The organism is Rhodococcus sp. P-2, from assembly GCF_016598535.1.
In the GTDB taxonomy this organism is placed as follows: Bacteria; Actinomycetota; Actinomycetes; order Mycobacteriales; family Mycobacteriaceae; genus Rhodococcus_F; species Rhodococcus_F baikonurensis.
Window position 1 is genome coordinate 1,896,074 of the sequence record NZ_CP066779.1, and the last position, 230,024, is coordinate 2,126,097.

Sequence of the window (230,024 nt, forward strand, 5' to 3'; positions counted from 1 at the left end):
ACTCACTCCGGTCAGGTGATCAGACCTCGTCGGGTCGCCACGTCGCGACGGCCCAGATCACAGCGACGTCGAGAGCGATGATCACGATCGACCACAGCGGGTAGTACGGCAACCACAAGAAATTGGTCACGATCGAGAGGGCCGCGATCACGAATGCCATCCCGCGAGCCCAGGTCATCCCCACGAACAACCCCAGGGAGACCGCAATGCCGATGATTCCGAGCACGATGTGGATCCAACCCCACGTCGTGACGTCGAATTCGAAGGTGTAGTTGACTCCGACGACGAGGAGATCGTTGTCTGCGAGAGCCGCGATGCCTTGCAGTAATGCGACTACGCCGGCAACGAAGAGCAGGCATGCGGCCGCCACCGTCGTCCCGATGGCAAAGCCTTGTCGGACAGGATGGTTCGCATGTAATTGGCGCGGAGCAGTCATGGCGTCCCCTTCATCGGCGAAATAGCGTGAGAACAGTATTCAAAGGTTCACGCCGACGGACATCACCCAGCAAGGATGAACAGCCGTCCAGCACCGCAATTGAAATTCATGGGAACATATGTTCGATTACGGTGTACGGTGGTGTCCATGACCGCCACGATGCAACCGTCTCTGTTCGACAACGGTGACCTCGGCGTTTCTTTGGCCGAACTCGACGGCACCGTGCAGCGACGCATTCTCACCGCCGGCGCCTGGGTCGACCATCGCCCTGCCTGGTTGACCGGGTCCGCGGCCGTGTTCGACAACCTGGAGGCCACGGTCCCGTGGCGCTCCGAACGGCGTCAGATGTACGACCGCGTTGTCGACGTACCTCGGCTGGTGTGCTTCTATGCAGAAAACGAACCGCTGCCGGACGCACTTCTCGCCGAAGCCAAGGATGCGCTGAGCAGGCACTACTTCAACGAACTCGGCGAGCCCTTCGCCACGTCGGGGCTGTGTTTCTATCGTGACGGTTCCGACAGCGTTGCCTGGCACGGGGACGACACGGGACGAAGCCGCACCGAGGACACGATGGTTGCCATCCTGTCTCTCGGTGCCGCTCGCCCGCTCCTTCTGCGCCCCCGCGGGGGTGGCGAATCGATCCGGTTCAATCTCGGTCACGGCGATCTACTCGTGATGGGCGGATCTTGCCAACGAACCTGGGAACACTGCGTCCCCAAGAGTGCGAGAGCCCTCGGGCCGAGAATCAGCGTTCAATTCCGCACTCGCGGAGTCAGATAGCGTCGCGAAGCTCGTCTCGAAGCGCCTTCCGATTGAGCTTGCCGACGGCGGTCTTCGGAACCGATTCGGCGAAAACCACCCGACGCGGTTTCTTGTACGACGCCAGTCGCTCGCCGACGTGCGCCACCAATGAGGCTTGGAGTGAGTCGTTTTCGACGGTCCCGTCCTTGAGGACGACCACCGCCGTGACGGCCTCCACCCACTTGGCGTCTGCGGTGCCCACCACGGCAACCTCACGAACAGCAGGATGCGTCAGGAGTGCGTCCTCGACTTCACGGGGATAGACGTTGTATCCGCCGCTGATGATCATGTCCGACACTCGGTCCTTCAAGAACAGGAATCCCTCGGCATCGAAATGGCCGATGTCACGTGTGTGGACCCAACCGTCTTCGGTGAAGGTGTCAGCATTCAGTTCCGGTGCATTGAAGTATCCGGCGATCGCAGATGGCGAGCGAATCACGATTTCACCCGGTTCTCCCTGCGGCACTTCGTTTCCCTCACCGTCGAGCAGCCTGATCTCGACGTCGATGGCCGGCTGACCGCAGGACAGCAGGCGATCTTCCCTGTGATCTTCGGGCCGTAGGACTGCGATACACAGCGGTGCCTCGGTCTGCCCGTAGTACTGCAGAAAACGGTGTTGTCCCCAAGCCTGCATTGCACGTTCGATGGTGGCCAGCGGCATCGGCGACGCACCGTAGATCACGGATTTCAGACTCGAGATGTCTGCGGTCGCGAAATCAGGGCGTTCGAGAAGCATCTGAATCATCGTCGGCACCAGATTGATTGTGGTGGCACGATGCTCGGTTATCGAGCTCAAGAACGTCGAGGGATCGAATCCAGGAAGAATGACGGTCTTACCGCCGCGGAGCCAGAACGGAAGCACGAAAACACCGCTGGCATGGATCAGCGACGCCGCGTGCAGCATCGTGTCGTCTCGAGTTGCAGGAAGCAGATTGAGCAGTACGTTGCGGCAGATACCGGCGTAACTACGTTGAGTGTGCTGCGCAGCCTTCAGCGTTCCGGTAGTCCCCGAGGTGAACAAAGTCAGGATCACGTCGTCAGGAGCCACCTCGACGTCCGGGGTGTCCGAAGGCATGCTCTGCGCCTGGTCGAGCAAGGAACTCTGTCCCGCCGCATCCGTTTCCAGACCGATGAATGTCCGATCGGGGAACCGGGCGGACAGTTCCGCGGCCCGGTCTGCGAGGTCACGACCGAAGACGACGTGTGAGCTGTCGGTGTCCTCGAGCATCCGCGCATGCTCGTCGAGCGACAGTCGCGAATTGAGTGGAACCCGGTTGACGCCGGCTTTCACACAGGCAAAATCGACAGGCACGCTGGCTAGAGAGTTGTCGACCAGCAACGCAACCCGCGCGCCGCGCCCGATACCGAGCGCAATGAATGCGTGTGCCAATCGGCTGCTGAGTTCGTCCACTTCCGTGAACGTCATCGATCGATCGCCGAAGACGACGGCCGTTCGCGGGCCGTGCTGTCGCGCGCCACGGGCGATCAGGTCTCTGGTTATGGGCATCATGGTTCAGTTTCCTCGTTCGAATTCCGGTTGTTCTCGAATCGGCCGTGCCGGCCGGCGCCCGCGGCGAACGCAGCAGCGCCGCGCACACCTTCAGCGATGACAATGGGATTTCCTGCAACGCCCTCGGCGCGCAGTGCTTCGGCAAGTGGTAGATCAAAAGATCGATAGGCCGACGCGCGATCCGCGAGCATGCAGAGTTGAGGGAAAGCGGTCAGCTGGTGTGCAAGCTCCTTGGCAGCCTGAAGTGATTGCCCCACTGGAACAACACGATTGGCAAGTCCGAAGGACAGCGCCTCCGGAGCGTCGACCGGGCGACCGGTCAAGATCATGTCGAGCGCTCGCCCCTGCCCGACGATTCGCGGCAGACGCACGGTCCCACCGTCGATGAGGGGAACTCCCCAGCGTCGGCAGAAGACTCCGAAAACGGAATCTTCCTCGCAAATTCTCAGATCCGCGAGCAAGGAAAGCTCGAGCCCTCCGGCCACCGCGTATCCGCTGACCGCAGCGATCAACGGTTTGGACAACACCAACCGACTCGGCCCCATCGGCCCGGTGCCGCCACCTTCGGGATGCAACTCGTGCACTCGGGCGGGGTCGGAGACTGCGATCAAATCCGCACCGGCACAAAATGTGCCGCCCGCACCCCACAGAATCGCGACCTTCTGACTCTCGTCCGACTCGAAATCCAAGAACGCATAACGCAACTGCGCCGCCATCGGTCCGTCCACCGCATTCTTGCGATCGGGGCGATTCATCACGATAACGGTGACGCCGCCGTCACGCTCCACATAGACATCGCCACCTGGTCGATCGGAGTCGGTCACGATAATTCCTCACTGCTCGCGGATATGGTTTCCCGGTACCCACCATGCCACTTGTAACAGAATTTGTCAGGAGTTGTTCAAAAGTTGTTACAAAATGATCGAGGAATGTCCGCAACCCGAGTCGTACTGGACCTCGCGACGGCCAGTCCGGACACCGAGTTCAGCACCGCCGTGCTGACCCGGGCCGGCGAGATCGTCGGCGTCAGCGCCTCGAGCATTCGCGTGGCAGCAGGCCGTCTGTGCCGCGAGGACAAACTGCGTCGAACCGCTCGCGGAACGTATGTCCTCAACCCGGACGGCATCCCCACCTACGGCGAGGTCGAGGGGTGGCGAACACGCACCGATCGCATACGCCCCTGGGGCGGCACCTGGATCGCCGTCGAACACTCAGGTCTCAAGCGAAGCGACCGCACTGCCGCTCGCCGGCACGATCAGGCGTTGCGCCTGGCGGGCTACGAGGACTGGAAGCCCACACTCGCAGTCCGACCGAACAATCTCGCCGGCGGCACCGACAGCGCCCGCCGCACTCTCCGCCGACTCGGCGCCGCCCCCGAATCTACAGTCATGGAGATCGATCACCTTGCCCCCGAGGATGATTCGATAATTCGCACACTCTGGAACTCGGAAGCACTGTTGGCCGACATCGCCGGGGCCCGTGAAGCACTCACACAGGCGCAAACACGCCTGGCGACAATCAGTCGCGAGGAGGCGGCCCGCGAATCACTTGCTTTGGGCAGCGCGGTGATCTCGGTCATCGTGCGCAATCCACTTCTTCCGGAAGAACTCGAACCGACGCAGCCACTGCGAGACCTGATCTCGCACATGCTCGAGTACCAAGATGCATCTCGTGAACTGTGGCAGTCACTGCTCCAATTCTGATCGACCTCTCCCAGAAGATAATTCAGTACGTGGCGCGGCCACCACTGGCGTCGTACACAGCACCGGTCGAGTAACTCACCGCAGACGACGACAGCCAGGAGATCAGTTCGGCGATCTCGTCCGCCTTCCCCATTCGCGCCATCGGCGTCAAAGACTGCGAACGGGCGAGGATGGCCGGATCGGTGCCGGCATTCATCGGACTTTCCACCGCCGCGGGAGCTATCGCGTTGACCAGCACACCGGTGGTGGCGATCTCTTTTCCGAGCGATTTCGTCAGCGCGACGACGGCCGCCTTGGACGCCGAATACGCACTCTGATTCGGGTTTCCGTCCTTGGCCGCAATGCTCGCAAGGTTTACGACTCGCCCCCACCCCGACGCGACCATCCCCGGCACGAATGCCCGGCACATGAGAAACGTTCCCTCGACGTTGATGCGGAACGTACGCTGCCAGCCCGCAAGATCGACGTCGACGAGTGGCGCCGACGGCCCGACGATTCCCGCACTGTTGATCAAGATGTCGACCCTGCCGATTCGAGCACGAAGCGCGTCGACTGCGATCGGATCACTCACGTCGAGTTGTTCATCCGCACCCTCGGCAAGGTCGGCAGTAATGATCCGAACGCCATTCTCCGTCAACAGCTTTGCACTGGCGGCACCGATTCCGCTCGCACCACCGGTGATGAGCGCGGTAACACCCTCGGGATAACTCTGCATCGTCTTCACTCCTGAGTTTCTGTGCGATACGCACTCAATTTATGTTGCAAATAGGCATAATTGCCGTCACACTGTGTAGAAATTCTGAATATATGGCGTTTGTCGTCAACGTCAAATACCTGGAGGCCTTGCCGATGGAAACCCGCTGGTTGCACGCGTTTGTCGCGGTTGCGGAAGAACTTCACTTCGGGCGGGCCGCATCACGGCTCCAGATGGCCCAGTCTCCGCTCAGCCAGATGATCCGAAAGCTCGAAAAGGACATCGGCGTCAAGCTGTTCGAGCGAAGCACTCGCAGCGTCGCACTCACATCCGGCGGACACGCATTTCTCCCCCACGCCCATCGCGTCATCGAGAACATGGAGACGGCACGACACGCTACGCGCGCGTCGTCGGGGGGCGTCTACGGACGGGTCACGATCGGTTTCACCGGAGTGCTCAATTATCAGGCACTTCCGCCATTGACCCGCGCGTTGCGTCAGCGCTATCCGGAAGTCGAACTGACACTCCTCGGCCGGATCATGACTCGCGACGCGGTCATTCAACTCGAGAGCGGCGCCCTCGATCTGGCCTTCGTGGGACTACCAGTGGAATCCGCGTCACTGTCCACCCGGCTGATTCGACGGGAGGCATTCGGCGCCGTGCTTCCGATCGACCATCCCCTCGCCGAGAGGGACGCGATCGACCTCCGTGAATTGGCCGACGACGGATTCGTGACCACCCCGCTCTCGGCCGGCTCTGCCCTCCAGGAAACCGCGATGCGCGCTTGCATGAACGCAGACTTCAGACCTCGCGTCGTCCAGGAGATCACCGATCCGTACATGATCCTCATGCTCGTTGCCGCGGGCGTCGGCGTAGCGCTGATGACGTCCGGGATGGCTGCGATCACCCCACCTGGCAGTGTGTTCGTCCCGCTCACCGGCGAGCCGACGTTCATGAATCACGGAATTGCCTGGTCACCTCGGCACATGACCGATGCGCTCGCCGTCGCACTGGAGACGTCCGAGGAGATTCTGCCTACGCCCGATATTGAGACCAAAAACGTCATTATCTGAGACTCATTTAGTGTTGGACGCGCCATAGTCCTTCGTGGCACTGTCGTCTCAGCCGCCGAAAGGTGAGGGACGTCACCGATGCGTGGTGCATCACCAAACGTGCCGCCACGGCCGGCCCATCGGGACGAAAGGACTTCACATGGCACCACCGATCACCTCCACCGGTTCCACGCACTCCACCGAAGAACATCCGAATTCGAACGCGCGCCGCGCCGCCGTTTCAGGCTTCCTCGGCAGCACCCTCGAGTACTACGACTTCTTCATCTACGGCTCCGCGGCCGCGCTCGTATTCCCCAAGATCTTCTTTCCTGGCGGTGGCTCGACGGCAACGCTGCTCTCGATCAGCACCCTGGGCGTGGCCTACGTCGCCCGCCCACTCGGCGCAGTGCTGTGGGGACACCTCGGCGATCGGTACGGACGCAAAAACGCACTTCTCGCCTGCCTGCTCCTCATGGGTGTTGCGACAGTCATCGTCGGTTGCCTGCCGACCTACGACCAGATCGGCATCGCCGCGCCGATCATTCTCGTCTTGCTTCGCCTACTTCAGGGGCTCTCCGCCGGCGGTGAATCACCCGGCTCTTCGGCACTGACACTCGAACACGCACCGGATCACCGTCGCTCGTTCTTCACCTCGTTCACCATGAGCGGGATCATGTTCGGTATCGTCGTCTCCAGCCTGGTCTTCATCCCAGTGGCGAGCCTGCCCGACGAAGACCTCTACTCGTGGGGTTGGCGAGTTCCCTTCTGGCTCAGCATCATCGTGACCGTCGTTGCCCTGTGGCTACGTCGCGCCCTGGATGAGCCCGAGGTGTTCGAAGAACTCAAGGAACAGGACGAGACGGCCGGAATTCCCGTCGTCGAGATGTTCCGCTCGCACTGGCGCACCGTGATCCGTATCAGCATGAGCTCGACCTTCGCGATGATCAACACCATCGTCAACGTCTTCGCCCTGGCGTACGCCGTCGAATCGGGATTCGAACGCTCAACCATGCTGTGGGCAATCGCGACCGCCAATTTTGTTGCCGTACTGACTCAGCCGCTGTTCGGCATTCTCTCGGATCGCTACGGACGTAAGCCCATCTTCGTCGTCGGCGCGATCGGAGCCGGCCTGATGATCTTCGTGTTCTTCCATTCGATCGGAACCCAAAGCGTCCCCATGGTCTTCGCTTCCGGAATCGTCATGATCGGCATCTTCTACGCGATGCCCAACGGCACGTACCCGGCGTACTTCCCCGAGCAGTTCCCCGCGAAGGTCCGGTACACCGGAATGGCCGTCAGCCTCATGCTCGGACTCCTTGTTGCCGGCTTCACACCGGCTATCGCCCAGGCCATTTCGGCCGGAGACAAGAGCAACTGGACACCAGTTGCATGGATGTGCCTGGGCTTCGCCGTCGTCTCCGCCATCGCGGCAATGACCGGACCGGAAACGTACCGCACGCCCACAGCAGAACTGGGCATACCGAAGCCGAGCCTGCCGAGCAAGCAGGACTCAGAGCTCACCAGCAACAACGCTTGACCGGACCGGCCCCTCGCGCTGAATCTCCGCGAGGGGCCGTCCCCACTTATGCAGGAGAATGTCATGACTACCGAATACACACGTCACCGTATCGGCCTTGTCGGGTCGGGTATCGCCACCTCACTCTCGCCCGCGTTGCACGCACACGAAGCAGCAGCACTCGGACTCGACGATTACAGCTACGAACTGATCGATCTCGAGAACCTGAACATCCCGGTCGAGAAAACCGGTGAGGTGGTGCGTGGCGCCGTCGGGGGCGATTTCACCGGACTGAACATCACCCACCCGTGCAAGCAGGTTGTCGTGGACGCGCTCGACGAGCTGTCCGACAACGCGCGGTTGCTCGGTGCCGTCAACACGGTTGTTGTCGACAACGGCCGTTTGATCGGCCACAACACAGACCACAGCGGATTCCTCACCGCACTGCAACGCAGTTTGCCCGACGCCGCCTTGGACCGAGTGGTGCTCGCAGGGGCAGGAGGGGCGGGTTCCGCTGTGGCCTACGCCCTCGCCGCCGCCGGCACCACGGATCTTCGCATCGCAGATATTGATCCCGATCGCGCTGCCGATGTGTGTTCTCGCGTCGCCTCGGCCTTCCCTGCCACGCGCACAACGGCTTTGGCGATCGGTGAGATCGCCGTCAACCTGACTACGTGCGACGGCGTCGTCAATGCGTCTCCGATCGGGATGGTCGGCCATCCCGGAACTCCCTTCGATCCCGCTGCGCTCCATTCGGACTTGTGGGTTGCCGACATCGTCTACCGACCGATGCGCACCGAATTACTCGATGCTGCACTTGCTCTCGGATGCTCGGTCCTCGACGGTGGGCAGATGCTGGTGGCTCAAGCCTCTGACACCTTCACACTCCTGACCGGTATCGAAGCCGATCCGGATCGCATGCGCAGCCATCTGAGCGAAATGCTCTCCGAGACGGCACGCGCATGAGCACAACCGAACGTCTACTTTCTCGAGAAGTACCGGGAGCACTGATGAACGTGACTGCACCGTTCGCCGAACCGCTCGACATGGGCACCGTCCGCCTTCGGAACCGGTTCGTGTCCGCTCCGATGGAACGCAACTACTGCGAAGTCGACGGCACCATGACGGACGAGTACATCGCCTACCTCGCCCGCCGCGCCGAAGGTGGTGCGGCACTGATCTTCACCGAAGCGAGCTACGTGCGCGCCGACGGCAAGGGTCGCATCCGGCAGATGGGTGTCGACGTCGACGAACGGATTCCCGGCATCAAGAAGATGGTCGAGGCGATCCACGCACACGGCGCCCTCGTCGGAGTCGAACTCAACCACGGTGGACGCACGGCGCAGGGGTCGGTCAGCGGATTTGTTCCCGTTGCGCCGACACCGATTCCGTGCATGGTCGTCGGCGGCGAGATGCCCGAACAACTCGACGGCGACGACATCGAGCACATCATCGAGTGTTTCGGTGAAGCCGCGGCGCGCTGCCAGAAGGCCGGCGTCGACGTCATCTCCCTACACGGCGGCCACGGGTACTTGATCCACCAGTTCCTCTCCCCTGCTTACAATCACCGAGACGACGAGTGGGCGGAGCCAACCCTCTTCGTCAACAGAGTCATCGCTGCGGTACACGAGCATGCTCCGGGAATTACTCTGGGACTTCGGTTCTCAGCTTTCGAAGGTGTCGACGGCGGACTCGACGCCGAGACAACCCGCGCCCGCATCGACGCCATCGACACCGACCGACTCGATTTCCTCGACGTCTCAGCAGGCAACTACGAAGCGGGACAATGGATCATCCAGCCCGGTGAATGGTCGCGCGGTCTCCTCGCGCCGTACTCCGAGCAGTACCAGCGCGACTTCGACATCCCGGTGGGTGTGGCCGGACGCATCACGTCGCCGGAGACCGCCGCGCGGATCATCGAATCCGGGCAAGCCAACTTCGTCAGCATGGCTCGTACGTTGCACGCTGATCCGGACTTCCCGAATCGCGCCATCGACGGTGGCCGGTACCGACCCTGCATCGCCTGCAACTACTGCATCGACAGCCTGGCCGCCGGCCCCATTCCCTGCTCCGTCAACCCGTGGGTCGGACGTGAACTGGATCAGCCCACACAGCCGGCTGATGCCACCGTGCGGGTCGCCGTCATCGGTGCAGGTCCGTCCGGAATGGCCGCTGCCCGCGACCTCGCACTTGCCGGCCATCGCGTCGACCTGTACGACGAACGCCCTAGCCTCGGTGGCGATTTCGCTCTGGCATCGACGCTGCACGAGTATCCCGAATACGGGCGGATAGTGGACTGGTACCTCGCGGAACTGGCCGAACTCGGGGTGCAGTGCCACACCTCGACCAGAGCAGATGCCGCTTTGCTCTCTGGTGGCGATTTCGACGCGATAGTTCTTGCCGCCGGCGGCGTCGGCCCCGTGGTCGATCTCCCCGGAGCAGCAACCCGTACCGTTCGCGACGTCCGCGAATTCCTCGTCTCCGGCGATCCTGCCCCCGAAGCAATCACCATCTTCGGCGCCGACCGCGAGGCTGCTGCCGTCGCAGACGATCTGCTCCAGAAGGGCACACAGGTCGTCATGATCGGCCCGCAGGAAACCATCGCACACGACGTCGGCCGACGCGGCAAGATCGTGCTGCTGCCGCGCCTGGCCGCAAGTGAGAACCTCACGACCTACCTGAGCTCGATCGTCACGAAAGTCGACGCCGAGTCGGTCACGATCTCGACAGGCGGTGTACTGAGCGAAGTCGACGCCCCCGGCGAGCTGCTGATCTCGCAAGGCGTCGAGCCGCGCTCGGAGCTTCTGACCGAACTCCGTTCACTGGCACCACGACTCGGCGTCCATACCGTCGGCGACGCGAGCGGTGACGGCGGGTCCATCCATGCCGCACTCGTGACCGCAGCCGACGTTGCCGTCACCATCACCGCCGCTGCTGCGGCCCGTCAGGAGGTTCACGCATGAGCGCACAGACAGCCGCACCGGTGGCAACTGCGTTGCCACCCATCGGACTCGGAACCTGGCCACTGGTCGGTGCCGACGCCACGAACTCGGTGCTCTCCGGAATCGAGGCCGGGTACCGCCTCATCGACACCGCCGCGATCTACGGCAACGAGGACGCCGTCGGCGTAGCGCTGGCGACATCGGGTCTACCGCGAGAAGAACTCTTCGTCACCACCAAACTTCGTGGAAACGACCAGGTTTCCGGTGACATCCGCGGAGCGCTCGAGCAGAGCTTGGAACGACTGGGACTGGATCAACTCGATCTGTTCCTGATCCACTGGCCGCTCCCGCGGATCGATCGTTACGTCTCGTCATTCGAGGCGATGCTGGCCTGCCGCGACGCCGGGCTGGTTCGGTACGTTGGAGTGTCGAACTTCCTCGAGCACCACCTGCGCCGCGTCGTCGCTGAAACCGGCGAGGCACCGGCAGTCAACCAGATTCAGATGGACCCGTCGCTCGCTCGAATCCCGGTTCGCCGCGCAAACGACGAACTTGGCATCTTCACTCAGTCTTGGAGTCCGCTCGGCCGGGGCGACGTGCTCGGCAATGCCGTTGTAAGCCAGATCGCCGATCGAATGGGTTGCACCCCTGCGCAGGTGGTTCTTGCTTGGCATGTCGCGCAGGGCGTGGTTCCGGTCGCGCGGTCCGCGAATCCGACGCGCCAGGCCGAGAACCTGGCAGCACTCGACGTGACCCTCACCGGCGAGGACATCGAAGCACTGAACAGTCTCGACCGCGGCGAGTCTGCGGCACGGGACGTCGAGGCAGAGGAACATTTCTGATGACGCTGAAAGTCGGAATCGTCGGCTGCGGCAAGATCGCCGGCAACCATGCCCGCGCCCTGCAACAAGTACCCGGTGTCGAGGTAATCGGCTGCTGCGACCCCGATCTCGGACGCGCCCAGGAATTCGCGGCACTCCACGGCATTCCCGCAGCCGTGAGTTCCGTGGAACAACTTCTGGCCCTCGGACTCGACGCCTGTACCGTCTGCACGCCCCATCCGGTACACGAAGAGGTGGTCGTTGCGGCTGCCGAGGCTGGTGTACATGTGTTGTGCGAGAAACCCATCGCAGTCGATGTTGCTGCCGCCGACCGCATGATCGATGCCGCCGACCGCGCCGGGATCACGTTCGGGGTGCTCTTCCAACGCCGATTCTGGCCTGCAGCGCGTCGGATCCGGGACGCCATCGACGACGGCCGGATCGGACTGCCCACGCTCGGCGAGGCGTCGGTCATCCTGCACCGCCCGTCGAGTTACTACTCGGCCGACGCGTGGCGCGGACGCTGGGATACCGATGGCGGCGGCGTGCTCATGACGCAGGCGGTACACCAGATAGACATGCTGGCCTGGTTCATGGGCGAGGCCGTGTCGGTCAGTGGCTTCATCCGCACCCATACACACGGTGAGCACATCGAGACCGAGGACAGCGCGTCAGCTGTGATCTCCTTTGCCTCGGGCGGCACCGCCACCGTCACCGCGACTACCGGTGCCAATCACAATCTGGGCAACCGTGTGACAGTGATCGGGCGCACCGGTGCCATGGCCAGCGTCCTCGAGTTTCCCGAAGGGCACGAGGGTGTCAACGAAATCTGGACCGTGCCGGGCGAAGTGGAGTTCCAGTCGCCGTACTCCGCCGACGTCGACGCCAATCTCGATGTGGGAGCCGTCAATGCGGCACTGACCGACTTCCATACCCTGCAGGTACAGGACTTCGCCGATGCCGTCCTGACCGGGCGCGAACCCGCCGTCACCGGCCGCGACGCCCGCGCGTCACTTGCCATCATCGCCGCAATCTACGAATCGTCACGAACCGGGAAGGTTGTCGATCTGACATCGACACCGACCCTCGCAACAACTGCCAAGGAGCAGAAATGAGTAGCAGTACCCCCCTCACCTACGACGTGGTTGTCGTGGGCTCCGGCGCAGGCGGGCTTTCCACGGCAATTGCCGCAGCACATGGCGGCGCGTCGGTACTCGTTGTCGAGAAGGCCGACACCTGCGGCGGTGCAACGGCATGGTCTGGTGGTTGGATGTGGACCCCGCGCAACATGTTTGCCATCGCCGACGGAGTTGTCGAGGACCGTTCGGCGCCGCGGACATATCTGGAAAACCGACTCGGCGACAATTTCGACGCCTCCAAGGTCGATGCACTCCTCGACGGCGCACCCGAGATGGTCGAATTCTTCGAACGCAAGACCGCGCTGAAGTTCGTTCCCGGAGCCAAGATCGCCGACATACACGGCGACACACCGGGAGCCGGCACGGGCCACCGTTCCGTCGGACCGACACCGGTGAGCTTGCGAAAGCTCGGCGCCGATGTCGCGGCGCTGCTTCGTCGACAACTGTACGAGACGTCGTTCCTCGGCATGGGGATCATGGCCGGCCCTGATCTGCAGGCTTTCCTGCACTCGACACGCTCGCCGAAAGCATTTGTGCACTGCGGTGTTCGAGTCACCAAGCACATGTTCGACCTCGCCACCAAGCGCCGTGGTCAGCAACTCGTCAACGGCACCGCGTTGGTCGGCATGATGCTGCGCTCTGCACTCGATCTGGGGGTTGATATTCGGGTGAAGACGTCGGCAACGTCGCTCCAGACCGATGACGACGGCCGCGTTGTCGGCGTCCGCCTGGAAGGCCCGGACGGTGCCTACTCGGTAAGTGCCCGACGCGGTGTCGTACTGGCCACCGGTGGCTTTGCGCAGGACATCGACCGACGACGCGAATTGTTCCCCCGGACCCCCACCGGAAACGAGCATTGGTCGCTCACCCCGAAGACAACCACCGGTGACGGCATCACCCTCGGTGAATCCGTGGGTGGCCGCCTGGACCGCACACTCGCATCCCCTGTCGCGTACTGCCCCGTCTCGATCGTTCGCTACCGCAACGGCAAGGAAGGGGTATTTCCGCACATCCTCGACCGCGGAAAGCCCGGTGTCATCGGAGTTCTCGCGAATGGTAAGCGTTTTGTCAACGAGGCACTCGGGTACCACGACTACACACTCGCGATGGTCGAGCAGGTTCCCGAGGGAGAAGAAGTGTGTTCGTGGTTGATCGCCGATCAACAGTATGTGCGATACCTCCCGCTGGGCATGGCCAAGCCCCTGCCGATCCCGATCCAGCCGTACCTGCGCTCCGGATACCTCACGCGTGGGCGCACTCTTCGGGACTTGGCCGAGAAGATCGGCGTCGACCCCGTGCAGTTGGAGAAAACCGTCGCAGCCTTCAACATCGGGTCTGTGGCCGGTGACGACCCCGAGTTCGGTCGCGGTACAACACCATTCAACCGAGGTTCCGGAGATGCAGCCAACCCTTGGCCGAACCCGTCGCTCGCGCCGTTGCAGAAGGGTCCGTACTACGCGGTGAAAGTGGTGCCAGGGAGTTTCGGCACCTTCGCCGGCCTGGTGACGGACTCGTCGTCGCATGTGCTCGACGACAACGACCGCCCCATCGAGGGATTGCTCGCCGTCGGCGTCGATCAGGCGAGCGTGATGGGCGGGCACTACCCGTCGGGCGGCATCAACCTCGGCCCGGCCATGACGTTCGGTTATCTGGCAGGTCGGGAACTGGCCGCCGCCACGACAGTTGGAGCGCACGCATGACACCCTCGCTGGGGCTTGCGGCCCTCACGGTGCTGGACACGGCTCCGATGCAACACGTCGACTTGGCCGAAAAACACGGCTTCGACACCATCGGCATTCGTCTGATGCCCGCGGCACCAGGCACGACGGCCTATCCTCTGCACGAGGACAAGCAGGGGTTGAACGAACTGGTTCGTCGACTGGACGATTCACCGGTCGAGATATTCGACCTCGAAATCATCCGTCTCGCAGCCGACTTCGACCCCGCCGACTACGTTCCGCTGCTCGAAGCCGGAGCACAGCTCGGAGCCAAAGCCGTTCTGGTTGGCGGTGACGACCGCGACCGCGCTCGGCTCACGGACTCCTATGCCCGCCTCGCGGAACTGTGCGCGAACTACGGCATCGTCGCTTCCCTCGAGTTCATGCCGTGGACCGCGGTACCTGATGCGAGTGCAGCCATCGAGATCGTCTCGGCGGCAGACGGTCCGGCTCGGAGCGTTCTCGTCGACGCGCTCCACACCGACCGCTCGGCGACCACGCTGGAGGATCTTTCCTCCATCCCGCGCGAGTGGCTGCACTACGCCCAGATGTGTGACGGTTCGATTCCTGCTCCCACGGCGGATGCAGAGCTGATCCGTCAGGCCCGCGAGGAGCGTCTGGTGCCCGGCACCGGCGGCATCGCCCTGGCCGACATCTGGTCGACTTTGCCTGCCGGGTTGCCGGTCAGCATCGAATTGCCCAACGAGCCACTTCGTCAGGCCGTCGGCACGGACGCCTGGCTGGAGCGCCTGGTCGAGGCCACGCGAGAAGTATTGGCCTAGCGGCCCTGTGCGCGTTTAGCGAGTCCAGGCACTCCCTAAACGCGCACGGGGGCGTCAGCCCCTCCGAGCCGCAACGGCCTGCGCCAAACGGTCCAATTGTGCTGCCGTGGTGGACCAGTCGATGCACGCGTCGGTGATCGACTGGCCGTAGGTGAGCTCGTCCGCCTTGCCCAAGGTCAGGTCCTGACGACCGGCCTCGATGAAGCTCTCCAACATGACACCCGCGATTCCCTGTTCACCGCCGGCGAGACGAGCTGCGATGTCGTCCAGCACGATGACCTGACGCTCGTGATCCTTGCTGCTGTTACCGTGGCTCGCGTCGATGACCACGCGCTCGGGCAGGTTCGACTTACGCAGTCGGGCAAGGGTGTCCGCGACGGTCTCGGCGTCGTAGTTCGGTCCGTCGCTGCCGCCACGGAGAATGACATGGCAGTCGGGGTTGCCCGCGGTACGAATCAAGGCAGCCTGGCCGTCGAGATCCGTTCCGGGGAACACGTGGCTCGCTGCCGCCGCGCGGGTACCGTCGACGGCTACCTGCACATCACCTTCGGTGGAATTCTTGATGCCGACGGGCATGGACAGCGCGCTGCACAGCTGGCGATGCACCTGGCTCGCAGCGGTCCGGGCACCGATCGCGCCGTAGCTGACCAGATCGGCGATGTACTGAGGCATTATCGGGTCGAGGAACTCGCAGCCGACCGGCAGGCCCAGACTCGACACGTCGAGCAGCAACTTGCGGCCGATACCGAGCCCGGTGTTGATGTCGAACGTGCCGTCGAGGTGGGGGTCGTTGAGCAGGCCCTTCCACCCGAGAGTGGTGCGCGGCTTCTCGAAGTAGACGCGCATGACGATGTGCAGATCGTCCCGCAACTCCTCTGCCTTGGCAGCCAACCGGCGGGCGTAGTCCATCGCCGCTTCCGGATCGTGCACGGAGCACGGACCGACGACGACGATCAAACGGTCGTCGTCACCGTTGAGGATGTTGATGGTGTCAGCACGCCCGGTGCGCACGGTTGCGGCCGCGACCTCGTCCGGAGCGTGCTGGGCCCGAACAGTCGCCGGTGACACGAGCGGACTGATACTCACAGTCCGCTGATCGTCGAGGCTGTCCGAAGCTGCGGTGGTGTCGATGGTGACAGTCATGGGGTTTTCGGTTTCCTGTTCTCAGGCCGACCCCAGAGATGAAGAGAAACTCCAGCGAGCCGGTCTGTAGTCCGGCTCTTGGGTGGAGGTTGTCAGCGCGTGGTTACGCCGGCAAGCCCACCCGGGGCCGGCCTGCTAAACCAGAAATAGACGCGCTGCATGTCGGTCACGATACCTCGAGTTCGGATCGGATGGGCGCGCCCCTCCACAACGAGCCGAATCCGAGGAGGGAGCTCTGCGACACCCGCCAACGCGGACTGGCCAAATCTGGTGAGCGGTTGGCGTTTTCGAGCAAGGCGTCGGCGGTCACGGTCGAATAGGTTGAAAAGGCACCCTCAAATGCCCAGAACACCAGATGGAGCTGTGCCTTCTCATGCCTGTGATCGAATCAACCGAAACCCTCTTGCAGTCGACAAAGGATGTGGACGGCGAATTCACCCGTCTGATCGATTCCTTGACACGACGCGGGTTCCTGACCGGTGCAGCGGCGCTCGGTGCACTGGGCGCACTGTCTGCATGTTCGAGCGAATCCAGCGGCACCGACGCCTCGGACGAATGGGTCGACATCGTCGTCGCGGACCAGGCCTACCGCCTCCCGCGGGACCCCAAGCGTGTGGTGGTGCTCGAAGCCCGAGGAGCCCTCGATTTTGCGCTACTGGCCGAGTACCCGATCGTCGCGACCAATTGGGATCCGAAGTCGCAACTCATGCAGCAGGTACCCGCCGGCGCAGCTCGCCTCGGTGGGACGAACAACGAACCGAACGCCGAATCGATACTGAGCTTCGACCCCGATCTGTTGGTCGTCGGGAAAGGCTGGTGGGACTACTACCAGGACAAAGGCCTGCTCGGCACTGACATCGCTCCGGTGCTCGTCGTCGACGAGGGCACGACGGGCTCGTCCTGGAAGCAGGCCATGACCGCGCAACTCACGGCTCTCGATCGCCGCGAAGTCGCCGAACGCGTCATCGCCCGCTACAACGCCGAACTTGCACAAGCGCGGGCCAAGATCGGTGGACTGCTCGAAGGAAAGTCGATCACGATAGCCGGCGCAGACAACGGCCAGATCTGGCTTCAGAACAACACGTTCGCCGTATCGGTTGCACAGGACCTCGGCCTGAACGTCTTGACCGACGCCGCCCATGCCGCGCCCGATCGGAAGGACTCGACGTTCTACAGCCTCGAGGAGCTCGCCATCTTCGACCAGGCCGACTTCGTACTACTACAGAACCCCGACGCCGTCGAAGCCGAGTCGCCGACGTGGAAACGAGTCCGCGCTGTCCAGGACGGCCATGTCGGGCAACTGCGATACGACCTCAACAACGGCCTCGCTCTGACTGCGATGGCCCTGGCTGCCGACATCGCCGAACAGGTACAGGTCATGCGCTGACGTCAGTGCGGGCATTTGATCAGCGCGTGAGTGACGGGTGGGGTCACTCACGCGTCCAAGCGGAACTCGCCTCTTACCTGACGTACGCCGTTGATCTGCACTTCGACGGCATGGTCGCCCGCGTAGTACTTCCGGGTACTGATCGGTTTGAAGGAATGCCTCTTCGCGATGCGGGCCGGCACCCCGGGTTCCAGTGTTCGTGTTGTCAGTTTGAAGACCTTGGGCGTCGTCGTCCCGTTGGCCTTCACGTGGTGGACGATGTAATCGATCACGACGGTGACGGACTCGCTGCTGTTGTTCGTGACAGCGAAATCGAAGGTGAGTTCTCCACCCGCATCGACTACTTCTCGGTCGATGACGAAACCTTCGACCACGACGTCGGTGGGCGGCGCGAAACCCAAGAGAGACAGAGCATCTGGGTCGCCGGCCTTGATCAACGTCCGCAATGCATGTTTGACGATTTTCAGTGTGTTGGAATCCGGTGTCTGCAACCAACGCTTCGCAGTCGACACGGCGAGCGCTGAGTCAGCACGACTGAGATCGTTGAGATGGTTTGCGACTGAACGTCGTACATATTCCGAATCATCCCGATACAGCTGGTCGAGAATGACGATTGTCGACTCGGGACGCGCCGTCAATTCTTTCACCCGTCGTCCCCAAGGCAAACGAGTACGAGTGCCTTCGGTCGCCAAGCGCCGGACGTGTTCGTCTTCGTGGCCGGTCCAGGTGAGTGCGATCGCCAGCGAACGGTCGAGGTTCGTTTCGAGAAATGTGCGAATCGCGAATTCGGCGGTCAGACGCGACGTCAGCTCAGCAAGGAGAGCCATTCCCTCGTCGAAATCCGACTCGGAGCCACTTCGTGTCGCCGTGACGGCGACGGCTTCGGTGACCGGCCAGATCATCCAACCAGTGAAGGTCACCTCTGAAAGCGCACGGCGGATGACCTCGGCGAAGACCGGAAGATCCTGAGGCAGTTCGGCAGTCATCGCGTCCCGTACGACGCGGGTGCGTTCCCCGAGACTCATTCCGTCGAATTCGGATGCACTGCCCCGAACGAGGGCGAGGCGTGTGTGACCGGAGGCTCGCTCGAGGCAGCCCGCCAGATCGGCTACGACGGATTTACCGAGCAGTTCGTCGGCGGTGGGCATCAGGGGCACACCGTGAGAGCGGAAATCCGATCACCGTCGAGAGTGAAGTGATGGTGCAACCGGATGGGACTTCCGGGAAAATCCCCCTCGACGTTCACCGACACGACAACAGCTGAGCCAGGGGTGTGCACCGACTCGATTTTCTGGGTGAAGGTGAACGCGGTCGACACCGCGGATTTCCATGCCACGATTTCTCCGATGCCGACGTACGTCCGGCCGTCGTCGCGCACCACGGCGTCTTCGGTGAACACGTCGCGGGCGTCGCCGGCGTCGAAGTACGCGCGCGCTGCGCCTGGCACCTTCGCTGAGTCGATCATTCGCGAAGAGTACTGCTGGGGTCCGACAGGTTCGGCGAACTCACTGCCCGAGCGGACGCCGCCAACTGAATCTCCATCAACAGCCTGGCCGACGGCTCGGACAGGTCGGTATCCGTGATCTCCTCGACCCTCTTGATCCGATACCTGAGTGTGTTCGGGTGAATCCGAAGCTGCTCGGATGCGCGTCGGACATCGCCCGAATGTGCGAGGTAAACGGAAATGCTTTCGCGCATGTTCGACCCGTTGCGTCTGTCGTAGACGTCCAGGGCGTCGACTCTCGGATCGTGCAGTTGCTCGTCGGCCGCAATCGTGTCCATGATTTCGCCCAGCAGCACCGGCGTGCGCGAGTCCGCGAGAGTGGTCACTCGAATATCCCCCGACGTTCCGTCCAAGACCCGATCCACTTCGGCCCGAGCCTGGGCGACCTCCGCAAGCGTCGAAACCGGCGAAGAGACCGCGGCCCGCAAACCCGAAGGCGACACCTTGTCCAAACGCGCGACAACTTCACGGGTCCACGAGACTGTGGATTTCGCGGATTGGGTTCGCGGAAACAGCACATAGATCCGAGTGCCGACGGCACTCACCAGCGATTCACGCTGAAAGGCGCTGGCGTGCAGTCGCAAAGACGACACGAGTTCGCCCGAAGACGGCAGCCCACCGTCGCCGATACTCGCAACGCCGACCACCATCGCCGGTCCGGACATCGGGATGGTCAACGAGGCCGCGAGCGAAGGAACATCGACACCGCCGCCGCGAACCCCGAGCAACCGCTGAATCTGTATCGCCTCGTTACTCGGCGCGTCTCGGATGCGCGAAATCAGCCGAGCAGCAACGGCCGCGGCACCGCGAAGCACACTGTCGGCATCGCCGGCGATGGGTACCGGGCCTTCCTGAACCCAGATAGTGCCGAGAAGATCGAAACTGAAACCGCTCTCCCCCTTGCTGTTCTCGGAGATCCTGCGTATCGGGACCACCAACCGTCGCCTGATCGCGAGGTCTTCGTGAGCAGGCACCTCGACTACGTCGTCGCTTCGCCGCAGGCTTTCGAAGATGCCCCACTCCTGCAGCTTTCGGAGGTATTCGCGAGGGCCTTCGCGACCGAGGATCGATTGCCGGCGTAGTTCGTCCGCAGCATCTCCCGATGCCGAATAGGCCAAGACGTGGGAACGCTCGTCCTCGATGCTGACCATCCCCCGCGTGATTGCGGCGACGTTCTGCGCCAGCTCGAACAAGTCTGTGTCACTACCGAATACGATGTCGTCCGAATCCTGTCGGGACACCGAATGATCGAGCACGCCCCGGATCGTTGTGAACAATCGATCCCAACGAGCATCCGGGTGGACAGCTATCAAGGCGATTCCGGCGCGCTGTGCCACGACCTGCACCGACGTGCCCGCGACCTCCTTCGACATGACAGCCCGTGGCGCTGATTCCTTCTGATCGAGACGGTTCAGCCACGCCGCCAGTTCGGCTGCGTCGATACCGACAGCGAGCCAGAGCTCAGAGGATTCGACGCCCTCGGTTCCGGGGCGCGTGAGGTCCCCGGCCTCTGCGAACACCACGGAGTCGACGAAGACGTCAGCGTCCGACGGCGCGAGGACGAGCTCGACAAAAGCTCCGCCCAGCGCCCGAAGGACCGCGTCGAGCCTGACCCCACGGATAGACACGTACCACCCACTCTCCGGACCGTCGCAACACCTCAATTTCGAGAATAGTGCATTTTCCTGCGAAAACGGTTCAGACGATCGGACAAACACGGACACCGATGTTTGGCCGCTCAGCGGATTACTCGCCGACGCTTTTCGACTTGACTGATTCACGACACGACAACTGCCCACTCCTGAGTCTGCCGAAGGATCGTCATGGACGCCGTTACCAATGTCCCCCACCCCGCCAACGAACCGGTGAACAATTACGCACCGGGAAGCCCGGAACGATCACGCCTACGTACGAAACTGACCGAACTGGCCGAAACACCGACCGACATCAGGCAGGTCATCGGGGGTTTCCACCGAACTGCGGAAGGCAAGCCGGAGAACGTCGTTCAACCACACCGTCACAGTTCAGTCATCGGATCGTATGCGGGCGCAACGCACTCGGACGTTCGTGACGCCATCGACGCCGCAACCCTCGCCGCCCCCGCCTGGCGCGACCTCTCGTTCGACGACCGCGCTGCGGTCTTCCTCCGCGCCGCCGATCTTCTCTCCGGCCCGTGGCGCGAAACTATCGCCGCTGCAACAATGCTCGGCCAGTCGAAGACCGCATATCAGGCCGAGATCGACGCCCCCTGCGAACTCGTCGACTTCTGGCGTTTCAACGTAGCGTTCGCTCGCCAGATACTCGCCGACCAACCCGTTTCCGCTCCGGGAGTGTGGAATCGCGTCGAATATCGACCACTCGAAGGCTTCGTCTACGCGATCACGCCCTTCAATTTCACCGCCATCGCCGGAAATCTACCCACCGCACCGGCCCTGATGGGCAACACCGTGATCTGGAAGCCGTCACCGACGCAGGCCGTCGCGGCGTACCTGACGATGCAACTACTCGAAGCCGCCGGTCTTCCGCCCGGGGTGATCAATCTTGTTCTCGGCGACGGCCCCACGGTGTCCGAGGTCGCGCTGGCCGACCCCCGCCTGGCGGGCATCCACTTCACCGGATCGACCGCAACGTTCCAGCGCTTGTGGCGTGAAGTCGGAGCCAACATCTCGAACTACCGGACGTACCCACGTCTTGTCGGCGAAACCGGCGGCAAAGACTTCGTACTCGCACACAGTTCCGCAGACCCGGACGTACTCACGACGGCATTGATTCGCGGGGCCTTCGACTACCAGGGACAGAAGTGTTCGGCCGCATCACGCGCGTTCATCCCGAAGTCGGTGTGGGCCAAGATGGGCGACACGTTCATCGACACTGTGTCGTCGCTGAAGTACGGAGACGTCACCGACCTGCAGAACTTCGGCGGCGCCGTCATCGACCAGCGTTCGTTCGACCGAAACGCCGCCGCGATCGTCCGCGCCAAGTCGACCAGCAGCCTCACCATCGCAGCAGGCGGCGACTACGACGACCGCGAAGGATTCTTCATCTCGCCGACGGTCCTGCTCGGTGACGACCCCAGTGACGAGGCCTTCAGCACCGAGTACTTCGGCCCTATACTCTCCCTGCACGTCTACGACGACTCCGCACCGAATGCCTACGCCGACATCCTCGCTCGCGTCGACAGCGGATCCGCTTACGCCCTGACCGGTGCCGTGATCGCCACCGACCGTGCGGCCGTCGATCAAGCTCACCACGGTCTGCGGTTTGCCGCCGGAAACTTCTATGTCAACGACAAACCGACGGGCGCGGTTGTCGGGCAACAGCCCTTCGGGGGCGCGCGGGCTTCGGGCACCAACGACAAGGCCGGTTCACCGCAGAACCTGCTCCGTTGGACGTCGACGCGTACCGTCAAGGAGACCTTCGTTCCTCCCACCGATCATCGTTACCCACACCAGGACGTCGATCCAGCCGAGAGCGAGAACCGTTGATGAGTAACGTCTCTCTGAGCAACCCGTTGCGGCCGGTACTGCTGGCGGCGGCACGCTCGTCGCGGCTGGAGAAGACAGTCTCCGGGATGTCCTTGACCCGCAAGCTGGTAGACAGGTTCGTCGCCGGGGACGCGGAACCCGCAGCGGTCTCGGCCGTACGTGACATCCTGACCAGTGGCCGGTTCGCGACGGTCGACTACCTCGGCGAGGACACTACCGATCCAGCTCAGGCAACAGCTACCGTCGATGCCTATCTCTCCCTTCTCCGCTCGTACGCAACGCTTTCCGAAGCGGCGGGGACGCACCGCTCCCTCGAGGTTTCGCTCAAGCTCTCGGCGTTAGGGCAGGCACTTCCCGGTGACGGCGAGAAGATCGCCCTGGCGAATGCACACCGAATCGTCACAGCGGCAAACGAAGTGGGCGCATGGGTCACCGTCGACGCGGAGGATCACACCACCACCGACTCGACACTGTCCATCGTCGAGGAGTTGCGCCGTGACTTCCCGACGCTCGGCACGGTCCTGCAGGCGTATCTACACCGCACCGAGGCCGACTGCCGGCACTTCTCCGGACCAGGTTCACGAATCCGGCTGTGCAAGGGCGCATACCAGGAACCGGCCGGCGTCGCGTTCCAAAAGCCCGCCGAAGTCGATGCGTCGTACCTGCGTTGCCTGAAGGTCTTGATGGAAGGCGACGGATACCCGATGGTCGCCTCCCACGATCCCACGATGATCGATGCCGCCCTCGAACTCGCCTCACTGACCGAGCGGACAACCGAGAGCTTCGAATTCCAGATGCTCTACGGCGTCCGCGACGGCGAACAACGCAGATTGGTAGCCGAAGGCAATCACCTGCGGGTCTACGTTCCCTACGGCAGCCAGTGGTACGGCTACTTCATGCGTCGCCTCGCGGAACGACCGGCCAACCTCATGTTCTTCATGCGCTCACTCGCCTCCAACAACTAGGCGCCGGAAACTGGTGGCAGCGGAGGCAATTCGAGGTTCTCACGGAAGGTACCTCCGACGTAGTCGGATCCCACGATTGCACGCTTGCGCAGTTCCGGCAGCAGTCCGTTCGTGACGAAGTCGCGTGTACGCGGATCCGCAAGGTCACCGAGCGTGATGACGTCGAGGACACCTGCGTCGTATCGTTCCTCGATTGCGTCCGCGAGCTGTTCCGGGGTGCCTGCCGCTGCCCAGTGGCCCGTATCCTTGGACGCGATGATCAACTCACGCAATGTCTTTCCCTGTGACGCGAGCTTGCCGAAGATCTCGACCCGGCCCCGTCGTCGATTCACCGACGACGGGTCCGGTAACAACGACTCCGGGATCGGCCGGTCGAGCGGCAATTCCGAGAAATCCACGTCACCGCCGAACATGTCGGCAAGCCTGGTGCGTCCGGCGTCGAAGTCCGTTGATTCCTCGGCCTCTCTGACCAATCGTTCGACTTCGGCTTCGGTGGCACCGTACGTTGCGTGGAACGAGCTGAATATCAGTGGTAGTTCGTCTCCGCGCCCCAACTCTGCCGCCCGGGCGCGGATCGTCTTCGTGTAGGTGACCGCGTCCTCGAAGGTTGCGAGAGAGGTGAATACGACCTCCGCGAAGCGAGCGCCCAGTTCGATACCTCCAGCAGACTGGCCTGCCTGGAATTGGACCGGGCGACGCTGCGGCAGAGAGGGTATGTTCAACGGTCCCTGCACGGTGAAGTACTTACCTCGGTGCTCGATGGGGACCACCCTCGACGGATCGAGCACCGCAGAGCCCTCTCCCTGAATCAAGGCGCCGGGCTTCCAGCTGTCGAAGAGCGCGTTGACAACTTCGAGCGATTCGGCCGCTCGGGCGTAGCGCTCCTCCGGGCTCGGCAGGTCCAGGTCACTGTAGTTCTCTTCTCCGAGTGAGGAAGTGACGGCATTCCATGCGGCTCGACCATTGCTGACGTGGTCCAGGGTGCCGAACAACCGTGCGAGGTTGAACGGGTGATGAAACGTCGTCGTGACTGTCGCGATGAGCCCCACATGAGTGGTGACCGCACTCAGCGCAGCCAGGAAGATCAACGGCTCCTGCGCGCCGATCGCACCCTGCGCACCGAAGCTCAGGAGATCGGCGGCAAACAGTCCGTCGATCTTGTTCGCCTCGGCCGTCTTTGCGACTTCGATCGCGGACGCGACCGTCGAAGTCGACGGATCGATCGCGGCGTCGTAGATGCTCACCGCCCCGCTGACACCGGTCACCGTCTTGAGCGGACGCCTACGATCGGCCACCGACCGTCCTCCTAGCTTCGCGAAATCTGTTCCGAATTCACAACGCTAGACCGATTCTGGCTCCCGACAAGGTATTCGCTCAGCCTGGTTCTATCCCTGCGAACACCGCTTGGTCACGCCCCGGATTTACGGGCACGATAGGCGGCGACGTGCGCCCTGTTCCCACAGTTTCCGGTGTCGCAGTATCGCTTCGACCGATTGCGCGACAAGTCCACGAAGACCGCTTCGCAGTCGGGAGCCTCGCACCATCGCAACCGCGAGAATTCGTCGGTTCGGATCAGATCGAGCACACCCATTGCCGCTTCTGCAGCCATCCGGTCCACGAGGGGCGAATCGTCAGCGGTGACGTGCAGATGCCAGCCGAGATCATCGTGCCTGGTGAGCCGCGGCCTCGCGCCCGATTCGAGAAGCAGTGAGTTCACCACCTCGACGGCGTCGTCCACTCCCGTGGCTTCCCAGAACTTTCGCAGTCGTGGACGCAGTGCACGAACCGCCGCCAATTCCTCCAGAGTGCCGTCCCGCCGGCCGGTCCAACGATCGGCGTCGAGGAACCTGGTCAGTTCCCCTGAATCCGGCAACAGTTCCTCGCCACCGCGAGCCGTGTTGACCAACGACGCGGCGAAGACGAGCGCCGATTCCGTGTCACCAGCAAAATGCACTTTGACTCCTGAGCTTTGTCAACCTAATGTCAGCATCATAATCGCTTTTACTCCTGACAGGTGCCCCCGTGAACTCTCGCAACGGTTTGATCTTTGCTCTGCTGTCCGCGGCAACGTTCGGCGTCTCGGGCCCGTTCGCGAAATCTCTCATCGAATCAGGGTGGTCCCCCGGCGGCGCGGTGTTCGCGCGCGTGGCCGGCGGCGCACTGGTGATGATGGTGATCGCGGTAGCCACCCAATGGCCTCGCCTACGACAGGTCGGCGCCCACACGCGAACCGTACTGCTGTACGGAGTGTTCGCGATTTCCGGCGTTCAACTGTGCTTCTTCAATGCTGTGCAACATCTTTCGGTCGGAGTCGCATTACTCCTCGAATACCTTGCACCGATCATCGTCATCGGATGGGTGTGGATCACCAAAGGCGCGCGGCCGAGCGTGCAGACACTTCTCGGTGCGGCGGTTGCCTTGATCGGCGCCGCAGTGGTGATCGACGTCTTCGGATCGGCAGAGATCAGTGCCGTCGGAGTTGCGTGGGGACTGGCCGCAGCGGCATGCCTTGCAGTCTATTTCGTCATTTCCGAACGTGCGGACGGCGATCTCCAGCCTGTTGTGCTCGCGGCTTCGGGGCTCACGGTCAGCGCACTGGTCATCGGCGCACTCGGGCTCGTCGGCATCCTCCCCCTCGAGTTCTCGGCCTCGAACGCAGTCGTGGCAGAACACTCGGTGAGCGTGTGGCTGCCCGTGGCGGTCCTGGTCCTGGTCAGCACTGTCATCGCCTATCTCACCGGCATCGCCGCGATCACGCTGCTGGGACCGACCATAGGATCTCTGGTAGCACTGACCGAAGTGCTGTGCGCGGTCGTCGCCGCGTGGATCCTGGTCGGGGAATCCGTGACCGCACTCCAAGCCGTGGGTGGCGCAGCAATCATCGCGGGGTTGGTCCTCGCCCGGCTCGGCCAAAGTGCACCGAAACAGATACCGGCCGACCCGATGACAAATGTCATGGCAGAAGAATGACGGACGGACGAGGGCTCATGTCCTCGAAGCGAGCAGATTCTATGTATGACCTCAGCACAGGCACGGCATTCACCACAGGCACCGCACACACTCACTGAAGGATCGGCACACGACGCCGTCCGGTTGACCGGACTTCGCAAGAGTTTCGGAACCGTCGACGCCGTCAAGGGCATCGACCTGAGCATCCGCCCCGGCGAGATCGTCGCGTTCCTCGGCCCGAACGGCGCAGGCAAGACGACAACCATCGACATGATCCTCGGACTGTCCCGACCGACGTCGGGCGACGTGAGCGTCTTCGGAATGTCACCCCGATCGGCGATCGCCCGCGGACTCGTGTCTGCAGTCATGCAGACCGGCGGGCTGCTCAAAGAACTGACGGTGGCCGAGACCGTGCAGCTGACCGCCAGCCTGTACGCCCAATCCCGTCCGGTCGACGAAGTGCTGGGGCGAGCCGGAATCCTCGACATCTCCGATCGCCTCGTCAGCAAATGCTCAGGCGGACAACAACAGCGCCTGCGGTTTGCGATGGCGTTGCTGTCGAACCCCCAATTGCTCATTCTCGACGAGCCGACCACCGGTATGGACGTCGAAGGGCGTCGGGACTTTTGGTCCGCCATCCGCGCCGACGCAGATCACGGTCGCACTGTGCTTTTTGCGACGCACTACCTCGAAGAGGCCGATGTCTACGCCGACCGCATCATCCTGGTCCGGCAGGGCACAGTCGTCGCCGACGGAACCACCGCCGAGGTCAAGGCGATGGCGTCCGGGCGCACCCTGCGCGCACGAGTCCCCGGTATCACCGACGAACTGCTGCGAGCCATACCGAACTCGGACGCCGTCGAGGTGCGTGGTGAGTCATTGCTCGTGCACTCGGGCGACACCGATGCCGTTGCACGGTTCCTGCTGACCAACACGCAGGCTCGCGATCTCGAAATCGTCTCGCGTGGCCTCGAAGACGCATTCATCGCACTCACGTCGAACAACTCCGAAGGACAGAAGTGATGACCACTGCAATCGAAGCGAACACCTACGGAGCCGAGCGAACCGTCGTACCACTGGGCGGATTCAACACGACCTTGTTGCGACTGGAATTTCGTCGTCTGACCCGCAATCGGCGCACGATGATCTTCACACTCGTCATGCCGGTCGTCTTCTTCCTCGTCTTCGGGCTCGGTCAAGGCGACGACGACCACGGGATCGGGCACGGCAATGTCGCCGCGTACATCATGATCAGCATGGCCCTGTACGGCGCGATGCTGGCCACTACGAGTGGCGGAGCGATGGTCTCGATCGAACGAGCGTCGGGATGGAGCCGGCAACTGCGCCTGACTCCACTGACGCCGGTCGCCTACATCGCCGTCAAACTGATCATGGCGATGCTGCTCGGTCTCGTCTCGATCCTTGTCGTCTACGTCGTCGGCGCGTTCACGTCTGCGCAGATGGACGGATCGCTCTGGTTCACAACAGCATTGATCGCCTGGCTGGGGTCGTCGATCTTCGCGGCCTTCGGCCTGTTCATGGGGTATCTGCTCCCCAGTGAGAACGTCATGCAGTTGCTCGGCCCTGGACTGGCCCTGCTCGCCTTCGGCGGCGGACTCTTCGTACCTCTCACCGACGGTTCCGTGTGGGCGACCATCGCACAGTTCACGCCGATGTTCGGCATCAATGCCCTCGCCCACGCACCGTTGACCGGCAATAGCATTCACTGGACCTGGATCGTCAATATCCTGGTGTGGTTCGCCATCTTCGCCGGCGGAGCGATCTGGCGGTTCCAACGAGATACGGAGCGTGTGTAGTTGTCGCAAACGACTGACCGAAACGATTCCGTCGCGCTACCGCGGCGGAATCGTTTCGGTGTTCTCTTCGCGGCGGTCTGGATGGTATTTCTCGGCGGACCGCTGATCGAGGGATGGAATCTGCGCGACGAAGTGCGCGGCTGGACAGGGATTCTCGCGACGATCACCTTCAGTGCGCTCTACCTGTACACGTTCGCCACAACTCAGCAGCGGCGCCGAATGACAATGACTCGGCCGAAAATTCGCGAAGCTGCGCTGGCTCTGGCCGCTCTGACCGCGTTGGCCGCCGTGATGATCGTCAGCGTCGGGCCGACGGGTTTGGCAGCCGCACCGTATCTCGCGGTGACAGCGGTGACGCTGCTGCCGACCGTCGCGGGCGGCATTCTCGCCTTGGTGTTTGCAGCCTCCGTGGAGATAGTCAGCCTCTCGTCCGGGTGGGGTAATTACTCCGGGCTCTCCCTCGGAGTCTGCGCGGCCGCATTCGCGACCTGGGGCATCATGTCCCTGATCAGCCGCAACTTCGCCATGCTCCATGAACGCGAAGAGCAGGAGCAGCGGGCAATCATGGAAGAGCGAACGAGGATGGCGCGCGATCTGCACGACATCCTCGGGCACTCGCTGACCGTCATCACGATCAAAGCTGAACTGGCCAACCGCCTACTGGACGTCGACATAGAACGTGCGCGCAGCGAACTCGACGATCTCGAAAGACTCTCTCGAGACGCGCTTGCGGACGTGCGATCGGCCGTCGAAGGATTTCGTGGAATTTCACTTCCCGTCGAGATAGCCCGTGCACGAGAGGCATTGCGTGCGGCAGGTATCGAGGACGACGTGCCGAGCAGTACCGACATGGTCCCCACTCGCCTCCGAGAACTCTTCGCATGGACGATCCGTGAGGGTGTCACCAACGTGGTTCGGCACAGCGGAGCAACACACTGTCGGATCACGGTCGACGAAAGAAGCGCATCTGTCGTCGACGACGGACGAGGGGCCGGGTCGACGTCTTCCGGCAACGGTCTGATCGGATTGCGTGAGCGGGCCGGCGCGTCGGGCGCACGAGTGATCATCACTCATCCCGAACCGCAAGGGTTTGCACTTCAGGTCGTCGAACAGGAGAAAGTGTGAGCAACCAGGGCGATCGAGCAACCATACGGCTGCTCTTGGCGGACGACCAGGCGCTCGTGCGAGGAGCTTTGGCCGCGCTACTCGATCTGGAATCCGATCTGTCCGTGGTGGCCGAGGTCGGCCGCGGTGACGAGGTGGTGGCTGCCGTACTCGAGCACCGTCCGGACGTCGCACTTCTCGACGTCGAGATGCCCGGCATGGACGGTATCGCCGCGACAGCGGCCCTTCGCGAAGCAGCACCCGAGACCCGGGTTCTGATCGTCACCACTTTCGGGCGCCCAGGATTTCTCCGTAAAGCCCTTCACGCGGGGGCCGGCGGGTTCGTCGTCAAGGACACACCTGCCAGGCAGCTTGCCGACGCGGTCAGGCGTGTTCATGCCGGACTGCGCGTCGTCGATCCCACCCTTGCGGCTGACAGCCTCGTCAGCGGTGAGTCGCCCCTGACAGAGCGTGAGACCCAAGTACTGCGCGCTGCTCACGACGGCGCACCCGTGGCGGCCATCGCGGGGGCGCTGTTCTTGTCCGCAGGGACAGTTCGAAATCACCTGTCGTCCGCAATGGGTAAGACGGGTGCCACGACCCGCGCCGAAGCCGTGAGAATCGCCGAGTCGAACGGCTGGCTCTGATCCGCGATGCCGGAATCCGCTTCGCCGGCAAATAGTCCGCCGTTCGATTCTTGATGACGATTTGTCCAGATCACTCAAAGTAGGGACCTTCTACCCTAGGGATTTTCCCTGCAAACGACCCCCTTCGTGAGAATCCAAAACAGCTAATCGTTCGATAACTGGCTATGATGCAGTTAATTGAATCGACGGAGCCTGTGCGTAACGGGGGAAGGGACGTCTCATGTCGAACCAGTTCAACGATCGCTTGAACTCGCTGTTCGAGACTGCCGACTTTCACGTCACCAACGCGATGGTCGTTCGCGGCATGACCGAGTTCGGTTGCCGCATCTCGACGCCGTACCTGTCGCAACTACGCACCGGCGTCCGAACCAACCCGTCACCCGAAGTGGTCGCTGCCCTCGCCCACTTCTTCAACGTCCATCCGGACTACTTCTACGCCCCGTCCGACCACACTCCACCGACCATCTCCGGTGGCGAAGCAGACCTCTCACTTCTCGAACAGCTGCACAACGTGCGCCTGCGAAACCTCACTGCTCGGGTCGTCGATCTCTCACCGTCTTCGCAGGATCTGCTTGTGGAAATGGCGGAGAATCTACGTTCCTCCGAGAATCTTCCGCGCGTACCACCGGACTCGAATTCCTACATGTCACGCGCGTAGCGCCCTTCGCCGACTCTCCTTGACTGCGCAGGGAGGGTTGGCCTTATGCTGATCGATGCAGCTGGTTCGCCCGGCACGGTCATGAGGAGCCCCGAAGACCGTTCCCGGCGTCGAAGCCCCGTCAGCGCAAGCTGACGGAGTGAGAGGGAACCCGGTGAAAATCCGGGACTGTCCCGCAGCGGTAAGCAGGAACGACCGCCGTTTATGTGCACTGGGCATCCGCCTGGGAAGCGACGGCCAGTAGGTTCGATCCAACTCGATCGAGTGCCCGCGAGTCCGAAGACCTGCCGACTGTGTCGGGCACGCCGTGCCCGACGGTCCACCGCCTCGTGGAATGGGCGTGTAGATCTCCATCGGACCTCGTGTGCGGTGCGGGCAGTACTGTCCGCCGAAACTCGAGGTCTCGTGAGGTGTACCCGTCTGCCGGCAGTGGCCATCAATGCATTGGCAATCTGGAGAAACTCCGTGACAACAACGTTCACTTCGACCGTGCTGGGCTCACCGCGCATCGGTCCTCATCGAGAACTCAAGCGGGCAACCGAAAGCTACTGGGCAGGGCGCATCGACGCCGACGCCCTGCAGGCTGTCGCCCGTGACCTCCGTCGGCAGGGCTTGGCCGACCTCCGTGACCTGGGCCTCGACTCCATCCCGGTCAATACCTTCTCCTTCTACGACCAGATGCTCGACACCGCAGTTCTTCTCGGCGCGCTGCCCGACCGCGTCGCGTCGGTCGCCGATCCGTTGGGCCGCTACTTTGCCGCTGCCCGTGGGACGGACACCATCGCGCCACTCGAAATGACGAAGTGGTTCGACACCAACTACCACTACCTGGTGCCGGAGATTTCACCGTCCACCACGTTCGCACTCGACCCGTCCAAGGTCTTGTCCGAACTCGCAGAAGCACTTTCCGACGGCATTGCAGCCCGCCCGGTCGTCATCGGACCGGTCACCTTCCTGCTGCTCTCGAAGGCTGTCGGCACAGACGAGCCGCTGCTCTCGCGGCTCGACGAACTGCTCCCCCTCTACGCGGATCTACTCGGTCGGCTCGCGAAGGCCGGCGCGGAGTGGATTCAACTCGACGAACCGGCTCTCGTAGGTGATCGCACCGACGAGGAAATCGAAGCGGCACGCGCTGCGTACGAACAGCTTTCGGCACTGACCGAGCGGCCGTCGATCCTGTTGGCGTCGTTCTTCGGCTCGCTGCGTGACGCGCTGCCCGCACTCGCGTCCACCGGTGTCGAAGGATTTGCCGTCGATCTGGTGGCCGGTCAGGATTCGATCGGCTCCGTCCCCGAACTCGCTCGCAAACTGGTCGTCGCCGGTGTGGTCGACGGACGAAACATCTGGCGGTCGGATCTGGATTCGGCACTGAGCACGTTGGGTGCTCTGTTGGGCAGCGTGGATACTCTTGCCGTCTCCACGTCGTGCTCCCTGCTGCACGTTCCGTACACTCTCGACGCAGAAGCCGATGTCGACAAGGCCCTACGCTCGTGGCTCGCGTTCGGCACCGAGAAGGTCAAGGAAGTGGTCACTCTCGCAACCGCTCTCACGCAGGGGCGAGAGTCGGTGGAGGACGAGTTCGCGCTGGCACGAGCTGCAGCGTCGACCCGCAAGGACGATCGCAGACTCAATGACGCGAGCGTTCGAGGCCGGCTGGACGCCGTTCTGAGCTCGGCGACCGGTCGCGCGCCCGCCGCCGAGCGCCGCGCTGCCCAGGACGAGTTGCTTTCTCTGCCACCGCTGCCCACGACGACTATCGGCTCGTACCCACAAACGTCGAAGATCCGTATCGCTCGCGCGGCGCTGCGCAAGGGCGAGATCGACGAAGCCGAGTACATCGAGCGCATGCGCGCCGAGATAGCCGAAGTTGTTGCACTCCAAGAAAAATTGGACCTCGACGTACTCGTTCACGGCGAACCGGAACGCAACGACATGGTGCAGTACTTCGCGGAGCAGTTGGACGGGTTCTTCGCCACCGCCAACGGATGGGTCCAGTCGTACGGTACCCGCTGCGTGCGTCCGCCGATTCTGTACGGCGACGTCTCACGTCCGAAGCAGATGACCGTCGACTGGATCACGTACGCACAGTCGCTGACAGACAAGCCGGTCAAGGGCATGCTCACCGGGCCCGTCACCATTCTGGCCTGGTCGTTCGTCCGCGACGACCAACCGCTCGCCGACTCGGCAAATCAAGTCGCACTGGCCATTCGAGACGAGACGGTCGATCTGCAGGCCGCCGGTATCGGAATCATCCAGGTCGACGAACCGGCACTGCGTGAGCTACTTCCACTGCGTGCTGCGGACCAGCCCGCCTACCTGGACTGGTCGGTCGGCGCCTTCCGGCTGGCCACCTCGGGCGTCGCGGATTCCACCGCCATCCACACCCACCTGTGCTACTCCGAGTTCGGAGCGGTGATCGGTGCCATCGCCGGTCTCGACGCGGACGTCACGTCCATCGAGGCTGCGCGATCACACATGGAGGTGCTCGACGATCTCAGTTCGGTCGGGTTCGACCTCGGCGTCGGTCCGGGTGTCTACGACATCCACTCGCCACGCGTGCCGAGCGTCGACGAGATCGCGGAGTCGCTACGCGAAGCACTCAAAGCTGTTCCGGTCGAACGATTGTGGGTCAATCCGGACTGCGGATTGAAGACACGGGGGCCGATCGAGGTCGAAGCGTCGCTGCGTAACCTCGTCGAAGCCGCGAAGGTGGTACGAGCGGAGCTTTAGGGGCAAGCCCCTGTGCGCCTTTCTGGTGGTGGCATTATCGGAAAGGCACACAGGGGGTCATGCCGTATGGCCGATCGGTCTCGAAGCATCGAAACGTAGGCTTCCGGATCTCTCCCTTTCCTGCTACCTTGCCTTACTAGACAGTGACCTAAGGAGAGGCCTTACAACCGCGAAAGCGACGACCCAGGCCCGGGTTCACGTCGAAGGAGTTCACCCACGTGGACACGGTTTCGACCGATGTCCGCCATTCCACGGTCGAGTACGCCCCTGGCTTACACCTCGACATAGTCCGTCCGAAGGACCCACCGCAGCCGTTGCCTGCGATCGTGTGGATCCACGGCGGTGGATGGCGGCTACAAGACCGCACGGCCTGCCCAGACCTCGCGAAGCATTTCGCTGCCGAGGGATACGTGATGGTCAGCATCGACTACCGGTTGGCACCGGACATCGTTCACCCCGGTCAATTGCTCGACGTTCGGCGCGCAGTGCGCTGGCTGCGAAGCAATGCCGCCGAACATCGCGTGGATCCGGATCGAATTGGACTCTGGGGATCGTCGGCAGGAGGGCACCTCGCGGCGCTTGCCGGCATCCATTCCTCGACCCTTCGGCTGGACCACGAAGAGGCCTCATCCGTCAGCTCTGCAGTCCAGGCCGTCGTCGACGGTTACGGCCCAGCAGATCTTCCTGCCCTGGTGAATCTTTCGTCGCCGATCTCAGAAGCCGAACAAGTATCGCCCGAGGCATCACTGTTGGGTGGACCGATTCGAGACAACCTCGCCGCCGCACGCGACGCGAGTCCGGCACTCGTAACCAAGGGCGGCACACCCCCGTTCCTGGTCATGCACGGGATCGAGGACACGATGGTTCCACACCACCAAAGCGTCAGCCTGTACGACTCGCTCGCCGCCTACGGAAACGACGTGATCCTTTATCTCGTGGACGGTTTCGGCCACGGTTTCTTCAACCCGGGCAACGTGCTGGAGCTGGGTCCTGGGCTCAGTCTCGATCAGGGGCACCTCGAGCGTGATCCGTCCGCGTCCGCAACAGTCCGAGCCTCCACCGACCGCGGGAGACGGTTCGTCGAACGCCACCCATGCGCGTCGTTCGCGACTATCGAAGCCTTTTTCTCTCGAACGCTGAAAGCAGGTGCGTCCCTCTCATGACCACATTCGACATTCCGAGTTTGGACGAGGTCCACTCCACCGTTCCCGAATCGGATTCTCTACCAGGGCGTTGCGTGCCTTACCACCTGTCCGCCGGTGAAGGCGAGCGATACCAACTAGGCGGTCAACTCCTCACAGTCATCGCCCGCCCGCAAGATACCGGTGGACAGTTCGGCGCCGCCTACGTCTACGGCGGCGCAGGTGTCGAGACGCCGTTCGTCGAGCACTCCGACGAATTCCGTTTCCTGTACGTCACCGACGGTCGACTCCAAGTCTGGCTTCCGGGCGAAACCAACATCCTCGTAGCGGGAGACGCCGTGTCGATCCCACCCGGCACGCCGTACGCGTACCGCATGCTCGCGCATCGCACGCGATTCCTGAGTTGGCTCACTGTCGGTGACGGACACAGTTGGGGCGCAGAATCGGGCACCGCCACGCAGTCGCACGTCTTCGACATCAGCGCTGACCAGAACGTTTCAGATGCGCGTCAGTCCGAACTTGCAGCGCAGTACGGAATTCGAGTTCTCGACCTGGAGAAGAAGGATCTTCCCTCGTCGTCGGGATCGATTTTGCCTCAGTCCAATTCGGCCTACGTCCTGCGAGCCGGCGAAGGTGACCGATGGGCGAGCATGGACCAACTCAACACTTATCTCGCACGCTCCCGAAACACGGATTCGACGTACTTCGCGATGCACACCAGTGGCGGCAAGAGTCCATACATTCCGTTGCATTTCCACCGTCAGCACACCGAGAACTTCTTCTGCCTCGAGGGCCGGATTCTGTTGCACGCGAACGGTAAGGAAATCCTTCTGACCAAAGGCGACTTCCTTCACGCACCTGCAGGCACCGTGCACAGTTTCTCGTTCGCCGGCCACAGCACCCAGATGCTCGGACTGCTGACCACCGGTGTGTTCGAGAAGTTCTTCGAATACATGAACCGCCCGACCGAGGCTCTCATCCACGTCGAAGGAGGCGACATGACCTTCCCTGGTGAAGGATTCGGGCGCGCTCGTGCCGAACTGGACCTGGAGGTCGTCGGGCCGCCCCCAACTCCCGGCGGATGAAGCGATGTGCGCTCACCTCCGATGACCATTCCCTGAACTAAGAGAGCGTGCCTGCCGAACGAGAGCTGAGAAAGTCGCCGACGGTGGTCACCGGCGCTCTGAGCATCCCCGCGCAAGCATCGATGAGGAAGTAGGCCAACCCGGTCCAGTTGGGCTCGATGGTGTCCTGCTCGAGGCGTGCCTCGTATTCGGCGCAGACGTCGGTGACCATTCGTCCCATGATCCAAGATCGACCGACGAGCACGGGCGCAGGAATATCCGAGAGGAGACCCATCGCCCGCTGAAACACTTCGTCGACCAGCGGATCCGACAGCATGGCAATGAGTTCGATGCCCGACGGCGCCGCCTTCAGTTGTTGTACGAGCCGTGCACGCCAGCTCGGACGAGGCAAGGACGCCAGTTGGTCGGTCCACGGGAGTATGAGGCAGCCCAACAGATCTCGGAGATCCGGGTCTTCGCCGAGTAGATCGGCGAGTTCACGGCGTCGGCGACGGGTGTCGTCGGTATGACGCTCGATCAACGCCCGAATGAGCTCGTCACGTCCGCCGAAGTGATAGGTCACAGCGGAGTGATTGGCACTACCAGTGCGCTCGGCGATGTGCCGGTTGGAGACCGCATCAACCCCTTCCCTGGCAAAGAGCTCCTCAGCTGCGTCCAGCAAGGCTTTCTTCACCCGGTCACCATGTTGTCCCATGCCTACTCCTCGTCGACTTCGTCTGCCGGGGTCGTTCGATACGCCTTCTCACCGATAGGGCAGACATCACTACCCTGCCTGTTTGAATTTTAAGACATGCGGCGTAACTTTATTTAAGACAGGACGCGTAATTCTGTTGGACGACGGTGGGCGTGTCCCATCGGCCCAACCGTGGATCCGCCCTGCCTGTCGCGACCGGATCGAGCAACACCTGCCCAGAGTTCGAGGAGTTCCACAATGCCCACCACTGCTTCTCCCGATGCCGAAAGTCCGCCAGAGGGGAACGCCGTGGCCGAAGCCGCCGCTCGCGCCCGAAAGGAGCAGATCGGCCGGTACGTGGCGATGATCTTGCTGCCCTTCTTGATGGTCGGAATGATGATCACCGGCTACTTGGTTGCGATGCACGCACCTGCCCCGAACAACATGCCTGTCGCAGTTGCCGGACAGACACAGCAGGCCGAACAATTTGCGGCAGCACTCGAAGCGTCCGATCCGTCGGCCGTGGACGTCCGGATCGTCGCCACTGACGAGGAGGCACGCCAACTCCTCCTCGACCGCGAGGTGTCCGGCGTCGTATCGCTGCACGCTACGGACCCCAACGCGACCGTTTACACCGCAAGTGCGGCCGGAGCTGCTCAGGTTTCCACGGTCACCGGACTGCTCGCTCCCCAGGTCCTTGCGCAAGGCGGCGATCTGACCGTCGAAGATCTCGCACCACTGCCGGCCCACGACCCTGCGGGCTTGGCCGCGATGTTCATGGCCACCGCTCTGATGCTTGCCGGTTACATGCCCCTGAGTATTACGCTGTCCAACTCGCCCGAGCTGTTGCGATTCCGCCGAGTCGTACCACTTCTCGCCGGATGGTCAGCGCTGATCGCAGCACTGGTGTGGTTGGTCGCGGGTCCGATCCTCGGCGCGGTCGAGGGGCATACAGCAGCAATCCTCGGGATCTCCTGGCTCGCCGTATTCGCTGTCGGTTCCGTGCAGTTGCTCCTCACCCGGATATTCGGCCCGTTGGCAGTGCTGGTCGGCATGTTGTTCGTGATGGTGCTCGGCGTCCCGGCATCCAACATGGGCATGTCGGTGTTCACGATGCCGTCGATCTACGCAACGTTGCACAGCTTTCTGCCTACCGCAGCCGCCGGCGAGGCCCTGCGCTCGGTGCTCTACTTCGGCGGCGACGGACTCGGCTCCCATCTGCTGGTCCTGGCCCTCGGCGCAGCGATTGCACTACTCGCAACACTGGGCGTCGACGCGCTGAAACGACGCCGCAACCCCGAGGCTGGTACTCCCGAGATCTCGATGGCATCGCTGACCGCACGGCCGCGACCTGCCAGCAACAAGGTTCGCTACGCCACCTTGGCGTTCTTCCCCTTCGCCATGGTCACGCTCATGCTTTCGGTCATGCTCGGTTCGATGTACCAGCCTGCTCCCCGGGACATGCCGGTCTCGGTGGTCGCGGCCACCACGGAACAGGCAGAACAAGCTGTCGCCGGCCTCGAACAGAACTTGGGCGGACTGTTCGATCTGCAGGCAGTCGGATCAGTGGACGAAGCCCGCAGCCTCGTTCAGGACCGCACAGTCACCGCCGCCTACGTCCTACCTTCGGCAGAGTCGCCCACCTCGACACTGATCACCAGTCAAGCCGCCGGAACGAGCCAACAGCAAGCAGTGCAATCGGTCTTCAAACAGGTCTCTGCCGGCCAGCACGTACAACTGACGACAGAAGATCTCGCACCGCTCGCCGACTCGGATTCCAGCGGCACGGTCAGCATGTACTTGGCGATGGGCTGGATCATGTCCGGCTTCATGATCATTGTCGTCGGCAGCAGCGCAGCGCCGGCAGTGATGAAATTGCGGACGCTTATTCCCGTTCTCGCAGGATGGTCGGTGTTCATGTCGGCCGTGATCTGGCTGATCGCCGGTCCCCTCGTCGGCACGATCGACGGTCACTTCTGGCAGCTTTTCGGCACCGGCATCATCGCGATCTTCAGTACCGCGTTGTTCACCACCGTGCTGGTTCGACTACTCGGACTCCTCGCAGTCATCCCGGCCGTCGGAGTTCTCATGTTTCTCGGAATACCGGCTTCGGGTGCCGCGATGTCGATCTACATGGAACCCGGGATCTTCCGCGTCCTACACGACGTACTGCCGATGCCCGCAGCTGTGGAGTCCGTCCGATCGATCCTGTACTTCGGTGCGGACACGGTCGGTAGTCAGCTGATGACCTTCGGAATCTGGGGAGCCATCTCCCTGCTGTGCGTGTTGCTCATCGACAAAGCTCGCGCCGACAAGGCTCGCCCCGCAGAGGCAACGGAACGTCCGTCGGATTCCGAATTCGCCACGGCGTGAGAGCCGGAACTCCCTGAAGGACAGGGATTCACGCCTGATAGCGCGAGCAAGAACGCTGCGACTGTCGGGGATCTGGACTGCGCGCTCCGACCAGGTCCTCGACAGGCGTGAGAAACAAAAGATCGGACCACCAGCGAATGCCGCGGAACAAATGCTGCAACGATCGCAGGCAGCCGAGCCGTCGAAGTGGCCTTCGGTGACTTCGCCTGGATGTGAGGGCGGGTAATGGGTGTTACTGGAATATCTACTCCTCGACAACTGCTGGGACCCTTGTGGTTTCGATCTCTGCAGGAGCAAGTTCGAGGGCGCGGACGAGAAGCGACAACACAGTTGGCGCTGATTACGGTGCTCTACCTGGGCTATCGCGCCGGACGGATCTTTGCCGCCGGCCAGGAATCACGAGCATTCTCCAACGCCCACGCTCTCGTGGACTTCGAGCGCGGAATGCATTTACCGAACGAAGCGTCACTGAATGCCTTCCTCACGCATTCCGATACCCTCGCGAGATTTGCGAACGGATACTACGCGAGCGTGCACTTCCCTTTTGCAATTGCCACACTGCTGTGGTTGTGGGTATATCGCGCGCAGTACTACACATGGGTCCGAAATGTCATGGCTGCCTTGACCGCAACGGCGGTTGTGATCCACGTGCTGGTCCCGCTTGCACCCCCGCGAATGCTGCCCGATCTCGGTTTCGTCGACCTCGCCACCCGATACGGGCAATCGGTCTACGGACCTCCAGACACAGATACCCTCTCGAACCAGTTCGCCGCGATGCCGTCGCTGCACATTGGATGGGCGCTGTTGCTGTCCATCGCACTGTTCCTGGCAATACGGTCTCGATGGCGTTGGGCCGTTCTCGCCCACCCGGTTGTGACCACATTTGTGGTGATCGCCACCGCAAATCACTATTGGTTGGACGGATTGGTCGCGACCCTCATCATGGTCATAGCGATGGCTTTCCTGACTTCCACCTTTCCTCGTCGCAACAGAGCCGATACCACGGGAGGGAGATGACGCCACTGAATTTGCTGTCACACAGTGCTGTTCACAGCGACAGCAGAAGGGGAACAGTGGTCAGCTCAACCACGTATTGCCGAAGAGCAGAATCCCGTCCGCACTCGGGGTCACTCCGTGGACGTTCTCGCGCCACGGGATGAAGACCTTGCCGGAGTTGACCACGGCCACCGGCGCCGTCTCGTTGACCACTGTCTGAATATCGTCGATGACGGCTCGCCGTTCATCCTCGCCCGACGCTGTTTGCAGCTTGCCGAGCAACTCGTCCATCCGAGCGTTCTTGTAGCCGAGGATGTTCGACGGAGATTCGCTGAACAGATTGCCGTACATGCGCACGAAGGGTGACTCTTCCAGCACGTTGAACGCGAAGTAGGACACGTCGTAGTCGTGTTTTGCATACAGCATGGAAATCAAATCGTTGATGCTGGTCGCGTAGGTGATGTCGACCGTGAAACCCACTGCCTGCAAGAGCGACTGAAACGTCAGCGCGCTGCGTTGCGTCGCCGGATCGTTCATTCCGACGTATGTCAGTTTTCCGTCGTAGCCGTCGGCCTTCGCCTCGGCCAGATACTTCTTCGCGGCCTCGGGATCGAAGCCGTTTCCGGCCACCGAACCATGCCACTGCGACCACGACGCGAACATGTCGGTGCCGGGTTCACCGAAGCCGCCTTGAACTCGCTCGTTGAACGTAGTCGGGTCCACCGCAGCGACAATCGCCTTACGCACACGCTCGTCTTTCGCTGCCCGATCGTCGCGCTGATTGATTGCCAGCACTCCGGCCATGCTGGCCGAGTACACGAATCCGGGATCGCCGGCTTCGAAAGCCTCGTGAATGAAATCGGGTGACTTCAAATAAGCAACCTGAATTCCGTCGGTGTGCAAGCCCTCGAGTTTGCTCTTTTCGTTGACGATTGCGGGAAAGCGCAACTTCTCGAGGTACGGCGCACCGTCCCAGTACGTCGGACGGGCCGTGAGCACCAATTCGTCCTGGGAAGCGAACTTCTCGACCGTGAACGGACCCGCTCCGACCGGGGTGAACGTACCGGTAGCCATCGACGAGGGTGCGACGATCATGCCGGGACCGGTGGTGAACATGATCGGGAACTCGTCCCACGGCTGAGCCAATGTGAAGACAACCGTACTCGGATCCGATGAATTCATCTCACGCACAGCGGTCTTCCACACCAGCGCGTGAGTACCCTTCTTCTGCAGATAGTGATCGATGCTCCACACGACTGCAGCGCTGTCCATCGGCGTGCCGTCACTGAAGGTGACACCGTCACGCAACTTCAATGTCCACACCGTGTTGTCGTCATTGGCCGACAAGGACTGTGCCAAGTGCGGAACATATTCGCCCGCCGCGGTATCGAATCGCATCAGAAGGTCGTAGATGGCTGCCATTTCGCTACCACCGGTAGCGCCGCCGTCCTGACGGTCAGCCGGATCGAGACTGCTGATCCCGTTGTACGTGGCAAACGACACCGTGCCACCCGAGCGTGGATCTCCCCCGTCGTTCTGGTCACCGACAACTCCGACCGTCACGTCCGATGCATCCGTCGTCGTACCTTGGCTGCTACCCGCGCACCCGGTCACCACCAGTGTCGCCGACGCCAGGACAACCATCCAGATTCGAGCGCGAGCTCGGCACGAGCGCTTCATTGTGACTCACTTTCACAGTTCACGGACGCGTCGATCCTTGAAACCGACACCCGACAGATTTGTAAGTGAATTCTAGGTAAGGACCAATCCTGCGTCCTTGTTTTCGTAAAGCTGAAGCGATAATTCGAATCTGGGGCGACAGAAACAAGACACGAATTCTAGAACCTTCTGAATCGGATCCGCCGACATCTCGACATGCGCCGCACCCAGAGGAAACTCGTCGCCACTCGCGCCACGACGGCTCAGGGCTGTCGCCGAATTGCCGGGTTTCCGAGTTTCGCGAGAACATCCACAATCTAGTACACACATTTATCAACCGTGAGCCACGCTAGGGTTAGGCCATGAATGAGCGAACAACCGATGACCAACCAACCGTCGGCGAGCTCAACTTCTGGTCGTTCATCGAACTGGCCAACAAACGACTGGCCACCGAACACGGCTTTCGCGACCAGCTGGCCACCGAGGTGCTCTTGACGCTCAATCGGGCCTCGAACGTGGTCACCTACGATCTCGAGTCGTCGATCCACCGCCCTCGCGGCTGGTCATGGTCGTCGTTCCGACTGTTGTTCGTCACCTGGCTGGCCGGTCCGATCGAGCCGAAGGCTGCCGCCGAACTCACCGGGATGAGCCGGGCCGCCGTCTCCAATCTGTCCAAGTCGCTACTGGCAGATGGGCTGATCGATCGCCGTCCCACCGAGAACGACGGACGCTCAGTCCAGCTGTACCTGACCGACAAAGGCCGAGAAGCCATGGTCGAAGCGTTTCGCGAGCAAAACGAACGCGAACACGCCTGGGTCAGCGTCCTGAGCGAGGCCGAACAGCGCATCCTTGTCATGCTCCTGGACAAACTGATCACCAACCGCAGCCAGTTCGACGTCCGCGGACGTAACTGACATAGACCCGAACCCCCTTGGAGGGTTGCGCCCATCACATCATTTTAGTTAATCTATTTACTATCTGGTGGAGGTGAGCCAGGCAGAACAGCACAGAAGGAGCCCCGTATCGAGCCGAAGGCTGCCGCCGAACTCACCGGGATGAGCCGGGCCGCCGTCTCCAATCTGTCCAAGTCGCTACTGGCAGATGGGCTGATCGATCGCCGTCCCACCGAGAACGACGGACGCTCAGTCCAGCTGTACCTGACCGACAAAGGCCGAGAAGCCATGGTCGAAGCGTTTCGCGAGCAAAACGAACGCGAACACGCCTGGGTCAGCGTCCTGAGCGAGGCCGAACAGCGCATCCTTGTCATGCTCCTGGACAAACTGATCACCAACCGCAGCCAGTTCGACGTCCGCGGACGTAACTGACATAGACCCGAACCCCCTTGGAGGGTTGCGCCCATCACATCATTTTAGTTAATCTATTTACTATCTGGTGGAGGTGAGCCAGGCAGAACAGCACAGAAGGAGCCCCGTCATGGCGTTCTATCGACAACTCGGCAACATCCCACCGAAGCGTCACACCCAACACCGTGACGAGTCCGGCAACCTCTACTACGAAGAACTGATGGGCGAGGAAGGTTTCTCCTCGGATTCTTCGTTGCTCTACCACCGCGAGATCCCGTCGGCCATCGTCGACGCAACAGTCTGGGAACTGCGCGATCAGAGCACAACCCCCAACCATCCCCTCAAACCGCGCCATCTGAAACTCCACACACTGTTTCCCGAAAGCGCCTGGAACGAGACCGACGTGGTAACGGGCCGTCGTCTCGTCCTCGGCAATGCCGACGTACGACTGTCCTACGTCGTTGCGGCAGCGCCATCTCCCCTGTACCGCAACGCAATCGGCGACGAGATGGTCTACATCGAATCTGGCGAGGCGACCGTCGAAACTGTCTTCGGCACACTCGAGGCCCGTGAAGGTGACTACGTCCTGATCCCGATGTCCACAACGCATCGATGGATCCCCAAGGGTGACAAACCACTTCGTGCTTACACCATCGAAGCGAACAGTCACATCGTCCCGCCCAAGCGCTATCTGTCCCGCTTCGGCCAGCTACTCGAGAACGCACCGTTCTGTGAACGAGACCTGCACGGACCGACCGCGCCCATGATCGCCGAAGGCACCGACGTCGAGGTTCTGGTCAAGCACCGTACGTCGGCGGGCATCGTCGGCACCCGAATGGTTTATCCCACGCACCCTTTCGATGTCGTCGGGTGGGACGGATGCCTGTACCCGTACACCTTCAACATCTCCGACTACGAGCCGATCACGGGCCGTGTTCACCAGCCGCCGCCGGCGCACCAGGCCTTCGAGGGGAACAACTTCGTGATCTGCAACTTCGTGCCTCGCAAGGTCGACTACCACCCCCTGTCGATCCCGGTGCCGTACTACCACTCCAACGTCGACTCCGACGAGATCATGTTCTACTGCGGCGGTGATTACGAGGCCCGTAAGGGTTCCGGCATCGGGCAGGGTTCGATTTCGATTCATCCCGGTGGCCACGCCCACGGCCCACAACCCGGCGCGTACGAGCGAAGCATCGGCGCCGAGTTCTTCGACGAGTTGGCCGTGATGGTCGATACGTTCCGGCCGCTCGAATTGGGAGAGGGAGCCTTGGCATGCGAAGACGGAGCCTACGCGTGGAGCTGGGCGGGACGGGGGCCGCAGCAATGACAATCGTCTCTCCCCTCCTGAGCGGCCTGTGCGACGACGCAGCACTCTTCCCACCCGGCAATGCCCCTCTGGCCGAGGCAGTTCCGGCCCACGCCGCCTACCTGAAGGCAGATTACGACGCACTGGTGGGGCCCTTCGTCTTCCCCGCGCCTCGACTGAGCGAACTGGCTGCGTACGTCTCAGCGGACAGCCCAGTGACGCTGAGCCTGACCGTGCCGGCCGGTCCAGCCGATACCGCGGCCGCGCTGTCGAACGCGCTCGCCATCCCCGGCGTTCGCGTCGCCGCCGTCGAAGTGGGAATTCCCGACGGGCTGGAGGCCGATGCCGCCTTCGCGGAGCTCGCCCGTGTCCATGCCGCTCATCCCGACATCGCTATTTTTGTCGAGGTGCCCCGAGGCTGCCGGCGCGCCGACTATCTCACGGCTCTCGAAACCGCAGGGTACTCCGCGAAGTTTCGCACCGGAGGCATTGTCGCCGAGGCGTACCCGAACGAGGACGAACTCGCCGATGCGCTGATTTCCGTCGTCCGAGCGAATATCCCGTTCAAGGCGACTGCGGGACTGCACCACGGTGTGCGCAACACCGATCCCGAGACGGGCTTCGAACAGCACGGCTTCCTCAACATCATGGTGGCCGTCGACGCTGCGAGGCGGGGCGCCGATCGTTCTGAAGTTGTTGCTGCACTGGCGCAGCGCGATGGCGAGTCGATCGCACGGGCACTGGCCGACCTGACCGAAGACGAGGCAGGCGAAGTGCGTCGCCGATTCCTCTCGTTCGGTACCTGCAGCATCTCGGACCCTCTGACCGAGCTGGAAGGCCTCGGATTGATCGTCCGCTCCGACAAAACCGAAGGAACTCTCGTATGACCGTCACGACCATCGACATTCCCGCCGACTCACTGTTCGGTCTCGGCAATCTGCCGTACGGGGTCTTCTCCCCTGCAGGCGGGTCACCGCGCGTCGGCGTGCGGGTCACCGACTCGGTCGTCGATCTCGCAGCGACACTGGGTGATTCCGTCTTCGCCGAACCGACCCTGAACGCATTCATGGCTCAGGGCCGAGATCAGTGGGTTTCGGTGCGGAACCGGATCACGGAGCTCGTGACCGGCGAAATAGACTCGGATGCCGTGTTTTCCGTCGACTCGGTGACCCTGCACTTGCCGATAGCGGTGGCCGACTACGTCGACTTCTACGCCTCGGAGAATCACGCAACCAACCTCGGGCGGTTGTTCCGCCCGGACGCCGCCCCCTTGATGCCGAACTGGAAGCATCTTCCCGTCGGATACCACGGGCGCTCGAGCACCGTCGTCGTCTCCGGCACCGACATCGTTCGTCCCTGCGGACAGCGGAAGGCACCCGATCAGGAAAGCCCGGACTTCGGACCGTCGCGTCGCCTCGACATCGAAGCCGAGATGGGATTCATCGTCGGAACTCCCTCGAAGATGGGCGATTCCATCACCCCGGACGAATTTGCCGAGCACGTCTTCGGCGCCGTCGTCGTGAACGACTGGTCTGCCCGAGACATCCAGGCGTGGGAGTACGTGCCCCTCGGTCCGAATCTGGGGAAGAGTTTCGCGACGTCCATCTCTCCGTGGGTTGTTCCGTTGCTCGCGCTCGAAGCAGCCCGAATCGACACTCCAGTGCAGGATCCCGAACCGCTTTCCTACCTGCGCGGTGAAGAGAAGTGGGGCCTGGACATAGATCTGGCCGTGGAGTGGAACGGCCACGTCGTTTCGCGACCTCCGTACGCCCAGATGTACTGGTCGCCCGCGCAGATGCTCGCGCACACCACCATCAACGGCGCAGCGGCGAGCACGGGCGATCTCTTCGCGTCTGGAACCATTTCCGGGCCGGACAAGGATCAGCGCGGCGCCTTCATCGAACTGACCTGGGGCGGAAAAGAACCCGTTGCAGTTGGCTCCGAGACTCGCACGTTCCTCGAGGACGGCGACACCATCTCCATCTCGGCCACCGCTCCCGGGGTCGGCGGTTCACGCATCGGCTTCGGCAATGTTCACGCGCGGATCCTGCCTGCAACGCAAACTGGAAGATAACGATTGACAACTGTTTGATTCACGCTGATCTGATGTCCGGAATTCCTTGCCTCACGATTCTCCGAAGATAAGCTGGACTAACCATCCAGAGCGATCGAGAGTCCTGGCTCCCTGACGTCGCAGCAACCCCCTCTACTGAGGTGCGGGTGCTTTCCGCCAGGTCCGATGGAGGACTCGTGCCAGGCGATCGACCCCGTACCTCGGTGGGGACACCTGCTGTCATCGTGATCGTGGGCGGTGGTCCCCGTGGTACCGGTGTACTCGAACGGATCCTCGCTCACGAATCGGTGAACACTGACCCCGCACCGATCGACATTCACGTCGTCGACCCGTATCCGGCAGGCGCCGGCCGCATTTGGCGAGGCAGCCAGGCGCCGCTCCTGTGGATGAATTCGACAACCGCTGACGTCACGATGTTCACCGACGACACCACCGCGGTCACCGGTCCGGTAGTACCCGGCCCGACGCTCGCGGAATGGGTCGCCGAGAACGCGGCTGAGCTTGCCGAATTGCCCGAGATCGCGGCAGAAGTTCCGACTGTCACGCCGTCGTCGTTCGCATCGAGGTCATTGCAGAGCCGATACCTGAACTGGGTGTTCGAGACTGCAGTCGACTCTGCGCCAGCGCACGTCGACGTTCAGGTTCATCGACGATCCGTGGTCGACATCGTGAACGTCGGCAAGATGCAGAAGGTTCATCTGGACGACGGAGTTGTCATCGACGCGACGGCCGTCCTCCTCGCACAGGGGCACCCCGATGCGTTGGCTGCTCCGCGTGAAACCGCGCTGAGCAGCTTCGCGTCCGACCACGGGTTGACCTACGTAGGTCCGGGATACACCGCCGACCTCGACGCCGATGTCATTCCCGAACGCGAACCGGTTCTGATCGCCGGACTCGGGCTGGCTTTCATCGACTGGATGGTTCTCCTCGCCGAGAGCCGTGGCGGCATCTTCGAACGCGGTGAAGACGGCGTCCTGACTTACGCTCCCTCGGGTCGAGAACCCCTGTTGTATGCCGGATCTCGTCGCGGCGTGCCGTATCACTCCAAGATTTCGTACTCGATCGCCGACGCGCGGCCACCGCTACCGCGGTTCTTCACCGCTGATCTTGTGCCCGGCGACGGACCGTTGGATTTCCGAAACGACATCTGGCCCTTGGCGTCGAAAGAACTGGCAGGCGCCCACTATCACGAACTGTTCGCGTCGCACCCGGATCGAACGGTGGGTACCTGGGAGGAGTTCGACGCCGAATTCGCCTCGCTGGCTTGGGGATCGCCTCGATTGCAGGAACTGGTCGAGAACGCAGTTCCGAAACCGGAAGACCGTATCGATCTCGAGCGACTGAACCGCCCGCTCGGCGGTGAGCGCTACGACGGACTCGCCGACGTCCAACTCAGGATCACCGAATACATCTCGGCAGACGTCGCACGCCGGTCGGACCCGTATTTCAGTGCCGACGCAGCTGTCTTCTCAGCGTTGCTGTCGACGTACATGACCGTCGGAGAATTGTTGCGGCGCGGCAGAATCCCGGCCGAATCCGTCGCCAAGGACGTCGAAGGTTGGCTGCATTCGTTCTTCAGCTTCATTGCCAGTGGTCCGCCACCCGAGCGTCTGGAACAGTTGACCGCCCTCAACGAGGCCGGCATCGTGCAATTCCTGGGGCCGGATTCAGTGTTCTCCACCGAGATCGATCCGGCAACGGGAGTCGGGATCTTTGTAGCCCGCAGTGCGTCTCACACCGATATCGTGGCCGCGAACACCCTCGTCGAGGCACGATTGCCGGTCGCTTCCATCAGTGCGAGCGGCGACGCGCTCCTGCGGACACTTCACGGCCGGGGCGAGGCAGTCGAACTTCGTGCCACCGCCGACAGTTCTGCGAAGCTCGCGGTCGACGGCACATCGCGAATTCTGCATCAGGACAACACCAGTCATCCTCGCCGTTTTGCTGCCGGGCCGTGGGTTGCGGGCCACAACTGGTCGGCGGCGTTCCCTCGCCCGCGCACCAATGCGGGGTTTTTCCGGCACAACGACGCCTTGGCGGCGGAGATTTTGGGCGCTGCGCGCCTGTGAGCGGTTAAGGAGTCCAGGGACTCCCTAACCGCTCACAGGGGCTGTGCCCCTCTTAGCTGAACACCAACTCACCCTCGTCAACCGCGACGGTGATGCTGCCGCCCTCTTCGAGGAGATCGTCGAGCAGCATGTCGGCGATCTTGTCGTCGACCACACGCTGGATCGAACGACGCAACGGGCGAGCCCCGAACTCGGGTTGATGCCCGTGCTCGGCGATCCAGTCCACTGCGTCGGCGGTGAACTCGATGTCGATGCCCTTGGACTGCAACCGCTTCCGACTGTCGTCGAGCAGCAGATCAGTGATCCGGTGCAGTTGCTCGGTGTCGAGCTTGCGGAAGATCACGATCTCGTCGATACGGTTGAGGAACTCCGGCCGCATCGATTCGCGCAACCTGGCCATCACGCGGTCGCGCAGCGGCTTCTCCGCCGACTCTGCATCACCTGTGGTGAAGCCGAGTCCACCGGACTTGCTCGAGATGATGTCCGAGCCGAGGTTGCTGGTCATGATCACGACAGTGTTCTTGAAGTCCACCGTGCGCCCCTGGCCGTCGGTCAGACGCCCATCGTCGAGCACCTGGAGCAAGGTGTTGAACACGTCCGGGTGTGCCTTTTCGATCTCGTCGAGAAGGATCACCGAGTACGGGTTACGACGCACCTGCTCCGTGAGCTGTCCCGCCTCGCCGTAGCCGACGTATCCGGGAGGGGCACCGACCAGTCGGCTGACCGTGTGGCGTTCCCCGAACTCACTCATGTCGAAACGCAGCATCTTGTTCTCGTCACCGAAGAGTGTGGCAGCCAGAGCTTTTGCGAGCTCCGTCTTGCCGACACCGGTAGGCCCGAGGAACAGGAAGCTGCCGACGGGACGATCCGGATCACTCATTCCGGTCCGACTACGACGCACGGCACGCGCGATGGCGCGAACGGCGTCGTCCTGTCCGATGACACGACCGTGCAGTTCCTCTTCCAGACGGCGCAGACGATCTTTCTCTGCCTGAGTCATCTGGCTGGCCGGAATACCCGTTGCACGAGCGACAACGTCGGCGATCTGTTCAGCGGTCACGTCCGGAGTTTCCTCGGAAGGAACAGAGGATCCTGCCTTCTCGAGACGCTTTGCGACGCCGTTGATCTCGTCACGCAAGGTCGACGCCTTCTCGTACAACTCGTCGGCGACGGCTTTTTCCTTGTCGCTCTCGAGCTGCTCGAGACGCTGCTGCAGGGCAGCGGTGTCTACCGTGGCCGTCTTCAGACGGAGCCTGGCACCGGCCTGGTCGATCAGGTCGATTGCCTTGTCCGGCAGGAACCTGTCGCCGATGTAACGTGCCGACAGCTCCACCGCAGCGGTGATCGCCTCGTCGGTGTAGTGGACCTTGTGGTGATCCTCGTAGCGACTGCGCAATCCACTCAAGATGGCGATCGCATCCTCGATCGACGGCTCACCGACCTGTACCGGCTGGAAGCGCCGTTCGAGCGCGGGATCCTTCTCGATGTTCTTGCGGTATTCGTCGAGCGTGGTGGCACCGACGATGTGCAGTTCACCGCGAGCGAGCTTGGGCTTGAGGATGTTTCCGGCATCCATCGCGCCTTCGGCTCCGCCGCCGGCACCTGCGATGGTGTGCATCTCGTCGATGAAGACGATCAGCCCGTCCTTGTGTGCGGTGATCTCGTCGATCACCTTGGTGAGCCGTTCCTCGAAGTCGCCGCGGTAGCGGGTACCCGAGACCATGCTCGAGAGTTCGAGCTGGACGATCTTCTTACCCACCAACGATTCCGGCACGTCCCCGTCGACGATGCGCTGCGCCAGTCCTTCGACGATGGCAGTTTTGCCGACGCCGGCCTCGCCCACCAGAACCGGGTTGTTCTTGGTGCGGCGGGAGAGGATCTCGATGGTCTGTTCGATCTCGTCGGCACGGCCGATCACCGGATCGACGCCGCCGTTGCGGGCACGATCGGTCAGATCGACGCCGTACTTGTCGAGCGTCGGGGTGCTGGACTCGTCTTCGACTGGACCGGACGCGGGATTCTGAACCGCGGCCTGCAGCTTCTCCGGCGTGATACCGGCCGAAGCGAGCAGACGACCCGGAACATGATCGGGGTCACCGGCTAGTGCGATGAAGAGATGTTCGGGGTCGATGTACGTCGATCCCAGGGCTCGGGCCAGTTGATGCGCCTCGAGGAGAGCCGTTTTGACGGCGCTGCTGAGCGCGGGAGCGGAGTATGCGCCCTGCTCACGGCCCTGTGGTAGCCGCAGGTCGACGGCGTCGACCACGGATTTCGGGTCGGCTCCGGCGCGCTGCATGAGCGTGCGGACCGGATCCTGCTCCGCCATGACGCGGAGAACGTGCAGTGCATCGAGATCCGAATCACCGCGAGCAGCCGCTACGCGTGCAGCGTCAGCCATGAGTTGCTGGGTGGCCCTGCTCATGAGCCGGGAAATATCGATGCGACCGGGACCCTCGGGCCCGAAGAATGCTGGCATTCCGAAGCCTCCTTGCAGAAAGTTGAGCGTTACTGACTCAATTAACGTGCATGGAGCCCGATCAATTCCCGAGGGCTCAGATTTGTTTCAACGCCTTCAGACGGACGATCGTTCTCAACTACCGAAAGATCCGGTAGAACGACCTACCGGGTACGCCTCGATGCGCATGATCACCGATCCCTCGCAGGGACCACTCTTGATGTCGGTCCGCCACGAACCTTTCAGACTGCCATCGGGCTGCGGTGTGTAGTACGCGTCCGAGTGCGCCGGCGCCCACACCTTCGGCATTCCCTCACCCTGGTAGCAATCCCACTCCCAGTCATACGGATGCACCCAACTGGTTCCGTCCCAGGTGTATCGAGCCGGCTGCGGCAAAGTCGGATTGGCGGGAGCCGGCCCGCCGACCACGGTGGCAACACAAACTCCGCCCGAGCAGTCCGTCTCGAACGTGTATGTATCGGAGAAATCCGGCTCCCACTGGCTGGCGGCCAGACTTGTACCCGTCTTGGTCGCGGCGAAGCGCTTGAGCGAGTAATCACCGGACCAATTCGCATCCGCAGCCCCCGCGGGCATCGCCCCGGCGACAAACCACGTAGCAACGAGAGCAACCACCAGCAATGACTTTCGCATGCGTGAAGTGAATCACAAGCTATGTCCGAATTGTCGGATACTGACTACAAGAACACCGACGACGATCAGCACCAGCGCCACCAACGGCAACGCTCCCGCATCTCTGTCCGCCAAGATCAGCCCACCCACGACGCCGCCCGCCGCGATCGCCGAATTGAAGATCGTCACGAATACCGATTGCGCAGTGTCCACAGCGTCGCCCGTCGTATCCGCGAGCGCAGTCTGAAGGAGAGTGGGAGCACCTCCGAATGCCACGCCCCACACCGCGACGCTGAGTGCGATCGCTGCGAAGCTGTCACCGCCGACGCCCAAGCCGGTCAAAGCTGCTGCAAAGACCACCAAGCTCAGGACGGTGAGCCTTCGAAGCGCCCGGTCGACAAACACCCCGACCACACCGATGCCCGCGAAGGCGAAAAGTCCGAACACGAACAACACGGTCCCCAACCGATCGCCGAAACCGATGCGATCCAGAAACGCCGCCAGATACGTGTACACGATGTTGTGCGCGAGGATCCACAAGAACGCGACAAGCAGAATCGGTCGTACGCCTGGCAGGACCAGGACTTTCCGCACCGACAGCTGTCGATCCGCGTGTTGCCCGGGAAAGTCCGGCATCACCGTGAGTATCCACACGACCAGAAGTAGCGCAGCAACCGACATCACGGCGAAGACGACGCGCCAATCGGCCAAAGTCCCGAGCCATGCCCCCATCGGAACGCCGATAGCCAGCGCGATCGGCTGTCCGACGGAGGCAACCGCAACGGCCCGCCCCTGCAGACGAGGGGGCGCCATCCTGCGTGCGTACCCGGCAAGCAACCCCCACACCACACCTGCTGCCATGCCCGCCAGAAACCGAACACCCAAGGTGAGAACAAGATTCGACGACAGCGCTGTCACCAGATTGAAGACACCGAATCCAACAGTCGCCGACACCAGGACAGCACGTCGTCGCAATCCTCGGGTCAATGCGATCAGTGGTACCGCCCCGACGACGGAGCCCAACGCGTATGCAGTGACCAATTGCCCGGCGCCGGAGACAGATACGGACAGTCCTGACCCGATCTGCACCAGTAGTCCGGCCGGCATGGTTTCGGTTGTGATCGCGATGAAACCTGCCATCGCGAGTGCCGACAACCCGGCCAACGGTAGCGCTCGGACGGAATCGGTCTCCGCCAGTGCCGAAGTCGCAGTCCCGTCCGAGTTTGCGCTCACCTCGTCGGTGTTTCGGGACTGCCTTCACCCGACTGGCCGGAACGGACCAGTTCTGCAATCGACGCCCAGTCCATCTCGCCCTGACCGTTCGCCAGAGCCTGAGCAAGCACGCCCCGAAGTACGCCACCGAACGGCAAGTCCAGATCGACGCTGTCGGCGGCGTCGAGCGCAAGCCTCAAATCCTTGAGGCCCAGAGCGGTGGTGAATCCTGCCGGCTCGTACTGACGCGTCGCGACGAGGTTTCCGTAGCTGGAGTAGACCGGCCCGGGGAAGATCGTCGAGGTCAGCAGTTCTACGAGTTGGCTTCCGTCCACACCTGACCTCTCCCCCAATGTGATTGCCTCACCCAAGGATTGAATCGCGGAGAGGATGAGGTAGTTACCGATGATCTTGACGATGTTGGCCTGCTCCGGACGCTCACCTTGTGGCCACGTGCGAGCCCCGATGACGTCGAGGAAGGGCTGCACTCGCTCGAGGAGGGAACTGTCGCCGCCGGCGATGATGTTCAACTGGCCAGCCTGAGCAACAGAAACGCGTCCGAATACCGGCGCCGCGATGTACCCGATGCCGTACTCGGCGTGCAGTGCGGCGGCGCGCTTGGCAAGGCCGACGCTGACGGTGGCCATGTTGACGTGCACGGTTCCACTCGGAACGGATGTGAGTACGGCGGGATCCAGAATGGCCGCAGACACGGCCGAATCATCCGCCAACATCGACAGTACAACGCCGGACTGGAATGCCTCGGCAACGGTTTTCGCGCCGGTCGCCCCTTCCGAGACGAGTTCGGATACCGCTTCAGGGCTGCGATTCCACACCGCCACGTCGAAGCCTGCACCCATCAGATTTCGAGCGATGGGACGACCCATCGCACCCAGACCGACCACGGAAACAGAAGTCATGGATTTCCCTCTCGAAAATGTTGAACCACCTAAGACGGTTCAACACTCTCACACAGGTACAGTTGCTGTCGAACCGGTTGAGATGGTTCGCCATAAAGGAGGACGAAAGTGAACGAAGCAGGAGCTGATCAATCCGCTCGGGACGTGTTTCGACTCGACAACGACACGCTCGCCTTCCGCTTCACCGCCACCCTCACCAATCGGAACGGCTCGAGGTTCGAACGACTCACGAGCACGCAGCGACTCGAATTATGGTTACGCGCCAACGATCTGATGGACACCCCAGCAACCGCGACAGAAGACGACCTCCGCGGCGCACGGGATTTACGCGAGGCCATTCATCGCATCGGAACCGCCGTGTGCGAGGACCGCCGCGCCTCACGCGCAGATGTCGGGATCGTCAACACCGCATCCGAACTCGGTGATGCCCACCTCGTCCTCGAGAGTGGCCGAGCCCTCTGGAAATCAGCCGGAGACAATCCGATCCGCGACGGTTTGTCGATAGTGGCTGCCGACGCAATCGCGGTACTCGGTGGACCCGACCGCGACCGCGTCAAAGCCTGCCAGGGCGACGGGTGCACCGGCCTCTACGTCGACACCAGTCGTGGCAACAACCGACGCTGGTGCTCGATGAACATCTGCGGAAACAAAGCCAAGAAATCCGCGATGACCGCCCGCGCCGACTAGCTCATCTCACCTTCACGGCCACTCCATTTCGCCGCCGCCCGATCCCACAGCTTCTCGATGGGCGTCGACAGCAGGAGAAGAAGCAGCGGGAAGTACGACGTCACCGGAACGAGCACACTGACGAGCAGTGCCACCACCATGATCAGGAAAGTGACGATTTCAGCGGTGAAATGCGGCTTCGCATTCTCTTCGCTCAACGACGGGTTGCGAACCAGACCCCACGCGACCACCGCGAGGCACGCAGCACTGGCTGCCATTGTCCCGATGTAGAGAGCCCTGGTTCCGAGATCTTGTGACGGCGCTGCAACCAGCGCCGTAGGGAAGGGCAAGAACACGATGGTCATCACCCACAACCCCAGTCCGCGCACGACCACCTTGTCTCCGTCGATCACAAAACGAAGCAGTCGATGCTGCGACCACCAAAGACGGAAGATCACCAGAAAGCTCAGAGCGAACGAGTAGAACTGCGCAGCGTGATCGCCCAGCAGTTCCGACGTGGTGCCGTGGTGGTCGCTGGTCAACTCGACCAGCGGAAGCACGAGCAGCGTGATCGCGATGGCGACAATCGCGTCGACGAAAGTGACGTAGCGCTCGAAGTAGCGGGTTCGTTCCGCAATCTCAGCCATTGCGGAAGCATAAGCCTCACAACAGGAAACAGACCGGCGACGCCACTTTGCGGGAGCGGGTATCCGGAAACATACAATTAACGAATCAAATTCGTTAGATCCCTTGACCCTGACGGAACCCATCCCCATACTTAACGAATCACATTCATTAAGTGACTCGCATCACGCCACCAGGGGTCGGTACTGCCACCCCCTTCAGGACATGGGGTTGCCCTAGTGCCGATCAACGCTTCGACGAATACGCAGTCCGACCGGGTTCCGCTCACCGCCAACCGCGGTGTTGCTGTCTTCAGCATCGGCGTCATGGGGTTCATCACCGCGAACCTCATCCCCCTGATGATCGTGGCAATGGTCGAGGACCTCGGTGTCACCGAATCCGCCGCCGGCGCCGTCCTGACCGCATCGCTGCTGGTCTGCGCATTCACCTGCCTCGCCACCACTCGTATCGCATCGGGTCGGCATCGTCATCTCCTCGGCCGCGTCAGCCTGATCGCGATGGCGGCCGCATTCGGCATTGCGGCCATCGCGCCGTCCACGGTCATCGCGTGCGCCGCGATCATCATCGGCGGCATCGGCGCTGGTGGATCCGCGTCCGTTGGCGGAGCGGCACTGGCCGCGCTCACGAACCCAGACCGGGCATCGAGCATCAGCGGGCTCGTGAACCGTCTCGTCGTCACAGCCGTCCTCGCCCTCATCCCCATCCTCGGCACACACATGACCAACGCATTCGGCATCGTCGCAGTCCTGGCACTGGCAACCGCCGCAACGGTCACCTGGTTGCCGTCGTCCCCGGTGAGAGAGTCGCCGGAGACGGCGAAGTCCGCCAAGACGACCACAACTCTCCCCTCCGGGGTCAGCGCAAAACGACTCACTTTTGCCGGAACCGCATTTCTCGCAATGCTTGCAGTCTGGGCGATCAGTGAGGACTCGCTGTGGGCTGTACTCGGCATCATGGGTTCCGAGCACGCCGGGCTCTCGGATCAACAAATGAGTCTCGCACTGAGCGCATCGACGGCGGGTGGTGTGCTCGCGGCTGTTACCTTGACCGCGTTGGGTTCTCGGGTCAGTCGGACAATATCGATCTCCGTGCTGCTGATACTCGGGGCAATTCTGAAGCTGTCTGCCAGCCTCACCACCGATCCCCAGATCTACCTCGCACTGGTCATCGCATGGAACACTATCTACGCGGCCACGTTCATCGTCTTGGTTGCCATCTCGGCCGCTCTCGACGCGGCCGGCCGATGGTCGGCCCCACTACTGGGCACCTACCTCATCGGCTCCGCGTTCGCGCCGCTGTTCGGAACTTCGGTGACGGCGAGCCTCGGGTATCCGACCTTCGGAGTCATCATCTCGGGGATCAGCTTCGTTCTCTTGGTCCCGTTCGCCTTGGTTTCCCGACTCTCCGCACGCACCGAGGGTGCGTATCGTCACCACAGCGCCGCCATCACTACTACCGTCATCGCGTAAGGATCACGTAGAAGTCATGAATGACAGCATCACTCACTACCGCAACGGAAAGATCTTCACGGCTGCCGACGACGGATGGGCCGAATCGATAGTCGTCGAGGACCACAAACTCAGATTCGTGGGCGAAACCGTCTATGCCGAAATCCTGGCTCCCGACGCCGAGGTGATCGACCTCGAAGGTGCCGTCGTGCTACCCGGTTTCGTCGACGCACATACACATTTGGTCATGATGGGATTCGCCCTGCAGAAGTTGGATCTGCGTGATGCCACAGATCTCGCCGACATTCAGTCCAGCATCAAGCAATTCGCGGAATCGAACCCGGACGCACCACGCCTGTTGGGTCGCAGTTGGTTGTTCTCCGCACTGGATGGAGGACACCCGACGCGAGAGATGATCGACGCCGTAGTGCCCGATCGTCCGGTGTACCTCGACGCCAACGACGTACATTCGGTCTGGGTGAACACTGCAGCACTGCGTGAACTCGGCATCGACGCGGACACTCCCGACCCGATCGGAGGTCGCATCGGCCGGGATCCGGTCACCGGAGAAGCCACCGGAATGCTGTACGAGACCGCCATGATGCTCTATGTCTGGCCGAAACTGGCGGAGCTCGCGTCCGACGAGGACCGGGACGCCGCCCTCGCGCTCGCGTTCCGCCACTATCTCGAGGACGGCGTGACCGGTGCGGTCGACATGGCGCTCGGCGCGGACGAATTAGCCTCGTTGGAAAGAGCATTGGACGCCGGAGACGGCACATTGCCACTGCGCGTCGCGGCTCACTGGCTGATGACCCGCGAGGACAACGAGGCCGACAACGTCCGACAAGTTCACGACGTGATCGAGCTTCACGGGCGCGTCCAAGGTCCGTGGCTTCGGATCGCCGGAATCAAGATCATCATCGACGGTGTGATCGACAGCTGCACGGCCGCAATGAAAGAGCCATACTCGGACGGCACCAACGCCGAGCCCATCTGGGATCTCGAGTCGTTGATCCCCGTCGTGACGGCCGCAGACGCCGCAGGCCTGCAGATCGCGATGCACGCGATCGGCGACGAGGCGTCGGAGATCGGATTGACGGCACTCGAGTACGCGATCGCTGCCAACGGAGACATTCCCCGCAGGCACCGAATGGAACACTTGGAGTCGATCACCCGGGACAACGTCGAAAGGCTTGCCCGCCTTGGCATCATCGCGTCGATGCAACCGGTTCACGCTGACCCTGCGATCCAAGAGAACTGGCAGGCAATGCTCGGCGACTACCGGGTGAATCGCGCGTACCCGTGGCCTGAATTCACCGAAGCCGGAGCGGTTCTGGCGTTGGGTTCGGACGCTCCGACGGCGCCCCATCCGCCGCTGCCGAACATGTTCATCGCCACCACCCGTCGATCCGCAATCGATCCGTCGCTGGCGCCCAACCTGCCGGGGTACGCTCTCCCCCTCGCGGACGCGCTGGCTCACGCAACCCGCGACGCTGCATACTCGTGCAGGTGGGAAGATGTGACCGGCCAACTGGTTCGGGGAAAAGCAGCCGATTTCGTCGTATTGAAACAAGATCCGTTCACCGAAGGGGTCGATTCTCTTCTGACCACGGAAATCGCGATGACCGTGGTTGCCGGATCCGTGCGATACAACGCCACCCGGGCAAAGAAGACCGAAGCACAGCACACCGAAACCCGATAGCTGATCGTTACCAGTTGTTCGATAACGCGCGCATGCAGCCCGGCGACAGAACGAAGGAGGGACGTGAACTCGTGAACCCATACACTCTGGAGGACGCATGCGCAGGAAAGCTCCGATTTCGGCCGCCGTCACTGTCTCTGCCCTGGCAACCACCGCTGCCCTGATCGTCGCCGGTTGCGGGTCGACCGAAGGAACACCTGAAGCGGCGGCGAGTTCCACGGCAGCCAGTTCAACGGAGTCGGCGACCTCGACGGCAAACGAACCCGAGACGACGGTAACGAGCTCTCCCCCGCCACAATCGAACACCCGCACAAGCTCGTCAGCGACGACCGCAATCCCGGCCTCGGGTCCCTGTCTCGACGTCGACTCCTCGCTCGTCACCGACGCGATCGGCACGCTGGGCACCGACATCAACGGAGGCAAGTGGATACCGCGATCCGCGAGCGAAGAACAGATCGGGAATTGTCCTGATCTGCTCTGGGTTTCGGTGGACGGCGACGGGGTCGGCGATGCGACGTATCAGTCACACGTCCTGTTCTTCCACGACGGAGCATACCTGGGCACCGCTACCAGCGAGCCGTACTCGTACACACACGTCATCGACAGCAACAAGGATTCGGTATCCGTCCAATACCGTTGGCTGCTGGACGACGATGCATTCTGCTGCCCCCAAGGCGGACCGAACATAGTGAACTTCACGTGGAACGGCAGCGCCGTGGTTGCCGACGGCCAGTTCCCGCCCTCCTGAACCTGCCCGGATCCGAGTGGGCTCCGAATACAACTGTGCCCCAGCGACAACGGTCACTGGGGCACAGTTTTCTTCGATCTACTCGCCGGCGCTCCTACTCACCGACACCGAGTTCGCGCAGGCGAGTCTTGTACAGCTCGATGTTGCCGAGCTTGATGTCCTCGTAGCCGCGAACCACGTCCGGCAGTGCCGCGATCTCGACGGCGCGATCGTATCCGTCGGTTGCGAGCGTACGAGAGAGATCAGCGATCATGGCCTCGTACTCGGCGAGCAGTTCACGCTCGACCTTGCGAACGTGCATGTAACCGAAGGGATCGAGCTTGGTACCGCGAAGCTTCTTTCCCTTGGCCAAAACCTTCAGTGCAACATGCGACTTGGGCCCGAGACCGATCTTCTTCTTGCGGCCCATCACTCGGAGGATCGGGGGGTGGAGCTTGTAGGTCAGGTTCTCCCCGGCCGGCACCTGCGACTTGACGTCTTCGATGAAGGCAGGATCGACCAGCATGCGAGCAACCTCGTACTCGTCCTTGTACGCGGTGAACTTGAACAGGCCGCGGGCAACAGCCTCGCTGAAATCGGTCCGCTCGGTTGCGGCACGTTCGGCGGTCCAGACTGTCTGAACCTGATCGATGTAACGCTGGGCGATCTTGACGGACTGGAACTCGATGAGCTGCGCCGCACGCAGTTCCACCAGTCGCAGGGTTTCACCGGTGAAGGTGGTTCCGGCGAACATGTGAGCCGGTGCGACTACGGGTTCGCGGACGGACTTGGCCGGCGTGGTGACGGCCGAGAACGCTGCGGTGTCGGCAATTGCTGCACGACCCCAACGGAATGCCGCGATGTTCGCGTCCACGGCAACGCCGTTGATGCCGATCGCTTCTTCGATGGCCTCGGCCGGCAGACGGAGTCCGCCGCTCTGGTAGGCCGCACCGATCAGCAGGAAGTTGGCGGCTGCGGTGTTACCGAACAACTCCTGTGCCGCGGCGAGTGCGTCGAACGAACGCAGGGTGCGCGACACCTTGTCGAGACGGGCGAGGAGTGACGTCTCCTCGGGGTAGCGAACAGCCTTGTCGTAGACCATGTCGCCGGTCGGCGTCTGCGACGTCGAGGCGATGGAGACCGTCTTCTCGGCATTGCCGTAGTCGAGGTTCTTGTTGTCCGTCGCGGTCAGCAGGTCGAAGGCGACGATGCAATCGGCACTGCCCGGGGTGAGGCGGTTGGACGGCTCGAGCGCGCTGGAGCTGAAACGCAGGTGCGAGACAACAGGTCCGGCCTTCTGGCTCAGTCCGATCTGGTCAAGGCTCTCCACCTCGAGGCCGGCGCGCAGTGCCGCCGTTGCGAGCACCTGGTTGACGGTCACGATGCCGGTGCCACCGATGCCCGCGAGGAAAACGTTCTGCGTGCTGGTGAGCGGTCCGAAATCAGGATCTGCGACGACGGGCGGGACGGGACGTGCGGCCTTGGGAGCCTTCTTGCCCGGCACCAGTTCGACGGTCACGAACGACGGGCAATCGCCGTCCATGCAGGTGTAGTCGGTGTTGCAGGACGTCTGGTCGATCTTCGTCTTGCGGCCGTACTCGGTGTCCACGGGCTGGACCGAGAGGCAGTTCGACTTCACACCGCAGTCACCGCAGCCTTCGCACACTGCCTCGTTGATGACGACGCGAGTGTTGCGAGTGGGCAGCGTGCCACGCTTGCGCTGGCGACGTGCGTCGGCCGCACAGTGCTGGTCGTAGATCAACACTGTGACGCCCTTGATCTCGCGAAGCTCCTTCTGGGCCTCGTCGAGGCGATCGCGGTGCCAGAGCTTGGTGCCCTTGGCCAGAACGCGCTTGTTGTGACGCGAAGGCTCGTCGGCGCAGATGATGATCTGCTTGACGCCCTCGGTGGTCAGCTTGTGGCTGAGTTGAGCAACGGAGAGGGCACCTTCCGCGTCCTGTGCACCGGTCATCGCCACTACCTCGTTGTAGAGCAACTTGTAGGTGATGTTCACGCCTGCGGCGATGCATGCCTGGACAGCCAACTGACCGGAGTGGAAGAAGGTGCCGTCGCCGATGTTCTGGAACAGGTGAGGCACGTCGGTGAACGGTGCCTGCCCGATCCACTGGCTGCCCTCGCCACCCATCTGCGTCAGGCCCGTGACAGCGCTGTCCTCACGGCCGGACATGGTGACGAGTGTGTGGCAACCGATTCCGCCGCCACCGATGGAACCCTCGGGGATAGCGGTGGAACGGTTGTGGGGGCACCCGCTGCAGAAGTACGCGGTTCGCTTGGCGGAGAGCACGTTCAGCGACAGCGGGGCCGGGAGGGTGCGCTTGAGTTCGACGTGCGGCTTCAGTACGCGCCGCAACGGGGCGAGCAGCCGGCCTGCGGTCAGTTCACCACTGGCAGGCATGAGCAGACGGCCCTGGCCGTCACGCTTGCCGATGATGCGAGGGGCATCGTCGGTGCCGTACAGGACTTCCCGGATCTGCGCTTCGATGAACGCGGTCTTGTCCTCGACCACGACGATCTGCTCGAGGCCTTCGGCGAACTCCTTGATCTTCTCGCCCACGACGGGGTAGCACATTCCGATGCGAAGGAGACGGATCCCGGCGCGGTGCAGCGCGGCGTCGTCGACACCGAGGTCTGCCAGAGCTTGTCGGACGGAGTCGAAAGTTGTACCGGTGGCGGCGATACCGATCTTCGCACCGGAGGGGTTTACCTCGATCACATCGAGGTTGTTGGCAGTTCCGTACGCGTGCACGAGATCCCATCGCGGGCCGTACAGATCGGCCTCGGCGATGACACTGTCCGGCGGCGCGGCCATCTGACGCTGCTTGTAGACGAAGGGCTTGCCCTCGAACTGCACTTCCGGAACCACGATGTCGAAGTCCGCGATGCTGCCGTCGATCGTCCAGGCGCCGTCGGCGACGTCGGCGACGATCTTGAGCGCTACGACACAACCGGAGACACGCGAGAGCGCAACAGCGTGCATACCCATCGTGATGATCTCTTCGGCATTGCGCGGGAACAGAACCGGCACACCCATCGCGGCAAGCGAGCGCTCACTGACGGCCGGAACCGTGGAGGACTTCGACGCCGGGTCGTCGCCCACCAGCAGGACTACGCCGCCCTTGGGGTTCACGCCGTACATGTTGGCGTGGCGAATGGTGTCGGTAGCGCGGTCGACGCCGGGGCCCTTGCCGTACCAGACGCCGGTCACGCCGTCGTGGGTCGCGGTTCCTGCGGGGAGGTCCGTCTGGCTTCCCCACACCGCGGTGGCAGCAAGTTCCTCGTTGAAGCCGGGAATGAAGGTGATGTCGTGTTCTGCGAGCACCTTGGGCATGCCGTGAAGCATCTTGTCGACGCCGCCCAGTGGGCTGCCCTGGTAACCGGAGACGAAAGTGGCAATGCGCTTACCTGCCCGGATGTCGCGAACATGCTGCTCGACGAAGCCGCGTGCAATTGCCTGAACACCGGTCAGCAACACCGGTCCCGATCCCGACCGGTACCGATCATCGAGGTCATAGGGCTTGGCCTGGGCTACGCCCGACACCAGTTCAGTCATCGTGGACCACCGTTCCGTCTGCAGTGCATTTCAACTACCGTGCATTTTCAACAACCGCGTAACTCGATCTGTTCAGATGATCGTGGTCGAGGTATGTGAAAGCGTCAACAGAGGCTTGTTCAACTATTCAAATTGACAGTTTGTGAGCCAAATCACGTGACCTAGGTCATCGAATCAATCAGTTGGAGACCCGTTCGTGGCGATACGTCGAAACGGACATAAAACGTTCCTGACAATACAAACCGAGAACAGCCTTGACATTGACGCAACGTCAACTTGCATGCTGAATGAGCGAAACCGATCCGAGAGTAGGAACTTCACGTGAGCGAATGGTCCATCCAAGAACTCGCCAAATCCGCCGGTACCACCAGCAGAACGCTGCGTCATTACGGCGATCTCGGACTCCTGGAACCGAGCCGCATCGGCGCCAACGGCTACCGCTTCTACGACGAAGACGCCCTGGTGCGACTGCAGCGCATCCTGCTGCTTCGCGAACTCGGACTCGGATTGCCGGCCATTGCCGAAGTCCTCACCGGTGAACGCGACACGGCCGCCGCGCTGCGTACCCACCTCGAACTCCTCGAGCAAGAGCGCACGCGGATCTCGAGACAGATCGAATCGGTCAACAGGACCTTGAACAAGACGAAGAAAGGTGAATCACTTATGCCGGAAGATGTTTTCGACGGGTTCGACCACACCCGCTACAAGGAAGAGGTCATCGAGCGTTGGGGTAAGGACGCCTACAGCAGCGGCGACACTTGGTGGCGGTCGATGTCGGAGGAGGACCGGACAGCGCACCTGCAAGCTCAAGCCGACATCGCAGCGGCATTCGGAAATGCCCTGACAGCGGGCCTGTCCGCGGAAAGCGACGACGTCCAGACGATTACCCGCAGACAGTTCGAGTGGATAAAGATCGGTTGGCAGGGAAGAACTCCCAGCGCCGACGCCTTCACCGGACTCGGCCAGATGTACGTCGACGATCCCCGCTTCACCGCAAACTACGACAAGTACGGAGAGGGCACCGCTTCGCTGGTCCGTGACGCGATGAAGGTCTACGCCGAGCGCAACCTGCACTGACGTCGCTCAGTCCTGCCCACTGCTGAGGAGGTTGTGTCGGTGCGCTGCCGCGACGGCCTCTTCCCGGGAGTGCGCACCGAGTTTGCGATACAAGGCTCGGAGGTGACTCTTCAACGTGTTGTTGGATACGAACAACTTTCGTGCGATCTCACCGATCGGAATACCGAGGTCCAGTTCCACGAGAACGTCCATCTCCCGTTTTGTCAGTTGGACCCGAACGATGGCCGCCGGATAAAACTGCGGCGCTTCGGATTCGAGAAAAGCTGTGACGGCACCGCTCGGGCCGTCGGCCCGCTCCTCGAGTTGCCTGATCAGATCACGCGGAACAGTCGCCAACGCCGACAGGACACCCGAGGTTTCAAGTATTCCGCAAGCCTCCTCCCACTGGCTCGCAGCCGCGGCGATGCTGCCCAGTTCACGGAGCGCCGCGCATTCGATCAGCAGGGATTCGAGGCGATACCGTGCGAGATACTGCCCACTCCAGTCGATTCCGCGACACATTTCCAAGGCCTGCGACGAGGATCCCGTCAAGAGATGCGCGCGAGCGGACGAGACCGTGACGACAGCGAACGTGTGCGCGGCGGCAACTGATTCTTCCAGCGCCTTCGTCCCCTCTCCCGAAGCCAACAGGAGATCGATCCGCGCTGCGGTGAGAAGGGCGTCACCGAACGATCTGTCGCATGGATTCACGTGGCCGTCAGTTGCCACCGCGCGCTGCAGAGAGATCAAGCCCGAGAACGGATCGGATTGCAGCAGAGAAAATCTGGTGTATGCGTAGGCCGCGAATGCCCACAGGTCACCTGGCGGGGTGATCTCGGCGAGCGCGTCCATCGCCGCAGCGCCCGCATCTCTGTCCAGGCGGTCGTACGCCACCAACGCACGTGCGATCGCTCCGCCCATGTGCGAAGGCGGTCCCAACCATCCCGAAACATCTGGATGTGTACGTTCGAGGCGAAGCCACTCGGTCGTGTGCGCGACGTCCCCGATCAACGCGGAGTTGAGTGCTGCGTTGCCTGCTGCGTGCCGCAGGACGAACGCCGGGCCATGCTCCACGGCACCTTGATACGCGAGACGTAATTCCACTGCGGCGTCACCGAGGTCGCCGGTCAATTGATGTGAGACTCCCCAGATGAGCCGCAGTGCTGGAAGCTGAGACCCCAACGTGCCCAACGACTCGTCGCCGAGTCCGTACACGACGTGTGCCAACCTGCGTGTGATCTCGGTAGAGCGTTGGTACTTACCGGATGTTCTCAGCACGACGGATTGGACGGTCCCGACGTTCAACAAGCTGTGCGCATGCGGACTGCCACCTATCGCACGCAATTCCGCCGGTTCCGTCGGCAACGAATCGCCGTTGATCAACTGCGGCCTCAGACGTGATTCGAGCAGGTCACGCCCCACCAGAATCGAAGAGTTCGAACTCAGTACGTCGCCGGGTATCGATTGCAACGCAGTCCGGACCAACCCGGTGTGATCGACCAGAAGATCGGCCCAGTGACGCTCGAGTATGTCGAGCACCCTGGTCCACTTGCGTCCGTCCAAGGCGTAGTGAACAGCACCGGCTATATCCGAAGTCCCGAGAGCGTGATCGACGAGAACCTGGAAGGGATCTTCGAATCCATCCCCTTGTTCGGTCCGTATCTGCATGAATGCCAGGCGAACTGACGGCGCAAAGTACCAGGACGGTTCCCCCTCGAGACCATTCCGGAAGATCAGACCGAAAGACTCGAGCAAGTCCAATTTGCCTGCCACTTCCAGATCGTCGGACAGGACACGAGCGATCTCCGGCGTCACCGTGCGGGCAGCGGCGATCGTAGTCGCGAAGTCGAACAACTCGAGCGACTTGCCCGATCGAGGAGCGGTCCGACTGACGTACGCGTGGATCGCCTGGTCCACTCGCTGCTGAACGCGTTCACGTCCACGGCTCGGTTCACTCAGCCCCGCAACCGCACTCAGAGCAACCTTCATCAGCACGGGAACGCCGGCAACGCGTTCACAGATCGAATGGACGATGCCCGAAGGAAGGTGGATCCCTGCCTCCGCGAACAGAACTGTGGACTCGTCGAGCGTATACCTGAGGTCGTTCGCGCACAGGTACTCGTCCACGCGGACGTCCTCGAGCAAGTCCGTCGCAGATCGATCCTGCAGTGTGACAATCACTTTCAACCCGGTAAGCCGTACGATCAGATCCACGATTCGGCGTCCCACCTCGTCACCCTCGACCAGGTCGATGCGGTTGAACACCAACACGAATGGAGCGGGCGACGAATCGAGTAGTGATTCGATTGCCCCCACCGGATCCTCGTGCATTCGTGGCGGGGCCTCGAGTGATTCCAGCGAATCCCGAATCACTGCGAGCGCGGTGTTCCAGTACTCGAGGGGAGTCATCCGAGTCGACGGCGCCGGCACCCAGACAACCGGTCTGTTCGGTACCTGCCCGAGAGTCGTGAGCCACAGCGCGGCGAGTTCCGTCTTGCCGAACCCACGAGGCGAATCGATGACCGTCAATCCCGCCGAGCGTTCCATCAATCCGAGCAGGCGAGGACGAATCGCCGTGGCTCCGCGCCCAGCGAGCCGCCTTTGCAGCGTGCCCCTTCCCCGAGGATTTCGCTTTGCTCGAGATAGCTGCGATCGATTCGAAGTGGACGTCATGACGGCCGACAAACGAGCAGTCGATCCCCGCCGAACTCGAGATTTCGTTCGAGCATCGAACTCCCAACCTGTCCACCCATAACGAACAACATAGACAGAATCGCCGCAACGCGCGAGCACTGGCCGTCTCACAAATACGCCCGATTTGTCTCATTATGTGGGCTCGGTCACTATTGACGATTATTTGCGGGAGAGTGACTGCGACCTGCGGGATCTGACATATCATGCCCGCGTGTCGATGAATTCCGCCCGCATCCGCGTGTCGATGAATTCCGCCCGCATCCGCGTGTCGACTCGATCGGTTGATCCGGAGGACGCCGACGACTTCTGGCGCAGCGCGACACGTCCTTTCTTCGTCACCGACCGGATTGACCCCGACACGCCTCTCGAAGGCTCGATCTCAGCACTTCCCATCGGGTCCTCGTTGATCGGTCGAACAACCTTCAACGCGCAGAAGTACACCCGAAACAACCGGCTGATCGCCGAGAGCGGACTCGACGATCAATACATGGTCCAGGTCGTCCTCGACGGGCAGCTGAGCGGCAACGCCGACGGAGTCGATTTCGTCGCACGTCCAGGAGATGTCACATTCTTCGACCTCGGGCGTACATGGACCGCCGACGCGGAGGCCGAATCGACAGGGCGCACCATCACGCTTCTCGCACCGCGCTCCCTCGTCGAGGCGGAGTCGAAGGGTCGCTCTCTCCACGGGACGGTACTGCGCGGAGTTCCTGCCGTGGTACTCGCTCAGTGCATGCAATCGGTCGTACTCGCGCTACCGCATCTCGATCCCGGCGCAGCAACCGGTTACGAGGACGTCGTGGCGTCCCTGCTTCGTGTCAGTCTGGGTATCGCCGAGCCTGACCTGTCGCCGCGGCCCGATCGCTCCCTCCGAGATCGCGCCTACACCTACATCGCCGAACATCTCTCGGAGAGCTGGCTCGGCCCGACATCGATGTGTGGGGCCCTGTCGGTCTCGCGAGCACAGCTCTACCGCGCATTCGCATCCGACGGCGGGATCGCTCTTGTCATACGACGGAAGCGCCTCGAACTCGTCTACCGCGAGTTGACCAAAGCCGAAACACCGAACGAAACGATCGAAGCGTTGGCCCGGCGATGCGGCTTCACGTCGACATCCCAATTGGCGCGCGCGTTCAAAGACTTCTACGGGATGACCCCGAGCCAAGCCCGTACCCATGGCCGGCGCACGATCGGGGACCCGTCGATAGCTCGCCTGCAACGCCGACTCCAGTTCTTCAACCCCTGAATTCTCTTTGCTCGAGGGTCTTGAGAGTGGGCCTGTGTTCTAGTTGATTCATGAGCTGGATCGACAAGGAACTGTGCGTGGCCGCGCTGACCGGCGCGGTCACAGGCGTCGCCGTGATGATCCCGCTGGTCAGCGATGAAGCATGGTCCTGGGTGGGCCTTTTCATACCCGCATTCATTGGAGCACTGGTCGGACTCGTAGTCGGCTCCAGCGCGGTTGCAGGCGGGCACTGTGCCCTGAACTCCGGCCACAGATGGCCGGCACGCACAGTCCCTCGCTGGAAACACCGGTTTGCTGCGTGTTCGACCCTGGCAGTGACGTTACTGGTAGCCGGAGTATTCACGGCGCCCGTCATCGCTTCAGGTGACCCGGTGCGAGATGACGCAGGGTTCCCGACGTCTCTGGCCGTACTGGCGGTAATCGCCGCAGTTACGTACGTGTTCGCCTACGTGCTCGGCCCGGACCGGCCCTCCTAGCCCCGGTAAGGACCTCGCCTTCATCACGATTCCGCCCCGAACCGCGGTAGAGATCAAAAACTCCACACCAGGCACGAGCTCAGATCACTTCAGCTGGAAAGGAATTGAAGAACAAACTTCTCGATACCTTCCGAAATGACCTTGGTGAGGGCTGTGAAGTCGTTCGACCAACGTTGAATGTCCAAGCTGCTCATTACTTTCCTCCGGTCTACGACCAGGTGACTGTGACCGCACAACGTATGCGAGGCATCGGTCGCGCATGAGAACTATCTGCGAAAATGCGGTTTCCGTTACCGCTGGACCGACCGAACAGCGACGCAGGTTCAGTCGAACCTGCTGTTGCAGATTCGTCGAACGGTTGAAACAACGCCGAGCAGAGTTCGAACGAAAAACAGTATCCGCCAAAAGTATTAGATCGAAAGAACTACGAACCACTCGAGTTCCGCCACATCAGACGGTCACTTCTTCGGCGGGTTTCTCCTCGTGGCTCGCCGCGCCGAAGACAGCCACGGCGACGGCGCCAGCGATCGCTCCGATGAAGCCGACAACGGCAAGCCATTCCAGGCCCGGTCGCGACGCGTCGCCGAGCACCACGACGCCGACGATTCCCGGAACCACCGTCTCGCCGACAACCAGAGCCGCTGTCGCGCCGTTGACGGATCCCAGTTGCAACGCGACCGTGTGCAGATAGAAACCGCCCAGACCCGAGACGAGGATTGCCCAGCCGGCCGGATCGCGGAGCATCGTGCCGATTTCGAACGGATCGATTCCGTAGACCACGCGTACGGCAATGGCCAGACAGCCGAACAGCACACCCGAGATCAACCCGGCGACAACTGCTGCCCGTGAGCCCAACCATCGGATCAAGCCGATGCCGATCGACAAGATCAACGCCGAGCCCACGAGGACACCCCAGTGGACGGCGTCGTTGGAACTCCCGCCGCCCGCGTGACCCGACGACAATCCGAGCAGCAGGAGCGATCCGATCACCGCGGTGATCGCGAACCAGTCACGACGACGCAACTGGATGCCCAGGACCACGGTCCCCAGCACTGCCGTGATGACGAGATTGGCGCTGACCACGGTCTGCGACAAGAACAGTGGAATGAGCCGCGCGGAGATGGCACTACCGGCGAATCCGACTGCATCGAGCACGGTGCCCAGGATGAACGACGCAGTCAGCGCGGCGGCGAAGGTCGAACGCAGGGTCGGGCCACCCGACGCCGTCACGTGTCCGGCCTCGCCTCGCTGCTCGGCGGCAGCTGCCGACTTGCGCGCACCATACGCCTGCAGCACCGATGCAACGCCGTATCCGACGCATGCCACGATCGCGGCAATCAGTCCGATCAGCATCGAAATTCCACACGAAGTTCCAGGGCAATGGTCATAGGGATAGACCCTGCCCTATTTCCCCAGGCCTGACATCACCCTCAGGTATTCGAACAAGTGCTACCCGAGAAGTACACCGACCGACCCTGACCGGTACCTGGGGACACACCGACCCCTAGTGGAATTGCTTGAGAGCCCTGATCTTGTTCATCACGTCGAGCGCCGCCACCTTGTACGCCTCGGACAGTGTCGGATAGTTGAAGACGGCGTCGACAAGGTATTCGACAGTCCCGCCGCACCCCATCACCGCTTGGCCGATGTGCACGAGATCCGTTGCACCCGAGCCGAAGATATGAACACCGAGCAGTTTCAGGTCATCCGTCGACACCAGGATCTTGAGCATCCCGTAGGTGTCGCCTGCGATCTGCCCGCGCGCGAGTTCACGGTATCGGGAAACCCCGACCTCGTACGGCACCGATTCCTTGGTCAGATCGACCTCGGTCGCGCCTACGTACGACACCTCGGGAATCGAGTAGATGCCGATCGGCTGAAGATCCATCAGCTTCGCGCCTGGTTCGTCGAAGGCATGGTAGGCCGCGAGTCGACCTTGATCCATCGACGTCGCCGCCAACGCCGGGAAGCCGATGACGTCACCGACGGCGTAGATGTGTTCGACCTTTGTGCGAAAATTGTCGTCGACGTAGATACGGCCGCGTTCGTCGGCTTCGAGCCCCGCGTTCTCCAGCGCGAGCGGCGCCGTGAGGCCTTGCCGTCCAGCCGAGTACATCACGGTCTCGGCGGGAATCTGCTTGCCGCTGCGCAGCGTCGTAAGCGTTCCGTTCGCTCCGACGTCTACGGCCGTCACTTCCTCACCGAATCGGAAAGTGACCGCCAGATCGCGCAGATGGAACCGAAGCGATTCGATGACCTCGGGGTCGCAGAAGTCCAGCATCGACGTTCTCTTCTCTACGACGGTGACCTTGGTGCCGAGTGCCGCGAACATCGACGCGTACTCGATACCGATCACTCCCGCGCCCACCACGACCATGGTGGTCGGGATGGAGGTCAGATCGAGAATTCCGTCGGAGTCGAGCACACGGTGGCTGTCGAAGGACACCCCCGCCGGGCGGGCAGGCAACGTTCCCGTCGCGATCACCACGAATTTCGCCGTGATCGTCATCTTGTCTCCGCGCGAGGCGTCCTCGACGAGGATGGTGTGCTCGTCGACGAACGAGCCGACCCCTACCAACAATTCGACACGGTTGCGCAGGAGTTGAGATCGCACGACTTCGATTTCCTTGGTGATGACATGCTGGGTTCGCGCCAGCAGGTCGGCCGGAGTGATGTTCTCCTTGACGCGGTAACTCGCGCCGTACAGTTCGCGTTGGTTCATCCCGGTGAGGTAGAGAACCGCCTCGCGCAACGTCTTCGACGGAATGGTGCCGGTGTTGACGCACACTCCCCCGAGCATGTTGCCTTTCTCGACCATCGCCACCCGTTTACCCAGCTTGGCGGCCGCGATGGCAGCCTTCTGCCCGCCCGGGCCGGAGCCGATCACAACCAGGTCGTATTCCATCGGATCAGTCATCGCTTACAACTACCGTCCGCATACGACCGGCAGATGCCGAGCATGTCAATACTCGGTGAACAATCCGCGCACCGAAGGGGCACGATGGCCGTACACGAACCCTGTTGTCAATGAAAGAGATACAGCCGAATCACTACGAAAATTGCTACACACAAACATATTCCGGTATTCGCATACGCACATTCTTCGCCATCCGGCGGAATTCACAACGATCTATTGAAATTTGTTTCACCACAGAGTGATTGATCGATCAACTGACAGGTGACCAAGGCCGTAAACCGGATGTCCAGTATTCGAATTGTCCGAAATAACGAGCGGAATGTTCCTCGTCACATCTCGCCTCGAAGCAGTTGCGCGGAGTCTCAGGTCGCGTTCTACTTGCCTTGACTAATCATCTGTCACTCTCGGTTACAAACATCCGCCCCGTTCACGATCCCCACCTTTCGCCATCTCGAGAGATCAGGTTTCCCAATGGAATTCACGGAACTTGCCGACTATCCCCTACCACCCGGGACCGTCACCGAGTGGACTCCCGGCGCGGTGAATCCGCCCTCGCAGTGGCCTGTCGACCAGCGCCCCGCCAGCTACATCCACGAAGCACATCTGAAACATGCCGAGCAGATGAAACGGCAGGAGCGCTACAAGATCGACGGGTGCGCTCCTTCGTGGCTGGGTACCTCGTTTCGCATCCACGACAGACTCGACCGAAGGATCTGGGCAGCCGCTCTCGATCACTGGATCGATCGCCACGAAGTGCTCCGAACACACGTCGCCGTGGAGGACGAGGCGATAGTCCGACGCACCGCGGGGCGTGGGGACGTCCGGATTTTGGGTAACGACGTCGGACATCTTGCGTCCTCGATGTCCGTCTTCACACATCTGCAGCAACTGCTCGACCGATCGACCGATCCACTTGTCTGGCCTGCGTATCAGTTCGCGACGATTGAAGGTCCCAACCACTTCACCGTGGTTTTTGCCGCCGATCATGCTCTGCTGGACGGATACTCGGTGGCGTTGACCGCGCACGAACTGCAGACGATCTACCGTTCGCTGAGCGAGGGAAGTCATCCCTCACCGCCGGAGACCGGAAGCTACATCGACTTCGGCACCAGGGAACGAGATCTCGTGGAACACGCGGACTGCTCTCACCCGGCGGTGCAGACGTGGCGCGAGTTCTACGCGCAGGGCGAGGCTCCGTACTTTCCATCGCTACCCGAACCGGTCGTCGGACGCCGCGTCCCTCAACAGAGCCTGTCCGCTTGGCTTCTGAGCGCCCGGGGCGCCGAACGCCTGGCAGAAGCGAGCAAGCGCAGCAACCAAGGTTTCCTTGCCGCGATACTCGCGTGCGCAGCCAAGGTGACCGGAGATCTCACCGGCGCAGACGAATTCCGCGTCGTCGTGCCGCAACACACGCGTTCGGAGCTTCGATGGGCTGCGTCGCTGGGATGGTTCATCGGTGTTGTGCCGGTGAGGATTCCGATTGCCCCCGCCGCAACGGTGAACGATCTGGCCCAGCTTGCCGGAGTGGAGATACGACGCGTCCGCCCCGCGGCGGCCCTGCCGTATTCGAGAGTGTGCGAGCTGATCGACTCCCCGCATCACCTGCCGTTCGTGCTCTCCTACATGGACGTTCGTCACGTTCCTGGTGCCGAGCAATGGACGAGCTGGCAGACCAGAGGCCTTCGTAGTCGCGATCATTCGGGAACCGACGTCTACATCTGGCTCACACGGACTCCCGAAGGGCTCAATCTGGCCATACGCCACCCGGGCAATGCGCGCACGAGCCGCCACATCCATCACTTCGCGGGACTCCTACGCCGCGAAATGGAGGACTTTGCCTTCTCGACCGACACATTCGCACCTCCGACCAACACCGCTGCACCGATCGAGGAGAACTCTCATGGAAATGACACCCATCGATCTCTGGGCACCGAAAGCCGGGACGCTCACCGAGTTCAGGCCTACTGAACAGTCCCTGGCGGCGGCATCCGGGGCACCGCGGAGCGACCAACCGCTCTCGTTCCTACAAGAAGGACACATTCGAACCGCCGATCACAAGCGTGCACAAGGCGTCGACTGGTCACCGTGGATCGGATTCACGTTCACTCTGCCCGGTGATCTCGATCGGGAAGCACTGCGTCGGGCGGTCCAGGCGTTTGTCCTGCGGCACAACACACTGCACAGTTGGTTCGAGGTCAGACCATCCGAAGATCCCGACGGGAGCGGGGTCATCGACCGTCACGTGGTGGATGCATCGACGATCGAACTCACGCCGCACAGCGTCGGTTCTCTGCACACGACCGATGCGGTTCGCGAGCATGTCAGCCGAAGTTTCGCCGGCGATACCAGCCCACTGCAGTGGCCCTCGTTCATCAGTGGCGCCGTCGAGCACGGCGCCGGCTTCACCGTCTACTACGGCGTCGATCACTCGCACACCGACGGCCTGTCGCTGATGCTGGGCGTCGAAGAACTTCGTGCGTTGTACATCGCCGAAAGCGCCGGCATCGACGCCCAACTTCCCTCTCCCGGCAGCTACGTCGAGTACAGCGGCGAAGAGCGGGCCTCGGCAGGAAGCCTTGATCTGGCTGCAGCCCCTGTGCAGCAGTGGATTTCGATTCTCGCGGCCAATGCCGGACAACTCCCGACGTTCCCCCTCGACCTCGGCGTCGCGCGGGGCGAACAGACCCGGTCGACCCGCACACACATCGACGTTCTCGACAGCGACGAGTCAGCCGCGTTCGCAGCGCTGTGCAAGTCCCATGGTGTCGGCTTCTCCACGGGGATCTTCGCAGCCCTCGCCCTCACCGAGATCGAAGTTGCGGACAGAGCGAACTACTTCGCGCTCAACGCAGTCGGTACCCGCTCCGATCCGAGATACCTCTACGCGCAAGGCTGGTTCATCAACCTCGTCCCGGTCTCGTTCACGCTGAGTGATGTCACGAGCTTCACCGATGCACTCCCCCTTGCCCACGCTGCTCGCGCAGCAGTGAAGGGACTCGCGGACGTGTCCATTCACTCGGTGATCGCCCAGGTGTCGAAGTTGACCGGATCCGACATCGGCGGAACCTCGGTCCCGCCGATGGTGTCGTACATCGACATGCGCCTGATTCCAGGTGCCGAGCACCACGACGAACTCGACGCGCGCGCACTGGGTGGGCCAGGAACGACGGGTGATCTGTCGATGTGGATCAACAGGAAGGAAGACCGTACGTACGTGATGGTCAGTTTTCCCGATACCGAGCAAGCACACACATCGGTGGATCGGTACCTTCGACACCTCCGCAACGTCCTGAGAACGGTCGCCGATACCGGCGACTACCGTGTCGTTCGTCAGGCGGATGCACGTCAGGAAGTGGAGACCGCCTGATGCACATAACCTTTCTCGACAGGTTCGAGGCACGGCCGGGGCGCATCCTGCAGTGGACTCCGAGCGAAATCTCCACCGGATCGACGTATCCGGTTCCTCCGACCTCGAATCAGCAGCTGCATCTTGCCGGGAGCCGCGGCGATACGACATGGCTCGCTGCCACTTTCGACGTCCCCGGCCCCATCGACACGGACGCACTCAGAGCCAGCTTCGAGGAATGGACGTCCCGCCACGACGCCCTGTCGTGCTCGTTCTCCCAGGCCGAAGTACCGGGTGAATCCTCGGCACTGTTCGTCGACGTCGCCGATATCGGCGACCTGCGCCTCCGTGAGGAAACCGTGGCGGACGCACGAACGCCGGAACAGGTGCGAGAACTCTTGGGCGAGCGCCTGGATCGATGGTGCAATCCTTTTGCGTTTCCCGCGTACTTTCTCGGTGCCATCACCCGCGACGACCAGTCGACAGTGATCTGCGGGTTCGACCATGCCATCTGCGACGGCTGGTCCATGAGCATCGCCATCACCGAGATCAGCACTCTGTATCGCGAATACACTCGGGCAGAACGTGTTCCGATCGCGTCGGATCTATTGCCGGAGCCCGGAAGTTTCCTCAACTACTGCTTCCGCGAATCGGCAACAGCGGATCCAGATCCCGGCGACCACCGCATTGCGGGTTGGCGGTCCTTCCTTCGATCATGCGGAGGTGACACTCCCCATTTTCCCGTGGATCTGGGACTACCCGCCGGAACGATGTCACCCCAGGGCACCGACACCCGAATGCTCCTCGACGCCGACGAAGCAGAGCTCTTCGACCAGAACTGCGCCGATCATCGACACTCGCCTTTCGGCGCGATTCTTGCGTCGATCGGTTTGGCCACAACACAATTGACCGGCAAGAGGGACACACACCTGCTGTTTCCGGTCCACACACGTCGGGAACCGCGGCACAACCACACCTTCGGATGGCTGGTGGCCAATGCGCCCATCACCGTGACGAGCAAGGATAATCTTCACAGCACTGCTCGGGCAGTCAATCTCGCTTTCCACGAGTCACTTTCACTGTCGTCCGTGTCCTCGCGACAGGTGTTGCGGAGCTTGGGGCCCGAGGTTTCGCCCACTCGCCGAGACATCTTCTCGGTGTCCTACGCCGACTACCGAACCATGCCCGGTGGATCTCGCCCCCGCAAATCAGAGTCCCGCGAATCACAGCCTGCGCCGATCAATCCGCAGCAACTCAGTCGCGTGTCGAATGCCGACGATGTTCAGTTCTGGTTCTCGCGCACCCACGACGGTCTGGCACTTCGCACCCGCTTTCCCGCGCCCGCGGCTCGGACGGTGCACACCTTCCTCGCGAGTGTCTCCGAGATTCTGTCGGCTCCGTAGAGCTACAGCTGCATATATATTTGACACTTCTTTGTTGTGCACAACTTAACTGTGCGCTACAGTTGTTCTCGTGACCAACCCACTCGCCCTCGAACGCCAGGTCTGCTTCGCCCTCTATTCGGCGTCGCGGGCCACCACGGCTGCGTACCGAGCGATGCTCGACGACCTGGGGATCACGTATCCCCAGTACCTCGTCTTGTTGACACTCTGGGAACGAGACGGCCGCGGGGTGCGCGAAATCTGTGAGGCCCTCGATCTGGATACCGGAACCCTGTCGCCGCTGCTCAAACGGTTGGAGGGTCTGGGTTTCATCGAACGTCGACGCCTCACCACCGACGAGCGTCGCGTCGAGATCCACCTGACCGAGTCCGGTTCCACCCTGCGCAGCAAGGCCGAGGACATCCCGGCCAAGCTCGCGGGCGCCACTGGTCTGAGTAACGACGAACTGACCGAACTCCGAGACGTTCTCACCCGCCTCGGCGAGTCACTTCAAGCATCCAATGCCCACTCCGACGGAAAGAAGAAGTCATGAACATCGTCTACACCGCAGAAGCACTTGCCACCGGCGAAGGCCGCAACGGTCACGCTCGCACCTCGGACGGACGCCTCGACCTCGGCCTCGCCATTCCCAAGGAAATGGGTGGCAGCGGCGAGGGCACCAACCCCGAGCAGCTCTTTGCCGCCGGATACGCAGCGTGCTTCCACTCCGCTCTGCAGATGGTCGCCCGCGCCGAGAAGGCCAACGTGGCTGATTCCGCAGTCGGCGCGCGGGTCGGCATCGGCCCGAACGGCGCAGGCGGTTTCGGACTTGCTGTGACGCTGGAGGTTTCACTCCCCCATCTGCCCCATGACCAGGCCGTCGAGCTGACGGAGAAGGCGCACCAGGTGTGCCCGTACTCCAACGCAACTCGCGGCAACATCGAGGTCACCCTCGAAGTAAGTAAGGACGACGAATGAGCACCACCACTGTAAGCCGGGAAATCCGCCTCGCATCACGCCCGAGCGGTTGGCCCACCTCGGAGAACTTCGCCACCGCCGAAGTCGAACTCCCCGAACTCGAAGACGGCCAGATCCTGGTCCGCAACATCGCCATCTCCGTCGACCCGTACATGCGCGGCCGGATGAACGACGTGAAGTCCTACCTTCCGCCGTTCCAGGTCGGCGCGGCGCTCGACGGTGGCGCTGTCGGCGAGGTCGTCGAATCCAAGTCGGCTGATCGCGCTGTGGGCGACGTTGTCGTCCACGGCCTGGGGTGGCGTGAATACGCCATTCTCGACGGATCCGCAGTGACTCCGGCCGACACGTCCATCGCGCCGGCGACGGCCTACCTGGGCGCCCTCGGCATGACCGGCCTCACTGCGTATGCCGGCCTCACCGCAGTCGCGGAATTCAAGGAAGGCGACACCGTATTCGTCTCCGGCGCAGCAGGTGCCGTCGGATCGCTCGTCGGTCAGATCGCCAAGTTGCTCGGCGCGAAGCGAGTGATCGGCAGCGCCGGTTCACCGGCGAAGGTTGCCCGACTTCTCGAACTCGGATTCGACGCGGCGTTCGACTATCACGACGGCCCGATCACCGAACTTCTGGCCGCCGCGGCGCCTGACGGCATCGACGTGTACTTCGACAACGTCGGTGGCGAGCACCTCGAAGCCGCCATCGACGCCATGAACCAGGGTGGCCGGATTGCCTTGTGTGGGGCCATCGCTCAGTACAACACCACTGACAAGCCCACCGCTCCCCACAATCTGGCATTGGTGATCGGCAAGCAGCTCACGCTGCGCGGATTCCTCGTGGGCGGCTACCGCCACCTCGGCGGCGAATTCCGCACCCACATGGCAGGGTGGCTCGCCGACAACAAGATTCAGTGGGACGAGACCATCGTCGAAGGCCTGGAGAATGCACCACAAGCGTTCATCGACCTGATGCGCGGTGCGAACACCGGCAAGATGGTTGTCACGCTGTAACCCGAACAGCATGTAGCTCGAACAGATGTGAAGGTGGCCGCGAACTTCTCGAAGTTCGCGGCCACCTTCATATCCGAATCAGATCCCGTACGAGACTCCGGTCAACTTCTCCGACAAATTCCACAAGCCCGCGGCGGTCCTCGTATCGTGAGACTTCTTGTTCGACCCCACGACCTTCGGATACCCGCGCTGCTCGAACGGACCGTCCGGTCCGATGTAACTGCCGCCGAAAGCATCCGGCGCAGTGGCCGCCCACAGTTCGGGAAGCGCACCCATCTCCGCGGACTGAGCGAAGATCGAATTACCTATCCCCATCAGCTTGTCCTGGATCGACTCGGTATGCCCCTGCAGGTTCGTCGACGCATATCCCGGATGCGAAGCGAGCGCTTTGAGCGGAGATCCCGAAGCTGCGAGCCTGCGCTGAAGTTCGTACGTGAACAACAGATTGGCGAGCTTGGACTGCCCGTAGGCCAACCAGCGGTTGTACTTTCGACGTTCGAAATTGAGATCGTCGAGATCGACAGTTCCAAGCTGATGCAGGGCACTGGACATGGTCACGACCCGGTCGGTGAGTTTGTCCTTCAACAGACCGGTCAAGGCGAAGTGCCCGAGATGATTTGTGCCGATCTGCATTTCGAAACCGTCGACCGTCCGGCGGAACGGAACGGCCATAACGCCGGCGTTGTTCACCAGGACGTCGACCTTGTCCGTTGCGTCGGCGAAAGCTCGTACCGACGACAGATCGGACAGGTCCAACTTACGAACTACCGCGTTTGACCCGATCTCTGCGGCTACGACGTCGGCCTTCGTGGTGTCCCGACAGGCGAGGACCACGTCTGCCCCGGCTTTGCCCAGCGCTCGTGCGACTACCTCACCCAGTCCGCTGTTCGCCCCCGTGACGACAAATGTGCGGCCGGTCTGATCGACTACGTCTTCTGCGGTCCATTTGGTCATGCTTTCCAGCGTACGTGCCTTACTCGTCGGTAGGGAGGGGCGATTTTCCGGTCATCGCTTGCGCTTGGTCCGGATCGGCTTTGCTCCCGGCAACGGTGCGGCGGCCCTTCGGGGCGCCTGGGTCGCGGCCGTCGAGGATGTCGGCGACAATTCGGCCTCCTTCTGCTCCGCCGCGATGCGTCCGTAGACGAGATGCTGTTGTCCCAACGTCCAGCAGTTGTTGCTCACGAAATAGAGCAGGATCGCAACAGGGGCGAAAGCGCCGAACGCAACCACACCGATCGGAAATACCCACAGCGCAAGTTTGTTCATGATTGCCGTCTGGGGGTTGACGGTTCCGGTGTCCACCTGACGTGCGATGGACGCCCGCGACGTGAAATGCGTAGCGACGGCCGCGAAGATCATCAGCGGTACGGCAACCAGAATGATGGAGATTCGGCTGACGTCGCCGAACGCCTCCAGTTGTGCTGCCGGACTCGAAATCATGGCGGACAACGGCGCGCCGAACAGTTTGGCGTCGAGAAACGACTGCACGTCCGAGGCGCTGAAGAAGTAGTTGGCAGTGTTCGCGTTGTCCGCCACCGACATGGGCTCGGTCGGGCTCAGAAACGGGACGTGGGATGCCGCTCCGGTTCGATTGAATGATCGCAGGACGTGATAGAGACCAATGAACACCGGTGCCTGAACGAGCATCGGCAGGCATCCGAGCAACGGGCTGTAGTTGTGTTCCTTCTGCAGCTTTGCCATCTCGACAGTGAGCTTCTGCCGGTCGCCCGAATACTTCTTCTGCAATGCCTTGATCTGCGGTTGCAGTTTCTGCATCACGAGTTGGGTGCGGACTTGCTTGACGAATGGTTTGAACAGCAAGGCCTTGAGCGTGAAGACCAGAAACACGACCGAAAGCGCCCATACGACGCCGTTGTCGGGTGATCCGGAGATCAGTGAGAAGACCTTGTGCCAGAACCAGAGGATTCCGGACACGGGGTAGTAGACAAAATCGAGCATGACGAATAAAACCTCACCGAGAGGCACGCTCCGGCAATCGAGAGCGCGGGAATGGTCGTGGACGCAAGACGTCTGACCGACCTACGGCGAGTTCACTCCCGCCGACGGCCGATCTACAGACCGATTCCGGGTGCTCGAGGTTGCGGACGACCGGGCGCGTCCGGACTGCTCTGCCTACGGAAGGCACCACGCAGGCAGCGCTCGTCATCCGACGGGCCGGTGGCCGCAACCGCACACAGTTGCAGAAGTTCGTACTTCGACGAGGTGGCGAGCGCTGCGACCACGAAGACGGCAATCGCAGTTCCCAGCACCGCGGCGCTGCCCGACGATCCAAGCGGAGGCACTGCGAGAAGCGCGATGAACGGCAGCAGAAGCAGCAACAGTGACCGTGTCACCGTTCCCGTGCTCCGCTGTTGCATGACTGCGAGAGTACAGAACGACCACCGAATCCAGCTAGGCACCGTTTCGTGAGCGCATTCCCGACCCGCTGCGTACCGGCGAGGTCGCCCCGCCGCACACGATCGCCGGCCGCCTGGTCACTGCACAATCCGCATGGTCGAACAGAACGCCACCAACCGAGTTCACCAGAAACAAGCGCGCAACACGCACGGGGAAATCCCGCGCGAGTGCTGTCGCCACACCGCCGCCGAACGAATGCCCGACGACGGTCACCGGGCCGGTAACTCCGGCGGCGTCCAGAAACCGCGTCATCCACGCCGCATAACCTTCGAAGTGTCGATCGTCTCGGCCCAGTTCAGAGGTGGTTTTTCTTCGGGTGAAGTACCGGACTCGATATTGCCGTGCGCCCGCCGGTGCGGCGACGACCGTAGTACCTGCACCGATACCTACTTCTTACTTCTGCCCTTCTCGAGACGTCACGCCTGCCGACAAGCCATTCGAAAACAGGTATGCACCCCGTCCACCTGACCGGCGCGAACACGTCGAGGCGACACCAGGCTGTGTGTCACAAGCCGAAGCCCGATCACGCTCAGCCGATACCTGCTTCGGGACGCACCGACGCGAAGGCAACACGAGAAATGTCGCACCACCGATTCACCAGCCCCCGCACGACGAAGAACGCACTCGGAAGGGCGCTTGTCATCGGCGCTCTTTCGCTCACAACCCTTGCCGTGAGCATCGACACCGCAAACGCTCAGGCCCCTTGCTTCCGGACTGGAACACAGGCGAAGTTTCCGTCGCCACGAATCCGGCAAAGGTGTCGGGTTTCGTTTCCTCGGACGGAGGCCGCGCATTGGCAGCCGCACAGTCCAAGATCGGCGCCCCGTACGTCTGGGGCGCAACCGGACCGGACTCGTTCGACTGCTCCGGCCTCGTGCAGTGGGCCTATGCACAAGCGGGCGTTTCGATTCCACGAACTACCTACGACCAGGCTGTCGGCGGAGCTCCGGTTTCCCGGGACGAACTCCAGCCCGGTGACGTGGTCCTGTACTACGGCGGGGAACATGTCGGGATCTATGCCGGCGGCGGTGACGTCGTTCACGCCCCGACATCGGGCGAGTCGGTCAAACGCGCACCCGTGGACTCGATGCCGTACTACCTCGCCCGCCGTTACTGACATGTTTCACGTCAGCTTGACAAAACGGCCTGGATCGCAACGACATTCGGCCCGCTCGTCACTATCCGAATGCTTGACGCTCCCCCATTGCGCGGAATGCGACGCCATCCTCTCCCCCGCCAGTGCCGTCTGCACCAGATGCCGCGGGGTGCGATTGGACGTAGCGCGGTGCTGCGGAGACGGCACTGTCGTGTCCTGGCGAACGGTTCAGGGCGATCCGACGACGGTTCTCGCCATTGTCGAATTGGACGAGGGACCGTGGCTGTACACGTTACTCACGCAATCCCCACGCACGGATGCGCCCGGACCGCTGCGAGTGTCGTTTCAACGGCGAGAAGTGGGTAAGCGCTATCCGGTGTTCTGCCTGTGCGGCGACGACCGAGGCGCAGTGCAATCGGACGTCAACTCCGGCCTTCTGAAGCTTTGATCTGCTGCGAATCATCTTCCTGCGCAGTCGATACCACCCACGCCGCGATCTGCGCTCTGGAGGTGAATCCCAATTTCGTCAGCACGTTCTCCACATGCCCCTGCGCCGTCCGTGGCGAAATGACGAGATGCTCGGCGATAGCGCGGTTGGTGAGGCCCTGAGCCACCAGTTCCGCAACTTGCTGCTCACGACGGGTCAGTCGGATCGCCTCCGTCGACAGTGAAGCTGAAGCACTGCGACGCTCGTTGAGCGCATAGGCGACGGCTTCACCCTCGGTCATGACGATTCCTCGGTGAAACTCTCTATCGAAGGCGCTGTCACCCAAAGCCTTTCGAGAACTATCCATGGTATTCTCGCGGTAGCTCGACAATCGCGAGAATCCGGTGAGAGGTTGCCCGATCTTCTGCCAGTACATCGCTGCGGCACCGAGAAGAACCGCTCCATGCTTCCAATCACGTTGTGCCACTGCCGTCCATGCAAGCGGTTCGATGCACCACGCCGCGTTCATCGACGAGCTGTCAATTCGCAAACTTCGCGTCAAATACTCACTCGTGCGCGCGAAGTCGCCCCGAAGCCAAGCAATGAGTCCGAGAAACCCCAACGCGTGGGCCTGATACGTCACTTCGCGCAGTGGCTCGGTAATCTCGAGACACTCGTCGAAACACTCCGCCGACCGCTCCAGCGCGCCCGTAAGAATGTAGGCGAGGCCGAGGGTATCCAAACTGATCACCACGTACTGCAGATTTTCGTCGAGCCGAAACAACGTCACGGCAGATTCCAACTTCGCTGTGGCATTGTCCAATTCACCCGCGCATGTGTCGACGTACCCGCCCGCCCACTCCGTCAGAGCTCGCGAGCGCACATCTCCCAGAGCCTCCGCAAGTCGCCGTCCCTCGTCGATCAGTTCGCGGGCGCGAACGAGATCGCCCTGCATCGCATGCGCCGCGGCGTCCACGCACAGGACATCCACCCGAAACATGTCAGGCTCGGAGTCCGCGGCGTTCAGTGTTCGATCAGCCCAATATCGCAACTGGCCGATCAATCCGTCGGACAACAAGAATCTGTACCACGCGGCGAACATACGAGTCGCAGAACGCGCCTCACCAACGGTGGAAATCGAATATTCCAGTGCATCGTACAGATTGTGTTGTTCTCGACCGAGCCGCGCTGCCCACGACGCCTGCCCGCTACTGATCCAGTCGGATTCTGCACGGATGACAAGGCCTTCGAACCAATCACGGTGTCGGCGAGGCAGATCGAGCTGCTCCCCCGTTGAATCCAACTTTTCACGCCCGTACTCCCGGAGCAGATCGAGAAGGTGGTATCGAACGGAGCCGTCGATCTCCTCACGAATGAGGATGGACTTCTCGACCAAACCGGTGACGAGATCGAGTGTTTCCGTCGAACTCGAATCCTGCCCGCACACCCCCTCCGCCGCGTCGAGATCGAACCCACCCGAAAAGACCGACAACCTCCCCCACAACCGCTGCTCCGGTAGCGAACAGAGGTCATAGCTCCAATCGATCGACAATCGAAGGGTCTGCTGACGACTGGGCACGTCTCGTCCGCCATTGGTGAGGAGACGGTACCGATCCGAGAGCCGGTTCATGATCTGCTCCGCAGACATACCCCGCAGACGGGCAGCTGCCAGTTCGATCGGCAACGGCAGTCCGTCCAGGTCTTGGCAGATGCGGGCAACGGTATGCCTGTTCTCCTCGGTCAGCGCAAATCCTGGTACCACCGCTGCGGCTCGTTCTGTGAACAACAGAACGGATTCGTACTGGGCCAGCCCGGTGGACCCGTTCGGGCCCCGAAGAGCCGGCGTCGTGAGCGAGGGAACACGCATCGTCACCTCACCGCCCATCCCCAGCGACTCGCGGCTCGTCGCCAAGATTTTCACCCCGGCGCAGCGACGCAAGATCGCCCCGCACAAGCGGGCAACCGAATCCACCAAGTGCTCACAGTTGTCGAGCACCAACAGCAGACTCCGATCGGCGCAGTAGTCGATCACGGCGTGCAGCGAATCCGACGACGAGACCGGCCGCACCCCCAACGTCAGGGCGACATGGTCCTCGAGCAGGTCCGGATCCGACAGCTCGCCCAACTCCACCAACCAGGTTCCCCCGCTGAACACGCGTTGCAGCGCACCCGCGAGTCTGATCGCAAGGCGTGTCTTACCCACTCCCCCAACGCCGGTCAGCGTCAACAAACGGGACGACTCGAACAATCTTCTGGCATCGGCCAACTCACGCCGTCGGCCGACGAAACTCGTCAGCTCCAACGGCAAGTTGCCGACAATCCGGTGATCGGCTTCTGCACGCACAGCGGATGCCATCGACCGACTCGCTTTCTGCGATTCCACTCCACACCAACGCTACCCCCGCGAACTGCACCCGGAGAAGCGCACCGCTGCCCACGGTCTCAGCCTCGGGAGTCGGTCTCCTGCGCGGTCGAGACGAACCACGCCGCGATCTGTGCTCTGGAAGTGAATCCCAGTTTTGTCAGCACATGTTCCACATGCCCCTGAGCGGTCCGCAGCGAGATGACCAAGTGCTCCGCGATGGCGCGGTTGGTCAGTCCCTGAGCAACCAGTTCCGCAACTTGCTGCTCACGGCGAGTGAGGTGAGGTCCTTCTGTCGACGATGCAGTCGTCGCACTGGAACGCTTGTCGAGCGCATACGCGACAGCTTCACCTTCGGACATCGCAAACCCGTTGCGAAACGAGGTGTCGAAAGCATCATCACCCATAACCTTGCGTGCAGCGTCTGCCGCGCTGTCGTGATGAGTTGACAAACCCGGCAGGCCCGCCAGCCGTCCCCCGAGCTTCTGCCAATACATGGACGCCGCGCCGAGCAGAACCGCTGCATGCTTCCAATCACGTTGCGCTGCAGCAATCCAGGCCAACGGTTCGATACACCACGCCGAGTTCATCGGGGCATCGAGAATTCTCAGACTTCGAGTCAAATAGTCACGTGCGCCTTCTAATTCACCTCGGAGCCAGCCGACGATCCCGAGAGTTCCCAGCGCAAAAGCCTGGAACATCACTTCGTGGGCGGGCACGGTGATCGCGAGAGTCTCTTCGTTGCACTCCACAGAGCGATCGAGGGCCCCCGAAAGGAAGTATGCGATCCCCAGAGTGTCCAGGCCGATCACCACATGCAGCAGATTTTCGTCGAGTCGAAACAGCGTCAACGCGGATTCCAGCTTGGCTGTAGCGGTATCGAAGTTGCCCCCGAATGTATCGACGTATCCGTCACCCCATGCCGCCAGACCGCGTGAGCGTACGTCCGCCAAGGCGTTCGCCAGGCGCCAACTCTCGTCGACCAGCTCTTCTGCCCGTTCGAGCTCACCCTGCATCGCGTGATTCACGGCGTCAATGGCCAAGACATCCACTCGGAACGGGTCCAGCTCCCGATCCGCTGTATTCAGGGCTCGATCCGTCCAATAGCGCGCCTGCACAAGCAATCCACTTGCAAGCCAGAATCTGTACAACGCACCGACCATTCGCGTTGCAGATCGCGCCTCTCCCGCAGTGGAGATCGAGAATTCCAACGCGTCGTTGACGTTGCGCTGTTCACGACCCAGCCTTGCAATCCACGCCGCTTGCCGGTCACTGATCCACTCGGCTTCCGCACGAACGACCAGCGCTTCGAACCAATCACGGTGGAGCCGTCGAAGTTCCACGAAATCACTCGAGATCTCGGCCTTCTCGCGTCCGTACTCCCGCAGGAGGTCTAGCAGGTGATAGCGAACAGTGCCGTCGACCTCCTCACGAATGAGGATGGACTTCTCGACCAACGCAGTGACGAGATCGAGCACCTCGGTCGAACTCGAATCCTGCCCGCATACGCCTTCGGCCGCGTCCAGTTCGAACCCGCCGGAAAATACGGTCAGCCGACCCCACAACTGCTGCTCCGGAGGTGAGCACAAGTCGTAGCTCCAATCGATCGACAATCGGAGGGTCTGCTGGCGACTCGGTACACCACGTCCACCGGAAGTCAAAAGGCGGTAACGATCCGAGAGCCGATCCATGATCTGCTCCGCCGACATCCCACGCAGGCGAGCGGCCGCCAACTCGATCGGGAGTGGGAGTCCATCCAGGTCGTGACAGATATGAGCAACGGCGCGCTTGTTCTCCTCGGTGAGGGTGAAACCTGGCACTACGGAAGCCGCACGCTCGGTGAACAGCGACACGGATTCGTACTGGGCAAGTCCCTCGAATTCGCGCGGCTGTTGCTGCGGTGTGGTGAGCGAGGGAACGCGCATCGTCACCTCACCACCTATACCCAGCGATTCTCGGCTCGTCGCCAAGATCTTGACGCCGGCACATCGCCGTAGGATCGCACCGACGAACGAAGCGACGGCATCGACAAGATGTTCGCAGTTGTCGAGTACCAACAGCAGACTGCGATCGGCGCAATAGTCGGTCACAGTGTGCAGCGGGTCCGACGAGGACACCGGCCGCACACCCAGTATCACGGCGACATGATCCTCGAGAAGTTCTGGATCCGTCTGGTCGCCCAACTCCACCAACCACGCGCCGTCCCGGAACACCCGCTGGAGCGCACTCGCGAGTCGGATCGCGAGCCGCGTCTTGCCCACACCGCCGATGCCGGTGAGCGTCAATAAACGGGACGACTCGAACAATCTTCTGGCTTCGGCCAACTCACGCCGTCGGCCGACGAAACTTGTCAGCTCCAAGGGCAAGTTGCCGACAACTCTCTGGTCGGCTTCTGCGCGCACAACGGATGCCATCGACCGACTCGCTTTCTGCCAACCACTACAAATCAACGCTACCCCCGCGTTCGTCGACCTGAGCAGTGCTCACTCGAGCTTCGTTGTCGCAGTCGAAGTGCCCGCACCTCACGGATGCGATTCACGACGGCCATGCCGGTGTCATGCGCCCGAAACAACGGATTCCTACCCTGGCAGCGAGGAGAAGGGAGACCGACATGCCGCCGCGCCGTAGATCGGTACTGCTGACGCAACTGGTAATCGATGCTCCCGGTAGTCCCCAACAAGCGATCCTCGACGAACTGCGGCGAGTAATTCTGTCGGGTTCGGCGCCTCCGGGTACCCCGATTCCTCTCGGCGACGTGGCTGATGTGTTCGGTGTCAGTCGAATACCTGTGCGGGAATCGCTGAAAACCCTGGTCGGAGAGTCGTTGGTCGACCATCGCCACCAGTTCGGCTACACCGTCGCGCAGTTGACGCCGGCGGAGCTACATGAGATGTACATCGTCCGCGAAACCCTCGAATCAGCTGCATTGGCCGTCGCCGTCGAGCAGGCCACCGAAGAGGATCACGAACACGCCGTCGAGGTGAACTCCCGTCTGGAGATCGCGTTGCGCTACGACGACTCTCAGTCCTATCACTGCGAGAGCCGCAACTTTCACCTCGCACTGACCCGACCGTCGCAGATGCTTCGACTTCTGCACATGTTCGAAGCTGCCTGGAACATCACCGAACCGGTTCAGCCGATGGTCCATGTTGCCGGCGTCGACCGGCAGGTACTGCACTCCGATCACACAGCGATGCTGGACGCATTCCTGCGTCGGGACGCGACCGCGCTCCTGACTGCATCCGAAATCCATCATCGCCGACTCGATACCGTGATCGCGACTCTGCCGACCGACACCGGCCTGCTTGCCGAAAAAGATATACCGATTGCGCAATAGTCGCGCAACACGGCCTCGATACCTTTCTCTCAACACAGTTTTCACCACCGTCGCTGAGAGCTTGTGCTCTGTCCGCTGATTCCTTGCACACAAGCACAGGAGCTGTCATGACCGACATTCTTCCGTCTCGAACCACTTCTTCCACCACTCCCACAACGGAAACCGGTACAGGTGATCTCGTCGAGGCCGCCGGCCACCCGGTGGGCAGCGGATTGATCAAGGCGGGTTACGACCCACGTTTGACCAACGAGGATCTGGCACCGCTACGCAAGCAGACCTGGTCGTCGTACAACATCTTCGCGTTCTGGATGTCCGACGTACACAGCGTTGGTGGATACGTCACGGCCGGTAGTCTTTTCGCCCTCGGCCTGGCCAGTTGGCAGGTACTCGTCGCATTGCTGGTCGGCATCACGATCGTCTATTTCTTCTGCAATCTGGTGGCCAAACCCAGCCAGGCCACCGGTGTGCCCTATCCGGTGATCTGCCGCAGCGTGTTCGGTGTCCTCGGAGCGAACATTCCGGCAATCATTCGCGGCCTGATTGCCGTGGCTTGGTACGGAATTCAAACTTTTCTCGCCTCGGCAGCACTCGATGTCGTACTCATCAAGCTCTTTCCGTCACTTGCACCGTACGCCGTGGTCGAGAATTACGGCTTCGCCGGGCTCTCCGCACTGGGCTGGGGAAGTTTCATGCTCCTGTGGGTACTTCAGGCCTGTGTGTTCTGGCGAGGCATGGAATCGATCCGCCGCTTCATCGACTTCTGTGGCCCCGCCGTGTACGTCGTGATGTTCATGCTGTGCGGATATCTCGTCTACAAAGCAGGCTGGAGCGCAATCGATCTCACGCTCGGTGACGTGAAATATTCCGGTTTCGACGCCGTGCCGGTCATGCTCGGTGCGATCGCCCTGGTCGTCTCGTACTTCTCCGGGCCGATGCTCAACTTCGGCGACTTCTCTCGCTACGGGAAGTCGTTCGCAGCCGTCAAGAAGGGTAACTTCCTGGGGTTGCCGGTCAACTTCCTCGTGTTCTCGGTACTCGTCGTCGTCACCGCATCGTTGACATTGCCGGTGTACGGCGAGCTGATCACCGATCCCGTTGCAACCGTGGCACGTATCGACAGTACCTTCGCCATCGTCCTCGGCGCCCTCACCTTCACCATCGCCACGATCGGCATCAACATCGTCGCCAACTTCATTTCCCCGGCCTTCGACTTCTCGAACGTCAGCCCGCAGAAGATCAGCTGGCGCGCCGGTGGAATGATCGCGGCAATCGGATCCATCCTCATCACCCCATGGAACCTGTACAACAATCCCGACGTCATCCACTACACCCTGGAGACCCTCGGAGCTTTCATCGGGCCACTGTTCGGAATCCTGATCGCCGACTACTACCTCGTGCGCAAGCAGAAAGTGATCGTCGACGACCTGTTCAGCATGTCGCCGACCGGAACCTACTGGTACAGCATGGGATACAACCCTGCTGCGGTGATTGCCACCGTAGTGGGAGCCGTCGTCGCGATGGTCCCGGTCCTGGGTAAGGACCTCACCGGGATGTACACCGCAGCGCAGTACAGCTGGTTCATCGGTTGTGGGCTCGGATTTGCCGTCTACTACCTTCTCGCCACGCGCACCCCTCTGGCTGTTCGGAATGCTTCTTCTGCCGACACTGTGACGGTCGACTGATCCTCATGAGAATCAAGGTGATCAATCCCAACACCACGTGGGCGATGACCGCCAAGATCGAGGAATGTGCCTGGGCCGTCGCCGGCTCGGGCACATTCGTCGAGGCCGTCAGTCCTGCCATGGGTCCTGCGTCGATCGAGAGCCACTACGACGAAGCGCTCAGCGTCCCAGGGATTCTGACCGAGATCGCGTCCGGAGAGAAGAACGGCGTCGACGGATATGTCATTGCCTGCTTCGGTGATCCAGGCCTGGATGCAGCTCGCGAGCTGGCCAGGGGTCCCGTGGTCGCGATCGCCGAGGCAGCTGTGCACTACGCCGGTTTCCTCGGACGCGGATTCAGTGTCGTCACCACCCTCGGTCGGACTCGTGGCCGGGCTGCCGATCTGGTGGACCGTTACGGAATGGCGGCCCGGTGCCGCGGTATCCACTCCTGCGAGATTCCGGTTCTCACACTCGATCGCGATCCCGATGCACGAAAGGTGATCCTGGAAGCCTGTTTCGACGCCTTGGAACGAGACGGCTCGGATGTCCTCGTTCTGGGGTGCGCCGGGATGGCGGACCTGTGCCAGGATCTGTCCGACGAACTGGGAGTGCCGGTAGTCGACGGTGTTGCCGCTGCCGTCACCATGGTTCAATCCTTGATCACGCTAGGATTGTCGACCAGTACGCGCGGTGAGTTCGCGCGGCCCCTACCCAAGAACTACACCGGAACTTTGGCACCGTTTTCTTTGTGAACCCGCCCGAGCGACAATCGAGCGCCGATCATTGCCAGGGCCAGAGCGGCGAACAAGACGCCGGCCCACACCAATTGACGTGTTCCGAGGTGTGTGAGAAACAAACCACCTGTCGCTGTTCCGAGCGTGATCCCCAGATTGGAGAACGAAATGAACAGGCTGTTACCGAATTCGGGTGCATCGACCGAATCTCGCCCCATCCAACTCTGGGAAATGACCAGTCCACCGGAATGCACCACGCCCCACACCAACACGGCAACAGTCATCGCAGCGAAGTACGGACCCACCAGATAGATCACCACGTACACGAGTATGTACAGCAACGGAAACGCCACGACTGTTCGCACCACACTCTTGCCGAGCAGGGCCCCGAAGACGAAGTTTCCGAAGATCATCACGACACCGAATGCCAAGAGCATCGCACTGATCCACGATCCGCTCATACCCGTCACCTCGCCGAGATATTCGGCGAAGTATCCGTACACCGAGAACATCGCCGCAAAAACGAACGTGACGGAAAGAATGGTCAACCACACGCCGGGTCGGCGAAGTATCCCGACCTGCGCACCGTACGACACACGTTGTGCGACCGGGGCCGAGGGCAGAAGTACAAGAATTCCGACAAACGCGAGCGCATTGACCACGGCACCGAAAACGAATGCCGTCGAAACCGACAAGTTCTCGGCCAGATACGACGTCAACGGCACACCGAAGGCAAAACCGACCGTGACACCGGCGAATACCTTCGTCACAGCAGAAGTGGCCTCCTCCGGTGGCACCAGACGAACCGCACTCGCCAACGCGACCGCGAAGAAGACCGGATGAACGACGGCGGGAATGATCCGGAAAGCGAACATCACCTCGAAACTCGATGTACTCGCGTACACCACGTTCGAGACCGCAAAGACCGCAATCGCCACCAACAGAACGGTTTTTCTGTTGATTCCCGAGGTGAAGAGCGTCGTGAACGGACCGGTGACCGCCACGACGAGCGCAAACACACCGACCAACCATCCTGCATCAGAAGTGCTGATGCCGAACTTGTCGCTGACCTGGGGCAAAACCCCGATAATCCCCATCTCTGTGGTGATGATCCCGAATACGCCCAACGCCAGAACCGGTATCAACAATTTCGACTTCACGACACACTCCTCCTACTACGCAACATGAAACAGATACATATCTAGATATGTAGATATATTTGGTGAAGCAAACCGGTCGACGAGGACAACCCGACCGCTACAGCTTTTCGCGAACGAATTCCCTGAACTCGCCGATCACAGCTTCGTTTCGTCGGTAGTACGTCCACTTCCCGATACGCTCGGACTCGAGCAGACCCACATCTTTCATGCCCTGCAGATAACCCGAGATCACCGACTGGGCAAGCCCCGAACGCGACTGGATGTCACCAACACAGACCCCGATATGGAAACCGAGATCTTGTTGGGTGTACGAGTCTTCGTCGAAATACTTCGCCGGGTGCGCGAGCCACTCCATAATCTGCAGACGCGTGGGGTTGGACAACGCCTTGAAGATCGCCAACGCATCCATCGATCACACCTCGCCCTCCGCCGACCAGAACGCATCTACTTTTGTAGATACGACTCGCGAAGTCAAGCCCGCAAAAGGCGGATGGGGGCGTGCATCACACCCCCGTGCCCGAAGTGAGCTGTGCCACTTGCACTTCGACGACCTGCGGAAACAGATGCCCCGACTTTCTATCTGTGACGACTTGTTTATAGTTATCGCCAACAACGAATTGTCGGAACTTTCCCGTTCGCCCGAGAACATCCGCGGGTGAACACAATTCGCTCACCATCAGCCGTACCCGGCTTGTCATTCGGGAGTCGAACCATGAGCACACCACGTCAGTTCGGGCTCGATCTCCGATGGTGATGTCGAAGCTCGCCAAATGGCAGCTGGTCGCCCTCGTAGTGGTTGCACTCCTGGGTTTGATCTACGTCGGAGCGAAATACGTACGGCTGGACAATCTTCTGGGATTCGGCCAGTACACGGTCAAAACCGAACTGGCGACGTCCGGTGGCATCTTCACCAACGCCGAAGTGACATACCGCGGTGTGCCCGTCGGACGCGTCGGCGACATGTCGCTCACGACCGAGGGAATCGAAGTCGACCTGCTGATCGACAGCAGTGCTCCGCAGATCCCCGCATCCGCGCGGGCCGTAGTGGCCAACCGCTCTGCCATCGGCGAGCAGTACGTCGACCTTCAGCCCGATACCGACCAGGGCCCTTTTCTCGAAGACGGCTCGGTGATCGCAGTGGCCGATACCACCACGCCGATTCCGATCGAGAACGTATTGACCAGCGCCGACGGTCTGGTCCACTCCGTTCCCGTCGACGCGCTCCACACCGTCGCGAAGGAACTCGGCGCGGCATTCAACGGCAAGGGCGAAGATCTACAGGTACTTGCCGACTCGCTGTCGGGGATTTCCCAGTCAGGCCTCGACGCCCTTCCACAGACCCTCGGACTGATCCGTGACAGCCAGACCGTACTCACGACCCAGTCCGATCAATCGTCGGCGATCAAGCAGTTCAGCACCGATCTCGACGCACTGACCGCGCAGCTGCGCACCAGCGACCCCGACATTCGACGGGTGATCGACAACGGCATACCGGCCAGCGAACAAGTCGGCTCTCTCGTCACCGAAGCCGGCCCCGCGCTCACGACCAATCTCTCGAACCTCGCTGCAGTTGCGTCGGCAGCAGCACCGACAGTGCCCACCCTGCAGCCCTTCTTGCTCTTTCTGCCTGCGCTCGCCGGGGCAGCGCCCACCGTGGCACCAGGCGATGGAACCGTGCACCTGGGCTTGGTACTCGAGACCAACAACCCGCTCTCGTGCACCGTCGGATACGAAGGGACGATGGCAATTCTCGACGAGATGAAGCGCAAAGACCCGAACTTCGACGACACGACGCAGAACTTCCCTCTGAACACCGCTGCCAACTGCCAGGCACCTCAGGGCAGCGAAACGGGTGTCCGGAGCGCCAACCGCATCGCCTTCGCCGATCCGAACACCTCCCAGCCGTGGGACAGCAAGCCCAAGGTGGACCCCGACAAGCTCGATCTCAACCCAATCGCCACTCAACTGGCTCCGATGCTCGGCGCCACCCCGAAGTAGGCGAAAACGACTGGCACCGTCGACGCTCGGCGACGATGATGATGTGATGCCGGAAGGAACGCCTGAGGGGATTTCACAGGGGATGTCGCGAAGTTTCGAAGAACTTGTCGCCGAGGCCGAGTCCGCCTCCGTCGACGGGTGGGATTTCTCGTGGCTCGACGGCCGGGCCACGGAGCAGCGTCCGTCGTGGGGGTATCAGAACCTCATGGGTGAGCGTCTCGGTCGCGCCGGGGCCGCTTTGGACATCCAGACCGGCGGCGGCGAAGTCCTCGCCGCTGCACCAGCACTCCCGCCTGTGATGGCAGCAACCGAATCCTGGCCACCGAACGTCATCAAGGCCACCGCCCTTCTGCGTCCCCGAGGTGTGGTGGTGGTCGCGGATCCGGACGAGCCACCGCTACCGTTCGCCGATTCGGCTTTCGATCTGGTGACCAGTCGGCACCCTGCGACGGTGTGGTGGTCCGAGATCGCTCGGGTACTCGAACCGGGGGGAACGTACTTCGCTCAACATGTGGGTCACGCGAGCGTGTTCGAACTCGTCGAGTACTTTCTCGGTCCTCAGCCGCAGGCTCGTCGCGGACGGCACTACGAGGACGAAAGTGCCGACGCGGTTGCCGCTGGGCTCACCGTTGTCGATCTTCGTTTCGAGCGTCTGCGCATGGAATTCTTCGACATCGGCGCCGTCATCTACTTCTTACGCAAGGTGATCTGGATGGTTCCGGGATTCACCGTGGCGCAGTATCGAGACCGACTCCGCGAGCTCGACGAGCAGATCCGTCGCGATGGATCATTTGTCGCGTACTCGAGTCGATTCCTGATCGAGGCGCGCAGGTGAACCCGCATTACGCCGGGTGAACAGCTTTCCAATGTTCGGCGATGTCGATTCGCCGCGTAATCCAGACCTTCTCGTGCGACTGCACGTGATCCAGGAAGCGCTCGAGGGCAGCGGCACGGGCGGGGCGGCCGACAATGCGGCAGTGCAACCCGACCGACAGCATCTTCGGCGATCCGGCCGTTCCCTCCGCATACAGCACGTCGAAGGCGTCGCGTAGGTGCGCAAAGAACTGATCACCGCTGGGAAACCCTGCGGGAGAGGCAAACCGCATGTCGTTGGTGTCAAGGGTGTACGGAACCACCAGGTGCTTCGCCGACTCTGTTCCACGGGGGACGTCCACCCAGTACGGCAGATCGTCGGCGTACGAATCGGAGTCGTAGACGAAGCCGCCGTGCTCGACCACCAGTTCACGGGTGTTCGGTGAATCGCGTCCGGTGTACCAACCGAGAGGCGCCGAACCCGTCAGATCTTGCAGGATCTGGACTGCCTCGGCCATGTCTGCACGTTCTCGCTCGATGTCCACGGATTGGTACGACTTCCATCGCAATCCGTGACATGCGATCTCGTGACCCAATTCCTGAAAAGCACTGACTGCTTCCGGGTTACGTTGCATCGCGCGCGCCACCGCGAAGATGGTGAGAGGCAGGTTCCGCCGCTCGAAAGTCCGCAGGACACGCCACAATCCGGCCCGAGAGCCGTACTCGTACAGCGATTCCATACTCATGTGTCGATCCGGAAATGCTTCTGCCGGAGTCATTTCCGACAAGAACGTTTCCGAAGCCGCGTCGCCGTCCAGAACGCTGTTCTCGGCACCCTCTTCGTAGTTGAGCACGAACTGAACAGCTATCCGCGCGTCGTCGGGCCAGTGGGGGTGCGGCGGATGAGGACCGTACCCCACCATGTCCCGGGGATAGTCGTCGCGCGGATAGTCGCTCATGCCAACAACTTACCGTCAGCGCTCCGAGATCACAGCGCGAGCAGCATCTGTCAGTACGCCGAAGACTCTCAGCCGCGCGAGGCCACCGTCGGGGAAGATGTCCAGACGAACATCGGTGACCGGGACTTCGGATTCAACCGGGAAGCGATGGCGGGTGTCCGGACGCAGAGTGGTTCGAGGCAAGAGTTCGATCCACTCCCCTCCCGACGTCCGGCCGGTCAGAGCGCCCTCACCCGGACTGTTTCCGAGGAAATACGAGGTGTCGATCTCGACAAAGCTCAGCACGCCTTCACCTGCGAGTTGTACTTGTACCCAGTCGTTTTTGTCGTCGCGGCGCCTGGCCGTCTCCCACCCGTCACCCATCGAGGCAGCGCGTCCGGGAAACAGAATGTTCTGCGGCGAGCTGTAGAACATGTTGGAGCAATCGGTTACGCGGCCACCGTTTTCGAGTGCTGCGAGGTCCAACGGCCCGGCGTCGAGGAAACGCGGGTCTGGCCGTGCTTCACCGTGAACACGAAACCTGGCAACACCGCCGTCCGGGTAGATGGTCAGCTTGACGTGTGTCCACCGCTCCTCCGAAGACACCGAGAACGGATTCTCGGAGTCGCCGTGAACGGGCGAGCGCTCGACGATGGTTGTCCACTCGTCGGAACCGGCCAGGTCGAGTGGATCCGGATACCCGTCCACGGAGATTGCTTCCACCGAGATCTCGGGCGGGTAATTGCCCTTGAACCAGGCCGTGTCGACGACGACGCCTCGCACCACTCCGGGAACACCGAGGCGCACGATCGCCTCGTCATGACCTGCCACCCGGCGACGACGGGTCTCCCAACCGTCGTACACCTGACCCTTGTGACCGAACGTCGCCGGCTGGTATCCAGCCTTGCCCGGTCGGATCAGGGCCTCACGCTCGGCGAATGCCTCGTCGTTCGCCCAGATGACGGCTCCGCCGAGGGTGCGCAGTGCCAGGTCGGGCAGCAAGGTGAATTCGGTGGTGCTCATCGGTCAGTGTTCTCCTGTGATCGGTGTGGTGCGTCCTACGAGGTGGCGGAGTGCGTCGGTGTCGGCACTCGGGGCGAGCCTGAGCACTTCGGATTCCGGATAGGCCCCCGCGTCGAGCCCGCGCAGAACCACCGCTGCCAGCGCCTGGGCAGTTGCGGGTTCGTCGATCACGTCGCCACCTTGGCGCCCCAGGTACGACTGGATGCGCGGAGCAGCGGCGCCGAGCGCGTTGCGGTAGAAGCCGAACGTGGCGAGCCAGCGGGTGACCAGATGCCCGGGGTGCATGTCCCACCCCTGGTAGTAACCGCGTTCCAGGGACCGTGTGACGAGGCGATGGTGCCGCGTGATCGCGTCGCGAATCGCCGTGGCACTCCCGACGGGCGCAACCTGAGTGGACCCGTCGCACACCCAGACGCCGGTCTGAGCGGCAGCAGCCAACATGACAGCCTTTGCGTGGTCTGCCACCGGATGTTCGAGCGACTGATGACGTGATGCAATTCCGCATGCCGCGCTGTAATCGTAAGTGCCGTAATGCAATCCCGTCAGACGGCCGGCTGCGCGATGGATGGCCGGAGCAACTGCCACCGTTCCGTCGGCAGCGATGACCGCCTGCGGGCTCTCGATCTGCAACTCGAACCGAAGCGAACCGGTCTCGAGTCCATGGGCCTTCTCCAGTTCTTCGCAGAGCAACACCGTCGCCGTGACCTGCTCCACCGCGCGCAGTTTGGGAACGGTGAAGACAAATCCGTTCGGCACTCCGCCGGCGGCGTCGAGCACCAGCTCGAGAGTCCTGATCGAGCGCCGACGCTCGCCGGCCGGTAACCCCTTGAACCTGATGCCACCCCAGCTCGGACCCGCAGAATCAGTGCTGAGCGCTGCGAGTGTCCGGCCGGCCGACGTCGCTGCCGCGTCTTCTTCCTCGTCGCTGCGACGTCCGTACCCGTCCTCGAAATCTATTCGAAAGTCCTGGACCGGCTTGCGGCCGAGCTGAACTCGCACATCTGCGAGCGCATTCTCGGTGTCGAGATCGGCGAACACATGCGCATGAGAATCGAGAAGCGCGATCGCCTGCTCACCCCAGAGACGAGGGGTGTCGACAGTTGCGTCTGCAGCACTGACGTAAATCGTGTGCACAGGCTGGATCTCGTCACGGTTTCCCGGGTACTGCGCCGCGAGCCGCTCGTCCACCGGGTCCAGAAGTCCGTCCAGACGATCGTGGACGGCGGCGGAGAGTCGGGATTCTGTCATCGGACGATCTTCGCAGAACGTCCGCGAGCCCGCAGGTTCTCACGCCGCCGATCCAGTCCGGGTCAGCGACCTCCGACGAACGGAACGTTGACGAAGCTCGGCCGGTCCGCAGCCAACTCGATGTGCTGCGGCTTCAGTTGGCTGTCGGCGAGCATCGGCCCGAGTGCCAGGTAACGCGGCACGCTGGCAGCGTAGACGTCGACGCGGAGTCGGTGTCCGGGTTGTAGCACCGCTTCCGTCGGGAGCATGTTGATGTCGACGGCGGTGACTTCACCGGGAACCACCGGCTGACGGGTGTCGATCGTCAGATAGTGGTGCGGTTCACTGTAGTCACCGTTGGCCGAGCGAGTGCTCTTGGAATCGTCGACCGCCCGGAGCGACGCAGTCAGAGCGCCGTTCGTGATCGGTGTCGAGGTTCCGTCCGGCGCTACGTCGTTGACAGTCGCTGCCCAGAATCCGTCCGTCGAGTCCAGGACTGTCTCGAGATGGACGTTGATCGGGCCCGAGAGTGAGGTCGGCTCCGTCACCGCCTCACCGGTGAACGTCAGACCCTCCGCTTCCTGGAATCGGGAATCCTTGGAACACGACGCACCGAGCACCACGGAGATCCCGGCAGTTCCCTGTGTTCCGTCGCCGGAACAAAAGCCTCGCAGTCCTGGTGCGACCGTCAATCGCGCTGCGGCACTGGACGGGTCATTTGTCAGCGAACCGTCGTACGCCGCGTGGGCGGCAGTTCCGCTGGGCGCGGAGTTCAGATACATACGTTCGTACGTCGCACCCGCTCGCGGGAACTGATCATCGGTGATCCATCCGCCGCCTTGCTGCAACATCGTCACCGGGCCGTAGCGATCGATTCCGTTGTCGATGCCCTTGAGCCACTTGTCGAACCACGCACGTTCGAGTACGTCGAGGCGCGGCGGCGCACCGTCCTTGCCGAATCCTCCACCGGGAGTGACGTGATAGCCGTTCCCCATGATCAACTGCTTCTGGCCGGGTGGCAGATCGATTCCGTTGTAGATCCGCGGCTCGCTGTTGGCGAAGATGTCGTGCCAACCGCCGTAGACCATCGTCGCAGCGGTGATGTTGCCGACGTCAGCGGATCGGTCATGATAGAACTGACCGTCTTGCGCGACTTGGAGAGTCGACGGTGACACGTCTTCGATTCTCTGGGCCGTCATCGCTTGTACCAGTTCGGGAATCAGTGTTCCCGGATCCTCGAGGCGGCTCGCCAACCATAGTGGATCGAAATTTCCTTGCAGGATGTCCTGAACGTTCGGGATGAGCTTGAGTCCGTTGACCGCGGTCAACCACAACGGCATGAACCCCACTCCGAGGCCACCACCGGTCCCGACGATGTCGCGCAGCAGATCGTTGCCTGGTTCGACCGGGAAGATCGCCTTCAGCGCCGGGGGGTTGTTGCTCGCCGCCTGCACCGAATTGATCGCGGAGTACGAGATACCCGCCATCCCTACTTTTCCGTCCGACCACCCTTGCTTGCTCATCCAGTCGATGACCTCGATCGAATCCTGTTGCTCGCGCTTGCCGAGGACATCCCAATTACCTTGGGAGAAGCCGGTTCCACGCGCGTCGACCACGACCTGGGTGTATCCGTTCTGGACCAGGTCGCGGTTGACGCCGAGAACCCGTGCGCCTCCGCCGGCGATGACGCCCGTCAACTCCGACACTCCGTCGAACGGCGCAGCGAGGTCGAGCGAGTTCGCCACGTCCATCAACGTCTCACCCACCTGCGGGATCGACAGAGCTGAATCCACCAACGTATCCAGCAGTTTCGTGTACGGCGTGATGTTGAGAACCGAAGGCGTCTTCGATTCCACGGCGCGCCCGGACGCATCTGCCGGGCGGTACACATTTGCTTGCAGAACGGTGCCGTCACTCATCGTGATGGGCACGTCCCACTCGATGGAGATCCCCGGATACTGTGGCGCCGCCTCCGTAGCCGCGAGCCAGGCTTGTCCGTCCGACCCGCCCGTCGGATCCGCAGAAGCGACGGCACTCGGCACCGTCAGGCCCACGACGCACAGTCCCACCGCAATCGTTGTCGACCTTCGACGTAGAAGTCGTGTCTTCACGAAAACCCCAATTTTCTGTTGTGATGACCCAGCCCTGCCCCCACGACAGTGACCGGCGTCACGAACTTACCGGATAGTAACTTCCGTCCCATATGTCGTCAATAGGTCTGAATGCCGGCCGGACGGCTAGCTTTGAAGATGTGTCACGATCTCCCCTTCCCGTCCGCGACGGCCTGAACCCCAGTCGCATCCGTCAGCCCGAAGACGGCATGTGGGCGACGACGCTCGACTACCTGCTCGAACGGTTCCCCCAGGATGCCGTCCGCTTGCGGGAGAAAGTCGCAGCCGGGGAAGTCGTCGACGAGAAGGGCGTCGGAATCACCGAGGCGAGTGCTTACGCTCCGCGGCGGTTCGTCTACCTGTACCGAGACCCACCCGTCGAGTCGCGGGTACCGTTCGAGATCGACGTCCTGCACCGGGACGAGAACATCCTGGTCGTGGACAAGCCGCATTTCCTGGCGAGCACCCCGCGAGGGCGATACATCGCCGAATCGGCACTGGTCAGATTGCGTCGGGACCTCGACCTGCCGGAGTTGAGTCCCGCTCATCGCCTCGACCGCGTCACAGCGGGACTACTGCTGTTCACCGTGCATCAGGCGGCCAGGCGCGGCTACCAGACCATGTTCGCCGAGCGCCGCGTCGCCAAGGAATACGAGGCCATCGCGCGTTACGACGCACAGGTGAGCACTCCCGTGGTCGTGCGCAGTCGCATCGTCAAAGAACGCGGGGTACTCAAAGCCGAGGAGATCGAGGGCGAACCCAACAGCGAGTCGCGGATCGAACTGATCGAGACGCGGGACGGCTTCGCGCGGTACCGGTTGATCCCCCATACCGGCAAGACCCATCAACTGCGCCTGCACATGACCTCCGTCGGGCTCCCGATCCACGGCGACAACTTCTATCCCGACTTCTACGACGTTGCCGCAGAGGATTATTCGAACCCGCTGCGCCTGCTGTCGAAGGTTCTCGAGTTCGAGGATCCGATGACCGGCCGGCTGCGACGGTTCGAAAGTCGGCGAACCCTGTCCTGGCCGGACGAATCAGGCGGTGGCGACTCGCCGTAGGGACCCCGGACCCTTCCACTGCGCCACCGATACCGGGAGGATGGAAGCGCAGACCGCACCGCAAGAGGAGACCAGATGAGCAAGACCGCTGTCGTACCCGAAGCCGTACGGGAGATCGAGCGCAAGTACGAGGCGCCGGCCGAGCAGGAAGTCCCCGCCTTGGGTGGACTTCCCGGTGTTGTCGGTGAGCCGGTTCACGACTCGATACAGCTCTCTGCCACCTACTTCGACACCGCCGACTACCGGTTGCTCGCCGAGAAGATCACGCTGCGCAAGCGCGAGGGCGGCGATGATGCGGGGTGGCACATGAAACTTCCCGCAGGCCAGGACACTCGAACTGAGATCCAGCTTCCGCCGGACGAGAGCACCGATGTCCCCTCGCCGCTGTCGAGTCTGATCCGGGCGATCATTCGCGGTCACGACCTGGTTCCGGTCGCCCTGATCATCACCGACCGGGAGCGCACCCGACTCAACGGCGAAAACGGTGTTCTGCTCGCCGAAGTGGTCTCCGACACCGTCATCGCCTGCAAGGCAGACGGTTCCGGTGAATCGACGTGGCAGGAAGTCGAGGTCGAACAAGGCGCAGGCGGACGAGATCTGGCCGACGCAATCGAGACGGTTCTACTGGACGCCGGGCTGGAGCGTTCTGCAAGTCCGTCCAAACTCAAACGAGCACTGGGTACTTCGGTGACCCCGTACGTCGGTCCCGAGATCACCACGGGCAAAGCGTCGAATCCGCGGATTCTGTTGCGCAATTACCTCATCGAACAACTACGCGCACTGGTCGCAGCGGACCTCGGAACGCGTCGGGCCGACGACGAAGCCGTTCACGACTTCCGGGTTGCAGCTCGTCGCATCCGCAGCGCTCTTCAGTCCTACGCGGGCCACTCCCCCAAGACCGACGATCTGATCACCGACCTGCGGTGGATCGGTGGAAAGTTCGGTGACGCCCGCGACGTCGAGGTCCAATGGGAACGTCTGGTCGAACGCCTCGGCGAAATCGACGAGATGCCCGAACGAGAAGCTGTGCGTGCTCGAATCGACGAGTTCTTCTCGGCCCGCGGTGAAACCGCGCAGGAAACAGCCCTCGAAGCGCTCGATTCCGAGCGCTACACCACGCTGCTCGATCGTCTCGACGAGTACGTCGGCGACCTCGAGTTCGACACCGTCGCCCACCGTGTGGGAAAGAAGGCGTCGGCACGAGAGTTGGCCCATACCCTGCGCCACCTGGCTCACAAGGTCGGCAAGCGAGTCGATCACGTCTTCGATGCCGATACCCGCGCCGAGCGTGACGAGCGAATGCACCGCGCACGCAAGGGTGCCAAGCGGATGAAGTACGCGATCGAGGTCATGGAACCGGTGTCGAAGAGCCGAGCCAAGCGCGCCTTGAAGCATTTCAGCCACTTCCAGGACGTTCTCGGCGAACATCAGGATTCCGTTGTCGCCCAACACCATCTGCTCGAAATCGCGGCGGAGCAGGAACACACGTCTTTGACCAGCTTCGGATTGGGCATGGCCTATCGGCGAGAACTGGAAATAGCCGACGGACAGTCAACCCTGCTCCGCAAGACGTGGAAGGAAGCCGTGAAGTCGGCGTCGTCACTCTGGTGACTTCGCCGCAACCAGTCGACCGATCTCGATCATTTCAGAGGGAGTAGACATGAACACACTTGCAGGACACCAGGATGTCGTCGCCGGCATCGACGGATCCGAGGCGTCCACGGCCGCGGCCCGGTGGGCCGCCTCGGTTGCGAATGCGGTGAACTCACGACTGATTCTGGCGCACGCCCTCCCGCAGGAGGGTCCGATCTACAGTCCCGCTGCAGTGATGTTGCAGTCGCAGTTCCTCAGCCAGATCCGCGAAGACGGCGAAGCGATCGTCGACGCCGCTGCCGCGGTGATTTCAGCTGAATTCCCGGAACTGACCGTCGAATCCGAGATCGCACCAGGCCCGGCGTCGACGCACATACTCGAATCTTCGGGTACCGCACGCCTGATCGTGATGGGGTCGACCGGATCGGGTGCACTGCGTTCGAGGCTGCTCGGATCGACTGCACTGAAGGTGGCAAATCACGCCACCTGTCCGGTCACGGTGTGGCGTGGTTCGGCGCAGAATCCCGGTCCGGATCAACGTCCCGTCATCGTCGGAGTCGACGGAAGTGCGTTGAGCAAGAAGGCCGTCGAGTACGCGTTTCGTTATGCCGATCAGTTCGACGCGCCGCTCATCGCCGTCCACACCTGGCAGGGCTCGTCCACCTTCCGCGAGGGCGGAGCGGGAATCCTCATCGACTGGGAAGCCGTCGAGCAGGAGGAGTCGGCGCTACTGGCGGAAAACCTGGCCGGTATGGCCGACCAGTACCCGGACGTGCCGGTCACCCGCATCAGTGAACCCGGCGCCGCTGCTCCCGTCATGCTCAAGTACGCGGACGATGCGCAGTTGATAGTTGTCGGAAGTCACGGGCGCAGTGCGATGGCCGGCGCCGTGATGGGCTCGACGAGCCAGAATCTGCTGCACCATGCGCCAGGACCGGTCATGATCTGTCGCGCCTGAATTGCCGTGCGCCTTTATTAACCCCCCGCGGTTAATAAAGGCGCACAGCAGGGTCAGCCGAGACCCGTGCCCACCAGCTGACCTACTCCGTACGTCACAGCCATCGCCAGCGCGCCGCCGATCACCACTCGTAGCACGGCTCTGGTCTTGCGGGCTCCGCCCAGCGTCGCGCTGATCGTCCCGGTCAGTGCAAGTGCGATCAGCACCGCAAAGAAGGCGATGGGCACGCGGATACCCGTCGGCGGCAACAGAATCGCGACCAACGGGATCGCCGCGCCGATCGTGAACGAGATTGCCGACGAGATCGCCGCATGCCATGGATTGGTGAGATCGTCCGGGTCGATGCCCAATTCGACTTCGACGTGTGCCGCGAAAGCATCGTGCTCGGTCAATTCTTCGGCGACTCGTCGAGCCGTCTCCTGGCTCAAACCCTTGTTCTCGTAGATCTCGGTCAGTTCCTGAAGTTCCGCCTCCGGTGTTTCGAGGAGTTCCTTCTTCTCCTTCTGCAGGAGTGCGCGTTCGGTGTCTCGCTGAGCGCTGACCGAAACGTACTCACCCAACGCCATGGACACAGCGCCGGCAACCAGACCAGCGAAACCGGCGGTGAAGATCGCGGAGCGCTCGGTTGTGGCTGCCGCAACACCGACCACGAGGCCTGCGGTCGAGACGATTCCGTCGTTTGCACCCAGAACACCTGCACGCAGCCAATTGAGGCGATTGTTCAAACTCGGTGCGTGAGGTTCGGATTCCCCACCGGGCGCCCCGTCGGTCAACTGCACACTGTCTCCTGACATGGCAACAGATTAGGACGATCAGTCCGGTTGCGATAGCAATCTGAGCCTGTCCTTCGCGCACTGATATATTCCGACCAGCACCCCAACCAAGCATTTGTTAGGTTGAGAATCGGCAGACACCTGGAGGCATTGTGAGCACAGCACGCACCGCTTTTGTCAGCGGAGGAACCGGCGGAATCGGGTCGGCGATCGCCTTGACTCTCGCCGAACGCGGACACGACGTCGCCTTCACCTACCGAAACAACAAGGACGCCGCCGAGCAGCTGAGCGAGCAGATTCGCGCGCATGGCGTACGCGCCCACTCGTACCCTCTCGACCTCACCGACGAATCGTCGATCAACGCCGCCGTCAGCGATGCGGTCAGTGATCTGGGTGGGCTGACGACCCTCGTCCACGCTGCCGGACCGCACGTCCCGATGACGCACCTCTCACGCGTGACTCCGGCGTTCTTCACCGAACAACTGAACCAGGAAGCCGCGGCGTTCTTCACGCTCGTCCACACCGCCCTGCCTGCGCTGCGTGCATCCTCGGGTTCGGTGGTAGCGGTGACGACCGCGGCTACGGATCGTTTTCCCGTGCGCGACGGACTCTCCGCAGGCACCAAAGGGGCTGTCGAACAACTGGTTCGCGGATTCGCCGCAGAGGAAGGACGCTACGGCGTCCGGTTCAACGCCGTAGGACCAGGCATGTTGACGGACGGAATGGCCGAGCGTCTGATCAACTCCGCCGAACTCGATCAGGGCGCGCTCGACGTGACCATGAGCCGAATCCCGTTGAAGCGCTTCGGATCGGCCACCGACATCGCCGAAGCCGTATGTTTCCTCGCGAGCGACGCCGCCGGATTCATCAGCGGCCAGAAGCTCAACGTCGACGGCGGATACACCGTGTGAGTTCTATCCGCCCAACTTGCGAAAGACCAGGCGCACGGCAAGTTCGAGATGCGCCATCACTTCGTCTGTCGTCATCCGGCCGGCTACCCACGAGACGAGACTCGACATCCAGACGTCGTCGATGACCTTCACCGCGTCCAGTTGCTGCTGCGAGACTTCCTCGACGCCGATAGCCTTCGCGAACATCTCGGTCACGACCCCACCGAGTGCGTTGAGTTCCGGAGTCGCCGATGCGTCTGCGAACATGTACGCCCGAACCAACGCTTCGTAGCGGAGGTGATCGGTCTCGAGGACCTCCGTATTCTTGCGCAGCACAAACAGAATCCGGTCCGACGGAGTCTCGCCGGGGATTACAAAGTCCTGGAATCTGTCACGCAAACCCTCGAACATCCACAACAATGCGACGACGAGCATGTGGTTCTTGGACGGGAAATAGCGGTAAACAGTCCCGATCGCGACGCCGGCACGATCGGCGACCGATCGCATCTGCACCGCGTCGTAGCCGCCTTCGGAGGCGGATTCCATTGCAGCGTCGACAATCCGGCGAAAACGCGCTCGCTGCGACGGCGTCGTACGACGTCCGGTCACCGAGCTACGTTCGACCACCGACTGGTCTGCCTTGTCGCCACCTGCCATGTCCACAACCCTTATTAGACGTCGTCAATACCGACTCCTAATGTAGCCGCCCAACGCAATTGTCGGGTGCACGACTGCCCGCTTCCGAAGTGCCCGCCAGTGGAACCGGCCGAGATCAGGAAGCGCGACGGGGCCGATCGGATCGGCCGCGTCTACGTGGATCTTCCGACCAGTCACGCGATGGTGCGCGTCGGCCCGGCGCTGGAGTCCGGCGCCGGTCGGGTTGTGGCGCACGTCGCTCCGGCCTGCGTTGACCAGTTGGGACAGGCTGAGCGCGGCGAGCAGGCGGCCGACGCCGATCAGTCTGCGGTTTCTTGGCAAGGCCGAACCGCGGCTTGCCGAAGACCAACGGAATCCAACCGCGACCGCTGCTCTCGGACGAGGCGACGGCCTCCGGCTCGCGGAAGGCAGCGTGAGCGATCAGCCCGAACATCAGCAGGGTGGTGATCATCGACGTTCCGCCCGCCGAGATGAGCGGCAATTGCAGACCGGTCACCGGAATCAAGCCCACCACGTACGCGATGTTGATGAACGCCTGTACGACGATCAACGTCGTTGCCGTCGCCGTCATGACTTTGAGGAACGGATCGGTGGACCGCTTGGCAATCCGCAGCCCGACGATCAGTACCGCAGCAAAGAGAGCAACGACGATCAGCGCGCCAACCAGACCCAACTCTTCACCGATCACGGCAAAAATGAAGTCGTTGTGTGCTTGCGGGAGGTAGCTCCATTTGGCGTCGGACTGTCCCAGACCACGACCGAAGATGCCGCCGTTCGCCAATGCGTACTTCGCCTGGGTGCTCTGGAAGTTCAGGCCTTGCGGGTCGAGATCAGGATTGAGGAAGGCTTTGATGCGATCCGAGCGGTAACCAGCAGTAAGCCCGAGCACGAGAAACGCGACTGCGGAACCGAGTGTGAGGCTGATGAACGTCTTCATCCGGAACAGCCCGAACCACAGCACCGACATGAAGATGATGCCGATCGTGATGGTGGTTCCGAGGTCTTTCTCCAACACCACCAGGACCAGAACCAGCAGGGTCGTACCGCCGAGCACCGGCAGCGCGCGATTGACGTCCATCCGCGCCTTCATGAACGACGCAACCGTCGCTGCGGACCAGATCGCCAGAGCAAGTTTGGCCAGCTCCGATGGCTGGAAGGAAATGCCCGCGATCACAAACCAGCTGCGCGCACCCATCTGTTCCGAACCGATACCTGGAATCAGCACCAGGACAAGAAGAACAAGACACAGGATCAGCAGCCACGGCGACGCTCTACGCATCGTTTCGGTCGGTAAGCGCACGACCGCCACGAACATCACCAAACCGATCGCCGCGAACATGCACTGCGGCCAGAATCTGGCATAGGACGTCCCGGACAGAACATAGGACTCGACGCCCGAAGACGAGAGCACCATCAGTAGTCCGAACGCGACGATCAGCACGACCAGACCGACGATCATGTGGAAATCGAACAGCGGCCGATTCGTCCAGAGCGCCGTTCGAGCACGGAAGGGCGTCGATGTGCGGTCACGTTTGTCCGACGATCCACGGGGCGAGTTAACTGGCTCTCCACTCCCGCGACCGTTGGGCTTGTCTTCACTGCGACCGGTCACCACACAAGTATCGTCCCACGACTCCTAACCCATGGGTAACACAAGTCCCATGAGTCACACGGGCTCGGCCTTCGAACGGACTCGACAACCTACGAAATGCCTGTTCACACCCTTCGCCGACGTCTGTCTGCTACCGCTGCTGCCAACGAGAGCGTCAACATGACCACACAAACGGCCAGCGCGATACCGAGCGCACGTCCGTATCCGTCGGTCGACGATCCGAGTACACCGAGATACAACCCCGATACCGCGGCCAGCGAGATGGTCGCGGACAGACGCTGCGACAGTTGCAGGAAACCCGCTGCAACTCCGTTCGCGCCCGCCGGTGCATATTCGAGAGTCAGAACCCGATTGGGCGCGTCGACCAAGCCGCTGGCAACTCCCGACAGCACCGCCAGGACTACCAGCACCGGGATCAGATGTTCCCGCGGAATCACATTGACCGCCACGACGTAGCCGAGGATGACGAGGATCTCGCCGACTATCGCAAAAACCACCGCACTTCGACCGAACCTGGCGACCAACCGCCATCCGAAAGCCGACGTCAGTGCCATCGCGAGCGAGCTACCGGTCATGATCAACGCCGCACTCAGCGGCGCGAAGCCCAAACCTTCGATCAGATAGAGGCTGAGCACCGCGTTGACGGCGAGGATGGATCCGAACCAGAAGAGTGCAACCGTTGTGCCCAGTCGGAAGCCCCGTGAGGCGATCAACGACGGAAGCAGTACCGGCGTTCCGCCGCGGTCGGCGTACCGCCGCTCCCAGAACCAGAAGGCAACGGCAGCGCCGAACGCGCCGATCAGGAAAACCGCGGCGACAGTGACACTGGTTCGGGTCACGATGGGCCACAACAGGAGCCCGGTCGTAGTCGCCAGCAGACACAGCCCGACCGGATCGATCGACGCGCCTGATCGGGTGGTCCGATCACGGCGCAGAAAGCGAAATGCCAACATCAGAGTGATCACGGCAAACGGCACATTGAGAACGAGAAGCAACCGCCATCCGAAGTCGGCGTCGGAATACTTCAGCAGAACGCCACCGAGGATCGGTCCGGAAACGCCGGCCAGCCCACCCGCGGTGCTGTACGCGCCCAACGCCTTCGCCCGAGCCTTTCCGGACACCCGGTCGGTGATGATGCCGAGCACCTGCGAACTGATGGTGCCTGCGCCGATCCCTTGCCCCAGCCGGGCCGACACGATCATCGACGGGTCCGACGCACACGCTCCGAGGATTCCCATCACCGCGAAAATGCTCAGCCCCGACAAGAACAAGCGTCGACGCCCGACGACGTCACCGAGTCGGCCCGCCGGCACCAGGGCCAAGCCGAAAGTAAGCGAATAGCTCGCGAGGATCCACTGCACTTCGGAGGTCGACGCGCCCAGTGACGCACGGATGGACGGAACTCCGATTCCGAGCACCGCCGAATCGAGAAGAGTGGTGAAACCCGCGGCGACGCAGACGACAATCTCCCAGCGGACGGCCGAATCGAGCTTGGTGGATTCGGCCGTCGCTGTGACCGTGTGCGACAGGACCCGTTACCCCGCAGCTTCGGACGGAGCCCGACGCGTGAGCGGCGGCCGCAGACCCAGGTGCCCTCGCAGCGTCGACGTGGAGTACTCGGTGCGATACGCCCCACGCTCCTGCAACTCCGGGATCAACCAGTCGACGATCTCGTCCAACCCGGTCGGCACCAGGTACGGCGAAATGTTGAAGCCGTCCGACGCTCCGTTGCGCACCCAATGCACCAACTGGTCGGCCACCTGGCCGGGAGTGCCCGCAAAACCCGAACGCTGCGAGGTCTCGATGGCGACCTGACGCAGGGACAGGTTCTTTGCCTCCGCGAGCGCCCGCCATTCACGCGCGATCGCAATGGGGTCGTTGCCGTCCCGCGCTGAACCGCGTGTCTCGGAAACGGGGCGGGCAACCGGATCTTCTTCGGGCAGTGGACCGTCCGGGTCTCGATCGGACAGATCCTTCCCCCACACCAGTCCGACCAGAGACAGGGCAGTCTGACCGGTGAACTGGCCTTCGAGGACCCACCGCGCTTTCTCCTCGACCTCGGACTCGTTCTCCGCCAACACGATCTGTGTGCTGGGCAAGATCTTGACGTCGTCCTCCGGTCGTCCGGCTCTGCGCAACCGAGCCCGAATGTCCTCCGCGAAGTCGAGAGCGCCGTCGAAATGCGTCCCGTGTCGGGAGAATATGACATCTGCATGTGTTGCCGCGAAATCGCGTCCACTCGGCGAATCGCCCGCCTGGAAGATGACCGGATGCCCCTGGCGGCTTCGGGGAAGGGTCGGCGTCACGGAGATGTCGAACTGCGAAGTCTGCTTGCGTACGTCGCCGACGGCTCCCGGAGTCGACCAGTGCTCGGACGTGCGAGAACCCGAGATCGCGTCGTCGGCCCACGAATCCCACAGTGCCCGCGCGGTTTCGATGAACTGCCCGGCACGCTCGTAGCGTAGGGCGTGATCGAGGAAGCCACCGCGACGGAAGTTCTCTCCAGTCCACGCGTTGTCGGTGGTCACCGCGTTCCAGCCGGCCCGTCCACCGGAAAGCAGATCGAGACCGGAGAGTCGACGTGCGAGGTCGGCCGGTTCGTTGTACGTGGTGTTCTGCGTCGCGACCAACCCGATCTTGTCGGTGATACCGGCGAGTGCGGCCAACTGCGCGATGGCGTCGGGGCGGCCGGCGATATCGAGGTCGAGAATCTTGCCGTTCTGCTCGCGGAGGCGAAGGCCCTCACCGAGGAAGAAGGCGTCGAACAGACCTCGCTCGGCGGTGAGTACCAACCGCCGAAACGTCTCGAAGTCGATCTGGGAACCACTGGCGGAATCGGACCAGATGGTGGTGTGGTTGACCCCTTGGAAGAAGACGCCGAAGTGAACGTGAGCGTCGGGTCGAGGTACGGCGGAGCGTGATGCAGTCATGGCCGAAATATCCTTAGCGCGAAGTCAAGTCAGGAGGAGTGGGCAAATCGATTTGCGGGCCGCTGCAGACCGAGGTTGCCCCTCAGGGTCGATCCCGGAACCGGGCGTCGCGTCAGCCCGGCCTTGGACAGCGCCGGAAGAACGAATTTGGCCAGCACCGGAAGGTCCTCGTCGATCACGAGAGCGTGGACATGAACCCCGTCGAGGTGCCCGGCCAACTCCCTCAGAACTACGGCCGCCTCCCCTGGATCCGCAGCGAGGAGCAGTCGTCCACTGTCGACGGCTTTCCCGTGCGAGTTCAGCTCGATCAACCGCTGCGCCGCAGACAGATTGGGCGTATCGAATGCCACATCGACCTCGGCGACCACCAATGACGCGCCCTCATCGCGCGCCTTGGCGGCCGACTGTGTAACAGCCTCCACCGAATCACCGGAAACGAGAACGACATCCGCCTGGCGTGGATCGATTTCTCCGTAGCGTCCGAACACCACCAACTGACCTTGCGGCGGTCGCGGAACGATTGCGGGCCCCTTCACCGAGAACGTGTCGCCCTCGAAATTGACGTAATGCAGACGATCACGCTCGAGGAACCGTCCGCTGAGATAGTCACGGACGACGGCGTCGTCCTCCCACGAATCCCAGAGATCGGTCACGACCGTGACCGAATCCCGCTGCTCCTGCTGACGCGCCGACTCCGTTGCCACCGGAGCTCTCCCCCACGCCTTCGCCGCAGCTTCGTCTTCGACCGGAACAGCCAGCCAGCCACCGCGCCCACGGGAGGAGTAGTCGAGCGTCGCCAATTGCGAAGACGTGTGGAATGGTTCGGCGTACGTGGTCCCGACGACGGGGACCAACCCGATCGTGCTGGTCGTCGCCGCCACGTACGACGCCCGCGAGACGGCGTCGATCCGGCCGACGACGTCGCCACTCGGTGGAAGGATGGAATCGTCGAACGTCGCGAAGGTGAAGCCCGCATTCTCGGCAGCCGCGACGCGATCGCGCACGGTCTTACCCGTGAGCAGCTGATCCGGGCGGTGCGAACTTCGGCGCCAGGCGGCGGGGTGAGTGCCCTCGCCGTCCAGTTCGATACCCACGGCAAATACAGTCATGTGTCCTCCATCGGTCCTGGCGGTAGCACCCACACTGCGGTTAGGTAGCGGGTTGCTGCGGCATCATCGAGCCAGGTCTCTCAGCCACTCTGGATGGTGGATGCAATCTATGCGGGCCACACTGGACAAGTCAAATCACGCTTGACGAATCCTATTGACCTACAACCTATTTCAATTGAATCACACTGATCGAAAGGGTTGCATCGTTGACGCTGGACGTCGAAAGAGAACGAGCCCCGCCCGACTCGCGTCGGACGGGGCTCGCCTGGAGGGCAGCAGTTGATCTACTTCGCGCCCAGCCAGGCCTGGTCGAACAGCATGATTCCGGTAGCTGTGGGAACGACACCGTGAACGTACTTCTGCCAGGCCCAGAACGATGTCAGCCCGCCGATCGGTGCGGACGGAACCGTCTCGTTCCACAGTGTCTGGATCTTGCCGATGACCGCCAGAGTCGACGAATTGTCCTTGGCCTGTTGTAGATCTGCGATCAGCTGGTCCATCGCGGGGTTCGCGTATCCAGCAGTGTTCGCCATCGAGGTGCTGTTGGTCGTGGAGAACAATCCGAGATCGAGAATCGACTCGTACATTCCGATGCCCGCGTGCGCGAGGTCGAAATCGTGCTTGACGTAGACGTTCTGCACGATGTCGCCGGCATTGTTGGCCAAGATCAAGTTCACATCGAACCCGACGGCCTGCAACAGTGACTGCACGGCGAGACCGATCGCATGATCCTTGGGCTCACTCAGGACGGTGTAGTCGAGAGTGCCGTCGTACCCGTCGGCCTTTGCCTGATTCAGTAGTTCCTTCGCCTTCTCGGGGTCGTAGGCGATACCCGGTGTGTCTACATGCCATTGGGACGTCGGACCGAACAACTCCGAGCCCGGCAGTCCCTCACCATTTTCCACGCGCTGATCGATCAACGTGGTGTCGAGCGCGTAGCCGATAGCCTGGCGGACGCGAACATCCGAGCCCGGTCGGCCTTCACGGTTGTTGACGATCTCGGCACTACCGGCATTGAGCACGTCGATGTAGCCGGGGTAACCAGCGGACTTGGCGGAATTGATCGCCGACGTGAGGCCACGAATGTACGCGACATCGAGCTGACCGCTGTTCAACGATTCGAGATTGGCCTGCGGACCGTTGAGTGCGACCATTCGCAACTTGTCCAGCTTCGGAGCCCCGCCGTAGTAGGACGGGTTGGCCTTGAAAACTCGCTCGACGCTCGGAGTGAAGAGATCTTCGGTGAAAGGCCCGGCTCCGACAGCGGTGAACTTGTCGCCTTGCTGCGAACTCGGGGCGACGATCATCCCGTGACCGAGAGCGAGCATCGACGGGAAGCGCATCCACGGCGTCTTCAGCTTGAACACGACCGTCGTCGGATCGCTTGCCTGCGCCGATTCCACTGAAGCCAGCCAGAGCTCGGCGCCGTTGCCCTTGCCTGCGTTGTACCGATCGATACTCGCGATCACCGCGTTGGCGTCCAGGGTGGTGCCGTCGCTGAACTTCACACCGTCGCGAAGTTTCAGAGTCCAGGTGGCTCCGTCGTCAGCGGTCGCGAGCGATTCGGCAAGCTTGGGCTCGAATTCTCCGCTGGCAGTGTCGTAGCTCATCAAGACGTCGTAGACAGCTGCGAACGCCTCTCCACCGGAACCGCCGCGGGCGGCAGTCTTGGTCGGGTCGAGTGAGGGAACGAGTACCTGCACGCCGTACGTCATGGTCCCGCCGGCGACTGCACTCCCCGGATCTGGTTGCTCGTTGACCATGCCGGTCACGACGTCACCCGACGCAGTCGGTGTGTCGGTTCCGCTGTCGTCGTTGCTACTCGCGCAGCCCACCAACAAGACGCCGGCACCGAGCACCGCGACGGCGGCACGGCTCACTTTCCCGATACGCCAAGATCTCGAGTGCGACACAGGTATTCCACCTCACTTCCAGTAGACGCGACCAGGGATCGGCCGCAACCGGCTAATAGTGAAGTTCGCGGCGGAGTGACGCACAGCACGTTCCCGGTGACCGGAAACATTCACGAAGGGATGGGCGCGTACTTGCCCAGATGGTCGCGCCGAAATGAAGATGGCGATTGGCATCGGAACACGAAAAAGCTCCAACCTCATGTTCGAAGAACATCGACGTTGGAGCTTGTTCAGAAGAATTGAAGTGGCCAGGGCCGGGATCGAACCGGCGACCTTCCGCTTTTCAGGCGGACGCTCGTACCAACTGAGCTACCTGGCCGGACGGCACCCGAACCGAATGCCTATCGCATTGCGTTGTTCTCAATCAAGAGACTGAGAACAACGCTTTGCGACCCTGACGGGACTCGAACCCGCGACCTCCGCCGTGACAGGGCGGCGCGCTAACCAACTGCGCCACAGGGCCTTGCTTTTTCCTTGCTGTGAAACCGTACTACATCTTCGAGCCGCTCCCAAACCACTGTCCTGGCCTGGCATTTGTGCATCTCAAAGCGTGTCGTGCGGGTCAAACCATACTGCATCGTTTCGCTTTCGCAAAACGTACCCCCTACGGGATTCGAACCCGCGCTACCGCCTTGAAAGGGCGGCGTCCTAGGCCGCTAGACGAAGGGGGCCCGCCGGATCTCTCCGAACTAGTACCCCAACGGCGTTCCGTTGGGAGCTTGGATAGCTTATGGCACGGCATTCGGAAATCACAAATCGCCTGGTCATGGCCAAAAAAGTGGACTATTCCGCGTCGGGGAACTCCACTTGCGGCCACCCGTCACGATGGAACTTCTCCAACCACTCCGGCGTGGCCATCGCTTCGAGCACCACTTCAAGGGACTCCTCGAACCACACGCCCAGATCGCCACTCGAGGCAATCAGGTCTGCCATGTACCGCTGGCCGGCAAGGCTCGCTGCCAGGACACGCGTGAATTTCTCCGGGTCGACGTCTTCGCGGAGCAAACCGTCGTCCTTGGCGCGCAATGCCAACTCGTAGGCGGTCTTTCCCCAGACCTGCCCGCCACCCGATTGCACATCCTTGTAGAACTCCGGCTCGATGATCAGCCGGAATTCCGCCTGCACGATTACCTCGGTACGGAAGACCTCGGCAATGTCGAGCACGAGCCCGTGCAAGGCGACGAATGGATCGAGGTCTGTTCTCTTGGCCCAACGATCAGTGATTCCAGTGAAGGTTTCGATAGCCGAGGTCAGAACTGCTCGCGCCAACTCCTCCTTGGACTGGAAATGAAAATACATGGCGCCTTTGGTGGCGCGGGAGCCCTCGAGGATCGTGTTCACCGACGCAGCTGCATAGCCGCGCTTGGCGAATTCGACTGCAGCCGCTTCGACCAGGGCGGCGCGGGTACGCCGCGCACGCTCTTGTTGACGTGCCATTGACGGTGTTGTGCCTCTCGCAGAGTTGGTACGCAGAATCGCCGTGATCGGCGCCTGTCATCCCCCGAAACTTCACAATATCCCCTCCAACACACCCTACGTAAGGACTAGAGCCATACCCGCCAAAAGTACTAGTCTCAATCGGCTGTTCGGGGGACAACAACCGACTTTATGCCCAAAAGACACCAAGTGGTATGGTTTTGGCCGCTCGGGTGCGCCGCAGGGGGTGCGCATCCGAGCTTTCTTCTGTCGGAGACTTCGGCAATCCGACCCGTGGACGGAATCAGTCCGCCTGCCGATGCACGGCAGTCCCAGAGTTTTAAACAACCAAAGCAATCATTCATTCCCGTTCTTTCGCGAAAATCGGACTGGAAACACTGAAACAACACAGTTAGACTGTCTAAATGAACGAACGTGGGGCTCGCAGTAAGGCACGAGACGACATCGACGTACTTTGGGACGATCTGGGCGCCTTCGTTCGGCGGTTGCGCACCAAACGCAACGACCACAAACTCACCCCGAGCCAAACCCAGGCCCTCGGCCACCTCGACCGACAAGGTCCGTTGACCGCAAAAGAGTTGGCCAAATTCGAGCGCGTCACACCGCAATCGATCGCCAAGACCGTGGCCGCACTCGAAGAGCAGGGGATGGTCACACGCAGTTCGGATCCGTCGGATGGGCGCGCGGTCCTGGTCACGATGACCGAACTCGGGATCTCGACCCTGCACGAAGACCGAAAGAAACGCACTGAGTGGCTGGCCGAGGTGATCGATACCGAGTGCACCGAAGCCGAGCGCGATCTGCTGCTGATCGCCGGCCGCATCCTGCGCAGACTCGGCCAGGATGCTTCCCCGGCATCAGCATCGACATCGACATCAGAGGAGTCACTGATGAACCCGTGACCGCCGTCGTCGAAACGCCGACGCCCCACACTTCCGTTCCACTGAAACTGAGTCTTGCTCTCGGCTCGGGAACTGTTCTTCAAGCACTGAACTCGTCGATGATTGCGGTGGCAATCGTCCCGATCGCCACCTACTTCGGTTCGAGTTCCGGTACGGCCTGGGTGATCTCGGCCCTCTACATCGCGACCGCGGTCACGGCCCCTGCGGCCGGGCGACTCGGATCGATTCTCGGCGCCAAACGCGTCTATCTCGCAGGGTTGGGACTGATCGCTGCCGGATCGATCCTCGGCTCGCTCGCTCCGTCGCTGGGTTGGCTCATCGCGGCACGAATCCTGCTCGGAATCGGCACGGCGACACAGTATCCGAATGCGATGACCGTCATCCGTGAATACGCCGATCGCCACCGGACTCAAACCCGTTCAGCGATAGCAACACTCACCATTTGCGCTCAGTCGGTCGTCGCGCTGGGCCCGACCCTCGGCGGATTGTTGGTCGGCACACTCGGTTGGCAGTCGATCATGTGGGTGAACCTCCCGCTCGTCGTCGTCACCGCCGTATGGGTCTTCTTCGCCGCTCCGAGCGACTCAGCTCTGCCCGACCGCGCCGGTGCCGCTGCGTTGTTCAAGTCTCTCGATCCACTCGGCATCGGCCTGTTTCTGGCCCTGACGACGTCGACGATGCTCTTTCTCCTCTCCCTCGCCGAGCATGCGAAGTGGTACCTCCTGCCATCGACGGCATTCTTCGCGTTCCTCTTCGTCTGGTGGGAACGTCGAACGGCCTCGGCATTCATCGACGTCCGTGCCGTCGCGCGAAACCGTGCACTGAGCATGACACTCGGCCGGACCCTGCTGACCTACACAGCGTTCTACTGCATATTCTTCGGACTCCCCCAGTGGCTACAGGTAGCCCGCGGAATGTCGCCGATCAGCGCGGGGCTCTTCATGCTCCCCGTCGCTGCGATCGGGATCTTCGCGACCATGTCCGCGTCGAAGGTGTACGGGAAATTCGGCGCACGGATCACCCTGCTGATCGGCACAGCCGCGTTGGCTGTCGGCGGGATTCTGATCGCCTTCGTCGAATCGAGTTCGACGCCGCTGGTGGCGCTCCTGCTGATAGCGGCGATCCTGGGCATTCCCAACGGCTTCAACAACATGGGAAACCAGAACCTGATCAACTCGGTGACAACCTCCGCCGACGTCGGGACCGCGATCGGTCTGTACCGAACAATCCAGTACATCGGCGCCAACCTTGCTGCCGTCGTCATCGAGTTGACCATGCGCGGAACCATCGACGACGCGGGTCTGCACCGCACCGGTGGAACCATCGCCGTCATCGGAATCGCCCTTCTGGTGGGGGTGGTGTTTTCACGGACTCTGCGGTCCCGTTAGACTCTGCGCCGCGCCCCTATAGCTCAGTTGGTAGAGCTACGGACTTTTAATCCGCAGGTCGTAGGTTCGAGTCCTACTGGGGGCACCAAAGGGGTCCGAGGTCGAGACGGTTACCACCGCTCACCTGGGGCTTTTCTTCGTTTCGCGGGGCGTAAAAGAGCGTGAAATTAGCGTGGCGAGCGGGATTGGCCGGGGCGTGTCCCACGCGCCTGGCAGAATCCAATCCATGACAGACCAGACCTCAGTCCGATTGCTGAATCTGGCGGACCACTTCCGCCTAGTTCTTGATGTTCGGGATGCAGTCAGTGCATTGAGACAGGAAGATTCCTATCTGCTCCTGAGGCAGTACAAAATCGGCGTCTGGGATGGCAATGGGTACGAGGGCCCGTCCATCGGGGAATCGTTGCAGGACACCGACGAGGAAAAGCTGCTTGGCCTCGCGAAGTTTCTCCAAGTCCCGATTCCCTCAACGAGTGTTGACTCGCCAGATAGTGCACCGCTCACCCCGATAGACCCCTACAACGAGCTAGTAGCGGCGGAGACTGCGCTTCGAGAGGTCGTCCGGACCGCAATCGGCGTGAACTGGATTGGCGATTTCGACAAAGCCAAGATCGAGGGCCTCGAATCCAAGAGGCGAGAGGAAGACAAACGACGGGACGGCGTCACTGTGAGTCAGGATCTGCTGGACTACACAGAGGCATACCACCTCGAATCCCTGCTAATGAAGCACTGGGAGGCTGTGCAGCCGATCCTCAAAGACAAGAAGCGCACAGAAGTCCACCTCAAACTGATGCTGAGCGTGCGAAATACCATCGCGCACGCTCGGCCGGTGGCGTCGTTTGAACGACACCTGTTGGCTGGAGTCGCGGGGCAGATCCAGAATCTGCTCGCGGTCCATCGCAGTACCTCCGAGGGGCCAGACGCCCACTACGCATCCATTAACTACGTAAGAGACTCCTTCGGCGAAGAAATCAAGTCATATGCCGATGAGCAATCGACGGTACCGCGGCTACAGGTCGGCCAAACTGTTTCTTTCGAATGCTCAGCCTCCGACCCCAGAGGACGAGAAATTACGTGGATGTTCCATTTACAAGGAAACAGCAGCGCACAGCCGGGGCACTCCCTAGGAGTGGCCAAGGGCGCACAGACGCGCTTCGACTGGCTGGTGTCTGAGGATGACGTCGGAGAGGGGCGCTATTTCAGCGTTCGCATGGGGAATTCAAGCAAGTACCACCGAGACCACAATGGCGACGGTTCAGTGACATTCCGCTACCACGTCAATCCTCCGCTCTAATCGAAAGAATAATTAGGGGGGGCAGTCCTTTCGCGACAATTGGCCTAAAGTTCTCTCATGAGACGAACTTTGCTGGCGGTTTGCGTCGCCCTTATCTTTCCACTGGCTGCCTGCGGGGGCGAGGAATCAACAAATTCCCTCCCTGACGACCCCAAGGCTGCGGAATGGTGCGAATCTTTCAAGAGGATGGAAAACTCGACGCACTCGGTCGAATCAGGACAGGCGGCCGATGACGCCCGAGACACGTCCCTATCGCAGGCACAACGCACGGAAGCGGCTGCAAGGTACAAAGAACTAATAGCAATGCCCGTGAACGAGTCCACGGATGCGGAGTGTGCAGGCCCAGTGTGGGATCGTTTCTACGAAGAGACCAAAGCTGACGTTTCCTCAACCGCGGCGGCACCCAAAACTACCCTCGCACCCACCACCACGGCCAGCACCGAACAAGCGCTGTACAACAAGTACGCAGCCGCACTGACCGCTGCGGGGATCACGTTTAGGCCAGGTTCGGGCCTTGGCTCTGGAGCTTTCAGCAGCGACCAAAGCATTTGCAAATCCATGAGAGACGGAACTCTCGATGCATACGGCCTTGCCGGACGGGAGCAGGTTGCAGCACAGACAGATAATGGACGTCGGATCGTCACGATGGTCCCAATCCTTTGCCCAGACCAGCAGCCACTGATTGACGAAGCGCTCTCCGGTAATGCCGTCATGAAGCGGTTCATTGACGGTAAATACATTGTAGGTACTGGATACAATCCGTCAGGACCTCACCTCGTAGCACCCGGCACCTACAGCACCGGGCCTGTATCTGATTGCTACTGGGAACGCGCTGATGCACAAGGAACCATCATCGACAACAACATGGTGAGCATTTCGCAATCGATCACCGTCACTATTGAGGAATCCGATGGTGCCTTCACAAGCAGAAAATGCGGCCCTTGGAAGTTGGTTCGCTAGCCGACCGACCTCCGACCAAATAGCGGAACTACGTTAGACGGTTGCGGCTGAGCCTGGGTAGCTTCGGGTCCGGCCGCAACCCACCGGGGCGCAGCAATGGGGCCTTCTTCCTGTCCCTTCCTTCCGCGATGTAGGCCGCGAAGACGTTGAGGGTCGTCACGAACGACGGCCCTAGCCCGCTTCAATCGCGTGCCCTAGCCCACTTCGATATGACCGTGTGGTGATCCCCAGCGCTCAAGCTCAGAACCGCGAAGGGTGTGTCGTGCGTCGTGCCATCGGCTATGTGTCAGCCCAAGCGCCTTCAATGCGGGTCGAAATAGTGGTCTGCGACGTTGGCCGGATTGATCGGCGCGGTCCACTTGTAGCCGACGAATGGAGCGACCCGCAGGCATGTTGAGGCCGCGGTGGCGACTTCGCGTTTGGTCCCGTCATAGGTCACGTCCATGACCCGATATTAGAACGTGTTGCAGTTTCCGGAGAAGGAAACAACGAAGGCGGCCGGCGAGCTCAGAAGCATCCCCCGCTACCACGACGCCCGCTGCGATTCGTGGTCTTCTGCTCGCTCGGCTTCGGCTTTGCCGGCGATGCCTTCACGCAGCGATTCGGGCGCCGCACCTGCTCGAAGTGCCCAGCGTTCACCACATGACCGGCCACACTGACCTTGACCGGTGTGTCCGCGCGGGCGGTCCCGACTTGCGCCGATCCCAACGTCAGGGCGAATGCAGCCATGACAACCAGCGCCGTCTTCTTCGAGATCTTCATGTGTACTGCCACTTCGACACGGGCCACTCCAGATGCTGAACAGGTGCGCGCACCGAAGGAACACGCTGGGAGTCGACGATATTCACTTCGGGTGGCCGTCCGCGATCCTTTTGCTCACCAGCATCTGAACAGTCGACGACAAAAAGTTTGGCGGCACGTCAACATCCCGAGGGCGTCAACGAGCCGACGCCCAACGTACGCACCATTACTGAGAAATCCGTAAATCCAGGCGACCTCCTCAGCCGACGGTCGAGCTGCACCGATGCAAGTTCGGAAAGAAACAACGAGTTCAGTCCGCAGCCCGAAATATTCGGTTTGATAATTTCTTCACAGACAAGCTCACTCCTCGGATTCTCGGGGCCTGCCGATCTTCTCCGGCACACAGGCATCGGAAACTGTTGTGCGCGAACTCTTCAACCCACAAAGTCACGGAAACCGAGGCATAAATGACACACGCGAACGTTACGGAACGGGAAGGACCGCCACCTGCCCGGTACGAACCCGACGACCGCTGGGTTCCGGTTGACCGGCGGTGGTTCGGCCTCGATCGCACGACCATCCTTCCGGCTGCCATCGTGCTGGCCGTCGCAATCGTGATGAGCATCGTCATTCCGCAGATCAACGACGCCGTCTCCTACGACGACCCGGTCGTCGCGGGCGACGTCATGGAACTCCAGTACGGCATCACCTTCGTTCCCGCTCCAGGCTGGGGAATCACCGACGGCGTCCGCGAGGCCGATACACCGGTGACCGGTTCGTTCCCCCCTCGCGCCGCGCTCGTGAACGGCGGAGCAATGTTCACCGTGTACACAGCGCCTTTCACCGGAGACGCACAGGCTCTCCTGGAACAGATCAAGAAGACTTCGGATGCTCTCGCTACCGAGAAATCACTGCGCGTGAGCGACGATTCCTCGGCGATCACGACCGAGAGCGGCATCCGTGGCGTCCTGACCAGCTACTCGAATTCGTCTACGGACGGAGTGATCGCCGCATTCGTCGTCGACGGCAAGGGCATCGAGGTGGTCTCCACCGGTCCGAGCGACGTGGCTCCCGCGATCACCGACGACATCGCTCGCATGATCGTGAGCATCGGCCACCGAACCGGAGAGGGAAAGTGATGACCGCTCCCGCCACTCAGACGACCGGCAACCTGATCACCGCTAGAGTCGATGCAATCGAAAACTCGGGCTGGGGACGGTCTTTCACCTTCTACCAGCCGCGCAACGCAGCCTTCTGGGCCTACCTCATGCTGGTGGTGACCGGTGCTTTCAAGCTTTTCTCGATGCTCTCGGCCTCAGCACCCGCCTACGGCGACGCCATAGCACTGTCGATCGTGCTCTTCGGCGTCTACGGCGCAGTCTTCTGGTGGTTCACCCATCACATCGACCGCTATGCACGCCAGCCGGTGAAGTTGATCGTGGTGGCCTTCCTCTGGGGGAGCTTCGCTGCGACGTGGGTCATGGCAGCGAACGCCAACGACGCGATACTCGCCTTGTATGCCAAGACGTTCGGACAAGCGTGGGCGAAGGACTGGGCCGCGGGGGTGACAGCGCCGTTCACCGAAGAAATCGCCAAAGGTGTCGGACTGCTCCTACTCGTCGCGCTGGCATCTCGCTTGGTGCGCACCGCATTCGACGGCTTCATACTCGGCGCGTTCATCGGACTCGGCTTCCAGATCTTCGAAGACGTTCTCTACGCACTGAACTCGGCCGCGTCGCAGTTCGGGGCCGATCCGGTCGGTGCAGCGATGTCCACGATCATGCTCCGTATGGTCTTCGGAGTCGCGGCGCACACTCTCTACAGTGCAATCTTCTGTGCGGGACTGGTCTATCTCTTGGGGCGCCCCGCCGAACCACGACGAGTGGGGCGGGGCCTCATCTTGATGGCATCTGCGATGTTGCTGCACGGCCTGTGGGATTCGGCCGCCGCTCTGTCCCAGGGCAAGAGCATTCTTCTCTTCCCACTCTTCGTCGTCATGATCACCGCGGCGTTGGTCCTCGTTTTCCGAGTGTTCCGAATGACGGTTCCCCGCGAACGCCAGTTCCTTCGAGACGTCCTCACCCCGGAGGTCGAGCGCGGCGTCATCACCGTCGACGAACTGACGGCTCTGTGCGGCGACCGGAAGGCACGCAAGACATTCCGGAAGTCAGCGGCAAGCCACGCAGATCGCAAACGCAACGGGTACGTACTCGAGGCCGCCGCGGATCTAGCCGACGCACTGGCCCAGGCCCGCGGAACAGAAAGCGACCGAGTCGAATTCGCTCGATCCGAGGTAAGCCGTATCAGGAGTGGTCAGCCGTCGGTCAAGCTCTGACCCGCTCCGAACTGGAATTCAACGCCGCGTCCCCTCGTGCGAGAACACAAGGGAACGCGGCGTTGGCCATTGATCACGTTGCACATCCGGTTCGTCACGTCGCGATCAACCGCCGAACCGCCTCGACCGCCGCCTCCCGACGTCGAGGGACCGAACGAGACGACTTGAGCGCAAGCATTCGGACGATATCGGTGATCAACAGAATCAACTCCGTAGGATTCCACTCGGGGTCGATGTGTCCCTCGAGTTGACCCTTGCGGATCTCGGCTACTTTGGGCCGGAACGTCTTGCTTCGTATGTCGTCCTCACTCATGACGTCCGGTGCTTCGAGATCCGCCCATTGCTGCAACCGTGCGTTCTCGGGATGCGCAACGTAGTTGTCGAAAAGCCGAGCGGCATAGCCCGGCAGATCGTCGCCACGAAGCGCTGTCTCCACTGTGGTTTCGGACGTCCACTGTTCGGTGACGGCAGCGAACAACTCTTCCTTGCTTGCGAAGTACGCATAGAGACGGTCTTTGCTGGCACGCGCCTGCGCGGCGATCCGATTGATCCGCGCGCCGGCCAGACCGTGCGTGGCGAACTCGTCCTTTGCGGCCGCCAGGATGCGGTCCCTCGTGGCTTCCCCTGCTGAGCGCATGTCGACAGCCTAGAACGAATCGACCGTTGCCGAACCGTCCGGTTCGGCGTAGCGTGCGGAGTTGACGAACAGTTTGGTTCGCGAACTCACTTGACGCTTATCCGCCGATGCAGGGAGATACATGAATCTCGACGAGGCCCGAACCACTTTCGCTCGGCTCCGTGCAGCGGAAAGTGGTGTATCTCCTGCAGAACTCGATGACGTGTGGGCCGCTCTGGACACCGTCGCCGCAGAAGACATCCTCGGCGAATGGAAAGGTGACGACTTCGCCACCGGTCACCGGCTTCACGAAAAGCTGTTCGCGAGCCGTTGGTACGGCAAGACCTTCAACTCGGTCGAGGACGCAAAGCCGTTGATCTGCCGAGACGAAGACGGCAACCTCTATTCCGACGTCAAGGGCGGCAATGGCGAAGCAAGCCTGTGGAACATCGAGTTTCGTGGCGAAGTCACGGCAACGATGGTCTACGACGGTGCGCCGATCTTCGACCACTTCAAGAAGGTCGACGACTCGACACTGATGGGCATCATGAACGGAAAGTCGGCGCTGGTTCTCGACGGTGGGCAGCACTACTACTTCCTGCTCGAGCGAGCGTGATTCGCGCCGAACAGAATTCGACGTCCTCCATGCAGATGACAGCGGCGCTCTCACACGGCCCACACTCCCCCTTCACACTCGACACCGTTGAAATCGACGAACCCCGCGCAGACGAGATCCTTGTTCGCATCGTCGCTACCGGCCTGTGCCACACAGATTTGTTCACGAAGTCGGTGCTACCGGAAAGGCTCGGCCCCTGCGTGTTCGGGCACGAAGGAGCGGGGGTGGTCGAGGCCGTCGGCTCGTCGATCGACAAGGTCGTGCCCGGCGATCACGTGTTGTTGAGCTATCGCAGTTGCGGTGCGTGCAGGCAATGTCTCAGCGGTCATCGGGCGTACTGCGAAAGCTCACACGCGCTCAACAGCTCTGGCGCACGCACCGACGGCTCGACGCCGATCCGGCGAGACGGAACCCCGCTACGGTCCGCCTTCTTCGGCCAGTCCAGCTTCGCGGAATACGTCATCACCTCTGCCGACAACACCGTCGTCGTCGATCCTGCGGTGGACCTGACCGTCGCAGCTCCGCTCGGCTGCGGGTTTCAAACCGGCGCCGGCGCGGTACTGAATCTGCTTCGCCCCGAGCCCGACTCGACGGTTGTCGTCTTCGGAGCCGGCAGCGTCGGATTCGCGGCGCTGCTGGCAGCGAGAGCTGCCGGGGTTTCCACCCTGGTCGCGGTGGACCCGGTTGCGCAGCGACGAAGCCTCGCCGAGGAATTCGGCGCCGTGACCGTCGATCCGACCACCGAGGAGGCGGTCGAAGCGGTGCGAGCCGCCACCGACGGGGGTTCGACGCATTCCCTCGACACCACCGGCATCGGCGCCGTGATCAACCAGGGAATTGCCTCGCTTCGTGCGCGGGGAACACTGGCAGTGGTCGGACTCGGAGCGTCCGCACTCGAGGTGAACATGGCCGACATCATGTTGAACGGAAAGACGATTCGAGGATGCATCGAGGGCGAATCCGAGATCACGACCTTCATTCCCGAACTCGTCGAACTCTTCACCGAGGGCAGGTTTCCGATCGACAGTTTGGTGACGCGGTACGCGTTCTCCGACATCAACAAAGCCGTGGAAGATCAGGCGTCGGGCCGCGTCATCAAGCCCGTTCTCGTGTGGTGAAGGTCGAAACGTCTCATTCGTCGACCCGACGGGATTCGTCCTAGACTGCGCTCCTGCACTACTCGGCGGAGCAAGGTGGGGACGATGACAGAACACACCAGTACGGGGGCCGGCCACGGCCGCGCGGTTATGCCGATAATCCGGATGCGCGCACGCAGCCGCGACGAGAACCATCGCGCGTCGACTCCACTCGAATTGTTCTTCGACCTGTGTTTCGTGGTGGCAGCCGCGCAAGCCGGAGTCCAACTGGTGCATGCGGTTGCCGAGGGCCACTACGCCGACGGTATCGCCGGTTACATGTTCGTCTTCTTCGCACTGTGGTGGGCATGGGTGAACTTCACCTGGTTCGCATCTGCCTACGACACGGACGACGTCCCCTACCGGATCGCGACCTTCGTACAGATTTGTGGCGTGCTCGTCTTCGCCGCCGGGATCCCCGACGCATTCGACGGGACCGACCGTACGACGGCCATCGTCGGCTACCTCATCATGCGAATTGCGCTCACCTGCCAATGGCTTCGAGCCGCCAGCGGTGAAACCGGCGCAGCGCGAACCACTGCTCTGCAATACGCCGCCGGGCTCGTGATCGTCCAGGCCGGCTGGATCGTGCTGCTTCTGATGCCGGCGTCGGCGTGGATACCCGGATTCTTCGTTCTCATGATCGCCGAACTCGCTGTGCCGGCAATAGCCGAACGCAACCACCAGACGCCGTGGCACCCGCAACACATCGCCGAACGCTACGGCCTCTTCACCATCATCATGCTCGGCGAAACCATTGCTGCCGCCACCATCGCAGTCCAATCCGGCATTCGTGATTTCGACGCCGCCGACCTCCTGATACCGATTGCCGTCGGCGGAGTTCTGATCGTGTTCTCCGCGTTGTGGATCTACTTTGCCGTCCCGATCCACGAGTACCTCGCCGACCAAGGCAATCGCGCCGTCCTGTTGTGGGGATACGGGCACTACTTCGTATTCGGATCCGCGGCGGCCATCGGCGCCGGCATCGAAGTAGCCGTCGAGGAAGCAGTGGGCGAAGCGCACATTTCGACGTTCGCAGCATCTGCCGCGGTCACGATCCCGGCCGCGATGTTCCTGATCTTCGTGTGGCTCATGCACTCACGCCACTTCAAGCGCGACAGGATCGAGCAGGCTGTACTACCGGCGAGTGCCATCCTGGTTCTCGCCTGCACGTTCGCCGGCCACTGGGCGGTCCCGCTCGCCGGACTGGTGGCGGCGGGAACCGTCGGAGTCGGTGTCGGCCTGAGTACTCGGTCGAAGAGCTGACTCAGATTTCGGGAGCCGGTGCCTCGCCCTTGCTCTGCGGCTCGTGCTGCTTGAGTTCACCGCGCATCTTGTCGAGATCCTTGCCACGCTTTTTGTACATGTAGCCGAGCGCCACAAGTCCCAGGAACAACGCAACGCCGAGGACGGCACCGACAACCGAGGCTCCGCGGAAGCCTGGGCCGTCGACGTCGAGGATCCGCTCGCCCGCATGCGCCGCGTTGTTGTTGCCGAGGACGACTGTCAGAGAGAGCAGGTTCGGCAGCGCGAAGATCACTCCCAACGCGAGGGCGGTGATCTGCATGATCCGCGCGTGCTTACGCTTGCGCACCTGCCAGACCGCGCGGAAGAAGATCAGCGGGACCAGCGTGCACACGAGACCGAACAGAAGTCCCCACGCGATACCGGCGCTGAAACTGCCGTTTGCGAGCGACGCAATACGCTGCGCCCACCAACGCGGAAGGAAGGCGGCGAGGATGAAGTACGCAATGACCAGGACCACCGCCATCACTGCGATCCCGATGGCCTTCTTCGCCCACGGCGGCATGCCCGGTTTTGCGGTGGCCGGTGAAGTTTCCGGTGTCGTCATGACAAATCCTCGTCTAGTCGGCGTCTGTACTGACGAATCTATCCGTTACGGGCGTTCCTCATCCGCATCGAGAACGATCCGGGCAAGCCGCTTCGGTGCAACGAGGGTGAACGAGGTGTAGATCCACTCCTCCAGTTGCGACCATTTCTCCTCGGAAACGTCGGTGCCGATGTCGAGTGCAACCCACCCGTGACGACCGAGACCATAGCCGGCAGCACTTGCGCCTGGTTCGGTGGCCACCACCGCTTCGGCTTCCTCCTTGCTCAACTTGACGGTCAAGGAGGTGGCTTCGAGATTGCAGAACACGAAGTTCTTGCCCCGGACCCGGAAGGTCGGGTGTCCGTCCCACGCTTCGATGTCGACGCGCTCCGCCTCCGGCAGGGACAACGAGATCTCTTCGAGTCGACGCATGTTGTCGGGCATGGAGACGATTCTGCACGCTCGATACCGAGCTTGACACCCGCGACACAGCTAGGCTCGGCGACGACCGCGTCACCGAACTCCGAACACAGGGAGACTGGCATGCGCACGTTAGTTCATCTGGTTCTGCTCATTTGTGGAATCGCCGTTGCCGTCGGCTCGTTCATGTACGTACTGGCCGGGGTCAAACCCAACAATGTTCGCCTCGAGGACCTGAGGGACGGCTTTCCGGCCGGGTGGGCAATCGAGCAACTCGGCGATCAGTCCGTGACCTTCTACCGGTCGATGGCGATACTTCTGCTCGCTTCAGCCGTATTGATTCTGATCGCCGCATTGTTCGGTTCTCGTATTGCGGCGTGGATCGGAATCATCGTGGGATTGGGAACTCTGGGCACGTTCTACTACCGAGTGAACGACCAATTCGACAATGTCATCAGGGAAAACTACTCCACGATCCTGACAAATCAGACAGGATTCATCTTGACGGCCGGCGGACTGATTCTCGCACTCCTAGCGTGCCTGGTCCCCCGCGAGAAGACCCGAGCCTGACCGCTCGGCAACCGGAGGGTTACCGTCGACGCCGACATTCACTAGTGTCTGCAACAGCCGGGTACTGACGAGTAGTACCCCAGAAGAGGTAGGGCATCAATGGCATCGCTTGACGACCTTCTATCCCAGATCCCCATCGACCAGATCGCGCAGCACCTCGGCGTGGACCAGGCAACTGCCGAATCGGCGGTCAAGACTGCACTTCCGACCCTCGTCGGCGGTCTCGGCGCCAACGCGCAGGATCCCGCAGGCGCAGCCTCGCTGGAAAGCGCGTTGCAGTCGCACGCCGACACCAGCCTTCTCGACGACGGCGTCGACATCAGCAAAGTCGACACCGCGGACGGTCAGAAGATCGTCTCGAACATCTTCGGCGGCAACACCGATCAGGTCGCCAGCGCACTCGGCGGTGTCGGTGGCGGCGGTGGAAACGATCTGGTGAAGCAGTTGCTGCCGATCCTCGCTCCCATCGTCCTGGCTTACCTCGCCAAGCAGTTCACCGGTGGCGGAGCCGGCGCGCAGACCCAGGCCTCCGGCGGCGGCGGACTCGGGGATCTCCTCGGCGGAATTCTCGGCGGTGGCGGTAATTCCGGCGGCGGCATCGGCGGCGCACTCGGCGGCATCCTGGGTGGATCCGGCGGCGGCGGTGGCCTCGGCGACCTTCTCGGTGGCCTCCTCGGCGGCGGCAAGAAGTAGGACGCTGAACAGATTCGCACTGCGGCGATCCCGTTCGGGGTCGCCGCAGTGCCCTGTCAGCCAACCCTGTCGGTCAACCCTGTCAGTCAACCGTCGCAGATCGAAACATCCTGAGCGACAATGCGAACGCAACCAACAGCAGCGCGCCGACAAAGGCACTGACCCCACCCCAACCGCCGCCCGCGTACGCGACGCCCGCGAGGGCACCCGCCACGGACGAACCCGCGTAGTAGGCAAACAGATACAACGCCGACGCCTCGGCCCGGTGATCGGTCGCGATCAGGCCCACCCAACCGCTGGCCACAGAATGTGCCGCGAAGAATCCTCCGGTGAAGAGCAGCATCCCTACGAGTGTCAGGGCCAGGTTGTCCGGAACGGTCAGTGCCAGCCCGATCACTACGACGACCACCGAGCCGAGCAGAACACTGCGCCTGCCCAGCCGGTCCGAGGCCCCGCCGGCTACCGCCGAGGTGAAAGTGCCGGCGAGGTAGAAGAGGAACACCAGACCCACAAGCGCTTCGGGAAGACCGAAAGGTGCTGCTGTGAGCCTAAACCCGAGGAAGTTGTAGATCGAGACGAATCCGCCCATCAGGATGAACCCCAAGGCGAAAAGCGTGCGCAGCGACGGGTTCGCAAGGTGGTGACGTAGATTCGACGCGATCGCAGGCACCGATACCGGTTGTGGGTGAAAGAACTTCGACGCGGGAATCTTCCGGATCATGTTGAGCGCGAACAACGCTGACAGCACGGCCGCAGTCGACAGTGCCCAGCGCCACGTACTGAAATCGACCACCGCCGAGGGAACGAGCCGCCCGATCAGCCCACCGATCGTCGTGCCGGCAACGTACCTTCCCATCGCCGCACCGAGGTCCTTCCGATCGACCTCCTCGGCCAGATAGGCCATCGCCACCGCCGGGACCCCGGCCAGAGCCAAGCCTTGCGCCGCGCGTCCGATCAGCAGAACCTCGATCGTCGGACTGAGCGGCAGGAGCAAACCGATCACACAGGACGCCGACGCCGACGCGATCATCACCTGTGTGCGACCGAACCGCTCGGAGAGCGCGCTGGCCGGAATGATCGCCAGCGCCAACATGCCCGTCGTCGCCGAGACGGAAAGTGCAGACACAGCAGGCGAGACGTCGAAGCCTTCGGCAAACGCGGGCAGCAGTGCCTGAGCGGCGTACATCGAGATGAACGTCGACAGCCCGGCCGCGAACAACGCAACGGTCACCGTGCGGTATCCGGTAGATCCCCGCCGAAGCGGCGCCAGATCGGATTCGATCACCTTCTCGACAGTCACCACGTACCTCCAGACATCACTTACCTCCGGTAAGAATCCTCTCGCTGAGCTTCGACAAAAGAAAATGCATAGTTGTGGAGTTCTTTATGTCTTGAGCACATATAGATTGACGTCGTGATGTTGACCGAAGACCTCGAATGGTTTGTCGTGCTCGCCGAAACCCAACAGGTCACCGCCACTGCCGACCTGACCCACCTGTCGCAGCCGACCCTCTCGCGCAAACTCGCACGCCTCGAAGGACAGATCGGCGTGAGGCTCTTCGACCGTCAAGGACGCCGACTCGAACTGAACCGGTACGGCGAGATCCTCTACGAGCACGCTCGGACCGCGCTTGACGCACTCGACGCGGCGCAGACCGAAATCCGGTCGCTGGCGAGCCCCGAGAGCGGCACCGTCCGACTCGACTTCCTCCACTCGTTCGGCACCTGGCTGGTACCGCACATGCTGCGGGGATACCGCGTCGAGCATCCCGGAGTGCGATTCGAACTGCATCAGGACAGCGCGCAGTTCCTGGTCGACCGGATTGCCGCGGGTGCGTCCGACCTGGCCGTCGTCTCGCCGCAGCCGCGCGATCCGCAGGTCGCGTGGATGCAGATCGCTCAGCAGTCACTGGCGTTGGCTGTTCCAGCTGATCATCGCTTCGCGCAGTTGCGTTCGGTCGAGCTCGCGGACGCGTCCGCCGAACCGTTCATCGGTATGCATCCGAACTTCGGGATGCGAAGAATTCTCGATGAACTGTGCGCGGCCGCAGGATTCACTCCGAATTTCGTCTTCGAGAGCAGCGAGCTGGCAACGGTCGGCGGACTGGTCTCCGCATCCTTCGGTGTATCGGTCATGCCGGTACAGGATCCACCGATCTGGGCCGAAGGAGTCGTCTACGTACCGATCGAAGGCGCCCAGCGGAAAATAGGACTGATCTGGTCGAAGAGCCGCGAACTGTCCGATCCCGCCCGGACGTTCCGCGACTACGTCGAAAGAACGACTTGGTCGTGAAAGTGCCCCCGGATAACTACGGATCGGTAACATCGCCCGAGGGGAGCAATATTCATGCCATTCTTTTCAAACCTACGGTGCCGTAGGCTGGGGCGAAGTCGCGCATTCACTCAACATGGAGGCAAGAAATGACGAGGATTCTGACGCAGCTGGAGCTGCTACAAGAGCTGCAGCCGGTTGCCGAGGAGAACGTCAACCGCCACATCTCCATGGCCAAGGAATGGCATCCACACGATTACGTCCCGTGGGACGAGGGCCGTAACTTCGCAGCCATGGGCGGCGAGGACTGGAGCCTCGAGCAGTCACAACTCGGCGAGGTCGCCCGCGCCGCGATGATCACCAACCTGCTCACCGAGGACAACCTGCCGTCGTACCACCGTGAGATCGCCGAAAACTTTTCGCAGGACGGCGCCTGGGGTACGTGGGTCGGCCGGTGGACCGCCGAGGAGAACCGTCACGGCATCGTGATGCGTGACTACCTCGTCGTCACTCGCGCAGTCGACCCCGTCGAGCTCGAGCGTTTCCGCATGGAACACATGACGAACGGTTACAGCGCACCCATCGACGAGGGCGACGCCGGCCTGCTGCACTCGGTCGCCTACGTGACCTTCCAGGAACTCGCGACGCGCGTCAGCCACCGCAATACCGGTAAGGCCTGTGACGAGCCGATCGCCGACAAGATGCTTCAGCGCATCGCGGCCGACGAGAACCTGCACATGATCTTCTACCGCAACATCTGCGCCGCCGCGCTCGATCTTGCGCCCGATCAGGCTCTCAAAGCTGTGGCGAACATCGTCCAGAACTTCCAGATGCCCGGCGCCGGCATGCCGAACTTCCGCCGCAACGGCGCTCTCATGGCCAAGCACGGTATCTACGACCTTCGCCAGCACCTCGACGAGGTCGTCTGGCCGGTCCTGCGCAAGTGGAACATCTTCGAGCGCAATGATTTCAGTGCCGAAGGCGAGAACACGCGCGAAGAGTTGGCAGCTTTCCTCGAGACCCTCGCCGCGAACGCGACGAAGTTCGAAGAACAGCGCGATCGCATGCTCGCACGCGAGGCCGCCAAGCGCGAACAGCAGGCTTCTTAGTTTCACCGGCTATTCTGTGCCCGGTACCGGATTCGGTACCGGGCACTTCCAATTGTCACAAGTATTTGTTCAGAGGTAGTCATGTCATCCCTTCGCATCGGTTCACTCGAGCTGCACAGCCCCGTGGTCCTCGCACCCATGGCGGGCGTCACCAACGTCGCCTTCCGCACGCTGTGCCGTGAACTCGAACTCGAACGTGCAGGCAGCACGTCCGGGCTCTACGTCTGCGAGATGGTCACCGCACGTGCGCTCGTCGAACGCCAACCGGCCACGATGCACATGACCACGTTCGGCCCGACCGAAACACCCAGGTCCCTGCAGCTGTACACCGTCGACCCGGATACGACCTACGCCGCGGCCAAGATGATCGTCGACGAGAACATGGCAGATCACATCGACATGAACTTCGGCTGCCCCGTCCCGAAGGTGACCCGCAAGGGCGGTGGCTCGGCGCTGCCGTACAAGCGTCGACTGTTCGGACAGATCGTCGCAGCCGCAGTGCGCGCAACCGAGGGCACCGACATTCCGGTCACCGTCAAGATGCGTGTCGGTATCGACCCCGAACATCACACGCACCTCGACGCCGGACGGATCGCCGCAGCCGAAGGCGCTGCCGCCGTCGCACTCCACGCACGTACCGCGTCGCAGCGCTACTCCGGCACCGCTGACTGGAACGAGATCACGCGCCTCAAGGAACACGTCACCGACGTTCCGATCCTCGGCAACGGCGACATCTTCGACGCCTCGGATGCTGCACGGATGATGAACGAGACCGGCTGCGACGGCGTCGTCGTCGGACGTGGCTGCCTCGGACGGCCATGGCTGTTCGCGGAACTCAGTGCAGCTCTCAACGGACAACAGATCGCCACGCCGCCGACGCTCGGCGAAGTCACCAAGATCATCGCCCGTCACGCCCAGCTGCTCGCTGCACACCACGGCGAGATGAAGGGCTTGCGCGAACTTCGCAAGCACGTCTCCTGGTACATGCGTGGGTTCCCGGTCGGATCGGATCTGCGGGTCTCGATGGCGTTGGTCAGCACGTTGTCCGAACTGGACGACCTGCTCGGACAGCTCGATCACAACGTCCCGTTCCCCAAGGACGCCGAAGGCCCGCGGGGTCGCCAAGGCTCGCCCGGTCAGGTAGCACTACCGGAGGGTTGGCTCGACGATCCCGAGGACGACCTTGTGCCGGTGGGAGCTGACATGATGCACTCCGGCGGCTAGCGAGAACACGCCGTCGGATTACTCTCATCACTTTCTGAGTGAAGCACTCAGGATTCACCAGTAATATGGCTCCAGCTTCGTCGACAACGGGTTGACGCCGGCACTTGAATGACGAGTTACTGACAGTCGACGACGGGACAGGTTGCATCGGTGGGTGATGATCACGATTCGGGCCCACCTCCGCCCGAGAGCCGCGCCCCCTGGGAACGTCCGCTCGCAGACAAGCGCTTCCGTAACGCCCGCCCGGACCAACCGGCCGCTCCCCAGCGCCCGGCAACACCCCAGCGCCCTTCAACACCCCGCCCGTCAACACCCCAGCGACCAGCGCCGCAACCACCCAGTCCCCCCGAGCGTCGTAACAGTGGACGTACCGGGCGACGGGATTCGCCTCCGACCGACGACTCCGTGTCGGTCGCCGAGTTGGTCCGTCGGGTAGGCGACAAAAAACCACCACCCGCCCCGGCTGCGCCGCCCAAGCCGGCGCCGACCAAATCCGTACCACCCGAGACCCAATCTTCAGCAGCGTCGGCGCCGCCCCCTGCTCGACCGATTCCCGCGCGTCCGACCGTCCCGCCTGCCGCGGCGGACTGGATCACCGAAGAACATCCCGTCACCTCCGCAGTGCCGCGTGTAGTCGGTGACACCGGCGCCACGCGCCTGGCGCAAAGCAAGATTCGCCGCCGCCATCGCGCAAAAGTGATCGGCCGATCGGCAGTAGCGTTCCTGGCCGTCATGTCTCTCGCATTGACCGGCGTCGTCTGGGGTTATCTGCGGTCGGTCGAAGGCGGATTCGATCAGATTGCGGCACTCGACACCGAGTCCGACGACATCATCGACGCCGGCGGCCAGCTCGGCGACGAGACCTACCTGATCATCGGCACCGATACCCGAGCCGGTGCGAGCGGTGAGATCGGCGCCGGAACCGTCGAAGACGCCGAAGGCGCCCGAGCCGACACGGTCATGCTGGTGAACATTCCTGCTGACAGAAGCCGCGTCGTCGCCGTCTCCTTCCCGCGTGACCTCGACGTCGAACGTCCGATCTGCCAAGGCTGGGACAACGACGCCGGCAAGTACACCAGCGAAACCTTCCCGGCCGCCAGCGGCGACAAGCTCAATGCGACGTACGCACTCGGTGGCCCCAAGTGTCTGGTCAAGGTCATCCAGAAGATGTCCGGCCTGAAAATCGGGCACTTCGTCGGAATGGACTTCGCCGGTTTCGAGCGCATGGTCGACACCGTCGGTGGCGTGAACGTCTGCTCCCCCGGACCGATCGAAGACGGCATCCTCGGAACCGTCCTCGCGTCCGGCGGGACGCAGATGCTCGACGGCCGCACTGCCCTCAACTATGTGCGTGCGCGCCACGTCGAAGCCGAGGGCAACGGCGACTACGGACGCATCACCCGTCAGCAGAAATTCCTGTCGGCACTGCTCCGCTCGGCCCTGTCCAACCAGGTCCTCCTGAATCCGGGCAAGCTCAACGGATTCATCAACGCCTTCACCAGCGACACGTTCGTCGAGAACATCGACACGAAGTCGCTGGTCACCCTCGGCCGTTCGCTGCAGAACGTCGACGCGGGCGCGGTCACGTTCTTGACGGTCCCCACGGACGGCACCAACGACTGGGGCAACGAGATTCCTCGCACCGACGAGATCAAGTCGCTCTTCCAGGCGATCATCGACGACGATCCGCTTCCGGGTGAAGAGCGCGAGGACACCACACCGTCGTCGACCAGTTCCACGACGACGGCTCCTACGTCCAGCACGCCGCCCGCCGCCACTTCCGTCGAAGCGATGAGCGCGTACAACATCTCGGTCGACGTCTCCAACGCGTCGGGAATTGCCGGGCAGGCCGCGACGATCGCCGACAGCCTCGCTGCTTACGGATTCCAGATCTCCACGGTCGGTAACTTCAGCGCGGCCACCGGCCTGGCGAATGCTCAAGCGTCGACCACCGTCGTGCGCTACGCCGCAGGTTACGAGGCTGAAGCCGTCACTGTCGCGTCGTCGATTCCCGGCGCGGTTCTCGTGCTCGCGCCGAGTATGGGAGACATGATCGAGGTCGTCGTCGGAAGCAATTTCTCCGGCACCGTCGTCGCCCCCGCGGACCCGGGGACCATCCTGGCGGCAAATCCGACGTCGGTCGACACCAGCACCTCGACGGCACTGCCCGCCGACATCGCGAGCGTCAATGCCGGCGACACCACCTGCGACTGACACACGTTCATTCACCTTGCGTTCACCTGGTGCTTGTGACTTGGTCTTTCACGGCACGTAGGCTCTGACCTCATGCGCGTGGCTTACAACGAACAGATGACCGAGCTTGCAGACACGCTCGGCGAGATGGCAGGACTGGCAGGTGCCGCTATGGAGCGCGCCACCCAGTCCCTGCTCCAGGCAGACCTGTCCCTGGCAGAACAAGTAATCGGCGAACACGACAAGATCACCGAACTCAGCACCATTTGCGAGGAGCGCGCGTTTGCGTTGCTCGCCTTGCAGGCTCCCGTTGCCGGAGATCTGCGCTCGGTGGTCAGCGGAATCCAGATCGTCGCCGACATCGACCGCATGGGTGCGCTCGCCCTGCACGTCGCCAAGATCGCGCGCCGCCGACATCCCAACCACGTGCTTCCCGAAGAGGTCAACGGCTACTTCGCGGAGATGGGACGCATCGCTGTCTCCATCGGTGCGGCCGCCAAGGTCGTACTCGAGACCCGCGACCCCGAGCGCGCTGCCCGCCTGCGCGAAGAAGACGAAGCGATGGACGACCTCCATCGCCACCTGTTCACCGTCCTCATGGACCGTGAGTGGAAGCACGGCGTTGCCGCCGCAGTCGACGTCACGCTGCTCGGCCGCTTCTACGAGCGGTTCGCCGACCACGCCGTCGAGGTCGGCCGACGCGTCATCTTCCTGGTGACCGGCAAGCTGCCCGAAGAGCCGGAAACCACCGAGAAGGTCGACAACCTCACCTCGTACCCGGATCTCTGAACCCAACCGTCCACGTGAGTAAAAGGCGGCCGCGCACTTGCGCGGCCGCCTTACCTATTCAGTTCTCGTGCAACCAGGTCTTCAACGTGGGTCCTGCAGTTGTCGATCCAGGCCCGGGCAGCAGCGCCCCACCCTTCATCGCCTTACCCGCTCCCGGCATCGAGATCGGGATCAGCCACGTGCGTCGGCCACGGTATTGCAAGATCTCGCGCGTCATCGCCGGGATCTCGAGGACCTCCGGGCCGGCGAGATCTGGAGCCCTCCCGCTCGGACCGTTCTGAGCGCACGCCACCAGAGCCTCGGCGACGGTCTTCGCCGCCACCGGTTGGGACCGCATCCGGGGAACCATCGCGACCGGCCCCAATCCGAACAGCGCGATGGTTTTCTCGCCGAACTCGAACCACTGGGTGGATCGCAGAATTGTGAACGGAATGCCCGACGCTTCCACCGCGCGTTCCTGCGCGGCCTTTCCCTGGTAGTACCCGAAGGACTTCAACTGCGGATCGTCGCAGTTCACGATCGAGAGCAGCACGTGATGCTTCACGCCTGCCTTGGTTTCGGCCGCGGCGATGTTCCTCGCTGCCGTCTCGAAGAACTCGATCGCCTTCTTGGCGCTGTTGGTGACGTGATCACTCACGTCGATGACAACGTCGGCACCGACAAATGCTTCGTCCAACCCCGCACCCGTGGAGATGTCGACTCCCGTCGATCGAGCGGCGGCGACGACGTCATGGCTCGCTGCCTTCGCCTGCTCTACAACCAGCTTTCCCATCTGGCCGGTTCCGCCCAGAACAACAATTCGCATGATGCCTCCGTCAAACCTGTGCGCCCGGCTCTCTTCGGCCTGGTCACATAGTGGACGACGCAGCCGCCCGAAGTGTGACGCTCTGGGAGATCAGTCGGTGTACCTCTCCGACACCTGCGCCCGCCACTGCGACCAGATCGGATCCAATGCTGCGCTCGCCTCATGTGCGTGATCGGCCACGGCCCGCGCGAGCATCCCCGACCCCGCCAGCGGCGTCACGTGTCCCTCGACGTCGTCGGAAATCTTCATCCCCAACAGCATGGTCGTGCCCAGCACACGACGACCACCCAAAATTCCCGGCAACGAACGGTCCGGAACGCTACGTAGGTCGAGAGTTTCCACGAGCAGCGCTTTCCCGTCGACGGTGATGCGCTGATCCGAGCGAAGCGCACCGCCGGTTTCGCCGGTCCGCCCGAACACGATCATCTCGTCGAGCAGCGCCACCGCATCGGATTCCAGTGAAATATCCACGCGCCTGGTCACATCCGCGCCCCCGGCGACGACAAACGGTGCCGCTCGCCAGATCAGCGCCGCACCGGCGCCGACGCTCGCCGAGGCCGACCACGCCGCCCGGCCGCCGCGTGCGTTGTACGCGACGGTCCCTGACGGCTCGATCACCTCGAGACACGTACCCGGCGCGACCACGAACTCGATACGCAGGTCGTCACCGGCCAGCAGCGTTGCACTGTGCCCTACCAAGGCAATTCGCACGGTGAGCCCGCGAGCGTCGACGAATCGCGGGGCCAGGAAGTCGCCCGAGATCAGCTCTCGCGCAACAGCGGTGTCACCCACTCTCTCGACGACGACCCGCGTAGCTCCAGTGCGCATCAGTGAGCGTGAGAGTGGCTGTGCCCGTGACCGTGTCCGTGGTCTTCTTCATCGGCATGGAAGTGCGGTGCCATCGGTCCCGGATCCTGCGGAGTGTGACTACCTGCGCGATGAGACGCGATGACCTGGCGAAGCCAGGCACTGAGCTGGTCGATCGTGGCGTGATCCTTCTGGCTGAGCGCGAGAACGGGAAGTCCGTCTCGCGCGGCCGTGGCATCGGCAACCATCTGGACTGCGTCGACGTCGACGTACGGGGCCAGGTCGATCTTGTTGACCACCAACAGATCTGCCCGCTCGATTCCCGGACCACCCTTACGTGCGACGTCTCCGCCGCCCGCGACGTCGATGCAGAAGATCTGGGCGTCGACCAGTGCCGGGCTGAACGTGGCGGTCAGGTTGTCACCGCCGCTTTCCACGATCACCATGTCGAGGGGATGGAACTGACGCTCGAGGTCTTCGACCGCAATGAGGTTCGGTGTCACGTCGTCACGGATCGCCGTGTGCGGGCACGCTCCGGTCTCGACTGCGACGATGCGCTCGATCGGAAGAACGTTGGCCGCGCGCAACAATCGCGCGTCCTCGTCGGTGTAGATGTCGTTGGTGACCACCGCGATCTCGTACTCCGACGCGAGTTCGCGGCAGATGGTGGCGATGAGAGTGCTTTTGCCGGTGCCGACGGGGCCGGCAACGCCCAGCCTCAAACCTCTTGCAGCAGTGGTGGTGTTGTTCAGGTTGTCAAGCACGGAAAATCCTCCTGGATCGAGCGTGGTGTTCGAGTGACCATTGTTCGACCAACGGTCCTGTTGTTGCGGGTATATCTGTGACGCCTTCGACTGCCACGGCAGCCTTGGCGACGCTTTCGATGGTCGAGGCTGCTCGGAACAGCCATTCGACCGGTTCTGCCGGATCCACCGGCAGTAGCTTCAATGCCGCCGACGCCACCGTTTGAGCGTCGTCGTACAAACAGGATCTGGCTGCCTGTAGGTCGTCCATCCCGGAGATCGCCGTGAAGACGCCCAACGCGAGCGGCCGCATCGGATGCCCGGGCAGCGCCATGAGCATCTGCACCGCGGGGTGCTGCGGCCACAATCGCGACGCCAGTCTTGCCAGCCCACGTCCGAGCTGAATCGACGCCTCACGCAGCGGTGCGCTGGGAGTCCGAGCGAGCAGTTCCCTCGAGATGTCCTCGAGTTCGCCTGCACTACCCTCACTTACGGCCCAGCGTCGCGTGATTACCGTTGCAGCGGCCTCGACCAGTCCCACTGTTTCGAGTCGACCGCGAATGAAGTCAGGGACCTGGCTCTGCAGGAGTCCGCCCGCCAGTGCCGGTTCCAACCCCGACGAGTGCGCGTGACCGCCGGTAGGCAGACGCCCGTCCGCCAAGAGCATCGACGCTATGTCGGCAGACGTCATCTCGATCGACATGGTTTCAGAACAGCATGTAGCGCTGAGCCATCGGCACTACGTCAACGGGGTTGGGCGCGATCAGGTCGCCGTTGACCTTGATGGCAAACGTCTCCGGATCGACGTCGATGGACGGCAGTGCCGTGTTGTTCGGCATATCCGCCTTGGTGAGGTGCCTCGTCGGACGAACACCGGTGAGGGTGCGCGTGAGACCGAGACGATCGGCCAGACCGTCCTCGATGGCCATCGGAGAGACGAACGTCGTGGACAGGTGCGGCGCCGATCCCGGAGTTGCCGCGATGGCCGGACGTACGAACACCGGCTGCGGGGTCGGGATTGCAGCGTTCGGATCACCCAGCGGCGCAGCAACTATCGCCCCGCCCTTGATCACGGCAGAAGGACGGACACCGAAGAACGCGGGATCCCACAGCACCAGGTCCGCCATCTTCCCCGCCTCGACCGATCCGATCTCGTGATCGATGCCGTGCGCCACCGCAGGGCAGATCGTGTACTTGGCGACGTAGCGCCGCGCACGCTCGTTGTCGGCCGGCATGCTGGTCCCCAGCTTGCCGTACTGGGCCTTCATGACGTGGGCAACCTGCCACGTCCGCAGGGTCACCTCACCGATACGGCCCATTGCCTGGGCGTCGGAGGAGGTGATGGAGATGGCTCCGATGTCGTGCAGAAAGTCCTCCGCCGCAATCGTTGTCGGCCGGATCCGGGATTCGGCAAAGGCAAGATCCTCCGGAACCCGGGGATTGAGCGCATGACACACGATGAGCATGTCGAGGTGCTCGGCCACCGTGTTGACGGTATGCGGCAACGTCGGATTGGTCGATGCCGGAAGAACGTTCGGCTCACCTGCCGTCACGATGATGTCCGGAGCGTGCCCGCCGCCGGCACCTTCCGCATGGAACACGTGGATCCCGCGTCCGGCGATCGCATCCAAAGTGTGCTGTACGTACCCGGTTTCGTTGAGGCTGTCGGCATGCAGCGCCACCTGGAGGCCGAACTCGTCGGCTGCGCGTAGAGCTGCGTCGATCGCGGCCGGAGTGGAACCCCAGTCCTCGTGAACCTTGAATCCACCTGCGCCGGCGAGAGCTTCCTGACGCATGGCCTCATGGCTGACGGTGCTGCCCTTGCCGAGGAGAAGAACGTTGAGCGGGATGTGGTCGAGGGCCCGGTGCATCATCGTCAGGGACCAGGCGCCGGGCGTGACGGTGGTTGCCTTGCTTCCCTCCGTGGGGCCCGTTCCGCCGCCCGCCACTGTCGTCGTACCGGTCGCGAGCGCTTCCATCATCTCGATTTCACTGAGGAAGTGCACGTGAGTGTCGATCGCACCCGCGGTGAGGATCTTTCCCTCGCCGGCGATCACGTCGGTGCTCGGCCCGATGAGCAACTTGGGGTGCACGCCATCCATGATGTCGGGGTTACCGGACTTGCCGATCGCGACGATGCGTCCGTCGCGAATTCCGACGTCTGCCCGGACAATTCCCCAGTGATCGAGAATCACCGTATTGGTGATGACGACGTCGAGAGCACCCTGGTCGCGAGTGGTCAGGCCCTGGCCCATCGACTCGCGGATGCTCTTGCCGCCACCGAAGACCATCTCGTCGCCGGTCGCGGTGTAGTCGTGCTCGATCTCGATCCACAGATCTGTGTCGGCCAAACGGATCTGGTCGCCTGCAGTCGGGCCGTACAGGGAGGCGTAACCGCGTCGATCGATCCTGCTCATTCGGCTGTCCTCTCAACTGTCGTCGCGGCGTCTTCCGGTGAATCCGCCTCGACCGGAACATCACTCACGCGAACGTTCACCGAGGACGCACGCAAGGGTTCCTCGACCTCGACGCCAGGTGTGCCGAACGGCATGACGGTCTTGGGCTCACGTGCGTGAGTCGGCAGGTCTTCGTCCGGCACGATCTGCAGGCCCGGAACCCTTTTGAGTCCGCCGAGCGCGATCAGTGTCACCGTTCGGCTGACCCCCGGTTCGAACCGAACCGACGTTCCCGAGGGGATGTCGAGCCGGAAACCGTCTGCCGCTTCACGATCGAAGGTCAGCGCCGGGTTGGCCGCGGGAAGATGAAGATGCGAACCGATCTGAATGGGGCGATCGCCGTCGTTGACGACGACCATCGTGATCTTTTCCGCGTCAGTGCCGAACTCGAGCGGTTCGGTGGACACACGTACCTCGCCGGGAATCATCGAATGGGCTCCGTCACGGTGACCAGCTTGCGACCGTCCGGGAAAGTGGCCTCCACCTGGACGTTTGCAATCATCTCGGGTACCCCTTCCATCACGTCGTCGCGGGTGAGCACTTGCCGACCGGCGTTCATCAGTTCCGCAACCGTCATTCCGTCACGCGCGCGCTCGAGAATCCAACACGAGATCAGGGCCATCGCTTCGGGGTAGTTCAGCAGTACCCCGCGCTCGCGGCGGTCGCGGGCGACCATGCCCGCAACGCTCAGGAGCAGCTTTTCGGTATCTGAAGGGGTGAGGTGCACTGACAAGCCCTTCCGGTTGTGAAACGACATCGATCGACTGCGTGCTGTCGGGCCGAGATTAGCATTGTCCGAAGCGTCGTCAGTATCCACGAGATTCACATCGTCGGCTACTTCAGCGCCCACTCGGCGCACTTGCGCTGCTCATCGAATTATTCGGGCGCCCAACGACGCTCAGCTCTGCGCACCGGAGTGGGAACTATCACCACAACCAAAAAGTTTCACCCCCGTCTCCTGTTGGAAACGGGGGTGAAACATGATCGTGCAGGGTTTGTCCCAGGACCTATCCGAAGCGGCCGGAGATGTAGTCCTCGGTGGCCTTCTGCGTCGGGTTCGAGAAGATCTTCTCGGTGTCGTCGATCTCGACGAGCTGACCGGGCTTACCGGTTGCCTCGAGGTTGAAGAATGCAGTCTGGTCACTCACACGCGCAGCCTGCTGCATGTTGTGCGTGACGATGACGATCGTGAAGTCCTTCTTCAACTCGGTGATCAGGTCTTCGATCGCGAGAGTCGAGATCGGGTCGAGCGCGGAGCACGGCTCGTCCATGAGCAAAACGTCGGGCGAGACCGCGATGGCACGCGCGATGCACAGACGCTGCTGCTGACCGCCTGAGAGGCCGCCACCGGGCTTGTCGAGGCGATCCTTGACCTCGTTCCACAGGTTGGCGCCACGCAACGAACGCTCGGCCACCTCGTCGAGCTTCTTCTTGCTGCGCTCACCCTGCAGCTTCAAGCCTGCGACGACGTTGTCCTTGATGGACATGGTCGGGAAGGGGTTGGGCCGCTGGAAGACCATGCCGATCGTCTTGCGAACACCGACGGGATCGACGTTCGAACCGTAGATGTCCTCACCGTCGAGCAAGACCGAACCCTCGACGCGCGCACCGGGAATCACTTCGTGCATGCGGTTGAGTGAACGAAGAACGGTGGACTTGCCGCAACCGGACGGGCCGATGAAGGCGGTGACGCTCCGGGGCGGGACGGACAGGCCCACATCGGCGACGGCGTGGAACTTGCCGTAGTAGATGTTGACGTCCTTGAGATCCAGACGCTTGGCCATTACCGGCTCCCTACTGAGTTGTTGACGCTGTTGAGTACGAACATGTTCCGAGGCCGCATCACTTGCTTCTCACCTGCGAGAAGTGACCGATCAGCTTCGCGACGATGTTGAGGATCGCGATCAGCAGGATCAAGGTCAGTGCTGCGCCCCAGATGCGGTTGGTGCCGGCGTCGGTGGGGTTGTTCATCTCGGCGACCATGACGGAAGGCAGAGTGCCCATCTCGCCGTTGAACAGGTCGAAGTTGATGAACGGTGCGTAGCCGACGAGGATCAGCAGCGGCGCGGTCTCACCGAGCACGCGGGCCAGGGCCAGCATGACGCCGGTGATGATGCCGGGAAGTGCCGTCGGCAGAACGATTTTCGAGATGGTCTTCCACTTCGGCACACCGAGCGCGTACGACGCCTCTCGCAAGTCCATCGGGACGATGCGCAGCATTTCCTCGGTGGAGCGAATGACTACCGGGACCATCAGGAGGACCAGAGCCAGAGATACAGCGAACGCGGACTTGGGGAAGCCGAAGGTCGCGATCCACAGTGCGTAGATGAACAGCGCGGCCACGATCGACGGAACACCGCTGAGGATGTCCACCATGAACGTGGTGAGCTTGCCCAGCTTCGACTTCCGGTCGGCGTACTCCACCAGGTAGATCGCGACGAAGATGCCGAGCGGGATGGAGAAGACCGCACACACGATGCCTTGCAGCAAGGTGCCGATCAATGCGTGATAGATACCGCCGCCGTCGGCCGATGCCGTCAATCCGCTCAGCGAATTGGTGAACCACGTCGGCGACGTCAGAGCGGGCAGGCCCTTGGCGATGACCGTGAAGAGCACCCAGACCAACGGGATGAGCGCGATGACGACTGCCAGGCTCACCAGGATGGTCGCGATGACGTCCTTGGCACGACGACGGGCGCCGACGCCTTGGAAAGTGGGGGCCTTGACCGGCCGGTCCAGAGTGGAGGTCATGGGTCAGTCCTTCTTTCCGGCGATCACTGCGCGGGCAGCCGCGTTGACGACGAAGGTCAGCACGAACAGCACCAGTCCGGCCGCGATGTACGCGCCTGCCTGGATGTCGTTGTTGAACTCCGCGTAGCCGAGGGCGATCTTGGAGGCGATGGTCGAGCCGCCGTCGAACAGCGACCAGCCGAAGGCCTGAGAGGTGGTGCGCAGGATCAGGTACAGGGCCATCGTCTCGCCGAGTGCGCGTCCGAGACCGAGCATCGATCCGCTGATGTAGCCGGACTTACCGAACGGGATGACCGTGGTGCGCACAACTTCCCAGCGCGTGGCGCCGAGGGCGAGTGCGGCTTCGATCTGTGACCGCGGGGTCTGGATGAACACCTCGCGGGTCACAGCGGTGATGACCGGAAGGATCATCACGGCAAGGACGATGCCTGCGGTGAAGATGGTGCCGCCGCCGGTGATCGATCCGCTGCCGTCGGCGAAGAGCGGGAACCAGCCGAGAGTGTCGTTGAGCCACACCGCGACCGGGGTGATCGCCGGGGCGAAGACGAGCAGTCCCCACAGGCCGTAGACGATGGACGGCACGGCCGCGAGAAGGTCGATCGTGTACGACAGTGGCCGCGTGAGCCACTTGGGAGAGTACGAAGTCAGGAAGATCGCGATGCCCAGTGCGATCGGCATCGCGAGCACCAGGGCGAACAGCGAGACCAACACCGTGACCTGGAAGAGATCGAGGACACCGAACGCCATCGCGTTGATGTTCTGCGTCACCCATTCACGGCTGGTCAGGAAGTTGACCTGGTTCCGGCTCAAGGCAGGAACAGCACGCCAGATCAGGAACGCGCCGATCGCCGCGATGACAACCGTGATGAAGATTGCCGAACCGGATGCAAGCGAGCTGAAGATGCGGTCACCCGGACGGGTCACCGTCTTGCTGTTGCCGCTGCCCGGACCGTCACCCTTCGGAGGATGCTCGGTTTCTGGAGCCTTGGTGGAAGTAATCGTGTCCTCCGTGGTGCCGTTCGGACCGCCCACCCCGGCCCCGCTGGTTGCGGGGCCGGGAGAACGAGATGTCGAGGTGATGGGCGCGTCACTCATGCGCGCTCACTTCCTTCACGTCTGAATGTAGATCCATGAGCTTGTCCGCACGAGTCTCTAGGTCAGCTGATTGCCGTGATGGACGCGTTGAGGCGATCCTGGACGTTGGCCGGCAGCGGAACGTAACCCTGCTCGGCCAGGTTGGCCTGACCCTCGTTGGCCGCGCTCGTCAGGAACGACTTCACTGCTGCGGAGGTGTCCGCGTCGTAGCCCTTGGAGCAGACGATCGAGTACGTCGCGAGAACCAGCGGGTACGCGCCGGATTCGTTGGTCTTGAAGATCGACGCGAGGTCGAGCGTCAGGTCGCCGGTCGCGTCGGACTTGAACTTCGCGCCTGCGATCGACTTGGCGGCCGAGTCGTTGGTCAGTGCGACTGCTTCGGAGCCGGTGTTGATCTCGGCAACCGAGAGCTTGTTCTGATCGGCGAACGACTTCTCGACGTAGGTGATCGAACCCGGTGCAGTAGCAACTGCCTGTGCAACGCCCGCCGAACCCTTGGCGCCCTCACCGACGCCACCGGTGAAGTCGGACCCTGCGCCCGACGTCCAAGCACCGTTCGATGCCGCGTCGAGGTACTTCTGGAAGTTGTCGGTGGTGCCCGAGGAATCGGAGCGGATCACGGTGGTGATCTTCTCGTCGGGAAGCGAAGCACCGGAGTTGAGCGCGGCGATTGCCGGATCGTTCCACTTGGTGATGCCACCGTTGAAGATCTTCGCGAGAACCTCTGCGTTGAGCACGAGCTTGTCGACGCCGTCGAGGTTGTATGCAACCGCGATCGGGCCGAAGACGAGGGGAAGGTTCCAGGCTTCGCCGCCGACGCAACGCTCCTTGGCCTTGTCGGCCTGCTCGTCCTTGATGGCCGAGTCGGAGCCGGCGAAGTCGATCTGGCCGGCGATGAACTGGGTGCGACCGTCGCCCGAACCGCTGGGGTTGTAAGCGACGTTGACCGTCTTGCCCTTTTCCTGGCATACGGAGATGTAGGTGGCGACGAACTGGTCCATGGCGTTCTTCTGTGCCGAGGAACCAGCGGCAGAGAGGTTGCTCTTGCCTTCGCACGTTGCGTTCGATGCGGACGCGTCCACACCCGTCGACGACGAGTTGTTGTCGCTGCCACATGCGGCCAAGGTCATGGCGCCCACGGCCACTACACCGAGCAGGGCACCACTGCGCTTGAGATTCACCAAGATCCTCCGGAAATCGCTACCGCCACGCCCACGATCGGGCGGCGACATGAGACGCAGAATGATTGAAATCTGCATCAGGCAACACGGCGCTGCCCACAGAGAAAAGTAGGCGGGCGCGGTGTCCGGTTGGACCACACATGGTTAACGGAGAATGAACAGACTGGACATTTCTGCGTGTTCGACTGTGACGTCAGAGCGCGCGAGCGTAAGCCATGTCCACGTGGAACCGATCGAAGCCGAGTCGCTCGTACGTGTGAAGGGCTGCGGTGTTGTCGCCTTCGACGTACAGAAGGACGGTTCCGAGGCCGCGATCACGCAGGTAATGCATGCCCGCAAGAGTCAGCACTCGGCCGAGACCGCGTCCCTGTGCAGCAGGATCGATCCCCACGACGTACACCTCCCCCAGCTCCGGATCGTCACCTTCGGGTGCGTGCACCTTCGTCCAGTGAAAGCCGAGAAGGGTATCGGGATCGGTGTCCGCGAACGCCAGGAACAGACCGGCGGGATCGAACCAACCTTCGGCCGTTCTCTCGTCGATCTCCGCCTGGGTCCAGCCACCCTGCTCGGGATGCCAGGAGAAGGCCGCGTTGTTGACGCGAAGGATCTCGGAATCGTCTTCGGGCCCACGATACGTCCGCATCGTTATTCCTTCGGGCACAACGATTTCCGGAAGCTGCGGAGCATCGAGCGGTCGACGCAGCTGGAGGAGTTCACGAACGCTGACCAGATCGAGACTCTTGACGAATTCCACTGCGGCGTCGATGTTTCCGTGCGCCCACACTCGCGTGCCCGGACGCCCCTCGTCGAATACCGCTGCGGCAAGCCTGGTTCCGATACCGCGGCGCCGGGCCTGCGGGTCGACCACCAACTCGGCCATGTCGGGATGCTCGTCCGAACCGGCTTGCAGCTGTGCATAACCGACGACCGTATCGCCGTCGAGTTCGAGAAGATGCCGTGCTGCGCCGCGCCCGGCAACGGCATGGCGCCCCTGCTCCGACACCGGTGCCTTGCCGTCGAAGTCGGTCGCGCGATCGAGCAGCGCGGAAACCTGCTCAGCGGATCCGGCCGCCAGCGAATCGCTCCAACCCATCTCAGACCACCGATCCGTCGGCCGCGTCGTAGTCGACGTCTTCGTCGTCCTCGAACTGAACGGGAGCAGCTGCGCCGCCCTTGGCCCTGGTCGGCCGCACTGCCTTGTATCCGACATTTCGGACTGTACCGATCAAGGACTCGTATTCGGTGCCGAGTTTCGCCCGCAGACGACGCACATGGACGTCGACCGTCCTGGTGCCACCGAAGAAGTCGTAGCCCCACACCTCCTGCAGCAGCTGCGCACGGGTGAAAACCCGGCCGGCGTGCTGCGCGAGGTACTTGAGCAGCTCGAATTCCTTGTAAGTCAAATCAAGGGGCCGTCCACGCAATCGTGCCGTGTACGTCCCCTCGTCGATAACCAGTTCGCCCAGCGTGATCTTTCCCGACGCTTCCGGACTGGCCACACCGCCGCTGCGGGCGACCAACAACCGCAATCGGGCGTCCACCTCAGCCGGACCGGTACCGGGAAGCAGGATGTCGTCCAGCCCCCAGTCGGCGTTGACGGCAACGAGTCCGCCTTCGGTGAGGACGGCGACCACAGGTACTGCGGATCCTGTGCTTCCGAGCAATCGACACAACCCGCGTGCGGCAGCTAGATCAGTGCGCGCATCCACCAATGCCACGTCCGCGGAACTTGCCTCGAGTAGCGAGGAAACCTCTGTGGGGGCAGGCCGAACCGAGTGCGCCAGCAACGCCAACGCCGGTAGTACAGCTTCCGGGTTGGGGTCGGAGGTGAGGAGGAGCAGTTCCACACGGCCTCCTATCTAGTAGCCCGCGCAACCCGCGAGGGCAACGCTCGAGTAGTTCGACGCTTTTGGTCGGTCACTACATTAGCGTGCCTGGTACCGGGGCCGTCGCATCGAACCCCGACCGGAGTCGGTCACAATGGTGCGGTGCGCAAACTGATCATCGGCATCGTCTTCCTCCTCGGCCTCGGACTGGTGGCCGATTTCGGCGCTGCCGCGTACGCCGAGTACCGGGTTTCCCGCGAGCTCCGAACCGGCGCATCACTCGAGGCGGACCCGGAGGTCACCTTCAACGGGTTCCCCTTCCTCACCCAAGCTCTCGGCGGGAAATACAAGGACGTCTACGTCAGAGCTACCGGCGTCCAGAGCGACGTGGTCGGCGAAGTGACCGTCGAGGCAGATCTGCGCGGGGTCACCGTTCCCTTCTCCGACATAGTGAACGGCAACGTCACCCAACTCCCCGTCGACAAACTCGACGGCCGGATGGGAATCAACGCCACCGACCTCGGAAAGCTGCTCAACATCCCTGACCTGCAGGTATCTTCACCTCCGGCCAACAAGTCGGATGGCACCGGCGGTAGCGGTGGAACAGGCGCGAGCACCGCGGGCGCTGTCGTGCTGACCGGAACGGTTGCCGTCGGCCCGATCGAGACTGCAGTGAGCGTGCAGGCCAACCTGGTTCTGGAAGGTGGGCAGGTCAAGATCGTCGCCAGCAACCTGTACTTCGGTCCGGAGGGCAAAGCCGATTTCTCGATCCCCGCAGCACTCGAACCCGTCGTCCTCGGATTGTTCAGCTACACGATCGATCCACAGGCACTCCCATACGGAATCCAGCCGAGCCTGGTCTACGCGGAAGGCGGAAGAATCGTGATCGAAGGCAGCGCCGAGAACACGACGATCGACCTCGCAGAGCTGCAGAACCGATGACCGGGATCACAATTCTGCTGGTCGCGCTTGTCGCCGTCGTCGCTGTCGGGCTCTTTCTCAAGTCGCGCAACGGAAAGGTTCGAGTCACCTCGCCGACCGCGACCGGCACCGCTGACAGTCGCCTCGAACTGCTCCGCGCGGCTGGAGTCGTATCGGCGAACGGTGGGCCCGTCGTACTGCATTTTTCCGCCGACTGGTGCGGACCGTGCGCGGCAGTACGCCGCGTCGTCGGTCAGGTCGTGGTGTCGATGGCCGACGCTCCCCGTCCGCCGGTCGAGATCGAACTCGACATCGACAAGGAACCGGCTCTCGCACGCGAAATGAGCGTCCTGTCGTTGCCCACCACCTTCATCCTCGACGGTGGCCTCGAGGAACAGTTCCGGGTGTCCGGAGTGCCGTCCGCAGGCGATCTGAAAGCTGCGCTCGTACCACTATCCGGACCCCACGAGCCAAAATCCGAGAATTCGGGGTAAACTCGCCGACGTGCAAACCCGCCACGAGCTGATGCTCACCCGACGCCGCGCAGTAGACCTGTGCCGCCTCGGGGGCTGTTGCTGTACCTGTTGCTGATCACCACATCCGTCAGAACTCTCTGACCTTCGAGCTTTCGCTCTCGTGATCAATCCACCGAGTGGGACTTTTGCGTCCCGTTTTCTCGGTCCACGCACAGCATCATGCAATCCAGCGCAGGAGCACTCCCGATGTCCACAACCACACCCCAACTCGAGCAGGTCGACGTCCGCGGACCTCGATTCGCCGCGTGGGTCACCACCGGCGTTCTCGTACTCACGCTCGTCCTCTCGACCTTCTCACTGCCGACTGCCACTGTGCTTCTCGCACTGCAGGCCATCGTCTTCGCGGTCGGAGCCGTACTCGGCCCCAAGCGCAGCCCGTACGGCCAGATCTTCGGCAAGCTCGTCGCCCCGCGAATCTCGCCGGTCAGCGAACGAGAACCCGTAGCGCCACTTCGCTTCGCTCAGTTCGTCGGCTTCGTCTTCGCATTGGCAGGCACGGTCGGTTTCCTGGCCGGGTCGACGATCGTCGGCACCGTCGCCACGGGCTTCGCCCTGTTCGCGGCCCTGCTCAACGCCGCGTTCGGCATCTGCCTCGGCTGCCAGATCTACCCACTGGTCGCCAGGCTGCGAAATACCGGCCGCGCTACCACCGCGTGAAAGCGCTTGCCACACAACCCCACTGAACCCCTGCTGGATATCGACCGATGCAAGACCACATCGAAAGGAACACCATGGCTCGCTCCGACGTCCTAGTCTCCGCTGACTGGGCTGAGCAGAACCTCAACACCCCCAAGACCGTTTTTGTCGAGGTGGACGAGGACACCAGCGCATACGACGGCGGCCACATCGAGGGTGCAGTCAAGCTCGACTGGCGCAAGGACCTCCAGGACGGCGTCCGACGTGACTTCCTGAACCAGGAGCAGTTCTCGGACCTGCTCTCCGCCAAGGGCATTGCGAACGACGACACCGTTGTTCTCTACGGTGGCAACAACAACTGGTTCGCCGCATACGCGTACTGGTACTTCAAGCTGTACGGCCACCAGGACATCAAGCTGATCGACGGCGGCCGCAAGAAGTGGGAACTCGACGGACGCCCGCTCTCCAAGGACGCAGTCAACCGCGAAGCCACGCAGTACAAGGCCGAGACCCCCGACTTCTCGATCCGCGCATTCCGCGACGAGGTCATCGACGCCATCGGCAGCAAGAACCTCGTCGACGTTCGTAGCCCTGACGAGTTCTCCGGCAAGATCCTCGCTCCCGCGCACCTTCCGCAGGAGCAGGCGCAGCAGCGCGGCCACGTCCCCGGAGCCATCAACATCCCGTGGAGCACCACCGCCAACGAGGACGGCACGTTCAAGTCGGACGACGACCTCGCCAAGCTGTACGCGGAGAAGGGCTTCGACGACACCAAGGAAACGATCGCCTACTGCCGCATCGGCGAGCGCTCGAGCCACACCTGGTTCGTGCTGCAGGAGATCCTCGGCAAGAACAACGTCAAGAACTACGACGGCAGCTGGGTCGAATACGGCTCACTCGTCGGCGCACCGATCGAATTGGGAGCCTGATCATGTGTGGAGCACCTACCCAGGGCCAGACCCTGCCTGCCGGCGTCGACGTCGAGAAGGAAACGGTCATCACCGGCCGTGTTCTCGCCGCTGACGGCCAGCCCATCGGCGGCGCATTCGTGCGCCTGCTCGACGGCTCCGGAGAGTTCACGGCCGAGGTCGTGGCATCGGGAACCGGCGATTTCCGCTTCTTCGCCGCTCCGGGCGAGTGGACCGTGCGTGCACTGTCCAGCTCGGGCAACGGCACCTCCACCGTCACTCCCGAAGGCTCGGGCGTGCACAACGTGGACGTGACCGTCAGCAAGTAATTCCTGCATTTTCAGGCGGCCCCGCACCCCTTCGGTGCGGGGCCTTCTGCATTCCGGCTCCCGATTTTTCCGGTCGGTCGCCGCGGTCTAAGATGTACCCGTGGTCATTTTCTTCGAGGTACTCCTCGCACTCGCATCCGTCATGATCGCTTGGTTCTCCGTGTACGTCGTGTACCGCTTGGTCACCGACGAGTCGTGAGTCAGGCTCCGGATTCAGGGTCCGACGCGACCGCTGACGATTCCGCCGCTGCAGGTGCCGTGAGGCGCGGCAGCGGGGACGAAGCTGTCGCCATCGCCGTCGAGCGCTCCAAGTCGACGGCGTCACTCAACATCCCGACCCTGCCGGACCTTCCGTTGCCAGAGGACACCGCAAACCTGCGCCTCGGCCCGGACATCAATCCCGAACTCCTCGCACTGCTCCCCCTCGTCGGCGTCTGGCGCGGCGAAGGTGAAGGGCACGACGAGACCGGCGACTACGCCTTCGGTCAGCAGATCGTCATCTCTCACGACGGCGGCCCCTATCTCAATTGGGAGTCCCGGTCCTGGCGCCTCGACGCCGAGGGCAAGTACGTGAGCCCCGATCTGCGCGAGAGCGGTTACTGGCGCATGGGCGGCGACGGCATCCCCGGCAGCGTCAATCAGGAAGTCGTCGAACTCCTGCTCAGCCACAGCTCCGGCGTCGTCGAAATGTACTACGGCCGTGCGCTCACCCAGGCATCCTGGGAACTTGCCACCGACGTGGTGATCCGCAGCCAGTCCGGTGCACTGTACGGCGGCGCGAAGCGCCTGTACGGCATCGTCGAAGGCGGCGACCTCGCGTACGTCGAAGAGCGCATCATGTCTGACGGTGGCCTGGAGCCGCGCCTCTCGGCGCGGCTGACCCGCTACATCGGCTAGCTCTGCTGTGCGCCTTTATTAACCCCCGGCGGTTAATAAAGGCGCACAGCAGATCCATCCACAGCCACCGACAAATTCCACAGGTGGGCTCTGGAACGGCATCATCGACCGATTCCTGTCGGACCGGGATCTCACGGTATTCGCATGAACTGCGACTACATCGATCCTGATCTCCGAAGAATTTTCGACTTCCAACACGGACTCGCGACCAATAAACAGCTGCGCCCTTTCGGCTATTCGCCGCGGCGAATCCAGCATCTGGTCGAATCGGGTCAATGGACTTCCGTCCTCCACGGCGTTCAATCCAGCACCAACGGCCCACTCAACCGAGCAATGATTCTCGAGGCCGCACTGCTGTTCGGCGGCGGAGAGACTTATCTGAGTCACCGGACTGCAGCTGAAGAGTGGGGACTCACGCACATCGAGTCCGATCTGCCGGTCCACATCACGGTCCGATACGGCAGATCCTCGCGCTGCCAGAGTCCGACGGTCAGACCCGAACGCTCCCCGGCGCGCCCCGTTCCGCTGGGGTGGTCCACTGCCCATCCCGGAGTGATCGTTCATCGTTCACGCGCTCAGGCCCACATCGGCGTTGCCACTCAACCTGCTCGTACTTCGCTGGCCGACACCGCAATTGACCTGGCGGTTGCAGAGCCGTCGGCTCGCGACGCCGCTCGTTCTCTGGTCCGCTCCGCCACGGCCTGCAAGGTGTCGCGGATGGAACTACGCACCCGAATGGAGTACCGCCGGCCGAGGCGATATGTCAAAGCGCTGTCCTCGACATTGGACCTCTTGGATCGCGGCGTCCAGTCGGTGCTCGAGCATCGCTATGCAATCGAAGTCGAGCGAGCACACGGTCTGCCGGAAGCACGACGGCAATCGCCGGTCCTCGTCGATGGGAGAACTCTCTACGAGGACGTCGACTACCGCAATTGCGGTGTCGCACTGATCGTTCGACTCGACGGATTCGCCTTCCACTCATCTCGGGCGACTGCGCTGCGGGATCGTCGGCGAGGAAACGCATCCGAACTGTCAGGCAATGCCACGCTGGTCTTCGGTTGGGAAGAAGTGGAAGGAGCCTCGTGCCGAACTGCAGCCGAGGTCAGAGCGATCCTCGAGCGCGGTGGATGGTGGGGACCCAATCCTTGTCCACGCTGTGCGCCTTTATTAACCCCCGGCGGTTAATAAAGGCGCACAGCACGAAGCGACCCCCGAGCCACACCCGCGCTTTCGCACGGATCCCGGTCGGACTGATCGGGGGCTCGGGGGTCGGGTGGCTGCCTGGGATTCGCCGGCCGCTCACGCGGTAAGTGAATTCCATCAGCGATTGCGGCTAGCTGGCAGCCACCTCACGCGTCCGTCTGTACTTCAATTTCAGACCACCTCCTTCCTTGTGTACAGGAGAAAGTACGCCCACTTCACGACGACGGCAACGTATTTTCCACAGAAACTTTTCCGACGCATATCACCTGGTCAGCTGCTGTGCCGTCCGGAAGTTGGTGGGTGACGACAACCACGGTTCGCGAAGAATCGACCAGCGTTGCTTCGCGACCGAGCAACTCGCGGAGCAACTGAGCGCCGGCCTCCGCGTCCATGTGCTCGGTCGGCTCGTCGAGCAGCAATACCTCCGCGGGCGAGACGATCGCGCGTGCCAACAGCAACCGACGACGCTCACCGCCCGAAAGCGCTCGCATTCCGCCGACCAGGTAAGTGTCGAGCCCGTCCGGCAGTTCCGACAGCCACTCTCCGAGACCAACGGCGGCAAGTGCCTTCTCCGCGTCCTCGGCGGTGAGGTCACCCCGCGCGACGCGCAGGTTCTCGAGTACCGACGTCTCGAAGAGGTGTGCGTCTTCGGCGAAGTATCCGACGTGCCGACGCAGTTCGGCCGGATCGATATCCGAAACATCCACTCCGCCGACGCGAACCGTTCCCGCGACGGGTGGTAGCAGTCCCGCCATCGTCATCAGCGCGGTGGTCTTTCCCGATCCGCTCTCACCGACCACGGCAACACGAGCGCCGCGAGGAAGATCCACAGACAGCGGTTCGGTCACCTTCCCACCGGGCCAACCTGCCTGCAACGCGTGCACGCTGAGAGCCCCGTTCTCGGGCCACGCACGATCACCTTCGACGTGTTCCTCGGCTGCTCGATCGAGGACCGCCATGATGCGAGCCGACGCCAGTCGCGCCTTGGTCAATGCCACCGCCGCGCTGGGCAGGATCGCGGTTCCCTCGAATGCCGACAGGGGAAGCAGTACAAGGATTCCCATGGACATCGGTGACATGTCGGTGGTTCCGTACAGCGTGATTCCGATCAGCAACGCCCCGAGAACGCTCACACCGATTGCGAGAGGTGTCGCGGCGGCGGCAAAGGCACTCGGGACCGCCGCGCGATCGGTTGCGTCGACCACCTCGTTTTCGGCGGACACCGCCTCGCTCACGGCCTGATCCAAGCGACCTGATACCCGAAGCTCAGCGGAATGGTCGAGCGCCGTCACAGCGGACTCACTGAATCGCGCTGCGGCAGCTGAACTGTCGGCCTCGGCGAGTCGAGCTGCACGCGCCGAAAGCCAGGGTGCCGCGATCCCGGACACGGCCAGCGCAACAGCCAGAATGAGCGCAGCCGGGATCGAGATGAACAACAAGATGCCCACCGCAGCGAACGCGAGGACAACCGAAACAGCAATCGGGATCAGCGCTTTGACGATTACGTCGCCCAGCGCGTCCACATCGGCGCCGGTACGCGAGAGCAGGTCACCGCGTCGTAGTCCGGCGGCGGCCGCGGGATCTCCCGCTGCCAACTGCTGGTAGATCCTCGACCGCGCTGCGGTGGTGCCGCGCAACGCGACGTCGTGCGTCGTCAATCGCTCGAGGTAGCGGAAGACACCACGCGAGATTCCCAACGCGCGCACGGCAACCACCGCAACGCTGAGATCGAGAACGGGAGGCATCTCCCAAGCACGCGTGATCAACCATGCGGACAGCGCGGCCAAGGCGAGGGCACTGCCGAGTGTTGCCACACCGGCGGCCACCGCAGTCAGTACGCGTCGTGGTCGAAGTTCGAGTAGTTGCAGAGCACGCAGGAGCGGATCGTGAGTGTCACTTCTCATGGGCACGAACCTCGACGATCTGGTCAGCTGCGGCAAGCACACTCGGACGGTGGCCGATCACGACGACGGTGTCACCACGCTCCGCCCGTGCTCTCAGAGAAGCCAACACTGTCCCTTCCGAATCGGAGTCGAGGTGGGCGGTGGGCTCGTCCAGGATGAGAACAGCGCGGTCGGAAGCGAGCACGCGTGTCAGCGCCAGGCGTTGACGCTGCCCCAGCGACAGACCTGTGCCGCCGGAACCGATGACTGTCTCGACACCTGCAGGCAGCTCGGCCAGCACGGCCTCGAATCCCGTCGCAGCGGCGGCACGAGTCGACGCCTGTGCATCAACGACCCCCGTGAGATCGAGATTCTCGCGAACAGTGCCCGGTAGGAGGACCGGATGCTGGGGCAGCCAAGCCAATTGACTCCACCACGCGTTCTCGTCCAGCTCTCGAACATCGACGCCGGCAACCGTCACACGCCCACTGCTCGGTTCGATCAACCCGAGTAGCGCGTGCACTGCCGTCGACTTGCCGCAGCCGTTGGGCCCGGTGAGCACGGTGATCTTCCCTGGCGACGCCACGGCGGAAAGTTGAGACGGTGCGACTCCCCCACGAGAGGTCACGCCGAGTCCGTCGAAGACGATGTCGGCGCCGCGCGCGACCACCGTCGTCCAACCGCCCTCCGGCGCAGCAGAATCCGCTTCGATCACCTCGAACGCCTTGTCTGCTGCTGCCATTCCGTCCTCGGCGGCATGGAACTGGGTTCCCACCATCCGAAGCGGCAGGTACACCTCGGGCGCGAGGATCAACGCGACGATCCCCGGCTCGAGCGACATGTCCCCGTACACCAGTCGCAAGCCGATGCTCACGGCCACCAACGCGACGCAGAGTGTAGCGAGCAGTTCCAGCACCATCGAGGACAGGAACGCGACGCGCAGAGCAGACATCGTCGTTCGCCGATGGGCGTCACCGAGTTCACGTACCCGCTCGGCAGGACCTTGCTGACGACCGAGCGCTCGCAGCGTCGGCAAACCGGCAAGTAGATCGAGCAGTTGTGAAGACAACGTGGTCATCGCTGCCAGCGTCTTCTCCGATTTACCCTTTGTCAGCAAGCCGATCAGAATCATGAAGATCGGAATCAGCGGCAGCGTCACGAAAATGATGACCGCAGACGTCATGTCCTGCACCGCAATGACTATCAGGGTGATGGGCGTCAGTGTCACCGACAGGACCAGAGCCGGAAGGTATCCCGTCAGGTACGGACCGAGGCCGTCGACACCGCGGGTGACCACGGTCGCGATTTCGTCACGCCGAGGATCCAGATCGCGCGGGCTCATTGCCGTCGCCGACGTCAGCACGCCGTTCTTGATCTCGGCAACGACGCGAGTCGACGCCCGGTGTGCATACCTGGTCTGCAGCCAGGTCCCCAGAACTCGGACCGCCACAGCTGCGGCCAGAACAACCAATTCGGTTGTCCACGAAGAAATATCCACAGTTCGAGTGGTGATCACTCCGGCCAGCATCCGGCCGATCATGAGCGCCGCGACGATGACCATCACGACGTTCACCATCGACAGAGCGACCGTCAGGATCAGATAGCCGCGCGCAGAAGCGGAATGGCGCCACAGTCGCGGGTCGATCGGCCCCCGGCGACGCTCCCGAGTGGTGGGAGCGTCGCCTACTTCGATAGTCACGTGAATTCGACCGTCAGTTCTTTCGTGATCCGAATCTTTTGTGAATCAGGGTTGGTGACTACCACGTCTTCTCCTTGAATCGCAGACCGATCGACGCCGGAATCTGCTTGGAGGAGATGCGCTGTCGGAACACCCAGTACGTCCATCCCTGGTAGATGATCACCACCGGCGTCATGAATGCCGCGGCCCACGTCATCACCTTGAGCGTGTACGGACTCGACGACGCGTTCTCGATGGTCAGGCTGTATGCCGGATCGAGCGTCGACGGCAGGACGTTCGGGAACAGCGAGGCGAACAGCAGTACGACGGTGGCGATGACTGCCACACAGGTGAGAACGAAAGCCCAGCCTTCACGCTCGGCCCGCGTCAGGAAGACGACGCCGATCAGTGCGGCAGCAGCGGCGGCTACCAGAATCCACGTCCATCCCTTGCCGTAGGCGAGTTGTGTCCACAGGACGAATCCACCGGCGACCGGGATCGCCGGAATTGCCAGTCGTGCAGCAATTTTCACTGCGTCTTCACGAACCTCGTCGGCACTCTTGAGTGCCAGGAACACAGCGCCGTGGAGGGCGAACACCAGCGCGGTGGTCAGACCGCCGAGAAGTGCGTACGGATTGAGCAGATCGAAGAATCCCGACTCGACCTGCTTGTCGGCGTTGATCGCAACGCCCCGAACGATGTTCGCGAAAGCCACGCCCCAGAGAACTGCCGGGACCCAGGAGCCGAAGATGATGCCCCAGTCGCAGCGCTGACGCCATTTGTCGTCGTCGATCTTGCTTCGCCATTCGATGGCACAGATTCGAACGATCAAGGCCACCAGGATGATCAGCAACGGTAGATAGAACCCGGAGAACAACGTCGCGTACCACTCCGGGAATGCCGCGAACATCGCGCCACCGGCCGTGATCAGCCACACCTCGTTGCCGTCCCACACCGGGCCGATCGTGTTGAGCGCCACGCGTCGACGCGTATCTGCCGGGAGGTCACTGCCTCTGCCGACGATCGGCATGAGCATTCCGACACCGAAGTCGAACCCTTCGAGGACGAAGTAACCGATGAACAGTACTGCGACGAGCACGAACCATACTTCTTGAAGTCCCATGATCGCCTCCTAGTACGCGAACGACAGTTGTTTGGGCTTGTCCGGATCTTCCGGCTCGTCATGATCTGTATCGCCCGGCGGATGCATGTCGTGCTCCAGCGGACCTTCCTTCGCGTACCGCACGATCAGCTTGAACCAGACCACACCCAGTGCTCCGTACAAGAGGGTGAAGGTGATCAGCGAGGCCCAGACGGTAGCCGACGCGTGGTCCGAAACACCTTGGTCGACAGTCAGTCTGATCATGTCGACGCCGGTCGGATTGGGATGCACCACCCAGGGCTGACGGCCCATCTCGGTGAAGATCCAGCCGGCGCTGTTCGCCATGAAGGGAGTGGGAATCGCGACGAGACTGAGGATTCCGAACCACTTCTGGTCCGGGACCCGTCCCTTGCGTGTGACCCACAGTCCCGCGAGGGCCAGCGCTGCCGAACCGGCGGCAAGGCCGATCATTGCGCGGAAGGACCAGTACGTGACAAAGAGATTCGGTCGGTAGTTGCCCGGTCCGAAGTCCTGCTCCGCCTGCTCCTGCAGCTGGTTGACGCCTTGGAGTTCGACACCGGTGAACTTGCCTTCGGCCAACCACGAAAGAACGTAAGGCACCTTGATTACGTGAGTCACGCTGTCGCAGTTGTTGTGAGTTCCGATCGTCAAAAGTGAGAAATCCGGATCCATCTCGGTTTCACACAGCGATTCTGCCGACGCCATCTTCATCGGCTGCTGCTGGAACATGAGCTTGCCTTGGACGTCACCGGTGTAGATGATGCCGATTCCGGCCACGATCATGACGAGCAAGGCGAATCGTGTTGCCGGGCGGTACATCGTGCGCGCATCGGATTCGAGACGTTCGGCTTCGGCGGCCTCAGCTTGCTTGGCGCGGCGCATGTTCCGCACCATCCACCAACCACTGATGCCGGCAACAAACGTCGCCGCCGTCAGGAAGGCGCCCGCTACCGCGTGCGGGAAGGCAGCAAGAGCGGTGTTGTTGGTCAACAGCTCCCAGATGCTGGTGAGCTCGGCACGGCCCGTTTCAGGGTTGTACGTCGCACCGACCGGATGCTGCATGAACGAGTTGGCCGCGATGATGAAGAACGCCGACGCGTTGACGCCGATCGCCACGAGCCAAATACACGCCAGGTGTACAAGTTTGGGCAGCCTGCCCCAACCGAAGATCCACAGTCCGATGAAGACGGACTCCATGAAGAAGGCGACGAGGCCTTCCAACGCGAGCGGAGCTCCGAAGACGTCACCGACGAATCGCGAGTACTCGCTCCAGTTCATACCGAACTGGAACTCCTGCACGATGCCGGTGGCTACACCGAGGGCGAAGTTGATGAGGAAGAGCTTGCCGAAAAACTTGGTGAGCCGATACCAGTGGTCCTTTTTGGTGACCACCCACATCGTCTGCATGATCGCGATCATCGGCGCAAGTCCGATGGTCAGCGGAACAAGGATGAAGTGGTAGACGGTAGTGATACCGAACTGCCACCTGGAGACGTCCAAAGTATCCATTGGCTACTCCGAGAGTAGGGCCCTGGGACAGGCTTCGGGGTTCGAGACGCGGGCAGTCGCTCGGCCCCTGCGGACACGGTACTGCTGTCCGGTTTGGACCGCAGGACTTTGCTACTACCAAATGTAGTAGAGACCTGTCGCGATTCCTATTCGCCTATCGCCCTGCTGAATCCGAATCAATTGCACGTTCAACCAATTCCGCGAATTCCTCGGAGACCTTCGGCTCTGGCAATGCGAGCCCGTCGAGTGTATGGACGCGCGCGGCCAGTGTGACGCTCGAAACCATCCACACTCCGTCGGCCGCAATCAAATCCGCAGGTCGGAGGGTTTCGTATCGGCAATCGAAGCGAGCGCTGCCGGCCACGTCGAACAGGGCACGCTGCGTAGTACCCATCAAAATGCCCTGTGCGGGAGGCGGTGTGATCAAAGTCCTGTCCCGAACGATCACCACCGTCGAGCGTGGCCCCTCCAACACATTGCCCTCGGAACTGACGAAGATCACATCGTCGGCACCCAAATTCGCCGCATATCGGAGCGCTGCCATGTTGGTTGCGTAGGACAACGTCTTCGCGCCCAGCAACTGCCAGGGCGCCCGGGCAGAGAGATCGACGGAGAAACCTCGCTCGAGCGTCATCACCGACAGCCCCGATTCCCGGACCTGCCTGACCCGATCGGCCACCGGACCGACCATCACGAAGGCTGTCGGCTTGTCGCCACTCTCACGGCCGCGGGTCAGAACGAGACGAAGAGCGCCTTCCTCCTCGGTCCCCCACTCCTCGGCAGCCATCTCGATCGCCAGACGCCAGTCGTCGAGAACGGGAGCGGGCAGGCCGAGTGCCCGCGCGCTCAGAACCAGTCGACTCAGGTGTCCCTCGACCACCCGGGCGCGGCCGTCGCGTACCAACAGCGTCTCGAAGACTCCGTCGCCGCGCACCACCGCCAGGTCGTCGGCGTGCAGAAACGGTGCGTCAGCATCGAGCACCTCATGGTCGAGAGTCACCAATACGCGATCAGGCATGCCATCAACCCTAACGATCCGCCAAGCCGCCGGGGCCGCCCTGTAACCGCGATCCCGCCCACACTCCTAGACTGGTCTTGTGGTCGACAACGCTCTTGTGCCCAACAGCCCACTTCTGACTTCCCCCGGCGCGGTCACCGCACCGGACGGTTCGGCCGACATCGGTGTCGCATGGCACTACGGCGATCCCCTCGGTGAACAGCGAACCGCGCAGCGCGCAGCAGTGGTGGTCGACCGCAGTCACAGATTCGTGATCGCCATCCCCGGCGACGAACGCCTCACGTGGCTGCACACGATCTCCAGTCAGCACATCGCCGCGCTCCCCGACGGCAAGAGCGCCGAAAACCTGAGCCTGGACGTCAACGGCCGCGTCGAGCACCACTTCGTGCAGACGGACCTGGCCGGTGTCACCTGGATCGACACCGAGGCCGACCGCGGACCGGACCTTCTCTCCTTCTTGAAGAAGATGGTGTTCTGGTCCAAAGCCGAGCCTCGAGACGGCAACGAGCTTGCGGTCCTGAGCCTGATCGGTCCCGAATCCCCGGCTGTCCTCTCCTCGATCGGCGTGCAGACACCAACCGATGCCTACGACGCCCTCGCGCTGGCCGACGGCGGGTTCGTCCGCCGCATGCCGTGGCCCACCGAGGACTCGTTCGATCTGCTCGTCCCACGTGAGCAATTGTCAGCGTGGTGGACCAAGCTGACCGATACCGGCGCCAAGCCCGCCGGAAGTTGGGCCTTCGAGGCACTGCGCGTCGAAGCGACGAGGCCTCGCCTCGGACTGGACACCGACGAACGCACGATCCCGCACGAGGTCCACTGGATCGGTGGTCCGGCCGAGCACGGCGCCGTCCACCTCGACAAGGGCTGCTACCGCGGTCAGGAAACAGTCGCCCGGGTTCACAATCTCGGCAAGCCCCCGCGCCACCTCGTCATGCTGCACCTCGACGGAAGCGCCGAAGCGGTCCCGGAACCGGGTGACCCGATCACCGCGGGTGGACGGGCCGTCGGACGCGTCGGGACCGTCGTCAATCATCACGAACTCGGCCCCATCGCACTCGCTCTGATCAAGCGCAACATCCCGGTCGACACCGAACTCATGGCCGGCCCCAGCGCCGCGTCCATCGATCCGGATTCGATCGTCGCGGACGACGCACCCCAGGCCGGACGTGAGGCTGTCAACCGATTGCGCGGCAAGTGACGGGCATCGTCGACGCGGTCTGCGTCGTCCACACCGAACGTGACAGCGGCGTCAGGCGAGTCCCACGTACCGCGATCGACAAGCGTCCCGTCGACGGCCGTGTCGCGGTAGGACGACTCGGACTCGGCGGCGACTACGTCTGCGACACCGAGTTCCACGGCGGCGCATTCCAAGCCGTCTACGCGTATGAGCGCGACGAAGCGCAGCGTTGGTCGGACGAGTTGGGCCGACCGCTCGGCCCCGGATGGTTCGGCGAGAATCTCCACATCAGCGGCATGCTCGTCACAGACGCCGTGATCGGCGAGCGCTGGCACATCACCGGAGCCGAGGCGTCGGACGTTCTCGAACTCGAAGTAACCGCTCCCCGCGTCCCGTGCGGCACGTTCGGCATCTGGGCCTCGGAAAAGGGCTGGGTCAAGAGATTCACCGAACGGACCGACGTGGGCGCCTACCTTCGCGTCAACCGGACCGGCACGATCGCCGCGGGCGACTCGGTGACCCGAGTCCACGTCCCGGAGCACGGGGTGACGGTTCGAGAGGTCTTCGCCGGAACCGACCCCGAGCGACTTCGACGGCTCCTCGCAGAACACACCGATCTTGCACCGAACGTCACCGCGCGCGTCCAGAGGTTCATCGAACAAGCAGAAGCGCAGGTGCACTCGTGAGTATCGAATTGGTGGAAGTGGTCCGCTCCGGATTCCGCGAATGCGTGCATCGCGGATCGGCCGTCATTCTCGGCGCCGACGGCGAGGTCGTGGTCGGACTCGGGGAAATTCACACACCCATCTACCCGCGCTCGGCGAACAAGCCGCTGCAAGCCGTCGCAGCGCTCCGTAACGGCTTTGCACCCACCAGTCCGGAAGAGTTGGCCGTCGCGTCGTCCTCACACGCGGGCGAGGCCGATCACATCGAACTGGTCGCCGCGCTTCTCGCTCGCTACCAACTCGGTGTCGACCAGCTGCAGTGCCCCTCAGATCTGCCGGGCAACGAACTGGCCCGAGCCGAACTGATCGCAGCGGGCGAGCTTCCCAGCCCGATCTACATGACCTGCTCGGGCAAGCACTCCGCGATGCTCGCGACGTGCGTCGTGAACGACTGGCCGCTCGAGACGTACATGGAGCCGTCTCATCCCCTCCAGCTCGCGATCCAGGAGACGATCTTCGATCTCAGCGGTGAGGAGGAGCAGGAACTCGGCATCGACGGTTGCGGCCTCCCGATCGTGCCGCTCTCGCTCACGAACCTGGCTCGGGCATTCGGACGCCTGCCCTCGGCTGAGCCGGACTCCCCTGAACGAGCCGTGGCCGACGCGGTCCGCGAGAACCCCTTCCTCGTCTCGGGCACGGGCCGCAACGATCAGCGCCTGATGTCAGCCGTGCCGGGTCTGTTCTCCAAGACCGGATACGACGGCATCTACGCCGGAGCGCTTCCCGACGGTTCCGCTTTCGCCCTCAAGATCGACGACGGCCATGAGCGGGCGCTCCTGCCGTTGGCGGCAGCTCTGCTCAAGCGAATGAACACCGAGTGGACCGAGGAGCTGGCGGCTCTCGCGTCGGCTCCCGTCTTCGGCGGTGACGCCCGAGTGGGGACGATTCGCGCAATTCCGGGAAACTTCTGAGCAGTTCTCACAAAGTTCTGACGAGTTCTTTCAGCATCCTGGCAGCTCGCGGCCATAGTGAGAGCAATCAGACACGGCGGTGAGGCGTTCGTGGAAGCGGAAGCGACTTTTCCACGCTAGAGTGTGTGTCAGGAAACTTACACACTCAAACGGGGCCGCCAAATTCCCCAGGCCGCCCCGCGAAAGCGCGAGGGGGTCAGCCATGGGCCGCGGCCGGGCTAAGGCAAAGCAGACCAAGGTTGCACGCGAATTGAAATACAGCGTACCGACCACGGATTTCGACAGCCTGCAAAGAGAGCTCGCAGGTGGATCGACCAACTCGCATCGGAGCAGTGTCCGATCGGACCAGACTTCCGATAGGGAAGGGCATGCGCGAGAGGACGACTACGACGACTGGCGGCGTTGACCGCGCACTGCCACCGCGCAGACTGTGAAATGAGGAAGAGCTGATCGCTCTTCCTCATTTTTGCGTTCCATTTTCCGCCTCACGCCTGCGCTTCGATCGAAACACAGATGGACACAAAACTGCCCCACCGGATTTCTCCGATGGGGCAGTTGTGGTCTAGAGGTGACGTTGCGGCTTAGAAGCGCGGGTGGTCCCCGGCCAGGAACGCACGCTCTGCAGCGGCGTCCGACGCCTTCTTGACGCTACCGAGCGTCCAGCAGTCGATGTGGCGTGCAGTCAGAACTGCAAGCGCACGGTCGACGTCTTCGGGAGCTACGACGGCCACCATGCCGACGCCCATGTTGAAGGTCTGCTCCATCTCGGCGCGCTCGACGCGTCCGCGCTGCGCGATCATCGCGAAGACCGGAGCGGGGCTCCAGGTTCCGCGATCGAGTTCGGCGACCAAGCCCTTGGGCATGACGCGAGCGAGGTTGTTGGCGAGGCCGCCACCGGTGACGTGGCAGAAGGTGCGCACGTCGGTCTCGGCAGCGAGTGCCAGGCAGTCCTTGGCGTAGATCTTGGTGGGCTCGAGTAGTTCTTCACCGAGCGTGCGGCCGAACTCGTCGACGTGTGCGCTCAGGTTCATCCGGTCGATCTCGAGGAGGACCTTGCGGGCCAGTGAGTAACCGTTGGAGTGCAGTCCCGACGAACCCATGGCGATGACGACGTCGCCGGGGCGAACGCGGTCCGGTCCGAGCAGCTTCTCGGCCTCCACGACACCGACGCCGGTGGCGGAGAGGTCGTAGTCACCGTCGGCCATGATGCCGGGGTGCTCGGCGGTCTCGCCACCGAGGAGAGCGCAGCCGGCCTGGATGCAGCCCTCGGCGATTCCGCTGACCAATTCCGCGACGCGCTCGGGGATGACCCGGCCGACAGCGATGTAGTCCTGGAGGAACAGCGGCTCAGCGCCACAGACGACGAGGTCGTCGACGACCATGGCGACGAGGTCGAGTCCGACCGTGTCGTGCTTGTCCATCGCCTGGGCGACAGCGAGCTTGGTTCCGACGCCGTCGGTCGATGCGGCGAGCAGCGGCTCCTTGTAGTCACCCTTGAGGGAGAACAAGCCGGCGAAACCACCGAGGCCGCCCATGACCTCGGGGCGGCTGGCCTTCTTGGCCAGAGGGGCGAAGAGTTCCACCGCCCGGTCGCCTGCGGCGATATCGACTCCTGCTGCCGCGTAGGAGGCGCCTGCGGTGCGGTGACTGTCCTCGGTCATCGGGTTACTACTCCAGCCTTGTATTTCTCGCGAGCACGTATTGCTCGTGCACAGGTAAGTGGTCTTGCAATGTGAAGTGTTTGCAATCCTCGTGACGCGAGAGGGACCGTTCGACTCGAGACCCAGAGCGCGCACACAAATACCGACGATTACGCCCATACGCTACCGGACCGGCCCCCTCGGTGAGACCTCGCGTACCCCGAGACGTCAGTTCTGCAGCCGCGCGCCGATCGAGGCGTGCAGTGCGCGCAGACTGTTCTGCCCGAGTGCGACGGTCTCGGATTCGATGTGTTTGAGGAGGTGTCCGTCGTGGACGACCTTCTCGCTCGACTGGATCAGTACCGTCCCGGCTCCGGTGAAATCGAACTGGCGTTCTTCACCGGTGTTCGCGCCGAACATGCTTCCGCGAACCGCGCCCAGGAAGCTCTGCATCCAGTCGGCATCGAAGTGATGGGACGGCGACGGGCAGTCGGCCCAACCCACCAACGCCTGCGGGTCGATGCGCAGCGGCGGCTCCGCGAACATGACCGGGCCGTTGGACGACGCCAGGAACTTACCCGTCCCCAGCAGCGTCAAAAAGCCTGGGACGATGGACTGTTTGAGGTCCAGGCTCGTCTCGAAGGCGAGGAGATTGGCCGCGCGAATCGTGAGGTTGCCGTCGTCGAGGTCGTAGGAATTGATGTTGAATCCGCGGTCGCCGAGGATCAACTTGCCCTGCCCCTGAGCGAGCACCCAGTCGTCCGCGTAGAGCGGCGAAGAGAACCTGGCCGCGACGATCGCCGTCATGCTCGTGCGCCCGAGCGGCTCGAAGTTGATGTTTCCGTAGTACGCGATCATTGCGCCCTTGGACGTGAACCACGGTTGTCCGGCCATCTCGACGCAGAAGGCGTAGTCGTTGCCCGGGACGTTGTCGTTGGCGGGCAGAGTTGCCGGATTGTGAATTTCGATACCCATGCTCTTTGCCCTCTCAGAACTTCTGCTCGGACGCCTGGACCCAGACGGTGCCGGCGCCGGTCATCTTCAGCTGGATGGACTCCCCCGAGCCCTTGCCGACGGCCTCGCGCCAGCCGACGTTCGCGGAGATGTCGACGTTGATCTGACCGATATGGCACACGTATGCCTGCGGGTCGACGACGACCTGAGGGTTGTTGGGACCGACCTGCAACGGAATCGCACCCCCGTGCGAGAGGACCGCGACGCTTCCCTGGCCGTGTAATTGCGTCGTGAACAGTCCTTGACCGGTCATGGCGCCTCGTACTGCTCCGCGCACACCGCCCTGGGACGTGAGTGCGACTATCGAGCTCTGGAGGTACCCGTCGTGTGCGAGGAGCCGGTCGGCTTCGACCGTGAGCATCGACGAACCGTCGAGGTGGATCACCTCGACGTACAAACCGGCGTGGCCGTAGAAGACTTCACCATTTCCTTCGGCCGCCATCATGCGTGCGTGTTCGCCGGACATCATGCGGCCGGCCATCCCGGCGATACCGCCCATGTTCGGCATGGCGCCCGGCCCACCGCCCATGCTGTGCGGGATGAAGCGGACGTCGCCGGTGTAGTAGAGCATCGACCCGGTGCGGGCGAGCACGTTCTGTCCCGGCGCGAGGGTCGACTTGACGACCTTGCTGTTCACCAATTCCAACGGCATGGTTCAGCGCTCCTCGGGCTGGATGTAGACGACTCCGGATCCGTCGAATCGCAGCGAGAACGCTTCACCGCTGCCACCGCCGATCGCGGAGCGCCAGGTGACGTCGGTGACGAAGCTCTGGTTGAGCTGGCCGCGGTGAGCGACGAATGCGTCGGGATCGGCAACCAGCGGATACTGCGGGCTGACTTCGAGCGCGATGATCGGTCCGCCCTTCGACAGCACCGCCACCAGACCGGTGCCGCTGACGACCGTCGTGAACAAGCCCTGTCCGGAACCTGCGCCGCGGAGTCCGGCAAATTTCACGTCGGTTCGGAGCTGTCCCACCAGTGCGAGCAATTGCGAGGCTTCGACGTGCAAGGCATCGTTGTTGAGCTCGATGATCGTGATGTCCTGGGCGTCGACCGCGAAGTAGACGGTGCCTTGTCCGCTGACTTCCATCAGGGACAGCGATTCACCTGCCGCCTTCTGTTTCAGCGCGGCACGTAACCCACCGCCGCCGCCCATACCGGCATTCTTGAAGGTGATCGCACCCTCGTACGCCACCATCGAACCGTTGATCGCTTTGATGGTGTCCCCCACCAGGTCTGCGACCAGTACCCGGTGCCCGTCCATTCTCAGTTGCGCCACGGAGGGCACTATGCCAGATGCTCACGACGTATGCCGTGTCGTCGAACGGAAAGTCGTGGAACAGAAAATCTGCCGCCCACAAGTTGTGGACGGCAGATTCTCGGCTATCGATTTTCGGTGCTTTGCAGCTTTCGGTGTTCAGGGGCGGCTGAGCGCGCTCGCGTTGTCGTTGTCGCGAGTGGCCGTCGAACCTGCGGTGCTCTCGAGCATCCCCTCGAGGACGTTCTTGCCGATCGAGGTTTCCTTGGGAAGCGCGATCGGGTAGGTCCCGTCGAAGCAGGCGGCGCACAGGCGGCTGGCCGGCTGCTCGGTCGCGGCGATCATGCCTTCGGTGGAGATGTATCCGAGCGTGTCCGCTCCGATGGAACGACGCACACCGTCGAGCATTTCCTCGAACGTCGCATCCTGTCCGCCTGCGCCGTTGGCGATCAATTCGGCCGGCGAGGCGAAGTCGATGCCGTAGAAGCAGGGCCACTTGACCGGCGGCGAGGCGATACGGACGTGAATTTCGAGGGCGCCGGCTTCGCGGAGCATCCGGATGAGCGCACGCTGGGTGTTGCCGCGGACGATCGAATCATCCACCACCACAAGGCGCTTGCCGCGGATGACTTCCTTGAGCGGGTTGAGCTTGAGCCTGATGCCGAGCTGACGGATCGTCTGCGACGGCTGGATGAAGGTACGGCCGACGTAGGCGTTCTTCATCAAACCCTGGCCGTAGGGGATGCCTGAGCCCTGTGCGTAACCGACGGCGGCGGGGGTGCCGGACTCGGGAACGGGGATGACCAGGTCACCTTCGGCGGGGTGCTCGCTGGCGAGCAGGCGGCCGATCTCGACTCGGGTCGAGTGAACCGAACGGCCACCGATGACGCTGTCGGGACGCGCGAGGTAGACGTACTCGAAGACACAGCCCTTGGGCGTCGGGTTCGCGAAACGCGAGGAGCGGACGCCGTCGGCGTCGATCGCGAGAAGCTCGCCGGGTTCGATGTCGCGGACGAACGATGCACCGACGATGTCGAGGGCTGCAGTCTCGCTGGCGACCACCCAACCGCGGTCGAGCCGGCCCAGGCAGAGCGGGCGGATGCCGTGCGGGTCACGAGCTGCGTACAGCGTGTGCTCGTCCATGAAGGTGAGGCAGAACGCGCCCTCCAACGTGGGCAGCAATTCCATCGCGGCCTGCTCGATGGTGCTGTCGCCGGCAGCGTGTGCCAGGAGACCACCGATGAGGTCGGAGTCGGACGTCGCGGCATTGGGGCGCTTGTCGTTGACCAGGCCGGCTGCACGGGTGCGGCTCGCGAGTTCAGCGGTGTTGACCAGGTTGCCGTTGTGGCCGAGCGCGATTCCGGTACCGGCAGTGGTGGTACGGAAGATGGGCTGCGCGTTCTCCCACGTCGTGGAACCGGTCGTCGAATAACGGCAATGTCCGACGGCGACATGTCCTGGCATCGCTGCGAGGGTCTGCTCGTCGAATACCTGGCTGACCAGGCCGAGATCCTTGAACACCAACACCTGGGAGCCGTCGGCTACCGCAATGCCGGCAGCTTCTTGACCACGGTGCTGAAGTGCGTACAGGCCGTAATAAGTGAGCTTCGCCACATCCTCTCCCGGCGCCCAGACGCCGAATACACCGCATTCTTCGCGGGGCTCGTTCTCGTCCTCGTCGGACGGGTTCGAAGCGAGGAGATTTGGACTGTTGACCGACAGATCGGCACGAGTCACCGGGCGCTCCCTTTGTGGGCAGGGGTTGGGGGGCATCCACAGTCTACGGCCATTTTGGGACCCAGTTCCCCTGAGGGCAGCCTTGGGTCGCAGATCACCCTGAAGCGAACCGGGTGGTCTCTGTTTACTGCGCCAACCGGAGCAGTGGGAGCCAGTGCGCTATTTCTGGGGCGCGGCTACCTGACGCGTCGACTCGTCCGTCACCTGCAGCCTCGGAGAACTCCAGGAGTCCGGTGACCATCTGCAACCAGGTACGAGCGTCCGTCTCGACGACGTTGGGTGGAGTTCCGCGGGTGTGCCGCGGTCCTTCGATGCACTGCACCGCAACAAACGGCGGGACCCGCACCTCGACGCTCGATCCGGGGGCGATCTGCTCGAGAGTGCGCGCACTCATCTTCACTGCGGCGCCGAGTTCACTGCGAGACGGCTTCGGAAGATCCGGATCTCGAAGCCACGGGCCGACTGCCAGGACGGCGGCACGAAATTCGGCGGGGTCGACGGCGCGGCGGGGCGGCATCAGTTCACTCCCTGTCTGCGAGTAGCGATACGAACGGCCAGTGCGCCACCGACATTGGTTGCCAGGTGCAGCAGGGCGGGGGCAAGCACGCTGCCGCCTCTGCGATGCAGCCACTCGAACAGCACTGCGGAGGCCCCCGTGAATGCCACTGCAGCGGGAACGTTGTCGCCGGCACCGCGGGCGGGGGCGACGTGCCACAACCCGAAAGTCAGTGCGTGAACAGCCTGCGCGGTCGGTCTGTTCAGTTCGCGGTTCCAGACTGCGGACATCGCGCTACGGAACAACAGTTCCTCGGAAAGGACCGTGCCGAACGGGATGTGCAGGATGATCCATTCGAGGAAGTCTTCGCGGCCGTCGGCTCGCTCGTCGGCAGCGAGAGTCGCACGCAAGGAGGGAACAACCAAAGCGACGCTGTAGCCGGTGAGGACCGCCCCGGCCGCGGCTCCGCCGAACTGAGCACCACCACGAATCCCGGTGTGCGCCAGACCGAGTTCCTCACGGGTGTAACCACGTGCGAGTAAGACCCCGATGGCGGACAGACCCGCCGCGGTGTTGACCACTGCGCGAGCGCGGGGCGAAAGACCGAATGCCGGAAGCACGACGTTGCTCCAGGTGATCGCGGCGGCGGAAAGCCCGATCGAAGCGACTCCCCTCACTTCTCGGGGCCCTCGGATTTCACGGCGACGACCAATGCCGACCGAACCCGCTCGGTTTCTGCGGCCGTCCATCCCTCGGGCTGGGCAACGCTGATCCAGGCGTCCAGAACGGAAGTTCCGTAATTGTGACCGTGACCGTCCGGAACTCCCGCGGCGTTACCGAGGTCGGCGGACACCTGCCAGAACGTCACGACCGGGAACCACTTCATCGACGGTGAGCGGTCGAATCCCGGTACTTCCTTGAGCCACTCGGGCCGGTTGAACATGAGGTCGGGCGACCACCACACCACCGGATCGGAAGGGTGCTGGACAAACAGAACCCGCGGCTGCGGCCACGTCATCCCGTCGGCCGGAATGTCTTCGGAGCGATCCGCGAACCGGACTCCGGCCAGACCGTCCGCGTACACGGGCGCCACTTCGGGAGTGCCTGGATCGCGCCTCTTCTCGATCGAACGCCACAACTGCGTCGCGTTCGGTGGACCTACCCACAGAATTCCGTCGGCGGTATCGCGCGCCGCTTGCAGGGTGTCGAAGGCTCCGGCGCCGGCCATGACGCCGAGGCTCTCGCCGTAGACCATGAACTTCGGTCTGGTGGCTTCCGGTTCCTGGAGCCATCTTTCGTGTACCCGCTCGATCAACAGGCGACCGGCAGCTTGCGCCTTCTCCTGGTCGGCGAGGAACGAGATCCAACTCGGCAGGTACGAGTACTGGCTGGCGACAAGAGCAGTGTCGCCGCCATGTACAAGCTCGATTGCCTGTGCCGCAGTGGGATTGACCCACCCCGTACCTGTCGTCGGAATGACCACGAGAACCTTGCGCTGGAAGGCGCCGGTCCTCTCCAGTTCTTTGATGACCAGATCCATGCGTTCTTCGGGATCTTCGGCACTTTCGAGTCCGGCATAGACGCGAATCGGATCCATCGCAGGCTTACCGGTTGCCGCCTCGAGTTCCTGGGCATCCAGTCCACGCGAGACGAAGTTGCGCCCCTCGAACCCCAATGTGTCCCAGGCAGCCGCAGATTCGGGGCTACCCGATTTCATCGGATCCTGCGGTTCCACGACGCCGTCGCGAGTGGTCGAGTTCTGCAGACTGAAGATCGAGTTGGTCGCGGCGTAGATTCCACGGACGAGGACGCCGTCGACCAGCATGAAGAACAGAACAGTGACAACCAGGACGCCGACACCATTGGCGACCGACCGCGACCAGTGGAACCGCCGCATCAACTGTCGGGCAATCAGTTTCACCAGATCGTGAAGGACCCGCCAGATCGAGATGAGCAGGCCGCCGACGAGCAGGCTCAGTCCGAGGGTTCGGATGTAGCCCGAGGTGGTCGTACCTTCGGCATCGGTCAGCGCCGCGATTTCGCGTTGCCACCCGGCCGCGTAGACCAGCATGATGATCGCCGCGACGATGGATGCGACCGGAACGAAGACCTTGATCGCGGAAGGCACCGGCTCGGGCAGGGGCCACCACCGTCGACCGCTGAGCAGGTATCGCTCGACAGCCCAACCGATCGCGGTACCGACGCCGTAACCGATGGCCGAGTTGATGCCGCCGATCAGACCTTGGAACAGCCAATCTCGCGGTAACAGCGAAGGAGTCAACGACCAGCAGAAGAAGAACGCGGCAAACGCGATGCCGGTGAAGTCGAGTTTGAGGAGCCCCCACGCCCACTCGGTGAAGCGGTTGTCGAACTTCTCGAGAGATGCGGGAACAGCCAGCCGCAGGTGGTGTTCCTGCGGCTGGCTGTCAGAAGTAGTCAGTTCTCCGGAATCGACCATCTATCACCCGAACAGTGCGGGCAGCGTTCCCTCGAAGGCCTCACGGAGCTTGGCCATCGTGACGGAGAAGTGTCCCTGGACCTCGACGGAGTCGCTGCCCTCGTCGACGACCCCGATACGCGTCCACGGCAAGCCGCGAGCGGTGCACATACCGGTGAAGCGGGTCTCCTCGGTGCGCGGCACTGCCACGAGGACGCGTCCGGACGATTCCGAGAACAGGGTCACGAACGGATCGGCACCCTCGGGAATCAGGATGCGGCAACCGGTTTCGCCGGCCAGCGCAGCTTCGACGACAGCCTGGGCCAGTCCACCCTCGGAGAGGTCGTGAGCTGCGGTGACCAGTCCGTCACGCGAGGAGGCGAGCAGGATGTCCGCAAGCAGCTGCTCACGAGCGAGGTCGACCTTCGGCGGCACGCCACCGAGATGACCGTGCTCGACCTGCGACCAGATGGAACCGTCGAACTCGTCGTGGGTATCGCCGAGCAGGATCAGCGTCTCGCCGGGCTCGAGTCCGAGGCCCGTCGGAATACGGCGGTGAACGTCGTCGATCACACCGAGGACGGCAACCACCGGCGTCGGCAAGATGGCCGTGGATCCGGTCTGGTTGTAGAAGCTGACGTTGCCGCCGGTGACGGGGATGCCGAGGGTGGCGCAACCGTCGGCGAGGCCGCGAACAGCCTGCTGGAACTGCCACATGACACCCGGGTCCTCGGGCGAACCGAAGTTCAGGCAATTGGAGACGGCCTTGGGCGTTGCGCCCGTGACTGCCACGTTGCGGAAAGCCTCGGCCAACGCGAGCTGCGCACCGGTGTACGGGTCGAGAGCGGTGTAGCGGCCCGAAGCGTCGGTGGACAGTGCGATTCCGCGTCCGGTCTTCTCGTCGATGCGGATGACACCGCCGTCGGCGTTCTCGGCCAGAACGGTGTTACCGCGGACGTAGCGGTCGTACTGCTCGGTGATCCACTTGCGGCTGCACAGGGCAGGCGAGGCGATCATCTTCAACAGGGTCGCTTCGAGCTCGGCGTCGGTTTCGGGACGCTTCAGTCCGGCGGTCGTGTTCTCGATCAACGCGTCCTGGGTTGCCGGGCGCTCGACGGGACGGTGATAGACCGGGCCTTCGTGAGCGACGGTGCGCGGGGGAACGTCGACGACGGTCTCGCCGTGCCAGGAGATGGTGAGGTGCTCACCGTCGGTGACCTCGCCGATGTCGGTGGCCAGGACGTCCCACTTCTTGCAGACCTCCATGAACGCATCGACGTTCTCGGGCGTGACCACGGCGCACATGCGCTCCTGCGATTCGCTCGAGAGCACCTCGGCGGGGGTCATGCCGGTGGCGCGCATCGGAACCTTCTCGAGGTTGATGTGCATGCCGCCGTCACCGGCTGCAGCCAACTCGGAGGTGGCGCAGGACAGTCCGGCGCCGCCGAGGTCCTGGATACCGACGACGAGGCCGGCCTTGTAAAGGTCGAGACAGCACTCGATGAGCACCTTCTCGGTGAACGGGTCGCCGACCTGAACCGCGGGCAGCTTCTTACGTCCGCCGGTGTCTCCACCCTCGTCGTCGAAGGTTGCCGACGCGAGGACCGAGACGCCGCCGATGCCGTCGAGACCGGTGCGTGCGCCGAACAGGATGATCTTGTTGCCTGCACCCGAAGCGAAGGCCAGATGCAGATCCTCGACGCGCATGACGCCGGCTGCCAGTGCGTTGACCAGCGGGTTACCGGCATAGGACTCGTCGAAGACCGTCTCGCCGCCGATGTTCGGCAGGCCGAGGGAGTTTCCGTATCCACCGACACCGCGCACGACACCGTCGACGACGCGACGGGTATCGGGGGCGTCAGCAGCACCGAACCGAAGCTGATCCATGACGGCGATCGGACGAGCACCCATGGCCATGATGTCGCGGACGATGCCGCCGACACCGGTTGCCGCACCCTGGTAGGGCTCGACGTACGACGGGTGGTTGTGGCTCTCGACCTTGAACGTGACTGCCCAGCCGTCACCGATGTCGACGACGCCGGCGTTCTCGCCGATTCCGGCCAGCATGTTGGCGCGCATCTCGTCGGTGGTGGTCTTGCCGAAGTATCCGAGGTGGACCTTCGAGGACTTGTACGAGCAGTGCTCGCTCCACATCACCGAATACATCGCCAGTTCGGCGTCCGTGGGACGGCGGCCCAGGATCTCCTTGATGCGTGCGTATTCGTCGTCCTTGAGACCGAGCTCCTTGAACGGCTGAGCGGCATCGGGATCAGCCGATGCGTGCGTGACGGTATCGACCTGGTGAGCAGACACTGGAGAGTGGTCCCTTCCCTACGGGAGTCAAGAGGCAAGCCGGCGCGGAGCGGGACACCACGAATGTGCCCAACGAAAGAACGTGCCGGGGGACAGTCTATCGGTGTGGGCCGACGACTTCCGCAGACGGCAGCACCCGCGACACGGCCGGGCCTGCGAAGTATCGCCGGTCACACCCGCCCCGGTTTGGGTAATCCGGTCGGTTTTCTTAAGGTCAGGCCGGTTCATTGTTTTCCTCGAAAGGTCTCGCATGCCCCAGGATGTTCGTCAGTCCGACCTCACGGCACAGTCCCAGTCGGTGACCACTCCCCTCACTCCGGCTGCAATTTTCCTGGTCGCGACCGTGAATCCGGGTGGCGAGAACACCACACGAGGACTGCTCGCCGATGTCGCGGGACTGCAACGGGCCGTGGGGCTGCGTGTCCCCGGATCAGGTCTGGACGTCGTGACGAGCATCGGTTCCCTGGCTTGGGATCGACTGTTCGCCGGTCCGCGCCCTGCGCTGCTGCACCCGTTCACCGCTTTGCAGGGTGATGTTCACTCGGCGCCGTCGACTCCCGGTGATCTGCTCTTCCACATCCGCGCGATGAGCATGGACGCGTGTTTCGAGGTGGCTCGGCAGATCACGAAGCGACTGCACGGCGCGGCCACGGTGGTCGACGAGGTTCACGGCTTCCAGTACTTCGAGAACCGCGACCTCATCGGCTTCGTCGACGGCACCGAGAATCCGGTCGGCCGCGATGCCGTCGCCGCAGTGACGGTCGGCGACGAGGATCCTGCGTTCACCGGCGGCAGCTACGTCCATATCCAGCGCTACATCCACAAGATGCGGGACTGGGAAGCAATCACCGTCGACGAGCAGGAGCGTGTGATCGGGCGCAGCAAGCTCGAGGACATCGAGATGACGTCCGACGTGAAGCCGGCCAACTCGCACGTCGCGCTCAACGCGATCAAGGACGAGAACGGCAAGGCTCTCGAGATCCTGCGCGCCAACATGCCGTACGGGCGCCTCGGTGACGACGAGATCGGCACCTTTTTCATCGGCTACTGCCGCACGCCTGCGATCACGGAACGGATGCTCGAGAACATGTTTCTCGGCAACCCTCGCGGCAACTACGACCGACTACTCGACTTCTCGACGGCCGTGACGGGCTCGATGTTCTTCACACCGAGCGCCGACTTCTTCGAGGGTCTCCCGGCCGCACCCGCCGGGCTCTCAGCACTTTGACTACGCGACCTCTAACTTCGAGGCGTGAGGAAGGCACCGAGCGCGTCGGCATACATGCGGACGTCTGCCGCGCCCATCAGCTCGCGGGCCGAGTGCATCGCGAGTTGAGGCGCGCCGACGTCGACGGTGGACAGCCCGGTGCGCGATGCCGTGATGGGTCCGATGGTTGAGCCGCACGGCAGATCGGCGCGGTGGACGTAGCGCTGCATCGGCACCCCCGCCTGGTCGCAGGCAAGCGCGAATTCGCCTGCACCGGCAGCATCGGTGGCGTATCGCAGGTTCTGGTTGACCTTGAGTACCGGCCCACCGTTGATCTCGATCCGATGGGCGGGCTCGTGGCGGTCCGGGTAGTTGGGGTGCGTCGCGTGCGCCATGTCGCCAGACGCGCACACCGAGCCTGCCATCGCCTGCAGGAATTCTTCGCGGCCACCACCGCGCCCCAACACGATCCGCTCGAGAACGGTGTTCAGCAGGTCCGAGAAAGCTCCGCGATCGGACATGCTGCCGACCTCTTCGTGATCGAAGAGCGCAAGCACCGGAATCTGCTCTCCCGGCGAATCGGTCGCGGCCAGAAGTGCTTGTGTCCCTGCATAACACGTGCCCTGATTGTCGAGCCTGGGGGCGCTGACCAATTCCTTGTCCACCCCCACCACTGCGCTGGGTGCAAGGTCGTGTGTCATCAATTCCCAGCCGAGAACCGACGACGCGGCCACGTCCGCACGCTCGGCGACAAAACCGATGAACGACTTGGGTTTCGAACCCACTCCCCAGATTCCGTTGACATGCCGCTGCGGATCCAGCGTCACGCCCTTGCGATCTTCGGACAGGTGGATAGCCAGCTGCGGAACACGAAGAATCGGGTCGTCGATGCGAACCAGCTTCTGCTCCACAGTGTTTCCCACCCGAACACTCACTCGGCCGGAGATACCGAGATCGCGGTCGAGCCAGGAGTTCAGCCACGCACCGCCGTACGGTTCGAGACCCACCATCTGCCACCCCGCCGAAGTGAGGTCTGGGTGCTGTTTGACCCGCAGATTCGGGCTGTCGGTGTGGCCTCCGACGATCCGGAACGGAGCGGTGTTTCCCACTGTTTTTCCCAGGCCCTCGGTGCTCCAGGCGATCAGCGAACCACCGCGCACGAGAAAGTACCGTCCGGGCTCGGCGGGCCACGACTGCGTTTCGTGGACTTCGACGAACCCGCCGGCCGTCAGCTCGGTCGCCACCGTCGCGCACACATGGAACGGCGACGGTGACGAATCGACGAAGCTGCACAGGCCGTCTGCGTCGGCCCCGGTCAGAGAAGCCGCCCCGGTCCGAGAAGTCTGAGAAGTCATGCCCCTCATCATGCCCGAATCACTGTCTGCGAAATCAGTGGGCGCGAATCAGGTGGGCACAGGACCGGTCGGCTCAGGCATGCGGACCGGACACGCAGAACTGATTCCCGTCAGGATCGAGGAGCGTCACCCAGCGGAAACCGTCCATGTTCTCGCGGTGGTGCTCAGTTGCCCCGGCCTCGACGAGGCGCTCCACCTCGGCGTCGAGATCCGGACTCCCCAGATCGAGATGGATACGGTTCTTGCCGGCGGTGGGGTCCGGGACCTTCTGGAAAGCGAAGTTGGTGGCGCTGTCAGGGACCGAGACGATGTAGAACCAACCGTCGTTTTCCTCGACGATGTTTCCGCCCAATTGCGCTGCCCACCACGTTGCGAGGGGACCGGGATCGAGACTGTCGAAGGTGATCATGCCGAGTGTGAGAGTCATGCGCACACGCTAATGGAAGCCACCGACAAAGACTCTCGATCTCGGGCTGAGATGAGACGATCTTCGAATGCGATTCACGACGCTTCGCGACCGCGTTGCAGAACCACTCTTCGCAGTTTTCATCGCGACCGGATTGCTCCTGAGCGTCCTCGGAGTGCTCGCCTGGAGATTCGCCACGCCATCCACGCGAACAGAACATGTCGGAATCCAACCCCCTCCACCGCCGCCGATGGAGGACGGCAAGACCGGATACATGTGGGTGATCGAGGGATACAGCTACTCCGACGCACCACATTGGTTCCCCGCAACTACGTGGTTCCTGATAGTCGGAACCGCTGTCGCCATTGCCGTCTCGGCAACACTGAACGCGACGGGATGGCGGCTGGCCCGTGACGCACGCGGTAGAAAATTTACTCTTCCGCTTGCACTTTCAGCTTTCGGCACAGCCTACGGACTCACGGTCGCCGTCGTCGGACGAATCTGGCCGCCCACCTTCTATTCGGTGGTCCTTCCCGAACCTCGTGACCCGCAGAACCCCTACCCCGAATCGGCGATCATCCACTTCGACCTCGAACCGAACCTGATCACGTTCACTGCCACGGGTCTTGCTGTCGGTCTTGTCGCCGCCACTCTGCTTCACGTCCGGAACTACTCGCTCACACGAACGAACTAGCGGGCGAGGAGATCACTCGACCGCTTCGAGTTCCGCGACACTCCCGTCCGAGATCACCCGGACGTGGCGGGTGATCTTCTCGATCGGCCAGTCCCACCATGCAATTCGCACCAGCTTCTCGATGTCTTCAGCACTGAAGCGGCGCTTGATCTCCGTGGCCGGGTTGCCGCCGACGATGGCGTAGTCCGGGACGTCGCGCGTGACGACTGCGCCAGTGGACACGATCGCCCCATGCCCGATCCGGACGCCGGGCATGACTGTCACGTTCCCACCGAACCACACGTCGTTCCCGACGACGGTGTCACCCCGAGACGGCAGATCCTGCACCAGGTCCATGTGCCTGGCCCAATCGCCGCCCATGATCGGGAACGGGTAGGTGGAGACACCGTTCATACGATGGTTCGCGCCGTTCATGATGAAGGTGACACCAGTGGCGAGGGCGCAGAACTTGCCGATCACCAGTTTGTCGGGACCGTAGTGATGCAACACGTTTCGAGTCTCGAACTCTTCGGCGAACTCCGGATCGTCGTAGTAGGTGTACTCCCCTACCTCGATCAACGGGTTGTCGATCAACGGCTTCAGCAACACCACTCGCGGTTGCCCGGCCATCGGATGAACATTTGTGGGATCCGGCGCAGTCTGACCCTGCGCAGTGGGATCCGACGCGGTGGGATCTGACGCGGTGGGGTCTGACGCATTCATTACCGACTCCGATCCGTCGGCGCGGTGTCGCCGACCGCAGCAAGACTATCTGGTTCCTGCTGCGGTCGGACGTCACGCGGCGACGTCCCGGGTTTCAGCCCAGAAGCCCCTTGGCGATATGGGTGACCTGAATTTCGTTGCTGCCCGCATAGATCATGAGCGACTTGGCATCACGCGCCAACTGCTCCACTCGGTACTCGGCCATGTAACCATTTCCTCCGAACAGTTGCACGGCTTCCATCGCGACCTCGGTCGCTGCGCGCGAGGAGTACAGCTTCATCGCCGATGCCTCCGCCAGGCTCACCTTGTCTCCGGCCGCGGTACGTTCGATCGCGTTGAAGACCATGTTCTGCACGTTGATTCGAGCGACCTCCATCTCGGCCAGCTTGAGCTGGATCAGCTGGAACTGCCCGATCTCACGTCCCCACAGTTTGCGGGACTTCGCGTATTCGATACTCAGGCGGTGGCATTCGTTGATGATGCCGAGAGACAGGGACGCGATGCCGATGCGCTCGGCGGCAAAACTCTCCTTGGCGCTGGACTTTCCGTCCGACTTTCCGCTGTCCTCGGTCTCGCCGAGCAGACGATCCTTGGTGATGCGGACGTTGTCGAAGAACAATTCACCGGTGGGTGAGGAGTTCATTCCCATCTTCTTGAACGGCGGGCTCTGCGTGAGCCCCTCCATGCCCTTGTCGAGAATGAAGGCGAGCACCTTGCGGTCACGACGATCAACCGACGCGTCGCCCTCGTCGAGCTTTGCGTAGACGATCATCACGTCGGCATACGGACCGTTGGTGATGAAGGTCTTGTTGCCGTTGAGAATGTAGTCGTCGCCGTCGCGGCGTACGTAGGACTTCATGCCGCCGAAGGCATCCGAGCCGGAGTCCGGTTCGGTGATCGCCCACGCGCCGACGGTTTCGAATGTCACCAGGCCGGGGAGCCAGCGTTCCTTCTGCGCGAGTGTGCCGCGACTGCGGATCGTTCCAGCGGCCAATCCGAGGCTGACGCCCAACGACGCGACGAGGCCGAGACTGACTCCGGCCAACTCGCTGTTGAGCACGACGCCCATGCTGCCTGCGCCGCTGAAGGCGCTCGACTTCTCACCGTCACCGGAGGGCGCATCGCCGCGCTCGCGTGCCAACGACTTCTCGAGGCCCTCGCGTGCCATGTCGGCCAGACCGAAGGTCGAGTACAGCTTACGAATGATGTCGAACGGCGGCAGCGCACCACTTTCGAGCTCGTCGACGTGAGGTCGCACCTCTTTGTCGATAAAGCCGCGCAAGGCGTCGCGGAACATCAGGTCGGTGTCGGACCATTCGTACATGTGCCTGAACTCCAGTCGGTGAACGATCGAGAGACTGCCGAACGGCAGCCACACACCGAATATAGAACACGTTCCAAAACCGGAACAGGATTCAGCTGATCAGTCCCATCCGCTGTGAGATCCACGCCAACTCCTGCTCGACGCCGGCCGACCACACCGAAAAGCTGTGACCACCGGGAAGCTCGAGATACCTGGCGTCCATTCCGGCCGCTTTGGCCGCTTCGTACACCTTTTGCTGACCGGGCTTGAACTCGTTGTCATCTGTTCCGACGACGAACACTCCGCCCGAGTTCGGGAACTTCCGGGTCGCCAGCAGGTCCATCGGATTCACCTTCACGAATGCCGCTTCGTCACCCCCGAATATCTCGTCGACGGTTCGCTGTCGGTCACCGAGTGAGGGCTCCACCTGACCGGAAAGATCGAGGAAGGTCGGATACACGTCGGGGTAGTTGGTGGCCATCTGCAGTGAGCAGGTACCGCCGTAAGAGAGCCCGCCGATGGCCCACGCCCTCGGGTTCGTGTCGATCTGGAACGCATTCGCCACCGCAGCGGGCAAGTCCTTTGCCAGATACGTGCCGACCTTGCCCTGCGACGAGTCGGTGCACAGCGGATTGGCCATCTGCGATCCTGTTCCGTCGGCGATGACTACGACCGGAGCCAACCCCTCGTGATCCCGGGCGAAAGCATCCATTGTCGCGGTGAGCTTTCCGCCCTGAAGCCAGTCCTCGGGCTTGCCGGGCTGACCTGCCATGAGCACGAGCACGGGAAGCAGCGGACGCGGATTGGTGAAGTACGACGGCGGCAGATACACCTGGGCATCGCGTGCGGAGAATCCCGAAATCGTTCCGGGGACAGGCAAAGTCGTGACGCGTCCGCGAATCGGCATGCCTTCCGGCGCTTTCCACACAGTGTCCGTAGGATCGCCGGTGACGACAGGATCCGTCGGACCCGGAACTTCGCTGAGTGAAATGCGGTCGAAATCGTCGTGTCCGAACGCAATTCCCACAGTCGGGTAGGCCGCGAAGACCAGATTGATCTGCGTCGCGGCGGTAACGATGACCAGAACGGTCGCAACGACGGACAACACCGCCTTCGCGATCGTTCCGCCCGCCTTGATTCGCGGCCCGAGAAGTAGCAGCGCGTAGATACCGAGACCGATCCACACGTAGATCGACATCTCGATGGGGTCAGGAAACGGCACGATCACCTTTTCGACGGTGATCCACACGGCGATCATGATCACCAGTGCGATCAGCCCCGCGATCGGCACCGCTCTGCGGTAGTACCAGCGCACGCTCGAACCGAGCAGCCACACACCACCCAGGACCCCAAGGACAGTCAGGATCACCGGCAGCGGTCCCGAGATCAAACTGATTCGGTAGAGCCAGTCCACGTCAAGCCTCTCGCGCGTAGAAATGTCGCACGCACGAGGCTAGACGACGACGCTAGTACTCTGTATCAGGTGACATTCATCAAGGTCTGTGGCCTGCGCGACGTTGACACGGTCGATCTCACGGTGGGCCTGGGCGTCGACGCCGTCGGTTTCGTCTTCGCCGACAGCGTCCGCAAAGTCGACCCCGCGCTCGCCGTCGAACTGATCGCCCGAATTCCCGATCACATCCGGGCAATCGGAGTCTTTCTCGGCAACCCGATCGATCAGATCCTCGAGATCGCCCAGATCACCGGGCTACGTACCGTACAGGTTCACGATCTTGTCGACGCCGAGCAAGTGCAGAGACTGCACGACGCCGGACTCACCGTCATCCGCGCTGTCGTCTCCAGCAAGGTCCGCGACGGCTACAACCTCGACCTCGGTGAGGATGAACTCTTGATCGACGGCGCCGACGCCGGATCCGGGGTGCCGTGGAACTGGGCCCAACAGCAATCGCGTCCCCACGGCCAGTGGATCCTGGCAGGCGGCCTGTCCCCGGACAATGTGCGCGACGCACTGGACGCCACCGGCGCCTGGGGCGTCGACGTCTCCAGCGGCGTCGAATCGTCTCGCGGCATCAAGGACCACGCTTTGATCGAGAAGTTCGTCAGCGCTGTCAGGCAGGCCGATCACTCGAAGTAGGACGCGTAGTCAGCGAACGCGATCTGGCCGGTGGGGCTCGCCTTCACCGCGTCGGCAACGGCCGACGGAATGGGAGCCCAGTGTGCAGGCATCGCCGCTGCCAGTGACGGCTTCAAGATGTAGAGCAATGCGAAGTTCACTATCCAGAGCGGCGGCGCCATCGACATGCCGACCTCCGAACTCACATCGCCTTTGGTGTTGGTCACCAGCTGCGCCTGTCCCGAGATCTGTTGCGCTGCAAATCCGTAGACCGCTTGCACCGTGTATGCCGACCGATAGAGCGCAATCAGAGTATGCGTCGCACCGTTGTTGCGTAACCAGGTGCCCACGAAACCACCAGGGGCGATCAGCGTATTCACCTGTCGCGTCGGCGCATCCGCGTTGGCCGGACTCTCCAGCAATCCGTCGGGATTCACATACAACCCGTAACTGGCCAGAACCGACGACGTAGTGCCCGAATAGAGGGGCCGCCCGTTCGTATTGGTGAGAATCCGAGCGCATTCGTCGATCACCTCGGCATCCTCGCGATTGCCACCGACCCCACCGCCGGTGATGAGATCGCGATACTGCTCGTCGGTCAAAGCGTCGGAACTGTCGAGTCCGATCTGCGCGGCAATCCCGTCCGCCACCTGCTGCCCCAGCGGCTGGTTGAGCTGATCCGGACTGGTCATCTGTGTGGGCGCGACGCTCTCGTAGCCCGGCGCCCCGGCAAAGGGGATCACGAACCCGGTATCGACCGTCTCTGTGACCGGTTGAGCGCCGGCCATCCGAGTGGTGCCAAACGAAAGTACGCACACCCCAACCAAAGCCAGTACCGTGAGGGTCCCCCGAGGCAACTGTGCCCCGCGTCGACAGCCGTGACCTGAGAAATCCCTGCCTGCAATCCCCTTGCCGCGCATAGGTCAACCTCCCGGGACACAGTCGGGTGAATCAACTCGAGCTTGTCTCTCAGTCAAACGCTGTGACCAGCGCCGTGTCAAGACACGTGCCAGGTCGAGGGGCCGACGGCACACGCTCGCCCGATACAGTGGTCCTTCCAACGGTCCTTCCAACTGAAATGACCCCACCCGCGGTTGACCGCTCGAGCTGTGCGCGTCAGTTGCAGGAAGTCCCGCGACAGTTACAGAAAGTCTCTGGAGGCGAGCAGTGTCTGACAAGCGCGGGACCGTGTTGATCACCGGCGTCGGCCGGAGCAAGTCGATCGGAGCAAGCCTCGCAGTGGGTCTCGCCGAAGATGGTTGGGATCTGACGATCGGCTACTGGGCGCCATATGACGAACGCGTCGGGTTCGTCCGCGGAGCGCACGATCCACAGGACATTGCCGAGAAGTGTCGCGCACTCGGGAGCCGTGTCGACCTGGTTCCCGGAGATCTGGCCTCCCCGGAAGTGGCCGGTCAGCTCGTTGACGCTGCCGCATCGCGAAATGACCTTCGTGGACTGGTGCTCTCGCATTGCGAAAGCGTCGACAGCTCGATCCTCGATACGACCATCGAGAGCTGGGAACGGCATTTCGCCGTCAATGCCCGCGCCTCCTGGCTTCTGATCAAAGCGTTCGCCGAACACCTTCCGGAGCAGCGCGACGTCAGTCAAGTGACCGGGCGGATCATCGCACTCACCAGCGACCATGCGGCCCATAATCTTCCGTACGGCGCCAGCAAGGGCGCTCTCGACCGCATCGTCATCGCCGCCGCAGTCGAACTGGGATCACGCGGCGTAAGGGCAAACGTCATCAACCCAGGACCGATCGACACAGGATGGATGACACCGGAGATCAAACAGGCCACAACCCTCCACACCCCTGCCGGCCGGCTGGGTACACCCGGCGACACTGCAGACCTCGTTCGATTTCTGATGTCCGACGCCGGAGGCTGGATAACAGGACAACTTCTTCACTCCAACGGCGGATTCAGCACGAGTTGAGCAGGCAGACCCGGCCCGCGCCGGAATCAGGTCAGGCCTTGTAGTTCGGTAGCGTCTGCCCGAGCCTGCGGCCCATCTCGGCAGCCAATGCGGCGAGCCCGCTGGCCGGACGCACCATGACCTCGAAATCGACGATCTTGCCGTCCTCGTCGAATTCGACCATGTCGATCCCCTTGAGGCTCTTGTCTCCGATGTTCGCGCTGAATTCGAGCACGACCTGCCGCCCGTTGGCTCCGGCGAACTGTCGGTGGTACTCGAAGTTCTCGAACACCTGGATCACCGTATTGAGAATGAGCACAACGGCGTCCGCGGACTGGTACGGCTTGAATCCCGTGGGCGATCGGAACTGCGCGTCGGGCGCGACGATGGTAGGCAGCGCCGACAGATCACCGGTGTCGATCATGGTGTGCCACAACTTCAGTGCAGCTTCGACTTTCGGTTCGAGCGTCAATTCCGTGCTCATGCTTCTACCCTTTCCTCAACGTTACCTACCGCTTGATTTACCGGCACTCGCCTTGCAACGGACCACGCACTCAACACAGTTCGCACCCCGGTCACGAGTTGCAACGGCTGATCGATCATGACGTGATGGCCGGCTTCCGGTATCTCCGCCACGATGGCCTCCGGTCCGAACAATCCGCGCATATGCTCCATGAGTCGATCGGACACGATACCGTTCTCGGCTCGGAAATAGGCTACGCGGCAACGTGGTTCACTGTCGAGTACATCTTCGGCACCCACTCGGAGAAAGAAGTTCGGATCGAACTTCCACGACCAACCGCCCTCGACTTCCTCCATCGACGTAGCTGCCACATGGTCACGCACCGCCGGCAGTCCCGAATCCTGCGGCGGAACGAAGCGGAATCGACCCATCGCGTCTTCCCTGGTGGGATAAACCTTCTTGGGGCCGAATGCATTCTGGCGTCGAGCCGCCTCCTCTTCGGGCGTACGCGCCTTGAGCGGAGAATCGATGATGACAACCCCGTCCAACAGTTCGCCGTGCAGATGCGAGGCCACGAAAGAAACAATCCCACCCATACTGTGCCCCACCAGAATCGGCTTGCCGTCGATTCCCCCGGCCTCGGCCGCCGCCAGCACCTCGCGAGCCCACTGGGACATCGCATAGGCGTCGCGAGTGTCACTGTCCCCGTGTCCAGTCAAGTCGAGAGCGACAACGCGGCGCCCCTCGGCGAACTGCGGTGCGATGTGATCCCACCAGCGACTGTGGGCTGCGCCGCCGTGAATCAACACGATCCCCGGCCCCACCGACCCCCACGCCCGAAAGCGCACTGAAGCGCCCTCGACCTCCACCGACCCCGACTCGACCGGCGCTTCCAGCGCCCGAGTGAACCAACCAGGCGCGTCTTCGACCACATTGCTCATCGATCGAACATACATAGTCGTCAATCGGTTCATCCAACTCTTCCCAGTTCGTGATCCATCACCTATATTGAATCCGGCCTCAAGTTCAATTCGTTTCGCCGAAGGGGAGAGATGACCAACCGCCAAGTACGCCTCGCCGCCCGCCCGACAGGACTTCCCGACGCTTCCACCTGGGAATACGTCGATGCCGAGATCCCGTCCGCCGGACCGGGCGAGTTTGTCGTCAAGGTCGAATATCTCTCCCTGGACCCCGCGATGCGCGGTTGGCTCAACGACGTCAAGTCGTACGTTCCGCCGGTCAAACTCGGTTCCGTCATGCGCGCCCACGGCGTCGGACGCATCACCGAATCACAGCACCCCGATTACCAGGTCGGGGACATCGTGGCCGGATCGTTCGGCGCCTCCGAGTACGGAGTGTCCGACGGCACAGATGTCACTCGGGTCGACGAATCCATCGCTCCCCTGCCGACGTGGCTCGGAGCTCTCGGATTCCCCGGCGTCACTGCATATTTCGGATTGCTCGACGTCGGAAAGCTGAAAGACGGTGACATCGTAGTCGTGTCCGGCGCCGCGGGTGCGGTCGGCAGTCTCGTCGGCCAGATCGCAAAGATCCACGGATGCAAGGTCATCGGTATCGCCGGCGGTCCGGAAAAGTGCGCGTGGCTCACCGAGGACCTCGGCTTCGACGTCGCCATCGACTACAAGAACGAATCGGTCTACAAGGCGCTCAAGTCCAATGCTCCCGACGGTATCGACGTGTACTTCGACAACGTCGGCGGAGAAATTCTCGACGCCGCTCTCTCCCGTCTGCGTCTCGGCGCTCGGGTGGTCATCTGCGGCGCCATCGCGGGCTACAACGCCACCGAACCTCAGCCAGGCCCCGCGCACTACCTGTCACTTCTCGTCAACCGCGCCACGATGGCCGGCTTCGTGGTCTTCGACTACCTCGATCGCTACGCAGAAGCGCAGGAGCAGATCGGAAAGTGGATCAAGAGTGGCGAATTGACTGCTCGCGAGCACGTCGTCGACGGCGGTATCGACGCGTTCGGTGACAGCCTCAATCTTCTCTTCGCCGGCGCGAACACCGGAAAGCTGGTCCTGAAGGTCAGCTGAGTCAGCCACACACGTAGATCGGCCACCGGCATTCCGGTGGCCGATCTACGTGTGTCAACCGACTCCGGACGGAGTGGGAACGCTGTCCTCACCCAACCGCGGTGGGGCGGACCGATAGGTTGCCGGCGTGCCGCTCATCCGAATCGGATTGGCTACCTGCCGAGTCGGTGCCTCTCGACGCGGATCGTCGATGGATACCACCGGATCGAGATTCAGCCGTTCTGCCAGCGCTATCGCGTCGGCGATGTCGTTGAGAGGACCACACGGGACACCGCGCTCGGTCAGTGCCTCGAACCACGAGTCTGCAGTGCCCTTGGCCAACGCAGCAGTGACAGCGTCGAACAGTTCTTCTCGATGCGCAACCCGGTCGCTGTTGGACGCGAAACGCGCATCAGCGGCAAGTTCGGAAACTCCGAGAACCTCTGTCAACGAACCGAATTGCCGATCGTTACCGACAGCGAGGACCAGCGGACGGTCCGCGGTGTCGAACACCTCGTATGGTGCGATGCTCGGATGCCGGTTGCCCATTGCCTGGGGCACCACGCCCGCGGCCACGTAGCCGGACGACTGGTTGGCAAGTGCGGACAGCAACGAGGACAACAGGTTGACCTCGACGTGCTGCCCTTCGCCCGTTCGATCGCGATGGCGCAGCGCTGCAAGGATTCCCACGCTGGCATGCAAGCCGGTGATGACGTCGACCACTGCGACTCCGACCTTGGTCGGAGTCTTGGAATCGGGTCCGGTGATACTCATCAATCCGCCGACCGCCTGAATCAAGAGGTCGTAACCCGGCAGAGAGTTGTTGCCACCGAAGCCGCTGATCGAGCAGTAGACCGCACGCGGATTCATTTCTCGGACAGCGTCGTAGCCCAGACCCAGACGGTCCATCGTTCCCGGCAGGAAGTTCTGCACCACGACGTCCGCACTGCGAACCAGCTCGCGTGCACTCTCCAGATCCTCGCGCTCGCGCAGGTCCAGAGTGACCGACTTCTTGTTGCGGTTCACCGACAGGAAGTAGCTCGACTCGTCCCCCACCCACGGCGGGCCCCAGCTGCGAGTGTCGTCGCCGACCCCCGGCCGCTCGATCTTGACGACCTCGGCACCGAGGTCGGCGAGAATCATCGTGGCGTACGGGCCGGCGAGGACGCGGCCGAAATCAGCGATCACCAGCCCGTCGAGCGCTCCGACAGCGTCTACCGTCACCGGAACGCTTCTTCACCGGTGAGAGCGCGACCGATCACGAGCTGGTGAACCTCGGAGGTGCCCTCGTAGGTGAGAACGGATTCGAGGTTGTTGGCGTGCCGAATCACGGGGTACTCGAGCGTGATGCCGTTGGCGCCCAGAATGGTTCGGCATTCGCGGGCGATCTTGATGGCCTCGCGGACATTGTTGAGCTTGCCGGTGCTGACCTGCTCGGGGCGAACCGTCCCGGCGTCCTTGAGGCGTCCGAGGTGGATGGCGAGCAGCTGCCCCTTGCCCAATTCGACTGCCATGTCGGCGATCTTGGCCTGGGTGATCTGATACGCGGCGAGCGACTTGTCGAAGACCTTGCGATCACGTGCATACGAGATCGCGGTCTCGAGGCAGTCACGTGCTGCACCCATTGCCCCGAAAATGATGCCGAAGCGCGCCTCGTTGAGGCAGCCGAGCGGGCCGGACAGTCCGCGAGCCTTGGGCAGCATCGCCGAGGCAGGAAGACGCACGTCTTCGAGCACCAGCTCCGAGGTGACCGACGCCCGGAGCGACATCTTGTTCTTGATCTCGGGGGCGGAGAAGCCCGGAGTGTCGGTGGGAACGACAAATCCGCGTACGCCGTCGTCTGTTCGCGCCCAGACCACGGCGACGTCCGCGATGGACCCGTTGGTGATCCACATCTTGGTGCCGTTGAGGACCCAGTCGTCGCCGTCGCGCTTGGCGTTGGTTCGCATGCCGCCGGGGTTGGATCCGAAATCGGGTTCCGTGAGACCGAAGCAACCGATGGCTTCACCGGCCGCCATCCGCGGGAGCCATTCTTCCTTCTGCTCTTCACTTCCGTTGTGGTGGATCGCGAACATGGCGAGCGAACCCTGGACCGAGACGAGGCTGCGAATGCCCGAATCGACAGCTTCCAGTTCCTGGCAGGCCAACCCGTACGCCGTGGCGCTCATCCCGGCACAGCCGTAGCCCTCGAGGTGCATGCCCAGTACGCCGAGCGCGCCCAGTTCCTTGGCCAGCTCACGAGCCGGCAGTGCTGCCGCTTCGAACCATTCGCCTACGTGCGGGCGAATGCGATCGTCGACCATCTTGCGGACCGTGTCGCGGATCGCGATCTCTTCGGCGTCCAGCAGGGTGTCGATGGCAAAAAGCTCGGACAGGGACTGCGGCGTGGTCACGGGGCCTCCAGTGTTCTCGGGCGCAATCCTTTGCGAGAACGATTGCGCAATCGTTTGCATCGCCTAGAGTAGAGCCCGGTTGCACACCCGTCAATCCCCGACGCACACCAGGAGCCCCGACGCAGATGACGCCCGATCCGTCGAACCGCAGCAACGGCCGTCCGCCGACGCTGCGCGAAATCGCCGACCAGGCCGGGGTCCACATCTCGACGGCGTCGCGGGTACTCCGTCAGCCCGAGCCCGCCGACGGTTGGTCCGACTCCGCACTCCGAGTTCGTCAGGTCGCCGAGGAGCTCGGGTACCAACCGAACCTGTGGGCGGCCAGCCTGCGTACCCGCAAGACCACCACCATCGGCGTCGTGATGCCGAGGCTGACAGACGTCGTTGTGGCCACCATGTTCCAAGGCATCGAGGAAGCCGCCACCGCAGCCGGGTACTCCGTCCTGCTTTCCAGCCCACCCGACGATCTGGACGCGCAGCGCAAAGCGGTCGAGTTCCTCGTCAGCCGCCAGGTCGACGGTCTCATGCTGAGCAGCATCCACCTTCCGGGTACAGATTTCGTCGACTCGCTCCCCCTGCGCTCACTGCCGATCCTGCTGCTGAACCGGCACATCGACCCGGCGACGTCGTCGCCGAACAGCAGCCTTCCCTTTGTCAGCGGCGACGACCGCCTCGGCGGCTACCTCGCGGGGAAGCATCTGCTGGACTGCGGCTATCGCGACCTCGGAGTGATCGCGGGGCCGGATCACGCCAGCACGTCGCGGGAACGCGTCGCGGGTTTCCGCGACGCCCTGACCGAAGCCGGTCTGGAACTGCCACCGAACCGAATAGTGGCGTCCGAGTTCGAAGTTCAAGGGGGTGTCGATGCGGCGGCCACACTGCTCAGCGGGAACACGCGCCCTGACGCCGTCTTCACGGTGAGCGACACCATCGCGATCGGCGTACTCGGCGTGGCCCGTGATCTCGGGTTGAGCATTCCCGACGATCTTGCCCTGGTCGGCTACAACGACATTCCCGTTGTCTCCCAACTCCCGGTGCCACTGACGACGGTGAGGTCCCCCGCCCACAAGATCGGCGCGACCGGGCTCGAACACCTGCTCGCACTGATCGCCGGCAGGAACGTCGAATCCGTCAAACTGCCCGTCGAACTGATCGTGCGAGCTTCCACCAGAAAGCTCTCCGCTCGGTAGCCTGCCGTTGAGAGGCCGCCGCTCGAGAACTCTGAGCAGCTACCAGACCTGAGATTCGTCGATACCCAAGCGTCGCGCATAGCCCGAGTTGAGCGCGTCCCAACCGTACTCGCGCGCCCGTTCACCCACGACCGGACCGAAGGGCTCGCCTGCCAGAAGGGCATCGAGTACGTCGAAGCACAAATGCCACCCCGCCGCGAGCGCCGATGCCATCCCCTCAGCCCGCGACCTCTGCGTCAGTACGACGCGGGTACCGCCCTCGACCGAGGTCAGGTCCCACACCAATTCGTCCGGGCCCCACTCGTGTTCGAGCCGCCGGGCGGTCTCCACGACGTGAACGGTGACGGGCAGCGACATCTCGGGAGCCCCGTCCTCGGTGAGCATGGTGATCACGGCGTCGCCCGTACGGCTCAGATTCCGATCGGCGGTGTACGGCGTCCACTGCGCCAACATCTCCGGATCGGTGATCGCCTCCCACACCTTCTCGACGGGATACGGCAGCACCCGAGGAAAGCTGACGACTGTGTCGTCGCCGTCGATGCTCACCGTGACGTCGGACAGGGCACTTGGCTGATACTGCTGGGCACTCATGGTTCGATCTCACCAGGAACCACCGACACGGGCAACCGGCGAGTCAACGTCCGAGCGTAAACAGTTCTGTTGCTGCGGCGACTGTCTGTTCAACCACCGGAAACTTCACCACGGACAGGTCGTGCCGAGCTCCCTCGAACTCCACCAGAGCCGTCACTGCGGGAATCAGGTCGAGCGCTGCCCGCATCTCCTCAGTCGTCGCGAACTCGTCCTTCGATCCGTGGACGACAACGGTCGGCGTGTTCAGGTCGGGCAGGTGTTCGGTTCTGAGCTTCTCGGGCTTCTTCGGAGGATGCAGCGGATAGGACAACAGCACCAGGCCGTCGACAAGTCCTGGATTCTCCGACGCCAGCATCGACGCCTGCCGCCCACCGTACGAATGTCCGCCGAGCAGAACGGGTCCAGGCACCGAGTCGTCCTTGCGAACAGCGGCAATCACCTCGGCAATGCCCGCGCGATCCTCCGCAGCACGCGACGGGTGTGGCGGCCCCGAAGCTCGACGCACCCGAAACGCGAGATCGAATCGCAGGACTTGCACTCCCGCCTCTGCAAAGCCGTCGGCAACAGCGCGCAACAGCACAGTGTCGCAGTTACTTCCCGCGCCGTGAGTCAGTGCAAGCGAGGCGATCGGCGCAGAAGAAGGCCGATGCAGGAAACCGTGCACCGCACCTTCGTCGACCGTTTCGACGGTACTCATGGACGCATCCTTGTCCGGCCCGCTCGGGCCTGTTCGACTGCGACAGCCATGCTGCCCTCGTAGACCGGCCCGTGTCCGGGAAACAGCGCACCGGCAGGTGCCGCGGCGATGTTGTCCAACGCCTCGTCGGTCGCTTCACGGTCATGATTGAAGGGGCACACAAGAAATTGTGGTCCGGCGACGCTCGACGTCGCGTGTCCGGTCACCAGAGCGTCACCCGACGCGATGACGCCTGCGTCAGGAACAAGGTAAGCGCTGTGGCCGTCGGTATGCCCGTGGGTGGGAATCGGCACGATCCGTCCGGGAACATCCAGAGCACCACCGGACGCAAAGGCCTGTGCCTGAGGCAGTTCCGCACCTTTCAACGCGCCGACTCCGATCACGTCGCGAAGCCACTTCGGAGCACCTCGCCGCCACAACAGCAACGGAACTCCGGCCGGCGACAACTGTTGCAGATACTCCCGCTTCGCATGAGGCACTTCCAACGGATCCATCAGAACCGGAACCTCGAGCCTGGTCACGATGTCCGCGATTCCGCCGATGTGATCGACATGCGCGTGAGTGACCAGGATTGCCCGCACATCCCCGAGCTGGTGACCGATCTGCTCGATCGAGCGTTCGACGTCGGCACCGTTGGCCGGGTATCCGCCGTCGATCAACGTCAGATCGGCCCCCTCTTCGACCAGTACCCAATTGGCGTGACCGCACCGAACCAGATGTGTGTTCTCGATCTGCGTGATCGACAGTGCCGCAGTAGTCATGCTTGGTAGTCTGCGCCACGTGTCGGAATCCGTGAAGCAGGCCAGCAGCCGCAGCATTCGAGATCGCGCCGAAGCATCCTTGGTGGCAGCCGCATTCGCGCTGCCCAGCGCGGTGAAACGTCGAATCACCGGACCACCCGTCATCATCGAGGGCAACACGCTCGACGCCGACGCACACCTGCTGCTCACGCTCGCGAAGACGCGGCCGCTGCCCTCGCATTCAACCGATCCCCGGTCACTCGCCGCTGCTCGCACCAATCTCACCCGAACGGCGATCATGATGGGTGGCCGACCCGCTCCGGTCCACACCGAAGAGATTTCCGTTTCGGGCGCCGACGGCCCGCTTCGCGCCCGGCTCTACGTTCCGACCGCCGACACCGGCGCTCTGCTCGTCTACTTCCACGGCGGCGGCTGGGTACAGGGCAGCATCGAATCCCACGATGCTCCGTGCCGCCTGTTGGCCGAGACCTCCGGCGCACGGGTCATCTCGGTCGACTACCGGCTCTCACCCGAATTCGCTTTCCCCACACCAGTACACGACGCCTATGCCGCATACCTCGACATCGTCGAACGCGTCGACGAGTTCGGCGCAGACCCGAGGCGCATCGCTGTCGGCGGCGACAGCGCGGGTGGGCACCTGTCGGCAACGGTGGCGCTGCGTGCCCGCGACGACGGCAAGACCTCACCGGCAGCGCAGCTGTTGATCTACCCCGCCACCGACTTTCACGAGAAGGCGCCGTCGAGAACGACGTTCGGCGAAGGCTTCTTCCTGACCGAGGCCAACATGAACTTCTACGAGTCCAGTTTCCTCGGCACCGATGCCGATCGACTCGATCCGATGGTGTCGCCGCTACGCGCCCCCGATGTGGCCGGACTGCCGCCGGCCATCGTGATCACGGCGGGATTCGATCCACTCCGAGACGAAGGCGAAGCCTACGCAGCTCGATTGCGCGACAACGGTGTTCACGTGACGGATCGACGCTATCCCGGATTCATCCACGGCTTCGTCAACGTTCTGGGACCGAGCGCCGGTTCGCGCGCCGCCGTCGCCGAGATCGGCGGGATGCTGCGCGTTCTACTCACCCACCCAGCAAAATCTCCCGCAACGTATCCACCAGTGGGTCAACAGGAAGTTCGGGACTGATCGCACGCTGTAGCCCCAAACCGATTCCGACGCTGAGTATGCGCAGTGCCGCCGCGTTGGGATCCAGTGCCGGCGTCACACCGTTGGACTCGGCAAGATGTTGCACCACTCCGCCGATCAATCCGCGCACCTGATCGGCGCCTGTCGCGATCTTCTCGCGGATCTCTTCGCTGTGCCGCGACCGCACCGAGAACTCGACTTCGAGCAACGTCCATCTCTTGTCCCCGATGGTCCGCTCGGCCCACCTCGCGAACTCTGCCACCGCGTCGTCGAGCGTCGAGTTCGCTCCGAGTTGTGAGGTGATCTCACCGACCTTGGTCAACCGGATGCGGCCGAGCACTTCGGCGCACAACTCGTCTTTGTTCTTGAAGTTCGAGTACACCGCACCCTTGGAATAGCCGGCATCCTCGGCGATCTGATCGAGCGATGCGGCAGCGTACCCACGGTCGAGAAAATGTTCGACGGCCGTAGCCAACAAGGTCTCGCGGGTCAACGCCTGCGCTTCCTGCCTGGTCAATCGCGCCATCGGAACCTCCTCATGGTTCTGAGTATCGAGATTCCAACGGTAGCCGAATACCGAAGTTTCGCCGCACGCGCACTTCGGATAGGCAAATTTGGGGTACCCACGTTATTCAGATACTGATAGTCTCCGAAATATGACTTCAGAAGTGACCGGCACCACCGCACCCGGGTCCGGACGAAACAGCGCGCCGAAACGCGGCTTGGCAATCGGATGCGGCGGCACTCTCGGCTTCGCCTGGACCGTTGCTGCCCTCGCCTCGGTTCGGGATGCACTCGACTGGGATCCCAGGGAAGCCACAGCCATCATCGGAACGTCGGCCGGAGCCGAGTTCGTGACGATGCTCGGCAGCGGAGTCGGCGTCGACGAGCTGGTAGCCATGCAACTCGGAGACCCCGCCGCCCGTCCCGAACTCCTCGCCCACATAGCGTCGGCACCCGGGAAAGTCCCACCGCTACCGCGCTTGGGGATCGGCAATCCGCGACTGGTGGCGCGTCGCGATCTTCCCTTTCTGAGCCGGATGAGCGGCATGGCACCGGTGGGCGGCGGTGACCCGTCCTGGCTCACCACGCTCGCCGAATCTCTTGCCCCTGGCGATGCGTGGCTCCCACATCCGTGTGCGCACATGGTATCCATGGACTACAAAACGGGGCGACGGGTCGCATTCGGAGCGCAGGGGGCCCCGAAAGCGACCGTCGGTGAAGCGCTTCGAGCGTCGTGGGCGATTCCCGGCTGGTTCCCACCCGTCACCATCGGCGGCGTCAGGTACATCGACGGCGGCGCCGCATCCACCGCTTCGGTTGACCTCCTGCTCCCTCTCGCGCTGGACGAGCTGGTTGTACTGGCGCCCATGGCATCTCGAACCCTGAAGCCCGCACGGGGTGCCGCCCGCATCGAACGCGGCGCCCTGCGCCACTCCATGTCCGAAGGCCTCGATCGTGAGATCGATCTGGTGCGCGCTGCGGGCACCAGGGTCTTGCGAATCGATGCCACCGACGACGATCTTGCCGTCATGGGCGCCAACTTCATGGACAGTCGACGGCGGCTCGCCACCTTCGAATCATCGCTGCGTACGACACGTGCGAGCGTGAAGCGCGAACTCGATATGCACCCGTTCCACACCACCCGCTCCCACCAGTGAAAGCGCAGTCTCAGTGAACAACGAATCTGACCACTTCGAGGTCGTGATCATCGGCGGCGGAATTTCCGGAATCGGCGCAGCCATCCATCTTCAGCGCCTCGGGATCGACAATTTCGTCCTGCTCGAAAAGGCCGAGTCCCTCGGCGGCACCTGGCGCGCCAACACGTATCCCGGTTGCGCGTGCGATGTTCCGTCCGGGCTGTACTCGTACTCCTTTGCCGCCAATCCGGATTGGACGCGATTGTTCGCGGAGCAGCCGGAGATCCGCGAATACATCGAGGACACGGCCGTCCGCCACGGCGTCGACAAACACGTTCGCTTCGGGGTCGAAATGCTCTCCGCACAGTGGGATGCGCCGCAATCACTGTGGAAAATAACAACTTCCAGCGGTGAACTCACTGCTCGCTTCGTGATAGCCGCTGCTGGTCCGTGGAACGAACCCTTGACGCCGGCGATTCCCGGACTGGAAACGTTCGAGGGCGAAGTTTTTCATTCCTCGCAGTGGAATCACGACTACGACTTGAGCGGAAAACGCGTCGCTGTCGTGGGTACCGGCGCTTCCGCCGTCCAATTCGTTCCGCGAATCGTCTCAGAGGTCTCCACACTTCACCTCTACCAGCGAACCGCTCAATGGGTTCTTCCCAAACCCGATCACTACGTACCGCGCATCGAAAGGTCCGTCATGCGGTTCGTACCGGGAGCGCACAAGGCCCTGCGCAGCATCGAATACGGAATCATGGAGACGCTGGGATTGGGGTTCCGCAATCCGTGGATCCTGCGTATCGTGCAGAAACTCGGGTCGGCCCAATTGCGCTTGCAGGTGCGCGATCCGAAGCTGCGCAAGGCGCTGACTCCCGACTACACGCTCGGTTGCAAGCGACTGCTCATGTCGAACTCGTACTACCCGGCCCTCGGCAGACCCAACGTCACCGTCCATGCCAACGCGGTCGAAGAGATCCACGGCAACACCGTGATCGGCGCCGACGGAGCGGAATCGGAAGTGGACGCCATCATCTTCGGCACGGGATTCCACATCCTCGACATGCCCATCGCATCCAAGGTATTCGACGGAGAAGGTCGATCCCTCGACGATCATTGGCAGGGAAGCCCGCAGGCGTACTTCGGTTCCGCCGTCAGCGGATTCCCCAACGCGTTCATTCTGCTGGGCCCGAGCCTCGGCACCGGACACACGTCGGCCTTCATGATCTTGGAAGCCCAACTGAATTATGTGGCGCAGGCGATCGGCCACGCTCGTCGGCACGGCTGGAAAACTATCGACGTGCGCCCGGAAGTGCAGGCAGCCTTCAACTCTCAAGTTCAGGAGGCATTGGGAACCACGGTCTACAACGCCGGTGGTTGCGAAAGCTATTTCTTCGACGTCAACGGCCGCAACAGCTTCAACTGGCCGTGGTCGTCAGGGGCCATGCGTCGGCGGCTACGGGCCTTCGATCCATATGCCTACAACCACACGTTGTCCGACAACCCTGCGTCCGACGACACGGCCACTGAGCCCACCACCACCCTCGAACCGGAGTACACGACATGAGTCTTTTCGGCACCACCTACCCGCCGATCGATCTCGACGGAGCAGTCGTCGTCATCTCCGGCGGTGGCCGCGGAATCGGCCGGGCCACAGCCGAGTTGTTCGCAACTCGCGGCGCACTCGTATGCGTCGGCGACCTCGACGAGGAGACAGCCGTGGACACCGCCGCATCCATCGGCGCACGGGCCCGCGGCTACGCTCTGGACGTCACCTCACGCGAATCCTGGGATGTGTTCGTCTCCACAGTGATCGGCGAATTCGGTCACATCGACATTCTGGTCAACAATGCGGGCGTGATGCCGCTCGGCGGCTTCCTCGACGAGTCCGACGCCACCAGTCGAGTCACCCTCGACGTCAATGTCTGGGGCCCGATTCACGGGATGCGCGCCGTGCTGCCCGGCATGGTGGATCGACGACGAGGCCACGTCGTCAACATCGCATCCATGGCAGGCAAGCTACCGGTACCGGGAATGGCGGTGTACAACGCAAGCAAGTTCGGCGCGGTGGGCCTTTCTGCCTCTGCCCGTGTCGAATTCGCAGATATCGGAGTCAGCGTCAGCGCTGTCCTGCCCAGCGCGGTGCGCACCGGACTCTCCTCCGGTGTGCCTCTCGGAAAGGGCATGCCGACAGTTGAACCCGAAGTCGTGGCCAGAGCCGTCGTCGACACGGTCGCTCATCGACGAGCCGAAACTACTGTGCCGCGTTACCTTGCCGGCTGGGACCTCGTCGATGCTGTTGTACCCGAATGGATGATCAACATCGGACGCCGAGTCGTCGACGATCGTCGCGCACTGACGTCGGTAGATCCCAACGGGCGTGCGGATTACGAAAAGCGCGTGGCCAGGCAGGCCGAAAACGGGGAGCGCAATCCGAAGTGAACCGGGTAGTTTCGTGGCCATGTACATCCGCCGCGAAACTTCTTCCGACCGTGACGCCGTCTACTCACTACTCGGAGCGGCATTTGCCGACCAGGCAGCGCCCGGCGAGCCTGCCTACGAGATCGAACTGACACGTCAACTCTTCGCCTCGGACGACTACCTGCCAACACTGTCACTGGTCGCCGTGGCCGGCGAAGAGATCGTCGGTTTCGTGATCGGAACTCGTGGATGGGTCGGCCACGTGGAAGCGGTGGGTCTCGGCCCGTTGGCGGTCACACCGGGCAACCAGCGCAGTGGCGTCGGTTCGGCACTGATGCACGCGGTGATCGGTGCGTGCGACGCTCTGGACGTGCCACTGATCGCACTTCTGGGCAGCACCGAGTACTACCCGCGGTTCGGATTCGTCACCAGCACGGACGCCGGAATCGAGTCTCCGGAAGCCGAGTGGGGCGCTCACTTTCAGGTCAGGACACTCACCGCGCACCGCGCCGATCAGACGGGGAAGTTTTCATACGCGGCGCCTTTCGGAATCGCTTGACCCGCAGCGTGGTGTAAGAGTTCTTTGACATGCGACGTACGCGGATCTACGCTCATCCATGTCAAAGAACTCTTACATCCGGGAGGCTTCATGAGCACCACGGCACGGTGGAGCCTGATCATCGGTATCGGCGTCACAGTAACGCTGTCCTTCAGTCTTCTCGCAGCCTTGACCGCCGATGACCGGAAGACGTTGACCTTCATCGTCTTCGCACTAGTCATGGCACCGGCTTGCATCGGATCGGTGTGGGCTCTCTTCCCCTCGGAGAACAACAAGGCCCCCGCCTACCCCGAGGACACCGTCGAAACAGAATGGAGTCGCAAGGCCGGATTCGGCGCGTTCACCGACTTGATCACTGCCATGGGAATCGCACTGATCGCGCACAACGTCTTCGGAGCACCCGAACTACCGCTCCTGATATTCACCGCTCTCGGTCTGGCCGACTTCGGAATCCGGTACTGGGCAGTGTCGAGGGACCGCACCCCCACAATCGAGATCTGATGCGCAACAATCTCCAAGAACTTCGGACGGCAGCCGGATTGTCACAGCAAGCGTGCGCCGACGCGCTCGGCATCACCCGCCAGACCGTCATCTCGATCGAGAAGGGCCACTTCGACCCCCGTCTGTCACTGGCATTCCGAATCGCCGAGTATTTCGAAAAACGCGTCGACGACATTTTCTCCAGCTGACGCCGTCTCAGGCTGACGTCTTCTCGGACTGAAGGAGATCAGTCGAACAGCAGCTTCAGTCGAACAGGGTAGGCGATCCGTTTTCGTCGTTACCGTCCTCGACGGCCGTCGTCTTCTTGCCCGAACCCTTGCGGACAACGGTCAGCGTCGTCGTTCGACGCGACAACCTGTGCCCGTCACTGTGTTCGAGCAGCGCCATTCCCTGGCGAACTTCGACTACCGTCCACGGACCCGCATGGCCGGCTGCCTGCACGAGGTCACCGGACTCCACCTCAGTTGCCATGACCACTCCTTGTTCGTCGTGTCCTGCACGTTCTCCTTCCTATTATCGACGCGGCCACCTGGAAGTCGACGCGCAGGGTACCTACGCTGCAGCGGCGACCTTGACCGCGTGGCCGACTTCGGCTCGGAATGCCGCATACTCGGGTGAGCCGCGCAGGTCGTCGGGATCGACACCTGTTCGTGGCAGATCGATTTTCAGATCGAGCGCAACCTTGCCCGGCCTACTTGTCAGGACCACGACCCGGGAGCCGAGAAAGGCTGCCTCGTCGGCACTGTGAGTGACGAAGACACTCGTTCGGCCCGATTCGGCACTGACGTTGCGGAGGTCCTCCTGCAGACGCTCGCGAGTGAGTGCGTCCAGCGCGGCAAATGGCTCGTCCAACAGGAGCAACGAGGTTTCGGCCGCCAATGCCCGGGCAATGGCCACCCGCTGCTGCTGGCCGCCGGAGATCTCCCAGATTCGCCGGTCCGCTGTACCGCCCAGCCCGACGCGGTCGAGCAACTCCTCGCGCCTTCGTCCGCGTTCGCCCTTTGCCACCCCGGCATATCTGAGTGCCAGATCGATGTTGCCGCCCACCGACTTCCACGGGAAGAGCCGTGGCTGCTGAAACACCACACCCGCACTCGAACCGGGAATCGGGTCGGATCCAGATACCTGGACCGTTCCACTGGAAGGGTTTTCGAATCCTGCAATCAGCCGCAGCAATGTGCTCTTGCCGCAACCAGACGCTCCGACGAGGACCAGGAACTCACCGGGTGCGACGTCGATCGATACCGGCCCCAGTGCCGTCACGGACTCTCGGCCGTGGCCGTATCGGCGTGAGACAGTGTCGATTCGGATCGCGCCAGGGCGGTCGGCAGCGAATTCTCCCGCGGCCTGCTGCGCGGTCACGCTACTGGTCAAGGACATCGGGAAGCCCCTTCACATAGAGAGCATTCTGAAAGACCGTCAGATCAGGCACACTGTCGATCTGCTTCTGCTCAGCGAGGAATTGCGCTGCGCTCTGCAGGTTCACCGCCAGGTTCCCGGGAGAGCCTTCGGTACCCAGCCACTCCGGCGACGAGATCTGCTCAGGAGTGAGGAACACACCCTGCTTCAGCTGCGCTGCCGCGTCTTCCTTGGATGCGCCCAATTGCGCGGCAACAGCTTCCGCTGCCGCGTTCGGATCAGTGGCGATCGTCGTGAGCGCACGGGCCTGAACCTGGCGCCAGGTGTCGACGATCTCGGGGTGATCCTTCGCAAACGACGTCGACACCACACCCAGATCCAGTGTCGGTTTTCCTGCCGTCGCCAGCTCGCGGCTGGCGATCAACTGTGTTCCGTCCTTGCGAAGTTCGTCGAGCGTGGGCAACCAGGTGTAGACGGCATCGATGTCACCGCGCTGCCAAGCGGCCAGTGACGCTTGCGGCTGGAGATCCACCAACTGAACGTCATCGGCACTGAGTCCGGCCTGGTTCAGAGCTGCCAGCAGACTGTAGTGAGCGGTCGACGCGAAGGCCGTTGCCACCTTCTTGCCACGCAGATCGGCCACGGTCTTGATTCCGGTTGCGTTGCGCGCCACCAAGGCTTCGTTGTCACCCGCCACGTCGAGAACAAACGCGACCTGGTACGGGATGTTCAGCGGCGCCGAGAGTCCACGAGCGACCGGACTCGAACCGATTGCACCGAAGTCGATTTCACCGGCTATGAAGGCGGTGTTGATGTCGGCTCCCGAATCGAACTTCGTCCACTTCACGTTGTACTCGGGCAGAGCGTCTTCGAGCCAGCGATTGTTCTTGACGATCAAGTCGCCGCTCGGGAAGGACTGGTAGGCAATGCGTATCGTCTCCTTGGACGAATCCTGGCCGGAATGATCCACCGAGCACGCGCCGAGGACGAGAGCGAGGACACCGATCAGTACGGTGAACGCCGTCCGGGAAGCTCTTCCCTCATTGCGTGTCAAGTTACTGCTGCGATTCGGATTGCTGCTGGCGTGTTTCTGATTGTCAGTCATACTTTTCCCCTCCAGGGAACGGCGCGGCGCTCAGCAGCCCGCAACAGTCCGTCGATGATCAAACCGGAGAATCCGATGGCGAAGATCCCCACCAGCACTACCGGAGTGTTGTTGTAATTGCTTGCATCCTTGACCATTCCGCCGATTCCGGGAATGCCGTTGAACAGTTCGGCCGCAACCACTGACGAGTACGCCATACCTACCGACAACCGAATGCCCGTGAAAGTTTCCGGCAACGCCGACGGCACGACTACGTCTCGGATCACTTGCGTTCGTGAGGCTCCCAACGCCCTGGCCGCTTCGACCAGTCCGACAGGCGCCGCGACAACAGCAGCTGTGGTGGCCACTGCTGCCGGCGGGAGCGCAGCGAGCGCCAGAAGGGTGATCTTCGGTGCCTCGTCGATTCCCAGCCAGATCACCAGCAGGAAGAAGTACGCCAAGGGCGGCAATGCGCGCAGGAACGTCAACCATGGTTCGAGCAGGCTCCGCAACCATGTCACCGATCCCATGGCCAAGCCGAGGATCACACCCAAGCCGACGCCGATGACGACGCCGACCAACACCCGTCGCAGCGTCATGTACAGGTGCTCCCAGAGCAAATACCCCTGGTAGCCACGCACTCCGTCGTGCGTGGTCATCGTGTTGACGAAGGCATGCCAGACCGTGCTCGGGTACGGAACGAAGGTCTCGCTCCAGGTCCCGCTGGCAGCGGCGACCTGCCACAAAGCCAGGAATGCGATCACCGAGAGCACCGGCAGTCCGACGGTGGTCACACTCGAAGTCCACGGCCGGCGCGGCTCACGACCCGGTTCCGGGACCGGCGTTGGTTCTATTGCTTCGACAGAAGTCGACATCGCTGTTTCTTCCTCGACGTACGGAAATTCCGGCACATATACAGCTACGAGCGCATATGCAAGGACGAAGGCGCGCAGAGAGGCGCCATTCTCACTCAGGAGAGTCGGCAGGAATCAACAGCAACAGCAGTTGGCACCAAGACGGCACAGGTCGACGGCGATGCGTCGTGTCAGTGGCGTCGTGGGCATGGGGGTAATTAGTACCTGTGTCGGCAATTACCCGCAAATGCGGGGGAAATAGGCCCCCGTCGGCCAAGCGAACAGACAGCGAATACATCAGCGGGATCTCCGGACGTCCGGCCGGGACTCCCCAACGCTTGTCGCCGAGTTGGGTCATCTCTTCGAATCCTTGCCGACCGTTGGCGTACGGATACTCGTCGAATGACTCGATCGTCAATCCGGGACGCCGCGCAGCGCCGAGCACCTCGGCACTAGACCAGTTGAATTCACATGAGGGGAAGGGATTTTCGGCGTTCTCGACTCCGACTCCCGGAGCGCCCGGCAAGACGAGGTCGGTTGAATCTGCGACGTAGTCGCCAACGCCACCGGCTTCGGTCATGGGAGTCCCGCCTCCGTACGGGTATGCCAGGAACCACTTCTCGTCGAAACGCATGGCAAACGGATGGAACTCCACCAGAACGAATCGACCGTTCGGCGCCAGAACAGCGGCAATGCCCTCGGCCCACTCGTCGAGATCAGGTAGCCAGATCACCGTTCCGTACGAAGAAGGACTCGGTCGAACTTTCTCCGGCCGGCGGCAGCATCACGGAGCCACAACGAATACTGACCGGAATTGCACTGCAGATGCAGAATCGAGGAGGCGCCGATCTCTCCTTTGTGACTGCCGGGAGCGACGGTCGCAGCGATTTTCTGGGCGAGAAACGTATCCGAACGCAGATGCAACAGGTTACAGTTTTTCGAACGGACCATCGAAGGAGAACCAGTGCGCTACGGACTCAGCCTGTTCACCAGTGATCGCGGCATCCGCCCTGCCGATGCCGCGAAGGCTGCGGAGGCGAACGGGTTCGACGCCTTCTACGTCCCGGAGCACACGCACATCCCGGTTTCGAGGGACTCCGATCACCCCGGAACCCAGTCGGCAGAATTACCCGACGACCGCTATATGCGCACACTCGACCCCTGGGTCGCCCTGGGTACCGCGGCTTCGGTCACGAGCACCATCCGACTGGGCACCTCGGTGGCCCTGCCCCTCGAACACGATCCGATCACTCTCGCGAAAACCATCGCATCGCTGGATCACCTTTCCGACGGTCGCGTGGTTTTCGGTGTCGGATTCGGCTGGAATGCAGAGGAACTCGCAGACCACGGCGTACCGCCCAACAAACGCCGGACCGCACTCCGCGAATACCTCGAAGCCATGGGCGAACTGTGGTCGAAGGAAGAAGCGTCGTACGACGGCCAGTTCGTGAAGTACGGCCCGAGTTGGGCCTGGCCCAAGCCAGTTCAGAAGCCTCGCCCCTCGATCCTCCTGGGCGGCGGCGGCAACGAGAAGACGTTCAAGTGGATCGCCAAGTCTGCCGACGGCTGGATCACTACACCCATCGAGCAGGAGATCGCCGGAAACGTAGAACTGCTTCGAAAGATCTGGGCCGAAGCAGGTAGGGTCGGCGAGCCTGAAATAACGGTCTTGGCAGGCAAACCCGATCCGGAGAAGCTTGCCCACTGGGCAGACATCGGTGTCACCGAGGCAATGTTCGGCACTCCGGACAAGAGCCCCGAAGAGGTTGTCGGATACATGGAACGTCTGGCAACAAAGCTCGGACGGTGAGGTCCGCCACAGCACCTTGACCTCAACTGCACTCGAGGTTTTAACGTCGGTGTTGCACAAGACAGTGCAACGACAGCAAAACCCGATGCAAAAGAGGTGCGAGGAGTGACCACAAAACTGGTTGGCACTCAATCTGTTTCGGATCGTCCTGTCGATTTGGAGCCGTCCATACGGAGCTCCTTCGTAGAAGCGTTCCGAAACCATCCCGCCGGAGTCTGATCATCACGGCAACCGGCGATGACGGTCCGGCCGGCATCACGTCGTCGTCGGTGATCTCGATCAGCGCCGATCCGGCAGTTCTGGCATTCTCACTGCAGTCGTTGCGAGGTTCTGCCAGCGTCATTGCTTCCGCCCGCAGTTTTGTTGTTCACCTGGCGAATTCGACGAACGAGCGACTGGCTTCCACGTTTGCGACCCGCGGCGCGGTGCGCTTCGGGGACGACATGCCCTGGTCGTTTCTGCCGACCGGTGAACCATTTCTGCACGGCACGGGCCACGCTCTACGCGCGGTTCCTCTGACTGCCAACAAGTGTGACTCCGCAGTAATCGTCACCGCCCGCGTAGTCGACGTCATCGATCCTCAGCAGGTCTTGGAGCCGCTGGTCTATCACGATCGAACGTACCGAAACCTGTCCCCGCACAATATCTCCTCAAAGGAAGGCATGTCACATGACTGAATACGTTCTCCCCGAGCTGGATTACGATTACGCCGCGCTCGAGCCCCACATCTCCGGCGAGATCATGGAACTGCACCACAGCAAGCACCACGCCACGTACGTGGCGGGCGCCAACAGCGCAATCGAGCAGTTGGCTGCTGCGCGTGAGGACGGCACGATCTCCGCGAAGGCGCCGCTGCTCAGTAAGAACCTCGCCTTCCATCTCGGCGGCCACACGAATCACTCGATCTTCTGGAAGAACCTCTCCCCCAACGGCGGTGAACGACCAGAGGGCGAGTTGGCAGCCGCGATCGACGAGCACTTCGGCTCCTTCGACGCATTCGTCAACCACTTCTCCGCTGTAGCAACCACTTTGCAGGGATCCGGCTGGGCCGTACTGGCCTACGACACGATCGGGCAGCGATTGGTCATCGAGCAGCTCACCGATCAGCAAGGCAACATCAGCATCGGTATCGTCCCTCTGCTCATGCTCGACATGTGGGAGCACGCTTTCTACCTGCAGTACAAGAACGTCAAGGCCGACTACGTGAAGGCTTACTGGAACGTCATCAACTGGGAAGACGTTGCACAGCGTTACGCAACGGCCACGACGGCATCGGGCTTGATCGTCCCGGCCTGATGGTCGCCGCTTGGTGATCGCTGCTTGGTGATCGCTGCTTGTTGATTGCTGCGTAGCCCCGATCAACCCAGCTCGGCACGGTGGCTCCGTTGCCGAGCTGGGTTTCTACACCCCCAGGGTCGATGTATGTGAAGGCAGGTAACATACACCGGGCGCGGCTGACTCAGCCGTCCATCGATCCGACTCCGAGGGGCAACCAGTGCTGGATATCAGTGGTTTGATCGCGACATGGCGTCCGACGCTGGACACCGCGGCGCGCAACGCGTGGGGACTCTCGTTCGGCGACGGTGTCGAGAAGGCCGAACGCACCCCGTCTGTCCTGATCAGAGAAGGTCCACACCGCGACCTGTATCGCTTCGGCGCCTTGTGGACGCCCAAAGGCAACCCCGTTCTCCTCGTACCGCCGCTCGCAGTTTCAGCTGACTGCTACGACCTTCGTGCAGGCCAGAGCATCGCCGCACACCTATTGGACGGCGGCAACACTCCTTATCTTCTCGACTACGGAACAATGCGGTACTCCGACCGCGGAATGGGCTTCGAGGCCTGGGTCGACGACATCATCCCCGAAGCGATCCGCACCATCTCGGACCTACATGACGGGGCACCTGTTTCGCTGATCGGATGGAGCCTCGGCGGGACCATGTCTCTGCTCACGGGCTCCGCCCACTCCGACCTTCCGATCGCATCGATCACGGCAATCGGAACGCCCATCGACTACACGAAGATTCCCGCTATCAGCCCGTTGAGGCTGATCGGCAAATACACCGGCGACACCCCGCTCACCTCCGCGACCAATCTCGTCGGCGGACTGCCCGCCCCACTCGTTCAGGCGAGTTACAAGGTGACGGCGCTACAACGCGAAGTGCTCAAGCCATGGTTCATCGTGCGCAACCTCCACAACACCGAGACTCTGGCTCGCATGGAATCGATCGACAAGTTCATGGCGGCCATGCCTGGATACCCGGGCAAGGCGTTTCAGCAGATCTGCGAACAACTCATGCTCGGCAACTACCTCTTCCACGACGCCGTCACGCTCGCCGGACGCGAGATCAAACTGTCAGCTCTGAGCGTTCCCGTTCTCGCAGTCGGCGGCACGACTGACGTGATTGCACCCATCGCTTCGGTGGAAGCAATCACGTCGGTCCTCACCGGAGCGCAGTCGGTCCGGTTCGAGAAGGCACCGGGTAGTCACCTCGGACTCGTTGCCGGCCCCACCGCGAGAGACTCCACCTGGGCATTCATCGACGAGTTCTTGAAAGAGAATGCACCGCAGCTGGTTTCGACCAACTGAATCACGGCGTCGTGATGCCCGCGGCAACCGCCGCCTTGTGCCAATCCGGGAATTCACTCAGCAATCGGGTGTACAACTGGGCGTCGTCGACGGTGTCTATGTCGTCCAGCGCGAAGAATCCGGCATTGTCGACCACCCGGCCGTCGAGGTCGTCGAGCTTCTCGAGCACTCCGTAGTTGGCCTTGCCGATTCCGACGAACTGCCAAAAGGCGGGAAGCCCAGACGCTTCGCGCATCAACTTCGTGATTTCCTTGCGCTCGCTGAAACCGCCGTCGGTGAAGAACAGGACAAGCGTGGGCGCCGAACCACGTGTCAGGCCGGAGACTATCTCCGTCATGATCGGCACTTCACGATTGACCGCGCCGATCTTGTCGTAGTTGACACCGCCGTGTGATCCTCGCAAGTGCAGGTAGGTGTCCGACCACGCTTCCGCGTCATGCACGGAGATCTCAGGAAGCTTGGCGAAGCTGACCGCGTACAAGTACGGCTCGAGTTTGCCGTCGTCGTCGAGTTGGATCGCAACAGGAACCATCCGTTCCACAACGCGGTGGACCACCCTGGTGCGGTACTGCTTGGCCATACTCCCAGTTTTGTCGATCACCAGGATTACTCGCGCGCGAATTCCGTTGCCGCCCTTGGTCAGCAGGACCTTGGCCACCTCACGCTTTCGCAGATCCAGCTTCTCTCGCTTCACCATCGAGAGTTTTGCCTCGTCAGGCACGCTCCGAATTCCGCCCGGCGATTCATCGGAGCCTGCCGGTCGGGTCTGCGGTTCCTCGTCGACAGAAACGCCGAAGGCAGTGACCAGATCTGCCAATCCACTGTCCCAACCCGCCGACACGTTCCGCAGTTTCCAGCTCGCGCCGCGGCGATAGATCTCGACGAGGACCGCCGCCCTCTCCGTCGTCAACCCCAAAGCGGGAGCCACAATGGCTGTGGAACCTGCCTGCTCCACCACGACGCCCATGTCACGGACTGCAGAAAGTGTCCCGCTTGCCGCCGAATCCAACGCCACGGCCACACTCAGCTGGTGGATGTCAGCGGGCAACCTCGTCGTGTCGATTTCGATGACGCCGCCCGCCTCCAGCCGCACCGCACCTTCTGGCGAGACCGGCTGATTGAAGAAGATGAAATCGGCGTCACCGCGCACTTTGCTGCGATCATCGAGTTGGAACACCATCAGATCCACCGTGCCCGGGGCGCTACCGCTCACCGCCACTTTCAACGACGTTCCGTCAATGATCGTGTTTGCTCCCCGCGCCAGCTCCATACCGGAAGATTAGCTGGCTGCTTTCGATTGCCGTCCTCGCGGCCTGAAGAATCACAGCACACTTTCAGCAATCGCAGGATTCTCGAGGCAGACTGTCCATGGGAGATATGTCGTACACGGGACCAAGAACCCAAAGGTCGACAGAATCGGACTGTCGATCAGGAGGTAAACAATGTCGCACGGTCAGGCGCGCACCATCCAGTCATCGGCATTCCCATCCATGCCACTCCTGCCGCCGTTGACTAATTTCGACCAGGCAAGTCGCTCGATCGTCTCCTATCTCGACGACCACCTCCCCTTCGCGCTGTGGTCGATCACACGGTTCGACGGCGCGAACCAGATATTTCTGACCGTCTCTCCCAACCCACTTCACATCGAAGTCGGGGAGACGCGAGTGTGGCAGAACACCATGTGTAGTGAGGTCGTCTGCGGAAATGCGCCACCGGTCTCGTCCAACCGAGAACTCGTACCCGCGCTTTCCCGAGATGACAGATGGGAAGGGATTGGCGCCTACGTGAGCATTCCAATTCTGCACAGCGACGGCAGCCTCTTCGGAACGCTGTGCGGCGCCGACCCGACCACAGGCGATTCCGGTCTCGAGGACAATGAAGCGCTACTCACACTCCTGTGCCGGCTTCTCGGAACCATTCTCGACATCGACTATCAGCGAGCGCAGTCGGTTCGCCTCGCCGAAACTGCGCAACTCGATGCAGAGACCGACCCGTTGACCGGCCTTCTCAATCGTCGTGGATGGGACCGCTTCCTCGAAGCCGAGCAAACGCGATACCGCCAATTCGCCGACCCTGGATCAATCATCATCATCGATCTCGACGGCATGAAGACCATCAACGACGAACGCGGACACGCCGCCGGTGACGAGTACGTCCAACGGGCGGGTGAAATCCTGGCAGCATGCGCGCACCCAGGCGCCGTAGTTTCGCGGTTGGGCGGAGACGAGTTCGGAATCGCTCTGTCCGACACGCAACCGCACACCGTCGACTACCTGATCGAGCGTTTGGAGCAGTCCTTCCGGCGCGCCGAGGTGCGCTGTTCGGTCGGGCGGGCGGACTTTTCTATGTCCCAGAGTTTTTCCGAGACTTGGGATGCGGCTGATGCAGAGATGTACCGACAGAAACGCTCGAATCGCTGATTCGACTCCACCCACGGTCTGTAGCACCGCATCGGAGGATCTCTTCGATGCGGTGCTCGGCCATGTTCTGTTGTGCCCGAACTCTTCTCAGGTTGTGAAGGTGGTGTTCGCCGGCCGCGGGTGCCGCTTCGGGTCGATCGACGGCGGCGGGATGAACCAGGGCTTGTTGTCGACCCCGATCCGGATCTCCCACTTGCCGACGAACCCGGATTTACGGTGCATCAACCGATGATGCGAACGGCACAGCAAGACCAGGTTGTTCATCACCGTCGGCCCGCCGTTGGCCCAATGCCGAATATGGTGCGCATCCGTCCATGCCGGCACGCATGTGCAGCCGGGGCACGCGCAGCCTTTATCTCTCGCGATCAGCGCGACGCGTTGTTCGGCGGTGACCAACCGTTTTCCGGGTTTCGCATCGAGCGGCGCTCCGTGATCATCGAGTAGGACAGTGGACAGGAAGCAGTCGCACCCGAGAAGCCTGGTCTGTGACACCGAGAGTGGTCCGAGCCAGGGCATGTGCCCCACATCGAGATCCGACACAGACCCACCACCATCAGTGGGGGTCGCTGCGCAGTCGCGGTGCTCGGCGAGATCCCGGGCATTGATGTGCACGTTCACGTGCGGCCGCTGCCCACCATCCATGCCGGTCTTGGCGCAGTCCAGATAGCGGCGGATCAGTTCGGTGAACCCGTCCGCGGTCCGCTTCGCCGCCGAACGAGAATCCGGCGTCCCATCGGGTGCCGGGGTGGGCATCGTCAGATTCGACAGAGCCGACAGCAGCATTTCGCCGGTGAGGGCGTCGAAATCGCCACGCACCACCACTCGACCGTTCAGCGTCGACGCGATGCGGAGTTCGTTGCGGTCGACGTCTTCGGCGGGTGGAATTTCATCGGATTCGAAGATTCGCTCCAACGTCGCGATGACGTTCCGCACCTTCGTGGTCGTTGCTTCCACACCGGAGGCGGCAGCCAACAACAAGTCGATGCAGCGAGGCATCGCTTCGTCCGGCATCCCCTTCGGCGGCGACTCACAAAACGAGACGATCAACACGGCGTGCTCGAACGAACAATCCCCGCAATCGAACCGAGCTGCCACCGCGGGAAACGGCCGCAGCGCAACACCGAGGGCGGCGATCTTCTTCCCGTCCCGCACCTGCAGCATCGTGTTCGCCGCCAACCACGCACCCACTCCGCGACTGGCGATCACCTGATCATCCGGGCGCAACGACAACTCGTCGACCACCGCCACGCGCACGGCTTCGAGACGCAGAATCTCCGCACTCGCCGACACCGCAGCAGCCCGCAATTCAGCAGCCGTCAACTGCCACAGACGTCCGCGTAACCCCACCGCAGAACCAGACACCACATCCGACAACAGAACACTCATTGAATCCCCCGATCCCCTCCCAAAATCATACTCGAACACCAGTTCGAGTCAATACCCGCAACCAGCAGAAATGACGACAGGGAATAGTTCGACCTCTCCGAGCGTATTATTTGAGTAAGCAATACTTGCGATCGCAAATAAACGGAGGACGTCACCGATGCCAACTGATGAACACGTACGTGGCCGCGTGTGGCGCAACCTCGTCGTCTCCCACAGCGTCATCCTCGGCAAGATGGAGGCAGATCTTCGGACTACCACCGGGCTCACCCTTGGTCAGTACGACGTCCTACTCCGCCTGCACGAAGCTCCCGGAAACACCATCCGAATGGGTGATCTGGCCGAGCTCGTCCTGGTCACCACCAGCGGTGTGACGCGCGTCGTCGATCGATTGGTCGAGTCGGGACTGGTGGAGCGCATTCGACCGGACAACGATCGACGCGTTGTGACGGTATCGATGACGCCTGCGGGCAAGAAGACACTTCGAACTGCGTCCGCCATACACACGCGTGGAATCGCCGAGTACTTTTCCGATCTCATCGAACCTGAAGAGCTTCCGGCACTCGACCGCTTCTTCTCCCGTCTTGTCACTCGCCACACGAATCACAGTGGCGCATGCGAGGCGCACGCCGAGCATCTTTCGATCACCCCCACGAACAGATAGAGAGAAACAACATGGCTTTCGAATTGGGCGTCTACCATTTCGGTGAACTCACGCCAGATCCCACAACCGGCGCGATGATGAATCCCGGTGTGCACCTTCGCCATTTGGTCGAACAGGCAACCGTTGCAGATCAGGTAGGACTCGATGTCTTCGGCGTCGGCGAGCATCATCGCACCGACTTCGCAGTCTCGGCCCCTGCAGTTGTGCTTGCAGCAATGGCTCAGGCTACCGACAACATCAAGCTGTCGAGCGCGGTCACCGTGCTCAGTTCCGACGATCCCGTCCGCGTGTTCCAACAGTTCGCGACGGTCGATCTGCTTTCCGAAGGTCGCGCCGAGATCATTGCCGGCCGAGGCTCCTACACGGAGTCGTTTCCGCTTTTCGGGTACGACCTTTCCCGGTACAACGAACTCTTCGCCGAAAAGCTCGACCTACTACTGAAACTGCGTGACGAGAACCCGATCAACTGGGAGGGCCAACTTCGCGCACCACTGATCGACGGTGACGTGACACCTCGTCCGGATCGCCAGATTCCTGTGTGGATCGCGGTCGGAGGTACCCCGGCCTCGGTAGTCCGTGCGGCGAAACTCGGCCTGCCCCTGTCGCTTGCGATCATCGGTGGGAGCTACCAACAGTTCGAACCATTCGTCGATCTGTACCGCCGGGCTGCAGCAGAGTTCGGACATGATCCGAAGAAGCTCGCTGTCTCTATTGCTTCGCCGGGGTTTGTCGACACCTCGAAGCAAACAGCACTCGATACGTCCTATCCGTACTTCCAGGCCGGCTGGATGCAGAACCATCATCAGCGCGGAAACGGAGTTCCCATGCCGCGCAGGGCATACGAAGCGCAGGCAACCACCGCGGGTGCCTTCTTCCTCGGTGGCCCGCAAGAAATCATCGACAAGACGATGGCGCAGTACGAGCTGTTCCACCACGACCGCATCATGATCCAGATGGGTTTCGGCAATGTTCCGCAGAAGGACATGCTCCGCTCGATCGAGATCCTCGGCACCGAGGTAGCCCCCGTTGTGCGCAAGGAAATCGAATCGTTGAAATCGTCTGAGAAATAGGAGTTTCGGTGAGCACACCACTCAAAGTTGTCGCCGTTGTCGGCAACCTTCAGAAGCCTTCCAAGACTCGCGCTCTCGTCGATCTGATCGTCGAAACGTTCAGTGACTTCGAGCGGATCGACGCACGGGTCATCGAGATCGTGGATCTGATTCCCGGGCTCGCAACTGCTCTGGATCGCAGTCAGGTCGACCCTGCCACTGCCGAAGCCCTGGCTGCAGTCGAGTCCGCGGATATCGTCATCGCCGCGTCACCGGTTTTCCGCGGCTCTTACACGGGATTGTTCAAGCACTTCTTCGATCTCGTCGATCAGTACGCGCTCGCCAACACCCCGGTGATACTTGCCGCGACAGGTGGCAGCGACCGCCATGCTCTCGTGTTGGATCATGCCCTGCGGCCCTTGTTTGCATTCTTTCAAGCGCTCACCGCTCCTGTCGGGATCTATCTCAGCTCAGGTGATTTCGACGGAACCACGATCCTCAACCCCGAGGTGTTCGAGCGAATCGAGATGGCAGCAAACGACGTTCTCCCCGTAGCTCGGATGCTTGCGGAGCGGAACCGAACAGTGCTGACGTGAGCGCCCCTGATTCGCACAGCATGGCAACATCCGCCGGTCTGAGGATGATCGATCAGTTACGCCAAGTTCACGAACCTCTGCGAGCCGATATCGAGGTACTCCAGAATGCCCTGCAACTGTTGTCGGACGAAACCGCCGACCTGACTCGGATACCCGAGATGATCGACAATCTGACGATCGCGGATTTCGTTTGGCAATTGCGGGTCAACTGCGACTTCTACTGCAACACGCTGACTCTGCACCACACCATCGAGGATCAGCGGATGTTCCCGGTGATGACCAAGAACTTTCCCGAGTTGACACCTGCGGTCGAACGATTGCAGGCCGAGCACAAGCTCGTCGGGGAGATCGTGTCGGAAGCCAAGCGCGCGACACTCGCACTGAGCACCGAGTCCTCCACGGTCAGCCGGGCACACTCCGCAATAGCCGAGTTGGCGGACCATATGCAGTCGCATCTCGATTTCGAGGAAGCCACACTCTTCCCGTACTTCCGGAAAATGGATCGCGACTGGCACTACGGCTGATCACGCACACTCAGTGATTCTTCAGCTCCATCGCAGTAGCGTCGTAAGGGCCATCTCATGTCAGGAGCTCCCATGACGACCCCGGATCAACCCACCGTTCAGCAATCCGTTCCTCAGCACCCGATTCGACCACCTGTCAATGCCGGTTGGGCAGTGGTATCGCTGCTGTTCTTCTGGCCGCTCTCCTTCGCCGCCTTCACTCATGCCTTCAACGTGTATCCCTTGTGGGCCGACGGCGATGTCGCGGGATCGCGGTATGCGTCCGATCGAGTGAAACGACTCGGTCAGATCTCACTGTGGATCGCGGGCGGGCTACTACTCCTTGTCTGCATCCTGTACGCGATTGCGGCAATCGTGTGGTTCGCCAACGGCGGCCACGACTACGGCCCGCGACGAATGCGCTGAACGACCACACTGAACAACCACACTGAACAACCACACAACCAAAACATCACCTCATCAAACGATCGATGACCTCCATGGTCTGGTCCATCGACGCGACCGTCGTTTGGCCGTGGCTGATCCCACTGAGCTCCTGATACTCGAATTGCGTTCCTCGCGTACGCATGTCGGCCAGTTGCGCCCAGGTGAGCGCGACGGGACCGTCGTGTCCGACACGCTCTGCACCACGCGCAGCGGACGGTCGTAGCCGTCCACCGGCACCTGCATCATCTCGCGAAACAGATCGTGGAAACGCGGCGTCCACACCGACCGAGAAAACAACGAGTTCAACTGGATTCGCTCAGCTCGAATCTGTCGGCCGAGATCTCCGGCGCACAAGCCTCGAGCCTTTTCCATCCACTCGATTCCCAGTGGCGAGAGAACCTCGCGAATGTTCTCCTCGGGCCGCTGGTCGTCGATCCCAGCCAGGACATACAGCGCGTATCCCACCAATCCCGTGATGCCGATATCGGGAAACAGCGGCCCGCCAGCGGAAACAGACCTTCCATATGCGTGGGTCCTGCGACGACAACCGAACCACGGAAATCCAATTCCGGTGCACGAGAGGAGGCCTCGTGTCCCGCGAAGTACGCCGCGTGCCCACCTTCGGACAGACCTGCCACCATCCACCGCGGGCTCAGCACGTTCCCGTACAACTCATGTGCGGCCCGTACGATGTCGACAGCATTTGCGCCGGCGGCATGTCCGTCGAGATACGCGAGTACCCCGTCTGTACCCAGACCTGAGTAGTCGGTGGCGACTACTGCGTACCCCTCGCGCAACCAGCGTTCGATCGGTTCGATCTCGCCCGGACCGAATCCGGTCGACGAGGGCGCACACTGATCCGCACTACCCAGAGTCCCGTGGGCGTAGGAGATGACGGGCCAACCGCCCGCCGGGGGTTCGCCTTCCGGCAGAAACACCGACCCCGACGAGTCTCCCCACCTGTCAGCGGTACGCAGAGTTCGATACACGACACGCTGCGCCGCACCGGTGCCGAGCGGAAACACTGCAGCCGAGAGTTCGCTATAAGACTCCAACGCGCCCGCGACTACCTGTTCGTCTGCCGTCGCCACGACAGCACCTGTCCCCCACCCAAGACTCGACAACAGAATGCTCGCCACCACGGCGGCAACAAAGGTTCTACCCGAACGACTCACCACGCCAATCCCTCCCGATCAGTGCAGAGCATGATGTCGATATGCAGATCATCATCACCGGCCACAGCCTGCCCGGGCGTGATTGTTCCGAAACCGCAACCTTCGAGGGGCGAAGCAACATCCACGTCGGCATTCAGCGTCGAGGCAAGCCACACGAAATTCTCGAGCTCGTACCAGGAGACGCCGAGACAGCGCGGTGGGAACTGACCGCGAACCTGGAGCAAAAGGCCGGTGCCTGGGACATTCTCGGTCCGTACATCCAAGGCCCACCGCGCGGACGCTTCATCTACCTGTCCTGGGTGACGGTGTCCGAAGACCAGACCTTCGAGATGTTTCGGCGCGCAAAGCTGATGTTCGACGCGATCCCCGAGCACGTCATTGCCGAGACCGACGGTTCCGGCGTGCTTCACGGAAACCTCGGCCTCACTGACGCCGCAGGTAAACCCCTATGCGCGGCGGTCCGGCCGCCGAAGATCGCATGGACATCCTCGCCTTACTGAGCATCGTTCAGTAGTGTGGAGTTCGACCACCTTCCCGGCCGGTGACCGCGCAATCGATACGGAGTCCGAACTGATGAGCACCGAACACCTCGATGTCCTGATCGTCGGCGCCGGCTTGTCCGGCATCGGTGCTGCGTATCGACTTCAGACCGAGCTCCCCGGAAAGTCGTACGCAATCCTCGAGGCCCGTGCGAACAGCGGCGGAACCTGGGACCTCTTCAAGTACCCCGGCATCCGTTCGGATTCCGACATGTTCACGCTCGGCTACCCGTTTCGCCCGTGGACCGATGCCAAGGCCATCGCCGACGGTGATTCGATCCTCCGGTACGTCCGTGACACCGCTCGCGAGAACGGAATCGACAAGAAGATTCGGTACAACCGGAAGGTGACGGCAGCATCATGGTCGTCAGCGGACTCGACGTGGACGGTCACCGTCACCACCGATGACGAAGACGAAACACTGACCTGTAACTTCCTCTATCTCTGCAGCGGTTACTACAGCTACGAGGGCGGATACACCCCCGACTTCCCCGGTCGCGAATCGTTTGCCGGCGAGGTAGTGCACCCGCAATTCTGGCCCGACGAAGTCGATTACTCCGACAAGAAGGTCGTGGTGATCGGAAGCGGCGCCACCGCAGTCACTTTGGTGCCCACCATGTCGCGGGACGCAAGCCATGTCACGATGCTCCAGCGATCACCGACGTACATTCTGGCACTGCCGTCCAGCGACAAAGTCTCGGACACCATCCGCGCGGTGTTGCCGAATCAACTCGCGCACAGCATCGCTCGATGGAAGAGCGTCGTAGTGAACCTGAGTTTCTACCAACTGTGCCGACGCAGTCCAGCGCGGGCAAAGAGGTTGTTGAATCTCGCGATCAGTCGTCAACTCCCGGAGGAGATCCCACTCGATCCGCACTTCACACCCAGCTACGATCCGTGGGACCAGCGCTTGTGCGTCGTACCCGACGGCGATTTGTTCAAAGCCCTCCGATCCGGCAAGGCCTCGATCGAGACCGATCACATCGACACCTTTACCGAGAACGGGATTCGTCTCGCGTCAGGGCGCGAAATCGAAGCCGACATCATCGTCACTGCAACAGGATTGAAGATGGAAGCGTGCGGTGGGATCTCGATCGACGTGGACGGTGAACCCGTCACCCTCGGCGATCATTACGTCTACAAGGGCATGATGATCAGCGACGTCCCGAACTTCGCGATGTGCGTCGGATACACCAATGCCTCGTGGACTCTGCGAGCCGACCTCACGTCGATGTACGTGTGCCGACTACTGACCGAGATGGACAAGCGCGGCTACTCCAAGTGCGTGCCACACGCGACCGAAAACATGGATCAGCGGCCGATCTTGGACCTGGCCTCGGGATATGTCATGCGTGCGGTGGAGCAGTTCCCGAAGCAGGGATCGAAGTCACCGTGGAACATGCGTCAGAACTACATCCTCGATCGTCTTCACTCGACGTTCGGAAGCATCAACGACCACATGACGTTCTCGAAGGCGCCAGCTCGAAATTCGAACCTGGTGCCGAGTAAGAGTTGATCGGCGCCCGCACGACCAGATAGAGCAGGCGGGCAAATCCACCGATCGAGCCGATGACGATAAACACGCCCGAACCTGCGACGACGGCACAGAGCGCACCCAGGACGATGATGGTCGACGCCTCGATCATCCGACCCGCGGACTCCGACCCGAGCACGTGTATTTCATCAACTCCTTCGCTCATAAAACTATTTTCAGCCAACCGTCCAGCCGGTTTGTAGGGACTTTGGTCACGAGTCGGATCAAAATGGACCCATAAATGCAGGTCAAGCGTTCAGTTGGCCACTCTCGGACCGGGGGATCCAAACCCTTCAGTAGTGTGCGCATCACGGAAGAGCAGAACCGACACCGGGGGAAACACAATGAAGGTCGTTATTTTCGGGGCAACAGGAATGGTCGGCAACAGCGTCATGCGCGAATGCCTGGACGATCCGCGAATCGGCACGGTCGTGACCGTCGGCCGCAATCCCGCCGGTACAACCGACCCGAAGATCGTCGACATCGTTCACCGTGACCTACTGGACTTCTCGGCAATCGAAACCGATCTGTCCGGCGCCGACGCGTGCTTCTTCTGTCTCGGTGTGTCCTCTGCCGGAATGAACGAAGCCGACTACACGCGCATCACGCGTGACATCACCCTCGCCGCCGCCACAACGCTCTCGCGCGTGAATCCGCAGATGGTGTTCGTCTACGTATCCGGCGAAAGCGCCGACTCCACCGAAACCAGCAAGACCATGTGGAAGCGGGTACGCGGCGCGACCGAGAATGCGTTGCTCGCTCTCCCCCTCGAGACCTACATCCTCAGGCCGGGATTCATCCGTCCGCGGCCGGGATCACCGTCGAAGACGTGGTGGTACAAGGTTTTCTATCAGGTCTCCGTGCCCCTGTACCCGCTCCTGCGAAAGGTCTGGCCCAGCAGCGTGACCACCAGTGAGAACATCGGCAAGGCAATGATCGCACTCGCCGCGAACGCGCCCGATCTGCCCGACCGTGTCCTTCGCAGCGACAAGATCAACGAACTCGCGCAGGCCTGACGGATTCACCTCGAAAGACGAAGCCGCGGGCGACGAGCTCCAAAGCCACAGCCACCGAGCAAGTTTGCGCCAACAACAGCCCTGCCAGGACGAGAATCTGTACCGCACCGGCCTGAACAGCCGACCCCGTCGCGAGCAACACACCGACAAATGCTCCGGGCAATGTCACGAGACCGACGGTTCGGGTCTGGTCGACTCCGGGCAGGAGGGCGTCGGACGCAGCCGTGCGGGCGACTTCCCACCGTGCGTCGCGTTGCGAGAATCCCAGGCTCAGTGCCGCTTCCACTTCCCCGTATCGATCGTCAACCGCGTCGAGTCCACGTTTGGCTGCCATCGACGTAGCTGTCATGGCGCCGCCCATGACGATTCCGCCGATCGGAACCAGAGCGACGCCCTCGACGGGAACCACTCCGGACAACAGCATCAGTGGCAGCACAACACCGATTCCCGACGCCAACGCGACGGTCAGCCACACTCCGGAAGTTCCTGCGCCGGAGCGTCGTGCAGCGGTGAACGACGCTGCGGCGAACATGCCGACGAGCACGAGGAGCGCTGACCAGATGTGAGCCAGGGCGGCGGCAAGAATCAACGAAACAGCAGCCAATTGGAGGGCGCCACGCGCGAGCGCGCCGGGAACTACGCGAATGCTACCGAGGTGAGCGAATCGATAGACCAGTGTGGCCACAAGCGCCATGACGATGCAGAGCACAGCCAGATGGACGCCGGAATCGGCTATCGAAAGGCTCATGGGTCACAGTGTTCCCTACGAACCGTTCCGGTCCGAACTCGAGAACCGCTCAGAAAACCCAGCCACGAAGCGCGACAAATCGCAGGCCACCGACAATTCCGCTCACTGCGATTACAAGGCCCGCTTGAAGTAGCCCATCCGCACCGGGCAACAGGAAACCGAGCGCACTGATGGCAGCGGAACTGGCGATCAGCCCGACCAGTGCGAGACCACCGCCTTCCCACTGCGCGGTGAACCAGTTGACGCGATCCGCGGCGTGGAAGGTGAGCCGGCGATGCAGCTCATTGGCCAAAATGGTGCTCAAGACCGCACCGACTGCGTTGGCGACCAGCGCTCCGTCACCGCGCAGCGCCAGGAAAGCTGCGAAGTAGAGAATGTTGCTGGCTCCGCCGACAAGGGCAAAACGAACGAGCTGAGCAAAGGCGCCGTCGCCGGCAAGGGCGCGAAGCCTCGTTGCCGCGAAACCTGCACTCCGCGTACCCACCATCGAGATCGGATTGCTCCCGACCCAGATGTCAGACGTGCTCATATCGGCTTCTCTCGTACGGACAATCGGAACCACACGTTCCGCTTAGCAATATAGCACTAACGGAATCAATCATTCCGCTTAGTGCCGTAGACTGTGAGGATGCCGACAACCCACCCCGACGCTTCTCGTGCGGGGACCTCGGCCGACTGCTCACAGCCGCGCCTCCGGTCCGACGCCCAGGCCAACCTCGAACGGATTCTCTGCTCCGCTCGCGAGGTGTTCGCGGCCCAAGGACTGGACGCCACACTGGCCGACGTCGCGAAGCACGCCGGTGTCGGCGTCGGAACCGTGTATCGACGATTCGCCAGCAAGGACGAACTGATCCAGGCTCTGTTCGACACGCGGTGCTCCGAGATCGAATCGATCGCCGCCACCGCCCGCGAGATGCCGGACGCCTGGGAAGGTCTCGTCTACTTCCTCGACGTCATCTCGCTGCGCATGGCGGACAACCGCGGATTCGGCGATCTCCTGATGGACGGACGCTTCACTTCCGACACCTTCGCTCGCGCGCGTGCGGGAATCGCTCGACATACCGCGGCACTCGTCAATCACGCGAAGGAACAGGGCACCCTGCGTAGCGACTTCGAAGTCAACGACATTCCGCTTCTCATGCAGGTCGTCAAGATGGCTCAGAAGTTCGGCGGCGACGAGGCCCCTCAGGCTTACCGTCGCGCCCTCGGGTTCATGATCGACGGACTGTGCGCTTCCCGCACTGGACATCGGGAACTGCCCGTGCCTGCGCTCTCCTCCGAGCAACTCGATCACGTCCTTCATCGGTTCCAGACAACGCCCGGGAAGAACTGCTGACTCGTCTCGGGGTCGACGCCGTAGCGGCGTCGACCCCGAAATTTGCTGTCAGTGGGCGATTACCGGTTCACCTTCCGGCGAGTCCGGAAGCAGTCCGCTCCGAAGAACCAGTCCGGTCAACACCGCACCGACCGCGAAAATGCCTGCTGCCCAGTAGAACGTCGTGGTGTAACTCTCGACGGCGGCCTGCGCCTGGGTCAGCGGATTCATCTCGCGCCCTACCAGGTAGTTGGTGGAAGCTGAGGCCGCAATCGTGCTGAGCAGTGCAGTTCCGATCGAGCCACCAACCTGCTGCATCGTGTTGACGGTGGCAGATGCGACGCCGGCGTCTTCGTGATGCACGCCCGAAGTTGCTCCCTGCATCGACGGGGCGAAGATGCTGCCCATTCCGAGTCCGGTGACCACGAGGCCTGGCAGGATGTGGACGGCGTACGTGCTGTCCACGGAGATCTGGGCGAGCAGTGTCATTCCGATCGCGGCGATGACCATTCCGCTCACGATCAGCACTCGCGGACCAACCCGAGGTAGCAAGACTGCTGTCGAAAGCGTTGCCGCCGTGACAATTCCGAATACCATCGGCATGAATGCGAGACCGGTCATGATCGGGCTGTACCCGAGGATCAGTTGCATGTAGTACGTCAGGAACAGGAAGACAGCGAACATGCCTGCGCCGGAAAGGAAGATCGCAAGATACGAGCCCGCGCGGATCCGGTCGAGCACCACCCGCAGCGGAAGGAGCGGGTGCTCGGACTTGGTCTGCCAGTAGATGAATGCAGCCATGAAGACTACGCCGGCAACGAGCCACGAAATGGTGGGAGTTGCACTCCACCCATCAGATTCGGCCTTCGAGAATCCGAAGACGATACTGAACAAGCTGATGGAGACCAGGATCGTTCCCGGGATGTCGAGCTTGGGCCGCGAATCACTGGTGTGCGGCGCGAGCAACAGAACCGCTCCGACTAATGCGATCGCCGCGAAGAAGAGATTCACGAAAAGGCACCAGCGCCAGTCGACCCACTCGGTGAGAGCTCCGCCGAGCAACAGGCCGATGGCGCCACCACCGCCGGCCACGGCACCGAAGATGCCGAAAGCCTTGGCGCGCTCACCCGGATCGGTGAATGTCACGGACAACAGAGACAGTGCCGCCGGAGCAAGGAGCGCGCCGAACACGCCCTGGCCCGCGCGAGCGGCAACAAGCATTTCGAAGTTGACGGCTGCGCCACCGATGGCGGAAGCGACCGCAAAGCCGATCAGGCCGACGATGAACGTTCGCCTGCGCCCGAACAAGTCGCTCAATCGACCGCCGAGCAACAGCAGGCTGCCGAACGCCAATGCGTATGCCGTGATGATCCACTGGCGGTCGGAATCACCGAACTCCAGTGAGCGCTGCGCAGCCGGCAGCGCGATGTTGACGATGGTGGCATCCAAGACCACCATCAGCTGCGCAATTCCCAGAACCGCGAGAACCAGCCACCGCTTTGCGTGGTTGTCCCCTGAAGGCGCTGAGGACTGCTCGAATTCAGTCCGTTCAGCAATGTCTGACATAGTCCCTCGCCCAACCTATGCGGAGATGGCTTCTCCGGTTAGCAAAAACGCTACACGAAAACGGAGAGGCTGTCTCCACTTGTCGGGTAGAGTGGAGACATGAGTACCGCAATGGGGCGCCCGCTTCGCGCCGACGCTGCACGTAACCGGCAGTTGATCATCGATGCCGCACGTGAATTGTTCGCCGAAGAAGGGATCGACGTCACACTCGACGACGTTGCCCGGCGCGCGGGTGTCGGCGTCGGAACTGTCTATCGGCGGTTCGCCAGCAAGGAAGAATTGATCGACGGAGTCTTCGAACAGAACTTTGCCGACATCGCCGCCACTGCCGAGGCATCACTGAACAATCCGGATCCGTGGGACGGACTCGTCACGTTCGCCGAATTCGCCTGCAGCCGTATGTCGGTCAATCGTGGGCTCAAAGACGTCCTGAACGGAACCGACGAGGGCTGCGAGCAGCTGGCATGCCAACGATCCATCGTCGAACCGTCGGTCGAGAGGATCTTCTACCGGGCCCAGGACGCCGGAATGCTGCGTCCCGACGCCGTCCCCACGGACCTGTTCGGCCTCATCTTCATGGTGGGAGCAGTCACCGAATTTGCTCAGCCCGTCAACCCGACTGTGTGGCGCCGATACCTTTCGGTGATGCTCGACGGACTACGCACCGAGGGATTGCATCGTGACTCGCTTCCCCTCCCTCCCCTGAGCACCGAAGAACTGCACGAAGCGAAACAACTCATGAAGAATCGGCGCCGCTGAGCGATTCGATCAGATTTGCTCACGAGGAATGAAAATCCACATCACGATGTAGATCAGAAACTGCGGGCCGGGCAGCAAGCACGAGAGCACGAACAGCAAGCGGACGGTCGACGACTTCCACCCGAAGTATCGAGCGATCCCGGCGCACACCCCGCCGAACATCGCGCCGGAGCGAGCTCGAGTGAGTTTGCGGGTCTTCATGGGCGAAGTCATGTTCGGTGTCCCTTCAGTGGATCTCGCGGACTGTCCGCGTCGACTTCCACTATCCGCCGCCGGGGCACTCACGCGCATCAGGCCATGGACCCATCTTTTCCGGTGCCGTACATACTCAGGTACAGGTCCGTCCCCGCGTCGGACTCAGGGTTCTCCCCCACATATCAGCCTCACACCTCAGCCTCACACCTCGGCGGGAAACATCCGTCGAAGTCGTTTCGGTGCCGCAAAGGGTTGCCAGTTGTCGACGTCCTGCGCCAGACGATCGGCAACCGTCCACAACGCAGAGGGGTTGTGAGTCAGCCCCATGTGACTACCTTGCACCGCAACGCTTTCCGATAGTCCAGACGTGGTTTCACAGCACGCTTGCCACGGAACGATGCCGTCGTGCCTGGAGTAGACCGACGTGGCAGGAACCGAAATGGGCGGTCCCTGTTCGGATTCGATGCCGTCGACCGGAGGCATCATGGCATGGTTGCCGGACAAACGAGCGTAGAGCGATCCGACTCGGGTCTGCTCCAGACTGGTGAGACCGAAAGGCGAACCGAGTGTCACCACCTGACGTACTGAGTCCGGTAGGTCCCTCGCCAGCTTTCGAGCGTAGATTCCGCCCAGACTCCAGCCGATCACCGACACCTTCTGCTGGTACCGATCGGACACTGCAGCCAATGCGGCAGGCAATCCGTCGACCACCATCGCCGTCGGACCGGTGTTGATGCCCAGATTCCAGCCGTGGACACGATATCCGAGGAATCCGAGATACGCCCTCAACGCGAACGTGGACACATCGGACGTCAACAGACCGGGAAGAACCAGGACCGGGTGACCGTCCCCTCGCGGCGATCGAAGCAGCCACGGCGCAGCTACGAGTAACGACGCGATGTCGACGAGTCCGCGCGTCGGTTCGCTCAGACACATCGCCAAGGGCGGTGGGCCAGGAACGAGCGGGCCGACTTCGCGAATCAGGGCCGATCCTCGAGCCCTCTCGAATTCGGTTTCCGCAAAATCGATCGCAGAGACTTCCGCAACTACGGACACCTGGACTCCTGTCGGCCGGTGCCCTGATGGGGAGCGGTTCCGCGGGCTGTGTGCTCAACCCGCGGAACCTTGTCCTCATCCGCCACCGGTAGCGAACAGGACCCGTTCTGCCCACAGATTCACGTCCGGATACATCTGAACCCGACCAAAACTGTGTGATCCAGAACACTAGTTTTGGATACGTTGCATCTACGTTGCGTGCATGTTTCGTCATTGCCGGGGAGAAGCTGTTACCCGGGAGAAGCTACAGAAGGAGAAACACATGTCATTCACGGACGAAGAGATCGCCTACTTGCAGTCGCAGCCGCTGGCGCGCGTAGCGACCGTCTCACCGAACGGACAACCCGACGTCGTTCCGTTGGCCTTCGAGTACGACGGGGCCCACCTGTGGATCGGCGGGGTCGGCGAGGCGGTCCTGCGGACCAAGAAGTTCCGCAACATCGGGTCAGGACAACTCGAAGTCGCCCTGGTCATCGACGACATGCCGTCGTTCGAGCCATTCGTCGCGCGCGGAATCAGAATCTACGGAATCGCTGAACGGCCGATCGAGAGGGTAGGAATGGTCGGCCCCGGAATCTATTCACGCATCACGCCGACAGTCTCGTGGAGTTGGAACCTGGCCGGAGAACCCGCTGGTGAAACCTGGTACACGGCACGCAGGACCGTTCACACGCGTTAGCTCAGTTCGAGCAATTCTCAGGTGGCAAGTTCTCGGCAGCCCAAGTTGTCAGTTCGCTGAGGGCTGGAAGCAGTGCTTGCCCCGACGCCGTGAGTTCGTACTCCACGGCAATGGGCGGACCTGCATCGACGCTCCTCGTCACCAAGCCTGCCCCCGCCAACTCCGTCAGGCGTTCCGAGAGTACCGAATCACTGATCCCGCCAACTGCGCGCTTGAGTTCGGAGAATCCCGCCGGCCCGTTGAGCAGCGTGCCGAGAATGACGCCGTTCCACCGTTTGCCCAGGAAGCCGAACGCGCGGGCCAACGCCCCGTCACATGCGCGGGGCTCGTGTTCCGCTTCGCTCTTACTCGCCACCCCACCATCCTAGCCACAGTGCTAACGTATCCGTAGGCACTATTTTTTTACTAGCAACTAGCTTTACCGGGTAACGCTCGGTCGAGCTACCACGGAACGGAATCCCCCGATGTCTCTCGACGCAGCCACCCCATTCACCGCCCAGCAACTCGACGAAGCCGGCCGCGAACTCCTCTTCACCGCGGCACGCACCGCCAATTCCTTCTCGAACGAGCCCGTGACCGACGACCAGCTCACCGCAATCTGGGAGCTCGCGAAGTGGGCGCCGACCGCGGCAAACACCAATCCACTGCGCGTGTTGTTCGTTCGCACCGAGGAGGGCAAAGCGCGCCTCGTCGAGCACATGGCCGACGGAAACAAGGCCAAGACCGAAGCGGCTCCTGTAGTTGCGGTTCTCGCAGTGGATACCGAGTTCTACAAGCACATCCCCACCCTGTTCCCCATCCGCCCGGAGATGAAGGACTACTTCGAATCCGACGAGGCTGCCGCCAGTTCGACCAGTCGGTTCAACGCCGCACTGCAGGCCGGCTACGTGATCCTCGCGATTCGTGCACAGGGTCTGGTCGCCGGCCCGATGGCCGGATTCGATGCGGCCGGCATCGACGGCGAATTCTTCGCGGACGGACGTTTCAAGACGATCCTCGTAGTGAACATCGGCCACCCCGGCGAGAACCCGTGGTTCGATCGTCTCCCACGTCTCTCCGACGAGGACGCGCTCAGCTGGGCCTGAGCCCAATTCGGAAAGATTCGTACAAGGCGGGAGGGTTCTTCGGAGCTCTCCCGCCTTGCTGTTTCCAGCACGTTTGAGATGGCTGTCTGCTGGGTACAGAGACGCGACTCGCAAACTCGCACGTCCAGAACAACATCCGACACGCTGCAATCGGAATTAGTTGCAGTATCGGAGTTTTTGGACGACAGTCGAGACAAACCCCTCGGCCGGAAACGGCTGCGGGGAAAGCCCTTGTGCGCCGGTCGGTGTCGAGGGAAGACGTTTGCGAGCAGAAGTCCGAAGAAAGTGGGTTCGGAAATATGGGCGCGCTATGGGATTTTGTCGTTGCACGACGACAACAATTGATGACCGACTCGTACCTACATGTTTCAGCAGTTATCCAGTCCGTGATCATCGCGACGATTGCCGCGGTGATCATCGGAATTCTCGTCTACAGAAGCCCGGTCGGTTCGTCCGTGGCAACAGCTTTGGCCAGCACGATCTTGACGGTTCCTTCGTTCGCTCTTCTCGGACTGCTCATTCCGATTCTCGGTCTCGGCGTCGCCCCGACGATCACCGCACTGATCCTGTATGCCCTGCTCCCGATCATTCGGAACACGATCATCGGCCTGGATGCGGTCAACCCGGCCATCACCGACGCGGCGCGCGGCGTCGGAATGAATCGCATGCACGTACTGAGTCGAATCGAGCTACCGATCGCGTGGCCCTCGATCCTCACCGGCATGCGGGTCAGTACGCAGATGCTCATGGGCATCCTGGCCATCGCCGCATACGCCAAAGGTCCAGGTCTGGGAAACCTGATCTTCTCCGGTCTCTCGCGGGTAGGCAGCCCCAATGCTGTTCCGCAAGCGCTGGTCGGCACCGTACTCATCGTCATTCTGGCCCTGATCCTCGACGGAATCTACGTCGTCATCGGCCGTCTCACTACTTCGAAGGGGCTGCAATGACCGAAACCATTCCGTCCGACGTATCCGCTGATCAGAAGGTGTCCGGAGTCGAGATCGTTCTCGAATCCGTGACCAAGCGTTACCCGGGCCAGAAAGCTGCAGCGGTGGACAATGTTTCGCTGACTGTTCCCGCCGGCGAGATCGTGGTTTTCGTCGGACCTTCGGGTTGCGGCAAGACGACGACGATGCGCATGATCAACCGTCTGATCGAACCCACCTCGGGCAAGATCACCATCGACGGCAAAGACGCCCTGTCCATCGACCCGGACAAGCTTCGCCGCGGCATCGGATACTCGATTCAGCAAGCAGGCTTGTTCCCGCACTTCACCATTGCGAAGAACGTCGCGACGGTGCCCGGCCTCATCGGTTGGGACAAGAAGCGAATCGCGGCACGGACCGACGAGATGCTCGACCTCGTCGGCCTCGACCCGGACACTTATCGTGACCGGTACCCACGACAGCTCTCCGGTGGCCAACAACAGCGCGTGGGCGTGGCGCGGGCACTCGCCGCCGATCCCCCGGTTCTGTTGATGGACGAGCCTTTCGGTGCCGTCGATCCCATCACTCGCGGTCTCCTCCAGGACGAACTGATGCGTCTGCAGTCGGAGTTGGGCAAGACCATCGTGTTCGTCACCCACGATTTCAACGAGGCAGTCAAACTCGGGGATCGAATTGCCGTGCTGGGTAACCAGTCCAGCATCATGCAGTACGACACCCCCGAAGCGATCCTCGCCAATCCCGCCAACGACATGGTCGCGGGTTTCGTCGGCGCCGACGCATCACTAAAGCAGTTGACCTTGACCCGTGTGCGTCAGATCAAACTCAAGCAGTGCCTCACCGCGCGCGAAACCGATTCGGTCGACGACTTGAGAACCGCACTCGCAGCACGCAAGTGGAAATGGGCCTTGATTCTCGATCAGCGTGGCCGGCCGCTTCGCTGGGTCTCACCCGGGCACCTCGCTCACGCGTCGACCCTTCGAGGTGTCGGTAACGAGATCGGTGAGGCCGTGTCCATCCAGTCCACCCTGCAGGATGCGTTGGAAGCTCTTCTCGCCGAGAGCAATGCATCCACCGTGGTCACCGGACGGCGCGGCGAGTACGTCGGCCTCATCACGATCGACACGCTGGTCAGCCATCTCTCCGAGATGCGCGAGGAGCATGCCCACGATCACGACGACGACGAGTCCGACGCCGAGAACGTCGAGGGTCGAATATGAGTGCCACGACCGAAGACCTCGTCGCCGCGCCCGAGATGGAACCGGACGCTCCCGATCTCGGCGCCGCCGAGAATGCGGCCACCCGCCGAGCTGAGCGGATGCGGCTGTACGTTCAACCCGTCATTGTTCTTATCCTTGTCGCGGGCGTGCTGACCTGGGCGTTCACGCGCGAACTGAACGCGACACAGAAGGCCAGCATCAATCTCGACAACATCGTCACGCTGACGTGGCAACACGTGCTGATCACCGCCGCTGTGGTCATCATCGTCGTCGCCATCGCGGTTCCGCTCGGAACATTGTTGACCAGACCGAAATTCACCCGCTTGGCACCGTTCTTCGTCGGCATCGCGAACATCGGGGCCGCGGCACCGGCTATCGGCCTCCTGGTGTTGTTCTATCTCGCGACCAGAACGACGGGCTTCTGGATCGGCGTGTTTCCGATCGCGTTCTACTCACTGCTTCCCGTGCTACGCAACACGATTCTGGGTTATCAGCAGGTGGACAAGACTCTGATCGACGCCGGACGTGGTCAGGGGATGTCTTCTCTGACCGTACTGCGCCAGCTCGAATTCCCGATGGCTGTCCCGTACATTCTTGCGGGCCTTCGCACGTCGCTCGTACTGGCCGTCGGCACGGCAACGCTGTGCTTCCTGGTCAGTGCCGGTGGTCTGGGCATTCTGATCGACACCGGGTACAAACTGCGCGACAACGTCACCCTCGTGGTCGGCGCCGTACTCGCGGTGTCGTTGGCCTTGCTGATCGACTGGCTCGGCGCGCTCGCCGAAACTTATCTCGGGCCCAAGGGATTACGATGACCAAGACTTCGATCACCAGAACGCGGGGCTGGAAACTCGCAGTTGCCACGCTCGGCCTCACCCTTGTCGCGTCCTGCGGCCTGGAATCCGGTGGCGCACTGCCGCTGGCAGTCGGCCCCGGCAGCATCGAGCCCGTTCCCGAGCTCGAGGGAGTGAAGATGACCGTCGGCTCCAAGGACTTCACCGAGCAGATCGTGCTCGGGTACGTCATCGAGTTCGCTATGGCGGCGGCAGGCGCGGATGTTCGAGATCTCACGAACATTCAGGGCTCGAACAGCACCCGTGACGCACAGTTGAACGGGCAGATCGACCTTGCGTACGAGTACACCGGGACCGGGTGGATCAACTATCTCGGAAACGAAACTCCACTTCCCGACTCGCAGGCGCAGTTCGAGGCGGTCCGCGACGCAGATCTGGCCGCGAACGACATGGTGTGGACTGATCCGGCGCCGATGAACAATACGTATGCATTGGCGATGAGCAAGGAGACCGCCGAGAAGACCGGCGTCAAGACTGTTTCCGACTACGCCAAGTTGGTCGAATCCGATCCCGGTGCTGCAGTGACGTGCGTCGAGACCGAGTTCAACGTCCGTCAGGACGGCTATCCGGGTCTGGCAGCCAAGTACGGCTTCGACGCCTCGCGAGCCCAGCGGCAGATTCTGCAGACGGGCATCATCTACCAGGCGACGGCCGACAGCGACCAATGCAAGTTCGGTGAAGTCTTCACCACCGACGGTCGCATCATCGCACTCGATCTGGTTCTCCTCGACGACGATCTGCAGTTCTTCCCGAAATACAATCCGGCACTGGTGATGAAAAAGGACTTCGCGGAGGCACATCCGCAGGTTGCCGAAGTCATGGCGCCGATCTCGGAGAAACTGACCAACGAGGTGATGACCGAGCTCAACCGGCAGGTCGACGTCGACGGCAAGGAGCCGGCGGACGTGGCCCGCGACTGGCTGGTCTCGGAAGGCTTCGTCACAGCCGAGTAGTTACCGCTTGCGTCCCACACAGAACACCCGCCGGAACGGAAACAGCGTTCCGGCGGCCGTGGCGGGATACGCCTCTCGCAGCAGGTCGGAATACTGACGCTCGAACTCCGGAGCGTCGGCCTCGCCGAGAACGTCCAGGACCGGCCGAAGTCCAGTACCGCGTACCCATCCGAGCACGGGATCGGCACCTGCCAGCACGTGTACGTACGTCGTTTCCCATGCGTCGACGTCGAACCCGTGTTCCTGCAGCCGCTGCGCGTACGCCACCGGACTGTCGACACCTTCCGGACCGCGTAGGACGCCGCCCAGTCGCTCGCTCCATTCCGCGGACTCCGCGAGGCCTCGCATGAGCGCATGTGACGGCGCATCGAAGTTTCCCGGAACCTGCCACGCCAGCCACGACCCGGATGCCAGGGTGTCCGCCCACTGGTCGATCAGCTCGCGGTGGCTCGGAACCCACTGCAATGCAGCGTTACTGACGACCACGTCGTAACCGGTGGCGTCGAAGGACATGATGTCCCCCAACTCGACGGTGACGTTTCCCGGCAGGTCTGTCGGGGCCTGCGCCACCATGTCGGGAGACGAGTCGAATCCGGATACCGAGGCGTCCGGCCATCGTTCCCCGAGCATCGCGGTCAGGTTGCCTGAGCCGCAGCCGAGGTCGGCTACCCGCGTCGGGTCTTCGGTGGTCACCCGTGAGACCAGGTCCACGAACGGGCGTGACCGCTCACCCGAATAGCGGCCGTAGACTTCGGGATTCCACGTGACAGTGCGCATGAACCCATCCTGCACCCTGTTCCTGAGAATTGCCGCCTGCCAGATCTTGTCGGCAAAAATCACCGACGCGGCACCACGGTGGACAGTACGTTCGGCAATCTCGACCAGTCCGCGGTGATGTAACTCGCGTGCTCACCGGCCAGCCGGTCGAGTCGCTCGCTCGCTTCGGCTTCCGAGGCATGAGTTCCGTCGATCTGCGGAGCAACCTTGTGCGCGTCGGTCATGACGAGCAGGTAGCCACGATCGTGGTACCACTGCGGATCCACATCGCCCGAGGTGTAATCGAGCGCGTCGCCGTCGAAAATCACGAACCACGGTCGGATCCCCGGATCGGCGTAGCGGTCGAGACGGGGATCTCCCGGCGATGCCCGGTGAACAGCAGGAAAGGCCGCGCCGAGTTGGACGAGCCCGGCAGCGGACAGATCTCGCAAGTGCGTCGCGTACTGCTGGTCGGTCCACTCCGTGTCGAGAGGGTTTCCCTCCTCGATCGTTCCCGGAATCAGCTCGAACAGAAACTTGCCGGTCATCTCGGAAACACTCGGCCATCCGCGCTCGGTGACGGCGGCATCCGGAGTCGAGTAGGACTCACCCATCAGATCGGACGGAGCGAAAACCGCGTCGCCGAGGGTCCCGAGAATCAAGGCGTCGAGATCGGCGGGTCCACGTCCGTAACCGGCCGTGAAACCGTCCTTGAGTTCCAACTTGATCATCACCGGCGGATGCTCGGGATCGGCTTCGTGCCACGCCCGCATATCCGCCAGGCATCCGCGGAGTCCCTGATCTCGCAGACCGCTTCGCAATCCGGCAGCGTCCTGCGCACCGACGCAATTGCTGTCGCTCGCCACCGGATTCATGTGCGACACACGCCAGTCCGGACCGACGCCGTTGGTCCACAGATCCAACTCGAGCAGGGACGCCCCTGAATCCAGAGCGTCGGCGAAGTACGGGAACGTCGCCTTCTCGTAGGAGTTGTGGACGCCGACGGACGTGGTCTCGGAAAACGAGTGAGCTCGGTCCGCGGTCGTCTCGGCACCGGCGGAGGGCGCCGAGACTACCGAGACGACCGCCGCGAATGCACTCACACCGGCTACCAGGAATCCACGCATGTTCGACACTCTCGCAGAAATCACGCCGCGGCAGGACCGAATCGGGAGAGTTACTGGACGATCGTCCTAGACTGCGTCGGCGACAAGGCTGTTCCTCAATACGTTCTTCTGTATCTTTCCCGTTGCCGTGACAGGCAGTTGGTCGACGAACCTGATGGAACGAACCTTCTGATACGGGGCCACCTTCGCGGCCACGTAGTCCGTCAGTTCCCGCTCCAACAATTTCAGGGCCGACGCAGCCTCGGACGCGAAGTCGCGGTTCAACTGAACGAATGCCGTCACGCGCTCACCGACCACTGGCGCCTGTTCGCCGACGACGGCTGCCTGTGCAACGGCAGCGTGTGAACACAGAATCTCCTCGAGCGGCTGCGGATACACGTTGTAACCCTTGTAGATGATCATGTCCTTCGATCGCCCCACCAGAAACAGGTGCCCCGCCTCGTCCAGCCGCCCCATGTCTCCGGTCGCCAGCCAACCACCGCGGAACTGAACCGCAGTCAGTTCCGGCTGGTTCTGGTACCCGTCGGCGATCTGGGGCCCGCGGGCCCAGACCTCACCGACCTCGCCGGCCCCGAGGACTGCCGAATTCTCGTCTCTGATCTCGAGTTCGGTGTCGAAGATCGCGACGCCGACGCTGTCCGGCGGCGTCGCGACGTCACAGTTCAAAGGCGCACCCGTCAGGCCCATCGTCGCTTCGCTCAGGCCGTATCCCTCCGTGACCCAGGCATTGTCGAAGATCGTTTGCAGGCGCCGCAGCGATGTCGTGTCGAACGGGGCTGCCCCGGAGTTGATCGCACGCACAGAGGACAAGTCGTGCGATCCGATCTTGTTGCTCGCCAACAACGCGTAGTACATCGCGGGCGAACCGGTGATGTGGGTGACGCCGAGGCGCTCGATGTCTGCCAACATCCGGTCCGGATCGAAGCGGCCGGTGAAGACAACAGTCGATCCGAGCAGAGTACTGACGTTCTGTCCGACCAAGCCCAGACCGTGAAAGAGTGGCGCCACCGCGATGTTGACACCTTCGCCCGGAACCAGCGCATGAGGACCGCGATCGACGGTCGACTGCATTCGAAGCCCGC

The 230,024-nt window shown here is 62.3% G+C and carries 221 protein-coding genes, 4 tRNA genes, 1 pseudogene and 3 riboswitches (1 of these 229 cut by a window edge); of the genes and pseudogenes, 117 read left to right on the forward strand and 109 right to left on the reverse strand.

The genetic code is table 11. The features are described 5' to 3' along the window. Positions 1-19: 19 nt before the first annotated feature. Positions 20-436, reverse strand: coding sequence for a DUF7144 family membrane protein (locus tag I7X09_RS08970; protein WP_200316434.1), 417 nt, complete (start codon positions 434-436; stop codon positions 20-22). Between the two features lie 147 nt (positions 437-583). Here I7X09_RS08970 and I7X09_RS08975 point away from each other — a divergent pair, with 147 nt between their 5' ends. Then, on the forward strand, positions 584-1,216 hold the full coding sequence (locus I7X09_RS08975; protein WP_095968790.1) for an alpha-ketoglutarate-dependent dioxygenase AlkB: 633 nt from the start codon (positions 584-586) through the stop codon (positions 1,214-1,216). Here the strand turns inward: I7X09_RS08975 and I7X09_RS08980 are convergent. Both I7X09_RS08980 and I7X09_RS08985 read right to left on the reverse strand, forming a co-directional pair. Further along, positions 1,209-2,747 (reverse strand): AMP-binding protein, encoded by a 1,539-nt coding sequence (locus I7X09_RS08980; RefSeq protein WP_200316435.1) that lies wholly within the window; start codon positions 2,745-2,747, stop codon positions 1,209-1,211. The genes I7X09_RS08975 and I7X09_RS08980 overlap by 8 nt on opposite strands. After that, a complete protein-coding gene (locus tag I7X09_RS08985; protein ID WP_234036944.1) occupies positions 2,744-3,502 on the reverse strand; it encodes a crotonase/enoyl-CoA hydratase family protein in 759 nt (252 codons plus the stop codon). The genes I7X09_RS08980 and I7X09_RS08985 overlap by 4 nt, the downstream gene beginning before the upstream one ends. A gap of 174 nt (positions 3,503-3,676) precedes the next feature. Here I7X09_RS08985 and I7X09_RS08990 point away from each other — a divergent pair, with 174 nt between their 5' ends. Next, positions 3,677-4,450, forward strand: coding sequence for a hypothetical protein (locus tag I7X09_RS08990; RefSeq protein ID WP_200316437.1), 774 nt, complete (start codon positions 3,677-3,679; stop codon positions 4,448-4,450). A 22-nt stretch (positions 4,451-4,472) separates the two neighbouring features. Here the strand turns inward: I7X09_RS08990 and I7X09_RS08995 are convergent, their stop codons facing one another. Further along, a complete protein-coding gene (locus I7X09_RS08995; RefSeq protein WP_166809309.1) occupies positions 4,473-5,165 on the reverse strand; it encodes an SDR family NAD(P)-dependent oxidoreductase in 693 nt (230 codons plus the stop codon). 134 nt (positions 5,166-5,299) lie between these two features. Here I7X09_RS08995 and I7X09_RS09000 point away from each other — a divergent pair, with 134 nt between their 5' ends. From I7X09_RS09000 to I7X09_RS09035, 8 genes are all read left to right on the forward strand, one after another. Next, complete coding sequence (locus I7X09_RS09000; protein WP_200317745.1) at positions 5,300-6,217, forward strand: LysR family transcriptional regulator; 918 nt, start codon at positions 5,300-5,302, stop codon at positions 6,215-6,217. A 139-nt stretch (positions 6,218-6,356) separates the two neighbouring features. Next, entirely contained in the window at positions 6,357-7,733 is a 1,377-nt protein-coding gene (locus I7X09_RS09005) for an MFS transporter (RefSeq protein ID WP_095968786.1), read from the forward strand. Positions 7,734-7,796: 63 nt separating this feature from the next. Next, a complete protein-coding gene (locus tag I7X09_RS09010; RefSeq protein ID WP_200316438.1) occupies positions 7,797-8,678 on the forward strand; it encodes a shikimate dehydrogenase in 882 nt (293 codons plus the stop codon). A gap of 44 nt (positions 8,679-8,722) precedes the next feature. Next, positions 8,723-10,675 carry an oxidoreductase gene (locus tag I7X09_RS09015; RefSeq protein WP_200317747.1) on the forward strand — a complete coding sequence of 651 codons (1,953 nt, stop codon included), beginning with the start codon at positions 8,723-8,725 and terminating at the stop codon, positions 10,673-10,675. Next, entirely contained in the window at positions 10,672-11,496 is an 825-nt protein-coding gene (locus I7X09_RS09020; RefSeq protein WP_200316439.1) for an aldo/keto reductase, read from the forward strand. Before I7X09_RS09015 ends, I7X09_RS09020 begins: the two co-directional genes overlap by 4 nt. Further along, entirely contained in the window at positions 11,496-12,590 is a 1,095-nt protein-coding gene (locus I7X09_RS09025) for a Gfo/Idh/MocA family protein (protein WP_200316440.1), read from the forward strand. Before I7X09_RS09020 ends, I7X09_RS09025 begins: the two co-directional genes overlap by 1 nt. Then, the gene (locus I7X09_RS09030; RefSeq protein WP_200316441.1) at positions 12,587-14,314 is read left to right on the forward strand and encodes an FAD-dependent oxidoreductase; all 1,728 of its coding nucleotides are present in this window, start codon (positions 12,587-12,589) and stop codon (positions 14,312-14,314) included. Before I7X09_RS09025 ends, I7X09_RS09030 begins: the two co-directional genes overlap by 4 nt. Then, the gene (locus I7X09_RS09035) at positions 14,311-15,114 is read left to right on the forward strand and encodes a sugar phosphate isomerase/epimerase family protein (RefSeq protein ID WP_200316442.1); all 804 of its coding nucleotides are present in this window, start codon (positions 14,311-14,313) and stop codon (positions 15,112-15,114) included. The genes I7X09_RS09030 and I7X09_RS09035 overlap by 4 nt, the downstream gene beginning before the upstream one ends. Before the next feature lie 54 nt (positions 15,115-15,168). Here I7X09_RS09035 and I7X09_RS09040 read toward each other — a convergent pair whose 3' ends face one another. After that, on the reverse strand, positions 15,169-16,257 hold the full coding sequence (locus I7X09_RS09040) for a 3-deoxy-7-phosphoheptulonate synthase (RefSeq protein WP_200316443.1): 1,089 nt from the start codon (positions 16,255-16,257) through the stop codon (positions 15,169-15,171). A 373-nt stretch (positions 16,258-16,630) separates the two neighbouring features. Between I7X09_RS09040 and I7X09_RS09045 the strand changes: the two genes are divergently transcribed. After that, positions 16,631-17,644, forward strand: coding sequence for an ABC transporter substrate-binding protein (locus I7X09_RS09045; protein WP_234036862.1), 1,014 nt, complete (start codon positions 16,631-16,633; stop codon positions 17,642-17,644). Between the two features lie 47 nt (positions 17,645-17,691). Here the strand turns inward: I7X09_RS09045 and I7X09_RS09050 are convergent, their stop codons facing one another. Genes I7X09_RS09050 through I7X09_RS09060 form a run of 3 tightly spaced genes read right to left on the reverse strand, consistent with a single transcriptional unit; the run spans position 17,692 to position 20,776 of the window. Next, entirely contained in the window at positions 17,692-18,792 is a 1,101-nt protein-coding gene (locus I7X09_RS09050; RefSeq protein ID WP_124567613.1) for a DNA alkylation repair protein, read from the reverse strand. Beyond that, a complete protein-coding gene (locus tag I7X09_RS09055; RefSeq protein ID WP_200316445.1) occupies positions 18,792-19,109 on the reverse strand; it encodes a nuclear transport factor 2 family protein in 318 nt (105 codons plus the stop codon). Before I7X09_RS09055 ends, I7X09_RS09050 begins: the two co-directional genes overlap by 1 nt. Beyond that, entirely contained in the window at positions 19,106-20,776 is a 1,671-nt protein-coding gene (locus I7X09_RS09060; protein WP_200316446.1) for a PucR family transcriptional regulator, read from the reverse strand. Before I7X09_RS09060 ends, I7X09_RS09055 begins: the two co-directional genes overlap by 4 nt. Before the next feature lie 195 nt (positions 20,777-20,971). Between I7X09_RS09060 and pruA the strand changes: the two genes are divergently transcribed. Both pruA and I7X09_RS09070 read left to right on the forward strand, forming a co-directional pair. Beyond that, the gene (pruA, locus tag I7X09_RS09065) at positions 20,972-22,633 is read left to right on the forward strand and encodes an L-glutamate gamma-semialdehyde dehydrogenase (protein ID WP_200316447.1); all 1,662 of its coding nucleotides are present in this window, start codon (positions 20,972-20,974) and stop codon (positions 22,631-22,633) included. Continuing rightward, a complete protein-coding gene (locus I7X09_RS09070) occupies positions 22,633-23,598 on the forward strand; it encodes a proline dehydrogenase family protein (RefSeq protein WP_200316448.1) in 966 nt (321 codons plus the stop codon). Before pruA ends, I7X09_RS09070 begins: the two co-directional genes overlap by 1 nt. Here the strand turns inward: I7X09_RS09070 and I7X09_RS09075 are convergent. Continuing rightward, positions 23,595-24,893, reverse strand: coding sequence for an NtaA/DmoA family FMN-dependent monooxygenase (locus tag I7X09_RS09075; protein ID WP_200316449.1), 1,299 nt, complete (start codon positions 24,891-24,893; stop codon positions 23,595-23,597). The genes I7X09_RS09070 and I7X09_RS09075 overlap by 4 nt on opposite strands. A gap of 113 nt (positions 24,894-25,006) precedes the next feature. After that, a complete protein-coding gene (locus I7X09_RS09080; RefSeq protein ID WP_200316450.1) occupies positions 25,007-25,552 on the reverse strand; it encodes a CGNR zinc finger domain-containing protein in 546 nt (181 codons plus the stop codon). A 68-nt stretch (positions 25,553-25,620) separates the two neighbouring features. Between I7X09_RS09080 and I7X09_RS09085 the strand changes: the two genes are divergently transcribed. The 9 genes from I7X09_RS09085 to I7X09_RS09125 all read left to right on the forward strand — a co-directional run bounded on the left by I7X09_RS09085 (position 25,621) and on the right by I7X09_RS09125 (position 35,730). Next, positions 25,621-26,568: an EamA family transporter gene (locus I7X09_RS09085; protein WP_200316451.1), complete on the forward strand. Its 948-nt coding sequence runs from the start codon at positions 25,621-25,623 to the stop codon at positions 26,566-26,568. Positions 26,569-26,613: 45 nt separating this feature from the next. Further along, positions 26,614-27,570, forward strand: a complete 957-nt coding sequence (locus tag I7X09_RS09090) for an ABC transporter ATP-binding protein (RefSeq protein ID WP_095968769.1) — start codon at positions 26,614-26,616, stop codon at positions 27,568-27,570. Then, entirely contained in the window at positions 27,570-28,364 is a 795-nt protein-coding gene (locus tag I7X09_RS09095) for an ABC transporter permease (protein ID WP_166809295.1), read from the forward strand. Before I7X09_RS09090 ends, I7X09_RS09095 begins: the two co-directional genes overlap by 1 nt. Further along, entirely contained in the window at positions 28,365-29,489 is a 1,125-nt protein-coding gene (locus tag I7X09_RS09100) for a sensor histidine kinase (RefSeq protein ID WP_200316452.1), read from the forward strand. Continuing rightward, entirely contained in the window at positions 29,486-30,115 is a 630-nt protein-coding gene (locus I7X09_RS09105; protein ID WP_095968766.1) for a response regulator transcription factor, read from the forward strand. The genes I7X09_RS09100 and I7X09_RS09105 overlap by 4 nt, the downstream gene beginning before the upstream one ends. A gap of 220 nt (positions 30,116-30,335) precedes the next feature. Then, a complete protein-coding gene (locus I7X09_RS09110; protein ID WP_124567623.1) occupies positions 30,336-30,773 on the forward strand; it encodes a helix-turn-helix domain-containing protein in 438 nt (145 codons plus the stop codon). A gap of 97 nt (positions 30,774-30,870) precedes the next feature. Then, positions 30,871-31,079, forward strand: a riboswitch (cobalamin riboswitch). Positions 31,080-31,238: 159 nt separating this feature from the next. Beyond that, positions 31,239-33,503 carry a 5-methyltetrahydropteroyltriglutamate--homocysteine S-methyltransferase gene (metE, locus tag I7X09_RS09115; RefSeq protein ID WP_200316453.1) on the forward strand — a complete coding sequence of 755 codons (2,265 nt, stop codon included), beginning with the start codon at positions 31,239-31,241 and terminating at the stop codon, positions 33,501-33,503. Positions 33,504-33,721: 218 nt separating this feature from the next. Continuing rightward, positions 33,722-34,666 carry an alpha/beta hydrolase gene (locus I7X09_RS09120; RefSeq protein WP_200316454.1) on the forward strand — a complete coding sequence of 315 codons (945 nt, stop codon included), beginning with the start codon at positions 33,722-33,724 and terminating at the stop codon, positions 34,664-34,666. Next, a complete protein-coding gene (locus I7X09_RS09125; protein ID WP_200316455.1) occupies positions 34,663-35,730 on the forward strand; it encodes a quercetin 2,3-dioxygenase in 1,068 nt (355 codons plus the stop codon). The genes I7X09_RS09120 and I7X09_RS09125 overlap by 4 nt, the downstream gene beginning before the upstream one ends. A gap of 37 nt (positions 35,731-35,767) precedes the next feature. Here I7X09_RS09125 and I7X09_RS09130 read toward each other — a convergent pair whose 3' ends face one another. Then, the gene (locus I7X09_RS09130; RefSeq protein WP_095968762.1) at positions 35,768-36,424 is read right to left on the reverse strand and encodes a TetR/AcrR family transcriptional regulator; all 657 of its coding nucleotides are present in this window, start codon (positions 36,422-36,424) and stop codon (positions 35,768-35,770) included. Positions 36,425-36,661: 237 nt separating this feature from the next. Between I7X09_RS09130 and I7X09_RS09135 the strand changes: the two genes are divergently transcribed. Then, positions 36,662-38,776 carry an ABC transporter permease gene (locus tag I7X09_RS09135; RefSeq protein ID WP_200316456.1) on the forward strand — a complete coding sequence of 705 codons (2,115 nt, stop codon included), beginning with the start codon at positions 36,662-36,664 and terminating at the stop codon, positions 38,774-38,776. 330 nt (positions 38,777-39,106) lie between these two features. After that, entirely contained in the window at positions 39,107-39,793 is a 687-nt protein-coding gene (locus I7X09_RS09140) for a phosphatase PAP2 family protein (RefSeq protein ID WP_166809291.1), read from the forward strand. 60 nt (positions 39,794-39,853) lie between these two features. On the opposite strand, the gene I7X09_RS09145 is transcribed toward I7X09_RS09140, so the two are convergent. Further along, a complete protein-coding gene (locus I7X09_RS09145; RefSeq protein WP_200316457.1) occupies positions 39,854-41,452 on the reverse strand; it encodes an ABC transporter substrate-binding protein in 1,599 nt (532 codons plus the stop codon). 341 nt (positions 41,453-41,793) lie between these two features. Between I7X09_RS09145 and I7X09_RS09150 the strand changes: the two genes are divergently transcribed. The 6 genes and pseudogenes from I7X09_RS09150 to I7X09_RS09175 all read left to right on the forward strand — a co-directional run bounded on the left by I7X09_RS09150 (position 41,794) and on the right by I7X09_RS09175 (position 48,187). Further along, on the forward strand, positions 41,794-42,345 hold the full coding sequence (locus I7X09_RS09150) for a MarR family winged helix-turn-helix transcriptional regulator (RefSeq protein WP_124567629.1): 552 nt from the start codon (positions 41,794-41,796) through the stop codon (positions 42,343-42,345). A 108-nt stretch (positions 42,346-42,453) separates the two neighbouring features. Further along, a pseudogene (locus I7X09_RS09155) lies at positions 42,454-42,756 on the forward strand (MarR family winged helix-turn-helix transcriptional regulator); the annotation flags it as partial. A gap of 109 nt (positions 42,757-42,865) precedes the next feature. After that, the gene (locus tag I7X09_RS09160) at positions 42,866-44,065 is read left to right on the forward strand and encodes a homogentisate 1,2-dioxygenase (RefSeq protein ID WP_095968758.1); all 1,200 of its coding nucleotides are present in this window, start codon (positions 42,866-42,868) and stop codon (positions 44,063-44,065) included. After that, complete coding sequence (locus tag I7X09_RS09165) at positions 44,062-44,931, forward strand: hypothetical protein (RefSeq protein WP_200317749.1); 870 nt, start codon at positions 44,062-44,064, stop codon at positions 44,929-44,931. The genes I7X09_RS09160 and I7X09_RS09165 overlap by 4 nt, the downstream gene beginning before the upstream one ends. Next, entirely contained in the window at positions 44,928-46,118 is a 1,191-nt protein-coding gene (gene fahA / locus I7X09_RS09170) for a fumarylacetoacetase (RefSeq protein ID WP_200316458.1), read from the forward strand. Before I7X09_RS09165 ends, fahA begins: the two co-directional genes overlap by 4 nt. A gap of 78 nt (positions 46,119-46,196) precedes the next feature. Then, a riboswitch (SAM riboswitch) is annotated at positions 46,197-46,290 on the forward strand. A gap of 4 nt (positions 46,291-46,294) precedes the next feature. Continuing rightward, positions 46,295-48,187 carry an FAD/NAD(P)-binding protein gene (locus I7X09_RS09175; RefSeq protein ID WP_234036863.1) on the forward strand — a complete coding sequence of 631 codons (1,893 nt, stop codon included), beginning with the start codon at positions 46,295-46,297 and terminating at the stop codon, positions 48,185-48,187. Positions 48,188-48,239: 52 nt separating this feature from the next. Here I7X09_RS09175 and I7X09_RS09180 read toward each other — a convergent pair whose 3' ends face one another. From I7X09_RS09180 to I7X09_RS09195, 4 genes are all read right to left on the reverse strand, one after another. Next, a complete protein-coding gene (locus tag I7X09_RS09180; protein WP_200316459.1) occupies positions 48,240-50,663 on the reverse strand; it encodes an ATP-dependent Clp protease ATP-binding subunit in 2,424 nt (807 codons plus the stop codon). A 114-nt stretch (positions 50,664-50,777) separates the two neighbouring features. Further along, positions 50,778-51,293: a hypothetical protein gene (locus I7X09_RS09185; RefSeq protein ID WP_200316460.1), complete on the reverse strand. Its 516-nt coding sequence runs from the start codon at positions 51,291-51,293 to the stop codon at positions 50,778-50,780. A 12-nt stretch (positions 51,294-51,305) separates the two neighbouring features. After that, positions 51,306-52,505 carry an MFS transporter gene (locus tag I7X09_RS09190; RefSeq protein ID WP_200316461.1) on the reverse strand — a complete coding sequence of 400 codons (1,200 nt, stop codon included), beginning with the start codon at positions 52,503-52,505 and terminating at the stop codon, positions 51,306-51,308. After that, entirely contained in the window at positions 52,502-53,404 is a 903-nt protein-coding gene (locus I7X09_RS09195; RefSeq protein ID WP_200316462.1) for an NAD(P)-dependent oxidoreductase, read from the reverse strand. The genes I7X09_RS09190 and I7X09_RS09195 overlap by 4 nt, the downstream gene beginning before the upstream one ends. Positions 53,405-53,512: 108 nt before the next feature. Here I7X09_RS09195 and I7X09_RS09200 point away from each other — a divergent pair, with 108 nt between their 5' ends. Beyond that, positions 53,513-54,091 carry a CGNR zinc finger domain-containing protein gene (locus tag I7X09_RS09200; RefSeq protein WP_200316464.1) on the forward strand — a complete coding sequence of 193 codons (579 nt, stop codon included), beginning with the start codon at positions 53,513-53,515 and terminating at the stop codon, positions 54,089-54,091. On the opposite strand, the gene I7X09_RS09205 is transcribed toward I7X09_RS09200, so the two are convergent. Then, a complete protein-coding gene (locus I7X09_RS09205; RefSeq protein ID WP_124567634.1) occupies positions 54,088-54,717 on the reverse strand; it encodes a TMEM175 family protein in 630 nt (209 codons plus the stop codon). The genes I7X09_RS09200 and I7X09_RS09205 overlap by 4 nt on opposite strands. Positions 54,718-54,933: 216 nt before the next feature. On the opposite strand from I7X09_RS09205, the gene I7X09_RS09210 reads away from it, so the two are divergent. The 3 genes from I7X09_RS09210 (at position 54,934) to I7X09_RS09220 (ending at position 58,613) form a co-directional block, all read left to right on the forward strand. Further along, complete coding sequence (locus I7X09_RS09210; RefSeq protein ID WP_200316466.1) at positions 54,934-56,184, forward strand: MFS transporter; 1,251 nt, start codon at positions 54,934-54,936, stop codon at positions 56,182-56,184. Between the two features lie 16 nt (positions 56,185-56,200). Continuing rightward, complete coding sequence (locus I7X09_RS09215; protein ID WP_200316468.1) at positions 56,201-57,865, forward strand: amidohydrolase; 1,665 nt, start codon at positions 56,201-56,203, stop codon at positions 57,863-57,865. Positions 57,866-57,962: 97 nt separating this feature from the next. After that, a complete protein-coding gene (locus I7X09_RS09220; protein WP_200316470.1) occupies positions 57,963-58,613 on the forward strand; it encodes an LppP/LprE family lipoprotein in 651 nt (216 codons plus the stop codon). A 94-nt stretch (positions 58,614-58,707) separates the two neighbouring features. Here the strand turns inward: I7X09_RS09220 and I7X09_RS09225 are convergent, their stop codons facing one another. After that, a complete protein-coding gene (locus I7X09_RS09225) occupies positions 58,708-62,163 on the reverse strand; it encodes an indolepyruvate ferredoxin oxidoreductase family protein (RefSeq protein ID WP_200316472.1) in 3,456 nt (1,151 codons plus the stop codon). A gap of 321 nt (positions 62,164-62,484) precedes the next feature. On the opposite strand from I7X09_RS09225, the gene I7X09_RS09230 reads away from it, so the two are divergent. Next, positions 62,485-63,240: a MerR family transcriptional regulator gene (locus tag I7X09_RS09230; protein WP_200316474.1), complete on the forward strand. Its 756-nt coding sequence runs from the start codon at positions 62,485-62,487 to the stop codon at positions 63,238-63,240. A 6-nt stretch (positions 63,241-63,246) separates the two neighbouring features. On the opposite strand, the gene I7X09_RS09235 is transcribed toward I7X09_RS09230, so the two are convergent. After that, positions 63,247-65,766: a helix-turn-helix transcriptional regulator gene (locus I7X09_RS09235; protein ID WP_200316476.1), complete on the reverse strand. Its 2,520-nt coding sequence runs from the start codon at positions 65,764-65,766 to the stop codon at positions 63,247-63,249. Between the two features lie 364 nt (positions 65,767-66,130). Between I7X09_RS09235 and I7X09_RS09240 the strand changes: the two genes are divergently transcribed. Together I7X09_RS09240 and I7X09_RS09245 are read left to right on the forward strand one after the other, a co-directional pair. Beyond that, positions 66,131-67,159: a helix-turn-helix domain-containing protein gene (locus tag I7X09_RS09240; protein ID WP_234036945.1), complete on the forward strand. Its 1,029-nt coding sequence runs from the start codon at positions 66,131-66,133 to the stop codon at positions 67,157-67,159. A gap of 50 nt (positions 67,160-67,209) precedes the next feature. Next, complete coding sequence (locus tag I7X09_RS09245; protein WP_166809278.1) at positions 67,210-67,635, forward strand: hypothetical protein; 426 nt, start codon at positions 67,210-67,212, stop codon at positions 67,633-67,635. Between the two features lie 450 nt (positions 67,636-68,085). On the opposite strand, the gene I7X09_RS09250 is transcribed toward I7X09_RS09245, so the two are convergent. Both I7X09_RS09250 and sthA read right to left on the reverse strand, forming a co-directional pair. Further along, the gene (locus tag I7X09_RS09250; protein ID WP_200316478.1) at positions 68,086-68,988 is read right to left on the reverse strand and encodes a hypothetical protein; all 903 of its coding nucleotides are present in this window, start codon (positions 68,986-68,988) and stop codon (positions 68,086-68,088) included. A 151-nt stretch (positions 68,989-69,139) separates the two neighbouring features. Then, positions 69,140-70,552 carry a Si-specific NAD(P)(+) transhydrogenase gene (sthA, locus tag I7X09_RS09255; protein ID WP_007733953.1) on the reverse strand — a complete coding sequence of 471 codons (1,413 nt, stop codon included), beginning with the start codon at positions 70,550-70,552 and terminating at the stop codon, positions 69,140-69,142. Positions 70,553-71,023: 471 nt separating this feature from the next. On the opposite strand from sthA, the gene I7X09_RS09260 reads away from it, so the two are divergent. From I7X09_RS09260 to I7X09_RS09285, 6 genes are all read left to right on the forward strand, one after another. Then, positions 71,024-72,520 (forward strand): condensation domain-containing protein, encoded by a 1,497-nt coding sequence (locus I7X09_RS09260; RefSeq protein WP_200316480.1) that lies wholly within the window; start codon positions 71,024-71,026, stop codon positions 72,518-72,520. Continuing rightward, positions 72,453-73,919, forward strand: a complete 1,467-nt coding sequence (locus I7X09_RS09265; protein ID WP_095968730.1) for a condensation domain-containing protein — start codon at positions 72,453-72,455, stop codon at positions 73,917-73,919. The genes I7X09_RS09260 and I7X09_RS09265 overlap by 68 nt, the downstream gene beginning before the upstream one ends. Next, positions 73,919-75,301 (forward strand): condensation domain-containing protein, encoded by a 1,383-nt coding sequence (locus tag I7X09_RS09270; RefSeq protein ID WP_095968729.1) that lies wholly within the window; start codon positions 73,919-73,921, stop codon positions 75,299-75,301. Before I7X09_RS09265 ends, I7X09_RS09270 begins: the two co-directional genes overlap by 1 nt. Positions 75,302-75,371: 70 nt before the next feature. Next, positions 75,372-75,833, forward strand: coding sequence for a MarR family winged helix-turn-helix transcriptional regulator (locus I7X09_RS09275; protein WP_095968728.1), 462 nt, complete (start codon positions 75,372-75,374; stop codon positions 75,831-75,833). Beyond that, positions 75,830-76,258 carry an organic hydroperoxide resistance protein gene (locus I7X09_RS09280; RefSeq protein ID WP_003939720.1) on the forward strand — a complete coding sequence of 143 codons (429 nt, stop codon included), beginning with the start codon at positions 75,830-75,832 and terminating at the stop codon, positions 76,256-76,258. The genes I7X09_RS09275 and I7X09_RS09280 overlap by 4 nt, the downstream gene beginning before the upstream one ends. Next, positions 76,255-77,262, forward strand: coding sequence for an NADP-dependent oxidoreductase (locus I7X09_RS09285; protein ID WP_095968727.1), 1,008 nt, complete (start codon positions 76,255-76,257; stop codon positions 77,260-77,262). Before I7X09_RS09280 ends, I7X09_RS09285 begins: the two co-directional genes overlap by 4 nt. A gap of 78 nt (positions 77,263-77,340) precedes the next feature. On the opposite strand, the gene I7X09_RS09290 is transcribed toward I7X09_RS09285, so the two are convergent. From I7X09_RS09290 to I7X09_RS29725, 4 genes are all read right to left on the reverse strand, one after another. Then, on the reverse strand, positions 77,341-78,216 hold the full coding sequence (locus I7X09_RS09290) for an oxidoreductase (protein WP_095968726.1): 876 nt from the start codon (positions 78,214-78,216) through the stop codon (positions 77,341-77,343). Between the two features lie 51 nt (positions 78,217-78,267). Then, the gene (gene yidC, locus I7X09_RS09295) at positions 78,268-79,221 is read right to left on the reverse strand and encodes a membrane protein insertase YidC (protein WP_200316482.1); all 954 of its coding nucleotides are present in this window, start codon (positions 79,219-79,221) and stop codon (positions 78,268-78,270) included. A 113-nt stretch (positions 79,222-79,334) separates the two neighbouring features. Further along, positions 79,335-79,640: a DUF6412 domain-containing protein gene (locus tag I7X09_RS09300; protein WP_206028806.1), complete on the reverse strand. Its 306-nt coding sequence runs from the start codon at positions 79,638-79,640 to the stop codon at positions 79,335-79,337. A gap of 34 nt (positions 79,641-79,674) precedes the next feature. After that, a complete protein-coding gene (locus tag I7X09_RS29725) occupies positions 79,675-80,064 on the reverse strand; it encodes an alpha/beta fold hydrolase (RefSeq protein WP_200317753.1) in 390 nt (129 codons plus the stop codon). A 319-nt stretch (positions 80,065-80,383) separates the two neighbouring features. Here I7X09_RS29725 and I7X09_RS29375 point away from each other — a divergent pair, with 319 nt between their 5' ends. Together I7X09_RS29375 and I7X09_RS09315 are read left to right on the forward strand one after the other, a co-directional pair. After that, the gene (locus I7X09_RS29375; protein ID WP_442800587.1) at positions 80,384-80,797 is read left to right on the forward strand and encodes a C40 family peptidase; all 414 of its coding nucleotides are present in this window, start codon (positions 80,384-80,386) and stop codon (positions 80,795-80,797) included. Positions 80,798-80,987: 190 nt separating this feature from the next. Beyond that, positions 80,988-81,224: a hypothetical protein gene (locus I7X09_RS09315; RefSeq protein ID WP_095968722.1), complete on the forward strand. Its 237-nt coding sequence runs from the start codon at positions 80,988-80,990 to the stop codon at positions 81,222-81,224. Here I7X09_RS09315 and I7X09_RS09320 read toward each other — a convergent pair. Together I7X09_RS09320 and I7X09_RS09325 are read right to left on the reverse strand one after the other, a co-directional pair. Further along, positions 81,199-83,559, reverse strand: coding sequence for an ATP-binding protein (locus I7X09_RS09320; RefSeq protein ID WP_200316484.1), 2,361 nt, complete (start codon positions 83,557-83,559; stop codon positions 81,199-81,201). The two genes, I7X09_RS09315 and I7X09_RS09320, sit on opposite strands and share 26 nt — an antisense overlap. Positions 83,560-83,645: 86 nt before the next feature. Next, the gene (locus I7X09_RS09325; RefSeq protein ID WP_200316486.1) at positions 83,646-85,979 is read right to left on the reverse strand and encodes an ATP-binding protein; all 2,334 of its coding nucleotides are present in this window, start codon (positions 85,977-85,979) and stop codon (positions 83,646-83,648) included. Positions 85,980-86,176: 197 nt separating this feature from the next. Between I7X09_RS09325 and I7X09_RS09330 the strand changes: the two genes are divergently transcribed. The 3 genes from I7X09_RS09330 to I7X09_RS09340 all read left to right on the forward strand — a co-directional run bounded on the left by I7X09_RS09330 (position 86,177) and on the right by I7X09_RS09340 (position 89,318). After that, positions 86,177-86,902, forward strand: a complete 726-nt coding sequence (locus tag I7X09_RS09330; RefSeq protein WP_166809268.1) for a GntR family transcriptional regulator — start codon at positions 86,177-86,179, stop codon at positions 86,900-86,902. Positions 86,903-87,009: 107 nt separating this feature from the next. Further along, positions 87,010-88,584 (forward strand): NCS1 family nucleobase:cation symporter-1, encoded by a 1,575-nt coding sequence (locus I7X09_RS09335; protein ID WP_200316488.1) that lies wholly within the window; start codon positions 87,010-87,012, stop codon positions 88,582-88,584. A 5-nt stretch (positions 88,585-88,589) separates the two neighbouring features. Further along, entirely contained in the window at positions 88,590-89,318 is a 729-nt protein-coding gene (locus tag I7X09_RS09340; RefSeq protein WP_200316490.1) for an aspartate/glutamate racemase family protein, read from the forward strand. Here the strand turns inward: I7X09_RS09340 and I7X09_RS09345 are convergent. Continuing rightward, positions 89,285-90,460 carry an MFS transporter gene (locus tag I7X09_RS09345; RefSeq protein WP_095968716.1) on the reverse strand — a complete coding sequence of 392 codons (1,176 nt, stop codon included), beginning with the start codon at positions 90,458-90,460 and terminating at the stop codon, positions 89,285-89,287. The genes I7X09_RS09340 and I7X09_RS09345 overlap by 34 nt on opposite strands. 97 nt (positions 90,461-90,557) lie before the next feature. Continuing rightward, on the reverse strand, positions 90,558-90,869 hold the full coding sequence (locus tag I7X09_RS09350) for an ArsR/SmtB family transcription factor (protein WP_166809266.1): 312 nt from the start codon (positions 90,867-90,869) through the stop codon (positions 90,558-90,560). 338 nt (positions 90,870-91,207) lie between these two features. On the opposite strand from I7X09_RS09350, the gene I7X09_RS09355 reads away from it, so the two are divergent. Together I7X09_RS09355 and I7X09_RS09360 are read left to right on the forward strand one after the other, a co-directional pair. Then, positions 91,208-92,458 carry an MCE family protein gene (locus I7X09_RS09355; protein ID WP_206028805.1) on the forward strand — a complete coding sequence of 417 codons (1,251 nt, stop codon included), beginning with the start codon at positions 91,208-91,210 and terminating at the stop codon, positions 92,456-92,458. Between the two features lie 82 nt (positions 92,459-92,540). Next, positions 92,541-93,293 (forward strand): class I SAM-dependent methyltransferase, encoded by a 753-nt coding sequence (locus tag I7X09_RS09360; RefSeq protein ID WP_200317755.1) that lies wholly within the window; start codon positions 92,541-92,543, stop codon positions 93,291-93,293. 7 nt (positions 93,294-93,300) lie between these two features. Here the strand turns inward: I7X09_RS09360 and puuE are convergent, their stop codons facing one another. The 4 genes from puuE to I7X09_RS09380 form a co-directional block, all read right to left on the reverse strand. Next, positions 93,301-94,230: an allantoinase PuuE gene (gene puuE / locus I7X09_RS09365; protein ID WP_200316492.1), complete on the reverse strand. Its 930-nt coding sequence runs from the start codon at positions 94,228-94,230 to the stop codon at positions 93,301-93,303. Positions 94,231-94,245: 15 nt separating this feature from the next. Beyond that, positions 94,246-95,232, reverse strand: coding sequence for an allantoicase (alc, locus tag I7X09_RS09370; RefSeq protein WP_200316494.1), 987 nt, complete (start codon positions 95,230-95,232; stop codon positions 94,246-94,248). Between the two features lie 3 nt (positions 95,233-95,235). Next, positions 95,236-96,480, reverse strand: a complete 1,245-nt coding sequence (locus I7X09_RS09375) for a DUF6986 family protein (protein WP_200316496.1) — start codon at positions 96,478-96,480, stop codon at positions 95,236-95,238. Positions 96,481-96,542: 62 nt separating this feature from the next. Beyond that, a complete protein-coding gene (locus I7X09_RS09380) occupies positions 96,543-98,570 on the reverse strand; it encodes a CocE/NonD family hydrolase (RefSeq protein WP_200316498.1) in 2,028 nt (675 codons plus the stop codon). A gap of 92 nt (positions 98,571-98,662) precedes the next feature. Here I7X09_RS09380 and I7X09_RS09385 point away from each other — a divergent pair, with 92 nt between their 5' ends. From I7X09_RS09385 to I7X09_RS09395, 3 genes are all read left to right on the forward strand, one after another. Then, positions 98,663-99,634, forward strand: coding sequence for a pseudouridine synthase (locus I7X09_RS09385; RefSeq protein ID WP_206028804.1), 972 nt, complete (start codon positions 98,663-98,665; stop codon positions 99,632-99,634). A gap of 75 nt (positions 99,635-99,709) precedes the next feature. Continuing rightward, positions 99,710-101,245: a CYTH and CHAD domain-containing protein gene (locus I7X09_RS09390; protein ID WP_200316500.1), complete on the forward strand. Its 1,536-nt coding sequence runs from the start codon at positions 99,710-99,712 to the stop codon at positions 101,243-101,245. A 49-nt stretch (positions 101,246-101,294) separates the two neighbouring features. Beyond that, complete coding sequence (locus I7X09_RS09395; protein ID WP_095968708.1) at positions 101,295-102,185, forward strand: universal stress protein; 891 nt, start codon at positions 101,295-101,297, stop codon at positions 102,183-102,185. A 53-nt stretch (positions 102,186-102,238) separates the two neighbouring features. Here the strand turns inward: I7X09_RS09395 and I7X09_RS09400 are convergent, their stop codons facing one another. Continuing rightward, complete coding sequence (locus I7X09_RS09400; RefSeq protein WP_095968707.1) at positions 102,239-102,979, reverse strand: VIT1/CCC1 transporter family protein; 741 nt, start codon at positions 102,977-102,979, stop codon at positions 102,239-102,241. Between the two features lie 131 nt (positions 102,980-103,110). On the opposite strand from I7X09_RS09400, the gene I7X09_RS09405 reads away from it, so the two are divergent. Beyond that, entirely contained in the window at positions 103,111-103,869 is a 759-nt protein-coding gene (locus I7X09_RS09405; RefSeq protein WP_095968706.1) for an SDR family NAD(P)-dependent oxidoreductase, read from the forward strand. 3 nt (positions 103,870-103,872) lie between these two features. Here the strand turns inward: I7X09_RS09405 and I7X09_RS09410 are convergent, their stop codons facing one another. From I7X09_RS09410 to I7X09_RS09455, 10 genes are all read right to left on the reverse strand, one after another. Beyond that, entirely contained in the window at positions 103,873-104,505 is a 633-nt protein-coding gene (locus I7X09_RS09410) for a TetR family transcriptional regulator (RefSeq protein WP_007733896.1), read from the reverse strand. Positions 104,506-104,620: 115 nt separating this feature from the next. Continuing rightward, the gene (gene ftsW / locus I7X09_RS09415) at positions 104,621-105,964 is read right to left on the reverse strand and encodes a putative lipid II flippase FtsW (protein WP_200316502.1); all 1,344 of its coding nucleotides are present in this window, start codon (positions 105,962-105,964) and stop codon (positions 104,621-104,623) included. 257 nt (positions 105,965-106,221) lie between these two features. Continuing rightward, positions 106,222-107,535 (reverse strand): MFS transporter, encoded by a 1,314-nt coding sequence (locus I7X09_RS09420; RefSeq protein WP_234036864.1) that lies wholly within the window; start codon positions 107,533-107,535, stop codon positions 106,222-106,224. A 117-nt stretch (positions 107,536-107,652) separates the two neighbouring features. After that, positions 107,653-109,047, reverse strand: a complete 1,395-nt coding sequence (locus tag I7X09_RS09425; protein ID WP_200316511.1) for an NtaA/DmoA family FMN-dependent monooxygenase — start codon at positions 109,045-109,047, stop codon at positions 107,653-107,655. A 29-nt stretch (positions 109,048-109,076) separates the two neighbouring features. After that, positions 109,077-110,156 carry an LLM class flavin-dependent oxidoreductase gene (locus I7X09_RS09430; protein ID WP_200316512.1) on the reverse strand — a complete coding sequence of 360 codons (1,080 nt, stop codon included), beginning with the start codon at positions 110,154-110,156 and terminating at the stop codon, positions 109,077-109,079. Positions 110,157-110,160: 4 nt separating this feature from the next. Continuing rightward, a riboswitch (SAM riboswitch) is annotated at positions 110,161-110,256 on the reverse strand. A 184-nt stretch (positions 110,257-110,440) separates the two neighbouring features. After that, complete coding sequence (locus I7X09_RS09435) at positions 110,441-112,036, reverse strand: ABC transporter substrate-binding protein (RefSeq protein ID WP_234036865.1); 1,596 nt, start codon at positions 112,034-112,036, stop codon at positions 110,441-110,443. Between the two features lie 278 nt (positions 112,037-112,314). Further along, positions 112,315-112,388 (reverse strand) — tRNA-Phe (locus I7X09_RS09440). 70 nt (positions 112,389-112,458) lie between these two features. Further along, positions 112,459-112,532, reverse strand: a tRNA-Asp gene (locus I7X09_RS09445). 135 nt (positions 112,533-112,667) lie between these two features. Then, positions 112,668-112,740 (reverse strand) — tRNA-Glu (locus I7X09_RS09450). A 112-nt stretch (positions 112,741-112,852) separates the two neighbouring features. Further along, positions 112,853-113,506, reverse strand: a complete 654-nt coding sequence (locus I7X09_RS09455; RefSeq protein ID WP_019745065.1) for a TetR family transcriptional regulator — start codon at positions 113,504-113,506, stop codon at positions 112,853-112,855. 404 nt (positions 113,507-113,910) lie between these two features. Between I7X09_RS09455 and I7X09_RS09460 the strand changes: the two genes are divergently transcribed. The 5 genes from I7X09_RS09460 (at position 113,911) to I7X09_RS09480 (ending at position 118,050) form a co-directional block, all read left to right on the forward strand. Next, complete coding sequence (locus tag I7X09_RS09460; RefSeq protein ID WP_200316513.1) at positions 113,911-114,408, forward strand: MarR family winged helix-turn-helix transcriptional regulator; 498 nt, start codon at positions 113,911-113,913, stop codon at positions 114,406-114,408. Next, the gene (locus I7X09_RS09465; protein WP_124567667.1) at positions 114,405-115,796 is read left to right on the forward strand and encodes an MFS transporter; all 1,392 of its coding nucleotides are present in this window, start codon (positions 114,405-114,407) and stop codon (positions 115,794-115,796) included. Before I7X09_RS09460 ends, I7X09_RS09465 begins: the two co-directional genes overlap by 4 nt. A gap of 12 nt (positions 115,797-115,808) precedes the next feature. Beyond that, a tRNA-Lys gene (locus I7X09_RS09470) sits at positions 115,809-115,884 on the forward strand. A gap of 138 nt (positions 115,885-116,022) precedes the next feature. After that, positions 116,023-117,090 carry a hypothetical protein gene (locus tag I7X09_RS09475; protein WP_200316514.1) on the forward strand — a complete coding sequence of 356 codons (1,068 nt, stop codon included), beginning with the start codon at positions 116,023-116,025 and terminating at the stop codon, positions 117,088-117,090. Between the two features lie 57 nt (positions 117,091-117,147). Further along, entirely contained in the window at positions 117,148-118,050 is a 903-nt protein-coding gene (locus tag I7X09_RS09480; RefSeq protein ID WP_200316515.1) for a hypothetical protein, read from the forward strand. Positions 118,051-118,351: 301 nt separating this feature from the next. Here the strand turns inward: I7X09_RS09480 and I7X09_RS09485 are convergent, their stop codons facing one another. Continuing rightward, entirely contained in the window at positions 118,352-118,495 is a 144-nt protein-coding gene (locus tag I7X09_RS09485) for a hypothetical protein (protein WP_200316517.1), read from the reverse strand. 62 nt (positions 118,496-118,557) lie between these two features. Then, a complete protein-coding gene (locus I7X09_RS09490) occupies positions 118,558-118,812 on the reverse strand; it encodes a hypothetical protein (protein WP_166809253.1) in 255 nt (84 codons plus the stop codon). A gap of 446 nt (positions 118,813-119,258) precedes the next feature. Between I7X09_RS09490 and I7X09_RS09495 the strand changes: the two genes are divergently transcribed. Together I7X09_RS09495 and I7X09_RS09500 are read left to right on the forward strand one after the other, a co-directional pair. After that, complete coding sequence (locus I7X09_RS09495; protein WP_124567670.1) at positions 119,259-119,930, forward strand: hypothetical protein; 672 nt, start codon at positions 119,259-119,261, stop codon at positions 119,928-119,930. After that, positions 119,930-121,126: a PrsW family intramembrane metalloprotease gene (locus I7X09_RS09500; RefSeq protein WP_200316519.1), complete on the forward strand. Its 1,197-nt coding sequence runs from the start codon at positions 119,930-119,932 to the stop codon at positions 121,124-121,126. Before I7X09_RS09495 ends, I7X09_RS09500 begins: the two co-directional genes overlap by 1 nt. A 94-nt stretch (positions 121,127-121,220) precedes the next feature. Here I7X09_RS09500 and I7X09_RS09505 read toward each other — a convergent pair whose 3' ends face one another. Further along, positions 121,221-121,763, reverse strand: coding sequence for a TetR/AcrR family transcriptional regulator (locus I7X09_RS09505; RefSeq protein ID WP_200316521.1), 543 nt, complete (start codon positions 121,761-121,763; stop codon positions 121,221-121,223). A 121-nt stretch (positions 121,764-121,884) separates the two neighbouring features. Here I7X09_RS09505 and I7X09_RS09510 point away from each other — a divergent pair, with 121 nt between their 5' ends. The 3 genes from I7X09_RS09510 to I7X09_RS09520 all read left to right on the forward strand — a co-directional run bounded on the left by I7X09_RS09510 (position 121,885) and on the right by I7X09_RS09520 (position 124,760). Beyond that, complete coding sequence (locus I7X09_RS09510) at positions 121,885-122,358, forward strand: DUF4334 domain-containing protein (RefSeq protein WP_095968693.1); 474 nt, start codon at positions 121,885-121,887, stop codon at positions 122,356-122,358. 29 nt (positions 122,359-122,387) lie between these two features. Next, positions 122,388-123,476 (forward strand): NAD(P)-dependent alcohol dehydrogenase, encoded by a 1,089-nt coding sequence (locus I7X09_RS09515; RefSeq protein ID WP_200317759.1) that lies wholly within the window; start codon positions 122,388-122,390, stop codon positions 123,474-123,476. Between the two features lie 84 nt (positions 123,477-123,560). After that, positions 123,561-124,760: a low temperature requirement protein A gene (locus I7X09_RS09520; RefSeq protein WP_095968691.1), complete on the forward strand. Its 1,200-nt coding sequence runs from the start codon at positions 123,561-123,563 to the stop codon at positions 124,758-124,760. Position 124,761: 1 nt separating this feature from the next. Here the strand turns inward: I7X09_RS09520 and I7X09_RS09525 are convergent, their stop codons facing one another. Together I7X09_RS09525 and I7X09_RS09530 are read right to left on the reverse strand one after the other, a co-directional pair. Beyond that, entirely contained in the window at positions 124,762-125,346 is a 585-nt protein-coding gene (locus tag I7X09_RS09525; RefSeq protein WP_003940111.1) for a hypothetical protein, read from the reverse strand. Between the two features lie 45 nt (positions 125,347-125,391). After that, positions 125,392-125,769, reverse strand: a complete 378-nt coding sequence (locus I7X09_RS09530; protein WP_020908916.1) for an MmcQ/YjbR family DNA-binding protein — start codon at positions 125,767-125,769, stop codon at positions 125,392-125,394. Positions 125,770-125,868: 99 nt separating this feature from the next. Here I7X09_RS09530 and I7X09_RS09535 point away from each other — a divergent pair, with 99 nt between their 5' ends. Together I7X09_RS09535 and I7X09_RS09540 are read left to right on the forward strand one after the other, a co-directional pair. After that, positions 125,869-126,315, forward strand: coding sequence for a hypothetical protein (locus I7X09_RS09535; RefSeq protein WP_124567676.1), 447 nt, complete (start codon positions 125,869-125,871; stop codon positions 126,313-126,315). A gap of 99 nt (positions 126,316-126,414) precedes the next feature. Next, a complete protein-coding gene (locus I7X09_RS09540; RefSeq protein WP_200316523.1) occupies positions 126,415-127,008 on the forward strand; it encodes a DUF937 domain-containing protein in 594 nt (197 codons plus the stop codon). Positions 127,009-127,090: 82 nt separating this feature from the next. Here I7X09_RS09540 and I7X09_RS09545 read toward each other — a convergent pair whose 3' ends face one another. Further along, the gene (locus I7X09_RS09545; RefSeq protein ID WP_200316525.1) at positions 127,091-128,308 is read right to left on the reverse strand and encodes an MFS transporter; all 1,218 of its coding nucleotides are present in this window, start codon (positions 128,306-128,308) and stop codon (positions 127,091-127,093) included. Positions 128,309-128,422: 114 nt separating this feature from the next. Between I7X09_RS09545 and I7X09_RS09550 the strand changes: the two genes are divergently transcribed. The 5 genes from I7X09_RS09550 to phoU all read left to right on the forward strand — a co-directional run bounded on the left by I7X09_RS09550 (position 128,423) and on the right by phoU (position 134,595). Further along, on the forward strand, positions 128,423-129,301 hold the full coding sequence (locus I7X09_RS09550; protein WP_200316527.1) for a LysR family transcriptional regulator: 879 nt from the start codon (positions 128,423-128,425) through the stop codon (positions 129,299-129,301). A 128-nt stretch (positions 129,302-129,429) separates the two neighbouring features. Then, complete coding sequence (locus I7X09_RS09555; RefSeq protein WP_003940492.1) at positions 129,430-130,389, forward strand: acyl-ACP desaturase; 960 nt, start codon at positions 129,430-129,432, stop codon at positions 130,387-130,389. An 81-nt stretch (positions 130,390-130,470) separates the two neighbouring features. Next, positions 130,471-131,613, forward strand: a complete 1,143-nt coding sequence (gene dusB, locus I7X09_RS09560) for a tRNA dihydrouridine synthase DusB (RefSeq protein WP_095968686.1) — start codon at positions 130,471-130,473, stop codon at positions 131,611-131,613. 621 nt (positions 131,614-132,234) lie between these two features. Continuing rightward, entirely contained in the window at positions 132,235-133,827 is a 1,593-nt protein-coding gene (locus I7X09_RS09565; RefSeq protein WP_095968876.1) for an LCP family protein, read from the forward strand. Between the two features lie 72 nt (positions 133,828-133,899). Continuing rightward, on the forward strand, positions 133,900-134,595 hold the full coding sequence (gene phoU / locus I7X09_RS09570; RefSeq protein ID WP_003940130.1) for a phosphate signaling complex protein PhoU: 696 nt from the start codon (positions 133,900-133,902) through the stop codon (positions 134,593-134,595). A 58-nt stretch (positions 134,596-134,653) separates the two neighbouring features. On the opposite strand, the gene I7X09_RS09575 is transcribed toward phoU, so the two are convergent. The 13 genes from I7X09_RS09575 to I7X09_RS09635 form a co-directional block, all read right to left on the reverse strand. Further along, positions 134,654-135,400: an SDR family oxidoreductase gene (locus I7X09_RS09575; RefSeq protein WP_200316529.1), complete on the reverse strand. Its 747-nt coding sequence runs from the start codon at positions 135,398-135,400 to the stop codon at positions 134,654-134,656. 90 nt (positions 135,401-135,490) lie between these two features. Continuing rightward, the gene (locus I7X09_RS09580) at positions 135,491-136,228 is read right to left on the reverse strand and encodes an urease accessory protein UreD (RefSeq protein ID WP_234036867.1); all 738 of its coding nucleotides are present in this window, start codon (positions 136,226-136,228) and stop codon (positions 135,491-135,493) included. After that, positions 136,228-136,971, reverse strand: a complete 744-nt coding sequence (gene ureG, locus I7X09_RS09585) for an urease accessory protein UreG (RefSeq protein WP_095968683.1) — start codon at positions 136,969-136,971, stop codon at positions 136,228-136,230. Before ureG ends, I7X09_RS09580 begins: the two co-directional genes overlap by 1 nt. Next, positions 136,964-137,653: an urease accessory protein UreF gene (locus I7X09_RS09590; protein ID WP_200316531.1), complete on the reverse strand. Its 690-nt coding sequence runs from the start codon at positions 137,651-137,653 to the stop codon at positions 136,964-136,966. The genes ureG and I7X09_RS09590 overlap by 8 nt, the downstream gene beginning before the upstream one ends. 4 nt (positions 137,654-137,657) lie before the next feature. Next, complete coding sequence (locus I7X09_RS09595) at positions 137,658-139,367, reverse strand: urease subunit alpha (protein WP_030535249.1); 1,710 nt, start codon at positions 139,365-139,367, stop codon at positions 137,658-137,660. Continuing rightward, the gene (gene ureB / locus I7X09_RS29660) at positions 139,364-139,834 is read right to left on the reverse strand and encodes an urease subunit beta (RefSeq protein ID WP_095968681.1); all 471 of its coding nucleotides are present in this window, start codon (positions 139,832-139,834) and stop codon (positions 139,364-139,366) included. The genes I7X09_RS09595 and ureB overlap by 4 nt, the downstream gene beginning before the upstream one ends. After that, a complete protein-coding gene (gene ureA, locus I7X09_RS09605; RefSeq protein WP_003939800.1) occupies positions 139,831-140,133 on the reverse strand; it encodes an urease subunit gamma in 303 nt (100 codons plus the stop codon). The genes ureB and ureA overlap by 4 nt, the downstream gene beginning before the upstream one ends. Before the next feature lie 280 nt (positions 140,134-140,413). Further along, positions 140,414-141,190, reverse strand: a complete 777-nt coding sequence (gene pstB / locus I7X09_RS09610) for a phosphate ABC transporter ATP-binding protein PstB (protein WP_003939968.1) — start codon at positions 141,188-141,190, stop codon at positions 140,414-140,416. 58 nt (positions 141,191-141,248) lie between these two features. Further along, positions 141,249-142,157 carry a phosphate ABC transporter permease PstA gene (gene pstA, locus I7X09_RS09615; RefSeq protein WP_003940100.1) on the reverse strand — a complete coding sequence of 303 codons (909 nt, stop codon included), beginning with the start codon at positions 142,155-142,157 and terminating at the stop codon, positions 141,249-141,251. Between the two features lie 3 nt (positions 142,158-142,160). Further along, positions 142,161-143,252 (reverse strand): phosphate ABC transporter permease subunit PstC, encoded by a 1,092-nt coding sequence (gene pstC / locus I7X09_RS09620; RefSeq protein ID WP_007733846.1) that lies wholly within the window; start codon positions 143,250-143,252, stop codon positions 142,161-142,163. A gap of 62 nt (positions 143,253-143,314) precedes the next feature. Continuing rightward, on the reverse strand, positions 143,315-144,433 hold the full coding sequence (gene pstS, locus I7X09_RS09625) for a phosphate ABC transporter substrate-binding protein PstS (RefSeq protein ID WP_095968875.1): 1,119 nt from the start codon (positions 144,431-144,433) through the stop codon (positions 143,315-143,317). Positions 144,434-144,626: 193 nt separating this feature from the next. Further along, the gene (gene mshD / locus I7X09_RS09630; protein WP_200316533.1) at positions 144,627-145,526 is read right to left on the reverse strand and encodes a mycothiol synthase; all 900 of its coding nucleotides are present in this window, start codon (positions 145,524-145,526) and stop codon (positions 144,627-144,629) included. A gap of 1 nt (position 145,527) precedes the next feature. After that, on the reverse strand, positions 145,528-146,280 hold the full coding sequence (locus tag I7X09_RS09635; RefSeq protein WP_003939728.1) for a winged helix-turn-helix transcriptional regulator: 753 nt from the start codon (positions 146,278-146,280) through the stop codon (positions 145,528-145,530). A gap of 141 nt (positions 146,281-146,421) precedes the next feature. On the opposite strand from I7X09_RS09635, the gene I7X09_RS09640 reads away from it, so the two are divergent. From I7X09_RS09640 to I7X09_RS09670, 8 genes are all read left to right on the forward strand, one after another. Beyond that, positions 146,422-147,201 (forward strand): LmeA family phospholipid-binding protein, encoded by a 780-nt coding sequence (locus I7X09_RS09640; protein ID WP_095968679.1) that lies wholly within the window; start codon positions 146,422-146,424, stop codon positions 147,199-147,201. Further along, positions 147,198-147,674, forward strand: coding sequence for a thioredoxin family protein (locus I7X09_RS09645; RefSeq protein WP_166809241.1), 477 nt, complete (start codon positions 147,198-147,200; stop codon positions 147,672-147,674). Before I7X09_RS09640 ends, I7X09_RS09645 begins: the two co-directional genes overlap by 4 nt. Before the next feature lie 31 nt (positions 147,675-147,705). Beyond that, a complete protein-coding gene (locus I7X09_RS29730; protein ID WP_371734792.1) occupies positions 147,706-147,771 on the forward strand; it encodes a putative leader peptide in 66 nt (21 codons plus the stop codon). Between the two features lie 131 nt (positions 147,772-147,902). Beyond that, complete coding sequence (locus I7X09_RS09650; protein ID WP_200316535.1) at positions 147,903-148,373, forward strand: DUF4395 domain-containing protein; 471 nt, start codon at positions 147,903-147,905, stop codon at positions 148,371-148,373. A 74-nt stretch (positions 148,374-148,447) separates the two neighbouring features. Further along, positions 148,448-149,281, forward strand: a complete 834-nt coding sequence (locus I7X09_RS09655) for a sulfurtransferase (protein ID WP_003939859.1) — start codon at positions 148,448-148,450, stop codon at positions 149,279-149,281. Positions 149,282-149,283: 2 nt separating this feature from the next. Continuing rightward, complete coding sequence (locus I7X09_RS09660; protein WP_095968677.1) at positions 149,284-149,589, forward strand: DUF1416 domain-containing protein; 306 nt, start codon at positions 149,284-149,286, stop codon at positions 149,587-149,589. Between the two features lie 258 nt (positions 149,590-149,847). Next, positions 149,848-150,486, forward strand: a complete 639-nt coding sequence (locus I7X09_RS09665; RefSeq protein WP_037128815.1) for an FABP family protein — start codon at positions 149,848-149,850, stop codon at positions 150,484-150,486. 144 nt (positions 150,487-150,630) lie between these two features. Then, entirely contained in the window at positions 150,631-151,671 is a 1,041-nt protein-coding gene (locus tag I7X09_RS09670; RefSeq protein ID WP_200316537.1) for a type IV toxin-antitoxin system AbiEi family antitoxin domain-containing protein, read from the forward strand. Between the two features lie 233 nt (positions 151,672-151,904). Here I7X09_RS09670 and cydC read toward each other — a convergent pair whose 3' ends face one another. From cydC to I7X09_RS09695, 5 genes are all read right to left on the reverse strand, one after another. Beyond that, entirely contained in the window at positions 151,905-153,593 is a 1,689-nt protein-coding gene (cydC, locus tag I7X09_RS09675) for a thiol reductant ABC exporter subunit CydC (RefSeq protein WP_200316539.1), read from the reverse strand. Next, positions 153,583-155,271 carry a thiol reductant ABC exporter subunit CydD gene (cydD, locus tag I7X09_RS09680; RefSeq protein WP_200316541.1) on the reverse strand — a complete coding sequence of 563 codons (1,689 nt, stop codon included), beginning with the start codon at positions 155,269-155,271 and terminating at the stop codon, positions 153,583-153,585. The genes cydC and cydD overlap by 11 nt, the downstream gene beginning before the upstream one ends. A gap of 58 nt (positions 155,272-155,329) precedes the next feature. Beyond that, positions 155,330-156,373 (reverse strand): cytochrome d ubiquinol oxidase subunit II, encoded by a 1,044-nt coding sequence (gene cydB / locus I7X09_RS09685; RefSeq protein ID WP_200316543.1) that lies wholly within the window; start codon positions 156,371-156,373, stop codon positions 155,330-155,332. A gap of 9 nt (positions 156,374-156,382) precedes the next feature. After that, the gene (locus tag I7X09_RS09690) at positions 156,383-157,882 is read right to left on the reverse strand and encodes a cytochrome ubiquinol oxidase subunit I (RefSeq protein ID WP_200316545.1); all 1,500 of its coding nucleotides are present in this window, start codon (positions 157,880-157,882) and stop codon (positions 156,383-156,385) included. A 154-nt stretch (positions 157,883-158,036) separates the two neighbouring features. Continuing rightward, on the reverse strand, positions 158,037-158,900 hold the full coding sequence (locus I7X09_RS09695; protein WP_124567689.1) for an aminodeoxychorismate lyase: 864 nt from the start codon (positions 158,898-158,900) through the stop codon (positions 158,037-158,039). Positions 158,901-158,979: 79 nt separating this feature from the next. On the opposite strand from I7X09_RS09695, the gene ygfZ reads away from it, so the two are divergent. The 4 genes from ygfZ to I7X09_RS09715 all read left to right on the forward strand — a co-directional run bounded on the left by ygfZ (position 158,980) and on the right by I7X09_RS09715 (position 162,122). Then, complete coding sequence (gene ygfZ, locus I7X09_RS09700) at positions 158,980-160,101, forward strand: CAF17-like 4Fe-4S cluster assembly/insertion protein YgfZ (protein ID WP_200316547.1); 1,122 nt, start codon at positions 158,980-158,982, stop codon at positions 160,099-160,101. After that, complete coding sequence (locus I7X09_RS09705) at positions 160,098-160,766, forward strand: MOSC domain-containing protein (RefSeq protein ID WP_200316549.1); 669 nt, start codon at positions 160,098-160,100, stop codon at positions 160,764-160,766. Before ygfZ ends, I7X09_RS09705 begins: the two co-directional genes overlap by 4 nt. Then, the gene (locus tag I7X09_RS09710; protein ID WP_095968669.1) at positions 160,763-161,716 is read left to right on the forward strand and encodes an asparaginase; all 954 of its coding nucleotides are present in this window, start codon (positions 160,763-160,765) and stop codon (positions 161,714-161,716) included. Before I7X09_RS09705 ends, I7X09_RS09710 begins: the two co-directional genes overlap by 4 nt. Before the next feature lie 202 nt (positions 161,717-161,918). Then, positions 161,919-162,122, forward strand: coding sequence for a DUF3073 domain-containing protein (locus I7X09_RS09715; RefSeq protein ID WP_003940337.1), 204 nt, complete (start codon positions 161,919-161,921; stop codon positions 162,120-162,122). A gap of 175 nt (positions 162,123-162,297) precedes the next feature. On the opposite strand, the gene purM is transcribed toward I7X09_RS09715, so the two are convergent. From purM to purL, 9 genes are all read right to left on the reverse strand, one after another. Further along, positions 162,298-163,377 carry a phosphoribosylformylglycinamidine cyclo-ligase gene (gene purM, locus I7X09_RS09720; RefSeq protein WP_003940225.1) on the reverse strand — a complete coding sequence of 360 codons (1,080 nt, stop codon included), beginning with the start codon at positions 163,375-163,377 and terminating at the stop codon, positions 162,298-162,300. A 207-nt stretch (positions 163,378-163,584) separates the two neighbouring features. Then, positions 163,585-164,331, reverse strand: a complete 747-nt coding sequence (locus I7X09_RS09725; RefSeq protein ID WP_003939813.1) for an AIM24 family protein — start codon at positions 164,329-164,331, stop codon at positions 163,585-163,587. 13 nt (positions 164,332-164,344) lie between these two features. Further along, positions 164,345-165,022: an AIM24 family protein gene (locus tag I7X09_RS09730; protein WP_003939918.1), complete on the reverse strand. Its 678-nt coding sequence runs from the start codon at positions 165,020-165,022 to the stop codon at positions 164,345-164,347. Positions 165,023-165,025: 3 nt separating this feature from the next. Beyond that, complete coding sequence (locus tag I7X09_RS09735) at positions 165,026-165,634, reverse strand: AIM24 family protein (protein ID WP_003940441.1); 609 nt, start codon at positions 165,632-165,634, stop codon at positions 165,026-165,028. 153 nt (positions 165,635-165,787) lie between these two features. Then, the gene (gene purF, locus I7X09_RS09740; RefSeq protein WP_003940541.1) at positions 165,788-167,365 is read right to left on the reverse strand and encodes an amidophosphoribosyltransferase; all 1,578 of its coding nucleotides are present in this window, start codon (positions 167,363-167,365) and stop codon (positions 165,788-165,790) included. Positions 167,366-167,489: 124 nt separating this feature from the next. Next, on the reverse strand, positions 167,490-167,882 hold the full coding sequence (locus tag I7X09_RS09745; protein WP_124567691.1) for a sterol carrier family protein: 393 nt from the start codon (positions 167,880-167,882) through the stop codon (positions 167,490-167,492). Further along, complete coding sequence (locus I7X09_RS09750) at positions 167,882-168,538, reverse strand: CPBP family intramembrane glutamic endopeptidase (RefSeq protein WP_095968667.1); 657 nt, start codon at positions 168,536-168,538, stop codon at positions 167,882-167,884. The genes I7X09_RS09745 and I7X09_RS09750 overlap by 1 nt, the downstream gene beginning before the upstream one ends. Continuing rightward, positions 168,535-170,319, reverse strand: coding sequence for an alpha/beta hydrolase (locus I7X09_RS09755; protein WP_095968666.1), 1,785 nt, complete (start codon positions 170,317-170,319; stop codon positions 168,535-168,537). Before I7X09_RS09755 ends, I7X09_RS09750 begins: the two co-directional genes overlap by 4 nt. 3 nt (positions 170,320-170,322) lie before the next feature. Then, positions 170,323-172,611: a phosphoribosylformylglycinamidine synthase subunit PurL gene (purL, locus tag I7X09_RS09760; RefSeq protein WP_095968665.1), complete on the reverse strand. Its 2,289-nt coding sequence runs from the start codon at positions 172,609-172,611 to the stop codon at positions 170,323-170,325. A 250-nt stretch (positions 172,612-172,861) separates the two neighbouring features. On the opposite strand from purL, the gene I7X09_RS09765 reads away from it, so the two are divergent. Further along, the gene (locus I7X09_RS09765) at positions 172,862-173,839 is read left to right on the forward strand and encodes a Dyp-type peroxidase (RefSeq protein ID WP_095968664.1); all 978 of its coding nucleotides are present in this window, start codon (positions 172,862-172,864) and stop codon (positions 173,837-173,839) included. Between the two features lie 11 nt (positions 173,840-173,850). On the opposite strand, the gene I7X09_RS09770 is transcribed toward I7X09_RS09765, so the two are convergent. Both I7X09_RS09770 and I7X09_RS09775 read right to left on the reverse strand, forming a co-directional pair. Beyond that, positions 173,851-175,182 carry a M18 family aminopeptidase gene (locus I7X09_RS09770; RefSeq protein ID WP_095968873.1) on the reverse strand — a complete coding sequence of 444 codons (1,332 nt, stop codon included), beginning with the start codon at positions 175,180-175,182 and terminating at the stop codon, positions 173,851-173,853. Positions 175,183-175,246: 64 nt separating this feature from the next. Continuing rightward, on the reverse strand, positions 175,247-175,600 hold the full coding sequence (locus tag I7X09_RS09775) for a VOC family protein (RefSeq protein ID WP_095968663.1): 354 nt from the start codon (positions 175,598-175,600) through the stop codon (positions 175,247-175,249). 67 nt (positions 175,601-175,667) lie between these two features. Here I7X09_RS09775 and I7X09_RS09780 point away from each other — a divergent pair, with 67 nt between their 5' ends. Then, positions 175,668-176,273: a hypothetical protein gene (locus I7X09_RS09780; protein ID WP_200316551.1), complete on the forward strand. Its 606-nt coding sequence runs from the start codon at positions 175,668-175,670 to the stop codon at positions 176,271-176,273. A gap of 12 nt (positions 176,274-176,285) precedes the next feature. Here I7X09_RS09780 and I7X09_RS09785 read toward each other — a convergent pair whose 3' ends face one another. From I7X09_RS09785 to I7X09_RS09795, 3 genes are all read right to left on the reverse strand, one after another. Then, complete coding sequence (locus I7X09_RS09785; protein WP_124567832.1) at positions 176,286-176,882, reverse strand: CatB-related O-acetyltransferase; 597 nt, start codon at positions 176,880-176,882, stop codon at positions 176,286-176,288. A 187-nt stretch (positions 176,883-177,069) separates the two neighbouring features. Then, positions 177,070-178,299, reverse strand: a complete 1,230-nt coding sequence (locus tag I7X09_RS09790; RefSeq protein ID WP_007733810.1) for an acyl-CoA dehydrogenase family protein — start codon at positions 178,297-178,299, stop codon at positions 177,070-177,072. 91 nt (positions 178,300-178,390) lie between these two features. Next, on the reverse strand, positions 178,391-179,692 hold the full coding sequence (locus I7X09_RS09795; protein ID WP_124567697.1) for an alpha/beta hydrolase: 1,302 nt from the start codon (positions 179,690-179,692) through the stop codon (positions 178,391-178,393). A 69-nt stretch (positions 179,693-179,761) separates the two neighbouring features. Between I7X09_RS09795 and I7X09_RS09800 the strand changes: the two genes are divergently transcribed. Continuing rightward, positions 179,762-180,373 (forward strand): phosphoribosylanthranilate isomerase, encoded by a 612-nt coding sequence (locus I7X09_RS09800; RefSeq protein WP_200316553.1) that lies wholly within the window; start codon positions 179,762-179,764, stop codon positions 180,371-180,373. On the opposite strand, the gene I7X09_RS09805 is transcribed toward I7X09_RS09800, so the two are convergent. Continuing rightward, positions 180,361-181,272, reverse strand: a complete 912-nt coding sequence (locus I7X09_RS09805) for a hypothetical protein (RefSeq protein WP_200316555.1) — start codon at positions 181,270-181,272, stop codon at positions 180,361-180,363. The two genes, I7X09_RS09800 and I7X09_RS09805, sit on opposite strands and share 13 nt — an antisense overlap. Positions 181,273-181,519: 247 nt before the next feature. Here I7X09_RS09805 and I7X09_RS09810 point away from each other — a divergent pair, with 247 nt between their 5' ends. After that, positions 181,520-182,293, forward strand: a complete 774-nt coding sequence (locus I7X09_RS09810; protein ID WP_200316557.1) for an SDR family oxidoreductase — start codon at positions 181,520-181,522, stop codon at positions 182,291-182,293. Positions 182,294-182,324: 31 nt separating this feature from the next. On the opposite strand, the gene I7X09_RS09815 is transcribed toward I7X09_RS09810, so the two are convergent. Together I7X09_RS09815 and I7X09_RS09820 are read right to left on the reverse strand one after the other, a co-directional pair. Then, on the reverse strand, positions 182,325-182,756 hold the full coding sequence (locus I7X09_RS09815; protein WP_095968657.1) for a nuclear transport factor 2 family protein: 432 nt from the start codon (positions 182,754-182,756) through the stop codon (positions 182,325-182,327). Continuing rightward, positions 182,753-183,676: an alpha/beta fold hydrolase gene (locus I7X09_RS09820; protein WP_200316559.1), complete on the reverse strand. Its 924-nt coding sequence runs from the start codon at positions 183,674-183,676 to the stop codon at positions 182,753-182,755. The genes I7X09_RS09815 and I7X09_RS09820 overlap by 4 nt, the downstream gene beginning before the upstream one ends. A 111-nt stretch (positions 183,677-183,787) precedes the next feature. On the opposite strand from I7X09_RS09820, the gene I7X09_RS09825 reads away from it, so the two are divergent. After that, the gene (locus I7X09_RS09825; RefSeq protein WP_200316561.1) at positions 183,788-184,789 is read left to right on the forward strand and encodes an NADP-dependent oxidoreductase; all 1,002 of its coding nucleotides are present in this window, start codon (positions 183,788-183,790) and stop codon (positions 184,787-184,789) included. A gap of 54 nt (positions 184,790-184,843) precedes the next feature. Here I7X09_RS09825 and I7X09_RS09830 read toward each other — a convergent pair whose 3' ends face one another. Continuing rightward, on the reverse strand, positions 184,844-185,992 hold the full coding sequence (locus tag I7X09_RS09830; protein WP_200316563.1) for a CaiB/BaiF CoA transferase family protein: 1,149 nt from the start codon (positions 185,990-185,992) through the stop codon (positions 184,844-184,846). Continuing rightward, positions 185,989-187,161 (reverse strand): acyl-CoA dehydrogenase family protein, encoded by a 1,173-nt coding sequence (locus tag I7X09_RS09835; protein WP_124567703.1) that lies wholly within the window; start codon positions 187,159-187,161, stop codon positions 185,989-185,991. The genes I7X09_RS09830 and I7X09_RS09835 overlap by 4 nt, the downstream gene beginning before the upstream one ends. A gap of 125 nt (positions 187,162-187,286) precedes the next feature. Between I7X09_RS09835 and I7X09_RS09840 the strand changes: the two genes are divergently transcribed. Next, the gene (locus tag I7X09_RS09840; RefSeq protein ID WP_095968653.1) at positions 187,287-188,351 is read left to right on the forward strand and encodes a LacI family DNA-binding transcriptional regulator; all 1,065 of its coding nucleotides are present in this window, start codon (positions 187,287-187,289) and stop codon (positions 188,349-188,351) included. Between the two features lie 39 nt (positions 188,352-188,390). On the opposite strand, the gene I7X09_RS09845 is transcribed toward I7X09_RS09840, so the two are convergent. From I7X09_RS09845 to I7X09_RS09855, 3 genes are read right to left on the reverse strand one after another with little or no spacing between them, the layout of a single operon-like run. Continuing rightward, positions 188,391-188,942, reverse strand: coding sequence for an SRPBCC family protein (locus I7X09_RS09845; protein ID WP_095968652.1), 552 nt, complete (start codon positions 188,940-188,942; stop codon positions 188,391-188,393). Between the two features lie 43 nt (positions 188,943-188,985). Continuing rightward, positions 188,986-189,639 (reverse strand): alpha/beta hydrolase family protein, encoded by a 654-nt coding sequence (locus I7X09_RS09850; RefSeq protein WP_200316565.1) that lies wholly within the window; start codon positions 189,637-189,639, stop codon positions 188,986-188,988. Next, a complete protein-coding gene (locus tag I7X09_RS09855; protein WP_200316566.1) occupies positions 189,636-190,400 on the reverse strand; it encodes an MBL fold metallo-hydrolase in 765 nt (254 codons plus the stop codon). Before I7X09_RS09855 ends, I7X09_RS09850 begins: the two co-directional genes overlap by 4 nt. Before the next feature lie 19 nt (positions 190,401-190,419). Between I7X09_RS09855 and I7X09_RS09860 the strand changes: the two genes are divergently transcribed. Continuing rightward, positions 190,420-191,544, forward strand: coding sequence for an alpha/beta hydrolase (locus I7X09_RS09860; protein WP_234036868.1), 1,125 nt, complete (start codon positions 190,420-190,422; stop codon positions 191,542-191,544). On the opposite strand, the gene I7X09_RS09865 is transcribed toward I7X09_RS09860, so the two are convergent. Then, entirely contained in the window at positions 191,480-192,070 is a 591-nt protein-coding gene (locus tag I7X09_RS09865) for a TetR/AcrR family transcriptional regulator (protein WP_200316569.1), read from the reverse strand. The genes I7X09_RS09860 and I7X09_RS09865 overlap by 65 nt on opposite strands. A 130-nt stretch (positions 192,071-192,200) precedes the next feature. On the opposite strand from I7X09_RS09865, the gene I7X09_RS09870 reads away from it, so the two are divergent. From I7X09_RS09870 to I7X09_RS09895, 6 genes are all read left to right on the forward strand, one after another. After that, a complete protein-coding gene (locus I7X09_RS09870) occupies positions 192,201-193,205 on the forward strand; it encodes a patatin-like phospholipase family protein (RefSeq protein ID WP_200316570.1) in 1,005 nt (334 codons plus the stop codon). A 13-nt stretch (positions 193,206-193,218) separates the two neighbouring features. Beyond that, a complete protein-coding gene (locus I7X09_RS09875; RefSeq protein WP_200316571.1) occupies positions 193,219-194,751 on the forward strand; it encodes a flavin-containing monooxygenase in 1,533 nt (510 codons plus the stop codon). After that, positions 194,748-195,626, forward strand: a complete 879-nt coding sequence (locus I7X09_RS09880) for an SDR family oxidoreductase (protein ID WP_095968646.1) — start codon at positions 194,748-194,750, stop codon at positions 195,624-195,626. The genes I7X09_RS09875 and I7X09_RS09880 overlap by 4 nt, the downstream gene beginning before the upstream one ends. Positions 195,627-195,645: 19 nt before the next feature. Continuing rightward, the gene (locus I7X09_RS09885) at positions 195,646-196,164 is read left to right on the forward strand and encodes a GNAT family N-acetyltransferase (protein ID WP_124567834.1); all 519 of its coding nucleotides are present in this window, start codon (positions 195,646-195,648) and stop codon (positions 196,162-196,164) included. Between the two features lie 90 nt (positions 196,165-196,254). Beyond that, positions 196,255-196,665, forward strand: a complete 411-nt coding sequence (locus I7X09_RS09890) for a hypothetical protein (protein ID WP_095968644.1) — start codon at positions 196,255-196,257, stop codon at positions 196,663-196,665. Beyond that, positions 196,665-196,853 carry a helix-turn-helix transcriptional regulator gene (locus I7X09_RS09895; protein WP_200316572.1) on the forward strand — a complete coding sequence of 63 codons (189 nt, stop codon included), beginning with the start codon at positions 196,665-196,667 and terminating at the stop codon, positions 196,851-196,853. The genes I7X09_RS09890 and I7X09_RS09895 overlap by 1 nt, the downstream gene beginning before the upstream one ends. A 55-nt stretch (positions 196,854-196,908) precedes the next feature. On the opposite strand, the gene I7X09_RS09900 is transcribed toward I7X09_RS09895, so the two are convergent. From I7X09_RS09900 to I7X09_RS09920, 5 genes are all read right to left on the reverse strand, one after another. Continuing rightward, positions 196,909-197,136 (reverse strand): hypothetical protein, encoded by a 228-nt coding sequence (locus I7X09_RS09900; protein WP_166809216.1) that lies wholly within the window; start codon positions 197,134-197,136, stop codon positions 196,909-196,911. An 81-nt stretch (positions 197,137-197,217) separates the two neighbouring features. Further along, positions 197,218-198,045, reverse strand: a complete 828-nt coding sequence (locus I7X09_RS09905; RefSeq protein ID WP_200316573.1) for an ABC transporter ATP-binding protein — start codon at positions 198,043-198,045, stop codon at positions 197,218-197,220. Then, complete coding sequence (locus I7X09_RS09910) at positions 198,029-199,129, reverse strand: taurine ABC transporter substrate-binding protein (protein ID WP_095968641.1); 1,101 nt, start codon at positions 199,127-199,129, stop codon at positions 198,029-198,031. Before I7X09_RS09910 ends, I7X09_RS09905 begins: the two co-directional genes overlap by 17 nt. After that, positions 199,126-199,983, reverse strand: coding sequence for an ABC transporter permease (locus tag I7X09_RS09915; RefSeq protein ID WP_200316574.1), 858 nt, complete (start codon positions 199,981-199,983; stop codon positions 199,126-199,128). Before I7X09_RS09915 ends, I7X09_RS09910 begins: the two co-directional genes overlap by 4 nt. A 91-nt stretch (positions 199,984-200,074) precedes the next feature. Continuing rightward, positions 200,075-200,695: a hypothetical protein gene (locus I7X09_RS09920; RefSeq protein WP_234036869.1), complete on the reverse strand. Its 621-nt coding sequence runs from the start codon at positions 200,693-200,695 to the stop codon at positions 200,075-200,077. 231 nt (positions 200,696-200,926) lie between these two features. On the opposite strand from I7X09_RS09920, the gene I7X09_RS09925 reads away from it, so the two are divergent. From I7X09_RS09925 to I7X09_RS09940, 4 genes are all read left to right on the forward strand, one after another. Further along, entirely contained in the window at positions 200,927-201,772 is an 846-nt protein-coding gene (locus I7X09_RS09925; RefSeq protein WP_200316575.1) for an LLM class F420-dependent oxidoreductase, read from the forward strand. 269 nt (positions 201,773-202,041) lie between these two features. Further along, positions 202,042-202,449, forward strand: a complete 408-nt coding sequence (locus I7X09_RS09930) for a flavin reductase (protein ID WP_234036870.1) — start codon at positions 202,042-202,044, stop codon at positions 202,447-202,449. Continuing rightward, positions 202,442-203,068 (forward strand): superoxide dismutase, encoded by a 627-nt coding sequence (locus I7X09_RS09935; protein WP_200316577.1) that lies wholly within the window; start codon positions 202,442-202,444, stop codon positions 203,066-203,068. The genes I7X09_RS09930 and I7X09_RS09935 overlap by 8 nt, the downstream gene beginning before the upstream one ends. Positions 203,069-203,267: 199 nt before the next feature. Next, positions 203,268-204,359 carry an alpha/beta fold hydrolase gene (locus I7X09_RS09940; protein WP_200316579.1) on the forward strand — a complete coding sequence of 364 codons (1,092 nt, stop codon included), beginning with the start codon at positions 203,268-203,270 and terminating at the stop codon, positions 204,357-204,359. A gap of 1 nt (position 204,360) precedes the next feature. On the opposite strand, the gene I7X09_RS09945 is transcribed toward I7X09_RS09940, so the two are convergent. Then, positions 204,361-205,629, reverse strand: a complete 1,269-nt coding sequence (locus tag I7X09_RS09945; RefSeq protein WP_200316580.1) for a vWA domain-containing protein — start codon at positions 205,627-205,629, stop codon at positions 204,361-204,363. Between the two features lie 172 nt (positions 205,630-205,801). Between I7X09_RS09945 and I7X09_RS09950 the strand changes: the two genes are divergently transcribed. After that, positions 205,802-206,779: a GGDEF domain-containing protein gene (locus I7X09_RS09950; RefSeq protein WP_200316582.1), complete on the forward strand. Its 978-nt coding sequence runs from the start codon at positions 205,802-205,804 to the stop codon at positions 206,777-206,779. A gap of 87 nt (positions 206,780-206,866) precedes the next feature. Here I7X09_RS09950 and I7X09_RS09955 read toward each other — a convergent pair whose 3' ends face one another. Then, positions 206,867-208,165 carry an HNH endonuclease signature motif containing protein gene (locus I7X09_RS09955; protein WP_200316584.1) on the reverse strand — a complete coding sequence of 433 codons (1,299 nt, stop codon included), beginning with the start codon at positions 208,163-208,165 and terminating at the stop codon, positions 206,867-206,869. 157 nt (positions 208,166-208,322) lie between these two features. On the opposite strand from I7X09_RS09955, the gene I7X09_RS09960 reads away from it, so the two are divergent. From I7X09_RS09960 to I7X09_RS09980, 5 genes are all read left to right on the forward strand, one after another. Continuing rightward, on the forward strand, positions 208,323-208,826 hold the full coding sequence (locus tag I7X09_RS09960) for a MarR family winged helix-turn-helix transcriptional regulator (RefSeq protein WP_200316586.1): 504 nt from the start codon (positions 208,323-208,325) through the stop codon (positions 208,824-208,826). A gap of 11 nt (positions 208,827-208,837) precedes the next feature. Continuing rightward, positions 208,838-209,896 (forward strand): LLM class flavin-dependent oxidoreductase, encoded by a 1,059-nt coding sequence (locus I7X09_RS09965; RefSeq protein WP_200316588.1) that lies wholly within the window; start codon positions 208,838-208,840, stop codon positions 209,894-209,896. A gap of 8 nt (positions 209,897-209,904) precedes the next feature. Beyond that, positions 209,905-210,471: an FMN reductase gene (msuE, locus tag I7X09_RS09970; protein WP_095968632.1), complete on the forward strand. Its 567-nt coding sequence runs from the start codon at positions 209,905-209,907 to the stop codon at positions 210,469-210,471. Further along, complete coding sequence (locus I7X09_RS09975) at positions 210,468-210,995, forward strand: hemerythrin domain-containing protein (RefSeq protein WP_095968631.1); 528 nt, start codon at positions 210,468-210,470, stop codon at positions 210,993-210,995. Before msuE ends, I7X09_RS09975 begins: the two co-directional genes overlap by 4 nt. 72 nt (positions 210,996-211,067) lie before the next feature. After that, entirely contained in the window at positions 211,068-211,400 is a 333-nt protein-coding gene (locus tag I7X09_RS09980) for a CD225/dispanin family protein (RefSeq protein ID WP_095968630.1), read from the forward strand. Positions 211,401-211,446: 46 nt separating this feature from the next. Here the strand turns inward: I7X09_RS09980 and I7X09_RS29385 are convergent, their stop codons facing one another. Further along, a complete protein-coding gene (locus I7X09_RS29385; RefSeq protein WP_234036871.1) occupies positions 211,447-211,701 on the reverse strand; it encodes a hypothetical protein in 255 nt (84 codons plus the stop codon). A 22-nt stretch (positions 211,702-211,723) separates the two neighbouring features. Further along, a complete protein-coding gene (locus I7X09_RS09985; RefSeq protein WP_234036872.1) occupies positions 211,724-212,476 on the reverse strand; it encodes an alpha/beta hydrolase family protein in 753 nt (250 codons plus the stop codon). 161 nt (positions 212,477-212,637) lie between these two features. Here I7X09_RS09985 and I7X09_RS09990 point away from each other — a divergent pair, with 161 nt between their 5' ends. The 3 genes from I7X09_RS09990 (at position 212,638) to I7X09_RS10000 (ending at position 215,685) form a co-directional block, all read left to right on the forward strand. Next, positions 212,638-213,096, forward strand: coding sequence for a DUF5990 family protein (locus I7X09_RS09990; RefSeq protein WP_095968628.1), 459 nt, complete (start codon positions 212,638-212,640; stop codon positions 213,094-213,096). Positions 213,097-213,169: 73 nt separating this feature from the next. Continuing rightward, on the forward strand, positions 213,170-214,651 hold the full coding sequence (locus I7X09_RS09995; protein ID WP_200316590.1) for a flavin-containing monooxygenase: 1,482 nt from the start codon (positions 213,170-213,172) through the stop codon (positions 214,649-214,651). Between the two features lie 362 nt (positions 214,652-215,013). Further along, positions 215,014-215,685 (forward strand): NAD(P)H-binding protein, encoded by a 672-nt coding sequence (locus I7X09_RS10000; protein WP_095968627.1) that lies wholly within the window; start codon positions 215,014-215,016, stop codon positions 215,683-215,685. Here I7X09_RS10000 and I7X09_RS10005 read toward each other — a convergent pair. Beyond that, positions 215,663-216,433, reverse strand: a complete 771-nt coding sequence (locus I7X09_RS10005; RefSeq protein WP_095968626.1) for an ABC transporter permease — start codon at positions 216,431-216,433, stop codon at positions 215,663-215,665. The genes I7X09_RS10000 and I7X09_RS10005 overlap by 23 nt on opposite strands. A gap of 49 nt (positions 216,434-216,482) precedes the next feature. Beyond that, positions 216,483-216,920 carry a GtrA family protein gene (locus I7X09_RS10010; protein ID WP_020908979.1) on the reverse strand — a complete coding sequence of 146 codons (438 nt, stop codon included), beginning with the start codon at positions 216,918-216,920 and terminating at the stop codon, positions 216,483-216,485. Positions 216,921-217,061: 141 nt separating this feature from the next. Between I7X09_RS10010 and I7X09_RS10015 the strand changes: the two genes are divergently transcribed. Beyond that, on the forward strand, positions 217,062-217,769 hold the full coding sequence (locus I7X09_RS10015; protein ID WP_095968625.1) for a TetR/AcrR family transcriptional regulator: 708 nt from the start codon (positions 217,062-217,064) through the stop codon (positions 217,767-217,769). Between the two features lie 48 nt (positions 217,770-217,817). Here I7X09_RS10015 and I7X09_RS10020 read toward each other — a convergent pair whose 3' ends face one another. Next, positions 217,818-219,314: an MFS transporter gene (locus tag I7X09_RS10020; protein ID WP_003940566.1), complete on the reverse strand. Its 1,497-nt coding sequence runs from the start codon at positions 219,312-219,314 to the stop codon at positions 217,818-217,820. Between the two features lie 99 nt (positions 219,315-219,413). Between I7X09_RS10020 and I7X09_RS10025 the strand changes: the two genes are divergently transcribed. Next, complete coding sequence (locus I7X09_RS10025) at positions 219,414-220,073, forward strand: TetR/AcrR family transcriptional regulator (protein WP_095968624.1); 660 nt, start codon at positions 219,414-219,416, stop codon at positions 220,071-220,073. A 9-nt stretch (positions 220,074-220,082) separates the two neighbouring features. Here I7X09_RS10025 and I7X09_RS10030 read toward each other — a convergent pair whose 3' ends face one another. Next, on the reverse strand, positions 220,083-220,286 hold the full coding sequence (locus I7X09_RS10030) for a PspC domain-containing protein (protein ID WP_019745155.1): 204 nt from the start codon (positions 220,284-220,286) through the stop codon (positions 220,083-220,085). Positions 220,287-220,469: 183 nt separating this feature from the next. Beyond that, positions 220,470-221,324: a PGAP1-like alpha/beta domain-containing protein gene (locus I7X09_RS10035; protein ID WP_200316592.1), complete on the reverse strand. Its 855-nt coding sequence runs from the start codon at positions 221,322-221,324 to the stop codon at positions 220,470-220,472. A gap of 262 nt (positions 221,325-221,586) precedes the next feature. Here I7X09_RS10035 and I7X09_RS10040 point away from each other — a divergent pair, with 262 nt between their 5' ends. Continuing rightward, positions 221,587-222,003, forward strand: coding sequence for a PPOX class F420-dependent oxidoreductase (locus I7X09_RS10040; RefSeq protein ID WP_124567724.1), 417 nt, complete (start codon positions 221,587-221,589; stop codon positions 222,001-222,003). Position 222,004: 1 nt separating this feature from the next. Here the strand turns inward: I7X09_RS10040 and I7X09_RS10045 are convergent, their stop codons facing one another. Then, positions 222,005-222,358: a winged helix-turn-helix transcriptional regulator gene (locus I7X09_RS10045; protein ID WP_095968621.1), complete on the reverse strand. Its 354-nt coding sequence runs from the start codon at positions 222,356-222,358 to the stop codon at positions 222,005-222,007. Between the two features lie 109 nt (positions 222,359-222,467). Here I7X09_RS10045 and I7X09_RS10050 point away from each other — a divergent pair, with 109 nt between their 5' ends. The 5 genes from I7X09_RS10050 to I7X09_RS10070 all read left to right on the forward strand — a co-directional run bounded on the left by I7X09_RS10050 (position 222,468) and on the right by I7X09_RS10070 (position 227,059). Next, positions 222,468-223,088, forward strand: a complete 621-nt coding sequence (locus tag I7X09_RS10050; protein ID WP_200316594.1) for a malonic semialdehyde reductase — start codon at positions 222,468-222,470, stop codon at positions 223,086-223,088. A gap of 299 nt (positions 223,089-223,387) precedes the next feature. Then, complete coding sequence (locus I7X09_RS10055) at positions 223,388-224,035, forward strand: ABC transporter permease (protein ID WP_095968619.1); 648 nt, start codon at positions 223,388-223,390, stop codon at positions 224,033-224,035. Next, the gene (locus I7X09_RS10060; protein WP_095968618.1) at positions 224,032-225,252 is read left to right on the forward strand and encodes an ATP-binding cassette domain-containing protein; all 1,221 of its coding nucleotides are present in this window, start codon (positions 224,032-224,034) and stop codon (positions 225,250-225,252) included. Before I7X09_RS10055 ends, I7X09_RS10060 begins: the two co-directional genes overlap by 4 nt. Positions 225,253-225,287: 35 nt before the next feature. After that, positions 225,288-226,067 carry an ABC transporter permease gene (locus tag I7X09_RS10065; protein ID WP_095968866.1) on the forward strand — a complete coding sequence of 260 codons (780 nt, stop codon included), beginning with the start codon at positions 225,288-225,290 and terminating at the stop codon, positions 226,065-226,067. Further along, positions 226,064-227,059 carry a glycine betaine ABC transporter substrate-binding protein gene (locus I7X09_RS10070; protein WP_095968617.1) on the forward strand — a complete coding sequence of 332 codons (996 nt, stop codon included), beginning with the start codon at positions 226,064-226,066 and terminating at the stop codon, positions 227,057-227,059. The genes I7X09_RS10065 and I7X09_RS10070 overlap by 4 nt, the downstream gene beginning before the upstream one ends. On the opposite strand, the gene I7X09_RS10075 is transcribed toward I7X09_RS10070, so the two are convergent. From I7X09_RS10075 to I7X09_RS10085, 3 genes are all read right to left on the reverse strand, one after another. Beyond that, positions 227,060-227,836: a trans-aconitate 2-methyltransferase gene (locus I7X09_RS10075; protein WP_124567727.1), complete on the reverse strand. Its 777-nt coding sequence runs from the start codon at positions 227,834-227,836 to the stop codon at positions 227,060-227,062. Between the two features lie 59 nt (positions 227,837-227,895). Continuing rightward, complete coding sequence (locus I7X09_RS10080; RefSeq protein WP_234036873.1) at positions 227,896-228,942, reverse strand: phosphatidylinositol-specific phospholipase C domain-containing protein; 1,047 nt, start codon at positions 228,940-228,942, stop codon at positions 227,896-227,898. A gap of 66 nt (positions 228,943-229,008) precedes the next feature. After that, positions 229,009-230,024: the 3' portion of a class I adenylate-forming enzyme family protein gene (locus I7X09_RS10085; protein ID WP_200316596.1), read on the reverse strand. It continues 679 nt past the right edge of the window; the window shows 1,016 of its 1,695 coding nt (coding positions 680-1,695); the start codon falls outside the window, past its right edge; its stop codon occupies positions 229,009-229,011.

What these genes read in the sequence shown, in the direction of transcription:
- I7X09_RS08970 (WP_200316434.1), bottom strand. Translation starts at nt 436, where the DNA reads ATGACTGCTCCGCGCCAATTACATGCGAACCATCCTGTCCGACAAGGC.
- I7X09_RS08975 (WP_095968790.1), top strand. Translation starts at nt 584, where the DNA reads ATGACCGCCACGATGCAACCGTCTCTGTTCGACAACGGTGACCTCGGC.
- I7X09_RS08980 (WP_200316435.1), bottom strand. Translation starts at nt 2,747, where the DNA reads ATGATGCCCATAACCAGAGACCTGATCGCCCGTGGCGCGCGACAGCAC.
- I7X09_RS08985 (WP_234036944.1), bottom strand. Translation starts at nt 3,502, where the DNA reads ATGAATCGCCCCGATCGCAAGAATGCGGTGGACGGACCGATGGCGGCG.
- I7X09_RS08990 (WP_200316437.1), top strand. Translation starts at nt 3,677, where the DNA reads ATGTCCGCAACCCGAGTCGTACTGGACCTCGCGACGGCCAGTCCGGAC.
- I7X09_RS08995 (WP_166809309.1), bottom strand. Translation starts at nt 5,165, where the DNA reads ATGCAGAGTTATCCCGAGGGTGTTACCGCGCTCATCACCGGTGGTGCG.
- I7X09_RS09000 (WP_200317745.1), top strand. Translation starts at nt 5,300, where the DNA reads ATGGAAACCCGCTGGTTGCACGCGTTTGTCGCGGTTGCGGAAGAACTT.
- I7X09_RS09005 (WP_095968786.1), top strand. Translation starts at nt 6,357, where the DNA reads ATGGCACCACCGATCACCTCCACCGGTTCCACGCACTCCACCGAAGAA.
- I7X09_RS09010 (WP_200316438.1), top strand. Translation starts at nt 7,797, where the DNA reads ATGACTACCGAATACACACGTCACCGTATCGGCCTTGTCGGGTCGGGT.
- I7X09_RS09015 (WP_200317747.1), top strand. Translation starts at nt 8,723, where the DNA reads ATGAACGTGACTGCACCGTTCGCCGAACCGCTCGACATGGGCACCGTC.
- I7X09_RS09020 (WP_200316439.1), top strand. Translation starts at nt 10,672, where the DNA reads ATGAGCGCACAGACAGCCGCACCGGTGGCAACTGCGTTGCCACCCATC.
- I7X09_RS09025 (WP_200316440.1), top strand. Translation starts at nt 11,496, where the DNA reads ATGACGCTGAAAGTCGGAATCGTCGGCTGCGGCAAGATCGCCGGCAAC.
- I7X09_RS09030 (WP_200316441.1), top strand. Translation starts at nt 12,587, where the DNA reads ATGAGTAGCAGTACCCCCCTCACCTACGACGTGGTTGTCGTGGGCTCC.
- I7X09_RS09035 (WP_200316442.1), top strand. Translation starts at nt 14,311, where the DNA reads ATGACACCCTCGCTGGGGCTTGCGGCCCTCACGGTGCTGGACACGGCT.
- I7X09_RS09040 (WP_200316443.1), bottom strand. Translation starts at nt 16,257, where the DNA reads ATGACTGTCACCATCGACACCACCGCAGCTTCGGACAGCCTCGACGAT.
- I7X09_RS09045 (WP_234036862.1), top strand. Translation starts at nt 16,631, where the DNA reads ATGCCTGTGATCGAATCAACCGAAACCCTCTTGCAGTCGACAAAGGAT.
- I7X09_RS09050 (WP_124567613.1), bottom strand. Translation starts at nt 18,792, where the DNA reads ATGCCCACCGCCGACGAACTGCTCGGTAAATCCGTCGTAGCCGATCTG.
- I7X09_RS09055 (WP_200316445.1), bottom strand. Translation starts at nt 19,109, where the DNA reads ATGATCGACTCAGCGAAGGTGCCAGGCGCAGCGCGCGCGTACTTCGAC.
- pruA (WP_200316447.1), top strand. Translation starts at nt 20,972, where the DNA reads ATGGACGCCGTTACCAATGTCCCCCACCCCGCCAACGAACCGGTGAAC.
- I7X09_RS09070 (WP_200316448.1), top strand. Translation starts at nt 22,633, where the DNA reads ATGAGTAACGTCTCTCTGAGCAACCCGTTGCGGCCGGTACTGCTGGCG.
- I7X09_RS09090 (WP_095968769.1), top strand. Translation starts at nt 26,614, where the DNA reads ATGACCTCAGCACAGGCACGGCATTCACCACAGGCACCGCACACACTC.
- I7X09_RS09095 (WP_166809295.1), top strand. Translation starts at nt 27,570, where the DNA reads ATGACCACTGCAATCGAAGCGAACACCTACGGAGCCGAGCGAACCGTC.
- I7X09_RS09110 (WP_124567623.1), top strand. Translation starts at nt 30,336, where the DNA reads ATGTCGAACCAGTTCAACGATCGCTTGAACTCGCTGTTCGAGACTGCC.
- I7X09_RS09125 (WP_200316455.1), top strand. Translation starts at nt 34,663, where the DNA reads ATGACCACATTCGACATTCCGAGTTTGGACGAGGTCCACTCCACCGTT.
- I7X09_RS09130 (WP_095968762.1), bottom strand. Translation starts at nt 36,424, where the DNA reads ATGGGACAACATGGTGACCGGGTGAAGAAAGCCTTGCTGGACGCAGCT.
- I7X09_RS09135 (WP_200316456.1), top strand. Translation starts at nt 36,662, where the DNA reads ATGCCCACCACTGCTTCTCCCGATGCCGAAAGTCCGCCAGAGGGGAAC.
- I7X09_RS09145 (WP_200316457.1), bottom strand. Translation starts at nt 41,452, where the DNA reads ATGAAGCGCTCGTGCCGAGCTCGCGCTCGAATCTGGATGGTTGTCCTG.
- I7X09_RS09150 (WP_124567629.1), top strand. Translation starts at nt 41,794, where the DNA reads ATGAATGAGCGAACAACCGATGACCAACCAACCGTCGGCGAGCTCAAC.
- I7X09_RS09160 (WP_095968758.1), top strand. Translation starts at nt 42,866, where the DNA reads ATGGCGTTCTATCGACAACTCGGCAACATCCCACCGAAGCGTCACACC.
- I7X09_RS09165 (WP_200317749.1), top strand. Translation starts at nt 44,062, where the DNA reads ATGACAATCGTCTCTCCCCTCCTGAGCGGCCTGTGCGACGACGCAGCA.
- fahA (WP_200316458.1), top strand. Translation starts at nt 44,928, where the DNA reads ATGACCGTCACGACCATCGACATTCCCGCCGACTCACTGTTCGGTCTC.
- I7X09_RS09180 (WP_200316459.1), bottom strand. Translation starts at nt 50,663, where the DNA reads ATGCCAGCATTCTTCGGGCCCGAGGGTCCCGGTCGCATCGATATTTCC.
- I7X09_RS09185 (WP_200316460.1), bottom strand. Translation starts at nt 51,293, where the DNA reads ATGCGAAAGTCATTGCTGGTGGTTGCTCTCGTTGCTACGTGGTTTGTC.
- I7X09_RS09195 (WP_200316462.1), bottom strand. Translation starts at nt 53,404, where the DNA reads ATGACTTCTGTTTCCGTGGTCGGTCTGGGTGCGATGGGTCGTCCCATC.
- I7X09_RS09205 (WP_124567634.1), bottom strand. Translation starts at nt 54,717, where the DNA reads ATGGCTGAGATTGCGGAACGAACCCGCTACTTCGAGCGCTACGTCACT.
- I7X09_RS09215 (WP_200316468.1), top strand. Translation starts at nt 56,201, where the DNA reads ATGAATGACAGCATCACTCACTACCGCAACGGAAAGATCTTCACGGCT.
- I7X09_RS09220 (WP_200316470.1), top strand. Translation starts at nt 57,963, where the DNA reads ATGCGCAGGAAAGCTCCGATTTCGGCCGCCGTCACTGTCTCTGCCCTG.
- I7X09_RS09225 (WP_200316472.1), bottom strand. Translation starts at nt 62,163, where the DNA reads ATGACTGAACTGGTGTCGGGCGTAGCCCAGGCCAAGCCCTATGACCTC.
- I7X09_RS09235 (WP_200316476.1), bottom strand. Translation starts at nt 65,766, where the DNA reads ATGGAACGCTCGGCGGGATTGACGGTCATCGATTCGCCTCGTGGGTTC.
- I7X09_RS09240 (WP_234036945.1), top strand. Translation starts at nt 66,131, where the DNA reads ATGAATTCCGCCCGCATCCGCGTGTCGATGAATTCCGCCCGCATCCGC.
- I7X09_RS09245 (WP_166809278.1), top strand. Translation starts at nt 67,210, where the DNA reads ATGAGCTGGATCGACAAGGAACTGTGCGTGGCCGCGCTGACCGGCGCG.
- I7X09_RS09250 (WP_200316478.1), bottom strand. Translation starts at nt 68,988, where the DNA reads ATGCTGATCGGACTGATTGCCGCGATCGTGGCATGCGTCGGATACGGC.
- sthA (WP_007733953.1), bottom strand. Translation starts at nt 70,552, where the DNA reads ATGACTGATCCGATGGAATACGACCTGGTTGTGATCGGCTCCGGCCCG.
- I7X09_RS09260 (WP_200316480.1), top strand. Translation starts at nt 71,024, where the DNA reads ATGGAATTCACGGAACTTGCCGACTATCCCCTACCACCCGGGACCGTC.
- I7X09_RS09265 (WP_095968730.1), top strand. Translation starts at nt 72,453, where the DNA reads ATGGAAATGACACCCATCGATCTCTGGGCACCGAAAGCCGGGACGCTC.
- I7X09_RS09270 (WP_095968729.1), top strand. Translation starts at nt 73,919, where the DNA reads ATGCACATAACCTTTCTCGACAGGTTCGAGGCACGGCCGGGGCGCATC.
- I7X09_RS09280 (WP_003939720.1), top strand. Translation starts at nt 75,830, where the DNA reads ATGAACATCGTCTACACCGCAGAAGCACTTGCCACCGGCGAAGGCCGC.
- I7X09_RS09285 (WP_095968727.1), top strand. Translation starts at nt 76,255, where the DNA reads ATGAGCACCACCACTGTAAGCCGGGAAATCCGCCTCGCATCACGCCCG.
- I7X09_RS09290 (WP_095968726.1), bottom strand. Translation starts at nt 78,216, where the DNA reads ATGACCAAATGGACCGCAGAAGACGTAGTCGATCAGACCGGCCGCACA.
- yidC (WP_200316482.1), bottom strand. Translation starts at nt 79,221, where the DNA reads ATGCTCGATTTTGTCTACTACCCCGTGTCCGGAATCCTCTGGTTCTGG.
- I7X09_RS09300 (WP_206028806.1), bottom strand. Translation starts at nt 79,640, where the DNA reads ATGCAACAGCGGAGCACGGGAACGGTGACACGGTCACTGTTGCTGCTT.
- I7X09_RS09320 (WP_200316484.1), bottom strand. Translation starts at nt 83,559, where the DNA reads ATGGCATCCGCTGTGCGTGCAGAAGCCGATCACCGGATTGTCGGCAAC.
- I7X09_RS09325 (WP_200316486.1), bottom strand. Translation starts at nt 85,979, where the DNA reads ATGGCATCCGTTGTGCGCGCAGAAGCCGACCAGAGAGTTGTCGGCAAC.
- I7X09_RS09330 (WP_166809268.1), top strand. Translation starts at nt 86,177, where the DNA reads ATGCCGCCGCGCCGTAGATCGGTACTGCTGACGCAACTGGTAATCGAT.
- I7X09_RS09335 (WP_200316488.1), top strand. Translation starts at nt 87,010, where the DNA reads ATGACCGACATTCTTCCGTCTCGAACCACTTCTTCCACCACTCCCACA.
- I7X09_RS09340 (WP_200316490.1), top strand. Translation starts at nt 88,590, where the DNA reads ATGAGAATCAAGGTGATCAATCCCAACACCACGTGGGCGATGACCGCC.
- I7X09_RS09350 (WP_166809266.1), bottom strand. Translation starts at nt 90,869, where the DNA reads ATGGATGCGTTGGCGATCTTCAAGGCGTTGTCCAACCCCACGCGTCTG.
- I7X09_RS09355 (WP_206028805.1), top strand. Translation starts at nt 91,208, where the DNA reads ATGGTGATGTCGAAGCTCGCCAAATGGCAGCTGGTCGCCCTCGTAGTG.
- I7X09_RS09360 (WP_200317755.1), top strand. Translation starts at nt 92,541, where the DNA reads ATGTCGCGAAGTTTCGAAGAACTTGTCGCCGAGGCCGAGTCCGCCTCC.
- puuE (WP_200316492.1), bottom strand. Translation starts at nt 94,230, where the DNA reads ATGAGCGACTATCCGCGCGACGACTATCCCCGGGACATGGTGGGGTAC.
- alc (WP_200316494.1), bottom strand. Translation starts at nt 95,232, where the DNA reads ATGAGCACCACCGAATTCACCTTGCTGCCCGACCTGGCACTGCGCACC.
- I7X09_RS09375 (WP_200316496.1), bottom strand. Translation starts at nt 96,480, where the DNA reads ATGACAGAATCCCGACTCTCCGCCGCCGTCCACGATCGTCTGGACGGA.
- I7X09_RS09385 (WP_206028804.1), top strand. Translation starts at nt 98,663, where the DNA reads ATGTCGTCAATAGGTCTGAATGCCGGCCGGACGGCTAGCTTTGAAGAT.
- I7X09_RS09390 (WP_200316500.1), top strand. Translation starts at nt 99,710, where the DNA reads ATGAGCAAGACCGCTGTCGTACCCGAAGCCGTACGGGAGATCGAGCGC.
- I7X09_RS09395 (WP_095968708.1), top strand. Translation starts at nt 101,295, where the DNA reads ATGAACACACTTGCAGGACACCAGGATGTCGTCGCCGGCATCGACGGA.
- I7X09_RS09400 (WP_095968707.1), bottom strand. Translation starts at nt 102,979, where the DNA reads ATGTCAGGAGACAGTGTGCAGTTGACCGACGGGGCGCCCGGTGGGGAA.
- I7X09_RS09410 (WP_007733896.1), bottom strand. Translation starts at nt 104,505, where the DNA reads ATGGCAGGTGGCGACAAGGCAGACCAGTCGGTGGTCGAACGTAGCTCG.
- ftsW (WP_200316502.1), bottom strand. Translation starts at nt 105,964, where the DNA reads ATGATCGTCGGTCTGGTCGTGCTGATCGTCGCGTTCGGACTACTGATG.
- I7X09_RS09425 (WP_200316511.1), bottom strand. Translation starts at nt 109,047, where the DNA reads ATGACTGCATCACGCTCCGCCGTACCTCGACCCGACGCTCACGTTCAC.
- I7X09_RS09430 (WP_200316512.1), bottom strand. Translation starts at nt 110,156, where the DNA reads ATGACTGTATTTGCCGTGGGTATCGAACTGGACGGCGAGGGCACTCAC.
- I7X09_RS09455 (WP_019745065.1), bottom strand. Translation starts at nt 113,506, where the DNA reads ATGGCACGTCAACAAGAGCGTGCGCGGCGTACCCGCGCCGCCCTGGTC.
- I7X09_RS09460 (WP_200316513.1), top strand. Translation starts at nt 113,911, where the DNA reads ATGAACGAACGTGGGGCTCGCAGTAAGGCACGAGACGACATCGACGTA.
- I7X09_RS09475 (WP_200316514.1), top strand. Translation starts at nt 116,023, where the DNA reads ATGACAGACCAGACCTCAGTCCGATTGCTGAATCTGGCGGACCACTTC.
- I7X09_RS09480 (WP_200316515.1), top strand. Translation starts at nt 117,148, where the DNA reads ATGAGACGAACTTTGCTGGCGGTTTGCGTCGCCCTTATCTTTCCACTG.
- I7X09_RS09485 (WP_200316517.1), bottom strand. Translation starts at nt 118,495, where the DNA reads ATGGACGTGACCTATGACGGGACCAAACGCGAAGTCGCCACCGCGGCC.
- I7X09_RS09490 (WP_166809253.1), bottom strand. Translation starts at nt 118,812, where the DNA reads ATGAAGATCTCGAAGAAGACGGCGCTGGTTGTCATGGCTGCATTCGCC.
- I7X09_RS09495 (WP_124567670.1), top strand. Translation starts at nt 119,259, where the DNA reads ATGACACACGCGAACGTTACGGAACGGGAAGGACCGCCACCTGCCCGG.
- I7X09_RS09500 (WP_200316519.1), top strand. Translation starts at nt 119,930, where the DNA reads ATGACCGCTCCCGCCACTCAGACGACCGGCAACCTGATCACCGCTAGA.
- I7X09_RS09505 (WP_200316521.1), bottom strand. Translation starts at nt 121,763, where the DNA reads ATGCGCTCAGCAGGGGAAGCCACGAGGGACCGCATCCTGGCGGCCGCA.
- I7X09_RS09510 (WP_095968693.1), top strand. Translation starts at nt 121,885, where the DNA reads ATGAATCTCGACGAGGCCCGAACCACTTTCGCTCGGCTCCGTGCAGCG.
- I7X09_RS09515 (WP_200317759.1), top strand. Translation starts at nt 122,388, where the DNA reads ATGCAGATGACAGCGGCGCTCTCACACGGCCCACACTCCCCCTTCACA.
- I7X09_RS09520 (WP_095968691.1), top strand. Translation starts at nt 123,561, where the DNA reads ATGACAGAACACACCAGTACGGGGGCCGGCCACGGCCGCGCGGTTATG.
- I7X09_RS09525 (WP_003940111.1), bottom strand. Translation starts at nt 125,346, where the DNA reads ATGACGACACCGGAAACTTCACCGGCCACCGCAAAACCGGGCATGCCG.
- I7X09_RS09530 (WP_020908916.1), bottom strand. Translation starts at nt 125,769, where the DNA reads ATGCCCGACAACATGCGTCGACTCGAAGAGATCTCGTTGTCCCTGCCG.
- I7X09_RS09535 (WP_124567676.1), top strand. Translation starts at nt 125,869, where the DNA reads ATGCGCACGTTAGTTCATCTGGTTCTGCTCATTTGTGGAATCGCCGTT.
- I7X09_RS09540 (WP_200316523.1), top strand. Translation starts at nt 126,415, where the DNA reads ATGGCATCGCTTGACGACCTTCTATCCCAGATCCCCATCGACCAGATC.
- I7X09_RS09555 (WP_003940492.1), top strand. Translation starts at nt 129,430, where the DNA reads ATGACGAGGATTCTGACGCAGCTGGAGCTGCTACAAGAGCTGCAGCCG.
- dusB (WP_095968686.1), top strand. Translation starts at nt 130,471, where the DNA reads ATGTCATCCCTTCGCATCGGTTCACTCGAGCTGCACAGCCCCGTGGTC.
- phoU (WP_003940130.1), top strand. Translation starts at nt 133,900, where the DNA reads ATGCGCGTGGCTTACAACGAACAGATGACCGAGCTTGCAGACACGCTC.
- I7X09_RS09575 (WP_200316529.1), bottom strand. Translation starts at nt 135,400, where the DNA reads ATGCGAATTGTTGTTCTGGGCGGAACCGGCCAGATGGGAAAGCTGGTT.
- I7X09_RS09580 (WP_234036867.1), bottom strand. Translation starts at nt 136,228, where the DNA reads ATGCGCACTGGAGCTACGCGGGTCGTCGTCGAGAGAGTGGGTGACACC.
- I7X09_RS09590 (WP_200316531.1), bottom strand. Translation starts at nt 137,653, where the DNA reads ATGTCGATCGAGATGACGTCTGCCGACATAGCGTCGATGCTCTTGGCG.
- I7X09_RS09595 (WP_030535249.1), bottom strand. Translation starts at nt 139,367, where the DNA reads ATGAGCAGGATCGATCGACGCGGTTACGCCTCCCTGTACGGCCCGACT.
- ureB (WP_095968681.1), bottom strand. Translation starts at nt 139,834, where the DNA reads ATGATTCCCGGCGAGGTACGTGTGTCCACCGAACCGCTCGAGTTCGGC.
- pstB (WP_003939968.1), bottom strand. Translation starts at nt 141,190, where the DNA reads ATGGCCAAGCGTCTGGATCTCAAGGACGTCAACATCTACTACGGCAAG.
- pstA (WP_003940100.1), bottom strand. Translation starts at nt 142,157, where the DNA reads ATGACCTCCACTCTGGACCGGCCGGTCAAGGCCCCCACTTTCCAAGGC.
- pstC (WP_007733846.1), bottom strand. Translation starts at nt 143,252, where the DNA reads ATGAGTGACGCGCCCATCACCTCGACATCTCGTTCTCCCGGCCCCGCA.
- mshD (WP_200316533.1), bottom strand. Translation starts at nt 145,526, where the DNA reads ATGGGTTGGAGCGATTCGCTGGCGGCCGGATCCGCTGAGCAGGTTTCC.
- I7X09_RS09645 (WP_166809241.1), top strand. Translation starts at nt 147,198, where the DNA reads ATGACCGGGATCACAATTCTGCTGGTCGCGCTTGTCGCCGTCGTCGCT.
- I7X09_RS09650 (WP_200316535.1), top strand. Translation starts at nt 147,903, where the DNA reads ATGTCCACAACCACACCCCAACTCGAGCAGGTCGACGTCCGCGGACCT.
- I7X09_RS09655 (WP_003939859.1), top strand. Translation starts at nt 148,448, where the DNA reads ATGGCTCGCTCCGACGTCCTAGTCTCCGCTGACTGGGCTGAGCAGAAC.
- I7X09_RS09660 (WP_095968677.1), top strand. Translation starts at nt 149,284, where the DNA reads ATGTGTGGAGCACCTACCCAGGGCCAGACCCTGCCTGCCGGCGTCGAC.
- I7X09_RS09670 (WP_200316537.1), top strand. Translation starts at nt 150,631, where the DNA reads ATGAACTGCGACTACATCGATCCTGATCTCCGAAGAATTTTCGACTTC.
- cydC (WP_200316539.1), bottom strand. Translation starts at nt 153,593, where the DNA reads ATGAGAAGTGACACTCACGATCCGCTCCTGCGTGCTCTGCAACTACTC.
- cydB (WP_200316543.1), bottom strand. Translation starts at nt 156,373, where the DNA reads ATGGGACTTCAAGAAGTATGGTTCGTGCTCGTCGCAGTACTGTTCATC.
- I7X09_RS09690 (WP_200316545.1), bottom strand. Translation starts at nt 157,882, where the DNA reads ATGGATACTTTGGACGTCTCCAGGTGGCAGTTCGGTATCACTACCGTC.
- I7X09_RS09695 (WP_124567689.1), bottom strand. Translation starts at nt 158,900, where the DNA reads ATGCCTGATCGCGTATTGGTGACTCTCGACCATGAGGTGCTCGATGCT.
- I7X09_RS09715 (WP_003940337.1), top strand. Translation starts at nt 161,919, where the DNA reads ATGGGCCGCGGCCGGGCTAAGGCAAAGCAGACCAAGGTTGCACGCGAA.
- purM (WP_003940225.1), bottom strand. Translation starts at nt 163,377, where the DNA reads ATGACCGAGGACAGTCACCGCACCGCAGGCGCCTCCTACGCGGCAGCA.
- I7X09_RS09725 (WP_003939813.1), bottom strand. Translation starts at nt 164,331, where the DNA reads ATGGGTATCGAAATTCACAATCCGGCAACTCTGCCCGCCAACGACAAC.
- I7X09_RS09730 (WP_003939918.1), bottom strand. Translation starts at nt 165,022, where the DNA reads ATGCCGTTGGAATTGGTGAACAGCAAGGTCGTCAAGTCGACCCTCGCG.
- I7X09_RS09735 (WP_003940441.1), bottom strand. Translation starts at nt 165,634, where the DNA reads ATGGACGGGCACCGGGTACTGGTCGCAGACCTGGTGGGGGACACCATC.
- I7X09_RS09745 (WP_124567691.1), bottom strand. Translation starts at nt 167,882, where the DNA reads ATGCCGCCCCGCCGCGCCGTCGACCCCGCCGAATTTCGTGCCGCCGTC.
- I7X09_RS09755 (WP_095968666.1), bottom strand. Translation starts at nt 170,319, where the DNA reads ATGGTCGATTCCGGAGAACTGACTACTTCTGACAGCCAGCCGCAGGAA.
- I7X09_RS09765 (WP_095968664.1), top strand. Translation starts at nt 172,862, where the DNA reads ATGCCCCAGGATGTTCGTCAGTCCGACCTCACGGCACAGTCCCAGTCG.
- I7X09_RS09770 (WP_095968873.1), bottom strand. Translation starts at nt 175,182, where the DNA reads ATGAGGGGCATGACTTCTCAGACTTCTCGGACCGGGGCGGCTTCTCTG.
- I7X09_RS09775 (WP_095968663.1), bottom strand. Translation starts at nt 175,600, where the DNA reads ATGACTCTCACACTCGGCATGATCACCTTCGACAGTCTCGATCCCGGT.
- I7X09_RS09780 (WP_200316551.1), top strand. Translation starts at nt 175,668, where the DNA reads ATGCGATTCACGACGCTTCGCGACCGCGTTGCAGAACCACTCTTCGCA.
- I7X09_RS09785 (WP_124567832.1), bottom strand. Translation starts at nt 176,882, where the DNA reads ATGGCCGGGCAACCGCGAGTGGTGTTGCTGAAGCCGTTGATCGACAAC.
- I7X09_RS09790 (WP_007733810.1), bottom strand. Translation starts at nt 178,299, where the DNA reads ATGTACGAATGGTCCGACACCGACCTGATGTTCCGCGACGCCTTGCGC.
- I7X09_RS09805 (WP_200316555.1), bottom strand. Translation starts at nt 181,272, where the DNA reads ATGCGCGGCAAGGGGATTGCAGGCAGGGATTTCTCAGGTCACGGCTGT.
- I7X09_RS09815 (WP_095968657.1), bottom strand. Translation starts at nt 182,756, where the DNA reads ATGAGCACGGAATTGACGCTCGAACCGAAAGTCGAAGCTGCACTGAAG.
- I7X09_RS09820 (WP_200316559.1), bottom strand. Translation starts at nt 183,676, where the DNA reads ATGAGCAATGTGGTCGAAGACGCGCCTGGTTGGTTCACTCGGGCGCTG.
- I7X09_RS09825 (WP_200316561.1), top strand. Translation starts at nt 183,788, where the DNA reads ATGACCAACCGCCAAGTACGCCTCGCCGCCCGCCCGACAGGACTTCCC.
- I7X09_RS09840 (WP_095968653.1), top strand. Translation starts at nt 187,287, where the DNA reads ATGACGCCCGATCCGTCGAACCGCAGCAACGGCCGTCCGCCGACGCTG.
- I7X09_RS09845 (WP_095968652.1), bottom strand. Translation starts at nt 188,942, where the DNA reads ATGAGTGCCCAGCAGTATCAGCCAAGTGCCCTGTCCGACGTCACGGTG.
- I7X09_RS09850 (WP_200316565.1), bottom strand. Translation starts at nt 189,639, where the DNA reads ATGAGTACCGTCGAAACGGTCGACGAAGGTGCGGTGCACGGTTTCCTG.
- I7X09_RS09855 (WP_200316566.1), bottom strand. Translation starts at nt 190,400, where the DNA reads ATGACTACTGCGGCACTGTCGATCACGCAGATCGAGAACACACATCTG.
- I7X09_RS09865 (WP_200316569.1), bottom strand. Translation starts at nt 192,070, where the DNA reads ATGGCGCGATTGACCAGGCAGGAAGCGCAGGCGTTGACCCGCGAGACC.
- I7X09_RS09870 (WP_200316570.1), top strand. Translation starts at nt 192,201, where the DNA reads ATGACTTCAGAAGTGACCGGCACCACCGCACCCGGGTCCGGACGAAAC.
- I7X09_RS09880 (WP_095968646.1), top strand. Translation starts at nt 194,748, where the DNA reads ATGAGTCTTTTCGGCACCACCTACCCGCCGATCGATCTCGACGGAGCA.
- I7X09_RS09885 (WP_124567834.1), top strand. Translation starts at nt 195,646, where the DNA reads ATGTACATCCGCCGCGAAACTTCTTCCGACCGTGACGCCGTCTACTCA.
- I7X09_RS09890 (WP_095968644.1), top strand. Translation starts at nt 196,255, where the DNA reads ATGAGCACCACGGCACGGTGGAGCCTGATCATCGGTATCGGCGTCACA.
- I7X09_RS09895 (WP_200316572.1), top strand. Translation starts at nt 196,665, where the DNA reads ATGCGCAACAATCTCCAAGAACTTCGGACGGCAGCCGGATTGTCACAG.
- I7X09_RS09900 (WP_166809216.1), bottom strand. Translation starts at nt 197,136, where the DNA reads ATGGCAACTGAGGTGGAGTCCGGTGACCTCGTGCAGGCAGCCGGCCAT.
- I7X09_RS09905 (WP_200316573.1), bottom strand. Translation starts at nt 198,045, where the DNA reads ATGTCCTTGACCAGTAGCGTGACCGCGCAGCAGGCCGCGGGAGAATTC.
- I7X09_RS09910 (WP_095968641.1), bottom strand. Translation starts at nt 199,129, where the DNA reads ATGACTGACAATCAGAAACACGCCAGCAGCAATCCGAATCGCAGCAGT.
- I7X09_RS09915 (WP_200316574.1), bottom strand. Translation starts at nt 199,983, where the DNA reads ATGTCGACTTCTGTCGAAGCAATAGAACCAACGCCGGTCCCGGAACCG.
- I7X09_RS09935 (WP_200316577.1), top strand. Translation starts at nt 202,442, where the DNA reads ATGACTGAATACGTTCTCCCCGAGCTGGATTACGATTACGCCGCGCTC.
- I7X09_RS09945 (WP_200316580.1), bottom strand. Translation starts at nt 205,629, where the DNA reads ATGGAGCTGGCGCGGGGAGCAAACACGATCATTGACGGAACGTCGTTG.
- I7X09_RS09950 (WP_200316582.1), top strand. Translation starts at nt 205,802, where the DNA reads ATGTCGCACGGTCAGGCGCGCACCATCCAGTCATCGGCATTCCCATCC.
- I7X09_RS09955 (WP_200316584.1), bottom strand. Translation starts at nt 208,165, where the DNA reads ATGAGTGTTCTGTTGTCGGATGTGGTGTCTGGTTCTGCGGTGGGGTTA.
- I7X09_RS09960 (WP_200316586.1), top strand. Translation starts at nt 208,323, where the DNA reads ATGCCAACTGATGAACACGTACGTGGCCGCGTGTGGCGCAACCTCGTC.
- I7X09_RS09965 (WP_200316588.1), top strand. Translation starts at nt 208,838, where the DNA reads ATGGCTTTCGAATTGGGCGTCTACCATTTCGGTGAACTCACGCCAGAT.
- I7X09_RS09980 (WP_095968630.1), top strand. Translation starts at nt 211,068, where the DNA reads ATGACGACCCCGGATCAACCCACCGTTCAGCAATCCGTTCCTCAGCAC.
- I7X09_RS09990 (WP_095968628.1), top strand. Translation starts at nt 212,638, where the DNA reads ATGCAGATCATCATCACCGGCCACAGCCTGCCCGGGCGTGATTGTTCC.
- I7X09_RS09995 (WP_200316590.1), top strand. Translation starts at nt 213,170, where the DNA reads ATGAGCACCGAACACCTCGATGTCCTGATCGTCGGCGCCGGCTTGTCC.
- I7X09_RS10000 (WP_095968627.1), top strand. Translation starts at nt 215,014, where the DNA reads ATGAAGGTCGTTATTTTCGGGGCAACAGGAATGGTCGGCAACAGCGTC.
- I7X09_RS10005 (WP_095968626.1), bottom strand. Translation starts at nt 216,433, where the DNA reads ATGAGCCTTTCGATAGCCGATTCCGGCGTCCATCTGGCTGTGCTCTGC.
- I7X09_RS10010 (WP_020908979.1), bottom strand. Translation starts at nt 216,920, where the DNA reads ATGGTGGGTACGCGGAGTGCAGGTTTCGCGGCAACGAGGCTTCGCGCC.
- I7X09_RS10015 (WP_095968625.1), top strand. Translation starts at nt 217,062, where the DNA reads ATGCCGACAACCCACCCCGACGCTTCTCGTGCGGGGACCTCGGCCGAC.
- I7X09_RS10020 (WP_003940566.1), bottom strand. Translation starts at nt 219,314, where the DNA reads ATGTCAGACATTGCTGAACGGACTGAATTCGAGCAGTCCTCAGCGCCT.
- I7X09_RS10025 (WP_095968624.1), top strand. Translation starts at nt 219,414, where the DNA reads ATGAGTACCGCAATGGGGCGCCCGCTTCGCGCCGACGCTGCACGTAAC.
- I7X09_RS10030 (WP_019745155.1), bottom strand. Translation starts at nt 220,286, where the DNA reads ATGACTTCGCCCATGAAGACCCGCAAACTCACTCGAGCTCGCTCCGGC.
- I7X09_RS10040 (WP_124567724.1), top strand. Translation starts at nt 221,587, where the DNA reads ATGTCATTCACGGACGAAGAGATCGCCTACTTGCAGTCGCAGCCGCTG.
- I7X09_RS10050 (WP_200316594.1), top strand. Translation starts at nt 222,468, where the DNA reads ATGTCTCTCGACGCAGCCACCCCATTCACCGCCCAGCAACTCGACGAA.
- I7X09_RS10055 (WP_095968619.1), top strand. Translation starts at nt 223,388, where the DNA reads ATGGGCGCGCTATGGGATTTTGTCGTTGCACGACGACAACAATTGATG.
- I7X09_RS10060 (WP_095968618.1), top strand. Translation starts at nt 224,032, where the DNA reads ATGACCGAAACCATTCCGTCCGACGTATCCGCTGATCAGAAGGTGTCC.
- I7X09_RS10065 (WP_095968866.1), top strand. Translation starts at nt 225,288, where the DNA reads ATGGAACCGGACGCTCCCGATCTCGGCGCCGCCGAGAATGCGGCCACC.
- I7X09_RS10070 (WP_095968617.1), top strand. Translation starts at nt 226,064, where the DNA reads ATGACCAAGACTTCGATCACCAGAACGCGGGGCTGGAAACTCGCAGTT.
- I7X09_RS10075 (WP_124567727.1), bottom strand. Translation starts at nt 227,836, where the DNA reads ATGCGCACTGTCACGTGGAATCCCGAAGTCTACGGCCGCTATTCGGGT.
- I7X09_RS10080 (WP_234036873.1), bottom strand. Translation starts at nt 228,942, where the DNA reads ATGCGTGGATTCCTGGTAGCCGGTGTGAGTGCATTCGCGGCGGTCGTC.